The following is a 225998-nucleotide window of genomic DNA, read 5'->3' on the forward strand; positions in this document are numbered from 1 at the left end:
AACTCAGCAGTGAAACGATGCATCGCCGATGGTAGTGTGGGGTTTCCCCATGTGAGAGTAGGTCATCGTCAAGATTAAATTCCGAAACCCCAATTGCGAAAGCAGTTGGGGTTTTGTTTTGCCTGCGGGAAATGTGTCTGCTTGATTTCTATGCAACGGCACGGGGCATGGCTATCATTCGGGCCTCATTGTGAGGCGAAACCTGCATGTTGACGTTGTTGGATCTTCTGAAGGATGGGCGATTCCATTCCGGACAGGACTTGGGGACCGCCCTGGGAATTAGCCGAAGTGCTGTATGGAAGCAGTTGCAGCAGCTTGAAGCTGAGCTGGGCCTGTTGGTCCATAAAGTCCGCGGTCGCGGATATCAATTGTCGGCGCCTTTAACGCTGCTTGATCCTCTGGAAATAACCAGAAGGGCGCCTCAGTGGCCTGTGACTGTGTTTGATTCTGTCGATTCGACAAATGCCGAAGCTCTGCGCTCCGTTGGTGAAGGCGCTCCTGCGCCATTTCTGGTGCTGGCGGAGCGACAATTGGCAGGGCGTGGTCGTCGTGGTCGTAAGTGGGTGAGCCCATTTGCAGAAAACCTTTACTACAGCCTCGTCCTCCGTATCGACGGGGGCATGCGTCAGCTTGAAGGGTTGAGCCTTGTTGTTGGCTTGGCCGTTATGCAGACCTTGCGAAATACGGGTGTACCGAATGCCGGTTTGAAGTGGCCCAATGATGTTTTGGTGGGCAATAAGAAGATCGCCGGGATTCTACTTGAGCTCGTCGGAGATCCGGCGGATGTCTGTCATGTGGTGCTGGGTATAGGAATCAATGTGAATATGCAGGTTGCTGACGAGGTCGACCAGCAATGGACCTCGATAAGGCTTGAGTCTGGCCGGGCCTGTGATCGCAATGCTTTAGTGATTCAGTTAAGTAATCAACTGAGCGCTTACATTGATAAGCACCAAGCCAATGGCTTCGCTGGTCTGCATGCAGAATGGGCGGAAAACCATCTTTGGCAGGGGCGCGCCGTTTCTTTGATCGCTGGTAACAGTCAGGTCGATGGGGTTGTACTCGGCATTGATAGCCAGGGCGGGTTGCGCTTGAACGTAGACGGTGTTGAAAAAGTCTTCAGTGGTGGAGAGCTCAGCCTGAGGTTGCGTGATGATTCTTGAGCTTGACTGCGGCAACAGCTTTATAAAATGGCGCGTACTGGATGCCGGGGCGAGCGGAGTGGTCTCGGAAGGGGTTGTAGATTCCAATCAAGCTTTAATTGAGAGCCTGCGGATCATAAAGTCGCTCTCACTGCGCAACTGTCGTTTGGTAAGTGTCAGGACTGATGAGGAAACCGGCGCGTTAATTGAGCTTATTGAGCGGGAGTTCGGTATCCCTGTCGTATGTGCGAAATCCGCCCGCGAGATGTCTGGCGTTCGTAACGGCTATGAAGATTATGAGCGCTTGGGGCTTGATCGCTGGCTGGCGATGCTTGGGGGCTTTCACTTGGCTGCCGGCAATGCTTGCCTGATTCTCGACTTCGGTACGGCTGTCACTGCTGATTTTGTTGCGGCGGACGGGGAGCATCTCGGTGGGTTCATCTGCCCTGGCATGCCATTGATGCGAAACCAGCTGCGCACCCATACGCGCAAAATTCGTTATGGTGATGAGGCGGCTGAGCGGGCCCTTTCCAGTCATGTGCCGGGACGGACCACCGTAGAGGCGGTAGAGCGCGGTTGTTCTCTGATGCTGAGGGGCTTCGTGCTCACTCAATTAGAGCTGGCTCGAGCATATTGGGGCGAAAACTTTATGGTCTTCGTTACGGGAGGAGATGCTGAGTTGGTGGATGGCGTCGTGCCTGAGGCCAAGGTGGTGCCCGACCTGGTTTTTGTCGGCTTGGCCATGGCGTGTCCCTTGTCCTGAGGTTTATATGCGTTGGTTGTTGCTGCTGCTTGTTGTTCTCAATGGTTTTTACTACGTCTGGCATCAGCAGGAAGCGCCCTTGCGAGCCAAGGACGTGACGCCTCTGAATTTGTATCGCGGTTCGCAGCAAGATATTCGTCTGCTGAGCGAAACAGCCGGCGAAGGGCGCAGGGCGGAAGGTGCTGCGCGTCAACAGTGTCTGTTCCTTGGCGGATTTTCTGATGAGGATTCAGTTGCCCAGTTGCAGCAGCGCCTGGTGGCGATGAGAGTCAATATGCAATCCGTGCCGAAAGATGCTGCCGGAAGCGGTTACTGGCTGGCAATTCCACCAGATGGCCAGCGATTGTTGGGCGATCAACAGTTGCAAAACCTTTCCAAGGAATTCAATGAGTTAAAACATAAAATAATGCTGTGCGAAGGGGTTGCACCTGTTCAATAGTTTGCATAGAATGGCGCCCGCTCCACAGCGAACACCTTAATCGGCATTCAGTGTGAAGTGTGTCAACGCAGCTAACCTCAGGTTTTTAAATGAGAAAATGCTTGACAGGGGTTTGGCATGATATAGAATGCCGGCCTGATTAGGAGGGGTTCCCGAGCGGCCAAAGGGATCAGACTGTAAATCTGACGTCTACGACTTCGAAGGTTCGAATCCTTCTCCCTCCACCAGATTTAAGCGTGAGCTGCAGGCTCCGCGGGTATAGTTTAGTGGTAGAACCTCAGCCTTCCAAGCTGATGATGCGGGTTCGATTCCCGCTACCCGCTCCAAGTTTGCAGGTTGTGCAAAGGGTTTTGCTCTTGTAGCTCAGTTGGTAGAGCACACCCTTGGTAAGGGTGAGGTCAGCGGTTCAAATCCGCTCAAGAGCTCCATATAACAAGGCAGATATGAAAATATCTGCCTTTGTTTTAATGGTTGATATTGTTTGTCTAATTTCTTCTGTAGAGGGTGATATCGATGGCTAAGGAAAAATTTGATCGTTCCCTGCCCCACGTCAACGTTGGGACCATTGGTCACGTTGACCACGGTAAAACCACTCTGACTGCTGCTCTGACTCGCGTCTGCTCCGAAGTTTTCGGTTCGGCCGTCGTTGAATTCGACAAGATCGACAGCGCACCAGAAGAAAAAGCTCGCGGTATCACCATCAACACCGCTCACGTTGAGTACAACTCGACTATTCGTCACTACGCTCACGTTGACTGCCCAGGTCACGCTGACTACGTGAAGAACATGATCACCGGTGCTGCCCAGATGGACGGCGCGATCCTGGTTTGCTCGGCCGCTGATGGTCCGATGCCACAAACCCGTGAGCACATCCTGCTGTCCCGTCAGGTAGGCGTTCCGTACATCGTGGTTTTCCTGAACAAGGCTGACCTGGTAGACGACGCTGAGCTGCTGGAACTGGTTGAGATGGAAGTTCGTGACCTGCTGTCGACCTACGACTTCCCGGGCGACGACACTCCGATCATCATCGGTTCGGCTCGTATGGCGCTGGAAGGCAAAGACGACAACGAAATGGGCACCACTGCCGTTCGTAAACTGGTTGAAACTCTGGATACCTACATCCCAGAACCAGTTCGTATGATCGACAAGCCGTTCCTGATGCCGATCGAAGACGTATTCTCGATCTCCGGTCGCGGTACTGTTGTGACTGGTCGTATCGAGCGCGGTATCGTTCGTGTTCAGGACGCTCTGGAAATCGTTGGTCTGCGTGACACCACCACCACCACCTGCACCGGTGTTGAGATGTTCCGCAAGCTGCTCGACGAAGGTCGTGCTGGCGAGAACTGCGGCGTTCTGCTGCGTGGTACCAAGCGTGACGACGTTGAGCGTGGCCAGGTTCTGGTCAAGCCAGGTTCGGTCAAGCCGCACACCAAGTTCACTGCAGAAGTTTACGTTCTGAGCAAGGAAGAAGGCGGTCGTCACACTCCGTTCTTCAAAGGCTACCGTCCACAGTTCTACTTCCGTACTACTGACGTGACTGGTAACTGCGAGCTGCCAGAAGGCGTTGAAATGGTAATGCCAGGTGACAACATTCAGATGACTGTTACCCTGATCAAAACCATCGCGATGGAAGACGGTCTGCGTTTCGCTATCCGTGAAGGCGGTCGTACCGTCGGCGCTGGCGTCGTAGCCAAAATCATCGAATAAGCGGTTGTAATGTATTTTTCGGGCCGGCATAATGGTCGGCCTGATTTTGTTTTAGGTCAGTAGCTCAATTGGCAGAGCGACGGTCTCCAAAACCGTAGGTTGGGGGTTCGATTCCCTCCTGACCTGCCAGATTCACTCGGTGTGTCTGGCTTTCTTTTCACAGGATCTTCATAGATGACTCCTAAAGCTGAAGCTCAAGGCTCTCGCTTCGATCTGCTCAAGTGGCTTGTAGTAGTCGCTTTGGTGGTTGTTGGCGTTGTTGGCAATCAGTATTACGCTGCTTCGCCGATCCTGTACCGTGTACTTGCTTTGCTTGCCATTGCTGCTGTAGCTGCCTTTGTAGGCCTGCAGACCGCGAAGGGCAAGTCTTTCTTTGTACTGGTTAAGGAAGCTCGCACCGAGATTCGTAAAGTCGTGTGGCCAACTCGCCAAGAAACCACGCAGACCACCCTGATTGTGGTGGCTGTTGTTCTGGTTATGGCGTTGCTGTTGTGGGGGCTTGATTCCCTGCTCGGCTGGCTTGTTTCCTTGATTGTCGGCTAAGGGTGTCCCGTGGCTAAGCGTTGGTATGTTGTGCATGCTTACTCGGGTTACGAGAAGCATGTGATGCGCTCGCTGATCGAGCGCGTAAAGCTGGCTGGCATGGAAGATGGCTTCGGCGAGATTCTGGTTCCCACTGAAGAAGTGGTTGAGATGCGTAACGGCCAGAAGCGCAAAAGCGAACGGAAGTTCTTCCCAGGCTATGTGCTGGTCCAGATGGATATGAACGAGGGTACTTGGCACTTAGTCAAGGATACTCCTCGGGTGATGGGTTTCATCGGCGGTACTGCCGACAAGCCTGCACCAATTACCGATAAAGAGGCAGAAGCGATTCTGCGTCGCGTTGCTGATGGTAGCGACAAGCCTAAGCCGAAGACGTTGTTCGAGCCAGGTGAGACGGTACGTGTCAACGACGGTCCATTCGCCGATTTCAATGGCGTTGTGGAAGAAGTTAACTACGAAAAGAGCCGGATCCAAGTGGCGGTGCTCATTTTCGGTCGCTCTACTCCGGTGGAGCTCGAGTTCAGTCAGGTCGAGAAGGTCTAACTGGGCATGCAATCCCAACCCCGCAGCCTTAGGCTGTGGGGTTTTGTCGTCACTGGGATAAACGCGCAAGTAACCGGGGAGCCTTCCGAGGCGTTCGAACCCGTAATTGGAGTGCCTCATGGCCAAGAAGATTACCGCTTACATCAAGCTGCAAGTGAAGGCCGCTCAGGCTAACCCAAGTCCACCTGTTGGTCCTGCTCTGGGTCAGCACGGCGTGAACATCATGGAATTCTGCAAGGCTTTCAACGCCCGTACCCAGGGTCTTGAGCCAGGTCTGCCGACTCCAGTGATCATCACTGTCTATAGCGACCGTAGCTTCACTTTCGAAACCAAATCCACCCCTGCTTCGGTTCTGCTGAAGAAGGCGGCCGGTCTGACCAGCGGTTCCGCTCGTCCGAACACCGTTAAGGTTGGCACCGTTACCCGTGCTCAGCTGGAAGAAATCGCGAAAACCAAAAACGCGGATCTGACTGCAGCTGATATGGATGCAGCCGTGCGTACTATCGCCGGTTCTGCTCGTAGCATGGGCCTTAACGTGGAGGGTGTGTAATGGCTAAGCTGACCAAGCGTCAAAAGGCTATCGCCGGCAAAATCGAAGCAGGCAAGGCCTACAACATTGTAGACGCCGCTGCTCTGCTGGCCGAGCTGTCGACTGTCAAGTTCAGCGAGTCGTTCGACGTTGCTGTAAACCTGGGCGTAGACCCACGTAAATCCGACCAGGTTGTTCGTAGCGCTACTGTGCTGCCGCACGGCACTGGCAAGACCGTTCGCGTTGCTGTGTTCACCCAGGGTCCAGCTGCTGAGGCCGCTCTGGCTGCCGGCGCTGACCGTGTAGGTATGGACGACCTGGCTGCCGAAATGAAAGGCGGCGACCTGAACTATGACGTAGTGATCGCATCCCCGGATGCCATGCGCGTTGTAGGTCAGTTGGGTCAGATTCTCGGTCCACGCGGCCTGATGCCTAACCCGAAAGTCGGCACCGTAACTCCAGACGTAGCCAACGCGGTTAAAAACGCCAAGGCTGGTCAGGTTCGTTATCGCACCGACAAAAACGGCATCATCCACACTTCCGTTGGCAAGATCGGCTTCGACGCCGTCAAGCTGAAGGAAAACGTTGAAGCCCTGATCGCTGATCTGAAGCGTATCAAGCCAGCTTCTTCGAAAGGCATTTACGTCAAGCGCGTTACCCTGAGCACCACCATGGGCCCAGGTCTGGTTATCGACCAGAGCTCGCTCGACGCGTAAGACAAAGGTTGGCGCGGATTACCGCGCCAATTGAAAGATTGGGGTCCCTGCCTGGCGGGGGCTATCCAAGACCGTAGGCGGCGCAAGCCTTAAACCTCAAGCCTACGCAGATGGTGCTCCCGGTTCCTTACCGAATCAGACACCAAAACGACATTCGGTTCCGATCGAATGAAACGGTAACAAGCAGGAGTTAAACCCGTGGCAATTAATCTCGAAGACAAGAAGGCCATCGTCGCTGAAGTCAACGAGGCTGCCAAAGTCGCTCTGTCCGCTGTCGTGGTTGATGCACGTGGCGTAACAGTAGGCGCAATGACCGGACTCCGTAAAGAGGCTCGTGAAGCTGGCGTTTACGTACGTGTTGTACGTAACACCCTGCTCAAGCGCGCTGTTGCTGACACTCAATACAGTGTCCTCAACGACGTGTTCACCGGCCCGACCCTGATTGCATTCTCGAACGAACATCCGGGCGCTGCTGCCCGTATCTTCAAAGAGTTTGCCAAGGGTCAGGACAAGTTCGAGATCAAGGCAGCTGCGTTCGAGGGCAAGTTCCTCGCAGCTAATCAGATCGACGTACTGGCAACTCTGCCGACCCGTGACGAAGCAATTTCTCAGCTGATGAGCGTGATTCAAGGCGCTACCAGCAAATTGGCTCGTACTCTGGCGGCAATTCGCGACCAGAAAGAAGCTGCCGCAGCCTAAGGCTCGTCACTTCTCGCGTTTTTTGTTTATTTCGATGGTCGCGTAGGCCGTCCCCCAATTCAGGAATTGAGTCATGTCTCTGACTAACGAACAAATCATCGAAGCAATCGGCCAGAAATCCGTAGTGGAAATCGTTGAGCTGATCAAAGCGATGGAAGAAACCTTCGGTGTTACCGCTGCTGCTGCTTCGGCTGGTCCAGCTGCTGCTGCCGCTGTTGTTGAAGAGCAAACCGAGTTCAACGTTGTTCTGCTGGAAGCTGGCGAGAAGAAGGTTAACGTGATCAAGGCAGTTCGCGAACTGACCGGTCTGGGCCTGAAAGAAGCCAAAGAGAAAGTAGACGGCGCTCCTCAGGTTGTAGCTGAAGGCGTTTCGAAAGAAGCGGCTGAAGACGCCAAGAAGAAGCTGGAAGAAGCAGGCGCTAAAGTCGAGCTGAAGTAAGCATCGACTTTGCTCCTCCAGCCCGAGCGTCAAGCGACAGGCTGATGGCTGGTGGCTCTTGCCACCGGCCTTTTTCCGTTATTGGCAGCCGACTGGGTCGGTGCCGATAAAGGCGCTGTAACCACCCGATGCGGTGGCGCAAACCATGGGGTTTGCACGATTTTCTGGCTGCTCCCGTCGGGAGGGGCCAAACAAGCAGGTGACCAAGCTGGGGAACGCTGATGGCTTACTCATATACTGAGAAAAAACGTATCCGCAAGGACTTTAGCAAGTTGCCGGACGTCATGGATGTGCCTTACCTCCTGGCCATCCAGCTGGATTCGTATCGTGAATTCTTGCAAGCGGGAGCGACTAAAGATCAGTTCCGCGACGTGGGCCTGCATGCGGCCTTCAAATCCGTTTTCCCGATCATCAGCTACTCCGGCAATGCTGCGCTGGAGTACGTCGGTTATCGCCTGGGCGAGCCGGCATTTGATGTCAAAGAATGCGTATTGCGCGGTGTAACTTTCGCCGTACCTTTGCGGGTAAAAGTGCGCCTGATCATTTTCGACAAAGAATCGTCGAACAAAGCGATCAAGGACATCAAAGAGCAAGAAGTCTACATGGGTGAAATCCCCCTGATGACTGAGAACGGTACCTTCGTAATCAACGGTACCGAGCGTGTTATCGTTTCCCAGCTGCACCGTTCCCCGGGCGTGTTCTTCGACCACGACCGCGGCAAGACGCACAGCTCCGGCAAACTGCTGTACTCGGCTCGCATCATTCCTTACCGCGGTTCGTGGCTGGACTTCGAGTTCGACCCGAAAGACTGCGTCTTCGTGCGTATCGACCGTCGTCGCAAGCTGCCGGCTTCGGTACTGCTGCGCGCACTCGGTTACACCACTGAAGAAGTGCTGGACGCGTTCTACACCACCAACGTTTTCCACCTGAGCGGCGAAACCCTCAGCCTGGAACTGGTGCCATCGCGCCTGCGTGGTGAAGTAGCGGTTCTGGACATCCAGGACGAGAAGGGCAAGGTCATCGTTGAGCAGGGCCGCCGTATTACTGCGCGCCACATCAACCAGATCGAAAAAGCCGGTATCAAGACGCTGGACGTGCCACTGGATTACGTCCTCGGCCGCACCACCGCCAAGGCTATCGTGCACCCGGCCACTGGCGAAATCCTGGCTGAATGCAACACCGAGCTGAACACTGAAGTCCTGGCAAAAATCGCCAAGGCTCAGGTCGTTCGCATCGAGACCCTGTACACCAACGACATCGACTGCGGTCCGTTCGTCTCCGACACGCTGAAGATCGACTCCACCAGCAACCAATTGGAAGCGCTGGTCGAGATCTATCGCATGATGCGTCCAGGCGAGCCGCCAACCAAGGACGCTGCCGAAACCCTGTTCAACAACCTGTTCTTCAGCCCTGAGCGCTATGACCTGTCTGCGGTCGGCCGGATGAAGTTCAACCGTCGTATCGGTCGTACCGAGATCGAAGGTTCGGGCGTGCTGTGCAAGGAAGACATCGTCGCGGTACTGAAGACTCTGGTCGACATCCGTAACGGTAAAGGCATCGTCGATGACATCGACCACCTGGGTAACCGTCGTGTTCGCTGCGTAGGCGAAATGGCCGAGAACCAGTTCCGCGTTGGCCTGGTACGTGTTGAGCGTGCGGTCAAAGAGCGTCTGTCGATGGCTGAAAGCGAAGGCCTGATGCCGCAAGACCTGATCAACGCCAAGCCAGTGGCTGCGGCGGTGAAAGAGTTCTTCGGTTCCAGCCAGCTCTCGCAGTTCATGGACCAGAACAACCCGCTGTCCGAGATCACCCACAAGCGTCGTGTCTCCGCACTCGGCCCTGGTGGTCTGACTCGTGAGCGCGCAGGCTTCGAAGTCCGTGACGTACACCCGACTCACTACGGTCGTGTCTGCCCGATTGAAACGCCGGAAGGTCCGAACATCGGTCTGATCAACTCGCTGGCTGCGTACGCTCGCACCAACCAGTACGGCTTCCTGGAAAGCCCGTACCGCGTGGTGAAAGAGGGCGTGGTGACCGACGAGATCGTGTTCCTGTCCGCTATCGAAGAAGCCGATCACGTGATCGCGCAGGCTTCGGCGACCATGAACGAGCAGAAAGTCCTGATCGACGAACTGGTAGCCGTACGTCACCTGAACGAATTCACCGTCAAGGCGCCGGAAGACGTCACCTTGATGGACGTTTCGCCGAAGCAGGTTGTGTCGGTTGCAGCGTCGCTGATCCCGTTCCTCGAGCACGACGACGCCAACCGTGCGTTGATGGGTTCGAACATGCAGCGTCAAGCTGTACCGACCCTGCGCGCTGACAAGCCGCTGGTAGGTACCGGCATGGAGCGTAACGTAGCCCGTGACTCCGGCGTTTGCGTCGTGGCTCGTCGTGGTGGCGTGATCGATTCCGTCGACGCCAGCCGTATCGTGGTTCGTGTTGCCGATGACGAAGTTGAAACCGGTGAAGCCGGTGTCGACATCTACAACCTGACCAAATACACCCGCTCGAACCAGAACACTTGCATCAACCAGCGTCCGCTGGTGCGTAAAGGTGATCGCGTTCAGCGTAGCGACATCATGGCCGACGGCCCGTCCACCGACATGGGTGAACTGGCGCTGGGTCAGAACATGCGCATCGCGTTCATGGCATGGAACGGCTTCAACTTCGAAGACTCCATCTGCCTGTCCGAGCGTGTGGTTCAGGAAGACCGCTTCACCACGATCCACATTCAGGAACTGACCTGTGTGGCTCGTGACACCAAGCTTGGCCCAGAGGAAATCACTGCGGACATCCCGAACGTGGGTGAAGCTGCACTGAACAAGCTGGACGAAGCCGGTATCGTTTACGTAGGTGCTGAAGTAGGCGCAGGCGACATCCTGGTCGGCAAGGTCACTCCGAAAGGCGAGACCCAGCTGACTCCGGAAGAAAAACTGCTGCGTGCAATCTTCGGTGAAAAAGCCAGCGACGTTAAAGACACCTCCCTGCGCGTGCCAACCGGCACCAAAGGTACTGTCATTGACGTACAGGTCTTCACCCGTGACGGCGTTGAGCGTGATGCTCGTGCACTGTCGATCGAGAAGTCCCAGCTGGACGAGATCCGCAAGGATCTGAACGAAGAGTTCCGCATCGTTGAAGGCGCGACTTTCGAACGCCTGCGTTCCGCTCTGGTAGGCCACAAGGCCGAAGGCGGCGCCGGCCTGAAGAAAGGTCAGGACATCACCGACGAAGTTCTCGACGGTCTTGAGCACGGCCAGTGGTTCAAACTGCGCATGGCTGAAGATGCTCTGAACGAGCAGCTCGAGAAGGCTCAGGCCTACATCGTTGATCGTCGCCGTCTGCTGGACGACAAGTTCGAAGACAAGAAGCGCAAACTGCAGCAGGGCGATGACCTGGCTCCAGGCGTGCTGAAAATCGTCAAGGTTTACCTGGCAATCCGTCGCCGCATCCAGCCGGGCGACAAGATGGCCGGTCGTCACGGTAACAAGGGTGTGGTCTCCGTGATCATGCCGGTTGAAGACATGCCGCACGATGCCAATGGCACCCCGGTCGACGTGGTCCTCAACCCGCTGGGCGTACCTTCGCGTATGAACGTTGGTCAGATTCTCGAAACCCACCTGGGCCTCGCGGCCAAAGGTCTGGGCGAGAAGATCAACCGGATGGTCGAAGAGCAGCGTAAAGTGGCTGAGCTGCGCACCTTCCTGGACGAGATCTACAACCAGATCGGCGGTCGTAACGAAGACCTGGACAGCTTCTCCGATCAGGAAATCCTCGATCTGGCGAACAACCTGCGTGGCGGCGTTCCAATGGCCACTCCAGTGTTCGACGGCGCCAAGGAAAGCGAAATCAAGGCCATGCTGAAACTGGCAGACCTGCCGGAAAGCGGCCAGATGCAGCTGACCGACGGCCGTACCGGCAACAAGTTCGAGCGTCCAGTTACCGTTGGCTACATGTACATGCTGAAGCTGAACCACTTGGTAGACGACAAGATGCACGCGCGTTCTACCGGTTCTTACAGCCTGGTTACCCAGCAGCCGCTGGGTGGTAAGGCGCAGTTCGGTGGTCAGCGTTTCGGGGAGATGGAGGTCTGGGCACTGGAAGCATACGGTGCTGCTTACACTCTGCAAGAAATGCTCACAGTGAAGTCGGACGATGTGAACGGCCGTACCAAGATGTACAAGAACATCGTGGATGGCGATCACCGTATGGAGCCGGGCATGCCCGAGTCCTTCAACGTGTTGATCAAGGAAATTCGTTCCCTCGGCATCGATATCGATCTGGAAACCGAATAACACGTGACGCGAATCGAGAGCGGGGCAGGATTGCCCGCTCTCTGCTCCGCCAGGAGGAAAGGCCTTGAAAGACCTACTGAATTTGCTGAAAAACCAGGGTCAAGTCGAAGAGTTCGACGCCATCCGTATCGGATTGGCCTCGCCGGAGATGATCCGTTCGTGGTCGTTCGGTGAAGTTAAAAAGCCGGAAACCATCAACTACCGTACGTTCAAACCTGAGCGTGACGGTCTGTTCTGCGCCAAGATCTTTGGCCCGGTAAAGGATTACGAGTGCCTGTGCGGTAAGTACAAGCGCTTGAAGCACCGTGGTGTGATCTGCGAGAAGTGCGGCGTTGAAGTTGCACTGGCCAAGGTTCGTCGTGAGCGCATGGCGCACATCGAACTGGCTTCGCCGGTTGCCCACATCTGGTTCCTGAAATCGCTGCCGTCCCGTATCGGCTTGCTGATGGACATGACCCTGCGTGATATCGAACGCGTTCTCTACTTCGAGAGCTATGTCGTTATCGATCCAGGCATGACCACCCTTGAAAAAGGTCAGCTGCTGAACGACGAGCAGTATTTCGAAGCGCTGGAAGAGTTCGGTGACGATTTCGACGCCCGCATGGGTGCCGAAGCGGTCCGTGAACTGCTGCACGCTATCGACCTGGAACACGAGATTGGCCGTCTGCGCGAAGAGATTCCGCAAACCAACTCGGAAACCAAGATCAAGAAGCTGTCCAAGCGTCTGAAGTTGATGGAAGCCTTCCAGGGTTCCGGCAACCTGCCAGAGTGGATGGTGCTGACCGTTCTGCCGGTTCTGCCGCCAGATCTGCGTCCACTGGTCCCGCTGGATGGCGGTCGTTTCGCCACTTCCGACCTCAACGATCTGTATCGTCGAGTGATCAACCGTAACAACCGTTTGAAGCGCCTGCTGGATCTGTCCGCTCCGGACATCATCGTGCGCAACGAAAAGCGTATGTTGCAGGAAGCGGTCGATGCGCTGCTCGACAACGGTCGTCGTGGCCGCGCTATCACAGGTTCCAACAAGCGTCCTCTGAAATCCCTGGCTGACATGATCAAGGGTAAGCAAGGTCGTTTCCGTCAGAACTTGCTCGGTAAGCGTGTTGACTACTCCGGTCGTTCGGTAATTACCGTAGGCCCGACTCTGCGTCTGCATCAGTGCGGTCTGCCGAAGAAGATGGCTCTCGAGCTGTTCAAACCGTTCATTTTCGGCAAGCTGGAAATGCGTGGTCTCGCGACCACCATCAAAGCGGCCAAGAAAATGGTCGAGCGCGAGCTGCCAGAGGTTTGGGACGTTCTCGCTGAAGTGATTCGCGAACACCCGGTTCTTCTCAACCGTGCACCGACCCTTCACCGTCTGGGTATCCAGGCGTTTGAACCGGTACTGATCGAAGGTAAGGCTATCCAGCTGCACCCTCTGGTCTGTGCTGCGTACAACGCCGACTTCGACGGTGACCAAATGGCCGTGCACGTACCGCTGACACTGGAAGCCCAGTTGGAAGCGCGTGCGTTGATGATGTCGACCAACAACATCCTGTCGCCAGCCAACGGTGAGCCAATCATCGTTCCGTCGCAGGACGTTGTATTGGGTCTGTACTACATGACTCGTGAAGCGATCAACGCCAAGGGCGAAGGTCGTGTGTTCGCGGATCTGCAGGAAGTCGACCGTGTATTCCGTGCCGGCGAAGCCGCGCTGCATGCCAAGGTCAAGGTTCGTATCAACGAAACCGTCAACGATCGTGACGGCAACAGCGTGAGCGGTACCCGTATCGTCGACACCACCGTCGGCCGTGCGCTGCTGTTCCAGGTTGTGCCAAAAGGTCTGTCGTTCGACGTCGTCAACCTGCCGATGAAGAAGAAGGCGATCTCCAAGCTGATCAACCAGTGCTACCGCGTGGTTGGTCTGAAAGAGACCGTGATCTTCGCTGACCAGTTGATGTACACCGGTTTCGCTTACTCGACCATCTCCGGCGTTTCCATCGGTGTTAACGACTTCGTTATCCCGGACGAAAAAGCCCGCATCATCGGTGCAGCCACCGACGAAGTGAAAGAGATCGAGAGCCAGTACGCCTCCGGCCTGGTAACCCAGGGCGAGAAGTACAACAAAGTGATCGACCTCTGGTCGAAAGCGAACGATGAAGTTTCCAAGGCGATGATGGCCAACCTCTCGAAAGAGAAAGTCATCGACCGTCACGGCGACGAAGTCGACCAAGAGTCTTTCAACTCGATGTACATGATGGCCGACTCGGGTGCGCGGGGTTCCGCAGCACAGATTCGTCAGCTGGCCGGTATGCGTGGTCTGATGGCCAAGCCGGACGGCTCCATCATTGAAACGCCGATTACTGCGAACTTCCGTGAAGGTCTGAGCGTACTTCAGTACTTCATCTCGACTCACGGTGCTCGTAAAGGTCTGGCGGATACCGCGTTGAAAACTGCGAACTCCGGTTACCTGACTCGTCGTCTGGTAGACGTGGCGCAGGATCTGGTAGTGACCGAGATCGATTGCGGCACCGAACACGGTCTGCTGATGACTCCGCACATTGAAGGCGGTGACGTTGTAGAGCCGTTGGGTGAGCGCGTATTGGGTCGTGTGATTGCCCGTGACGTGTTCAAGCCAGGTACCGAGGACGTTATCGTTCCTGCCGGCACTCTGGTTGACGAGAAGTGGGTCGAGTTCATCGAGCTGAACAGCATCGACGAAGTGATCGTGCGTTCGCCGATCAGCTGCGAAACCCGCTATGGCATTTGCGCCAAGTGCTACGGCCGTGATCTGGCTCGTGGTCACCAGGTGAACATCGGTGAAGCGGTCGGCGTTATCGCTGCCCAGTCCATCGGTGAGCCGGGTACCCAGCTGACCATGCGTACGTTCCACATTGGTGGTGCGGCAAGCCGTACTTCCGCAGCTGACAGCGTTCAGGTGAAGAATGGCGGTACTGTCCGTCTGCACAACCTCAAGCACGTTGAGCGAGTGGATGGCCACCTGGTTGCTGTGTCCCGTTCCGGTGAGCTGGCAATCGCGGATGACTTCGGTCGTGAGCGTGAGCGTTACAAGCTGCCGTACGGTGCTGTGATTTCGGTCAAGGAAGGTGACAAGGTCGACGCTGGCGCCATCGTGGCCAAGTGGGATCCGCACACTCACCCGATCGTTACCGAAATGAAAGGTACCGTGACCTACGTGGGCATGGAAGAAGGCATCACGATCAAGCGTCAGACTGACGAATTGACCGGTATGACCAACATTGAAGTTCTCGACGCGAAAGATCGTCCAGCTGCCGGTAAGGAAATCCGTCCAGCAGTGAAGATGGTCGACGACAACGGCAAGGATCTGTTGCTGCCAGGCACTGACGTTATCGCTCAGTACTTCCTGCCAGCCAACGCCCTGGTCGGTGTGGCTGACGGTGCGAAGATTGCGATCGGTGACGTTATCGCTCGTATCCCGCAGGAAACTTCGAAGACCCGTGACATCACCGGTGGTCTGCCGCGTGTTGCCGACCTGTTCGAAGCCCGTCGTCCGAAAGAAGCGTCGATTCTTGCTGAAGTCAGCGGCACCATCGCGTTCGGTAAAGAGACCAAAGGCAAGCGCCGTCTGGTCATTACCCCGAACGACGGTAGCGATCCGTACGAAGAGCTGATTCCGAAGTGGCGTCACCTGAACGTCTTCGAAGGCGAACAGGTAAACCGCGGCGAAGTCATCTCCGACGGCCCAAGCGATCCGCACGACATCCTGCGTCTGCTGGGTGTGAGCGCGCTGGCCAAGTACATCGTCAACGAGATCCAGGACGTTTACCGTCTGCAAGGCGTGAAGATCAACGACAAGCACATCGAGACCATCCTGCGTCAGATGCTGCGTAAAGTTGAGATTTCCGAGTCCGGCGATTCCAGCTTCATCAAGGGCGACCAGATGGAACTGACTCACGTTCTGGTAGAGAACGAGCGTCTGAGCACGGAAGACAAGTTTGTCTCCAAGTTCACCCGCGTGCTGCTGGGTATCACCAAGGCGTCGTTGTCCACCGAATCGTTCATCTCGGCGGCTTCCTTCCAGGAAACCACCCGCGTACTGACCGAAGCGGCAGTCACCGGCAAGCGCGATTACCTGCGCGGCCTGAAAGAAAACGTAGTCGTGGGTCGTCTGATCCCGGCCGGTACCGGTCTTGCCTATCACAGCGAGCGCAAGCGTCGCCGTGATGCCGACAAGCCGTTGCGCGTAAGCGCCAGTGAAGTGGAAGCTGCACTGACCGAAGCGCTGAACTCGAGCGGTAACTGAGTTCTGCGATAAACGAGCGTGAGGCCCTGATCGCTCCGTTCGTCGAATCGAGACATTTAGTCGAGGTTCGACGGGCGGGGAGGTCGGGGCCTTGCCTTGACTGGAATCAAGATCCTCTTTAGACTCTTGATCCCCTAAATTTGGCGGGAATTCGTTCCTGCCATTTTGCTTTTCTTGCAAGACAATAGCGTCGCAAGACAACAGTGGAGCTAGTAGATGGCAACTATCAACCAGCTGGTACGTCAGCCGCGTAAGCGTATCGTCGAGAAATCCGACGTACCTGCGCTGCAGAACTGCCCGCAACGTCGTGGCGTGTGCACCCGTGTGTACACCACCACGCCGAAAAAACCTAACTCGGCACTGCGTAAAGTATGCCGTGTGCGTCTGACCAACGGTTTCGAGGTTTCCTCGTACATCGGCGGTGAAGGCCACAACCTGCAAGAGCACAGCGTGGTACTGATCCGCGGCGGTCGTGTAAAAGACTTGCCAGGTGTTCGTTATCACACCGTTCGCGGCTCCTTGGATACTTCCGGCGTTAAAGGCCGTAACCAGGGTCGTTCGAAGTACGGTACCAAGCGTCCGAAGTAATCGGCCGTTTTGCAGATTTTTATTTTATTGAGTCGATAAGAGTAAGGTCGGGCACGCATCCTCTGGATCTGTCCCGAGCTAACCTGAAGACCGCTTGAGGGCTTATCATGCCAAGACGTCGCGTAGCAGCAAAGCGTGAGATTCTGGACGATCCGAAATACGGAAGCCAGATCCTCGCCAAATTCATGAACCACGTTATGGAAAGCGGCAAGAAAGCCGTTGCCGAGCGTATCGTTTATGGTGCCCTGGAAACCGTTGCGGCCCGTAAGGCTGGCACCGATCCCCTGGAACTCTTCGAAAAAGCACTCGACGCCATCGCTCCGCTGGTCGAAGTGAAGTCGCGCCGCGTTGGTGGTGCTACTTACCAGGTTCCGGTCGAGGTTCGTCCTTCCCGTCGTAACGCTCTGGCAATGCGCTGGTTGGTAGACTTCGCCCGTAAGCGCGGCGAGAAGTCTATGGCTCTGCGTTTGGCTGGCGAACTGCTGGATGCTGCTGAAGGTAAAGGTGCTGCTGTTAAGAAGCGTGAAGACGTGCACCGTATGGCCGAAGCTAACAAAGCTTTCTCGCACTACCGCTTCTAATTTTAGCTTCACTAATTTTGCGAGGGCTTTATGGCTCGTACTACTCCGATTAGCCGCTACCGTAACATCGGTATCGTTGCTCACGTGGATGCTGGTAAAACCACCACCACCGAGCGCGTACTGTTTTACACCGGCAAAAGTCACAAAATGGGCGAGGTGCATGATGGCGCCGCGACCACAGACTGGATGGTTCAGGAGCAGGAGCGTGGTATTACCATTACTTCTGCTGCCATTACCGCCTTCTGGAAAGGTTCCGAGAAGCAGTACTCTCACGAGCACCGTTTCAACGTAATCGATACCCCGGGCCACGTTGACTTCACCATTGAAGTTGAGCGTTCCCTGCGCGTACTCGACGGCGCTGTCGTTGTGTTCTGCGGTACTTCGGGTGTTGAGCCTCAGTCGGAAACCGTATGGCGTCAAGCCAACAAATACGGCGTTCCACGTCTTGTTTACGTAAACAAGATGGACCGTGCCGGCGCCAACTTCCTGCGCGTGATCGGTCAGATCAAGCAGCGTCTGGGTCACACTCCGGTGCCGATCCAGTTGGCCATCGGTTCCGAAGACAACTTCCAGGGTCAGATCGATCTGATCAACATGCAAGCTGTCTACTGGAACGACTCCGACAAAGGTATGGTCCCTGTTCGCAAGGACATTCCTGCCGAGCTGCAAGAGCTGGCTGAAGAGTGGCGCAACAACATGGTTGAAGCTGCTGCCGAAGCCAACGAAGAGCTGATGAACAAGTACCTGGAAGGCGAAGAGCTGTCGATCGAAGAGATCAAGGCTGCTTTGCGTCAGCGTACTATCGCCGGCGAAATCGTTCTGGCTGTTTGCGGTTCTTCGTTCAAGAACAAGGGTGTTCCCCTGGTTCTCGACGCCGTTATCGACTACCTGCCTGCTCCGACCGACATTCCTGCTATCAAGGGTTCCAACCCTGATAACGAGGAAGAAGAGATGGAGCGTCATGCAGACGACAACGAGCCTTTCGCGGCTCTGGCGTTCAAGATCGCTACCGACCCATTCGTGGGTACTCTGACCTTCGTCCGTGTTTACTCGGGCGTGTTGAACTCCGGCGACGGCGTGATCAACTCGGTCAAAGGCAAGAAAGAGCGCGTGGGTCGTATGGTGCAAATGCACGCAAACGCCCGTGAAGAGATCAAGGAAGTACGCGCTGGCGACATCGCGGCCCTGATCGGCATGAAGGACGTCACCACTGGTGAAACCCTCTGCAACGCTGACAAGCCAATCATCCTGGTTCGCATGGACTTCCCGGAGCCGGTTATTTCGGTTGCCGTAGAGCCTAAGACCAAGGATGACCAGGAAAAAATGGGTATCGCTCTGGGCAAGCTCGCTCAGGAAGACCCGTCTTTCCGCGTTAAAACTGATGAAGAGACTGGTCAGACGATCATCTCCGGCATGGGCGAGCTGCACCTGGACATCCTGGTTGACCGGATGCGCCGTGAGTTCAACGTCGAAGCCAACATCGGCAAGCCTCAGGTTTCGTATCGTGAGCGCATCACGAAGAACTGTGAAATCGAAGGCAAGTTCGTTCGTCAGTCCGGTGGTCGCGGCCAGTTCGGTCACTGCTGGATCCGTTTTGCTCCTGCTGACGAAGGTCAGGAAGGTCTGCAATTCGTGAACGAAGTTGTAGGTGGTGTGGTTCCTAAGGAATACATCCCGGCTATCCAGAAGGGTATCGAAGAGCAGATGAAGAACGGCGTAGTTGCCGGCTATCCGCTGATCGGCCTGAAGGCTACCGTGTTCGATGGTTCTTACCACGACGTCGACTCCAACGAGATGGCGTTCAAGGTGGCTGCTTCCATGGCGACCAAGCAACTGGCCCAGAAGGGCGGTGGTGAGTTGCTCGAGCCGATCATGGCGGTAGAGGTTGTTACGCCTGAAGACTATATGGGTGACGTGATGGGCGACCTTAACCGTCGTCGCGGCATGATCCAGGGTATGGAAGACACAGTGTCCGGCAAGGTTATCCGTGCCGAAGTTCCACTGGGTGAGATGTTCGGTTATGCGACCGACGTTCGTTCCATGTCCCAGGGTCGCGCAAGCTACTCTATGGAATTCAAAAAATACGATACGGCTCCGTCGCACATCGTCGAATCCGTAACCAAAAAACAAGGCTGATTCAGCCCCTTTAGGCTAGGAGTTAATTGTCGTGGCTAAAGAAAAATTTGATCGTTCCCTACCGCACGTCAACGTTGGCACCATTGGTCACGTTGACCACGGTAAAACCACTCTGACTGCTGCTCTGACTCGCGTCTGCTCCGAAGTTTTCGGTTCGGCCGTCGTTGAATTCGACAAGATCGACAGCGCACCAGAAGAAAAAGCTCGCGGTATCACCATCAACACCGCTCACGTTGAGTACAACTCGACTATTCGTCACTACGCTCACGTTGACTGCCCAGGTCACGCTGACTACGTGAAGAACATGATCACCGGTGCTGCCCAGATGGACGGCGCGATCCTGGTTTGCTCGGCCGCTGATGGTCCGATGCCACAAACCCGTGAGCACATCCTGCTGTCCCGTCAGGTAGGCGTTCCGTACATCGTGGTTTTCCTGAACAAGGCTGACCTGGTAGACGACGCTGAGCTGCTGGAACTGGTTGAGATGGAAGTTCGTGACCTGCTGTCGACCTACGACTTCCCGGGCGACGACACTCCGATCATCATCGGTTCGGCTCGTATGGCGCTGGAAGGCAAAGACGACAACGAAATGGGCACCACTGCCGTTCGTAAACTGGTTGAAACTCTGGATACCTACATCCCAGAACCAGTTCGTATGATTGACAAGCCGTTCCTGATGCCAATCGAAGACGTATTCTCGATCTCCGGTCGCGGTACTGTTGTGACTGGTCGTATCGAGCGCGGTATCGTTCGCGTTCAGGACGCTCTGGAAATCGTTGGTCTGCGTGACACCACCACCACCACCTGCACCGGTGTTGAGATGTTCCGCAAGCTGCTCGACGAAGGTCGTGCTGGCGAGAACTGTGGCGTTCTGCTGCGTGGTACCAAGCGTGACGACGTTGAGCGTGGCCAGGTTCTGGTCAAGCCAGGTTCGGTCAAGCCGCACACCAAGTTCACTGCAGAAGTTTACGTTCTGAGCAAGGAAGAAGGCGGTCGTCACACTCCGTTCTTCAAAGGCTACCGTCCACAGTTCTACTTCCGTACTACTGACGTGACTGGTAACTGCGAGCTGCCAGAAGGCGTTGAAATGGTAATGCCAGGTGACAACATTCAGATGACTGTTACCCTGATCAAAACCATCGCGATGGAAGACGGTCTGCGTTTCGCTATCCGTGAAGGCGGTCGTACCGTCGGCGCTGGCGTCGTAGCCAAAATCATCGAGTAAGGCTTTTAAAGTCAGCTTGATGGATTGAAAAAGCCCCCGCTCAGCGGGGGCTTTTTTATTGGGTTGACACCTATCGGGGGCGTCTATAGAATTGCGCCTCCTTTTAACGGGCGTATTGCGCCCGGTGGGAATAGCAGCCGGAGTCTGAAATCCAATGCAAAATCAGCAAATCCGTATCAGGTTGAAGGCTTTTGACCATCGCCTGATCGACCAATCAACCCAGGAAATCGTGGAAACCGCGAAACGTACTGGTGCTCAAGTGCGTGGTCCAATTCCACTGCCTACCCGTAAAGAGCGGTTCACCGTTCTGGTTTCCCCGCACGTCAACAAAGACGCGCGTGACCAGTACGAGATCCGCACTCATAAGCGTGTTCTGGACATCGTCCAGCCAACGGATAAAACCGTTGATGCGCTGATGAAGCTTGATCTTGCGGCCGGTGTGGAAGTGCAGATCAGCCTCGGCTAAGACTCGGTCTTGGTCGTGTAACGCTCTGAAATGGGCGGCCATAGCGGGTGAAAGCCCCGTACACTCATGAGGTTTACAACATGACTATTGGTGTAGTCGGTCGTAAATGCGGTATGACCCGTATTTTCACCGAAGAAGGTGTCTCCATTCCGGTCACGGTCATTGAGATCGAGCCGAATCGCGTCACCCAGTTCAAAACTGAAGAGACCGATGGCTATCGTGCAGTGCAAGTCACTGTCGGCGAGCGTCGCGCTTCGCGTGTAACAGCAGCTCAGGCTGGCCACTTCGCTAAAGCGAACGTAGCCGCTGGTCGCACCACCATGGAATTCCGTCTTGAAGAAGGCGAGTACCAGGCTGGCGATCTGATCAACGCTGAAATCTTCGCCGCTGGTCAACTGGTTGATGTAACCGGTCAGTCCAAGGGTAAAGGCTTCCAGGGTACGATCAAGCGTTGGAATTTCCGCGGGCAAGATAACACCCACGGTAACTCCGTATCCCACCGCGTCCCAGGCTCTATCGGCCAGTGCCAGACTCCTGGTCGTGTATTCAAGGGCAAAAAAATGTCCGGTCATATGGGCGCTGAGCGCGTGACCGTGCAGTCCCTGGAAGTAGTGCGCGTGGACGCTGAACGCAATCTGTTGTTGGTCAAGGGTGCTGTTCCTGGCGCTACTGGCGGCAACCTGGTTGTACGTCCAGCAGCCAAGGCTCGCGGTTAAGGGGAAGCTGACATGCAATTAAATGTAAATGACGCTCAAGCGATCGAAGTTTCCGAACTGACATTTGGCGGCGAATTCAACGAGACGCTGGTTCACCAAGCAGTCGTGGCCTACATGGCCGGCGGCCGTCAAGGTAGCAAGCAGCAGAAGACCCGTTCCGACGTTCGTGGTGGCGGCAAGCGCCCATGGCGTCAGAAAGGTACTGGCCGTGCTCGTGCCGGTACTATCCGTAGCCCAATCTGGCGTGGCGGCGGTACCACTTTCGCAGCTCGTCCACAGGATCACTCCCAGAAGCTGAACAAGAAGATGTATCGCGCAGCAATGCGTTCCATCCTTGCTGAGCTGGTGCGTACTGATCGTCTGGTCGTGGTTCAGGATTTCGCTGTTGAAACTCCGAAAACCAAAGATCTGCTGGGCAAACTGAACAACATGAGCCTGACCGACGTTCTGATCGTGTCGGACGCTGTTGATCAGAACCTGTACCTGGCTGCTCGCAACCTGCCGCACGTAGATGTACGTGACGTGCAAGGTTCCGATCCAGTTAGTCTGATCGCATACGACAAGGTGTTGATCACCGTGTCGGCCGTGAAGAAATTCGAGGAGCTGCTGGGATGAACCAGGAACGCGTATTTAAAGTTCTGCTTGGCCCGCACGTTTCCGAGAAGGCTACGGTTCTGGCAGACAAGAAAGGCCAGTTCGTTTTCAAGGTTGCTACCGATGCAACCAAGCTGGAAATCAAGAAGGCCGTCGAAAGCCTGTTCAGCGTGAAAGTAGAGCGCGTCACTACCCTGAACGTTCTGGGTAAGAGCAAGCGCACTGCTCGCGGTCTGGGCAAGCGTAATGACTGGAAGAAGGCAGTTATCTCCCTTCAGCCAGGCCAAGATCTCGATTTCAGCAGCAGTGCTGAGTAAGGAAGGGGTGCATCATGGCAATCGTTAAATGCAAACCGACTTCCCCTGGCCGCCGTTTTGTGGTCAAGGTGGTCAACCAGGAGCTGCATAAAGGCGCTCCTCACGCACCGCTGCTCGAGAAAAAATCGAAGTCTGGTGGTCGTAACAACAATGGCCGTATTACCACTCGTCACATCGGTGGTGGTCATAAGCAGCATTACCGTATGGTCGATTTCCGTCGCAACGACAAAGATGGCATCGTCGCCACTGTCGAGCGTATCGAATACGATCCAAACCGTACTGCTCACATCGCACTGCTCTGCTACGCAGACGGCGAGCGCCGCTACATCATCGCCCCTAAAGGCGTGAGTGCTGGCGACCAGCTGATCGCAGGCGCTCTGGCTCCAATCAAGCCAGGCAACGCTCTGCAACTGCGCAACATTCCAGTCGGTTCTACCGTACACGGCATCGAATTGAAGCCAGGTAAAGGTGCACAGATCGCTCGTTCCGCTGGTGCTTCGGCTCAGCTGATCGCTCGTGAAGGTGTCTACGTGACCCTGCGTCTGCGTTCCGGTGAAATGCGTAAAGTCCTGGCTGAATGCCGTGCGACCCTGGGTGAAGTCTCGAACTCTGAGCACAGCCTGCGTTCGCTGGGTAAAGCTGGTGCCAAACGCTGGCGTGGCGTTCGCCCAACCGTTCGTGGTGTTGCCATGAACCCGGTTGACCACCCACATGGTGGTGGTGAAGGTCGTACCTCTGGTGGTCGTCATCCGGTATCGCCATGGGGCTTCCCGACTAAGGGCGCGAAGACTCGTGGTAATAAGCGTACCGACAAAATGATCGTCCGTCGTCGCAAGTAAATAGAGGGATACGACAGTGCCACGTTCTCTGAAAAAAGGTCCTTTTATTGATCTTCACCTACTGAAGAAGATCGAAGTGGCGGCGGAAAAGAACGATCGCAAACCAATTAAAACCTGGTCGCGTCGTTCGATGATCCTGCCACAAATGGTCGGTCTGACCATCGCAGTACACAACGGTCGTCAGCACGTCCCAGTTCTCGTTAACGAAGACATGGTCGGCCACAAACTGGGCGAGTTCGCCGGTACCCGCAACTATCGCGGGCACGTGGCTGACAAGAAAGCCAAGCGTTAAGGGGTAAGGAAATGGAAGTAGCCGCTAAGTTGTCGGGCGCTCGAATCTCCGCCCAGAAAGCCCGCTTGGTCGCCGACCAGATCCGCGGGAAGAAGGTGGGCGAAGCGCTCAACCTGTTGGCTTTCAGCAGTAAGAAAGCCGCCGAGATCATGAAGAAAGTGCTGGAGTCGGCCGTAGCCAACGCCGAGCATAACGAAGGCGCAGACGTTGATGACCTGAAAGTCAGCACCGTTTTCGTCAACGAAGGGCGTTCGCTGAAGCGCATCATGCCACGTGCCAAAGGCCGTGCTGATCGCATCGTCAAGCGGTCTTGCCATATCACTGTCAAGGTTGCTGACAAGTAACGGAGTCGAAGAGATGGGTCAGAAAGTACATCCCATTGGCATTCGCCTGGGAATCGTCAAGGAGCACACCTCCGTCTGGTACGCAGACGGTCGGACTTATGCGGACTACTTGTTCGCAGATCTGAAAGTGCGTGAGTATCTCCAAGACAAACTAAAAAGCGCGTCCGTAAGCCGTATCGATATCCATCGTCCGGCCCAAACTGCACGCATCACCATCCACACCGCTCGTCCAGGTATCGTTATCGGGAAGAAAGGTGAAGATGTTGAGAAACTGCGTCAGGACCTGACCAAGCAAATGGGTGTGCCTGTGCACATCAATATCGAAGAGATCCGCAAGCCGGAGCTCGACGGTATGCTGGTTGCGCAGAGCGTAGCTCAGCAGCTGGAGCGTCGTGTAATGTTCCGTCGCGCTATGAAGCGCGCTGTACAGAACGCCATGCGCATTGGTGCCAAAGGCATCAAAATCCAAGTGAGCGGTCGTCTCGGCGGTGCTGAAATCGCACGTACTGAATGGTATCGCGAAGGTCGTGTGCCACTGCACACCCTGCGTGCCGACATCGACTATGCCAACTACGAAGCTCACACCACTTACGGTGTGATCGGTGTAAAGGTTTGGATCTTCAAAGGCGAAGTTATTGGTGGTCGCCAAGAAGAACTGAAACCACAAGCACCAGCGCCTCGTAAAAAAGCTGCTAAGTAAGGGGTACGCCAAATGTTGCAACCAAAGCGTACGAAGTTCCGCAAGCAGATGACCGGCCACAACCGTGGTCTGGCACTGCGCGGTAGCAAAGTCAGCTTCGGCGAGTTCGCGCTGAAGTCTGTTGCTCGTGGTCGTCTCACCGCTCGTCAGATCGAGTCAGCGCGTCGTGCTCTGACCCGTCACGTAAAACGTGGCGGCAAGATCTGGATCCGTGTATTCCCGGACAAGCCGATCTCCAAGAAACCTCTCGAGGTTCGTATGGGTAAAGGTAAGGGTAACGTGGAGTACTGGGTTGCCCAGATTCAGCCAGGCAAAGTCCTGTATGAAATCGAGGGTGTTTCTGAAGAGCTGGCGCGTGAGGCTTTCGCCCTGGCTGCTGCAAAGCTGCCGCTCGCCACCTCCTTTGTTAAACGGACGGTGATGTGATGAAAGCGAATGAACTTCGTGAAAAATCCGCACAGCAGCTGAACGAGCAACTGCTCGGCCTGCTGCGCGACCAGTTCAATCTGCGCATGCAGAAAGCAACTGGCCAGTTGGGGCAGTCTCATCTGCTCTCGCAAGTTAAGCGTGACATCGCTCGCGTGAAGACTGTGCTCAACCAGCAGGCAGGTAAGTGATCATGGCTGAAGCCGAAAAAACTGTCCGTACGCTGACTGGCCGTGTTGTCAGCGACAAGATGGACAAAACCATCACCGTTCTGATCGAGCGTCGCGTTAAGCACCCGATCTACGGTAAATACGTTAAGCGTTCGACTAAGCTGCACGCGCACGACGAAACCAATCAGTGCCACATCGGCGACAAAGTCACTATTCGTGAAACTCGTCCGATGGCCAAGACCAAGTCTTGGGCGCTGGTTGATGTTCTCGAACGCGCTGTGGAAGTCTAAGGGCTAGGGGTCGGAGAAATTATATGATTCAGACTCAATCCATGCTCGATGTGGCCGATAACAGCGGCGCTCGCCGTGTTATGTGCATCAAGGTGCTGGGTGGCTCCCATCGTCGTTACGCTGGTATCGGTGACATCATCAAAGTTACCGTGAAGGAAGCAATTCCGCGCGGTAAGGTGAAAAAAGGCCAAGTGATGACTGCTGTTGTAGTCCGCACTCGTCACGGCGTACGTCGTGCTGATGGCTCCATTATCCGCTTTGATGGCAACGCTGCTGTTCTTCTGAACAACAAGCAAGAGCCGATCGGCACCCGTATCTTTGGGCCAGTGACCCGTGAACTTCGTACTGAGAAGTTCATGAAGATCGTCTCGCTCGCCCCAGAAGTGCTGTAAGGAGATCCGACATGCAAAAGATTCGTCGTGACGACGAGATCATCGTGATCGCCGGCAAAGACAAAGGTAAGCGCGGTAAGGTGCTGAAGGTTCTTGCTGACAACCGTCTGGTTGTTGGCGGTCTGAACCTGGTCAAGCGTCATACCAAGCCTAACCCGATGTCGGGCGTACAGGGCGGTATCGTCGAGAAAGAAGCGCCACTGCACGCTTCCAACGTCGCCATCTTCAACGGCGAAACCAACAAGGCTGACCGCGTTGGTTTCAAAGTAGAAGACGGTAAGAAAATTCGTGTCTTCAAGTCGACCCAAAAAGCGGTTGATGCTTGAACACTGCTAGGTAGAAGACCATGGCACGACTAAAAGAGATTTACCGGAAGGAAATCGCTCCGAAACTTAAGGAAGAACTTAAGCTTTCGAACGTGATGGAAGTTCCGCGCGTTACCAAAATCACCCTGAACATGGGTCTGGGCGAAGCGATCGGCGACAAAAAAGTCATCGAGCACGCTGTTGCTGACCTGGAAAAGATCACCGGCCAGAAAGTCGTTGTGACCTACGCTCGTAAATCCATCGCTGGCTTCAAAGTCCGCGAAGGATGGCCGATCGGCGTCAAAGTGACCCTGCGCCGTGAGCGTATGTACGAGTTCCTGGATCGTCTGCTGTCGATCTCCCTGCCTCGGGTTCGCGACTTCCGCGGCCTGAATGCCAAGTCCTTCGATGGTCGTGGCAACTACAGCATGGGCGTGAAAGAGCAGATCATCTTCCCGGAAATCGACTACGACAAGATCGATGCTCTCCGCGGTCTGGACATTACCCTGACCACCACTGCCAAGAACGATGATGAAGGCCGCGCTCTGCTGCGTGCTTTCAAATTCCCGTTCCGCAACTGATTGGAGTAGGAAAATGGCCAAGAAGAGCATGAAAAACCGTGAGCTGAAGCGTCAGCTCACCGTTGCCAAGTACGCCACCAAGCGTGCAGCGCTGAAAGCTATCATCGTCGATCTGAACGCAAGTCCAGAAGCGCGTTGGGAAGCTACCGTAGCTCTGCAGAAGCAACCACGTGACGCAAGCGCTTCGCGCATGCGTAACCGTTGCCGCCTGACTGGTCGTCCGCACGGCGTGTACCGCAAGTTCGGCCTCGGCCGTAACATGCTGCGTCAAGCTGCAATGCGCGGTGACGTACCAGGTCTGGTTAAAGCCAGCTGGTAACAGTTGTCAAAGTCTCGATGTTCGGGTTCGCAAGAACCTGACCACCGGTGGCCTTGAATCTGAATCAAGCCCCTTTTGGGGCTTGATTCATTTCTGGGGTGTGTCTAGAATGACCGGCTCGCCTGAGCCCGTGTTTTTCTGCCCGGAAGTTCTCGGCGACAAGTAGTAGCCGCAAGGCTAATTTTTCTGTATTAGGAGCGTCTAGCCCATGAGTATGCAGGACCCGTTAGCGGACATGCTAACTCGAATCCGTAATGCCCAGATGGCTGAAAAGTCTGTCGTAAGCATGCCGTCTTCCACGTTGAAGGCTGCTGTAGCAAAAGTCCTGAAGGACGAAGGTTACATCGCGGATTTTCAGATCACCACCGACGCCAAGCCGTCGCTGTCCATCTCGCTGAAGTACTTCGAAGGCCGTCCGGTTATCGAAGAAGTGAAGCGCGTTAGTCGTCCAGGCCTGCGTCAGTACAAGTCCGTTGAAGATCTGCCGAAAGTTCGTGGCGGTCTTGGCGTGTCTATCGTCTCCACCAACAAAGGTGTGATGACGGATCGTGCTGCGCGCGCTGCCGGTGTCGGCGGCGAAGTTCTTTGCACTGTGTTCTAAGGGGGGATAAGCATGTCTCGCGTCGCTAAGAACCCCGTTAAGCTGCCAGCCGGTGTCGAAGTCAAATTCGCAGGCCAACAGCTTTCGGTGAAGGGTGCCAAGGGTACTCTTGAACTGAACATCCATTCGTCCGTTGAGATCGTTGAAGAAGCTGGTGAGCTGCGTTTCGCTGCTCGCAATGGCGATCAACAAACTCGCGCAATGGCCGGTACCACGCGTGCGTTGGTAAACAACATGGTCCAGGGCGTAAGCCAAGGCTTCGAGCGCAAGCTCCAGCTGGTCGGTGTTGGTTACAAAGCGCAAGCAAAAGGTCAGGTTCTGAACCTGGCTCTTGGCTTCTCGCACCCAGTGGATTACGAACTGCCGGAAGGCATCACCGCTGAGACTCCTAGCCAGACCGATATCCTGATCAAGGGCATCGACAAGCAGCTGGTAGGTCAAGTGGCCGCCGAGATCCGCGACTTCCGTCCACCAGAGCCGTACAAAGGCAAAGGTGTGCGCTACGCGGACGAAGTCGTCCGTCGTAAAGAAGCCAAGAAGAAGTAGGGCATAGCAAATGACCGACAAAAAAGTTACTCGACTGCGTCGCGCTCGCAAAGCACGCCTGAAAATGCACGAACTCGAAGTCGTGCGTCTCTGCGTGTTCCGCTCGTCGCAGCACATCTACGCCCAGGTCATCTCGGCCGACGGCAACAAAGTCCTGGCAAGTGCCTCGACTTTGGATAAAGAACTGCGTGATGGTGCCACTGGCAACATCGACGCGGCCACAAAGGTTGGCCAGCTGGTCGCTACGCGTGCTAAGGCCGCTGGCGTCTCGCAAGTGGCTTTCGACCGCTCTGGCTTCAAGTACCACGGCCGCGTTAAAGCGCTGGCTGATGCTGCTCGTGAAGCTGGGCTGGAGTTCTAAGTTATGTCAAATAACGACCAAAAGCGCGACGAAGGCTACATCGAGAAGCTGGTTCAAGTTAACCGCGTAGCCAAAACCGTTAAAGGCGGCCGTATCTTCACTTTCACCGCGTTGACCGTGGTTGGTGATGGTAAAGGGCGTGTTGGCTTCGGCCGTGGCAAGTCACGTGAAGTGCCTGCTGCGATCCAGAAGGCAATGGAAGCTGCTCGCCGCAACATGATTCAAGTTGACCTGAACGGCACCACTCTGCAGTACGCAATGAAGTCCGCTCACGGCGCTTCGAAGGTGTACATGCAGCCTGCTTCTGAAGGTACCGGTATCATCGCTGGCGGCGCTATGCGTGCTGTCCTCGAAGTTGCTGGCGTTCAGAACGTTCTGGCCAAGTGCTACGGCTCGACTAACCCGGTAAACGTGGTTCACGCCACTTTCAAGGGTCTGAAGGCTATGCAGTCTCCTGAGTCCATCGCTGCCAAGCGTGGCCTGCGTGTTGAGGAGATCAAGTAATCATGGCTACCGTTAAAGTAACGCTGATCAAAAGCATGACCGGCCGCATCCCTAACCACAAACTGTGCGTTAAGGGTCTGGGTCTGCGTCGCATCGGTCACACTGTAGAAGTCCAGGATACTCCCGAGAATCGCGGGATGATCAACAAGGCTTACTACATGCTGCGTGTCGAGGGTTAATCGATGAAACTCAATGATCTGAGTCCAGCGCCGGGTTCCCGTCGCGAAAAGCATCGTCCGGGCCGTGGTATCGGTAGTGGTTTGGGCAAGACTGGTGGCCGTGGTCACAAAGGTCAGACCTCCCGCTCCGGTGGCACCATTGCTCCAGGCTTTGAAGGCGGTCAACAGCCGCTGCATCGTCGCCTGCCCAAGTTCGGTTTCGTTTCCCTGAAAGCCATGGACCGCGCAGAAGTGCGTCTGTCCGAGCTGGCCAAAGTGGAAGGCGACATCGTTACTGTGCAGTCCCTGAAAGATGCCAACGTGATCAACGTCAACGTACAGCGTGTGAAAATCATGCTGTCCGGTGAAGTGACTCGCGCTGTCACTATCGGCAAGGGAATCGGCGCCACCAAAGGTGCGCGTGCGGCTATCGAAGCAGCTGGCGGCAAGTTCGAGGAATAAATGGCTAAGCAAGGTGCTCTCTCTGCGCTCGGCAAAGGCGGTATGTCTGAACTCTGGGCTCGTCTGCGTTTTCTGTTCCTGGCGATTATCGTCTACCGAATAGGCGCACACATCCCGGTTCCAGGTATCAACCCGGACCGACTCGCAGACCTGTTTCGACAGAATGAGGGGACCATTCTTAGCTTGTTCAACATGTTCTCCGGCGGCGCGCTGGAACGGATGAGCATCTTTGCACTGGGGATCATGCCGTACATTTCGGCATCGATCATCATGCAACTGATGACCGCCGTCAGCCCGCAGCTGGAGCAGTTGAAGAAGGAAGGTGAAGCTGGCCGTCGCAAGATCAGCCAGTACACCCGCTACGGCACCGTCGTCCTCGCTCTCGTTCAGGCTATTGGCATGTCCATTGGCCTGGCGGGGCAGGGCGTTGCGTTCACTGGTGACTTTGGCTTCCATTTCGTCGCGGTAACCACTTTTGTGGCTGGTGCGATGTTCATGATGTGGCTGGGTGAGCAGATTACTGAGCGTGGTGTAGGCAACGGTATCTCGATGTTGATTTTTTCGGGTATCGTCGCCGGTCTTCCGAGAGCAATCGGGCAGTCTTTCGAGTCTGCGCGTCAGGGTGATATCAACATCTTCGCCCTGGTTGCCATCGGTTTGCTGGCAGTAGCGATTATCGGTTTCGTGGTGTTCATTGAGCGTGGCCAGCGTCGTATCGCTGTTCACTACGCCAAGCGTCAGCAGGGCCGCAAGGTTTTTGCTGCGCAGACAAGCCACTTGCCGCTGAAGGTGAACATGGCCGGTGTTATTCCGGCTATTTTCGCGAGCAGCATTTTGCTGTTCCCGGCTTCGTTGGGTGCCTGGTTCGGTCAGTCTGAAGGTATGGGCTGGTTGCAGGACATCTCGCAGTCGATCGCTCCTGGTCAGCCGTTGAATATTCTGCTGTTTAGTGCAGGGATTATTTTCTTCTGCTTCTTCTATACGGCGTTGATGTTCAATCCGAAAGACGTAGCGGAAAACCTGAAGAAGTCCGGTGCCTTTATTCCGGGCATCCGTCCAGGTGAGCAGTCTGCGCGCTATATCGATGGCGTTCTGACCCGCTTGACCATGTTCGGTGCTCTTTACATGACGGCCGTGTGCCTGTTGCCCCAGTTCCTGGTGGTTGCAGCAAACGTTCCGTTCTACCTTGGCGGGACCTCGTTGCTGATCGTGGTCGTGGTTGTGATGGACTTCATGTCCCAAGTACAATCGCACCTCGTTTCGCACCAGTACGAATCCCTGATGAAGAAAGCCAACCTGAAGGGTTACGGCAGCGGCATGTTGCGCTGAGTACCCATAAGGTTCGAGGAGTTGGTGATGAAAGTTCGTGCATCGGTGAAAAAGCTGTGCCGTAACTGCAAGATTATTCGCCGCGAAGGTGTTGTTCGAGTAATTTGCAGCGCGGAACCGCGTCACAAACAGCGCCAAGGCTGAGTGTGATTGTGCTTCAAGCCCGGTAGCTAGTGCGCTACCGGGTTGATTATTTGTTATTACAGCGATATTATCTCGCGCCCTATTTCTTGGCTTCCGGGGCGTAGGTAGCTGTCAATTGGAGTCCCACTGAATGGCCCGTATTGCAGGCGTTAACATTCCAGATAACAAGCATACTGTTATCTCGCTGACCTACATCTATGGTGTTGGTCGCACTACTGCGCAGAAGATCTGTGCAGTGACTGGGGTAAACCCAGCAGCAAAGATCAAAGATCTGAGCGACGAGCAAATTGAACAGCTGCGTGGCGAAGTGGCGAAGTTCACCACTGAAGGTGACCTGCGTCGCGAAATCAACATGAAAATCAAGCGCTTGATGGACCTCGGTTGCTATCGCGGTCTGCGTCATCGTCGTGGTCTGCCAGTACGCGGTCAGCGTACCAAGACCAACGCGCGTACCCGTAAAGGTCCGCGTAAGCCGATCCGCAAGTAATCGCCCCAGCGAATCGACAGGAATTTAATCATGGCAAAACCTGCTGCTCGTCCTCGTAAAAAAGTTAAAAAGACAGTGGTTGATGGCATCGCCCACATCCATGCATCTTTTAACAACACCATCGTGACCATTACCGACCGTCAAGGTAACGCTCTTTCCTGGGCTACCTCCGGTGGTTCGGGTTTCCGCGGTTCCCGCAAGTCCACCCCGTTCGCTGCTCAAGTAGCTGCTGAGCGTGCTGGTCAAGCTGCGCTGGAATACGGCCTGAAAAACCTCGACGTCAACGTCAAGGGTCCAGGTCCAGGTCGTGAATCCGCAGTCCGCGCTTTGAACGGCTGTGGCTACAAGATCGCCAGCATCACCGACGTGACGCCAATCCCGCACAACGGGTGCCGTCCGCCGAAGAAGCGCCGCGTGTAATCCAGGAGATTGTAAAGAATGGCTCGTTACATTGGTCCAAAATGCAAACTCGCTCGTCGCGAAGGCACCGATCTCTTCCTGAAGAGCGGCGTGCGCGCGATCGAATCGAAGTGCAACATTGAAGCAGCACCTGGTATCCACGGCCAACGCCGCGGCCGCCAGTCCGACTACGGCACCCAACTGCGTGAAAAGCAGAAGGTCCGTCGTATCTACGGCGTTCTCGAGCGTCAGTTCAGCGGCTACTACAAAGAAGCTGCTGGCAAGAAAGGTGCAACCGGTGAAAACCTGCTGCAACTTCTCGAATGCCGTCTGGACAACGTTGTATACCGTATGGGCTTTGGTTCGACTCGTGCCGAATCCCGTCAGCTGGTATCGCACAAGTCGATCAGCGTCAACGGTCAGACCGTAAACGTCCCGTCGTATCAGGTTCGTGCTGGTGACGTGGTTGCAGTTCGCGAGAAAGCAAAAAACCAACTTCGCATTGTCCAAGCTCTCGATCTGTGTGCCCAACGTGGCCGCGTAGAATGGGTAGAAGTAGACACTGAGAAGAAGTCGGGCGTTTTCAAGAACGTTCCTGCTCGCAGTGATCTGTCCGCCGACATCAACGAAAGCCTGATTGTCGAGCTCTACTCCAAGTAAGGGCTAGAAAATAGGTGCATCCATGCAGATTTCGGTAAATGAGTTCCTGACACCCCGCCACATTGATGTGCAGGTTGTCAGTCCAACCCGCGCCAAGATCACTCTCGAGCCTCTCGAGCGTGGTTTTGGCCACACCCTGGGCAACGCGCTGCGCCGCATCCTGTTGTCCTCAATGCCCGGCTGCGCAGTAGTCGAGGCCGAGATTGACGGTGTGCTCCACGAGTACAGCGCCATCGAAGGTGTACAGGAAGACGTAATTGAAATCCTGTTGAACCTTAAAGGTCTGGCCATCAAGCTGCACGGTCGTGACGAAGTTACGCTGACCTTGTCGAAGAAGGGTTCGGGGGTGGTTACCGCTGCCGATATTCAGCTGGATCATGATGTCGAGATCGTTAATCCCGATCACGTAATCGCTAACCTGGCGTCTAACGGCGCCCTGAACATGAAGCTCACCGTAGCTCGTGGTCGTGGTTATGAACCAGCCGACTCGCGTCAGAGCGATGAAGACGAAAGCCGCAGCATCGGTCGCTTGCAGCTCGATTCTTCGTTCAGCCCGGTTCGCCGTATCGCTTACGTGGTGGAAAACGCCCGTGTCGAGCAGCGTACCAACCTGGACAAGCTGGTTATTGATCTGGAAACCAACGGTACTCTGGATCCTGAAGAGGCTATCCGTCGCGCTGCAACCATCCTGCAACAGCAGCTGGCTGCGTTCGTCGACCTCAAAGGTGAAAGTGAGCCGCTGGTTGTCGAGCAGGAAGACGAGATCGATCCGATCCTGCTTCGCCCGGTTGACGATCTGGAACTGACTGTACGTTCGGCTAACTGCCTTAAGGCGGAAAACATCTACTACATCGGCGACCTGATTCAGCGTACCGAAGTAGAGCTGTTGAAGACTCCGAACCTGGGCAAGAAATCCTTGACTGAAATCAAGGACGTTCTGGCCTCCCGCGGTCTGTCCCTCGGCATGCGCCTCGACAACTGGCCGCCTGCAAGTCTTAAGAAGGACGACAAGGCGACTGCCTGATCGTCGTAATCACCGAACGTAGTGTTTGGTAAGGAATGAACCATGCGTCATCGTAAAAGTGGTCGTCACCTGAGCCGCACCAGCTCGCACCGCAAGGCCATGTTCCAAAACATGGCGGTGTCGCTGTTCGAGCACGAGCTGATCAAAACTACTCTGCCAAAAGCCAAAGAACTGCGCCGCGTTGCCGAGCCGCTGATCACTCTGGCCAAGACAGACAGCCTGGCTAACCGCCGTCTGGCTTTCGACCGTACTCGTTCGAAAGCTATCGTTGGTAAGCTCTTCAACGACCTGGGCAAGCGTTACGCTACCCGTGAGGGTGGCTACCTGCGCATCCTCAAGTGCGGTTTCCGCGCTGGCGACAACGCGCCTATGGCGTACGTCGAGTTGGTTGATCGTGCTACTGCTGGCGAAGCTGTATCCGCCGAGTAAGACGTCAGTCTGAAACAAAGAACCGGGCCTAGTGCCCGGTTTTTTGTGCCTGTAAGAAATGCGTCGTCCGTACAAGTTTCTGACATGGTCGAACTGCCACTATGTGCCGGGAAAACATAATTAGTAATTATCTATCGATGTCTGCAAGTTAATGAATTTGTAGCGATAACGTCGATGATCAATACTTCCCGCCAAGCCCATTAGCCGGCAGTTCAAAGACTGACAGAGGAAGAAGACCGCATGAGCCAGACCAAAACGCTTACAACCGCGAGTGGCGCGCCAGTCGCTGACAACCAGAATTCCCGCTCCGCCGGCCCACGCGGTCCGCTGCTGCTCGACGATTTCCACCTGCTCGAAAAGCTCGCGCACTTCAACCGTGAAAACATTCCTGAACGCCGCGTGCACGCCAAAGGCTCGGGCGCTTACGGTACGTTCACCGTCACTCGCGACATCACCGAATATACCAGCGCAAAACTGTTCGAATCGGTAGGTAAACAAACGCCAACCTTCCTGCGCTTTTCCACCGTAGGTGGCGAGCGTGGTTCGGCCGACACCGAGCGCGATCCGCGCGGTTTCGCCTTGAAGTTCTATACCGAAGAAGGCAACTGGGACATCGTCGGCAACAATACGCCGGTGTTTTTCATCCGTGATCCACTGAAGTTTCCGGACTTTATCCACACGCAAAAGCGTCTGCCGCAAAGCAACCTGAAAAGTGCGCAGATGATGTGGGATTTCTGGTCGCATTCGCCTGAAGCGCTGCACCAGGTCACCATTCTGTTTTCTGATCGCGGCATTCCGGACGGCTACCGTCACATGCACGGCTTCGGTAGCCATACGTACAGCCTGATCAATGCCAAAGGCGAGCGTCATTGGGTCAAGTGGCATTACAAGACGCAGCAAGGCATCAAGAACCTGGCGCCCGCCGACGCCGCCCGTTTGGCGGGAACCGACCCGGACTACGCGCAGCGTGACCTGTTCGAGGCCATCGAGCGCGGTGATTTCCCGAAATGGCGCGTGTGCATTCAGATCATGACTGAAGCGCAAGCGGCCGCTCATTACGAAAACCCGTTCGACGTCACCAAAACCTGGTCACAGAAAGAGTTTCCGCTGATCGAAGTCGGTGAGCTGGAGTTGAACCGCAACCCGCTGAACTACTTCGCCGAAGTTGAACAGGCTGCATTCGGCCCGAGCAACATGGTGCCAGGCGTGGGTTTGTCCCCGGACCGCATGCTGCAAGGCCGCGTATTTGCCTACGCTGACGCGCACCGCTACCGCGTTGGCACCAACCACCAGCAATTGCCGGTGAATGCTCCACGCAGTCCGGTGAACACTTATCAGCGTGACGGCTCCATGGCGTTCGGCAGCAATGGTGGTGCGGCGCCGAACTATGAACCGAACAGCTACATCGAGTCGCCGAAACAAGCACCACATTACGCAGAGCCAGCACTGGCCTTGAGCGGTGCCGCAGATCGCTATGATCACCGCGAAGATACCGATTACTACAGCCAGGCCGGTGCCTTGTTCCGCTTGATGAGCGAGGAGCAGAAAGCGCTGCTGGTCAGCAACATCGCGGGTGCGATGGCAGGTGTTTCCAGCGACGTCGTCGATCGTCAGTTGCAGCATTTCTACAAAGCCGATCGGGCGTATGGAGAAGCAGTCGCAAACCTGCTCAACGTACAGCTTAACGAAGTCTAAACGAGAAGCAGAACCGCCCTCATTTGGGCGGTTTTTGCGTTATTTGGCCTGCTTTTCTCGGAATATCTTCGCTTTTATTGCGCTAAGCGGGTGACCTTCCGGTCAGGTTGGTTCAAACTACAGACTTTCAGGAAGGGAGATGTAGGGCGATGCAAGGCCACCCAGATGTAATCGATTACCTCAATACGTTGCTGACCGGCGAACTGGCCGCGCGTGACCAATATTTCGTTCATTCGCGGATGTATGAGGACTGGGGGTTCACCAAGCTCTACGAGCGCATCAACCACGAGATGGAAGAAGAAGCAGGCCACGCCGATGCATTGATGCGGCGGATCCTGATGCTCGAAGGCACGCCGCGCATGCGTCCGGATGATCTGGATGTCGGCACTACGGTGCCGGAGATGCTCGAAGCTGATCTGCGCCTCGAATACAAAGTCCGCGCTGCGCTTTGCAAAGGCATCGAGCTTTGCGAGCAGCACCAGGACTACGTCAGCCGCGAGATTCTGCGGGTTCAGCTCAACGACACTGAAGAAGATCACACCTACTGGCTGGAAAAGCAGTTGGGTCTGATCAAGCTGATCGGTCTCGAGAACTACCTGCAATCCCACGCGTCCTGATTGCAACGGCTACAAAAAAGCCCCTGTCACTTCAACGGTGACAGGGGCTTTTTCATGCCTTGCAGTTAAGCCCGATCGCGGATCAGCAACGGCTTGAGGTAATGGCCGGTGTGAGACTGCTTCATCTCGGCGACTTCCTCGGGCGTGCCGGTGGCAATGATCTGACCCCCTTTGGAACCGCCCTCAGGACCGAGGTCCACCAGCCAGTCAGCGGTCTTGATCACATCGAGGTTGTGCTCGATGACCACCACGGTGTTGCCGTGATCGCGCAGTCGATGCAGAACGTCGAGCAACTGCTGGATATCCGCAAAGTGCAGACCGGTGGTCGGCTCATCAAGGATGTACAGGGTCTTGCCGGTATCGCGCTTGGACAGCTCGCGCGACAACTTGACCCGCTGTGCTTCACCTCCGGACAGGGTCGTCGCCGACTGCCCGAGTTTGATGTACGACAGGCCGACATCCATCAGCGTCTGCAGCTTGCGCGCCAGTGCCGGCACCGCGTCGAAGAACTCCCGAGCTTCCTCGATGGTCATTTCGAGGGTCTCGTGGATGCTCTTGCCCTTGTATTTGATCTCAAGGGTTTCGCGGTTGTAGCGCTTGCTCTTGCACACATCGCAGGGCACGTAGATGTCCGGCAGGAAGTGCATCTCCACCTTGATCAGGCCATCGCCCTGACACGCCTCGCAACGCCCGCCCTTGACGTTGAACGAGAAACGCCCAGGGCCATAACCACGAGAGCGTGACTCGGGCACGCCGGCAAACAGTTCGCGGATCGGCGTGAACAGCCCGGTATACGTCGCCGGGTTGGAACGCGGTGTACGACCGATCGGGCTCTGGTCGATATCGACGACTTTGTCGAGATGCTCCAGACCTTTGATGCTGTCGTGTGCCGCCGCTTCAAGCGTGGTCGCGCCATTGAGTGCCGTGGCGCTCAGCGGGAACAGCGTGTTGTTGATCAGCGTCGATTTGCCCGAGCCGGATACGCCGGTCACGCAGGTCAGCAGGCCGATCGGGATATCCAGATCGACATTGCGCAAGTTGTTGCCGCGCGCACCTTTGAGCGACAGGTTGAGCTTCTTGTTGCGCGGCGTGCGTTTGGCCGGCACTTCGATCTTCACCCGGCCGGACAGGTATTTGCCGGTCAGCGAATCCGGGTGCGCCATGACTTCGTCCGGCGTGCCTTCGGCAACAATCTGCCCGCCGTGCACACCTGCGCCAGGGCCGATATCGACGACATAGTCAGCCAGGCGAATCGCGTCTTCGTCGTGCTCGACCACAATCACCGTGTTGCCGATATCGCGCAAATGCTTGAGCGTGCCGAGCAGCCGGTCGTTATCGCGCTGATGCAGGCCGATGGACGGCTCATCGAGGATGTATAGAACGCCAACAAGTCCGGCGCCAATCTGGCTGGCGAGACGGATCCGCTGCGCCTCGCCACCGGAGAGTGTGTCGGCGCTGCGATCCAGGGACAGATAATCGAGGCCGACGTTGACCAGGAACTGCAGACGCTCGCGGATTTCCTTGAGGATCTTGTCGGCGATCTCTCCGCGCCGCCCGGTCATCTTCAGTGCAGCGAAATATTCGCAGGCATCGCCGATCGGCAGATTGGTCACTGCCGGCAAGGTTTTCTCACCGACCCACACGTGCCGCGCTTCACGGCGCAGACGCGTGCCGCGGCAATCCGGGCAGGCCTGATGGCTGAGGAACTTGGCCAGCTCCTCGCGCACGCTCGCCGATTCGGTTTCGCGGTAACGGCGCTCCAGATTGGGCACGATGCCTTCGAACGGGTGCGAGCGTTTGACGATGTCGCCACGGTCGTTCAGGTACTTGAAGTCGACGTTCTGCGAGCCGCTGCCGTGCAGGATGAACTTCTGCTGCTCGGCGCTCAGGTCGTTGAAAGGCTTGTCCAGGCTGAACTTGTAATGCGAGGCGAGTGAGCCAAGCATCTGGAAGTAATAGACGTTGCGCCGGTCCCAGCCGCGTATCGCGCCCTCGGCCAGGGTCAGCTCGCCGTTGACCAGACGCTTGATGTCGAAGAACTGCTTCACGCCCAGGCCATCGCAGGTCGGGCAGGCGCCGGCCGGGTTGTTGAAGGAAAACAGCTTGGGTTCCAGCTCGCTGATCGCGTGGCCGCAGATCGGGCAGGCGAAGCGTGCGGAGAAGATCATTTCTTCGCCCGGCTCGTCGTCCATCGGCGCCACAAGGGCAATGCCATCAGCCAGTTTCAGCGCGGTCTCGAAGGACTCGGCCAGACGTTGCTGCAGATCGGCGCGAACCTTGAAGCGATCAACGATCACGTCAATCGAGTGCTTCTTCTGTTTATCCAGCTTCGGCAGCTCGTCGAGTTCGCAAATGCGCCCGTTGACCCGGGCGCGGACGAAACCTTGCGCACGCAATTCTTCGAAGACCGACAGGTGTTCGCCCTTGCGCTCGCGGATCACCGGTGCCAGCAGCATGAGTTTGCTGCCTTCCGGCTGCGCCAGCACCAGATCGACCATCTGGCTGACGGTCTGCGCTTCCAGCGGAATGTCGTGATCCGGGCAACGCGGCGTACCCACGCGGGCATAGAGCAGACGCAGGTAGTCGTAGATTTCGGTGATGGTGCCGACCGTGGAGCGCGGGTTGTGCGAGGTCGACTTCTGTTCGATGGAGATCGCCGGCGACAGGCCTTCGATGGTGTCGACGTCGGGTTTTTCCATCATCGACAGGAACTGCCTGGCGTAAGCCGACAGCGATTCGACATAACGGCGCTGACCTTCGGCATACAGCGTGTCGAACGCCAGGGATGACTTGCCGGATCCGGACAGGCCGGTGATGACGATCAGTTTGTCCCGTGGCAGGGTCAGGTCGATGTTCTTCAGGTTGTGGGTACGGGCCCCACGTATCAGGATCTTGTCCAAAGTGGCCTCGCTCGGCGGGCGTCGAAAACGTAGGAGTATACGGGCAAATACTGGATGGATGCACACTATCCAACGAAGGGCGTTCTGCCGTTCATGAAGAGAGTTTCATCTATACGCGTCATAGCGTCGCGATATACCCCGTCTTCCGATGGGACTGGTAGAATCGCCGCCGGTTCACACGAGGTTTTTCCATGCACGATCCCCACAGCGAACGCATGAGTGGCAGCGAGACCCGCGCGGCGAGCGGTCTGGCCCTGGTGTTCGCCTTCCGTATGCTTGGCATGTTCATGGTGTTGCCGGTGCTGGCGACCTATGGCATGGATCTGGCGGGAGCGACCCCGGCCCTGATCGGGCTGGCGATTGGCGCTTACGGTCTGACCCAGGCGATTTTCCAGATCCCGTTCGGGATCATTTCGGATCGCATCGGTCGTCGACCGGTGATCTACCTCGGTCTGATTGTCTTCGCTCTCGGCAGTGTTCTCGCGTCCCAGGCCGATTCGATCTGGGGCGTGATCGCCGGGCGGATCCTGCAGGGCGCCGGGGCGATTTCCGCGGCGGTCATGGCGCTGCTTTCCGACCTGACCCGCGAACAGCATCGCACCAAAGCCATGGCCATGATCGGCATGACCATCGGCCTGTCGTTCGCCGTGGCCATGGTCGTGGGGCCGTTGCTCACCAGCGCTTTCGGGTTGTCGGGACTGTTCCTTGCCACTGGCGCGATGGCGCTGGTCGGCATCCTGATCATCATGTTCATGGTGCCGCAGTCCACCGGTCCACTGCAGCATCGTGAATCCGGCGTGGCGCGACAGGCACTGATGCCGACGCTCAAGCACCCGGACCTGCTGCGCCTCGATCTGGGCATCTTTGTGTTACATGCCATGTTGATGTCGAGCTTCGTTGCTCTGCCGCTGGCGCTGGTGGAAAAAGCCGGTTTGCCCAAGGAGCAGCACTGGTGGGTCTACCTCACCGCATTGATGATTTCGTTCTTCGCCATGATCCCGTTCATCATCTACGGCGAGAAGCGACGCAAAATGAAACGAGTTTTGCTCGGCGCCGTCATGACACTGATGCTGACTGAACTATTCTTCTGGCAGTTCGGCGATAGCCTGCGCGCCCTGGTGATCGGCACGGTGGTGTTCTTCACCGCGTTCAACCTGCTCGAGGCATCGTTGCCGTCGCTGATCAGCAAGGTTTCACCGGCAGGCGGCAAGGGCACGGCCATGGGCGTGTACTCCACCAGCCAGTTCCTCGGTTCGGCACTCGGCGGGATACTCGGCGGCTGGTTGTTCCAGCATGGCGGTCTGTCGGTTGTGTTCCTCGGATGCGCCGCGCTGGCTGCACTTTGGCTGGCCTTTGCTGTTACCATGCGCGAACCTCCCTACGTGACGAGCCTGCGCTTGCCGTTGTCGCCCGAAGCGATCCGCGAAGCGGGTCTGGTCGAGCGCCTCAAGGCCCTGGTAGGGGTAACAGATGCAGTGATAGTCGCCGAAGAGGCGGCTGTTTACATCAAACTGGACAAAGAATTAGTGGATCGCACCACCCTCGAACGCCTGGTCAACAACCCGGCCGGGGCTGCGTGCGACGCTTAGGAGAACGTTATGGCCCGTGGGGTTAACAAAGTCATATTGGTCGGCACTTGCGGCCAGGATCCCGAAGTTCGCTACCTGCCTAACGGTAACGCCGTGACCAACCTGAGTCTGGCCACCAGCGAACAATGGACCGACAAGCAGACCGGTCAGAAGGTCGAAAAGACCGAATGGCACCGTGTGTCGATGTTCGGCAAGGTTGCCGAGATCGCTGGCGAATACCTGCGCAAGGGTTCGCAGGTCTACATCGAAGGCAAGCTGCAGACCCGCGAGTGGGAAAAGGACGGCATCAAGCGTTACACCACTGAAATCGTGGTCGACATGCAAGGCACCATGCAATTGCTCGGCGGCCGTCCACAGCAGGGCGACCAGCAAGGCGGCGGCAACAATTACCAACAGCAGGCGCCACGTCAGCAGGCCCCACGCCCGCAGCAGTCGGCTCCGCAGCAGCGTTCGGCTCCACCAGCGCCGCAGCAGGCCGCACCGCAACCGGCTCCGGATTTCGACAGCTTCGATGACGATATTCCGTTCTGATTTGCCGCTGTAAACGCTTCCATTGAAAAGGCCCGTCGCTTAAACGACGGGCCTTTTTTGTGAGGCAATTTCAGCGCGACCCCAATCACCTGTAGGAGCTGACGAGTGCAACGAGGCTGCGATCTTTTGACGTTGCTTCTGAAGATCAAAAGATCGCAGCCTCGTTGCACTCGTCAGCTCCTACATGGGGAATCGTTTCAGTCGAGGATCAGGTGCGGCAGGAAGCGGCTGGAGTCCTTGGTGATCAGACTGTTGTCCTCGCGCACACCAATTCCCGCCGCCTCATCACCAATCACCCACGAACCGATCAGCGTGTAGCTGTCGCCAAACTTCGGCAGCGGCGCGAACTCCTGCAGGATGAACGGCGCATCGGTGTACGGCCCATCCTCTTTGACGATCAGACCCTGGGCCGTTTGCAGCTCGATGTTGGCGCCTTCACGGGAAAAGTACGGCTTGCGCACCCAGCCTTTCGGCACGGCGCTCTGCGGATTCGGATCGAGGTGCGCGGCGAGCAGATTCGGATGACCCTTGTGCAGTTCCCACAGCAACGGCAGCACACCTTTGTTCGACAGAATCGCCTTCCACGCCGGTTCGAAAAACTGCGTGTCGCACTCGGCGATCGCTGTGCCGAACGGTTCATGGAAGATGAATTCCCAGGCGTGCAGCTTGAACAGGTGCGGGATCCAGCGATCCTGCAGATCGACGAACCGGCCTTCAGCCGTCAGGCCGATGTCTTCGATATCGATGTGGCGTGATTCGATGCCGACCTTTTCCGCGATCAACCGCAGGTAGTCAGTGGTGCCTTTGTCCTCGACCGAATCCTTCATCGAAGCGAAGTAGAACGGCCGCTTCAACTGCAGTTCGGCGAAAGCCTGGTGCAGCCTGGTGTCGATGCTGTTGAACTGGTCGGCATGCGGTGGCAGCGTGCCGCGCTCGATGCACTGCTCCAGCCAGCCCCACTGAAATGCCGCCGCTTCGTAAAGGCTGGTCGGCGTGTCGTAGTTGAGCTCCAGCAGTTTCGCCGGGCCGCTGCCGCTGTAGGAAAAGTCCATGCGACCGTACAGATGCGGATGACCTTCGCGCCAGGAGGTGCGGATCATGTCGTAGTACGCCGCCGGAATGCTCAAGCGATCGAGCAACGCCTCGCTGTTTACCACGCGCTCAACCAGATCCATGCACATCTCATGCAGTTCGGTGGTCGGGTCTTCAAGATCGTTCTCGATCTGCGCGAGGCTGAACTGGTAGTAGGCGCTTTCGTCCCAGTACGGTTCGTCGTCGATGGTGTGGAACAGGAAACCGAGGCTTTCGGCGGTGTGCTTCCAGTCGGGGCGCTGGGCGCAGTGGATCTTTTTCATGTCAGCTGCTCGAGCGTCCGGAACTGCTGCCCCAGCCACCCCAGCCGCTGCGGGCGCTGGACTGGCTACCGAAGCCGCCGCGCGAGGTCGACGCAGCAACGTTTACCGGTTTGCTCTTGCTGCTTTCGTAATCCGGCTGGCTGCGCGTGGTCGTTTCAGCTTTGCGGTACTGCGTTGAGGTGTTGTACGGCTGGCGCGTTTCACGGTCACGGTAAACGCTGCGATCGGCATTGTTGCTCATTGCGTTGCCGATCAGCCAACCGCTCAGCCAGCCATTGCCGCCGCCACCTGAACCGCCGGAAGAGTGCGAGCCGCCGTGACTTGCGCTGCTGCTGGTGGTGTCGCCCGCCGGCATTTGCGCATCGGCAATGGCATCCAGATTTTGCGGCTCTTCACCCTTCTGCGGCACCTTGAAACCGCCGAGTCTGGGGACGAAGCGGCCATCGGAGTTTTTCTGACACCAGCCAGCGGCAAAGTCTGCGTCGCATTGGGTCTTGTCGTCGTAGGCCGGGGCGATGCGTCGGTGTTCGCCAAGGGCGGCGACGTAGGCGCTGGAGCAGACGTCGGCGGCCACTTCGGCGTCAACGCACTGTTCAACGCTCTGAAAACTGCGCGGCTGATCCACTGCTGCCGCTTCACCGGAAATGGCCATTGCCACTGACGCGGCGAGGGACAACTGCACGTATTTGCTGCGTTTCATCGAGAGGCTTCCTGCCGGTCAGTGGGACGGGGTCATGCACGCGGCATTGAGCATGCCGACGCTGATCGCCACGGCAGCCACATAAATGCCGGCCGCCACTTCGCCGTTGGCGATGCGCTGGGACGTGCCCTTGAGCACCAGCCCGGTAGCCACGAACGCCAACAATTGCACAACGGCAGCGATAACCGCCCAGAGCACGAAGTCGAGCACGTTGACCGAGTAGGCAATCACGTTGCTCGCGGGAATGGCGAAGCCGATGATTGCGCCGGACAGGGCAACGGCGGCGGCAGTATTGCCGGCGCGGATCAGCTCGAATTCCTTGTGCGCGGTGATGCGCGTGTAGACGAATTGAAACAGCATGAACAGCAACACGGCGCCGATCAGGTAGACGACAAAACCGACCAGCGCGGTTTTGTTCAGGGAAACGGCCAACACTTCCAGCATGAAAAACTTCCTTTTTTAGATGGCGCTCAAATCAGTCGTGTACAGCGAGATGCCCAGCGAGGTGCTCAGGCTGACGGTGCCTTCTTCATCCTGTTCGACGGAGAACAACAGCAGTTCGCGGCGATCGGTCAGGCCGGTGTCGCGGGCATACAGCATCGCGTGGTGCTTGATGGTGTAGGACTCGTCCGGGTTGACCACGTGTTCGGTCATTGGCACCAGTTCGGTCTGCTGCAGCTCGGTGCCCCATTCGCGCGTGTATTCGACACCGTCACGGGTGTAGGTCGGCAGGCCGATCAGACTGTTGGGGCCGGCCAGACGCTGCAGTTCGGCGTCGCTGTTGACCGTCACATAGCTGAGGTAGTTGAAAAGGGTGACCGACTCGATCTGGTCTTCACCGGTGACGTGGATCTGTACCCAGAAATCCTCGTCGTTCATGTAATAGCGGTGCAATTTGTTGGACTGGCCGAGATCGACCCAGCCGGCGCTCCACACCGCTTGATCGAACGGCACCCGCACCGACGTCGAGCCTTCCAGCAGCAGCGCCAGGGTCGTGTCAAAGCGCACGCCTTTGCCTTGCGCCATGCCGAGAGGGCCGCTGGCGCCGGTGGTGGTTGGCGCAGCGGTCTGCCAGGTGCTGGTGCCGAGCAAGTCTTTAAACCATCCCATGGGTACGTTCCTTGAAGCGGGTGGAGGTGTTCGGGGTTGAAAAAGTGGCGGTAGTGTACCGGGCGCAGGGGTGTACGAGCAGGGGCAATAGCTCAGCGCAAACAATGTAGGAGTGAGCCTGCTCGCGATGGCGGCGGGTTAGTCAACACTGAAGTTGAATGTTTTGGCCCCATCGCGAGCAGGCTCACTCCTACAAAGGGTTGCGCAACAGCTTACTGCGCGGACTTCTGCTTCAGCCGCTCAAGAATCGCGTTGGCGCTGCCTTCGTTCGGCGTGATGCCGGCGTCGCGCAGCTTGCGTTCCAGGTCGTTGCCGCTGGAGGCGTCGGCCAGTTCGTCCGCTGCGCTCAGTTCGGCAGCGCGTTGCTGCTGCTTGGCTTGCAGGCGATTCAGGGTGCCGACGGCGGTCTCGAGTTTGCCGTTGGCGCCGCCGCTGGCAATGGATGCGCTGACCTGGGCCTTTTGCACGCTGTCGCGCGCCTTGGCCATGTCGACTTGCTGGCGCAGGCTCTTGATCCGCGATTCGGCTTTGCTGATGTCTTTGCGCATGTTGTCGGCGTAGGCGCCGAATTCATCGCTGAGCTTCTTCTCGGCAGCGAGGTCGTTGGTCAGGGTCGAAATCGCTTCGGCCACTTCCAGTGCCAGGTCTTCGCGGCCGGCATTCAGTGCGGCAACGGCCTTGGCTTCAAGATCCTTGATCTTGGCGTCGTACTCGCTGACGCGGTCGGCGGCCAGTTTGTGTTTGGCCATGATCGTCACCAGTTCGCGGCGGGCGTTCGACAGCGCGCTGTCGGCGTCGCGGATTTCCTGATCGAGGATGCGCAGCGCCTGCTGATCGGCGATGGCTTCGCCGACTTCGTTGGCGCCGCCGCGCAGCGCGGTGAACAACTTGCTCCAGATGGACTGAGTCATTGGATATTCCCTGTTGATTACTTGAAGAAGTGTTCGAAGGCTTCGCTGGCGCGCTGCACGTTGTCGACCAGGGTTTTCACCTCGGTGACCACGTTGGTCAGGCTCGAATCAGCGCTGAGGGCGCCGAACATGTTGTAGACGGTCTGCCCGTTGGGCATCGACTCGATACCGATCGACGACAGCGGGAACATCTCGCGGCTGCGCAGCACGGCATCGTTGAACGCCTGGACGTTGCTGATCGAGTCGATGTCCACCAGCACGGTGTCGACGATGATCTGCTGGCCGGCCAGGGCGATGTGAATCGGCAGGCCGCCGAATTCGTTCATTTCCAGCTTGATGCTCGGCTCGGAGCTCTGGATCAGCGACAGCGTGATCTCTTGCGAAGCCACCTCGTCCAGCGCCTTGAGGGCATTGAAGAGGCTATCGATGGTCCAGTTGTTGCCTGCGCTCATGTATTTCTCCGACATGAAAGAGCCAGCCAGGATCGGTTGGCGTAGCTGTTGCTCCATTTGCTTGAGCAAGCCTCGGTTTTCCGGAAGCACCCAAGTCTCGTGTTTCACATAACCGGCGGCGGCCAGGCCTGCGCGCATCTGCTTCATGTAGAAGCTCGAGGGTTTTTTCGCTGACGTCCTGGCACGCTCGCCCCTGGGGCTGGCTGCGGCAGGCGTCGGAGTGCGGCTTGTCATGGCTGGAATCCGGTTATGAGCATCTCACGCGTGGGCCACACTACAACCAATGCAAAGTGCCATCAATGACTCACGCGTGAGATTTTCATGACAGACGCAAAAAGGCCCGCATCGCGGCGGGCCTCTGGGTTGTGCAGTTGTTGCTAGGCGTTGCTGTGCAGGAATTGGTCAGTCGAAACCACGGTGGCGTAGGCGAAACTCAGCGCCGACATGAAGGCTGCGTGCACTTGGGCGGCCGGCACCGTCAGGCCATTGAATTCGAGATCACGGCTGGCGCAGGCATCGTGTATCACCGTAACGCCGTAACCCATGTCCGCCGCCGCGCGGGTGATGCCATCGATGCACATATGGCTCATGCTGCCGATCACCACCAGGTCGGTGATGCCTTGTTCGTCGAGCACCGATTTCAGTTCGGTTTCGCGGAACGAGTTGACGAAGTGCTTGAGTACCACCGGCTCGTTGGCGCGGTTGCGCACCTTCGGATGCAGTTCGGCGCCCTCGGAGCCGGGAGTGAAAAACGGTGCATCGTCGGAGGTGAATTCGTGACGAATGTGCACCACGGAATCGCCCGCTTCGCGAAAGGCTGCGATCAGCCGCGCGGCGTTGTCGGCAGCGGCGTCGGCGCCGACCAGCGGCCACTTGCCTTGGGGGAAGTAGTCGTTCTGGATATCGACTACGATGAGCGCTTGCTTGGCCATGGGATTGTCCTCGAGAAGGTGATTGGGTGTGGCCTCAGTATTGACGCTGGCCGAGGATTCGAGGATTGGCCGCACCGACAATAGACGGGGGAAAACTGACAATGGCTGCACAAAAAGCCGTCACCGCTGAGCTGGGCGTGCTGATTTACCCCGGCGCGCAACTGGCGGCGGTGCACGGTCTGACCGATCTGTTCGCGGTGGCCAACCGTATCGCGGCCGAGCATCAGGCCGCGCGGTTGCCCGTGCTGCGGGTCAGTCATTGGCAGGTTGCGGGCGATCAGTCGCCGGCGCGGGTCTATGACAGTCATCCGGGTACCAAGGACGTTTTGCTCGCCGTGCTGATTCCGCCGTCCCTCGGCGGGTTCGATGCAGCGCAGATGACCGCGAGCCTGACGCAATGGCTGCGCGATCAGCATGCAGGCGGCGCAACCCTCGGTGGCGTCTGCGTAGGCTCGTTGATGCTGGCCGAAAGCGGCTTGCTCGACGGGCGCAGCGCCACCACCCACTGGACCTCGGCCCAGGCGTTCGCCGAGCGTTATCCGCACATCAAACTGAAGGCCGACACGCCGATTGTCGACGACGGCGACCTGATCACCACGGCCGGGCTGATGGCCTGGTCGGAACTGGGATTGCGCCTGGTCGATCGCTTGCTCGGCCCGAGCATCGCCACCGCAACCGCGCGTTTTCTGGTGATGGAACACAGCGACAGCGCCAGTGAATGCGGAAGCAATTTCGCACCGATCCTCAGTCATGGCGACGCGGCCATTCTCAAGGTCCAGCACTGGCTGCAAAGCACCGGGGCGACGGAGGTTTCGCTGGCGGCGATGGCCGAGCGCGCGGGACTGGAAGAGCGCACGTTTCTACGCCGATTCCGCGCCGCGACAGGCTTGAAACCGACCGAGTATTGCCAGCACCTGCGGGTGGGCAAGGCGCGGGAAATGCTCGAATTCACCAATGGCACGATTGATCACATAGCCTGGACGGTGGGCTATCAGGATCCAGGCGCGTTTCGTGCGATCTTCAAGAAGATTACCGGGCTTGGGCCGAGTGAGTACCGGGGGCGGTTTGGTGTGAATCCCGCTCCCAGAACGACGATGAACTAATGTGGGAGCGAGCCTGCTCGCGAAGGCGCTGGATCTACAGAATTGTAGTCGGCTGACACTACGCTTTCGCGAGCAGGCTCGCTCCCACAATGATCGCGGCGAGGGTGAGAGATCGTGCAATTTGCCGGAGTTTTGCGCGCTGTCGTGCAGTTTGAAACAGGCGTGATGCCAGCACAGTCACGGCAAGCTCCCGATTATCGGGCGGTTCGTGGGGATCGCTGATTGGCCTGATCTCTGCAATTTCCTTTGAGAACCCATCGACTGATGCAAGGGGAACGCATGACCCCGACACCCAGCAAGAAAATCGTCGTGGCCCATTCGGTGCGTGCCGAGGCGCCGCAACATGAAGTCGAGACCAACAAGGCCCTGGCGCGCTGGCTGGCGCAGATTCTCGGCTGCAAATTCGGCGGCAGTTACGATCCGGCGAAACATTCAGGCCGCGAACTGTACCTGCTGCCGACGCAACCCATCGTCGGCGCCGCCCATGCTCAAGCGCTGGGCATCAAAGGCCCTGATGACTTGTGGGGCGGCTACGTCGAATACGATTTCATCTGCACCAAAGCCATCAGCCACGGCCTGCGCAGCCATCTGGCGCAGGCGCCGCAGGGCTGGTCGCCGCTGTTCTCGGAGCGGGTGCGCAACGTAGTGCTCGACGGTCTCAGCGTATTCGCCCTGGAAGATGCGCGGCCCGCCGCCGAGCATCTGCTGTACGCCGGGCCGATTCGCTTGAAGCCGATTCACGCGTGCGCCGGTCGCGGCCAGGAAGTGATCAAGAGCCTCGACGCGTTCGATGAAATCCTCGCGCGCCCCGAAGCACAAAGCTTGTTCAGTGACGGCGTAGTGCTGGAGCAGGACTTGCGCAACGTGGTCACCCATAGCGTCGGCCAGTCGTTTATCGGCGGCAAGGTCTTGAGTTATTGCGGCGATCAATACTTGACCGAGGACGGTCACGGCGAAGAGGTCTACGGCGGTTCGAACCTGCTGGTGGTGCAGGGCGGCTATGACGCGTTGCTCGCGCTGGATCTGCCCGATGATGTGCGCCTGGCCATCGAACAGGCGCAGGTATTCGACAGCGCCGCTGACGAAGCCTACCCACGCTTCTTCGCCTCGCGGCGCAATTACGATATCGCCCAGGGCCTGGACGCCGACGGCAACCAGCGCAGCGGCGTGCTCGAACAATCCTGGCGCATGGGCGGCGCCAGCAGTGCTGAGGTGGCCGCGCTGCAAAGCTTCGTCAACGATCCACAGATGCGCGCCATCCGCGTGTCGTCGGTTGAAACCTATATCGATCAGGCGCTGCCGGCGGACGCCATCGAGGTCTATCGCGGCCCGGCGGAAAACAGCGCGTTTCTTCTCAAATATGTGACGGTCCAATCCTATGACGGCTAGAAGCGAAAGCATTCAAATCGACATCGATGACGAACAGATGAGCGGGACTTTTCTCAGTCCCAAATCGAAAGTCCCGGGGGTGTTGTTCGTCCATGGTTGGGGCGGCAGTCAGGAGCGCGATCTGGAACGGGCCAAAGGCATTGCGGGCCTGGGTTGCGTATGCCTGACCTTCGACCTGCGCGGGCATACCGGCGGCACCGGCATTCCGCTGACCCGCGTGACCCGTGAGGATAATCTGCGTGACTTGCTGGCAGCCTATGATCGCCTGCTGGCGCACCCGGCCCTCGACACCTCGGCGATCGCCGTGGTCGGCACCAGTTATGGCGGTTATCTGGCTTCGATCCTGACCTCATTGCGCCCGGTGCGCTGGCTGGCGCTGCGCGTGCCGGCGCTGTACCGCGATGAACAGTGGCACACGCCCAAGCGCGATCTGGACAAGGCCGATCTGCGCGATTATCGCAATACGCTGGTGCGTGCCGACAGCAATCGCGCCTTGCACGCCTGTTCGCAATTCACCGGTGACGTGCTGCTGGTGGAGTCGGAAACCGACGACTTCGTACCTCACGCGACGATCATGAGTTACCGCGCAGCGTGTCAGCAGACTCACTCGTTGACTCACCGGATCATCGATGGCGCCGATCACGCATTGAGTGATCCGGTGTCGCAGCAGGCCTACACGTCGATCCTGGTGGACTGGATTACCGAGATGGTGGTGGGGGAGCGGTTGAGCATTATCCAATCCAGATGATTTTCGGTGGTCTTGCGGACGCTATCGCGAGCAGGCTCACTCCTACATTTGGAATGCGTTCCCCCTGTAGGAGTGAGCCTGCTCGCGATTGCAATTTCCCATTCAACAACTCTCTCAGGACGGTTTTTTCTCGATCCGCAGCGCCTTGGCCTTGGCCTCCACCACCAGATACATCACCACCGTAATCAACAGCGGCAACAGAAAATAAATCGCCCGATACGCCAGCAATCCCGCCACCAGACTGCCGCGCGACGCTTCGTGCTGCAGCAGCGCGACAAACACCGCTTCAAGGACGCCCAGCCCTGCTGGAATGTGCGTGATGACCCCGGCGATCGCGCTGATCAACAGCACGCCCAGCACCAGCGGATAATCCAGTTTGCTCGGCAGCAAGGTGAAGATCACCGCCGCCATCAGCGACCAGTTCAAGGCGCCCAATAGCAATTGCAGGACCGCCATGCGCAGCGACGGCAGGTTGATTTCCACGCCGCGTATCGACCACTCGCGGCGCTTGGAAAACTGACACGCCGCCAGGTACCCGGCGCTGACCAACAGCAACAACACCCCCACCAGTTGCAGCGCGTCACTGCTGAGTTTCCAGCCTGGCGGCATGCGCACCAGCCCACTGCTGAAGACCACACCGGCGATGGTCATGTAGCCGAACCAGTTGGTCGCCAGGCTCAGGCCGAGGATCTTGGCGATGTTGCCCTTGCTTACGCCGAGCCGGGAATACAGCCGATAACGCATGGCGATGCCGCCGACCCAGGCGCTGAGGTTGAGGTTGAAGGCGTAGCTGATGATGCCCACCGGCAGGATCTGCTTCCACGTCAGGTCCTGACGAATGTAGGTGCGGCCGATCAGGTCGAAACTGGCGTACACCAGAAAGCTCAGCAGGGTCAGGCTGGCGGCGATGATCAGCGTGCGCACCTTGAAATCGGCGAGGGTTTCCAGCACCTCGGCCCATTCGATGCGCGTGGCGAACATTGTCAGCAGGACGATCAGCGCGAGGAAAAACAGGAGGGTCAGCGGACGTTTCCAGCGGCTCCATTTCGACGGCGCCGCGGGTGCCGAATGGCTATCGGAATGGACTTCGGAATGACTCATGGACGCGCACCTCGGAAAGGCTTCAGACGCGGTTTATGCGCCGGCAGCCAACCGGCCATGGCCGGGAAGTGCCGCAGGAAGTGGAACACCAGAAAACCCACAGTCATGTGCCAGATCCGTCCACGCGGCAACAGCTTGGCGTCCATCGCCTTGCAGTGGTTCTGGCTGAGGTCTTCGAGGCGTTCGTACAGGTGCTGATTGAAGGCGCGGTCGCGGATCAGCACGTTGGCTTCCAGATTCAGCGACAGGCTCAGCGGGTCGAGATTGCTCGAGCCCACGGTGCTCCAGTCATCGTCGACCAGCGCGACTTTGCCGTGCAGCGGGCGTTGGCAATATTCATGAATCTGCACGCCGGCGCGCAGCAGATAATCGTAGGTCATGCGCGCTGCCAGTTTCGCGACGAGCATGTCTGGCTGGCCCTGCAGGATCAGCCGCACATCGACGCCTCGGCGGGCGGCGTTGCGGATTTCGCGCAGCAAACGGTAACCGGGGAAGAAGTAGGCATTGGCAATGATCACCCGGCGTTTGGCCTTGCGCAGCACCTGCAGATAGACGTCTTCGATATCGGTGTTGTGTTGATCGTTATCGCGGAACACCAGGCGTACCTGGCCGTCGTGATCGGTGAAAGCCATTTCCGCCAGACGCTGGCGCCGACGCTGCCACCAGAACCGCGCGCGTCCCGGACGACCGCTTTGCAGCAGGGCGAAGTGATGGATATCGGCGACCACGGGGCCCTGGATCTCCACCGAATAATCCTGCTTGGCTTCAGGGCCGAAATCGGCCAAATGATCGCCGGAAAAATTGATCCCGCCAATGAACGCGATCAAACCGTCGACCACCACGATTTTGCGGTGCAAACGGCGAAACCAGTTGGTGCGGATGCCCAGGTGCTTGGGCGCTGGATCGAAGATCTGCAGATGCACGCCGGCATCGCTCAATGCTGACAGATAGCCAGTGCTCAGCTCGCCGCAGCCGAAGCCGTCGAGGCTGACCGTGGTGCGCACGCCACGCTGGGCGGCTTCGATGAGGATCTGCTGCAACTCGGCGCCGACCTTGTCTTCGAAGACGATGAAGGTCTCCAGCAGAATCTCGCTCTTGGCCGCGCGCATCGCTTCGAACACGCGGGGGAAATATTCCTCGCCGTTCTCCAGCAGTTCTACGCGGTTATTGCTGTGCCATTGATACTCGACGTCAACGTGGCCGGGCTCGCGCACCGGCGGGTTCAGCGTGACCGGTTCGACGGCGGATTTTTCCAGTGGCGCACTGTTCATAGTTCAATCTCCACCGATAACGGTGCGTGGTCGGAAAGATGTGACCAGGGCCGGTTGGTCAAGACTTTCGGCCGGCTGGCCTTGAGGTTGCGCACGTAGATGCGGTCGAGCCGCAGCGCTGGCAGTCGCGCGGGAAAGCTGCGCGCCGGTTTGCCGTGGTGTTCGGCGAATACTTCGCGCAGGCCACACGGCTTGAGCTGCGCATCGGCGCGCTGGCGCCAGTCATTGAAGTCGCCGGCGACAATCACCGGCGCATCGGCGGGCAATTCGGCGAGACGTTGCAGCAGCAGATCCAGTTGTGCATTGCGATGGCTTTCGCGCAGGCCCAGATGCACGCAGATCGCATGCACCTCGGTGCCGTCTCCGGGCAGGCGCAGCACGCAATGCAGCAGGCCACGGTTTTCATGGCCGCTGATCGATACGTCGAGGTTGTCGTGGCGGATGATCTGAAATTTCGACAGCAGTGCATTGCCGTGGTCGCCCGCCGGGTACACCGCGTTGCGCCCGTAGGCGAACTGCGGCCAGAGGCTGTCGGCGAGGAATTCGTATTGCGGCATCGTCGGCCAGTTGTCGTAGCGTTTCGGATGCTGCTCGTGAGTGCCGTGGACTTCCTGCAGAAACACCACGTCGGCGGCGACGCTGCGCACCGCTTCACGCAGCTCCGGCAGAATGAAACGCCGGTTCAGCGCGGTGAAGCCCTTGTGGGTGTTGACCGTCAGGACAGTGAAGGTACGCACCGAGGGTGAGACCACGGAGCCTTCGTCAGTAAAACCGACCGGTTCGGGAATGCTCATGACAGAACTCCTTCAGCGGCGACTTGCCCGGGAGTTGTGGCGAGGTCTTTGTCGAGGTCGAAGCGCTGCAACAGATTGCGTGCGTCGTAGGGCGCGCGGACTTTGATGTCGTTGTCGAAGTAGCAGAACACTTCACGGGATTTGCGTGCGCGGGGTTTCAGGCGTGGGGCTATCAGATGTGCGTCCTCCGGCTGTTTGCCGTGATGCCAGGCGTCGATGCGCTCGGCCCAGCGCTTGAGTGCTTGTTCGGAATAGCCGCTGGCGTAGAGCTCTTCAGCACCGTGCAGGCGCAGATAGACGAAGTCGCTGGTGAGGTCTTCGCGGTACGGCCATTTGCCGGCGGTGTCGGCAATGACCAGTGCGGTGTTGTAGCGTTTGAGCAGGCGCACGAATTGCGGGTCGATGAAACTTTCATGACGGATTTCCACCGCATGGCGCAGCGGCTTCTTGCGCCAGGCCTTGACGCTGGCATGGCCGGGCAGATGCGAATCGTGCTGGCGGGCGAGGGCGGCTGCGGCTTGGGTATCGTGGGGCAGTTGCGCAAGAAACTGGTCGAAGCGCTCGGCGTCGAATTTGAAGTTGGGCGGAAACTGCCAAAGGATCGGCCCGAGTTTTTCCTTCAGCTCCAGCACGCCTGAGGCAAAGAAATTCGCCAGCGGCTTTTCGATGTCGCGCAGGCGGCGCACGTGGGTGATGAAGCGCGGCGCCTTGACGCTGAATACGAAGTGATCGGGGGTTTCGGCGTACCACTGGGCGTAACGTTCGGGTCGTTGCAGGGCGTAGAACGATCCATTGATTTCAATGCTGTTGACCGCGCGAGAGGCGAACTGCAATTCGCGCTTCTGCGCCAGTCCCTTCGGGTAGAAGTCCCCGCGCCACGGGGCGTAGCGCCAGCCTGAAATACCGATGTGAATCGTCGCCATCCCATCCTCCCGTAGAAAGTCCTCGTGTTGCCGATGTTCTGTGATGACTGCGCCGGGGGCGGGAAAGTTTCGGTGGTGTTACGGACGGTCGCGGGTGAAGCGAGGATCAAGAGCTCACCCCCTCACCCCAACCCTCTCCCCCAAGGTGGCGAGGGGGAAGGGAGCAGATCTTCATGTCTCCTGAAATCGCGTACGACTGTGAAGGGAGCAGATCTTCATGGTCTTCAGGACTTGAGTCCGACTCGGGACGTGCAGGTCGGTGAGATGGATCAGGCAACTCGGTCGGCTCCCTCTCCTGGGGGAGAGGGCTGGGGTGAGGGGGCTCTTGAACTTGCCGCGCAATTACCGATCAGTTCCTTACAGGTTGTTCAGCCACGGGAGATCGGAGTTTTGCGCAATTTCAGGATCGCCATTCTGCTGGGAGCGCTGTTGTGCTTCGGCGTCACCACATCGCAGGCCGCCGCGCTGCCGGGCGTTCCGGCTCCCGCTGAAACGGCGGAAAAGCCCGCCGAACCGGAACCGCTGGTGCAGGGCGGTCTGCTCGGGGCGATCAGTTCGAGCATTGACGACGTGCAGGAAAAACTCGACCTCAATGAACATCTGGTTGATGCCTGGCGCCTGCGTGCCGACCGCGCGGCGGATGAGGTCGATCGGCTGGTCAAGCAGCCGTCGAACCGTTCGGGCTGGAGCGTGGCCGGGGATTTCCTCACGCTGTCGGGTGTGTGGCTGGGCAGTTTCGCCCTGCTGACGGTGCTCGGCAGTTTGCTGGCCAAGCGTCTGCGCGAGGGGCGCTGGTTGCGCACTCGCCAGCGCAGTCAGGACCTGCTCGGCTATGTGCTGCCGTACACCGTGCCGGCACTGATCTGCCTGCCGCTGACGCTGTATGTCAGCCATTTTCTGCAAGGTTCGGTGGGGCGCGCGCTGGCGCTGTGTCTGGCCTACGCCACCAGCAGCGGCATTTTTTCCACGTCGATGTTGTTGTGCGTCGTGGTGATGTTCAACGTTGGGCACAAGCGCGCCGCCGCGCGGATCATCCGTGAATACTGCCCGCGACCATTGTTCCTGATCGGCTTTCTCGCCGCCCTCAGCGATGCCCTGACCAGCCCGCAGATCGCCCGGCAACTGGGCGGCAATATCACCAGCAGTATCGCCGTGTTCACCGGGCTGATCGCCTCGGTCATCTTCGGTTTGCTGGTGATTCGCCTGCGCCGGCCGGTGGCGCACCTGATCCGTAATCGCCCGTTGACCCAGCGTTTGAAACAACCGTCGCTGCAAGAGTCGCTGCGGATATTTTCCGGGTTGTGGTACTGGCCGATCGTGCTGATGGTGCTGGTCTCGGCGGTCAGTCTGATCGGCATCGGCGAGGACAATCAGAAAGCCCTGCGCTGCGCCTTGTTCACCACCGTGCTGCTGATCGCCACAGTATTTCTCAGCACCGTCTTGCAGCACCTGTTCAAGTCGCGCAAGGCCGAGGCGCTCCAGCGCAGCAGTGCCTACAAGGAACGCTTTCTCAGCCTGTTGCACGCGTTGCTGCGTATCGTCATGGCGATTGTGTTCATCGATATTCTCGGGCGGATCTGGGGCGTGTCGTTGCTCGATTTCGCCCAGAGCAGCACGGTGGGCCGGGCGATCAGCAATGCCTTGAGCAGTATCGGCCTGATCTTCCTGGTGACGTGGTTGCTGTGGGTCGTGCTCGACACGGCGATTCAGGAAGCGCTTAAACCGCCGGTCAGCAAACGCGCGGCACGCCAGCCGAGCACGCGGGTGAAAACCATCCTGCCGTTGTTGCGCAATGCGATCAAAATCATCCTCGTGGTGATCTGCGCGATCACTACCATGGCCAATCTTGGCATCAACGTCGCGCCGCTTCTGGCTGGTGCCGGTGTGGTCGGTCTGGCGATCGGTTTCGGTTCGCAGCAACTGGTGCAGGATGTGATCACCGGGCTGTTCATCATCATCGAAGACACCCTGTCGATCGGCGACTGGGTGGTGCTGGATTCCGGCCATGCCGGCACTGTCGAAGGCTTGACCATCCGCACCCTGCGCCTGCGTGACGGCAAGGGTTTTGTGCACTCGGTGCCATTCGGTCAGATCAAGGCTGTGACCAACCAGTCACGCCAGTTTGCCTTCGCGTTTTTCTCGGTGCAGTTCACTTACGACACCGACGTCGACAAGGCCATCGAGCTGATCCGCGAGGCCGGCGATTCGATCCGCGAAGACCCGTTCCTCAAGTACAACCTGCAAGGGCCGCTGGATGTGTTCGGGGTGGACAGGATGGATCTCAACGGCGTGGTACTGACGGCGCAATTTCGCACGGTATCCGGTGGGCAATATGCGGTGAGCCGGGCGTTCAACCAGCGCTTGAAGAAGCTTGTGGATAACACCGCGAATGTGCATTTTGCGCAGACTTATCCACAGCAGGTCTTTTTGCCGAAGCGGCAGCAGGAGGGGGCGGTGGTGGCGGCTGAGGTGCCGCAGGAGTCGCGGACCTGATCTGAGCTCTGCGTTGAATGTCCCGGCCTCATCGCGAGCAGGCTCACTCCTACAGGGGAATGCATTCCAGAATGTAGGAGTGAGCCTGCTCGCGATGGCGCCACATCAGACACCCTCAATTGCGGATCAATTTCCGGCCTATCTGCTCCATGGCCACTTGATCCAGTTCCACCCAGATCTGCTGTTTGCCGGCAATCACAGCCGCCACGGGCACGCCATCGCGATACACCAGCCGATTACTCACCAGCGCCGGCACTTTCACCCCGGGCAACAGTGTCCCCGCCAGGTTCAGCGGATCAACTCCACATACCGCCACCAGACTGCCGTCATGCGGGCGCCGGCGCACTTCGCGCAATAGGGGAATCGCCTCCGGCAGCGCGAATTGCTCGCCCGCCAGACCACTGACAAAGCGCCCGCCACGAATCTCGCCCCGCGCCTCCAGTCGATGGAAGGTGCGCAGCAATTCCCGCCAGCTCGGCAGCCAGTCTGCTTCCCGTTCCAGCAAGCGCCAGAACACCACGCCGTAGCGGCGCAGCAGGGTCATTGCCACATGTTCGAGCGTCTCGGCTGTGTCTGCTGACGAAGCACGGCGCAGCAACGCCCAGCGCCCGGCATCGTCCATTCCGCCGATAAACGCGCCGCGCCCGCGTCGGCTACTGCGCTGCTGGCGCTTGCTTGCCGGGGTGATCAGCGCGCGCAGGCCGGCGAAGCTGTCGGCATTCACCAGCCCGGCGGCGACCAGTTCCTGCAGGGCGATTTCCAGCTCGCTGCGCAGCAGGCGCGCTTCATGAATCAGCTCATCAAAAAACAGCGCGCCATGCTGACTCAGCGCCTCGAAGACTTTCTGCGTTTTCAGCGATAACTCACTCACTGGGGTTTGCTCAGCCAGCGCACTCCACAAACCCACCTGACTGCGCGGCAGCAGGACAATCGGCGTGCTGCGCAATGCCGAGCCGCTGACTTTCTGTCGCGCGCTGATACGCGTCCACACCAGTTTGCCGTTGCGGCACAGCTCATCCAGCCAGCTCGGCGAATAGTCCTTGAGGCGTGCCGGCAGGATGTCGCTGTCCCACGCCGAAGCTGCCGCCGGGTAACCTTCGAACTGGCCGACAATCGCTGGCAACACTGCGCTGCCCTGACCTTGGGTGGTCGGTGACAAATGCTGCCAGTCGAATAGAAAGCGCGTGAAGTCCTGCAACGCCACCGGTTCGATTTCCCGACGCAGGCGCTTGACCGTGTAGCGATGGATGCGCGCGAGCAGATGGCGTTCGCACCATTCTTCAATCGCGCTTTTCGGCGTGAACTGCCCGCGCAAGACGTAACCTTCACGCTCCAGTCGGGCGAGGGCCTGACTCACTTGCGCGGCGGGCAGGGCGAGCGGCTCGGCAATGGCTGGCAAAGGGGTCGGCCCAAAGGCACCGAGGCGGGCGCGGATCACTTCGACCAGCGCTTCATCGAATGTCCACGCCTCGTCGAATCCGGGTAGCGCCACTGCTGCGCTCGACAACGTGGCCTGTGGATAAAGCGCCTGCAGGCAACTCAAGCGTTCGCGGGCCAGCCATAACTGATGCTCGGCGTCGATCCGCAGTAGGCAGGCGCGCCCGCTGGCCATCAGCGCCTGCAACCAATCCAGCCAAGCCGTGTTGGCTCGCGCTTCGGCGTCACTGATGCAGGCCAGGCTCATCAGTGCTTCGTGCATTTCATCCATGGAATCGGGCGACGGCCAGGCTTCTTCGCGCACCGCCGTGATTGCATCGGCGTCCAGCGCGCCGAGGTCGTCGGTCGATTGCGGATCGCTCCAGCGCCGGTTGATCACTGCTTGCGTGCGCCGTTCTTCCAGCGGCGCGTCATCAAGAAACGTGTAGGGCCGGGCGCTGAGGATTTCCGCCGCCAGCGGCGACGGTGCCGGCAGGTCGCGGCTGATCAGCCGCACCTCGCCACGCTCCATGCGCCGCAGCAGGGTCAGCCAGCCTTCGCTGTCCATCGCTTCGTGCAGGCAATCGTCGAGGGTCTGTTCCACCAGCGGATGCTCGGGGACTTCGCGCTCGCCGGCGAGGTTTTCCAGGCAGGCGATCTGGTCGGGAAACACGCTGGCGATCAGGTCTTCGCTTTTCATCCGTTGCAGCTGCGGGGCGACTTTGCGTCCGCCGGTAAAGCGCGGCAGCGCCAGCGCCACCCCGGCATTCCAGCGCCAGCGCACGCCGAATAACGGCGCATCGAGCACGGCCTGAATGAGCGTGTGTTCGGCGCTATTACTGTGCAGATAACGCCAGACTTCATCGAGCTCGAAGCTGTGACTGGTGGACAGCGACAGCACGATCGCGTCTTCGCTGGCGGCGGCCTGCAACTCGAAGTTGAAGGTGCGGCAGAAACGCTTGCGCAGGGCCAGGCCCCAGGCGCGGTTGATGCGGCTGCCGAACGGCGTATGGATGATCAGTTGGGTGCCGCCGGACTCGTCGAAAAACCGCTCCATCAACAGCGTGTCCTGCGAGGGCAGGGCGCCGAGGGTTTGCCGGGCGCGAGCGAGATATTCGACCAGTTGCTCGGCGCTGGCGAGGTTGAGGCCAAGTGTCGTGGTCAGCCAGTCGAGCGCCGGTTGCAGATTACCGGGGCTGGCGCTGAGCAGCTCATCCAGATGCCCTTGCAGGCGCGCGACGGCGGCCGACAATTCATCGCTGCGCCCCGGGGCTTCGCCGAGCCAGAACGGAATGGTCGGTGGCATGCCCTGCGCATCCTCGACGCGGACCTTGCCGCTCTCCACCCGCAGGATGCGGTACGAGGTATTGCCGAGCTGGAACACGTCGCCAGCGATACTTTCCACGGCAAAATCTTCGTTGACGCTGCCGATGCTCAAGCCCTGCGGTTCGAGCAGCACGCTGTAGTCGGCGTTGTCCGGGATGGTGCCGCCACTGGTCACGGCGGTCAGTTGCGCGCCGCGCCGGCCGCGCAAAGTGCGATTGACGACGTCGCGATGCAGGTATGCGCTACGGATGCCCTGACGGCCGTTGTACCCTTCGGCGAGCATGCTCAGCAGGGCTTGATAGTGCTTTTCGTCGACATCGCGGTAAGGCCAGGCGCGACGGAACATCGCCAACAAGGCGTCCTCCGACCATTCCTGGCAACTGACTTCGGCAATGATCTGCTGCGCCAGCACGTCGAGCGGTTTTTCCGGGATGTGCAGCGTATCGAGCTCGCCCCGGCGCACGCAGTCGAGCAGGGCGGCGCACTCGATCAGGTCGTCGCGGGTGGTGGCGAACAGACGGCCCTTGGGCGTGCCGCCGACCTGGTGGCCAGAGCGGCCAACCCGTTGCAGAAACGCGGCAATCGAACGCGGCGAGCTGATCTGGCAGACCAGGTCGACTTCGCCGATATCGATGCCCAGCTCCAGCGACGCGGTGGCGATCAGTACCTGCAACTCACCGCGCTTGAGGCGCTGTTCGGCGTCGAGGCGAAACTCCTTGGCGAGGCTGCCGTGGTGCGCCGCCACGGCCTGCTTGCCGAGGCGTTCGCTCAGATGCCGGCTGAGGCGCTCGGCGAGGCGTCGGGTGTTGACGAAAATCAGCGTGGTGCGGTGCTCGCGAGCAAGTTCGGCGAGGCGGTCATACACCAGTCCCCAGACATCGGTGGCCATCACCGCCGACAACGGCACCGGTGGCACCTCGATGCCCAGGTCTCGTGGGCGGGCGTGGCCGATGTCGACGATTTCGCAGGGGTGTTCGTGACCGACCAGAAACTGCGCCACCGCCTCCACCGGTTTCTGCGTGGCGGACAGGCCGATCCGGGTCAGCGGCTCGGCGCAGAGTGCTTGCAAACGCTCGAGGCTCAAGGATAGATGACTGCCGCGCTTGCCGGCGGCCATGGCATGGATTTCGTCGATGATCACCGTGCGCGTGGTGCCGAGCATCTTGCGCCCGGATTCCGAACCGAGCAGCACGTACAGCGATTCCGGCGTGGTGACCAGAATGTGCGGTGCGTTCTTGCGCATGGCGGCGCGATCTTTTTGCGGCGTGTCGCCGGTGCGTACGGCGGTGGTGATCGTCAGCTCGGGCAGGCCCAGTTCGCGCAATTGCGCGGTAATGCCGGCCAGCGGATTCTGCAGGTTGATCTGGATGTCGTTGGACAGCGCTTTCAGCGGCGAGACATAGACCACCAGGGTTTCGGCGGGCAGGCCGTCGGGGTGTTCGAGGCCGCGGTGGACAAGCTCATCGAGCACGGCGAGAAACGCGGTCAGGGTTTTCCCCGAGCCGGTGGGCGCCGCGATCAGCGTCGACCGGCGCTGCTGGATCAACGGCCACGCACGGGCCTGAGCGGCGGGGACCGCCGGGGAAGTCTTGTTGAACCAGGGGCTGACGGCGGGGTGAAAGCCTGCCAGAGCGCTGTTGGCGGGGAGGGGCAGATTCATGACAGAAGTTATGCGGGCGAGGGCGGGAAGATGCAAGTACCGTTCGGACCCCTTCGCGAGCAGGCTCGCTCCCACCTTGGAATGCGGTCCCCTCTAGGAGTGAGCCTGCTCGCAATAGCACCAGTGGGGGCGATACAAATCCCGGCATCTACACTTTACGGGTGACGGTTGCGCACTAAACCCGCAAAATGCAACGATTCCGGCAATGATCGACCACGGCGCCACGCGTGCCGTCGTCAAAGCCATCGTTCCAATCAGACTGGGCCTGCTGACTCTATGCGAATGCGCCTTATGTTACTGGGCGGCGGAAATGCCCTTGGGCAGGCGCTGATTCGCCTCGGTGCGGAAGAAGACATCGGTTTCCTCGCCCCCCGCCCGCCCGAAAACGGCTGGGATGCCGCGAGCCTCACACAACTGCTCGACGACACCCGTCCCGAGGCGTTGATCAACCTCGCCTACTATTTCGACTGGTTCCAGGCCGAAAGCGTCAGCGAAAGCCGCATGACCGGCCAGGAACGCGCCATCGAGCGTCTGGCCGAACTGTGCCAGCACCACAACATTGTCCTCGTGCAGCCGTCGAGCTATCGGGTATTCGACGGCTCGCGGGCCACGGCCTACAGCGAAAAAGACGAACCGGTGCCGCTGGGCCTGCGCGGTCAGGCCTTGTGGCGCATTGAACAGAGCGTGCGTGCGACCTGCCCGCAACATGTGCTGCTGCGCTTTGGCTGGCTGCTCGACGACAGCCCGGACGGCACCCTCGGGCGCTTTCTCGCCCGTGCGGAAAAACCAGAAGAATTGCTGCTGGCCGATGACCGTCGCGGCAACCCCACGCCGGTCGATGACGCGGCGCGGGTGATCATTTCCGTACTCAAGCAACTCGACTGCGCCGCGCCGCTGTGGGGCACTTACCATTACGCCGGCCACGAAGCGACCACGCCGCTGGCGCTGGGCCAGGCGATTCTCACCGAAGCACGCAGCCTGCACGCGCTAGCCATCGAAGCACCGACTGCGCAGGCACACGCCGCGCGCCCGGATGCTGCCGAAGAGCCACAACATGCAGTACTGGCCTGCAAGAAAATTCTCCACACTTTCGGGATCAAGCCGCGCGCCTGGCGTGCCGCCCTCCCGGGCTTACTGGACAGGTTCTACCGACATGGCTGAAGGAACGGTTTTAATCACTGGCGGAGCCGGATTCATCGGCTCGCACCTGACCGATGCCCTGCTCGCCAAGGGCTATTCGGTGCGCGTGCTCGACGACCTGTCGACCGGCAAACGCAGCAACCTGCCGCTGGACAATCCCAAGGTCGAATTGCTGGTTGGTGACGTTGCCGATGCCGCATCGGTGGCCCGCGCCATGCAGGGCTGCAGCGCTGTTGCGCATCTGGCTGCCGTGGCCTCGGTGCAGGCCTCGGTGGACGATCCGGTGAAAACCCACCAGAGCAATTTCATCGGCACCCTGAATGTCTGCGAAGCCATGCGTCTGGCCAGGGTCAAGCGTGTGGTGTACGCCTCCAGCGCGGCGGTGTACGGCAACAATGGCGAAGGCGAGTCGATCGACGAAGACACCCCGAAAGCCCCGCTGACGCCGTATGCGTCGGACAAACTGGCCGGTGAGCAGTACTTCGATTTTTATCGTCGCCAGCATGGCCTGGAGCCGGCGATTTTTCGCTTCTTCAACATCTTCGGCCCACGCCAGGATCCGTCCTCGCCGTACTCCGGGGTGATCAGCATCTTCAGCGAACGCGCCTCCAAAGGTTTGCCGATCACCGTGTTTGGCGATGGCGAGCAGACCCGCGATTTCCTGTATGTCGGCGATCTGGTCGATTTGCTGGTGCAGGCGATTGAAAAGCCCGAAGTGCAGGAAGGCGCGGTCAACGTTGGCTGGAATCAGGCGATGAGCCTCAAGCAGATGCTCGAAGCGTTGAAATCGGTAGTCGGCGAGCTGCCGCCCGTGAGTTACGGGCCGGCACGTTCGGGTGATATCCGCCATTCAAGGGCGGATAACCGACGCTTGCTGCAGCGCTTTGAAATGCCGCCGCAGACGCCGATGAGTGTGGGCTTGGCGCGGCTGCTTGGGCGTGCCTGATAGAGCCCTCACCCTAACCCTCTCCCAAAGGGAGAGGGGACTGACCAGGGTGACTGGGCGAAATACGCCGACCTGAAATACCGAGCCGAACTCAGTTTTTGAACAACACACAAATCGGCTCCCTCTCCCTCGGGAGAGGGCTGGGGTGAGGGGCCCCGATCTCGAACCCCCACACGACTCAGCACCAAATGAAAAAGGCGCCCTGCAACAGGCGCCTTTTTCACGGCCGGAATATCGCTATCCCTGTGACGAGGGAATCTTATCCCCCGATCGACTGCGTACGGTCGTCGTCAGTTCTGTGCCTGCCCGCCACCAAGCCTCATTCACCACCACGTGAACGTTCGGTCAAAGTCAGCTTAGAACTTATAGCCCAAACCAACCATGTAGATGAATGGATCGACGTCCACATTCACCCGTGCACGGGTGCCGGGTGCGACGGCGTTGTTCTCGACGGTCGCGCGGGTGTCGATATCGATGTAGCGCACCTGGGCGTTGAGCATGATGTTGTCGGTGATCATGTAGTCGGCGCCGACCTGCCAGGCCAGGCCCCAGGAATTTTTCGCCTTGAAGTTGCTGAAGCCGTTGGCGCTGGCTTCGCTGCCGACGTGTTCGTCGTAGATCCAGGTGTAGTTGATGCCGCCGCCGACATAGGGCTGGAACGCCGATTTCGAATCCAGTGGGTAGTAGACGACGCTAAGGGTCGGCGGCAGGTGTTTCAGGGTGCCGAGCTTGCCATTGGCGGCGGGCAATGCGGTGCCCTTGAGCTTGACGTCATGCTCGAACGGCGTGGCTGCCAGCAGTTCGATGCCGATGTTATTAGTGAGCATGTAGGCGAAGTTCAGACCCAGTTGGGTGTCGCTGCTCATGGTCGCCTTGCCGCCCAGATTGGTGCCGCTCAGCGGACCCTGATCGACCTTGACGCTGGAGCTGTCGGCCTTCGGGTTGACGGTGATCGCGCCGGCGCGCACGAGAATGTCACCGGCTTCGTGGGCGTGGGCGAGCGGGGCTGCGAGCGCAAGGGCAAACAGCGAGGCGCTGAGCAAGGACTTGTTCATGGGGGCTCCGAAAGACATGAAAAATGTTCGATGTCCTAGGGTACGAAGCCGTCTGATACGGTGTTTTGACTCAGCTCAATGAAACCGTCATACCCCCAAAAAGATCGCAGCCTTCGGCAGCTCCCACAGTTGAAATGCGATCCCATGTAGGAGCTGCCGAAGGCTGCGATCTTTTGATCTTGAAATCTACCGGAGTCTACTCCGGCAGCTCATACGCATAAATCTTCTCCGCCTCCATCTGATACCCGGCATCGGCCAGTTCACTGCTCGAGGCTTTCACCTGCAACGGTCCTTCAACCCAGTACGGCTGATACAGCTCATCGAGCTTCACCCCCAGCTCGCTTTTCACATGAACGATCTGGTTCGACGGCGGTGGCGGTACGTGGATGCAGGCGCCGAAATACGGCACCAGCAAGAAGTCCGTGGTGCGTCCCTCTTCGCTGACTTCCAGTGGCACGATGTAACCCGGCAGGCGAATGTTCTGCCCGTCGAGGCTCTTCACCACCGGTGCGTTCGGCATGTCCTGCTTGGCCGCCGGCGCGGATTCGGCGGAGAGTGCGTCGCCCATCTTCGACAGGTCATGCAACGGCGTCATGTTCGGCACTTCCGGCGCAGCGTCCGAAGGGATCATTTCCGACCAGGTCAGGTCTTTCGGCGCCGCGGCCCACACGGGCAGGGCGACCAGCATCAGCAGCGCAAGCAGGGCGCGGGGCATGGTGAACATCCTCATAAACGGATCGACAGGCCATCGGCCAGGGATTGGCGATACGCGCGCCAGGCCGGCACGCTGCCCATCAGCAGCGCGGCCGCCAGAATGCCACCGAGCAGCGTCCATTCATACTCGCTCGGCCACGCCAGTGGCAGGTACAAGCCGTAGTTGGCCTGCACGTAACCTTGCGCAGCGGCGATGCCGATGTACAACAACGCCAGCCCGGCGATCACCCCGGTCAGCGCCAACGCAAAGGCTTCCAGCACCAAAAGGCTTGCGACGTGCCACGGTCGTGCGCCCACCGAGCGCAGAATCGCCATCTCGCGGCGACGCTCATTGAGACTGGTGAGAATCGCCGTGAGCATGCCGATCAACCCGGTCAGCACAACAAACAGCGAAACCACGAACAGGGCTTTTTCGGCCGTGCTCATCAGGCTCCACAATTCCTGCAAGGCCACGCCCGGCAGAATCGCCAGCATCGGTTCGCCGCGGTATTCGTTGATCTCGCGTTGCAAGGCAAAGGTGGAAATCTTGCTGTTGAGACCGAGCATGAACGCGGTGATCGCTTGCGGCGTCAGGTCCATGTTGCGTGCCTGGTCGGCGCTGATCCGCCCGTTGCCACGCGCCGGCACACCGTTGTGCCAGTCGATGTGAATCGCCTCCATGCCGCCGAGGCTGATATGCAGCGTGCGGTCTACCGGGGTGCCGGTGCGCTGGAGGATGCCGACCACGGTGAACGGTTTGTCGTCGTGCTTGACCAGGCTGATCGCCGCCACGCCGTGGGCCAGTACCAGTTTGTCGCCGAGCTTGTAATGCAGCGCTTCGGCGACTTCGGCGCCGAGCACCACTTCGAAAGGATCATTGGCAAACGCACGTCCGTCTGCCAGCGCCAGATGTTGCTGGCGCCCGTACTGGTAGTGCTCGAAATAGGCTTCGGTGGTGCCCATCACGCGATAGCCGCGATGGGAATCGCCGAGGGACATGGGGATCGCCCACTTCACTTTCGGGTTGCTGGCGAAATGTTCGAAGCTGTCCCAACGAATGTTGTTGGTCGCATTGCCGATGCGAAACACCGAATACAACAGCAGATTGACCGAGCCGGAGCGGGCGCCGACGATCAGGTCAGTGCCGCTGATGGTGCTGGCGAAACTGGCTTTGGCTTCGGTGCGTACGCGCTCGACGGCGAGCAGCAGGCACACCGAAAGAGCAATGGCGAAAGCGGTGAGCAGGGCAGTGAAACGGCGGTTGGCCAGGCTGGCCATAGCCAGACGAAACAGATACATCTCAGACCTCGGCAGACGTGGCGGCGCGGTTAAGCTCGGCCAGGGACAGGTGACGGTCGAACAGCGGCGCCAGGCTCTGATCGTGGCTGACGAACAACAGGCTCGATCCGGCCTCGCGGCATTCGGCGAACAGCAGGCGAATGAAGTTCTCGCGGGCGTCGTAATCCAGCGCCGAGGTCGGTTCGTCGGCGATCACCAGTTCCGGTTGGCCGATCAATGCGCGGGCGGCAGCGACCCGTTGTTGCTGGCCGATGGACAAGGAATCGGCGCGGCGACTGAGCAGGCTTTGGTCTTTCAGACCCAAGTGGGCAAGCAACGTGGCGGCGGCTTGATCGACGCTGCCGTGGCGCTGTTTCGCTCGTTGCGCGCGCAGTTTCGAGAAGTGACACGGCAACTCGACGTTCTCGCGCACCGAGAGAAACGGCAGCAGATTGAATTGCTGGAAAATGTAGCCAGTGTGATCGACACGGAACGTATCGCGCTTGCCGGCGGAAAGTTCGGTCAGCTCCTGGCCGAGCAGGCGAATGCTGCCGCGATTGGGCTTCTGCACCCCGCCAAGCAGGCCGAGCAGGGTGGTCTTGCCGCTGCCGCTGGGGCCTTTGAGAAACAGGGTTTCGCCGGCTTCCAGACGAAACGCCGGGATGTCCAGCAGCGTCGGGTGACCGGGCCAGTTGAAGCCAAGGTCGGAAAGTTCGATGAGTGCTTGGGTCATTTGAAACCGATCGGGTAGTTGCGTGGCCACTGTGTAGGAGCGAGCTTGCTCGCGATGGCGGTGGGTCAGTCAGCATAGATGCTGAATGTGCTGGCCTCATCGCGAGCAGGCTCACTCCTACAGGGGGTCTCTACAATATTCAGAATTTCAGCGCAGCCGATTTCGCCGTCACTTCCGTGCCTTGCTGGCCGCTGGCGCTGATCAGTTGTACCTGAATCTTCTGCGTAGCCGGGAAGGTCTTGAAGACGTTCGCCAGATCCAGCGTATTCAGCGCCCCCGGTGTGGCGCAGTTGAACTGGTAATGCGCATGGATTTCGCTGTGGTCGTGGTGATGCTCGTGACCGTCCTTGTCCGCTTCATCTTCGTCGTGATCGTCGGCGTCCGGCTTGTCGCCGAACAGCGGGCTTTCCAGTTCCTGGCTGACCACTTTGCAACCGGCCGCAGCGGGCAGACTGAACAGCGCCAATGGTTTTTCCAGCTGCGCACGAGCGGCAGCGACTTTGGCCTTGTCCGCGTCCGACGTGGCCGCATGTTCGAAACCGACCAGGTTCATCGCCGGGCTTTCCAGTTCCAGCTCCAGGGTCTGACCGTCGAGCGCGGCATTCAGGCGACCCACACCATGCTCATGGGCGCCGAGGCTGCCGTGCTCATGGTCGTGATCGTGCTCATCAAGCGCATGGGCAGCGGCCAGCGGCAACAGGGCAAACGGCAAAGCGAGCAGCAAACGACGCATGGCGGACTCCGAAAAATGAAAAGTTTGTTATGTAATCTTATAACGAAAGTGCGCAGAGTGTGCCCGTGCGCTTGGGATTGCGCAAGACTTGGCTAGGCACCGCCCGGGATGAGTTCGCGGGCGGTGCTGGGATTGGATGTCATGCTTGCAGAATCAGAAGCCTGCGCCGGGATAGTCGAACCAATAGTGTCCCGAAAGAACATCGTTGATCAGATTTGCGTCGAGCACGCTCGGGGCATCGCGACTGAAACGCTGTCGCCAAGCCGGAAGCCACCAGTAGTTGATGGCTGTTCCGCGCGGAAATACCACCAGAGTCAGCACCTCCTTATCCATTTTGCCCTGCGTGTAGAGTTGATGACTGCGATCCATCAGGGCCATGTACTGGTCGATTGGCAGTCTGAACATCAGTGCCAGGGTGAAGATTTTTTCACTCTGACTGAACGCCGGACTCTGCAGTACCCGCAATGCTTCGCAAGTGTGTGAATTCGGTTGACTCGCTATGCTCTGGCCTTCGGGGGTTGAAAGTATGTCGAAACGATCATCCATGTTTCGCCAGTCGGTCCGGCTATTGCGCTCAAAGTAATCACGAATAACAAGGGTCAGTGGACCTGCAGTTTCCCCGTCAGCGGGACAAGCCGAAAGATCGGCAGGCAACCAGATGCGCCATGCCACAATGAGCAAAAACGGAATTATGAGGAGGAGCGAATAAGGGCGTTTCATTGTGGCGTGCTGTGTTTGTAGCGTCGGAAAATAGTGAAGTCATGGTCGCTGGGATTTGCATTACCGGTCGCATGGCGAAAACCTGCGTCGTTAACTTCAACTTTTTCCCACCCTGCAGAAATGCATACGCCCTTCGTTAGAACGAAGCCGACATGGCCGCTGGCGTCGGAATAATTCATTGCGTAAGCGCCGACGTCCCCGGGCAACGGCGTGCGCTCGACTTTCCAGCTGTTGAGCAATCGTTGTCCATTCGCCCATTCACCCGCGAGCGGAGGGCTAACCTTGGAGAAATATGGCAGGTATTTCGATTTGCCATGTTCAATCAACGCCACGTTGACCCCAATTGCGGTCAGCACGTCGTAGACGAACAGATTGCATTTATTTGTGTTTGGTGGAAATTCCACGCTCTGCCTGAGAGTAGGGTGTGGTAGCGACTTTTTGCTTTTATTCCCTGCCCATTGTGTTGATCCCCGGTGTGACAGCGCCTCCATCAGTATCCTGCGCGGCATGTCCTGAATGACGACTTTCACCGTTCGGGTTTCATTGGTACGTTTCACACCATATTCGACTTCGTAGAACGCGTCGTTCGAGACAGCGCCGCTGGTCGTAAGCGGGACTTTTACCCACGGTGATATCGCTACGATCGAAAGAGACTTCCCTGGATTCAACGTCGCAGTGTGCATACCTTTTTTTGTACCGGAGTTCCCCACAATCTGAACCGTCACTTCGTGGGTGTCTCGGGTCTTGATCGACGATAGTTCCTTGCCCGCGAGCGTTATAGCGATCTGGCCGTTTTTGGACATTAATGAATAAATGCGAGGCCTGTCATCGTTTTGAACGATGTTGTCATCTACGACTTGACCGTCAATAAGCAGCTGAAATTTTACGCCTGGCGGTGGCTGCATCAGAAAGTCTTTAAAGATGAGTTTGATTTCCGATTGTCATGACAAATCCTGTGTCAGGGGCTCTTCATAGGCATAGAAAGTCCATTCGGAATCTTCCCCTACCAACAGGGTGTCGTAATCCGAAGCGTTTTTTACCGGGTGTTCGCAGCCTTCGCCTGTGAGGTTGCAAGTGCTGTCTTGTAAAACGGCAACCTTCGCCTTGTCCTTGAGTTTGTAAGCCAAACCTGGCTTTTCCGTGTCATCGAGGCGTTCGATGATGACCTGCAAGTAGCGATAAGAGGTCAGGGCAGCAATCGGTGGCCCCATGTCAATTGGAGCGGGCCGGCCAATTCCTGCAAAACCACTGTGTTGCTGAGTGAGCAGCTTATTTGTCATGGGCGGACAACCGCAGGCGACGTAGTCACCCTCTAGCGCAGCTGGTCCGGCAGGTAAAATCAGCGTTCTTTCACCCACTGCTACGATGGGGCCTTTGCCAGGCCCACAAACCGGACAACTGGCGAGTTATCCAATGGAAGCGATTATTCTTCCTTCGATATTGAGGTTCTCATTTCCTTCAAGTATCACGCCACCTGTAGAGGTCGGGCCTCCTTTAGAGGCCAGTTTTCGTCCTGAAGACATTGGGAATCCTTCCCGCAAAAAGAGATTAATTTAGCCGATTAACCGGGAATTACCAGATGTGTTTGGCGCCCTTTACTTGGCGTTGCACAAGTCCCGTGGGAGCATGCAGGTCAGAAAAATGCAGGAGCGAACTCGATGTTGCGGATACGCGGAACGGTCGGCGAGGTGCCGGTGGATTTGACGGTGGAGCTGGATGACAGCGATTGGGCGAGGCTCGGTTCGGCGCTGAGCGGGCAGGCGCCGGTTGCGCAGTCTGAGGCGGTTGCGCCAGCCCCGGCGGCGAAGCCGGGGAGTCAGGACGATGCGCTGTGGCAGGGGGCCAGAGACTTGCTGCGCAAGGCTGGGCAACTGAGTGGACCGGATCTGCTCGATCAGTTGGAGGCGCTGACCGGCAGTGCGGCGGCGGGCAAGCGTTTGCTGGTGCGTTTGCGCCACAGTACCGATGTGAAGGTGGCGAGCGGCGGGGATACGCCGCTCTATAGCTGGATCGAGTGAACCGCTAAAGATCGCAGCCTTCGGCAGCTCCTATAGAATCAGCGTTCCTCCGCAAAAACCGCGGTGAACACGATCCGATGTAGGAGCTGCGGCACGCTGCGATCTTTTGCTCTCAATAAAGCGCAGCAAACATCTTGCGGCGATACACCCTCACCAACGGGTGATCATTGCCCAGCAGCTCGAACACCTGCAGCAAGGTCTTGTGCGGCAAGCCTTCGCCATAGTTGCGGTTGCGGATGAACAGTTTGAGCAGGGCGTCCAGCGCCGCTTCGTATTGCTGGCGTGCCAGTTGCTGGATCGCCAGTTGATACACCGCTTCATCGTCCTGCGGATTTTGCGCCAGGCGGCTCTTCAGGTCGGCAGCGTCCGGCAGGTCCCGGGCGAGGCCGAGAAACTGGATCTGCGCCTTGGCCCCAGCGAGTGCGGCTTTGTGCTCATCGCTCTTGACCGCGTCGAGCACGGTTTGCGCTTCGCCCAGCTCACCGCGTTCGGTCAGGCAGCGTGCGTAGAGGATCAGCGCCCTGGCGTTGGTATTGTCTTCATTGAGCAGGGCGACCAGCGCCGCTTCGGCCTCGGCGAAACGACCGTCGTCGAACATCGCCTGAGCCTGTTCGAACGGGTCGGCAGCAGCCGGTGGCGGCATTTGCACATGCGGTTCGAGCAGGGCGCGCACGGCAGATTCCGGTTGAGCGCCGGCAAAGCCATCGACCGGCTGACCGTCCTTGAACAGCACCACGGTCGGCAGGCTGCGAATGCCGAAGCGGGCGACGATGTCCTGCTCGATGTCGCAATTGACCTTGGCCAGCAGCAGCTCGCCCTGATAGCTCTCGGCAATGCCTTGCAGCATCGGCATCAACGCCTTGCACGGCGCACACCATTCGGCCCAGAAATCCACCAGCACCGGTTTGTTGAAGGAGGCTTCGATCACCGACTGGTCGAAATCGGCAGTCGTGGCGTCGAAGATGTACGGCGTTTGCTGACTCATGGGGGATCTCTCTAAGCGTCAATGAACGCACTATAAGGGGTGGCGCAAAAGATCGCAGCCTTCGGCAGCTCCTACATGGGAACGCTATCCAGAGTAGGAGCTGCCGAAGGCTGCGATCTTTTGGCGGCGTCAGTCACGCCGCGCATGGTAGAGGCTGACATGTCGGAATTCTTCCGGCTCGGCCAGATCCGGCAAGGTCATCGCCTCGAGCATTTCAATCCGCTCATACAGCGGATGACGAAAATCGCGCACCCGCGAATCCGCCACCAGCGCCTCGCGCCCGCGACTGAGAAACGCATCGAGCAGCGGCAGATTGGCCCGGTCGTACAACACGTCAGCGACCAGAATCAGATCGAAGCGATCGGCTTCGGCAAAGAAATCCGTCGAGTAGCTCATCTGCACAGCATTGAGCTCGGCATTCGCCCGGCACGCGGCGATCGCCAACGGATCGAGATCGCAGGCCACCACTTCCAGCGCGCCGGCCTTCACCGCCGCGATCCCGGCAACCCCGGAACCGGCGCCGAAATCCAGCACGCGCTTGCCGCCCACCCACTCTGGAAACTGCGCCAGATAACGCGCCACGGCCAAGCCGCTGGCCCAGCAAAAACTCCAGTAGGGCGGCTCATGCAGGATGCGCTGGGTTTCTTCCTGGCTGAACTCGCGCGCCATGTTATCGCCGTCGATCAGCCACAGCTGCAAATCGGTGCCGGGCAACGCGCAGGCTTTCAGTCTGGCGTCGCCGAGCAATTCGCCCAAGGCATGTTGCAGGTCGAGCGGTGCCTTCATGGCGCTTTGACGAATTGCAGCTGGCCCAACGCCTGAGTGGTCGGTTGGGTGATGGTCTGCGACGGCAGGTGCAGAATCAGTTGCCCGGACTGGCTGGCGCGACCGCGCAGTTCAACCCGTGCGCCGGCCGGAAACGCCTCAGGGTTGAAGCGCAGGTGAAACGGCAGGATCTGGTTATTGCCGATCAGGCTGGAACTGGCGAGCAGTTGCTGCGGGCGGTCCTTTTCGTCGATCACCAGCAGCGCCAGTTCGACTTCGGCGCCGGCCGGCACGCCTTGCAGGGTGCCGCTCAGTTCGCGCTGATGCGCCGGCAGCGGGCCGAGTTCGGCGGCTTCCTTGGCTTTTTTCTGCGCCTGCTGCGGCGCAGGGCCTGGCGTCGGCGGTTGCGGCTTGGGTGCGTCGCTGCCACAGGCCACCAGCAGGCTTAAAAGACTGAGCAAAACGAGCGGACGTAACGGCATTGGAGGCTCCGGCAGAATGAATTCCATGGATCAGACGATCATGCCGTTCTGTATACCGCAAAGCCTATGGCTTGTCTTGCCACGGGGATGCGCTACCATGGCCCTCCCATTTTTTGTTGCCAGCCACCATGCACTGTCCCTTCTGCGGTGCCAACGACACCAAGGTCATCGACTCGCGTCTGGTCGCCGAGGGCGAACAGGTGCGCCGCCGGCGTGAATGCCTGGCCTGCGGCGAACGTTTCACGACGTTCGAGACGGCCGAACTGGTGTTGCCGCGCCTGATCAAAACCGATGGCAGCCGCCAACCATTCGACGAAGAAAAGCTCCGCGCCGGCATGCAGCGCGCGCTGGAGAAACGTCCGGTGAGCGTCGAGCGCCTCGAATCCTCTCTGGTCCACATCAAGCACAAGTTGCGCGCCACCGGCGAGCGCGAGGTCAAATCCCTCGTGGTCGGCGAACTGGTGATGGCCGAGCTGCAAAAACTCGATGAGGTCGCGTATATCCGTTTTGCCTCGGTGTACCGGCGCTTTCAGGACCTCAATGAATTCCGCGAAGAGATCGACCGCCTCGCCCGCGAACCGGTGAAAGAATGACCACCGCCGCCGAGCAGGCGATCCTCGACGCGCATTTCATGGCGCGCGCGCTGGAACTGGCGCGCAAGGGCCACTACACCACTCATCCCAATCCACGGGTCGGTTGCGTGCTGGTGCGTGACGGGCAGATTGTCGGCGAAGGCTGGCATGAGCGCGCAGGCGAACCCCATGCCGAAGTCCACGCCCTGCGCGCCGCGGGCGAGCAGTCCCGCGGCGCGACGGCGTACGTGACTCTCGAACCCTGCAGCCACCACGGGCGCACGCCGCCGTGCGCCGATGCCTTGGTGACCGCCGGCGTTGCCCGGGTCGTGGCGGCGATGCGTGATCCCAATCCACAGGTCGCCGGACGCGGTTTGCAGCGCTTGGCCGAGGCCGGTATCGCCACGCAAAGTGGTGTGCTGGAAGCGGAAGCGCGCAAGCTCAATCAAGGTTTTCTGAAACGCATGGAACACGGCTTGCCGTTCGTGCGGGTCAAGTTGGCCATGAGCCTCGACGGTCGCACAGCGATGGAAAGCGGCGAGAGCCAGTGGATCACCGGCCCGGCGGCGCGTTCTGCGGTGCAGCGTTTGCGTGCAGAAGCGGCGGTGGTGCTGACTGGCGCCGACACGGTGCTGGCCGATGGCGCACGGCTGACCGTGCGCGCTGACGAACTCGGTCTCGACAGCGAACAAACTGCGCTGGCCATGAGTCGTCCGCCGCTGCGCGTGCTCATTGACAGCCGCCTGCGGGTGCCGCTGGATGCGCCGTTTTTCAAGGCCGGGCCGGCGCTGGTCGCCACCTGTGTTGCGGTCGAAGAGCAATACGCCAACGGCCCGGAATGCCTGATCGTGCCGGGTGAAGACGGCCAGGTCGATCTGCATCGGTTGCTCATCGAACTGGCCAATCGTGGCACCAACGAGGTGCTGGTCGAGGCTGGTCCGCGTCTGGCCGGCGCCTTTGCGCAACTCGGTCTGGTCGACGAATTCGTGATCTTCATCGCCGGCAAGTTCCTCGGCTCCACGGCGCGTCCGTTGCTCGACTGGCCGCTGGCGCAGATGAAGGACGCGCCGGAGCTGAAAATCACTGAAATCCGCGCGGTGGGCGATGACTGGCGAGTCACTGCGATCCCTGTCCCTTCAGCCCGCGTATAATTCCCGGCCATCGCGTTAGCGCTGGCCCCCGTTCTCAAGGAGAACCCCATGTTCACCGGCATCATCGAATCCATCGGCAGTATCCGCGCACTGACCCCAAAGGGTGGTGATGTGCGGGTGCACGTCGCAACCGGCAAGCTCGACCTGAGCGACGTCAAACTGGGCGACAGCATCGCGGTCAACGGCGTTTGCCTGACCGCCGTCGAGTTGCCCGGTGACGGCTTTGCCGCCGACGTCAGCCGCGAAACCCTCGATTGCACCGCCATGAATGACCTGAAAAGCGGCAGCCCGGTCAATCTTGAAAAAGCCCTGACCCCGACCACTCGTCTCGGCGGGCATCTGGTCAGCGGTCACGTCGATGGTGTCGGCGAAGTGGTCTCGCGCAGTGACAATGCCCGCGCCGTGGAATTTCGCATCCGCGCGCCGAAGGAACTGGCCAAGTACATCGCCCATAAAGGCTCGATCACCGTCGACGGCACCAGCCTGACCGTGAACGAAGTCGATGGCGCCGAATTCATGCTGACGATCATTCCGCACACCTTGAGCGAAACCATCATGGCTGCGTACAAGCCGGGCCGCCGGGTGAACCTGGAAGTCGACCTGCTGGCGCGTTATCTGGAGCGTTTGCTGCTGGGCGACAAAGCCGCTGAGAAGACCGCCGGCAGCACCATCACCGAAAGCTTTCTGGCCCAAAACGGCTACCTCAAATAATTTAAAAGAAGGGGGTGCCTTGTGGCGCTCAATAGCATCGAAGAACTGGTTGAAGACATCCGCCAAGGCAAGATGGTCATCCTCATGGATGACGAAGACCGCGAGAACGAAGGCGATCTGATCATGGCCGCCGAATGCTGCCAGGCCGAACACATCAACTTCATGGCCAAGCACGCCCGTGGCCTGATCTGCATGCCGATGAGCCGCGAGCGTTGCGAATTGTTGAAGCTGCCGCTGATGGCGCCGCGCAACGGTTCCGGTTTCGGCACCAAGTTCACCGTATCGATCGAAGCCGCCGAGGGCGTGACCACCGGTATTTCCGCTGCGGATCGCGCGCGCACCGTGCAAGCGGCTGCCGCCAAAGACGCCAGGGCTGAAGACATCGTCAGCCCGGGCCACATTTTTCCGCTGATGGCCCAGGCCGGCGGCACCCTGGCGCGCGCCGGCCACACTGAAGCCGCTTGCGACCTGGCGCGCATGGCCGGTTTCGAGCCGAGCGGAGTGATCTGCGAAGTGATGAACGACGACGGCACCATGTCCCGTCGCGCTGAGCTTGAAGCGTTCGCCGCTGAACACAACATCAAGATCGGCACCATTGCGGACCTGATTCACTACCGGATGATCCACGAACGTACCGTTCAGCGGATTGCCGAGCAGCCGCTGGACAGCGAACTGGGCCAATTCAACCTGGTGACCTATCGTGATTCGGTGGAAGGCGACGTGCACATGGCCCTGACGCTGGGCACTGTCTGCGCCGAAGAGCCAACCCTGGTTCGCGTGCACAACATGGACCCGCTGCGCGACCTGTTGATGGTCAAGCAACCGGGCCGCTGGAGCCTGCGCGCCGCCATGGCTGCGGTCGCCGAGGCCGGCAGCGGTGTGGTGCTGTTGCTCGGTCACCCGCTCGATGGCGACGTGTTGCTGGCGCATATCCGTGAAACCGGTGAGCAGGCAGCGCCGAAAAAACCGACCACCTACAGCATTGTCGGTGCCGGTTCGCAGATCCTGCGTGACCTCGGCGTGCGCAAAATGCGCTTGATGTCGGCACCAATGAAGTTCAATGCGATATCCGGTTTCGATCTGGAAGTTGTAGAATACGTGCCCTCCGAATAATGACCGGCTGTTTCCGGACTCCGATTCGCGGCAAATAATCACTGAGGGGCGCGTAGCAGACGCGTCCCGGCTCTTTAAGAGAACTGACGAATGACCCTGAAGACCATCGAAGGTACCTTCATCGCCCCTAAAGGCCGCTACGCTCTGGTAGTGGGCCGTTTCAACAGCTTCGTGGTTGAAAGCCTGGTCAGCGGTGCCGTTGATGCCCTGGTTCGCCACGGCGTGAGCGAAGGCGACATCACCATCATCCGCGCACCGGGCGCCTTCGAAATCCCGCTGGTTGCGCAGAAAGTCGCCCAGAAAGGCGAGTTCGCAGCCATCATCGCCCTCGGCGCGGTCATTCGTGGCGGTACTCCGCACTTCGAATACGTGGCTGGCGAGTGCACCAAAGGCCTGGCCCAGGTCTCCATGGAGTTCGGCGTACCGGTCGCGTTTGGCGTACTGACCGTTGATTCCATCGAGCAAGCCATCGAGCGTTCCGGCACCAAGGCCGGTAACAAAGGTGCCGAAGCTGCCCTGTCCGCTCTGGAAATGGTCAGCCTGCTGGCGCAGTTGGAGGCCAAGTGATTAGCGACGAAAGCGATCGTTTCAACCCGCGCGATCCGAAACCTGCGGATGCCGGCAAGCCGTCGAAAAGCGCCAAGCGTCGCGAAGCCCGTCAGCTCGCGACTCAGGCGCTGTACCAATGGCACATGGCCAAGCAATCGCTGAACGAGATCGAAGCGCAGTTTCGCGTTGATAACGATTTCACCGATGTCGACGGTGCCTACTTCCGCGAAATCCTTCACGGGGTTCCGCAGTTCAAGACCGAAATCGACACCGCCCTGACGCCGTGCCTGGATCTGACGATCGAAGAGCTGGACCCGGTTGAACTGGCGGTTCTGCGCCTGTCGACCTGGGAGCTGCTCAAGCGTGTCGACGTGCCGTACCGCGTTGTGATCAACGAAGGTATCGAGCTGGCCAAAGTGTTCGGTTCGACCGACGGCCACAAGTTCGTCAACGGCGTGCTCGACAAGCTGGCCCCGCGCCTGCGTGAAGCTGAAGTGAAGGCGTTCAAGCGCTGATCGGCGCTTGAATACTTTTTCTCGGCCATGGGCGAGTTTGAGCTGATCCGCAATTTCTTCGCCGCCGCGCCTTGTGCGCAGGGCGGCGAGGGCGTTGCTTTGGGGATCGGCGACGACTGCGCCTTGCTGGCAGTTCCCGCAGGGGAACAGCTGGCGGTTTCCACCGATACGCTGGTGGCCGGTGTGCATTTCGCCGACCCCTGCGATCCGTTTCTGCTCGGTCAGCGTTCGCTGGCCGTCGCGGTCAGCGATCTGGCCGCCATGGGTGCCGCGCCCGTTGCCTTTACTCTTGCCCTGACTTTACCGACGGTGACTGCCGATTGGCTGCAAGCCTACGCCCGTGGTTTGAACCAGATGGCGCAAGGCTGCGGCGTGGCACTGGTCGGCGGTGACACCACGCGCGGGCCTTTGAGCCTGACGGTCACCGTGTTCGGCCGCGTACCTGCAGGGCAGGCGTTGACCCGCAGCGGCGCGCAGTCCGGTGATCTGCTCTGTGTCGGTGGCGAACTGGGCAATGCGGCCGGCGCCTTGCCGCTGGTGCTGGGCCAGCGTGATGCCGCGCCCGAGGTCGGCCAGCCGCTGCTCGATCATTACTGGTCACCACAGCCGCAACTGGCGCTCGGTCAGGCTCTGCGCGGCAAGGCCACGGCGGCGCTGGACATCTCCGACGGCCTGCTCGCCGATTGCGGGCATATCGCGCTGGCCTCCGGGGTGCGACTTGAAATTGAACGCGAGCGCGTACCGTTGTCGGATGCTTTAGTCGCGTTTCTCGGTCAGCGCGGTGCCGAGCGCGCGGCATTGAGCGGGGGCGACGACTACGTGCTGGCCTTCACCTTGCCGTCCGCCGCGTTGCCGGCACTGCTGGGCGATGGCTGGCCGATCCATGTGATCGGGCGCGTGGTGTCGGGCCAGGGCGTGGTCCTGCTGGACCGCGACGGGCGCGACATCACTCCGCAGATTCGCGGCTACCAACATTTTCAGGAGACACCGTGACAGATCACCCGAAACAGGTCCCTGCCGAATTCGTGCCTCCTTCGGTCTGGCGCAATCCGTGGCATTTCCTCGCGTTCGGCTTCGGCTCCGGCACCTTGCCAAAAGCGCCGGGCACGTGGGGCTCGCTGGTGGCGCTGCCGTTCATTCCGTTGTGGCAGATGCTGCCTGACTGGGGCTACTGGCTGATGCTCGGCATCACCATGCTGTTCGGCTTCTGGCTGTGCGGCAAAGTCGCTGACGACCTGCGCGTGCATGACCACGAAGGCATCGTCTGGGACGAAATGGTCGGCATGTGGATCACCCTGTGGCTGGTGCCGGAAGGCTGGTACTGGTTGCTCGCGGGTTTTCTGGTATTCCGCTTCTTCGATATTCTCAAGCCGTGGCCGATCCGCTGGATCGACAAGCATGTGCATGGCGGCGTCGGCATCATGCTCGACGACGTGCTCGCCGGTGTCTTCGCCTGGCTGGCGATGCAAGGGCTGGTCTGGGTATTCGCCTGATTCGACTCACGTGAGGAAACAAGCAATGCTGCGACGCGGGTTGGCCCTGCTGGTTCTGGCTCTGCTGGGCACGTTCGCCCATGCGCACGCCGCCGCGCCTGTACCCGCGGTCATCCATCTGGCCGGCGAAGACTGGGAAGACTACACCGCCGCCGATGGCCATGGTCTGGCCTGGGACGTGCTGCGCAAAGTCTTCGAGCCGGCCGGGGTGAAGCTGGATATCCGCACGGTGCCGTACACCCGTTCGATCGGGCTGGTGCAGTTGAAGGAAGTCGACGCGCAGGTCGGCTCCTACCGCGACGAAGCCGAGCACGTGTTGTACCCGCAATGGAATTTCGACTCCGATCACGTTTACGCACTTGGCCTGGCCAGCAGCCCGCCACCGACTCAGGCAACCTTGGCCAAATACCGCCTGGCCTGGGTGCGCGGCTACCGCTACGACAACTACCTGCCGAACATTAAACGCTTCAACCAGATCGAACGGCGCACCGGCATTCTGCTGATGCTCAAGCAGGGGCGGGCCGACTACTACATCGACGCGCTGACCGAGATTCAGGCGGTCATGCGCGATGCGGCGGATCCGGCGCAGTACCGTTATTCGCATCTGGCTGAATTGCCGCTGTTTCTCGGTTTCGCCGATACCCCACAGGCCCGGACGTTGATGGCGCTGTATGACCGGCGCATGGCGGAGCTGGTGAAGAGCGGAGAGTTGAAGGCGATCTTCGCGAAGTGGAAACAGCCGTATCCGTTCAACCCGAACTGAAGCCCAACACAAACACCCTGTAGGAGTGAGCCTGCTCGCGATAGCGGACTGACATTCAGCAATGATGTCGTCTGATCAACCGCTATCGCGAGCAGGCTCACTCCTACAAGGAACCGATGCAGGGCAGTCTGTCATCAAACTTTTTGATCGTTATGCCCGATAATTCAGCCTGAGCGTCCACAGGAACCTGCTGTTACAATGCCGGCCTGCGAATTTTCAGTCTTCTAGATCAGGAGCACATCGGTGCCTGTCGTCTTCGTCGCCGCTTCCAAGCTGCCAACGCCTTTTGCGCAATTCACCATGCACGGCTTTCTCGATGAGAGCACCGGGCGTGAGCACGTCGTGCTGAGCCTCGGTGAATTTGCCGATGGCGCCCCGGTACTTGGCCGCCTGCACTCCGAATGCCTGACCGGCGATGCCTTGTTCAGCCAGCGCTGCGACTGCGGCTCGCAACTGGAAGCCGCGTTGCAGGCGATCGCCCGCGAAGGCCGTGGCGTGCTGCTGTATCTGCGTCAGGAAGGCCGCGGCATCGGGCTGCTGAACAAGATTCGCGCCTACGAGTTGCAGGACGGCGGCGCCGACACCGTGGAAGCCAACGAGCGCCTGGGCTTTGCCGCCGATCAGCGTGATTACGCCATGTGCCTGCCGATGCTCGAGCATTTGGGCGTGAAATCCCTGCGTTTGATGACCAACAACCCGCGCAAGGTCAAAGCGCTGACCGACATGGGCATCGTCGTCGCCGAACGCGTGCCGCTGCACACCGGCCACAATCCGCACAACAAACTCTACCTGGCCACCAAGGCCAGCAAGCTCGACCACATGATGGGCAACGAGCATCAGGGCGAGGTCGACCGCGCGTGACTCGCGGCCAGGTGCGACGTCGGCTGTCGGTGGCCTGGTGGCAATACCTGGCGTTGGCCCTGTTGCCGCTGTTCGTGCTCAACGCGCTGTTTGGCGAAGGCCAGGGCCTGTTGCCAGTGTTGGCGATGCCCTTGTTCATCGCCGGCGTCGCCTCGATGTTTGTCAGTCTGAAATATTTCGCTCGCTACAAACACGCGCTGATCGCCACGCAAAAAGCCCTCGATACTGCCGATGAACCCGCTGCGTGGATCGCCTTGGCGGCGCGTCGGCGCGCAGCGTTGCTGGTGGCATCTTTGCCGGCGTGGATCGGCGCACTGGCGGTATTCGTCGGCCTCGAAGCCGTGCCGTTGATGCTGCTGGCGCTGTCCACCGCCGTGCTGTTCTACCTCTACCGAATCCCGCGTCAACTCGGTTGATGCGTCGCCTGTGGCTGGCGGTTCTGCTGCTCGCCCTGAGCAGCCCGGCGCTGGCCGGATTGCGGGTAGTCAGCCTCGCGCCGTCGCTGTCTGAAATTGTCGTTGAACTGGATTCCGCCGATCTGCTGGTCGGCGTGCTGGATGCGGGCGAGCGTCCGGCGGCGATTGCTGATGTTCCGTCCGTGGGCCGCTATGGCCAGCTCGACATGGAACGCTTGCTCAGTCTCAAACCTGATCTGCTCTTGCTCTGGCCCGGCAGCGTTGGCGCAGGGCAGCGCGATCAGCTCAAGCGCCTGAACATTCCCACCTTCATCGCCGAGCCGCATACGTTGACGCAACTCGCCGCGCAGATCGAAGCCATTGCCGAACAGCTCGGGCGTCCTGAACGTGGGGCGAAACGGGCGGCCGAATTGCGCGCGCAGCTGGAGGTTTTGCGTCAGCGTTATCAGCGTGATGTACCGTTGCGTGTGTTCTATCAGGTCTGGGACAAGCCGCTGTACACCGTCGGAGGCGGACAGATCATCAGCGATGCACTTGAAGTGTGCGGCGCACGCAATGTGTTCGCCGACTTGAATCTGCCGGCGCCGCAGGTGAGCATCGAGGCAGTGTTGCAGCGAGATCCCGAGGTGATCGTCGTCGGTGATCAGGCCCAGCTAGGGGCGTGGAGGGTCTGGCCGCAGGTGGCGGCGGTCAGGCAGGGGAGGCTGCTATTGGTCACTGACAAAGGCCTCGAACGACCGAGCGGGCAGATGATCAGCGCCACCGCCAAGCTTTGCCAATTGATCGCGCCGGATCGGTAGACCGCATCGCCTGTATTCGCGAGCCTGCTCGCGAAGGGGCCAGCCCGCCAATAAAAATCTCAGCTCAGAGTTCAGGGGTCCAGGTCACCCCGAACATCCACGCCCGACCTTCTTCGCGATAGCCATACTGCGCGCCGTCATAGCTGTAATTCGCCCGGCTGTAACCCTTGTCCAGCAGGTTGTCGACCTTCAGATCCAGCTTGATCTCACGGTTCAACGCCCAACTGCTGCGCAGTCCGAATGTGCCGTAGCCACCCAGCGATTGGGTGTTGTTCAGATCATCGTAACTGCCGCTGACCAATTGCCAACTGGCGCCGAGCCCCAAACGATCAAACTGCCGATCCACATCCCAACTGGCCGTGCGCCGCGCCCTTCGCGCCAGTGTGTGGCCGGTATCGCGATCGCGCGGATCAATGATTGCCACGCCAAGATTGCTCTGCCAGCCGAACAGCTCATGCTTGAGCGCCGCTTCGAAGCCGTTGATCCGCGCCGACGCAACGTTCTGTGGGCGTGAGTTGCTGCCGAAGATGATCGCGTCTTCCAGATCGGTGCGGTAAATCGAGGCTTCCAGCCGCGCGCTGTCGCTCAACTGGCTACGCCATTGCAGTTCGTAGCTTTTCGAGGTCTCCGGTTTCAGGTCGGGATTGCTGAAATTCGGGTAGTACAGGTCGTTGAAGGTCGGCGCGCGGAAACCGCGCGGAAACCTTCGCTGTAGCTCAGCAGCAGATCGTTATCCGAATTCAGGGGCAGGGTGAAGGTGCCGCTCCAGGTGTTCTGGGTACCGAACTGTTGGTTGTCGTCGTGGCGCAGGCCGATCTCGGTGGAGAAACTGTCCGCCTGATAACGATGCTGGATAAAGGCTGCGCGGTTCCAGCGGCTGTCCTCGTCAAACGCAGTGCTGCTGTTGATCCGGTCTTCGTACCAGTCACCACCGAGGATCAGGCTGTTGCGCGCGTCGAGCGTCAGGTCGTTCTGCCAGCTCACTGAGTCGCGATAGGTGTTGAACACCGTGCGCTCGTCACTGAGCTTGTCGAAAGTCTTCTCGCGGTTTTCGCTGTGGCCGAATTCGACGCGGGTTTTCCAGGTTTCGTTAACCCGCGCATCGATGTAACTGCTCACGCTACTGATATTGAAGTCGCTGTACGGCTGCTGTTGCACCGACTCGAACGTGTCCATATCGAAGCGACCGAACGGGTTGTCGAATTCGCCCTTGCCACGGTTATCCAGCAGGTTGGCGCCGACTTCGATGCCCTCGGCCAGCGCGTGGCTGAGGCTCAGGCTGAGGGATTTGTTGCGGTAAGCGTCATGGTCGCTGTCGCTTGGATACGAATCGTGGGTACGGTCGATCCCGGCAGTTTCGTCGAGGCTGGCACCGAGGTTGAAACGGGTTTTGTCGTCACCGCCGGACAAACCAAGGCTGCGCTGCCAAGTCTGCTGGCTGCCGAAGCCGAGGTGCAGGCGTGGCTGCAAGCCTTGCCCAGTGCCGCGCCGGGTGAAAATCTGGATCACCCCGCCAATTGCATCGCTGCCATAAATCACCGAGCGCGAGCCGCGCAGCACTTCGACGCGCTCGATCTGCTCGATGTTCAGGTGCTGCAGATTGCTGTCGCCGGAGGTCGAGTTGCCGATGCGCTGGCCATCGACCAGCACCAGGCTCTGCGCCGACTGCGTGCCGCGGATGTAGATCCCCGGCAGACTGCCGCGCCCGCCGGTCTGCGCCACTTGCACGCCGGGCACGCGACGCAGCAGATCCGGCACGTCGCTTGGTTGCAGGCGATCAATGTCTTCACGGGTGAACACGGTGTTGGCGGCGCTGCTGTCGTTGCGCGCCTCGACCTGACGATTGGCGCTGATCAGTGTGTCCGGCAGCTTCAGCGCCTGATCACGCTCGAAGGTGTCGGCGACAGCGCTGGCGGTTGGCAGCAGGAGGAATGGCAGGGCGAGGCGAGAGAGGTTCATGGCAATCTATGGTCTTTGCAAAACCATGTAGGAGCTGCCGAAGGCTGCGATCTTTTGATTTTGCTTTTTAAAGGTTCCGGAGCTGCCGAAGAGCAAGATCAAAAGATCGCAGCCTTCGGCAGCTCCTACAAGGGATTGCGTCAGCTGTTGAGCAAGGCCAGTCGCTGGCGAATCGACGCTTCGATCCCGGCCTCATCCAGCCCGCACTCGGCGAGCATCTGCGCCGGTTTCGCATGCTCGACGTAGCTATCCGGCAAGCCCAGATGCAGCATCGACTTGAGGATGTTCTCGCGGGCGAGAAACTCGCTGACCGCGCCACCGGCGCCGCCCATGATCGCGTTCTCTTCGATGGTCACGATCAGTTCGTGGCTACCGGCGATCTCGCGCACAAGCGCTTCATCCAGCGGTTTGACGAAACGCATGTCGACCACGGTGGCGTCGAGCTTCTCGGCGACTTTCAAGGCTTCGCTCAGTTGCACACCGAACACCAGCATGGCGACTTTGCTGCCCTGGCGACGGACGATGCCCTTGCCGATTTCGATTGCTTCCAGATCTTTTTCGATCAATGCATTCGGGCCGCTGCCGCGTGGATAACGCACCGCCGCCGGGCCGTTGTAGAGGTGGCCGGTGGTGAGCATCTTGCGCAGTTCGTTTTCATCGCTCGGGGTCATGATGAGCATGCCCGGGATGCAGCGCAGGTACGACAGGTCGAAGCTGCCGGCATGGGTCGGGCCGTCTTCGCCGACCAGACCGGCCCGGTCGATGGCGAACAGCACATCGAGGTTCTGCACCGCGACGTCGTGCACCAACTGGTCGTAACCGCGTTGCAGGAACGTCGAGTAGATTGCGACCACCGGTTTCGCGCCTTCGCAGGCCATGCCGGCGGCGAACGTCACCGCGTGTTGCTCGGCAATCGCCACGTCGAAATAACGCTCGGGGAAACGCTCGCTGAACGCCACCAGATCCGAGCCTTCCTTCATCGCCGGAGTGATGCCGACGAGGCGCGCGTCGGCCGCGGCCATGTCGCACAGCCACTCGCCGAACACCGCCGAATACTTCGGCCCGCTGGTGGCTTTTGGCGCGGCGGCCGGGGCGTCCAGTGGTTCGAGTTTGGTGATCGCGTGGTAACCGATCGGGTCGACTTCCGCCGGGGCGAAGCCTTTGCCTTTCTTGGTGACGATGTGCAGGAATTGCGGGCCTTTGAGATCGCGCATGTTGCGCAGGGTGGCGATCAAGGTTGGCAGATCGTGGCCGTCGATCGGGCCGATGTAATTCCAGCCCAGCTCTTCGAACAGGGTGCCGGGGACCAGCATGCCCTTGGCATATTCTTCGGTGCGACGGGCGATTTCCCAGGCGCCGGGCAGGCGCGACAGGACTTTCTTGCTGCCCTCGCGCATGCTCGCGTAGGTGCGGCTGGAAAGGATCTTCGCCAGATAATTCGACAGCCCGCCGACGTTGCGCGAGATCGACATATCGTTGTCGTTGAGGATCACCAGCATGTTGGCGTTGACTTCCGGCGCATGGTTGAGCGCCTCGAACGCCATGCCGGCGGTCAGCGCACCGTCGCCGATCACGGCAATGGCCTTGCGATCGCTGTCCTGCAGGCGGGCGGCAATGGCCATGCCCAGCGCGGCGCTGATCGAGGTGCTGGAGTGGCCGACGCCAAAGGTGTCGTACTCGCTCTCGGAGCGACGCGGGAACGCGGCGATGCCGTCCTTCTGACGCAGGCTGGCCATGCGCTCGCGGCGACCGGTGAGGATCTTGTGCGGATACGCCTGATGCCCGACGTCCCACAGCAGACGGTCGTCCGGAGTGTCGAAGACGTAATGCAGCGCGATGGTCAGCTCGATCACGCCCAGGCCGGCACCGAAATGCCCACCGGTCTGGCCGACCGTGTAGAGCAATTCCAGGCGCAACTCATCGGCCAGGGTTTCCAGCTCGGCTTCGCCTAACCGGCGCAGGCCGTCCGGCGTGTTCGCGCGGTCGAGCAGGGGCGTGGTCGGGCGCTTGCGGGGAATCTCATGAAACGTCGTGGGCATCAGGCGAATCGTTATAGGTATAAAAGATGCGGCAGTTTACCTGATGCATCGCCCCCTGCCCACGCGTTGGTATTTTTTGGCCGATACGCCGTCAGTTGCGTCGCTCGACGATATACCGGGCCAGCTCGCGCAACGGCTCGGCTGCCGCGTCAAACGGTCGCAGTGCCTGCAGGGCCTGGTCGCGCAGTTCCAAAGCGTAGGCCTTGGCAGCATCGAGGCCGAGCAGCGCAGGGTAGGTCGGCTTGTCCCGGGCAATGTCGGCGCCCTGGCGTTTGCCGAGGGTGGCGGTATCGCTTTCCACGTCGAGGATGTCGTCCTGCACCTGAAACGCCAAACCGATGGCCTGTGCATAAGTCTGCAAGGCCTGTAGCTGATCGGGCTGGGCGCGGCCGCTGGCCAGGGCGCCGAGCTTGACGCTGACTTCAATCAGCGCGCCGGTCTTGTGCCGGTGCATCTGTTCGAGGGCCTTCTGATCGAGTTTGAGACCGACCGAACCAAGATCGATGGCCTGGCCACCGACCATGCCCGCCGGACCGGCGGCCTGGGCCAGCGCGGTGACCATCTGCAGACGGATTTCGCTGCTGCAATCGCTCAGGCGCGGATCGAGCAGGGCGCTGAAGGCCAGGCTCTGCAGGCCGTCACCGGCGAGGATCGCGCAGGCTTCGTCGAATTTCTTGTGGGTGGTCGGCTGGCCGCGACGCAGATCGTCATCGTCCATGGCCGGCAGATCGTCATGCACCAGCGAGTAGGCATGGATCAACTCGACCGCACACGCCGCGCCGCTGGCCTGTTCGGCCTGGCCACCGAGGGCTTCGCACGCGGCGTAAGCCAGCAACGGACGCACGCGTTTGCCACCGTTCATCACGCTGTAGCGCATCGCTTCGTAGAGCCGCGCCAGTTCCGGCAACGGCGCGTTGAACAGGGTCTCCAGCGCCGCATTGACCCGGGCCTGACTGCTCGCCGAATACGCCGCAATCATTCTGGCTCATCCGCGTCGAAGGGTTCCTCGGCGAGCTCGCCATCGCGCTCCAGCAGCACCTGCACTTTCTGCTCGGCCTGGGCCAGCGCCGCCTGGCAGTCCCGGGTCAGCCCGATGCCCTGCTCAAAAGCGGTCAGCGAGTCTTCCAGCGACAATTCACCGTTCTCCAGACGCTCGACCAGTGTTTGCAGGTCGGCGAGGGATTGTTCGAAATCCAGTGCAGCTTTTTTGCGGGCCATGGCGGCAATTTCCGGTAGACGTTAAACCGGCGCGACACTAGCAGATAGGGGGGGTATGGGCAAATGAGGGGGGCTGCGCAGACACCGCCAAGACCCGGATAGACGCTGTGGCGAGGGAGCTTGCTCCCGCTGGGTTGCGCAGCAACCCCAAAATCAGCCACCGCGATCAACAGGTGAACCGTGGTTGGCGGTCGGGGCCTGCTGCGCAGTCCAGCGGGAGCAAGCTCCCTCGCCACATGATTTTTGGTGACTCAGGACCATATAGGCTTGTTCGGCTCATTTTGTGAGCCGAATAACTTCGCTATTCGGCTCACGCCCTCTCGAAAGCGCAATTCCTACAGCAATCACACATGTATCCGATTGTTAAAAAACTGCCGAATCGCTAATCTTCGCGGCTTCTACGGCCCGACAGTTGCGGGTCATTCAGACGAAACGCAGTTCACCGCTGTGAAGTACCGAGGATCGGGTGCAAGGTTTCGTTCAAGGCATGGCAGGAGGCGTCACATGCGATCATTTCTTTTGCTGCTGATGGGCCTCGCCTGCGCGCCTGCGCTGTGGGCGGCGCCGACTGCAGAGTTGTCCGAGCCGGTCGGCGGCTGGCGTTATCACGGCTTGCTCGATCGTTCGGAAAACCCGCAGGTCGCCTACCCGACGCCGCCGATCGATCGCGGCATCCAGCGCAATCGCACGATGATCCAGGGCCAGCTCAAGGCCCTGGGGCACATGCGCCCGCCGCACAGCCTCGCCGTCAACGGCAATCCATTGAATCTGTACACCGATGATCAGGGGCGTTTCGCTCGGCCCTACGCATTCGGTGCGGGTTCCAACAGCGTCGAAGTGATCAGCGCCGAAGGCCAGTCGCTCAAGCGCGTGCAATTTTATGAAGCAAATAATCTGCGCACGCCGGCGCGGATTCGTCTTGTCTTGGGATGGGACGACCCGAAAGCCGAGCTGGATCTGCACATTGTCACACCCGACGGTCAGCATGCGTTCTGGTCGCGGCCAGCACTGAGCAATGGCGGCGGCCTCGACCCGGATGGCGTCGACGGCCCCGGCCCGGAAATGTTCACCATGACCGCGCCGCTGCACGGCACCTATCTGGTCTACGTCAACTATTGGGGCAACTACGGCGATGGCGGCTATAACTTCGAGGAGACCAGCAACCAGAACGAGGTGATCACCTCGCAGATCACTCTGGTGCTGAACGAAAACACCGTCGACGAAAAACGCGAAACCTTCATCGTGCCCCTGCGGGCGATCGGTGATCTGTTGCTGGTCAAGACTTTCAACTATTAAGCATCCCGCCACGGATGAACTCGGATGTTGTGAACATGAGCGATAACACTGTGACTCCAGCTGCCGCGACACCGGCGGCCAAACCTGCGCGGCGCTGGCCGCTGGTCGTGCTCGGGCTGTGCCTGGTGGCCGGTGTGGCGGGCGGTTTCGGCTGGCTGCTGCTCAAGCCCAAAGCGCCGCCGGCGACACTTGCCAGTGACAAGCTCGGCCTTGGCCGTCCGGACGCCTTGCTCGAAACCCGTTCACTGAGCCAGTTGCCCAAGGATCTGCTGACGGTGCCGTTTCTCAAGGCGACGCTGACCGAAGATTTCGTCTTCTATTACGAAACCCACGCCGACCGCCTCGGCCTGATCGGCAGTCTGCGCCGGATCATCTACGAGCATGACCTCAAATTGCAGGACAGCCTGATCGAGCAGCTTTTCGATCAACCGGCCGACGTTGCGCTATGGCGTGGCGCCGATGGTCGCTTGAAGGATTTCCTGCTGGTAATGGATCGTGGCGGCCTGGCCAAGTTGCTCGAGCCGTTGGCCAAGGTCGCGCTGGATGACACCCAGCTCAGCGTCTACGGCAATCTCAAAGTTGGCAGTGATGAGGTGCCGCTGTATCAGCTCACTTACAACGCGAGCAAGTCGCTGCTGTTCGCGTCCCGCGGCGACAAACTGGTGGTGTTGTCCAATCCAGCCAAGTACTACGACCCGGAAAGCGGCGTCTCGGAAGAGTCGGGCCGCGTCTCCGCGCAAGCGCTGGCGGCATTGCTCAATGGCGAAAAGCTCTTCCCGGAAGCGTTCGGCCTGCCAGAGAAAAGCCCGGAAACCAAACAGCGTCTGTCCGTCAATTCCAGTGTCCTCGCCATGGGCTATCAGCGCTTCATCCCGAATTTCGCCGGGCTGCGTTTTGACATGGACGACAAGGGCTGGCACAGCTATCTGGCCATGGATGAGCTGGAAAATCAGCCGGACTTCGATTTCAAACCGGTCTGGCAAGCGATGCCGCTGGGGGCGAGCGCTTGCGTGACCCTGCCGGTGGCCGCCGAACCGCAGAAGCCGATCCTGATCAAACTCGGCGCCGACGAAGCGGTGGCGCAAACCCTCACCGAACACGTCGCTGGCGCGGCGGGCCTGTGCTGGTACGCCGACTCGCGGCTGTACACGCCGTTGCTGGTTGCCAGCCTCAAAGACGAAGACAGCAGCAAGCTTGATGGTGATCTCGGCAAACTGTTCGGTTCGATGGTCGGCGCGTTCGAAGCCAACGTCGCCGAGAAAGTATTCCCGGTGATCGACAAGCAGGAAGGCCAGAGCCATGTGTGGCAGCGTCAGGTCAGTTCCAGTTTCGGTCCATACGCGGCGAAAACCGCTGAAAACCCGGCGGCGATTTCCGGCAAGGCGTTCATGAAAGTCAGCCTCGCCCGTCATGGTTCGACGCTGCTGTTTTCTCTCGACGACAAACTCGTCGACAAAGCCCTCGGCACCCTCGACAAGCGTTTCCCGCCGATGGCCGACGTGCTGCCCAAGGATGTGCTGATGCCGATCTACTTCGGCCCCGATGCGATGGCGCAACTGATGCAGCGCGAAACCCTCGACAGCCTGCCGCAGGACATGGAACCGGTGTTCTTCAATGCTGCGCAAACCTACCTGATGCCGAAACTGCGCACCCTCGGCGGCTACGGTAAATATGCCCTGACGCTGCCCGAAGGCAGTGAGCCGGACGGCCACTGGCAATGGCTGCCGCTGGAATGGAAAGCGCTGTGAGCGCACTGATCCGCAGCCTTGGCCTGCTCGCGCTGTTTCTGAGCGCAGGTGCCCGCGCAGTTGATGCGCCGGCGCTCGATCCGGCGCAATCCCAGGTATTCCGCGCCTGGTTCGTGCGCGTCGCTCAAGAGCAACTGAGCCAAGGCCCGAGCCCGCGCTGGTATCAGCAGGACTGCGCCGGGCTGGTGCGCTTTGCCGCTAACGAAGCGCTGAAAGTCCATGACGACAAATGGCTGCGCAGCAATGGTCTGTCCAATCGTTATCTACCGCCGGAGCTGGCGCTGAGCGACGAGCAGCGCAAGCTCGCGCAACAGTGGCAGCAGGGCGGCGGCAAGGTCGGGCCGTACGTCAACGCGATCAAACTGATTCAGTTCAACAGCCACCTGATCAGCCGCGATGTATCGCAGGCGCGGCCCGGTGACCTGATGTTTTTCGATCAGGGCGACGACCAGCACCTGATGATCTGGATGGGCCGCTACATCGCCTATCACACCGGCACCACTACCCCCACTGACAACGGCATGCGTTCGGCAAGCCTGCAGCAACTCATGACATGGAAGGACACCCGATGGATACCCGACGCAGCCAACCCCAACTTCATCGGCGTCTATCGACTGAACTTTCTCTCCCAATGACCGGTGCCCGCATGTTGCGTATCTGTTCGCGAATTTCCTTGCTGTTGGCGTTGCTGCTGCCGTTGACCAGCGCCAATGCCGAAGACTCGGTGGAGCCGAGCAATTACACGCCGGTGGCCGGTGAGAGTTTCTTCCTGCTGGCCGACAGCAGTTTTGCCAGCGACGAGCAGGCGATGGTCCGCCTCGAAGCACCGGGTCGTGACTACCGGCGCTTTCGCATGGAGCCGTACGGTGGCGCCGACATCCGCGTTTATCGCATCGACAAGCCGCTGGATTTCCTCAAACGCCAGAAGAACCTGCACCGCGTCGTCAGTGACGGCCAGTTCAAGGGCGAAGGCCTGTCCAACACCCTCGCGTATCTGTGGGACAACTGGTATCGCAAATCCCGCCGGGTGATGCAGCGTGCGTTCTCTTACGAGTCGCGCAAACAGGTCACCGAAGAAGTGCCGGAGCTGAAGATGGGCGAGGCCATGGTTGCGCCGACGCCTTACGACGCGCAGCCGCAATTTGCCTTGATCCCGGGTCTGCCGGTGGTCAGCCAGTTCCGTTATCCGCTGTGGCAGGCCAAGCCGATTCAGCCGCCGGCCGGGGTCAATCTGGCCGGCTCGTCCAGCGACTTCGTCAGCGTCGCACCGGGCAACGTCTACATTCCGCTGGGTAATCTGAAGCCCGGGCTGTATCTGGTCGAAGCGTTGATCGGCAAATACCGCGCGACCACCATGGTTTTCGTCTCCAACACCGTCGCGGTGAGCAAGATTGCCGGTGATGAACTGCTGGTCTGGGCCGCACGCAAGCATGAAGGCAGTTCGGTGGCGAAGGTCAATGTGTTGTGGACCGACGGCCTCGGCGTGATGAGCAGCGGCGCCACCGATGCCGACGGTTTGCTGCGTCTGAAACACGTCAGCCCGGAGCGTTCGTTCGTTATCGGCGAGGACGAAGAGGGCGGCGTGTTCGTCTCGGAAAACTTCTACTACGACAGCGAAATCTACGACACCAAACTCTACGCCTTCACCGACCGGCCGCTGTATCGTCCGGGCGATTGGGTGTCGCTGAAAATCGTCGGTCGCGAGTTCAAGAATGCACGGGACTCGGTGTTGCCGGGTGCGGCGGATGTCAGCGTCAGCGTGCTCGATGCCACGGGTACCGAGCTGCAGACCCTCGACCTGAAACTGGATTCCAAGGCTGGAACCCAAGGCCGCTTCCAGTTGCCGGACAACGCCGTCGCCGGCGGCTACGAGATCCGTTTCAACTACAAGGATCAGGCCTACAGCAGTGCCTTCCGTGTGGCTGAGTACATCAAACCGCACTTCGAAATTTCGCTGAATCTGGCCAAGCAGGACTACCGCACCGGCGAGCCGGTGAAAGGCAGTCTGGTGTTGCTCTATCCGGATGGTAAACCGGTGGCCAACGCCAAATTGAACCTGAGCCTGCGCGCCCAGCAACTGTCGATGGTCGACAACGAGCTGCAATACCTCGGGCAATTCCCGGTGGAGCTGACCAGTACCGAACTGACCACCGACAGCAAGGGCAACGCGACCCTCGACCTTCCGGCCGCCGACAAGCCGAGCCGCTACATGCTCACGGTGTTTGCCAGCGACGGCGCGGCGTATCGGGTCAAGACCACCAAGGAAATCCTGATCGATCGTGGCGCGGCAACTTTTCGCCTGAGTGCGCCGCAGCGTTTCAGCGCGGTCGGTGACAAGGTCGCCTTCAGCTATGCCAACGAGGGGGGTACCGAACAAAGCAAAGCGGTGACGCCGAGCAGCTACGCCTGGGTACGCCTGGAAGACCAAAGCAGCGGTGAAGGCAAACTCGCTGCAGCTGACAAAGGTTTCAGCCTCGCTTTCGAGCGTCCGGGCACTTACAACCTGACGCTCAAGGATCAACACGGTCGCGTCCTCGGCGCCACCGGCCATTCGGTCACTGGCGACGGTGTCAAAGCGGTGCCGGGCACGGTGGAAATCGTCCTCGACAAGCCCGAGTACAAGGCCGGCGAAGAAGCGCTGGCGCTGATCACCTTTCCCGAACCGGTCACCGATGCATTGCTGTCGCTGGAGCGCGACAAGGTCGAAGCCACCGCGCTGCTGGCCAAGGGCGGTGACTGGCTGAAGCTGGAAAAACTCAGCGACACCCAATACCGCGCGCGCATTGCGGTGAAGGACAACTTCGCCCCTAACCTGACCTTCTCCGTGCTCTACACCAAGGGCGGTCAGTACAGCTTCCAGAATGCCGGGATCAAAGTGGTCGCGCCGCAAATCGACGTGGCGATCAGCACCGACAAAGCTGTGTACCTGCCGGGCGATACGGTCACGGTCGACCTGACCACGCAGTTCGCCGGCAAAGCCGTCCCGGCACACTTGACGGTCAGCGTGGTCGACGAAATGGTCTACGCGCTGCAACCAGAAGTCGCGCCCACCATCGATCAGTTCTTCTACCACCCACGGCGCAACAATGTGCGCACCAGCGCCAGCCTGTCGTTCATCAGCTACGACGTGGCGTTGCCGGGCAGCCCCGGCGCACCGGGCAAGGCCAACCGCAGCGAACGCGGCGTGAAAGTGCTGGAACGTCCACGCCGTGAAGACGTTGACACCGCGGCATGGCAGCCGGAGCTATTGACCGGCACCGACGGCAAAACCCGTTTCACCTTCAAGATGCCGGACTCGCTGACCCGCTGGCGCATCACTGCCCGCGCCATCGCCGATGACGGTCAGGTCGGGCAGAAGAAGCAGTTTGTCCGTTCGGAAAAACCGCTGTACCTGAAGTGGAGCGGGCCGAGCAGATTCCGCAAGGGCGATCAGCCGCAACTGGGTGTGTTTGCGTTCAGTCAGGCAGAGAAACCGGTCAAGGCTGAACTGGTCACGCACTATGCCGGCGCCGAACAGCGCTTGCCGGTGACCCTGAACAGCGGCATCAATTATGTGCCGCTGCCGGCGTTTGCCTTGGCCTCGGGTGAGTGGATGGCGGAGCTGGTGCAGGACGGCAAAGTCGCCGATGCGCTGGCTGTGCGCTTGAGTGCAACCGGTGAAGGCTGGCAAGTCACGCAGGCGCAAAGCCTCGATGTGGTCAGCGGTGACACTCCGTTGAGTTTGCCCGCTGATGCCACGGATATTCGTCTGCGTCTGGATGACAGTCCACAAGCGCTGTTCCGTTCGGCCCTCGACGATCTGCTCAGCTACCCGTACGGTGGCGTCGAGCAGACGGCCAGTCGCTTGCTACCGCTAAGCATCGCTTATCCATCGCTGGCCTCGAACCCGCAGACTCGCGATCGCTTGCGTCTGATCATGCAGAACAGCCGCCTGCGTCTGGTGCAAATGGCCGGGCCGTCGGCGAGCTTCACTTGGTGGGGCTACGACGGCGAGCCGGATGCATTCCTCACCGCCTATGCCTATTACGCCGACTGGAATGCCAGCCGCGTACTCGACCTGACCCTGCCGCCGGAGCACTGGCAGCGGGTGCTGGAGGTTTACGCCAAGCAGGCACCGAACACGCCGTTGTTGCAACGCGCGTTGATTCTGTCGTTCGCCAGGCAGATGCAGTTGCCGGTGACCACGCTGCTCAGCGGTTTGATCGACGATCTGGCCAGGGCGGGTGAAGGCCGTGCCGAAACCTTGCTCGACGACGGCGAGGACAGTCTGGTGATGAGCGATCCGGATTCGGCGCTGGGTCTGGCAGCGGCGCGGGTGCTCGCCGCATCGTTGGCCACGCAGTCGAAAGTCGCTTTGCCGGAGGCGTTCAATCGTCAACTGGGCGCGGCGCAACAACGTCTGGCGACCAGTTCGCAGCCTTTTGTAGAAGCACTGAACCTGTCACTGCAGCCGTTCGATCAAGCTCGCGCGACGGCGTTGCTGCAACGCTTGCTGCCACAGCAATCGACGCTGGAACGTGCACTGGCGCTGACCTGGCTGCAACGCAGCATCGCCCAGGCGTCACCGACCATCGCGTTGATGCCCGGTGAAGGCTGGAAGAAAAACTACGGCGCCAGCGGCGAGATGTACTGGACATGGCAAGGCGCGACGCCGCTGCCGAGTGTGCTGAGCGTGTCCGGCACGCAAGAGCGGCCGTTGCGTGCCGCGCTGAGCTTCCAGACTCAGCAGCCGCAGGTCGATCCGATGGCCGTGACCATCACCCGGCGCCTGTCACGACTGGTGCCGGGCGACGAAGCGTTCACCTTCAAACTTGAGCCGGTCGGCACGAAGCCTCTGTCCAGCGACAGCCTCTATCTGGACGAGGTGATTCTCACCAGTAAAGCGCCGAAACCGCTGCGCTACGGCATGCTTGAAGTGCCGCTGCCACCGGGCGCCGATGTCGAACGCACCACGTGGGGCATCAAGTTGCAGGGCAAGGACGGCACCGAACCGACCGCGCTGGAGAAGGCGCGTTTCGAGCCAGGTCAGTTGGCTTATGCGGTGCCGGTCGATGCATTGAGTGGCGAGTTGCGCCTGCGTCATCTGGTGCGCTTCTCGCAGAAGGGCCAGTTCAACCTGCCGCCGGTACGCTTCAAGCAAGTCTATGCGCCGCAGCATCAGGCCCAGGAAGAGAAAACCGCCCTCGGTCAGGTCACGGTCAACTGACATGATTCGGCCGCTGCTGTGGCTGCTGATGTGTGTGATGCCTGCGCTGGCAACGGCGCAGGACGAGCCGTTGCGCGTGGCGTACAAGGGCGAGTTGTTGTCGTTGAGTCAGACGCAACTGATCAAGCGCGAACCGTTGCCGTCATCGCTGGATGCGCCGCTGGGCAGTCTGTGGAAATTGTTCGTCTACGCGTGGCTGGTGGACACCGGCGCGCGGGAACCAGCGTATGAATGTCGCGGGCAGTTGAAGGAAGAGGTTTATTGCTGTGCGGCGGGCGGCAGGATCGAGCGGGACCAGGCGCTGGTGAAATCCTGCGGATTGTATTTCGAACCCGCACGGTTGGGCATTGCAGCGGCGGATTGGCGTGAGTATTGGCAGGCTCGGCAGGCGCCGTCGTGGTTGCTCGACTTGCCAGCGATGCAACCGGCGCAGCGGGTTTCCGTGGCTGAATTGCTGAAAGTTCTGGCCGCTTTGCCTGCTCAGGATCAGATGCGCCGGGTGTTGCTCGATGTCGTGCTGAACGCGGCGGACGGCAATGTCGTCGGCGAGTTGGGCGGGCGTTTGCGGGTGAAAACCTGGAGCTGGCTCGGCGACCAGGATGCGCAATCGCGACAAGGCGGATTCGCTGGCTGGACCACCGATGGTGCACCGGTCTGGGCGGGCGGGCGCGGCACCAGTCAGTTGGTCCTGCGTCACTACGGCCGAGCGTTGGCCAGCGTATTGCCGACGGCTTGGCCGGTGGACGCAGGCCGTTGTGTGGAAGTCGGGCTGTTCTCGAAATATCCGCTTTCCAAGGTTCTGTCCGGAGATCGTGTTGCCACGTCCGGACCAATGCGCGGCGACTATCGCGTCGAATTTGCCAATGGCAACGCACTGGATATCCACAGCGACGGCGAACTGTTTCTGCTCAATGACAAACTCGTCGCAAGGCTTGATCGCGAAGAATATGTCGCCCGTGTCCTTGAGCGCGAAGCCAGACCTGAACCTGCCGAAGCCGCCAAGGCGCTGGCCGTAGCAATCCGCACTTATCTGCTGCAAAACGCCTCGCGCAACGGTGATTGCCTGAGCATCGACGACAGCAGCAATCGCCAGCGCGTCGCCCCGCGTCCAGCCTCTGCCGAATCACGCAACATCGCGGCGTGGACGGCGGATCTGGTACTGGCCGGCAGCACCGTCACCTATCACTCCGACCAGCCCGGCCCGGACAAGCTCGCCTGGCAGCAAGCCGTCGAGCAAGCGAACGCCGGCCAGCGCTACGACGCGATTCTGCTGCACGCCTATCCACGCGCCAGTCTCAGCCGCTGGGACAACCCGGTCGCCTCCTGCGAAGCATTACCCGCCGCGCAAAACTGGCTGCAAAAGCAGCGACGCGGCTGGCGTCCGAGGCTCGAAAGCGAAACCGGCTACAGCGAAGTCAGCACGTTTGCCGTATGCAAACTCGCCTTCGGCCGGCCCTTCGTCGACCGCGAACGCCAACGCATTTACGTGCGCGGCGTGCTGACCCTGCAGGATCGCCTCGACCTGACCCACGAATATCTGCACCTGGCTTTCGAAGCACACCCCAACGGCCAGGACGAAACCTACATCGAAGGGCTCGCCCGTCACCTTTTGCTGGAATAGACCATGACACTTCGTTATCCACAGGTCTTGCTGCTGCTCTGTGCCCTCAACGCACTGCCGCAGGCCTACGCCGCCGATGGCGTGAAACTCGACACCCCGGTCGGCGGCTGGCGCAGCGGCGCACCGGAAGGCGATGGCGAAAGCTTCCGCCAGACCGTCAACTATCCGGCCTCATCGGTCAACACACCGCTTGGCCAGGCCAACACCGCCAGAATCAACGGCCAGATCAAAGCCGTGCCGAAGAACAATGAACCCGGGCGCCTGATCGTCAACGGCGTCAGCATGCCACTGAAAATCGACCCAACCGGCGGCTTCGACCGCCCATTCTCCTTCCCCAACGGCAGCAACAGCGTCGAAGTGCGCAGCGCCGACGGCCAGCAACGTCACCGCACGCAATTCCTCAACGCCCGCGGCGGTGCCACCCCGGCGAAACTGCGCGTACTGCTGGCCTGGGACAGCGACGGCACCGACCTCGACCTGCACCTGATCACCCCCGATGGCGCCCACATCTGGTACGGCAATCGCACTGCCGCCAACGGCGCCGCCCTCGACGTCGACGTCACCACCGGCTACGGCCCGGAAATCGCCGCCATGCCCGCGCCGATCAAGGGCCAGTATCTGGTGTATGTGAATTATTACGGCGGCGGGGATCGCGGGGATGACGAGGGCGGGGATGAAGCGGTGCAGGCGCTGACGACCGCGCAGGTGACGGTGATTACTGAAGAAGGCACGCCGAGCGAGAAGATGGAAACGTTTGTAGTGCCGATGCGGACGGCGGGGGAGTTGACGTTGGTGAAGTCGTTTAGTTATCCGTAAGGGGCATTTGTCAAACAAGTTGTTGGACAAATTCAGCAACTGTAGCTGGGCGCTCAAACAGCTTACAGATCAGCCAGACTGACCTGCATTCGCTGAGGAGCGGCGAGGCGCTCGTGAACGATGGCGGCAAGTTCGTCATCTTCTTCAGCGGCCAACTTATCTTCGGCAGGCGGCTCGCCTCGTTCGGCGGCGCGCTCCAGCGCTTCCTCAATGGGGAATGAGGTTTTGGGCATTTGGTGTTTCCTGCGATATTTGGCGGGGCGGTAACCAGTGCATTGGGCGCTATACAAGCTGGAAATGCAATTTCAGTAATGGATATGATTTGCTGCAGACATTAAAAAGCCGGCTTGTGGCCGGCGTTGTTATCGATTTTTTGCCTTGTTTTGCTGGGCTTTGGCGTTGTGATCAGTTTTGTCCCCCCATTTATCCCCCCAGTCGCCCCGCGCGCATAACCTCTCAGACGCTTCGTCGTTCGGGGCGTATTGCATTCACGTTACAGATGTTCGCCTGCGTGGCCGATCAATAGCTTGCCCTGAAAAGTAACATGTGCCCTTGGATAAAAGTAAATGCGGTGGAAATAGAAAGTGTTATCACCTGGTACATCGGACTGAGTTAGTTTCATATGTGGTTCACAAAGTACCGCCTCTAAACGATCACTATCAGCTTTGAAAGAAAAAGTAAGAGCTGGCTTTCGATCTCCATTGCCTTCCTGTGTCGTAGAAACGTTACTCTGAGCTGAGAAAGCCCTGAGATATTGGGTAAGGTCTCCGCCGTCCCATTGCCAATGGTCGTTTAAGGCAGACAAACAATGCACCAGCGTTCTCGAATAGCGCTTATAGCCCCCGTCAAAAGTGTTGATACAATTGGGGAAGGCATCGCTAAATATGAGTCGTGGAAATGCCGCTCGAAAATCGTTGCAGAAAGCAGGAGGTTCTTGAGGTTCCGTAGCTAGGAATTTCCGCACAAGATTGTACCAGTCCCCGTAACTTTCTAGCGTATTGGCCTGAGCGTTGCTAAAGGGACCAAGGCTTCCCTGTATAGTTGCTTGAGCTAGAACTACTGAAGTCGATTGCCGCGCCTGATCAAGGGCGAGCTGAAGGAGTTTGATGTTGTCACGGGAAAGAATGCTTCCATGATTTTCATAAAGAAGTTGCCAAACTAGCAGCCCAGGCTGGATTTCGGCTTCGTATACTTCTTCCTCTTTGAAGATGGGCTCCCCGGTACTCGATATGTACTGATGGAGATCGAGAAGGCGTTCAATGCATTCTGTAAATTCATCTATAGGCAAAACACAAGGGTTTGCGTAATGGCTTGCACAGTGAAAGACGATACGAGGCATTATACTTACTCTGGCTTTGATCGTTTGGCCCGACGTGCTTTCATAAGCTCAGTTAGATCTTGACCTTGCTGGTCAAAAAAGCCAATTGGCCATGCACTGAGTTCCGCCAATGCATCTACAGAAATCTTGTCAATTCGGGGCTGAGTACTTCCGTCTTCTGAAGAGAAGAAAAACAAGGCTACTTCATTGTGATCGATACCACCATTGATAGCGGCGAGGCGAACACCGTTGATCACATTCTCGGAGTGAGTTTCAACAATAACCTGTACTCCAGCACTTGCGACATACGCTAAAAACTGACCAACCGCAGATTGTGCCGCAGGATGTAAGTGCGCCTCCGGGTTTTCCACAATCAACATCGAGCCCGCAGGAGCCAGTAGCCCGCTGACTATTACCGGCAGCACGTAACTAATACCGAACCCAGTATTGGTCGGTGATAGGGGGGCTCCGGGTGTACCGGCTTTCTCAATGCTCAAGCGCACTCGATTGATCTCTGGATAGCTCTGAGTTATCAAGCGAACATTCGGCACCAAAAGCCTCATCCAACCTTCAAGTTGAATCTTGAATAGATCGGAGCCTTCGACGATACAAAGATGCTCATGAACTGAAAGATTTTCAGCGCGCGCGATGGCGTCGGCCGTGTGCTCACCAGCCATTCCGGTGTTGATGAAGTGTTCAGCAGAGACCTCACCGAGGTCGCGAGGTCCATTGCGCTCCGCTACAAGGTAGTGAAACTCGCCAGAGAACACTGGGAGGCTACCGCCCCTATTAAGCATCGCGTTTGAGTTTGAACCCGGGTGATGGCCGGTAAGCGTAACAGAAGCCGCGATGTCAGCGATGAATGTTACGGATACTGATTGCTCCGGAACATCCGCTGACTGCACTCCGATTTCAATTGTGTTGGACTCAAGTTCCGCATTTGTAAGGGTTAGCGTATTTCCTAATGCCAGCCTATAGGGGCCATTTAAGCGGACGGGAAACTCCGCCGAGTTCCCAGTTTCCAAAGCTCCGAGATCATCAAGCACACGCAGTTGATCAGCGGCTTGTCTCAGGAGTAGCAGGGACTGGATCATACTGGATTTTCCAACCCCGTTTCCACCGCTTACAATAGTGATAGGTTTTAACGGAAGTGTTACGTCTTTAAAGCACTTGAAGTTACGTATGTTGAGCTCGCCGATCATAGGAGGTACTCATCGCAAATATTTTGGACTGCGGAGAAACTGTATGACAGACGTTTCCGGTCATTCGTGCCTGAAGTTACGGAGTCAAAGAAAGTCGAATCAGATTGAAGTGTGTCAGCTAGGTAAATAGCAAATTGGCCGGGTGCTACAGCTTTTACTTGAGCTTCAGAGTACCCAGTTAAAACAGTCGACCAAGTTGTGAATAGAGCGTTATTGATTAATCGCCGTCGAGCACCTTTGATAAGATCCTCAGGAAGGCATTTTCGGAACGCAAATGATCCAAACAGGTAAGCCGCACTCTGCATTGATGTCAGAAAATCGCTAGTGACTTTCTGAAGAAGTTCGGTGGATGCGTTATTTAGCAGATCTACTGCTTGGTCCAGGAAGCGATCCATATTGCCCTGATAGTCCCCAAGGGCCTCTAGTTGGGAGAGGCGAAATGCGAGAGAGCGTAGTACTAGCTCTTGATCTTGCATACGGACACTGCCAACACTTCCGCAAGTTGCTTTTAAGAACTCACTTGATTTGGAAAGCTGTCCAATCAGGCTTCTAGTGCTGGCGGATGACATGCAGTTGCGAATTTCTTGCGCGTTAAGCGGTCGACCACCTTGGTTGATTCTCTTAAATATGTCGAACTTTACATCGGCAGGTGTTTGGGGGTCGATGATGTTCATCATGATTTGTGTTTGGATTATCCTCTTCCGGTATCGTTGGTCGATACATTCGTCAGGAGAGTCGTGCCGAAATACTTTTCCCTCCTCATCCTTAAGGTATTCTAAATTTTTGAGGCGAAACTTGTTATCTAGGAATTGGCGAATGACCGTTAAGCGTTGTAATCCGTCTACCACATGAAGGCGTCCAGTTTTATCTTGAGCCATATAGAAGACGGGTAAAGGTATTCGCAACATAATGGACTCAATGAGCCTAGACCGAGCTCCAATATCCGTCCAAACGAATTGACGCTGGAAGTCTGGCGACAAATTTATATCGCCGTCTTTTATCATTTCGTACACTAGGCTGATGTTGAACGGCTTTGTGTCAACGCGAATGGTTTCAGGGTCATAAGGGAAAGTATTTATCTCGGCCTGCTCTTCAGCGCCCGGTTCTGAGAACTCCACTCCCCCTGCTTCCTGGAGAGCCACGTCGGAAAAGACTGCAAGGAACTGTTCCGTTATTTCCTCGCTTGTTGAGGTGACTGGGGCGGAGGCTGAAGCCTCAATCTGGCCGTCAGTATTCTGAACAACCGAAACCTCTGGCGCTCCAGGAGCAGATCGCCAAACGATCGAACCTCCAGAGTCGTCATCTTCTTTAACCAGCAGGACTGAAATCTGTCCGCCATTTTCAGTTCGCAGCTTTAGCAGCAAAATGTTACTCCAAGGCTTAGCTATCCAAACCCATTTTAGATTAAACACGAGGGGGTCGCGAGTCGCGGCCGGAGCCTGATGTATTACGGTATTTTTTAGACCGAAGCATGCATTAGGTACAAACCGCATGCATCAGTGCTTTAGATTGTGAGCTGAGCATCTGCTTGGCCAGTTTGCAAGTCCTAAACGCAGGCCGCCGACCCAGTGATGCTCAGTGGGTGGTTGCTCTCAGCGGCAATAGGTCACCAAATCAAGGAGTGAGAAAGTATGAGCGACTATTTTAGTGATCGAGAAAATGGGCCAGTACCCCGTGTAGATCAGAGTATTTCGCCCGTGGTCTGGGCGGGTGTTGTAGCTCTGGTCCACTCGCTGGTCCGTAGGGGGGCGTTTGCCGTGCGATTCCCCGAGCTATGCCCAGACGGAAATATGCCTTGTGGTGTCGATGAAAATGCGTTGGCTGCGAGCGTACGTGCTGAAATTCCTGGTTTTATATGGCCCTTGAAAATGTACCAGGACGCTGCGGATGGCTACTCTGACCCTGTCCCGTTTGCCCCGGATCCATTGATGGTTTTGGATTTCGTTGAGTTTGTCCATGCGAACGTCGCTATGCCGATAGTCCGTGAGCACCACAGCTACTATCGCCATAACCATTTCAGCTTTAACGAGGAAGAGGGGCAGGTAGAATTCGTTTCTGCTGTGAACAGGCTTTTCGCCCGCAATGGTGTTGCGTACGAATTGATGAGGAATGGGCATGTTAAGCGCGTGTTACCACCTGTAATTGGAGAGGCGATAGCACGCTTCTCGCTCAGAACTGGGGATCTGATTCTGGACAATATGCTTTCGGAGAGCTGCGCTAAATTTACCGATCCCAATCCGTTGATCCGTCGTGAAGGGCTCGAAAGGCTATGGGATGGTTGGGAAAGGCTCAAGTGTCTGGCGGATGCAGAAAACAAGAGAAAATCTATAGCTGTAATACTCAATCGGGCATCAAGTGAGACGGTATTTCGTGGGGTTCTTGAGGCCGAAGCTAAGGCATTAACCGATATCGGGAATAGCCACCTCATTCGGCACTCAGAACCCACACAGACGCCCGTCGTAGATACAGATCACGTTGATTATCTTTTTCATCGCATGTTCGCACTCATCCAACTGCTGATTCAGAAAAATCGCCCCGTATGAGCAGGGTCTAAGCAGCACATCACAAAAGATTGTTCCCAGCAATTCTAGCCTGACCAAGCGGTGAGCGTTCGCGAGTATCCGGCGAATACTCCGTTCTGAGGTCATAGCTCTGCGCCTTGGTACAAGGATCATGTGTTGGCAGTAGTGCGTAATACTTTTTCGGTTCTCACTAACCACGTGATCTTGGTGAGACCTACGTAAACGGCTATCCAGGTGCTGGCAATATCGGGGCCCAGCCGCCGCTAATAAATGTGGGAAGCGCGCTGTTCCAACGTTCGAGGAGATTGCTACAGATGCTGCATGCTTTCACACACAAAAAATCGTCACTTCATCGTCGATACTTGGCCAGAAAACAACGTGAACCAGGCGAAGATCGGGTGACCCAGGAGGATGAGGTCACCTCGAACGTTCTCGGAACACTTGAGTTTTTGCCGGAATCGTCTGTTGCAGTCTTTTGGAGTCACCTTGTAACTTTGCATGCCCCATCGTTCGATCTTCCCGTAGGTGACGCAACAAGCGTCTCGATGTGCTTCTGGCCTAGTCGGGGAAGACTCCAGCCCGACCTGCTCGTTGAGCTCAAGTGGGGCCGAGAGATTCGCCTGCTACTCGTCGAGATCAAGTGGCGATCAGAGCTGAGCGGAGAAGATCAGCTGCACAAGCAATGGCTCTCGTTCCTTTCTTCCGAGGAAAGGGCAGTGGCTCTACACATCTTCATCGGAATAGAAACGGCTGAGGGTATCAAAGCACAGTCACGCAAAGACGTCTGGCATGGGCGCCTTCTTCTGTTGTCCTGGATGCAGGTCATTAACACTGTCCACTTGATTCGTAACGCCGACTCGCCTCAGCTTCACTCCTGGGCCCGGCACGTTATATATTTTCTCCGGCTCGTCGGCATTGCCCCCTTCATGGGCTTCCAGCGATTCCCCCCGCCAGAACTGCCTGTTCACGGCGGGCCACTATTTTGGAAAGGCAGCCACGGAGTCATCAGGTTGCTTGCGCCGGATGTTCCAGAAATGGCAGATAAATCGATCTTTTTCCATACTGATGAATAGGGGAAATCCCAATGCTAGGCAGCAAAATTTCCGCATGCTTCGACTTCGTGGCGAAGGTGGGACAAGAAGTGGAAAACCTCTCTGACATCATCATGGAGGAGATTACGCGTGCGTTGACGAATACTCCGCTCGTTGAGAAGTATGGAATTTTGAAGTGGGATTTTGATTATCGTTATTGCGATAACGATTGGATCTGCACCGATGTTATCTGCGACGTGCCGCTTATCGTTAAGCCCAGGCGTAAACCAGAGATGTACCTAGGCTTCCAGATCAGCCTATTAGGGTCAGGGATGGACACCGGCGGTAACAGAGACCCGCTGGTACACGTTTTTTGCTGGCGAACGGGGCCCGCTTCCATGAAGGACAGTCCTATGGCGTTCCCGCTTGAGCCCGACGAGCAGGTACTTGAGGATGAGTCACTGTTCGTGTTCGGAAACAAGATTGGGACTCCTCGCTCCTGGGCATTTACGATTGCGCTGACTGATGTCAACACGATTGAGGATGTCAGAAAGAAGATCATCACCCCGATGCGGCTACTTCTGCTTGGGGCGACGGCACGAAAGGCTCTGACAGGTGATATAGGGGGCTTGATCTGCTATGAGGAAATTGCGGATAAGCCTGGGAATTACTCCATTTGTGTTGTTGAGACGTAAGCGCCCGCGCATCCCATTTGCGTAATTAAGCGGGTCTCCAGCGATGAGGCAACCGACTTAATCAGACGGGATGCCAAACCGCTTACCTCTTTTGTATCTAGGCTCGTCTTAGGTCGATAAATTGGACCTGAAGAACGTTCGCTTCTTAAGCTGGAATCAATAGCTCAGATTGAACTGTCGGTGATTTCAGAGAGCTGGAGGCGAGCTGTTCCCCATCAAGTACAGAAAGAATGCGCTGCGACAGCTTGCCCAAGGCATACCCAAGCAACGGAGGCACTGCATTACCAATCTGTTTTAACTGTTGCCACTCACTGCCAACAAAAACGAAGCCATCATGGAATGATTGTAGGCGTGCAGCCTCTCGGACTGTAATCCACCTGTTCGCGTGTGGATGGATCCACTCACTCATGTCTCGGTGCATCTGAGCCAGAATGGTGTGCGACGGTTGGTTTGGATGCAATCTCCTCCACTTTTCCGGCCGCTTACCGTCCCAAATTTCTTTGGGGAGGCTGTTCGCTTTCATTCCAGGCTTGAGCAAGGAAATAAGATTGGCTCTGCGAGCTTGAATTTCTTTGGTGTGGTGGTTGTGCAGCGCTGCTTTATTTTTACCTAATCCGCGTTTTTTCTTAAGCGCCTTGGAGTAGCGCGCGCCATCGTAGTCCAGTCTCATGTCTTTCATGAATTGTGATGGTTTAGCTGTTTTTGGGTATTCTAAAATTTCACCGCTATGGACGATTTCATCTGGCAAATCACCAATCGCTTCGCTAACGGTAACAACTTTATCAACTCGGTATCCGTCTAGCGTCGTCTCGCAAAAAGAATAAAGATCGAAAGGGAATTTATCTTCGTCGCGAGTACCGACAAATATCACCCGCTGCCTAGTTTGAGGTACGCCAAAATCGTCAGCTGAAAGCTGAAGCATCACTGAGTTGCTGTAACCAAGGCTCGCGAATTCTTCTAAAATTAAACGTTTGAAGTAGCCTTTGTTCATGAGCGCAAGATTGGGCACGTTCTCCATAAAGAAGACCCGTGGACGTAGGGTGTCAACGATTCGGGTGTATTGTTTATAGAGCTCATTTCGCTCGTCATCTAACTTTCTTTGGCCTATCTGGCTAAAGCCTTGGCAAGGAGGGCCCCCGAAAACGAGGTCAACCTGGCTCAGTCGGTAATCTTGAATGTGCGACGAGTCATCAGCTAAGAAACCGTGAACATCGCCTTCGAATAATGGCGTGCTCGGAAAATTGTGTCGATAGGTCTCACAGGCAAATTTATCGAGCTCTACCGCGACCTGAATTTTTGTGCCAGCGCTTTCTATACCCTCGCAGAAGCCGCCGCATCCTGAAAACAAGGAAACCGCCGTGGGCGTTAGGTTTGGCGCTACCACTGTCGTTGGTGCCGGCGTAACGGGGTGACTTTTAGGCATCTTCTCTACCGCGTAAATCAATCAATAGCCCACAGTAGCTGGATCAAACCTATCTGTACACCCTATGTGACTCATAGTCCGTGGTCTCTTAATCGACATGGCAGTAGCTTTCCGCCATGAATCTAGCGGACTACTTCGGTCTAGCCATCCGTCGGCACAGAGAACTTTTGCGCCTCAGCCAGGAAGAGCTAGCCAACAGAGCAAATATTGATCGCACCTACATCAGTGGCGTGGAGCGCGGCGCGCGCAATCCGACACTCCTCGTTATGCAAAAAATTGCGACGGCTCTTGGTAGTGACCTAGACGTGATTTTTGCTACCGCTCGCGAAATAGCGCACGCTAAGGAAAGCTGATGCCATACTCATTCGATCACGCTACGGTTTGCATAAACTGCCCTTTTGGAAAGTGTTTTGAAGACAGGCGTGTAAATACGGTTAGAGGGCGAGATACTAAATTTCGGTTTCGTCAGATGGCCGCAATGAACTGTACTTTCACAGATTTCATGCCAGGGTGTGATAATGACCCCGACCCGACGCGTTCATTTGGTGAGTATCTCAAACAGTTTACTAGGAATGCGACCCTAGCTGGTGAAGCACTATTTGGTAGTGACTTTGACGTTAAAACCTCAGCTATTGCAAAAGTGGAGGGGGACGTATTTGAACTGCTAGAGGCCGGTGCGTTCTGGAACGCAGCTGCTGCTTGGAACAACTTTATGGACTCAGGTGTTTGGGGGGCCACGAACTTCACAAAACCAACCCAGGCCGTTCCTACTCCCACTCGAAAAATTGCGGTTGTAAAACTCCCGCGAGGGTACGATGCAACTAAGCTGTTCCGCCCGGAGATTCGCAGTAGTATCTTGGCTCATGAGGCGGCTCTGAGCGCTCGAGGTTTGGCATTAGGGTTGTCTAGCCCAGATATAGTCGGCGTCCGCCTTCCGTTCCCACTCCCCCCAGAATTGTCATGTTTTACTGAACCTGCCGAAAGTTTAAGCGTGGTCAATTTAGTAAAGCTAGAGAATGCACATAAGCTTTTAGAGGGGAGGATTGAGTCGACAGGTTTCTTGTTTGCAGTCGCTGTAAAAAGAACCACTAGGAGTGATCGTTTATATCAGCCTCTCTTCGAAGCTAATGTACTAAAGTATTTAATTGAAGTAGTGCTAAAGGGTGCGGCCTTTAGGTTTTATGCTCACCTGAACTCGTTTGAAGGTGCGGATGTGGTTCGGCATTATAAAGCTGCATCTTTGATTTCGCTTGCAAGGGGAGGAACCCCTACTAAAGCGGTAGATGTACTTTACCTAGCGACATCGCCTCGCGACTCGGCGCAATCAATTCTTGATGATTTTCCGCTTTTTCACCTTTAGATATTAAGCGGTGCGATTCTGCGCTGGGGAGGCCTGTAGATATCCTTAGTCAGCCATAGCAATGAATCGAAGGTACTTGCTTTCTATTTTTGACGTTGATGAATCGGCGATTTTCCGAACGTTATCGTATATTTCTTAACGTCGAATAATCAGCTGAGGTCAGGCTCAGCTCCAAGGATCGAGGACGTTTAATGAGCTTTGAATGGAGTTATCCCGGCGCTCGCTGGTGGAAATTCGACTTCCATACCCATACTCCCGCATCCAAGGATACGGACGCTTGGCAGCGTGCGATGGGGACTGCTGATGAGCTGACGCCTGACCAGTGGCTTCTTAAATACATGTCGGCCGGTATCGACTGCGTTGCGGTCACTGATCACAACAGTGGGGCCTGGGTCGACAAGCTAAAGGCTGCTTACGCGAGCATGCGGGTCGATCCTCCTGACGGATTTCGCGAGCTACACCTGTTCCCAGGGGTAGAGCTTTCTGTTAACGGTGGTTTTCATCTGTTAGCAGTTTTTAATATCGATGCAACCAGCAGTGATATTGACTCTCTCTTAGGCAAGGTCGATTACAGCGGAACGAAGGGGGATAGTGATGGCGTAACCCGGCGTAGTGCAGCGGACGTAGTACAGGCGGTGCTAGACGCCGGCGCTCTACCAATTCCAGCGCATGCCGATGCTAGTAAGGGGTTACTCCAACTCAAGACAGAAGGCTCGACCCAGTCTGCTCTCGATCATCAAACGATAGAACTCCTACTGAGCAATCCTGGCGTGCTTGCTATGGAGGTGTTGACCCCCGCGACCCCCAAGCCCTCTGCATACACCCAAGCAAGATTGAACTGGGCTGAAGTGATTGGTTCTGACTGTCACACCTTCCGAGGGCCTGCTGTACCAGGCTCACGATATACTTGGATCAAGATGGCTAAGCCGTCGCTGGAAGGTCTGAGGTTGGCGCTGTTGGATGGCCAAGGTATTTCAGTTCGCCGAAGCGATGATATCGAACCCTTTTCACCATTTGATAGACCAGAACACTTTGTTGAAGCAATAGAAGTAGCCGATGCTCGTTTCATGGGGCGTAGCAATAAACCTATCAGATTAGAGTTTAACCCTTATTTCAATGCGATAGTTGGCGGTCGAGGCACGGGCAAGTCCACAGTGGTACATTCGCTGCGGCTTGCGTTTAGGAGGGAGCGTGAGCTTGATGCGAGCGGCGATCCTAGTGAAACGTTTACCCGCTTTAACAAAGTTGCCAAGAGTCGCAACGAGCTTGGAGGTTTGCTCGCAGCTACTAATATAAAAATTACACTTAGCCGTGATGGCATCCGCCATAATTTGTTGTGGCGACAAGATGGCCAAGGACAAAATGTCGAAGACTGGTTAGAGGGTGAATGGATAAACTCTGACAATCAAGCTGTTACAGAACAGCGTTTTCCCATAAAGCTATTCAGTCAGGGGCAAATTGCTGCGTTAGCTGGTGAAAGTCAGCAAACTTTGTTGAAGGTAATTGACGAGGCGGCCGAAACTGCTAGTGCTAAGGATTTACTAGAAAGTGCTGCTAGTGTTTTTTTCAGTACTTGTGCAAAATTGCGAGAGCTAAATGTCAGTCTAAAAGGACGTGATGCACTTAATCAGTCATTGCAAGATGTACAGCGTAAGTTGGCGCGCTTTGAGTCCAGTGGTCATGCGGAAATACTAAAGGCTTATCAACGAACCAGCCGACAATCTAGAGAGCTGGATAAGCAATTTGATAGTGTTGATGAACTGGCAGAAAATTTACGCGAGGTTGCCAGAGGACTATTTACGGATGATTTACCTGTTGGTGGGTTCGATCCGATCATTGATGCGGATGCGTTAGGCGTCGTTAGCGAATTGGCGGCATCCGTTATGCGCGCCCATACGCAGTTAGAGGCTATCGCTAGGCAATTGGATGATGATAATGGTGCTTTGAGAGAGCAACTTTTGCAGAGCGGATGGCAAGTAAGAGTTGAAAAAGCAAAAGAAGAATATGACGCGTTAAAAACAGATTTGCAGACTCAAGGCGTTAACGATCCGAGTGAGTACGGCCGTCTAGTACAGGAGCGTCAACGACTTGATGCAGAAGCTAGTCGCTTAAATGAGCTGAAAAAGCAGTTTGACGACTTGATGGCGCGTGCAAAGCTCCAGATGGATGAGGTATGGAGCGCGCGGCGTTCGGTTAGCGATAAACGAGCTCAGTTTTTGCAGGACACGCTAGCAGATAATCGTTTTGTTAGAATAAAACTGATTCCTTATAGTCGTGACCCCTTAGCCATGGATCGCTCGTTGCGCGATTTGCTTGGGGTGCCAGATAGGTTTAAAGATGATATTTATGCTGAGTCGCAAGGTGACTCAGCGGCTAAAGGTATTGTCGCTGATCTGCTGCTCGCTGCTCATCTCCTTGATACACCGATGACTCCAGCTACGCAGCAAATTGAAGATGCAGTTAGAAAAGTGCAAAACCGTTTGATCTCGGCTTGTCGTGGTAAGAATGAGTTTAGTGGCTGGTTTAATAAGTACCTAACAAGCGAGCTTGCAAAGCGGCCCGAGCTTATAAATCATATTTCATGCTGGTTTCCTGAGGATGGTTTGCAGGTTGAGTATAGTCGAAAAGGAAACGGGAAAGATTTCCAGTCGATTGGACAAGCATCGGCTGGTCAGAGAGCCGCAGCAATGCTCGCATTTTTGTTAGCTCATGGTGATGAACCATTGATTTTAGATCAGCCTGAAGACGATTTAGATAACCATTTGATTTATGAGTTAGTGGTACAACAAATTCGTGCTAACAAGCAGCGTCGACAATTGATTATTGTTACGCATAATCCGAACATTGTAGTAAATGGCGATGCCGAAATGATTCATGTGCTTGACTTTAATCATCAGTGTTTTGTTAGTCAGGCAGGATCACTGCAAGATAAAGCGATGCGAGAAGAAATCTGTAAAGTTATGGAAGGAGGAGAGGACGCATTTCAGCGGAGATATCTACGGTTGAGAAAAATTGGGTGATTGTTGTGGGTAATAACGCGTGGCTATCACGCGTTATTATCCATAAGCTATCGTCTCAGTGTTTTTTGGAGATTAAACTACTTGAAGTACTTTTTGTTTAATCCTAGAAGGATCATACTTTTGTCGTAGCATAATGGGATGCTTTGACAGCTCCCGCCAGCGTTCTTGACGTCTTGCTCTTTTACTACCGGAAGATATTTAGGTAAATCTTCATCTTCTATTTCTTTGTCGTCAATTGAGCAATTAAAGCTGGCAGTCGGCATGCAAACCACCTCGGGAAGAGCCTTAGCTGATTTGGTATCTTTAGGTGCGTCAGGGGCTGCGAGGTGTTTTCCGCCAAATCCTGGCCCTGTTCCACTCCTATACGACACTGGATTACCCTGAGTGTCCGCTCCCAAATACCAACCGAAAGTGTAGTGATAACTTACCGCTGGCGCATTTCCCGCAAAATTTCCCGAGTTTGAACAAACTGCCTGGTCATCACACATGGCGTTTTGCTGGCTGCTGATGCTCTCTACACGCTTCTGACCTTCCTTGTCCGTGTAGATGTTGCTAATTCGGACCGGGGTGTTTGGAACGCGGCAGTCCCATTCTTTCAACCCATAGTACTGATCTATCCGAATTAGAGAGCACGCTGCTACATCGTCTTGAGCTTGTACCGCGCTGCCAAGAATCATCAAAAAAGGGAGTAGGACAAGCGTTGAGCGTTTCATGGGGGCCTTCCTTGCAAAGTTAAAAATGAGCGAAGTCTTGATGCGCATCCGAGGGGGTTGCCTCGTCTCAGGGACTCGCTGGGGGCGAGGCTCATCCCAATACTACCAAAACGGTAGTATCGAGCGAAAGACAAGCAATCACGATGCCGTTTTAGTAAATGGATTGTGTGCATGTCAGTCTTGGGAAAGCGCATAAAGCAGGCGCGTGTGCAGGCAGGCTTATCACAGGAGCGATTGGGGTTGGATGCTGGCCTGGATGAGATGTCTGCGAGTACCCGCATGAACCGCTATGAGCTGGGAAAGCGGGTTCCAGCTCCTGACTTCGTCGAGCGTTTGAGCAAGGTGCTCAACGTACCGGCAGCATTTTTTTATGCCGTTGAGGATGATGAGGCGGAGTTGCTGGTCAAGTTTCATAAGCTTCATGCGTTGGGACGCGTGGAGCTAATGAGTCGGTTGGATGAGATGCTTGTCGCTGAGCCCTCAGATTGACATTGCAGGTACCGGGTCCCCGGCCTTTCTGGCTATAACTTCAAATATTACACATGAGACCACCACGCCGATCAGCAAGGGCCAAAAGCGCGCCAGGATGAACACAAGCAGAACTGCCAAGACACAGCTCGCCAGTATTCCGATGAACAGAAAAATTTGGCTGATAAAACGTATTAAATTCATTGCGAGTTCCTTCAGGCATAAAGCTGCTTGAGCGGCGACCGCTCAAGCAGTTGTGGTGGAAAGCAGCGTCAGGCTACCAATCGAAGAGCTGAGTCGAGGGCGCGTTGTTTGATTGTCGCACCCTGACCGAACCAGGCTGAATCTACACGGTACTCCGAGGTCCTGGCCCTGCGCTCGTGATCAACGTATTCAGTCACTGCGTTCAATAGACCCCATGCTGTGCCTCGGGCGGATTCCAGATCCGCCCCTCGGCCCTTTCCTTCGTACAGGCTTTGCACTTTTTCCATCGCTCGTTTATTTGGCAGCACTTCGGGGATGGGGTCCCCAGAGCCGGTGTCGCACAGTACTTCCATGAAAAAGCCCATAGCCTCATGCCACTGTACTTTGCGTGCGGCGAGCATGTTCATTCGATACATGAATTCGTCCCATTGCGAGACGGCGATGCCCAACTGTTTCTTCACTGTCTGTGGAACAAAACGTGTGCTGTGTGGGACCTTGATGGCGTGTGTGGCTCCATCCAATGCAACCGCCAGTGTGTTGTTGCAAACCACACGAATGCTGGTGGGCGTTGCCGTGGTGGCTAGTGTGCCGTCACAAGAGGTTGCCAGCAGCAGATAGCCGTTCACCTGATCGTTTCCTTTGAGTGTGGTCGCTTGGCCCGTTCTGGCGAGAGCCCAGAATTTGCGGCCTCCTTTCAATACACCTGCCGTTTCCAACTCATACCCTGATACCTCAGTGAGATCTCGGTAGAACTCCAGCACTTCCCCAGGCTGGACCACTTGATAACGACTAGAAACCACCGACAACGGAGATTTTGTGTCGGAACGGTAAAGGACTTTCTGTTCTGAAAAGGAGTGAATCGTGCTCAGGTGTCCGACGGCATCGGCTTTGAAATGTACGGGGCTTTCCTCGATCTGCCAGCTCATCCCGGCTTCTCTCTGCCATATCTCCAGAGGTTGCTTCGGCGAAAGACTGGAGCCCAAGCCGTGCCAAGGTGCTGCACCGCTGTACGCCATGTGTTCGATAAGGTGTGTCATGCAATGTCCTTAAAGTTATTGCCACAGCTCATCCTCCATACAGACTCATAGGGGGGACGGTGGCGTATTTTTTAACGGGAGGTGGAAACGTTATGGGGCTGGTGAGACTTAGGGCCCAGCCCGGATTTAACGGTGTCTGGCGAGGTTCAAGCAGCTTCGGCAGGCACTGGGAGATAGCGTGTTTTGAACGCTGTTATTTGCGTTGGTAAAGCTGGCAGCTTCCCTCGAAAGTGCGTGAAGGAAAGCTCCAGCGAACCCGGTGAATGGGCTGTTTCTGCTCAGCTTAGATTTCACGTCCTTTCCGTCAGCGATAGCCTGCAACGTGGCACCAGCCAGTGAAATAATTGAGAAAATTTTCCGAGAGGGTGTGTTCGAAGCTCTTGGATTTGGACTGCATGATGGGCAACTGTTTGGCATGCCTGTGCTCCTGTTGAATGGACAAATAGGTCTTGAGAGGCCTGCTCTTTGCAGGTTGGTTGCCGACGAGGATGCCCAAAAACTTGGACTCTCCTGTTCATGATGTGTGGCTGAGATTTTTTGCGTTGTTGCTTGGATCGGTTCTGGGCAACAACCGAGCTCTAGCATTGCAAGATGGGTTTTGAGCAACGCTGGGCCAGATCTGAAGCCATCGACCTCGTTGGCCGGTGGTGGGGAGGGGGGAGTTAGGGGGCAAGGATTTGCTGCCTCGTGATGATGGCTTCGTGTCTCATTTTTCCAATGGCCCAAATCGTGTATTTTTTTAATTCGAGAAGAGCACAACCACGCCTGTTGATGTGCCGGTAGAGTTTTCTCTCCGCAACGATACGAAGGTAGGCAAATGATGAGTTCAGATACCCCACCAACCGCCAGAATTTTGAGGCTCACACAGGTCCGCGAGCGTTTGGGGCTCTCACGTTCAACCATTTATGATCGGCTCAACAATCGCTCTCCTCGCTACGATGCTTCATTCCCTAAGCCCGTGAAAATAGGGATCTCTGCCGTAGGTTGGATCGAATCCTCGCTGAACGAATGGATAGGCAATCGCCCTAGCTGTTGACACCGTAAATCGAGTTGATCGAGGAGTTGGGTTTTGGCACTAACTCTTTAAGTTATAAATTTTTTAGCTATTAGTATTTACTAACAATTTCCCAGTCAAAGCGCCACCGCTATAGGCATAAGCCTTCAGGCGAGTTCTGGTTCATTTGTTATTGTTAATATGAATAAAAGAAATACGTCTATAAAACTAATCTTGATAGCAGCCGGAAGGAATGGGGTTGGCCATGTACTCAGAAAATGAAATGGCACTATTTGCATCTTGTTATAAGACGGCGGGGAGTAATGCGGGTGGGGGAGAATTAGCTGTTCGTGTGTTAGGTGATGAGTGGCATGTTGCAGATTATATTTGCACGATAGAAAAAGTGTTGAAAAAAATAATGTCGACTAAGAGTCCTTTGTTTTATGTGGTGCCGATTGGTCGGTCCGGTGGTCATAGATTGAAGATGAGTGAGCTCGGAGTTAAGTTCATTAATCTTCTACAGGCTGAACTTAAGTTGGTGTCTAGGAATTTCCCTTGCTATGAATTTAATCCGTATGTTTCTATCTTCTTTGATGTTGCCTACAAGCTTGAGCTTAATAACTTGGCTTGGGAGCTAAGGGGTAAGCTTGTACCAAACCTTACCTTGTCTGTGGCTACCCTAAATACAGCTATTGAAGAGCTTAGGCGCTTAGGTAAGATGGAAAGATTTAAGGCTAAATTAAGAAATTTCCGTCGTGTTGCGGATAAGAATTTTATTGAGGTTAAAAGATATATAAACGGGATGTTCTCAGTTTATTCGCGGCTTATGGTTGTTCGTCTTGATCTCGGATACAGTAGGACGCTAGCAGATATAGACATCGAAAAAGAAGTTGAGCACAGGAATGTAAGTAAAGATAGAGTGGAATTTTTTAAGGCTTTAAATAAGTTAGCAAAAGATAAGATGGTCGGTTTTGTTTGGAAATTAGAGTATGGCCTGGATAAATTTTATCACTACCATTTGATGTTGTTTTTCGACGGTTCTCAGGTCCAAGAAGATGTCATGTGGGCCAAGCGGGCAGGAGAGATCTGGGTCGGCGAGGTTACAAACGGTGATGGTGTTTACTTTAATTGTAATAGTAAGAAATATCTTTACAGAGACTGCGGAATTGGAATTGTAGAGCATCATGATCAAAAAAAGCGCGAAAACTTAATGCTGGCCGCCTCTTACTTAACGAAGCCCGACTATTATTTGCGAATGGTTCACCCGGGAAAATCTCGAGCACTCGGTAAGGGGTTAGCGCCTAAAATACCAGCTAAGAAGATGGGAAGGCCCAGGTCACTGGTTCAAGCCTCATAAAAAACAACTCAAGCCTAGCACTGGCTTGAGTTGTTTTTTATGAGGTGAAGATCAAGATTTAAATCCAAACTCTTTGAATATATCATCATGGATAATCCACTTTCTTATGGTTTTTCCAGCATTGTCCCCTGAAAGGATGAACTCTTTATTTGATTGAAGCTCTTTCATGATGGAGTTAACGGCATCTGTTGCTGTAATCCAGTTGCTCGTTGATCGTTTAGCCGTTAAGAGTTTCTTGATTAGCAGCTTTACAGCGTCATAACGTTTAGCTGCTTTTATTCCGCCAGTTGAGTTGCTTGTTTTCTTTGATTGGTTTTTTTCTTGTCGGATTGTAGCCATCTCTTTTTCTGCGAGTGTCCCGCTTAGAAATAAGGCCTCGGCAACGTAAGACCAAGCCTTTTCCGTTTCTCCCTCTTCCACAGCTAGGGTCGCCATTATGGTCAGCGTAAGCGAGGCGTAATAAAAGTACTCATAAGAATTTCTCGCGAGCCCTAACGTATGTTTCACCCAAAGAACTTCGATATTGTTGGTGAGCTCGGAATTTATTCTTATGTCATTTTCTATTTCTTTTTTGAGTCGGTTGAAATTGGTTTTCTTGTCGATGAGCTTGGTACTCTCATCAAGTAACTGGAAGTTCTTTTCAATTGCGTCTCGTGGAGTTCGGTGGGCTAGTGCTTGATAAAATTCTTCAGTTACGCCTAGCCCCGTTGTTTCATTCTTTTTAGGCTCCGGCGCGGCTACTTTTTTGTCAATGGTAGGCATCTAAAGTCCTGGTTTTTTGACCGCATAGTTAGTTTTAATTGCTGTTTGCTAAAGTTTTTTATTCCGCTGGGGCGCTGGTTTTGCTTCCCATAAAGCTTGCCCAGTCGGTCATCAATGCTCTGCGTTTGTCTAGAAAATCTGAGCGAGAGTACGCCCCTTCAGTTTGATCACGTTCATCATGCGCCAGAGCCATCTCGCAAACCTCCCGTGGGTAGTGAGTGCATTCACCGGCCCAGTCTCTAAATGAGGATCGAAAGCCGTGTCGGGTGATGTGTTCGTACCCCATGCCATGCAGGAGCGTCCGTACTGCGTTTGCGTGCATGACTCCTGTCTTGCCCTGGCCTGGAAATAGAAAGGCGCTTCCCTCATCTCGTGGAATGCTCTTCACCAGCTTTACGACTTCCTCGGCAAGCGGAATTACGAAAGCTACCCGCATCTTCATTCGCTCACCTGGCAGCGACCAAGTCCCAGCTTTTAGATCAAACTCATCCCAGCGAGCGAACCTGACCATGTGGGCGCGTGCGCTGGTCATGATCAACAGTTGAGCGGCCTGAGACGGAGGTGTCGAGTTTGTCCTGAGCTTTAACATCAACTCAGGCACTTCCTGCCAGCGCAAGGCTTCAAAGTGCTCACGCTTCCGAGCCTTCCTCTTTTCAGAACGGCTCAGCAGGTTGTCTAAGTGCCCGCGCCAGCGAGCAGGGTTCTCACCCTGTCGGAGGTTGCGTGCTTTGGCTGCATCCAGAACTTGCTCAATCTGGCCGCGTACCTCGTCAGCGGTTCTGGTCTTGGTTGCCCAAATGGGTTGTAACACCTTGAGCACTTCGGGAGTACCGATGTCTTCGGCTGACAGCTTGCCTATGTGATCAAACGCATACAGCTCCAGCTTCCGCAGCCAACCTTTACGCCACTTCTCCGACCACGCGGCGCCATGAGCATCACGGTATTCCGTTGCGAGCGTCTCGAACTTCAGTTGCTTGGCTTCGCTTGCACGCTGGGCTTCCCGTTGAGCTGCTCGCTCTATGTCTCTGGCTGCCAAGGGATCGATGCCATCACTCAGTTGGCTGCGTTTAGCACTCGCATCTTGCCTGGCCTTCTTGAGGCTCACCTCAGGGAATGAGCCCAAGCCCATCTCTCTACGACGACCTGCCAGTTGGAAGCGAAGTGTCCAGGATTTACTTCCGCTAGGTTTGACTTCCAACCGTAGGCCATCACCATCTTCATAGGTGCCAGGTTCGGTCAGGTTTTCGACTTGTTTCGGATTCAGCTTAGCCATTAGATTTCCCCTGCCGTCCCTTTTGTCCCCCCACCTGTCCCCCCACTTCATCGTTGGATGAGGTCAAATGGCGTTGAACACCATCGGACAGGGGAATGCCTGAAAGCCCCGGAATAGCTAAGCTATCAGGAAGATTCTTGGATGGGATAGGATTATTTCGGACAATTAAAAAGCCGGCTTGTGGCCGGCTTCTCGGGGACTGGCTTGGTTTATTTTTGGTAAACCGCGCCAGCCTTCAAAACGTACATCCGGATCTGCGTCCGGCTGTGGGACTTGGTCAGACGTTGGTCTGCTGCGTCGGGCGTCATCCGAGCCGCTGGGCGGGTCGATGCGCGAATGTGGGGCGCAGGATACTGAGTTTTGCTTTGGATTCCCAGCCTCAAGTGCGGCTTAGAGCGACTGAAGCGGTACAAACTCGGGATTTGTACCGGTTGTCAGGGCCTCTTCGCGAGCAGGCTCGCTCCCACAGGTTCTGCGCAAGGCTTGATATCAGCGCACGCATCACAGAAACGGCACCACCGGCCTGCGCTTGCCCAGTGTCGACCACCAGAACACCCAGCCAAGGATGTGAATCCGCTGCTCATCGATCTGCGCCGGCCGGAATACCTCGTCGGGGTATTCGGCGCTGTTGTGGCTGCGCATGCGCAGGCCGTTGCCGGGCATGCGGTGCAGGTATTTGATGCGCAGCATGCCGTCGTGTTCGATGGCGTAGATTTCCCCGTCGACGACCTGGGTCAGGCCGCGGTCGATGGCGACGATGGAGCCGTCTTCGATGCGTTCGGCCATGCTGTTGCCGATCATGTGCGCGCAGATGGCGTTGGCGTGCTGGATGTCGAGTTGATCGAGGTGGGCGCGGGGCAGGCGCAGGGATTGGTCGGGGTCTAGGATGACGTGGGTTTTGCCGTCGCCATTGGCGATCGGAGTTTCCTTGAAAAACGCCAGGTCGATGTCGCTGGGATTGATGACGGTGTAGACGCCGCAGATCGACTGGGCATCGAACGTGTCGCCATTGCTGGCGGGCGGGTGCAGGCGTGGGACCTCCTTGACGCCTTCCCCGGTTTTCAGCCATTCACTATTGACCGACAACAGGCGTGAGACTTCTTCCATGCGATACGCCGGGACGCCCCGGGTGTACCAGTTATGAACGTTTTGGGCTTCCGTGCCCCAGAACCTTGCGAAATCCGTGGTGCTGATGTTCGCTGCTTCCAGGAGTGCCTTGAATCGTGGACCGCTAGTGTTCTTTCTCATAAACACGGAGTCTACGGCCGGACTAGAGCGGTTTGAATAAACCGGGCGTTCAAAAAAAGCCTGTATTTTGCGACGGGATGTAAGACGCGCTTGTGGGAAATTAAACAGATTAAAACTGCATGTAGGAATTTAAACGGTTTGTTTAATCGGGCTTTTTCAAGAGCCCCTCACCCCAGCCCTCTCCCGGAGGGAGAGGGGGCCGACCAGAGCGTATTTCGAGTTACATCGACTTGAAGAACCGAGTCGATTATGCAGACGCCGATAACAAAAAACCCCGGAAGTCCGGGGTTTTTTTCAAGCTTCACGCAAAGCGCAATGACTTAGCCCTTGTAGGCGGCAACCGACTTGGTGATCGCTTCGCGGGCGGCGTCTGCGCCGGCCCAGCCTTCGATCTTGACCCACTTGCCTTTCTCGAGATCCTTGTAGTTCGCGAAGAAGTGCTCGATCTGCTGGATCAGCAGGGGTGGCAGGTCGGTGTATTCCTTCACGTCGACGTACAGCTGCGACAGCTTGTCGTGTGGCACTGCGATGACTTTGGCATCGCCGCCGCCGTCGTCGGTCATGTTCAGGATGCCGACCGGACGGGCGCGGATGACCGAGCCTGGCGCTACCGGGTAAGGAGTCACAACCAGCACGTCGAGGGGATCACCGTCGTCAGCCAGGGTGTTCGGGATGTAACCGTAGTTGGCCGGGTAGAACATTGGGGTGGCCATGAAACGGTCAACGAACAGGCAATCGCTGTCTTTGTCGATTTCGTACTTGATCGGCGCGTGGTTGGCCGGGATCTCGATCGCGACGTAGATGTCGTTCGGCAGGTCTTTGCCAGCCGGAATCTTGCTGTAGCTCATTGGGCGTTGCCCCCGTAGTTGACCAAAAACACTTGGCCGGATTGACCAAAAAGTGGCGGCGATTATAGGCACATTCCTACGCCGACGCCACGTACCAGAAGTCGTGCAGAGCTTAGTCGTGCGCCTGATAGACCGGGTCTGTGGCCTGAAGTTGCCGCAGTCTGCCCAACGGATCCTGCCGGTAGAAAAGCTGCAGCTGCAAGTAGACCTGTGGATAAGCCTCGTGGAGCAGATCCGGGGCGCTGAAGAAGTATTCGCTGGTGACGGCGAAGAACTCCGCCGGGTTCTCGGCGGCATAGGGATCGATGGCGGTTTCGGCGTCGGGATCGTGGTCGAGCTGGCGGTTGAGGTCGTCGTAAGCGGCCTGCATCACCGCGGCCCAGTCGCTGACGCGCATATCGGCATGCAACGGCGGCAGGCCGTTGGCGTCGCCGTTGAGCATATCGAGCTTGTGCGCCAGTTCGTGGATCACCAGGTTGTAGCCTTCCCAGCCACCGCTGGCCTGTACGCCGGGCCAGGCGAGAATCACCGGCCCCTGCTGCCAGGCTTCACCGCTGTGTTCGCCGTCCCACTCATGCTCGACGCCGCTGGCATCGCGATGGCGTTGCGGGCTGAGGAAGTCGTCCGGGTACAGCACGATCTCGTGAAACCCCTGATACCAGTTCAGTTCACCGAGATGCAGCAGCGGCAACTGTGCTTGCGCGGCGAGCAGCAGGCGTTGCTCCTGATGCAGTTCGACACCGGGCAGGGCGGTCAGGCGTTTGTCGTCGAGAAACAGCACGCAGGCTTCGCGCAACCACTGGTCTTCAGCAGCGCTGATGCCGTCGAGAAAGGAGAGCTGATGGCGCACCCGTTGCCACAGGTCGTTGGCAATCGGGTGCCTGGCGAGGATGCGCCGGCGACGCCAGGCGCTCAGTGACCACATCGGATCAGTGTGATTGCACTTTGGTGCCGCCGAAACGGCTGCGCACCACGCCGATGATCATCGGCACCAGCGACAGCAGGATGATGGCCACCACCAGCAGCGAGAGGTTTTTCTTGATGAACGGCACGTTGCCGAAGAAGTAACCGAGCGTGACCAGACCGCCGACCCAGAGGATGGTGCCGAGCACGCTGAAGCCGAAGAACCGCGGGTACGGCATCCGCGCCACACCGGCCACGAACGGCGCGAAGGTGCGGATGATCGGCAGGAAGCGCGCCATGGTCACGGTCTTGCCGCCGTGCTTGTCGTAGAAATCGTGGGTCTTTTGCAGGTAATCGCGGCGGAAGATTTTCGAGTTCGGGTTGCTGAACAACTTCTCCCCAGCCGTGCGTCCGATCACATAGTTGGTGCTGTCGCCCATGATCGCCGCCAGCATCAGCAGGCCGCCAAGCAACACCGGATCCATGCCGCCGCCGGCCGCTACCGCGCCGGCGATGAACAGCAGCGAGTCGCCCGGCAGGAACGGCATCACCACCAACCCGGTTTCACAGAAGATCACCAGAAACAGGATGGCGTAGATCCATGGCCCATAGTTGTTCACCAGCAAATCGAGGTACACATCGAGATGCAGGATAAGGTCGAGCGGGTTGAAATCCATGGGGGCACCTGTATGACGGCCCGACTCGGCAGGCCTGTGCGGTTGACTTCGTGTAAGCCTACAGCGGGGTGTAGTTTTTCTTACAAGCCGGAAAGATCGGGATTATACGGTCTGACCGCTGAAAAGCGCGCCGGTTTTGTAGCGGGGAGTGTCGTGGTGTGAACAATTGTCAGCCCTGAAAAGATCGCAGCCTTCGGCAGATCCTGCAATTGGAGCGCGTTGCGCTGCAGGAGCTGCCGAAGGCTGCGATCTTTTGCGGTCAGAGCTCGTCGCTGATCGGCAGCACGTAGTTCTTGAACTCGGTGTCTTCCTTGAAGCCGATGGATTCGTAGGTTTTCTGCGCCACTTCGTTGTCTGCGCTGGTCGAGACGCGCATGCGCACGGCCTGGGTTTCCTTGGCCATTTTCTTCGCGGTGCGGATCAGGTTGTCGGCCACCAGTTGCCGGCGCGCGTCTTCAGCGACGTAGATATCGTTGAGAATCCACACGCGTTTGAGCGACAGCGACGAGAAGCTCGGATAGAGCTGGCAGAAACCCATGAGTTTCCTGTCGTCATCGTCGGCCAGGGCCAGATAGATCACCGACTCTTTGCGGCGCAGGCGTTTTTCGAGGAACGCCCGGGAGGAATCCGGGTAAGGCAGGGAGCCGTAGAACTCGCGATATTTGACGAACAATGGAGTCAGCAAATCCAGATGTTCGAGGGTCGCTTGAATAATCCGCATGATAGGTCTCGTCTTCAAGTGGCTGTCTTCAACTGCTCTGACGGCGATGGGAAACCCGCGCGGCCGTGCGTCGATCCTGCCTGAAAGCAGCGCAGAATGGCAATGCGGAAACGGTTCAGGCTGGCGGCGGATCGAGCAGGAAGTTACCTTTCATGTCGACAGTGTCATCCGTCTCCAATGTATGAAGCTGGGCTTCGTCCTTCAAATTGACTCCCGATAGCTGCCGACGGCAGGCTTCGCGCATCAGATACAGCAAGCGATGCGCCGCCATGCCGTAGCTCAAGCCTTCAAGACGAACATTGGAAATGCAATTGCGATACGCGTCGGTCAGACCGACCTTCGGCGCGTAGGTGAAATACAGCCCGAGGCTGTCCGGCGAACTCAGGCCCGGGCGCTCGCCAATCAGCATCACCAGCATTTTCGCCCCGAGCAACTGGCCGATTTCGTCTCCGATGGCGACGCGACCCTGTTCGACCAGCACCACGGGGGCCACGGACCAGCCGTCGCCGCTCATCTGTTCTTCCAGCCGCGTCAGAAATGGAAGCGTGTGCCGATGCACCGCCAGCGCCGACAGGCCATCAGCGACGACAAGCACCAGATCGATTCCGCCCGGATGTTGGCTGGCGTAGTCCCGCAAGGTCTGCGCTGATTCATCGTTGAGTTTGCGTCCCAAATCCGGGCGTTGCAGGTAGCTGTCACGATCGGGCGCGGCGCTGTGCAGCAGCAGGGTTTCCCGCCCGCGCTCGCTGAGCTGGCTGCTGATCTCGGCATGGTCGAAGGCCAGATGCACGGCATCACGGGCCTGTGCGTGGGCAAACTGAAAATCCAGCTGCGCCCGCGTCGGCAGGCTGGTGCCGGTGCGGCCCAAGGCAATCCGCGCCGGGGTCAGGCGACGCAGTTCCAGCCAGGGGTTTTGCGGATCGACCCGTGGTTTTTCCATAAGATTCATCCCAAGTGCGCCAAGGCCTGGCGGAAGGCCGGCGGCAGGTTGTTGCCGAAGCGAACCTTGCCGTCCGCCTGGGTGAAGATGCCCATGTTGGCCAGCCATTGCTCGAACTCTGGCGCCGGTTTCAGGCCCAGGGTCTGGCGGGCGTACAAGGCGTCGTGAAAGGAAGTGGTCTGGTAATTGAGCATGATGTCGTCGGAGCCGGGGATGCCCATGATGAAGTTGATCCCGGCGACGCCGAGCAACGTCAGCAGGGTGTCCATGTCGTCCTGATCGGCTTCGGCATGGTTGGTGTAGCAGATGTCGCAGCCCATCGGCACGCCGAGCAACTTGCCGCAGAAGTGATCTTCGAGGCCGGCGCGGATGATCTGCTTGCCGTTGTACAGATATTCCGGTCCGATAAATCCTACGACGGTGTTCACCAAAAACGGCTTGAAATGTCGCGCCACGGCGTAGGCCCTGGTCTCGCAGGTCTGTTGGTCAACGCCGTGATGGGCATTGGCTGACAGCGCGCTGCCCTGACCAGTTTCGAAATACATCAGGTTCTGCCCGAGGGTGCCGCGCTTGAGACTGAGTCCGGCGTCGTAGCCTTCCTGCAACACGTTGAGGTTGATGCCGAAACTGGCATTGGCGGCTTCGGTGCCGGCAATCGACTGGAACACCAGATCCAATGGCACGCCACGATTGATCGCCTCGATCGAGGTGGTGACGTGGGTCAGTACGCAGGCCTGGGTCGGGATGTCGTAGCGCTGGATGATCGCGTCGAGCATCTCCAGCATCGCGCAGATCGAAGCGATGCTGTCGGTGGCCGGGTTGACGCCGATCATCGCATCGCCGTTGCCGTAGAGCAGACCGTCGAGAATGCTCGCGGCGATACCGGACGGCTCGTCAGTCGGGTGGTTGGGTTGCAGGCGGGTCGACAAGCGCCCGCGCAAACCGAGGGTGCCGCGAAATTTTGTCACCACACGGATTTTCTGCGCCACCAGCACCAGGTCCTGCACGCGCATGATTTTCGACACGGCGGCGACCATCTCCGGGGTCAGGCCGGGGGCGAGGGCGCGCAGGCTGGTTTCGTCAGCGGCATCGCTGAGCAGCCAGTCGCGAAAGCCGCCGACGGTGAGGTGGCTGACCACGGCGAAGGCCTGTGCGTCGTGGGTGTCGATGATCAGCCGGGTGACTTCATCGGCTTCGTAAGGAATCAGCGCTTCCTGCAGAAAGTGCGTGAGCGGGATGTCCGCCAGCGTCATTTGCGCGGCCACCCGTTCGCCGTCGTTGAGTGCCGCGATCTCGGCGAGGAAGTCTCCCGAGCGTGCCGGGCTGGCCTTGGCCATGACGTCTTTGAGGCTGTCGAAGCGGTAAGTCTGCGCGCCGACCGTGTGAGCAAAACTGGCCATTCAGCGTTCTCCGTGACGGCGCAGAACAGCTCTGCGCCGTGGTTTTCGACAATCAGTGCAAGGCTTGTTCAGCTTTTTGAATCGCCGCGAATTCTTCTTCCGGCGTGCCTGCTACCAAGTGATGCCGACTGTAGAAAGCAAAGTAAGCAATTAACACTCCATAGATGATCGCCGCGCCGATCACCACCCGTGGATCGACGAGGAACCCCGCCACCACGGCGAGGCAGGCCAGCACCAGCGCGACACCCGAGGTGAAAATGCCGCCCGGCGTACGGTACGGTCGGTCCATTTTGGGGCGGCGGATGCGCAGGGTGATGTGCGCGGCCATCATCAGCACATAGGAAATGGTAGCGCCGAACACCGCGACCAGAATCAGCAGGTCGCCCTGACCGGTCAGCGACAGACCAAAGCCGATGATGCCCGGAATCACCAGCGCCAGCACCGGCGCTTTGCTCTTGTTGGTCTGCGACAGTTTGCGCGGCAGGTAACCGGCCCGCGACAGCGCGAAGATCTGCCGCGAGTAGGCGTAGATGATCGAGAAGAAACTGGCGATCAGCCCGGCCAGACCGACAAGATTGACGAAGCTGCCCATCCAGGTCGAGCCGCCGTAAGCTTTACTCAACGCCTCGACCAGCGGGTTGCCGGAGGTCAGCAACGAGTTGGCACCAGCGCCGCCAGGGCCGACGATCAGAATCAGCAGGGCAAACATCAGCAGCACCAGCATTGCCCCGATCAGGCCACGCGGCAGATCGCGCTTGGGATTTTTGGTTTCTTCGGCGGCCAGCGGCACGCCTTCGACGGCGAGAAAAAACCAGATTGCATAGGGAATCGCCGCCCATACGCCGACATAACCGAAGGGCAGAAACGGGCTGGCGCCGACCGCAGTGGTCACCGGGATGTCGAGCAGATTGGCGATGTCGAAGTGCGGCACCATCGCCACCAGAAACACGCCCAGCGCCAACGCGGCGACGGCGGTGATGATGAACATCAGTTTGAGCGCTTCACCGACCCCGAAAATATGGATGGCGATGAAGATGATGTAGAACGCCAGATAGATCATCCAGCCGCCAATGCCGAACAGCGACTCGCAGTAGGCACCGATAAACACCGCGATGGCGGCGGGGGCGATGGCGTACTCAATGAGGATCGCCGTGCCGGTGAGAAATCCGCCCCATGGCCCGAACGCACTGCGGGCGAAACCGTAGCCGCCGCCGGCGGTGGGAATCATCGAGGACAGTTCGGCCAGGGAAAAGCACATGCACAGGTACATGGTCGCCATCAGCAGTGTGGCGAGAAACATGCCGCCCCAGCCACCTTGGGCAAGGCCGAAGTTCCAGCCGGCGTAGTCGCCGGAAATCACATAGGCGACGCCGAGGCCGACGAGCAGGACCCAGCCGGCGGCGCCTTGTTTCAGTTCGCGTTGCTGGAAATAGTCGGAGCCGACTTTTTCGAAGTCGACGGAGGAGCCGGTTGCCGGAGCGCCGGCCGGGGATTCGCTTGGCATAGGGTTCACCTTTCTTATTGTTTTATAGGCCCGGCTACAGCCAAGCCATTGGGTTGAATGGCACAACGCTTTCGCGAGCAGGCTCGCTCCCACAGGGGATTGCGTACGACCATAAATCACCTGTGGGAGCGAGCCTGCTCGCGAAGACAATCCAGAGGGCGAAGCAGGAACACCTGCCTCACCCCGTCTGGATCAGAAGAACCCCAACGGATTGATGTCGTAGCTCACCAGCAGGTTTTTGGTCTGCTGGTAATGGTCGAGCATCATCTTGTGGGTTTCACGCCCGACGCCGGACTTCTTGTAACCGCCGAACGCGGCATGCGCCGGGTACAGGTGGTAGCAGTTGGTCCACACGCGACCTGCCTTGATCGCCCGGCCCATGCGGTAGGCGCGGTTGATGTCGCGGGTCCACAGGCCGGCACCGAGGCCGAACTCGGTGTCGTTGGCGATCGCCAGGGCTTCGGCTTCGTCCTTGAAGGTGGTGATGCTCACCACCGGGCCGAAGATTTCTTCCTGGAACACGCGCATTTTGTTGGTGCCCTTGAGCAGAGTCGGCTGGATGTAATAACCGGTCGCCAGGCTGCCTTCGAGTTTTTCCACCTTGCCACCGGTCAGCAGTTCCGCGCCTTCGCCCTTGGCGATTTCCAGGTACGAGAGGATCTTGTCGAATTGCTGCTCCGACGCCTGGGCGCCGACCATGGTGTCGGTGTCGAGCGGGTCGCCACGTTTGATCTGGCTGACTTTCTTCATTACGGCCTGCATGAATTCGTCGTAGATCGATTCCTGCACCAGCGCGCGGGAAGGGCAGGTGCACACTTCGCCCTGGTTGAAGAACGCCAGTACCAGACCTTCGGCGGCTTTTTCGATGAAGCTCGGCTCGGCCTGCATGATGTCTTCGAAGAAGATGTTCGGCGACTTGCCGCCCAGTTCCACGGTGGACGGAATGATGTTTTCCGCCGCGCATTTCATGATGTGCGAACCGACCGGGGTCGAACCGGTGAAGGCGATCTTGGCGATGCGCTTGCTGGTCGCCAAGGCTTCGCCGGCTTCTTTGCCGAAGCCTTGCACGACGTTGAGCACGCCCGGCGGCAGCAGGTCGCCGATCAGTTCCATCAGCACGCAGATGCCCAGCGGGGTTTGCTCGGCAGGTTTGAGCACCACGCAGTTACCGGCGGCCAGTGCTGGCGCGAGTTTCCACGCGGCCATCAGCAGCGGGAAGTTCCACGGGATGATCTGGCCGACCACGCCCAGCGGTTCATGGATGTGATAGGCCACGGTGTTGCCGTCGATTTCCGCAGCGCTGCCTTCCTGAGCGCGCAAGCACCCGGCGAAGTAGCGGAAGTGGTCAGCAGCCAGCGGGATATCGGCGTTGAGGGTTTCGCGGATGGCTTTGCCGTTGTCCCAGGTTTCGGTGATCGCCAGCAGTTCGAGGTTTTCTTCGATACGGTCGGCGATTTTCAGCAGGATCAGCGAGCGCGCCTGCACGGAAGTGGCGCCCCACGCATCGGCGGCAGCGTGGGCGGCATCCAGCGCCTTGTCGATGTCTTCGGCGGTGGAGCGGGGGAATTCGGCGATGGGCTGGCCATTCACTGGCGAGGTATTGGTGAAGTACTGACCTTTGACCGGCGCGACGAACTCGCCGCCGATGTAGTTACCGTACTTGCTCTTGAACGAGACTTTGGCGCCGTCAGTACCGGGGTGGGCGTAACGCATGATGATGTTCTCCTTGGCTTTGTACTTATTAGAGAAACGCGCAAGTGCGCTTGCTATAAGCGTAGAGCAAGGGCCGGGCCACTGCCGTGCGGGTCAGGCAAATCAAGGGCTTGGCCGGTTTGTCTCGGACGAATGGAGGGGCGCTGTGACGGTTTCGATACAGCGCGCGTGACAATTTGTACCGCTTGCGGCACAGCCCGTGACCGACCGGTCTTGCCAGCATTGCAATGCGTCGGTGGCTGGAGGATGCTGAGCGTCACCTCATGCTTTGGGCCGTCGCGCCTCGGGGAGAACAATAAGAAATGCACGACAACCATTTGAGTCGCCATGCCCGCCAGGTTCTCACCGTCACCCAGGGCAAACCGCACCTGCACGGCCCCGGAGCCGATCCGTCGATCGCCCGTTCGTGGCTGCGCTGTCTTGAGGACTATCACCTCGATCCTTCTGTGACCATGGCCCCGACCGTGCTCGAGCATGGCCGGGTGCTGGAAAGTCGCGAACGTCTGCAGCAAGTGCTGCAGATCGCCGGTACCGAAATGAGCAGCTTGCATCAACAGCTCTCCGGGGCCGGTCACGCGGTGCTGCTGACTGACGCGCGTGGGGTGATCCTCAATTGCGTCACCGCGCCTGCCGAACGCAAGATTTTCGAGCGCGCCGGGCTCTGGCTCGGCGCCGACTGGAGCGAAGCCTGCGAAGGCACCAATGGCATCGGCACCTGCCTGGTCGAGCGTCAGGCGCTGACCATTCACCAGGACGAACACTTTCGCGGCCGCCACACCGGGCTGACCTGCTCGGCGAGCCCGGTGTTCGATCCGCAGGGTGAGCTGCTGGCGGTACTCGATGTGTCCTCGGCCCGGCCGGACGTCTCGCGGCAAAGCCAGTTCCACACCATGGCGCTGGTCAATCTGTCGGCGAAGATGATCGAGAGCTGCTACTTCCTGCGCTGTTTCGACAATCAGTGGTTGCTGCGTTTTCACCTGCAGGCCGAGTCCGTCGGCTTGTTCAGCGAAGGGCTGCTGGCGTTCGACGGCGAAGGGCGGATCAGCGCGGTCAACCAGAGCGCGCTGAACCTGCTCGGGCATGGTCGCGGTGGTCTGCTCGGGCAACCGGTGGAAGCGTTTTTCGATTGCTCGCTGGACGAATTGCTTGGCCGTGCGAGCGCCAATGCCAGCGCCAGTTGGCCGCTGCGTACCTGTGATGGGCGGCATTTGTTTGCCGTGTTGCGCGGCGAATCGCGCAAGCCGACAGCGATTGTCCCAACGCCCATCGCAGCGCCGGCACCACGCCTGCCCGGCATTTGCCTCGGCGACGAAGCGTTGCAGGCCGAGTTCCGCAAAGCCCTGCGCGTGTTCGAGCGTGACGTGCCGTTGCTGATCAACGGCGAAACCGGCTCGGGCAAAGAGGCGTTCGCCAAGGCAGTGCATCAGGCCAGCCAACGCTGCGGCAATGCCTTCGTCGCACTCAATTGCGCAGCCATTCCGGAAAGCCTGATCGAGAGCGAACTGTTCGGCTATCGCGGGGGCAGCTTCACTGGCGCGCGCAAGGACGGCATGCGCGGCAAACTGCAACAGGCCGATGGCGGCACGTTGTTTCTCGATGAAATCGGCGACATGCCGCTGGCCTTGCAGACACGCTTGCTGCGTGTGCTGGAGGATCGGCAAGTGGTGCCGATTGGCGGCGAACCGCAAACGGTGGACGTGCGGATCATCAGCGCGACGCACCGCAATCTGTTGGAACGGGTCGAGGATGGCAGTTTTCGCGAGGATCTTTATTACCGCTTGAACGGGCTGGAAGTGGCGTTGCCGGCATTGCGTGACCGCAGTGACAAATCGCAGTTGCTGGATTTTCTATTGGCCGAGGAGGCTGTAGGCGAAACGATCCTGATCGACGAACCGGCGAGGGAGGCGTTGCTGGCGTTCAACTGGCCGGGGAACGTGCGGCAACTGCGCAATGTCCTGCGCACGCTGGCGGCGTTGTGTGATGGCGGGCGGGTCGGGGTTGAGGATTTGCCGGTGATGATTCGGCAGGCGCGGCCGGCGGTTGTGGCGGCCGACACTGCCGCACAGCCACTGGAAGATGCCGAGCGCCTCGCATTGCTCAGTGTGCTGGAGCAGACCCGGTGGCACATGACCCATACAGCGCAGCAACTGGGCGTAAGCCGCAACACCCTTTATAGAAAACTGCGTAAACACGGAATTGAGCGGCGTGCCAGCTGAAAGCCCTCACCCTAACCCTCTCCCAGAGGGAGAGGGGACTGACCGAGGTGTTTTGGCGATTTACGCCGACCTGAAATATCGAGCCGAACTCAGGATTTGAAGGCGACCGAGATCGGCTTCCTCTCCCTGGGGAGAGGGGCTGCGATCGAAAGCCGGGCCGATTTACGCCGACCTGAAATATCGAGCCGAACTCAGGATTTGAAGGCGACCGAGATCGGCTCCCTCTCCCTGGGGAGAGGGCTGGGGTGAGGGGCTGCGGTCTTAAGCCGTGCGCAGATGTAGCCGCCAACCCGTCTCCATCCTTCAGCTAAAGAGTGCCATTTCCCCCTCCCTACGCTAACCTGCGGCCATGTTTTACGAGGTCGACTATGCACATTCATATTCTGGGTATCTGCGGGACTTTCATGGGCTCGATGGCGGTGTTGGCCAAAGAGCTGGGCCATCACGTGACCGGCTCCGACGCCAACGTCTATCCGCCGATGAGCACGCAGCTCGAGGCCCAGGGCATTCAGCTGACGCAGGGTTATGACCCGGCGCAGCTCGATCCGGCGCCGGATCTGGTGGTGATCGGCAATGCCATGTCCCGTGGCAACCCGGCGGTGGAATATGTGCTGAACAAAGGCCTGCCGTACGTCTCCGGCCCGCAATGGCTGGCCGATCATGTCCTGCAAGGGCGCTGGGTACTGGCCGTTGCCGGTACCCACGGCAAGACCACCACCAGCAGCATGCTCGCCTGGGTGCTGGAACACGCCGGCATGAGCCCGGGTTTCCTCATCGGCGGCGTGCCGCAGAATTTCTCGGTGTCGGCGCGCCTGGGCGGCACCCCATTCTTTGTGATCGAGGCTGACGAATACGACAGCGCCTTTTTCGACAAGCGCTCGAAGTTCGTCCACTACCGCCCGCGTACCGCGATCCTCAACAACCTTGAATTCGATCACGCCGACATCTTCCCCGACCTGCCTGCGATCGAACGACAGTTCCACCACTTGGTCCGCACCATCCCGAGCGAAGGCCTGGTGATCCATCCGACCACCGAGCCGGCCTTGCAGCGCGTGATTGAAATGGGTTGCTGGACCCCGGTGCAAACCACCGGTGCCGGCGGTCAGTGGCAGGTCAAGTTGCTCAGCGAAGACGGCTCGGCATTCGAAGTGATGTTCGAAGGTGTGTCGCAAGGCACCGTCGAGTGGGAATTGACCGGTCAGCACAACGTCGCCAATGCCTTGGCTGCTCTGGCTGCGGCGCGGCATGTCGGTGTGGTGCCATCGATGGGCATTGCCGGGTTGAGCGCGTTCAAGAACGTCAAACGGCGCATGGAGAAAGTCGCTGAGGTGCGCGGCATCACCATTTACGACGACTTCGCTCACCATCCGACCGCCATCGCTACTACGCTCGATGGTCTGCGCAAACGTATCGGCGACGCGCCACTGATTGCGATCATCGAGCCGCGCTCCAATTCGATGAAACTCGGCGCCCACCGTGACGGTTTGCCGGACAGCGTGGTCGATGCCGATCAGGTGATCTGGTACGCCCCGGCCAACCTTGGCTGGGACTTGGCTGCAACCGCTGCGTTGTGCACGGTGCCGTCGATCGTCAGCGATTCGCTGGAAGGCATCATCGAGCGCGTGAAGAGCCAGGCGCAGCCGGGCACCCACGTGGTGATCATGAGCAACGGTGGCTTCGGCGGCCTGCACGGCAAACTCGCCGAGGCGCTGCAATGAACACTTTTTCCCAGACCGGCGGCCCGGAACGCATCACCTTGGCGATGACCGGCGCCTCGGGCGCGCAGTACGGTTTGCGTCTGCTTGATTGTCTGGTACGCGAAGATCGCGAAGTGCACTTCCTGATCTCCAAGGCTGCGCAACTGGTGATGGCCACCGAGACCGACGTGTCCCTGCCGAACAAACCACAGATGATGCAGGCCTTTCTCACCGAGTACACCGGCGCCGCCGCCGGGCAGATTCGGGTGTATGGCAAGGAAGACTGGATGTCCCCGGTGGCCTCCGGCTCCGGTGCGCCGGCGGCAATGGTGGTGGTGCCGTGCTCGACCGGCACGCTGTCGGCAATTGCCACCGGTGCCTGCAACAACCTCATCGAACGCGCGGCCGATGTCACGTTGAAAGAGCGCCGCCAGTTGATTCTGGTGCCGCGGGAGGCGCCGTACTCGAGCATTCATCTGGAGCACATGCTCAAGCTGTCGAACCTGGGCGTGACCATTTTGCCGGCGTCGCCGGGCTTCTATCACCAGCCGCAGACCATCGATGATTTGATCGACTTCGTCGTGGCGCGGATTCTCAATCTGCTCGGCATCCCGCAGGACATGTTGCCGCGTTGGGGTGAGCATCACCTGAGCAGCGATGAATAAGCTGCCGGTGCTCGTGCTGGCGGTGCTGCTGACCGGGTGTGCCACCGCGCGCACGCTGGATGCGGCGAAACCCGGCGCGCCGGTGGTGTATGCCGGGACGCGGCTGGATTTGTATGCGTTGAATGGCGGCTGCTGTGCGATGGACCGGTTTGGTGCCGAGGCGCCGAGCTATCCGGGCGTGGACCTGCCGGCCAGCGCGTTGCTCGACACGTTGTTGCTGCCGCTGTCTTTGCTGACTGTGATCGGCGTGGGATTCCAGGCGACTGGCGGATTGTAAAGGTCAAAAGATCGCAGCCTTCGGCAGCTCCTACAGGGGAATGGGGTCTTCTGTAGGAGCTGCCGAAGGCTGCGATCTTTTGGTTCTGAAAGTCCCAGAGTTATTTGCCTAACTTGCGCAGCTCATCCGATTCGATCACCCGCACCCCATCCTGTTCTTCCAGCGCCAGGCGCCACATCGCCCGTGCCAGTTGGCAGGCTTCGATGCCGTGGTATTTCCCCGGAATCAGCTTCGATAACGGCCCGGCCAGTTGCTCGGCCAGACGCGGTTCAATGCGCTCGCCCAGCAACAGCGAAGGTCGGCAGATGGTCAGTTGCGGCCAGTCCTGCGCGCGCAGGGCCTGTTCCATCTCGCCTTTGACGCGGTTGTAGAACACCGAGGAATTCGGATCGGCGCCAATCGCGCTGATCACGATCAGGTGCCGCGCGCCCATCTCCCGCGCGCGTTTGGCAAACGCCACGACCATGTCCAGATCCACTGCGCGAAAGGCTTCTTCGGAGCCGGCCTGCTTGATCGTGGTGCCGAGGCAGCAATAAGCGATATCGACCCGGCCACTGAGCTGCGGCAGAAACGTCTGCGGGTCGCCGACCGGGTTTTCCAGATGCGGATGCTCGGCCAGCGGCCGGCGTGATGGGGCGAGGACACGGGTAATCGTTGGCTCGTTGAGCAAACGGTCGAGCAGATGTTCACCGGTCAGTCCGGTGGCTCCGGCAAGCAATACGTGCTGAGGCGTCAAGTACATAGTGTCTCTCCCTTGATACTGTTCAGCTTAGTTGCCTTTTGTCGCCGCGTCGTTCAATGCGCTGCTTTGCAAAGCTTTGCGCGCTTGCTGTTTACGCAGCAATTGCCAGTGCGACAGCACGGTCTTCGGTGCCCAGATCTGCGGCTCCGAGGCCTCGAAACCGTCGGCCAGTTCGCGTTCGGCGACAGTGGCCTTGGCCAGTTTGAAAGCTTGTTCCAGATCGTCGGTCTGGTTCAGCGCCTGGGCAAACAGGGCGTCGCCAAAGTAAGTGAAATTGGCTTCTTCCGAACAGCCGAACGACACCCGATCTGCACGCGAGGCGGTCATGATCAGCGTACGTTCGTCCTTCAATGCCGGGATGAAACCGCCGGAATAGCACGAGGAAATCACGATGACCTTGTCGCGATGCTTGAGCGGCGCGAGCACCGCGGCGAGTTCATCGGCGGGCAGGTCGGCCAGTTCCATGCGCGGCTGATCGAGCACCAGTTCATGCTCGGCGGTGCCGTGGCTGGTCAGATAAATGAACAGCAGATCTTCCGGCCCGCTGCGTTCGGCGAGGGTTTGCGCGGCGCGGCGCAGGTTCTCGCGGGTGGCCATCGGCCGGTCACCGAGGTGGTCGCGGTGATTGACCAGACGGATCTGGCCGAAGGCGCCGAAGCGCGTGTTGAGCATGTTGGCGACGTAGTCGGATTCGCGCAGAAACACGCTTTGCTTGCCATCGCCACCGAGGGTCAGGGTGTACAACTCGACCGCCGGGGTCGAGGCCGGGATTGCCGACAGCGCCTCGTCGAGCAGAGGACCCTGGGCGAGCAAACCGAGCTCGAGGGTGTCGGGCAGCAATTTGCCGTCGGCGTCTCGCACACGCTGGCCGTTGATCCAGGTGCCACTGAGCACGCTGCCATCGGTCAGCACCAGCGTGCCGCGGCCGGAGTAGCTGTCGTTGTCGAAGCCGCCGACGTAGAAGCTGCCGTCGGACAGGTTCAAACGGCCCTGGCCGGTGAATCGCCAGTCGTTGAACACACCGATGTAATGGCTGCCGTCAGCGCCGATCAATTCGCCCTTGCCGCTCAGCGCGCCTTCCTTGAACTGGCCGAGCCAGACGTCGCCGTCGGCATTCTCGTAGCGGCCCTTGCCGTGCAGTTGATTGTTCTTGAAACCGCCAACGTAGATATCGCCGTCGGCGCTGGTGTAAGTGCCGTTGCCTTCCAGTTGACCGTTGACGAAATGCCCCGTGAACGCATTGCCGCTGGCGTCGCCGCGCTGGCCTTCACCGTTGGGTTTGCCGTGGGCGAACTGGCCTTGATAGGAGCTGCCGTCGTCCATCTCCAGACGGCCGAGGCCGGAATACTGGTCAGCCTTGAATTCGCCGCGATAGGTCATGCCGTTTTCTTTCAGCGTACCTTCGCCATCGCGCCGGCCCTGCTTGAAACCGCCGGTGTAACTGCTGGCATGAGTGCTCAGGCTGCCCTGGCCGTCAAACAGACCTTGCTGGAACTGGCCGCGATAGACCTCGCCATTGCTGCCGTGCCATTCGCCTTGCCCGTGCCACTGGCCCTTGTCGAACTGCCCGGCGTACCAGCTGCCGTTGGGGTAGTCGACGCGGCCCTGACCCTGCAGCAAGCCGTCGACCAGTTCGCCGCGATAGCGTCCGCCATCGGGCAGGCGCGCATCCGGCGGCAACAGCGATTCGCCGTCGCCGCAAGCGGTGAGCATCAGGGTCAGGGCAAGGGGTGCAAGTCGAGCGATTGAGCGCATAGCGGGATCCGGGCAATTAGGCGACCGAGTATGCCGCAGCTATGCATCGCATATATAGAGACGTGACGCGAAACAGCGTGCGCTGCTTCGCATCCGGGATGATCAGACGAAGCAGAGTGACAGCGGCTCGGCGATATAGGCCGGTTTGTCCGAGCCCTCTATCTCCAGTGTCGCGGTAGCCTTGAGCAGCCACTGGCCGGGTTTTTTCTCGGTGACTTCGACCATGTCGACCTTCAATCGGACTTTCGAATTGACCTTGACCGGCTGGATGAACCGCACGCTGTCCAGGCCATAGTTGACGACCATCTTCACGCCTTCGGGCAGCACGAGGATGTCTTCCATCAGTTTCGGCATCAGCGACAGCGACAGGAAACCGTGGGCTATCGTGCTGCCGAATGGCGTTTGCGCGGCTTTGACCGGATCGACGTGAATGAACTGAAAATCACCGGTGGCTTCGGCGAACAGGTTGATACGCTCCTGATCGATGGTGAGCCATTCGGAACGTCCGAGTTCCTTGCCGACATAATCTTTGAGCTCTGCAACGGGAACATAGGGCATTGAGACTCTCCTTGGGTTCATCGGTTTTATAGTTTTTCTGGTGGCGGATTTGACCGGCCTGCGAACCACTGTAGATCATCATGGCGATTTGCTCAGGTCAACCGACCATGCTTTTGGCGAATGCCGGTCCATAGCGCCGGCATGCTTATAATGCCGGGCCCCTGCTGGGTGAAATACAAGACGGAGATGTCAGATGTTGTTACGTGGCCTGACCCTGCTGGTGCTGTTTCAATTGCTCGGCACAGCGCTCAATCACTTGCTGCTGCCAATATTGCCGGGGCCGATCATCGGGCTGCTGCTGTTGCTGGTGTTCCTGATCATTCGCGGTGAAGTCGGCGAGCCGCTGAACCAGGCGGCGGGCAGTCTGCTGCGTTATCTACCGTTGCTGCTGGTGCCGCCGGCAGTAGGCGTGATGGTCTATGCCACGGCGATTGCCGCCGATTTCTGGGCGATCGTCGGCGCGCTGGTGGTCTCGCTGATCCTGTCGATGGCCTTTGCCGGCGTGCTCATGCAACGTTTGGTCAAGCGTCACGCGCCGCCAGCGGAGGAGTCCTGATGCTGTTCGACTGGCAAGGCGCGTGGGCCTCGGTGATTCACCATCCGCTGTTCGGCATCGGCATTACCCTCGGTGCCTATCAACTGGTGCTGGCGGCGTTCGAGAAAACCCGCTGGATCTTTCTGCAACCGGTGCTGGTCTCCATGTTGTTGGTGATCGGTGTGCTGGTCGGCTGCGGCCTGACCTACGCCGAGTACCGCAAGAGCACCGAAATCCTCAGCATTCTGCTGGGGCCGGCAACCGTCGCACTGGCGGTGCCGCTGTACCTGAATCTGCGCCGGATCCGCCAATTGTTCTGGCCGATTTTTACTACGCTGGTGATAGGCGGGGTAGTGGCGACGGGCATGGGCGTGGCGCTGGGCTGGTGGTTCGGTGCCGATCACATGATCCTGATGACCATGGCGCCGAAGTCGGTGACTTCGCCGATCGCCATGCTGGTCGCCGAGCAGATCGGCGGTGTGGCCGCGCTGGCCGCGGTGTTCGTGCTGATCACCGGGGTGATCGGCGCGATCTTCGGCCCCGCGCTGTTGACCCGGCTTGGCGTGCACAGCCCCGAGGCGCGCGGGATGGCGCTGGGCATGACCGCCCACGCGGTCGGCACGGCGGTGGCGATGCAGGAAAATGATGAGTGCGGCGCGTTTGCCGCGCTGGCGATGAGTCTGATGGGCGTGGCCACGGCGGTGTTCCTGCCGTTGGCGGTGTCGATGGTGGTGTAAGGAAATGTCTATGAGTCTGCCGCTTTTCCCGCTGAACACGGTGCTGTTCCCCGGCTGCAATCTCGATCTGCAGATCTTTGAGGCACGCTACCTCGACATGATCGGCCGCTGCATGAAGCAGGGTGTCGGCTTCGGGGTGGTGTGCATTCTTGAAGGCAGTGAAGTCGGCGTGGCGCCGGAGGGTTTCGCGCTGGTGGGATGCGAGGCGCGGATCACCGATTTCCAGCAGCAGGACAACGGTCTGCTCGGCATCCGCGTGCAGGGCGGGCGACGCTTCAATGTGCTGCGCACCGAAGTGCAGCGTGATCAATTGATTCTCGCCGATGTCGAGTGGCTCGACGACGAGCCCGAGCAACCGCTGCAGGAGGAGGACGCCGATCTGGTGGCGCTGCTCAAGGCGCTGGCGGAGCACCCGATGGTCGAAGCGCTGGACATGGGCACCGAAGCCGCGGGCCAACAGTCACTGGCCAATCAGCTTGCCTATCTGTTGCCTTTCGCCGAAGAAGACAAAATCGATCTGCTGCAACTCGACGACCCGCAGCAGCGGCTCGACGCAATCCAGGCATTGCTGGATGAATTGCAGGGTGAATTGTTTGCCTAGTTGCACTCTGAATCAACTCAGGGCGCCTGCCAGCATTGTATTGGTTCGGTCTTTATCATAATTTCAGGTGACCCGCAGGAAGCGGGATATTTGAATAAAAATAAGGACGAATCATGACTGTATATGAAGATGAATGGGCATTTTGGGATGATATTGCCGGCAAGTATATTTTGAAACATGCCGAGACGGATCATAACGTCAGGCACGTGGTTGACGCGGCATCAACTTATGCGGACCTGATGGTGATAGCCCGCCGTAAAAGAAAATCTGAAAAAGTTCCTGTCGGCGAAGTGCCGCGGATGTCTGCATCAGCAACTACCGTCGTGACTGCGACGGCGGTCTGATTATTTCCCTTTTTCAGCGTTGCCTGCCGTTGCGGTTACCAGACGGCAGGTGTTTACAGGTGGGCAACCATGGCTTTAGCAAACATAAACAACCAGACATTCACCGCGCATCTTTATCTTGATGGCCGGCCGGTAGTGCTCAATCAACAACGTCTGCAACAGGCTCTGCGCAACCTGCGGATAACCAGAGCCGAGAAACTGGAGGCCGAAGTAGGACTCGCAGATTCACGCGTGTCCAGTTTCATAACCCTGGCCGACCATGAAGACGACACACCACTGTTGCTGAAATTTGTCCCCAAAGGTGACGAATATCTCATCAGTGTGGTGCTGGCGGGAATGTTCGATGGCGCGCGGTTATTCCTGGAGGACAAGACTCATAATCTGCTGGCCAGCACCAGTGCCCCAGAGCAGTACTTTTCAATCAGCACTACCGGTGTTTCAAAGGCCAGCTTCAGTCATTTCAAATCCGGCCCTGCCTGGCTCGAGCTGATCGGCGAGCCTCATGACAGGCCCTTGTATCGTCATATAAGCAGCGGAATGAGCACATTCCTCAAGGTCGATCCCAACAGCACTGGGCATAACGCCTTCAATAACAAACCTGCGATATTTGTGATCCAGGTCATCGACGAGCGTTCAGCGGTTACTTGATAAAAAAGGCGCCATTCATTTTTAAATGAATGGCGCCTTTTGTCAGGCTCGATAATGTTCGGGCACTGGCCAGGTCACATCGTTGGAGTAGGTGTTTTCGCCTTTTGGCAACTTCAAGACGACACCGCCGGAGCGGGCTATTCGATTTATCAAATGGTCATAAGCAGTGGCACCATGCCGCATGTAATCGGCCCCGTCGGTGCCTGCCCATGTGGCTTTCTCGATAGCCTCAGCGGAGTTCCCGGCTTTGCGCAAGATATCTTCGACTCTGGCCGCCTGGCTCAAGTCCGAACTCACCAGCCATATCCTCTCTGCACTGATACCTCGCGTCGGCATTGATATCCGGCCTTCGAGGGTATCGCCGTCGAAATCCTTGTTGTTCAGATAGATGTTTTCCACTCGTGGCACTACCTCGATACCCCGAGTGTCGATGACGTACAGGAAGCCTAGCGTTTGCTTGCGACGGAGCAAGGGATAGTCACGCGAGTTGTCCATTTCAAACGATGTCTCGGAATCGTTGGCTGAACTGTGTCGATTTCCACTCGACGAATCACTGTCGGAGAAATGCCCCGGATAACGGTTGGCCTGACTGTTGTAGTGTCGAGGGTTGGAGTAGTAATCAAAATTCATGTAGGTCAAGCCATCGGCCGCGCCGAATGTCGCGCTGAAAGCCGATTTGGTCGTGGAGTCGGAAGGATTGCCCCGCAATTTCACCAGGCGTTTGTCTCGAGCCAGTTCAAAAGGCGTGCGCAAGTCAGCACGGAACATGGCCGGGATGTCTGTTCGGTAAAGGTAGCCATGCTTGTTTCTCTTGTAGCCTGCATGCTCCAGATAACTTTTCAGGAAGTTTTCTTCATAGCGCTGCTCTACGGGATGCGAGTCGAACTCAGAGCTCTCGCCTTCCTCTCTCATTCTCAGAACGAGAGGTTGCATCTCTTCTGCAATCTGCGCAAAGCGGGTGTCATCCAGCGGATTCTCGGTCAGGCGTTTGTGCTGTTCGGCCCAATCGGGGAATCGCCCCTGCTCCAGGTCTTGTCGCAGACGTTTTTGCTGAGCCATGCTCAAGTTGTAGCTGCGCAGAATGTGCGCACGTTCCGTCTCGGACCTGTGTGGATATGACCATCTGAACGAGTCGCTCAGAAACTTGTGAGTATCCGGCTCGTTGAAGCGCGTAGCCCAGTCGGGCGCTCTTCCCAAGGCTTCTGCTTCGATTCGGAATACCAGCGCCTGTGCGCCCTCAAGGCGGTATACGCTCCAGATATCACCATCGCTCCAATGCGCAAGTTTCAGCGGGACAGATGCATCGCCCCGTGCCTCGTTCGGATCAACCCGAATCAAGCGTCCATTCTCATCCGCCAGGGCGAAACCTGCCTCTCGTTTCACTACTGTGAATTCATGCCACTTGCCATACGGGCCAGTGTGCTCGATCGCCCGGTGTTCGCGAACCGAGTAGTAGCCCCGCGCATCCGCGGTATAAGACGACGCGTACTGCATGGGGTCGTAGTACTCGAGCGGCTTCTTCAGACTCCAGACATTACTGTCGTTCACGCGATAAAGGGCAGGCCCTGAAGGAACCCGCTCGCTCGGCAATCTGGCGCGCCAGGCCTTCATCAGATCGTGAAACGCCACCATCACTGTCAGTCCGGAAGCTGCCCCGTCATCGTTGGCGATGTCGGCGAACGTGCGACCCTTGTAGACCTTCAATCCGTCGGCATTGTGACTCAACGTCTCATCAATCCTCTGCAAATAGGGCTCCAGGGGTGATGCCGCCGCTCGACGTTGAAGTGCCTGCGTTTGCGGAATCTGCGTAATTGTCATGCCAGGCTCTGTTTTTGCAAGACTGCTGTGAGGATGGCCAGTGACAGGTCCGGGCAACCAGTCCGGATCGTCCGGCCTCATGCGCACAGGCAAGTGCAAGTCCAGATCCATCGTGCGCTCAGGATGAGAGGGGCGGGATGTTGAAGTCGATGCATCTGGCGTCAATGAAGGGCGTACGCCCCCAGGTTTTTGTCGCATGGGAAAATCCTTTTTTTGCGGGTCGGCCCTCCATGGGCCGTGGTGAGCGGGTGCCAGTCCGGGCATCGGAGCCCGCACTGGCACGTTGTTGAATCTGGAGCGGTCGCGGTCAGGTTCCGCTGATGGGGATGAAAAGATCGTCGAGGTTCAAGTGTTTCTGCGGATCGGTCGTCAGGCTCCAGCTTTTTCTGATCGAGTTGTAAGTCAGCGTACCCTCGGTGTCGGGCTGGTAACCGATGTCGGTTACGTAAACTCGTGCCGCCAGTTCGTTGCGCTGTCTGTGCTGCTCGATGTCGGCCACCAGTGCGTCGACGCTGGCGTAGCTGCGGGCATTGATGACGTACAGCTGCAACACTTCAAACAGCAGCGAGACTTCATAGATATGGCCGGCGGAGGTCACCACGCTGATGGATTCCACAGGCGTGTCATCCTCGATATCCGGCAGTTCGATGGTGACGCTGGCAATGCGCAAGCGATTGTCCTCAAGCTGGATATCGTCACGTTTGACGGTTTCGCTCAGCGTGCGAGTGAACAGATTCCACGTTGACGCATTCGCCGTTTTCGCCGCGGCGCCCGGGGTGGACAGGCGCACGATGCAGTTGCTGGCCAGGTAAACGTCGTACGTCGCGCTCTGGCCCTCGAGTACGTAGATGCCTGTGTGCGTGCGTGGCTCGATGACCACTTTGCTCGCTTGCGCAGTCAGCACCGGTTTTTCGCTGACCAGGGGCTGGACAAACAGGTAGTTGCCATTGCGCCTTTTCAGCCAGCTGCGCGTGCTGGACACCCGCGTACCGGGATTTCTGGCGTCCTCTTCGTAGTCCAGCACGGGCACCTGCAGGCGGTACGAGACTTCATCCTGCATGACCAGCACGATGTCTTGCGCCAGCAACGGGGTGGTGACTTTCAGGCTGTTGCGGCCGCTGTAGCCCGTGGCCGCGGCGATGGTCGTTATCACGCTTTTAAACAGTACTGCTTTGGAGGGCAGCAGAAGCGACAGGCAAATGTCTTTGTAGATCAGGTGGGTATTGCCCGAAACGCCGTTACGCACTTCGACCTGGTAGCTGAGCACCGCGTCGACGATTTCGCTGGCCTTGAAGTCAAGGTAAACCGTGCTGGCCGTGGCAGCGGCAGCAGTCGCTGCAACGAACTCGACCCGACGATCCGTGCGTGCAACGAAGTGTCGGTGCAAGCCCTGAGGGGTGATCGTCACCGTGCCGCCATTGACGATGGCCGGGGCAGGTGCCGGTCGACCGTTGACGGTCACAGCGACCTCGATGTCCTGACTCGCTGCTTCACCAGGTCGAGCCGGGAGCAGCGCCAGCAGTTCATATTCGTCCTGAGTGCGGAACAGCCATCGGGCGTTTTTCAGTTGGCGTTGGCCGTCGACCATCTGATAGACGTTTTCCAGAGTCAGCACATGGTCGGGGTCGCAGCCATCGTTGCCGCGCAACGAGGTGATCACCAGTGAAGTGCCGATGAGCTGCCAGCGCTGAATGACCGCCCGCGCCCAGCCGAACTCGACCACGCTCGAATGTTCACCCTCCTCGATGATTGTCGTCCGCGCGTTGGTGTTGGCGATGTAGTAACGATCTTCGCCGTGACCCCCGTCGACCCGACATTCGGTGCCGAAGATAGCGATAGTGTCATTGCCGTCGCCGGCCTTGACGCGGTCGTATCCGTTGGCAGAAATCTGATTGGCGTCGGCCGTACCCGTGACGTGACTGGTGCCCTTGCGCAGGGTCGAGACATTCTCGAAAGAGGTCAGGTGGGCGACTTCGATCCCTTCGGCCTGCGGATCCAGGCCGCGCAGCATCACTTTGCCGGTCTGCAGATTGATGTCATGCCCGACGTGGCGCGTGTCACTGGTCGGGCGACTGCCTTCGAACGCCACCATATCAGCGCCGCCTCCGCCGTCCAGCACGTTGACATGCGCCGGTTTGCCCGAGCGATCCAGTTCCTGGGCGGTGATTTCGTGATAGAAGGCATCGTTCTTGTCGCCGCCGGTGAGGGCCTTGTGGCCGTCGCGGTAGGTGAACAGGTTGGGCTGCGACTTGACGCCGACGACGCGATCATTGCCATCGCCCATGCGCCAGAACACGCCTTTGCCTTCCCCCGCGCTGCCGCTGACCTTGCCCTTGAGATCCGCGGGCAAGCCATCGCGGGCATCGATCACATCGTCTGCGCCGACGATCACTGCCTGATTGTCGAGCTTGAACGGTTTCTCCCCGGTGCTTTCGTCCCAGACGTAACGCCATAGCTCGACAGCCTGTAATTCGGCGCGGAAGGCGCCGTTCACCACATGTTCGATGGAATTTTTGTACGCGCCCTCCAGCATGTCCTTGGCTGACAGTTCGAGCTGTTTCTCATGGTCGCGATAGCCTTTGGACAGCTTGAAGCGATCCATTACCTCGGTGTCCAGCTCCTTGCCAGTGAAGGCGAACCAGCCCGAGCGCAGGCGTTCATGGGCGGTCAGCTCGATGTAGTCGTCGATATCGTCAACCACTCGTGCAGCCTGGTAGATCATTGAGCCGGCGATCAACAATGCCGCAGCGACGAGGCCGACGGGCCCTGCAACGCTGCCAAAACCGGCCAGGGCGGCGACGCCCAGCACCAGGCTGATCCCCGCACCGGCGACACTCATGGCACCGCTGACGTAGTGATCCTGGGCCTCTTTGCCGGATGTGGCCGCGGCGGCGTTGAACGATTTGACGGCGTCGATGATATCGAAGGGCAGCGTGATCGCGCTGGCGAACATCCCGGCCCCGCGGCTCATGTATTTGCCCACCGACGTCAGCGGGAAATATTTGAAGAGTTTGCCGCCGTTGGTGAGCATTGCCTCGCCGGTTTTGGTCAGGCCCTGCTCGATGATCAGCGAGCCCAGTTCCGCTGCGATGGATCCGCCCTGGAAGATCGCTTCCAGCTTGTCACCCTTTCTGATCGCGTCGGCCATGGCCATGTAGCCGCTGTAAATGCCGAAGGCTTGCAAGCCGACGCCTGCACCGCTCATCAAATAGCTTTTGTTCCTGTTAACCCAGCCGGGGGTGTTTTCGAACGAATCGGCCCGATGGATGCCCAGTTTTTGCGCGGCTTTGCCGAGCTGGTTGAGGCGCTCCATCGTGCTCCCGGTACCGATGGGCGTATCGCTGATGAACAACGGCCCGGCATCGATGGAGCGTTTGCAGGCGATTTCAAAAAACAGCATGGCAGGCACGGCGCTGTCCGGAATGTCGACCGACTGCAGTCGGGCTTCGACTTTTGCCGCTTCGAAATTAAGGCCATCCAGAAAGGCCTGATCGGCATTTTTCATATCGGTATTGGCCGGGCTGACGGGTTGCCCGTTGACCGTGGCGCCCAATGCCTGCAGTTCGACCCGACTGGTCGTGAACTCGCCGATGCGCAATGGGCCGTAATACTTGTCGAGAGACCTGAGGCTTTGCCGGTGGGTGGCATCAGCGTTGTTTTCGAGAGCGGGTGAAGGCAAATGATGGAGATTGCCCGTCGAGGGCGCATGGACATTGGCCGAGGCATCGATCGGCGTGACCTGAAGCAGGCGCACGTTGGCAATGTGCGCGGAGGGTACGATGAGTTTCGACACGTCTTAATCCTTTAATGGTGTGTTTGAACAGCCGGTTTCCTTACCGGTGTTGCCTGTGTCATCTGCGTTTCAGGGCCAGACGATGTCGTGCCCGGACTCGTTCCTGTTGCCCGACAGCCTGACTATCGGCAGAGCGGCCGCTTCGGCCTTGTCGATCAATCGATCGTATTCGAACTTGTTGGCATGCCCGGCATGGGTGGCCGCTTCGATCCGCTCGGCGCTGTTGCCGGCCATGTCCTTGATGTCCATCACCCTGGCGCCTTTGGTCTGGGCACTGTTGAGGAGCCAGATGCGCTCGGCATCGAGACCGCTGCGGGTGACCGAAATCAGCCCCTCGAAATCGTCGCTGGGGAACCAGGTCGGCGGCGTGTCGCGCGCGGTGGCATTGAACATCATGTTTTCTTCGTGGGGGACGACTTCCAGGTTCCGGGTGTCGAGGGCGTAGAGGAACATCTCCGTCTGGCGCGTGCGCGTGGATCGATAACCGCGCTCGTGATCCCACGTCACGGGGCTGGCCGGGTCAGACCAGTCGGAAGACGAACTGCTGGAAGAATCACTTGCGTCGCTGTCCGAGCTGCTGCCTGCGGCATCCCGCCCCGGGTACTTATGCATCTGACTGTTGAAACGCAGGTACTCGGGATCGGGCGCGCTGGCATACACCTGCGCTTCTTTGAGGCTGAACGTTGCGCTGATCGGCTTGTGCGTGGTGGCGCCGGGCTCATGGTGGTAGCGCGGCAGCATGGTGCCGTCGCTTGCCAATTCGAAAGGGGTGCGCTCGTCACCGCGAAACAGCGCCGGGATATCGGTGCGGTACAGGCAGTTGTTCTTGTTGCGCAGATAGCCGAGTCGCTTGAGCAGCGCTTCGCGTAGCTCGGGGGTCAGAAAGTTTTCGGCGTGATACCAGTCGTGGCGGGCATTGCGCTTGAGGTTCAGCTGTTCAACCGCATCCCTGGCGAACTGATCGAGGCGGTGCGGATTGTCGACATCGTCCAGCAGCCGCTTGTGTGCCTGGGCCCATGCAGGAATCGCCAGTTGCTTTTTCATCTCCTGCTGCAAACGCGTCAGTTGATCCGGCAGCAGGTTGTAGGACTGCAGGACGGCTTCGCGCTCTGCCAGGCTCAAGCCCGGGTGCAGCCAGCGCAAAGCGTCACGCAGCAAGTCGGTGGCCGGATTTTTCGTGCTCACCGGATCTGCCCACTGTGGCGGTGTGCCTGCGGCCTCGGCTTCGACACGAAACCGCGTGATGTCCCGGCCTTGCAGCCCATACAGTTGCCAGATTTCCAGATCGGTCCACTGCTTGAGGTGCGTGGGAGGTGCGTTGAAACCGCCCTCTGGAGGATCGACCCGCCTGAGGTTGCCGAAAGAATCCCTGAAAGCAAACTGGATGCCGTCTTCGTTCGACCTCAGAACCGGTTGCATTTCGTAGTAGCCCTGGGCATCCGGCGAACGCTGCGAAGCGCGGTAACGGCTTTCATCGATAGGCGTGGTCATTGAGGTCAAACGCGGGCGCTTGGCAACAGGGGCGGCATCGGGCTGTGCGCTCACGGTCACCGCGGCCCGCTGCGGCACCGGTTGTTCGGTCAGGCGCCAGGTCGGGCTGTCGGCGTTTTTATAAAGGCGCGGGCCGGAGGCGGTGCGTTCGGTCAAGCGCTTGCTGCGCCATACGCCGGACTCATCCAGGTCAACATGGGTGGTCTTGATTGCGCCGTCAATTTCGACATCGACAAATCTTCTGCCGACGATCCAGCGAAATCCGTCAGCGTCCGCGGGGTTCATTCCGTGCACAAAAGCGTCGGACAGCCAGTAGTCATGGACCGGACTATTGGCTTGAGGCGCCTGGGTGCCCCGTGTCGGCATCCGAAAGATTTCGACGGCGGGTGGCTGTAAACGGGGCGCGACGATTTGCAGGCCCATTGCATCCGCCGGCGACGTGGGATCGACAAGGCCGGGTGTGGGGAAGAGGGCGGGTGAAACGCCATCGAGCTGGCGTGGCGGGAGAGCGGCGGATTCCGGCGGGTGCGACGTGGCCGCCGGGGGCTTTCGAGGTGTTTTTGGGCTCATGGAATACTCGGAACAAACAGATTGAAAGGCATTGTTTTCGGAGTTTGAAAGTTGCGGTATCAAACGTTGAACATGCGCTTTAGTTGTAATTAAGCCAAATCAATCTAACCGGTTTTCACTGGGAGGAATGACACTTTCAAGCAAAGTGTGGCCTGATTATGTAACGTCTGTTTTGTACATGTTTCGAGCGGGGAATTGTCTGGTTTTAATCAGGAAGTTTGACCGGGCACAAGTAATCGAGTGTCAGCAGTGAGTGCCGCTCTTGTCGGAATATTCCTAAAGAGCGGCGTTAGACAAACAATACTTGTAAGTTGGTCCGGTTTAGTAGGCGTAACGCAACAGTGTGTGTGGCAGGTGGCGCAAGACGAAAAAACCGAACAGGGCCACCATCGATGGCAGGATCAACCACCAGATCCTGAACGGCATCGGGTCGAGTGACGTCTGCCGCTGGCTCAGCCATAACATCGCGGCGCAGACGCAACTGGCGAGCATGGCGCCGGCGAGGATGTCGGTCGGCCAGTGCGCGCCCAGATAAACCCGCGACAAGGCGATCGACAGCGCCGGGATACAGGCAATCAGCAGCCAGGTCAGGCGCATGCGTGGCGGCTGTCCGCGACCGGCCAGCACGCCGAGTGTCAGGAACAGGGCAAACGCGCCGGATGCGTGGCCGCTGGGCATGCTGTAGGTGGTCAATGGATCACTGAGCACCTCTGGGCGTACCCGGGCGAAAAAGTATTTGGTTCCGGTGTTGGCCATCGCCGTGATGAGCATGGTGGAGCCGGCGAACATCGCCTGGCGCCATTGCTTGCACAGCAACAGCAGCACGACGAGCAGGGCGCTGAACAGCAGCATGTTGCGGAATTCGCCGATCAGGGTCAGCGTCACGGCGATTTCGTCCAGCGCTGGCTGGCGGTGCTCCTGCACCAGGGTCATCACGCCATTGTCGAGCGCGGTCAGGTACGGATAGCCGATGAACAGGCCGATCAGGATCAGCAGGCTCATGCTGCCGATCCAGATTGTCGCGCGACGATGACGACGCACGCTGCTGTTGACGCTCAGGCCGACCATCACTGCCACGCTGGCGGCGACGATGCCGGCCTCAAGCCAGAAACCTTCGGGCAGAGGCAGGCGGAACGCAGCACCTGTGGCCCAGCCCGGCAGCAGATAGGCCAGGCTCCAGCCGGCGGCTGCGAGCAGGCTGACGGCGAAGAAACGCGGGAACGGCATGTCGCACATCCCCGCGACCATCGGCAGCATCGGCCGCAAAGGACCGATGAAACGCCCGACCAGCAGGCTGGCGATGCCATAGCGCTGGAAGTAAGACTCGGCACCCGCCATCCATTCCGGGTGATGGCGCAGCCCGGGGAGGCGGCGGATGTTCTGGTGGAAATGGCGCCCGAGGAAATACGAAATCAGATCGCCGAGGATGCCGCCGAGAAAGCCCAGCAGCAGCGTCTCGCTCAATGACAGCGCGCCGCTGCCGGCCAGTACCGCCACGGCGAACAACAGCACCGTGCCCGGGACGATCAGCCCGGCAATCGCCAGACATTCCACGCACGCAACGATGAACACCGCTGCGGCCAGCCACTGTGGATTGGCGCCGAGCCATCCGGTGATGCTATCGAGCCATGGGCCCATAGAGAAAACTCCATCCAATCTTTAATTGATCGTTACGCGTTTGACTTCTGACCTGGGGGAGCGAGCCTGCTCGCGAATGCGGTGTGTCAGACGATAGAAGCGTTGGCTGGCACGACCCCTTCGCGAGCAGGCTCGCTCCCACACGGGGACATCATCTATTTGCGGATTCGGCGTCAGCTCCGGGAAGCAGGCAATAATCCCGGCCTTCGACCTGACCCCGTCGCAGCGGGTTCCGCGTGCACCATTGGGCATACGCGGCGTCAACGAAGCGATACATCAAGTGTTCATCACGGCCCAGCGGAATGCCCAGTCGGGTGGTCTGGATAATGTGTGTCGGCGCCGCCCCGGCGTCCTCGACCAGCAACAATTCATGATCGAAACGCTTGGCGTCCCACATCGGCACTTTCAAACCCAGCGCCTTGCACAGCAATGTCTGTCCGGCGCAGAGCTTCTGCGTCGGACGCGGCCGGCCCTGGGCATCGGGGTTGTTCACCAGCATCTGCGCCAGACTCGCCGGGCCGCTGACTTCATCGACCCACGGATAGGCGGACTTGATCAAAACGGCATTGCCCGGCCCCTGGGCGCTGAAGTTCAGCGAATCACCGCCGCGGGCGTAGTACATATAGATGTGCCCGCCATCCAGAAACAAAGCCTTACGTTTTTCTGTATAGCCGAGGGAGGCGTGGCTGCCTTTTTCCGCGCAGTAATAAGCTTCGGTTTCGATGATCCGCGCACTCAGCCACAGATCGCCGACGCGGTGACGGATCACTTTACCGAGCAGAGCCTGCGCCAGTACCTGGGCGTCGCGGTCGAAAAAACTGTCCGGCAGGCCCACGGGCAGGCGCGCGGACTCGGGACATAGGGGCACGTTGGTCATGATGGGCAAGGTTTATCCAGGCTCAATGAGGTCGTGATGATAACAACGCTGAGCTTAATTACGTCTGAACGACGGGCAAACGCAGCTCATTTCGACCATCCGCCCGTCACCGCTGTTAGTCCCGGGACGCGACAGCTATAATCTGCCGCTTTCCTCTTTGCCAAGACCCCAGCAGACCATGACTGAGTCCGTTCTTGACTACATGACCCGATTGGGTCGCGCCGCCCGCGCTGCCTCCCGGGTCATCGGTCGCGCCAGCACCGCGCAGAAAAACTGCGCCTTGCAGGCTGCCGCCAATGCTCTGGATGCTGCGCGCGCCGAGCTTGCTGCCGCCAATGAGCAGGATCTGGCAGCCGGTCGCGCCAACGGTCTGGAACCGGCATTGCTCGAGCGTCTGGAACTGACCCCTGCACGCATCGACGGGATGATCGTCGGCTTGCGCCAGGTCGCAGCACTGGCGGATCCGGTCGGCGCGATCCGCGACATGAGCTTCCGTCCGTCGGGCATTCAGGTCGGCAAGATGCGTGTCCCGCTGGGCGTGATCGGGATCATCTACGAATCCCGCCCGAACGTGACCATCGATGCCGCCAGCCTGTGCCTGAAGTCCGGCAACGCGACGATCCTGCGCGGTGGCTCCGAGGCGATTCATTCCAACCGGGCGATTGCCGCCTGCATCCAGCGCGGCCTGGCCGAGGCTGAATTGCCCGCCGCCGTGGTGCAAGTGGTGGAAACCACTGACCGCGCCGCCGTCGGTGCGATGATCAGCATGCCTGAATACGTCGACGTCATCGTTCCGCGTGGCGGGCGTGGCCTGATCGAGCGCATCAGCCGCGATGCCCGGGTACCGGTGATCAAGCATCTGGACGGCATCTGCCACGTTTACGTCAGCGCACACGCCGATCTGGCAAAAGCTCAACGCATCGCCTTCAACGCCAAGACTTACCGTTATGGCATCTGCGGCGCGATGGAGACCCTGCTGGTCGATCAGGCTGTTGCAAATGACTTTCTGCCAGCAATGGCCGCGCAGTTCCGCGAAAAAGGCGTCGAGCTGCGTGGTTGCGAGCGTACCCGGGCGATCATCGAGGCTGTAGCCGCCACCGAGGACGACTGGCACACCGAGTATCTGGCGCCGATCCTGTCGATCCGCGTGGTCGACGGCCTGGAGCAGGCGATCGAACACATCAACCATTACGGCTCCCATCACACCGACTCGATCGTCAGCGAAAACCTCGCCGACACCCGCCGGTTCGTGGCGGAAGTCGATTCGGCCTCGGTGATGATCAACACACCGACCTGCTTTGCCGATGGATTTGAATACGGATTGGGTGCCGAGATCGGCATTTCTACTGATAAGCTGCACGCCCGCGGCCCGGTGGGCCTCGAAGGGCTGACCTGCGAGAAGTACATCGTGGTCGGCGACGGCCAGTTGCGCGGCCAGGCGACGGTCTGACTTGACCGACCTCGACCTGACAGCGCCGCAGACCGGCAGCGAGTCGCGCCCGCAACGCATTGGCGTACTGGGCGGTACGTTCGACCCGGTGCACATCGGCCATTTGCGTGGCGCGCTGGAAGTCGTCGAGGCGTTGGCGCTGGACGAGTTGCGCCTGATGCCGAACGCGCGGCCGCCACATCGCGGTACGCCGCAGGTGTCGGCGCAGGATCGGCTGGCGATGGTCGAGTGCGCGGTGGCCGGATTGCCGCCGCTGGTGGTGGACGCCCGCGAATTGCAGCGGGACAAACCGTCCTGGACCATCGATACCCTGGAGTCGCTGCGCGCAGAGATGCCCGCCGAGACCCAGGTTTTTCTGCTTTTGGGCTGGGACGCATTTTGCGGCCTGCCCACTTGGCACCGCTGGGAAGAGTTGCTCCAGCATTGCCACATCCTGGTGCTACAGCGCCCGGACGCCGACAGCGAACCGCCGGATGCCTTGCGCAACCTGCTGGCAGCGCGTTCGGTGAGCGACCCGCTGGCCCTGAAAGGGCCGAGCGGACAGATTGCATTCGTCTGGCAGACACCGCTCGCGGTTTCCGCCACCCAGATCCGTCAACTGCTGGCCAGCGGTAAGTCGGTACGTTTCCTGGTGCCCGACGCGGTCCTGGCCTACATCGATGCGCACGGTCTGTACCGTGCGTCGAACTGAACAAGGCGTGCTTCACCGATGCGGATTACCGTATCCCCAAGCCGCCGAATACATGAGCAAAACGAGTTTCATATGACTGATAAAGATCTACCGAAAGTAAAGCGCAAAGGCACGTTCAAGAGCGCACCACTGCCGGAAGCCGTCAACACCAACGAGCCGCTCAAGGGCGACGAACTGGTCAAGATTGCCGTCGCCGCGCTGGAAGACGTCAAGGCCCAGGACATCCAGATCATCGATGTGCGCGACAAGCAGAGCATCACTGACTACATGATCATCGCCACCGGTACTTCCAATCGCCAGATCAACGCGATGCTGGACAAGGTCCGCGAGGAAGTGAAAAAGCAGGGCGCCAAGCCGCTGGGCGAAGAAGGCAAGGGCGACAGCGACTGGGTGCTGCTCGACCTCGACCTGGTGATCGTGCACATGATGACCGCCTCGGCGCGTCAGTTCTACGACCTGGAGCGCCTGTGGGCCGGTGCCGAGCAAAGCCGTGCGGCTGATGCCAAGCACCACAGCCCGGAGAACACCCACGAGCATTTCACCAAGCTCAACAAAGACCAGTTCTAAGGGATTGCTGTGCGACTGCGCCTGATCGCCGTCGGTTCACGCATGCCCAAGTGGGTGGAAGAAGGCTGGCATGAATATGCCAAGCGTCTTCCATCCGAGCTGGCGCTGGAACTGGTGGAAATTCCGCTCAACACCCGTGGCAAGAATGCCGACGTGGCCCGTTTCATCCGCCAGGAAGGCGAAGCCATGCTGGCCAAGGTCGGGCACAACGAGCGGATCGTCACGCTGGAGGTTCACGGCAAGCCCTGGAGCACCGAGCAACTGGCGGTCGAACTCGATCGCTGGCGCCTGGATTCGCGCACGGTCAACTTCATGGTCGGCGGCCCGGAAGGGCTGGCACCGGAAGTCTGTGCCCGCGCCGACCAGCGCTGGTCGTTATCGCCGCTGACCTTGCCGCACCCGTTGGTGCGGATTCTGATCGGCGAACAGTTGTACCGTGCCTGGACCGTGTTGTCCGGCCACCCTTACCACAAGTAAGCCTGCCCTCATGTCTCAGCCGATCCGCATCAAGGACCACGAAAAGGACGCCCGTCTGGTGCGCAGCCGTGTCGTGTTCGGTGCGATCGTGATCGTGTCGCTGATCTGTGTGCTGATCGCGCGCCTGTATTACCTGCAGGTGATCCAGTACGAGTACCACTCGACCCTGTCGGAAAACAACCGCGTCCACGTGCAGCCGATTCCGCCGACGCGCGGGCTGATTTTCGACCGCAACGGTGTGGTCGTGGCCGACAACCGGCCGAGCTTCAGCCTGAGCATGACCCGCGAGCGCTCCGGCGACTGGCAACAAGTGCTCGACGTCATCGTCGAGGTGCTGGAGCTGACGCCCGAGGACCGGGTGATCTTCGAGAAACGCATGCGTCAGGGGCGCCGGCCGTTCGAGCCGGTACCGATCCTGTTCGAGCTGACCGAAGAACAGATCGCCCGGATCGCGGTGAACCAGTTCCGCCTGCCCGGGGTGGAAGTGGTCGCGCAACTGGTCCGGCATTACCCGCAGGGCGCGCATTTTGCGCACTCGGTGGGCTACATGGGGCGGATCAACGAGAAAGAGCTGAAGTCGCTGGATCCGGTCAACTACAGCGGCACCCACCACATCGGCAAAACCGGCATCGAGCGTTTCTACGAGCCGGAATTGCACGGTCAGGTCGGTTACGAGGAAGTCGAGACCAACGCCCGTGGCCGCGTGTTGCGCGTGCTCAAGCGCACCGATCCGATTCCCGGCAAGGACATCGTCCTGAGCCTCGACATCAAATTGCAGGAAGCCGCCGAGGCCGCACTGGGCGGGCGACGTGGCGCGGTGGTAGCGCTCGATCCGAAAACCGGCGAGGTGCTGGCGATGGTCAGTCAGCCGAGTTTCGACCCGAACCTGTTCGTCACCGGCATCAGCTTCAAGGCCTACGCCGAGTTGCGCGACTCCATTGATCGGCCGCTGTTCAACCGTGTGCTGCGCGGCCTGTACCCGCCGGGCTCGACGATCAAACCGGCGGTGGCGATTGCCGGTCTCGACGCTGGCGTGGTCACGGCTTCCAGCCGAGTGTTCGACCCGGGCTATTACATGCTGCCCAACTACGATCACAAGTACCGCAACTGGAACCGCACCGGTGACGGCTTCGTCGACCTCGATACGGCGATCATGCGGTCCAACGACACCTACTTCTATGACCTGGCGCACAAGCTCGGCATCGATCGGCTGTCGACCTACATGAACAAGTTCGGCATCGGCCAGAAGGTTTCGCTGGACATGTTTGAAGAGTCCCCGGGCCTGATGCCGTCTCGCGAATGGAAGCGGGCGACGCGCAAACAGGCGTGGTTCCCCGGCGAAACCCTGATTCTCGGGATCGGCCAGGGCTACATGCAGTCGACTCCGCTGCAACTGGCCCAGGCCACGGCGCTGGTGGCCAACAAGGGCATCTGGAATCGTCCGCACCTGGCCAGGTCCCTCGATGGGGTCAAACCGGTGGATGACAACCCGATGCCTAACATCGTCCTGCGCGACCCCTCCGACTGGAACAAGGTCAACCACGGCATGCAGCAGGTGATGCACGGTGCCCGTGGTACCGCGCGCAAAGCGGCGATCGGCGCGCAATACCGCATCGCCGGCAAGTCCGGTACCGCGCAGGTGGTGGCGATCAAGCAGGGCGAGAAATACGACCGCTCCAAGGTTCAGGAGCGCCACCGCGACCACGCCCTGTTCGTCGGCTTCGCCCCGGCCGATGACCCGAAAATTGTCGTCTCGGTGATGGTCGAGAACGGTGAGTCCGGCTCCGGCGTGGCCGCGCCCGTGGTACGTCAGGTGATGGATGCCTGGTTGCTCGACCAGGACGGCCATCTGAAAGCCGAGTACGCCAGCCCTATCACTGCGGAGGCCACGGCCCGTGATGAATAATTTTGATCGCATGCTCTCCAGCGAGGATGTGATGCGTCGCCGCGCGACGTTGCTGCAAAGACTGCATATCGATGGCCCGCTGTTGATCCTGTTGCTGATCCTCGCCGCCGGCAGTCTGTTCGTGCTGTATTCGGCCAGTGGCAAGAGCTGGGATCTGCTCGGCAAGCAGGCGACGTCGTTCGGCATCGGCCTGGTGGCGATGATCGTCATCGCCCAGCTCGAGCCGCGATTCATGGCCCGCTGGGTGCCGCTCGGCTACGTGATCGGCGTGGTGTTGCTGATCGTCGTCGACATCATGGGCCACAACGCCATGGGCGCCACGCGCTGGATCAACATCCCCGGGGTGATCCGCTTCCAGCCCTCGGAATTCATGAAGATCCTGATGCCGGCGACCATCGCCTGGTATCTGTCGAAACGTACCTTGCCGCCGCAGCTCAAGCACGTCGGCATCAGCCTGATGCTGATTGGTGTGCCGTTCATTCTGATCGTGCGTCAGCCGGATCTCGGCACATCGCTGCTGATTCTGGCTGGTGGCGCCTTCGTCCTGTTCATGGGCGGCCTGCGCTGGCGCTGGATTCTCAGCGTGCTGGCGGCGGCGGTGCCGGTGTCGGTGGCGATGTGGTTCTTCGTCATGCACGACTATCAGAAGCAGCGGGTCCTGACCTTTCTCGACCCGGAAAGCGATCCGCTCGGCACCGGCTGGAACATCATTCAGTCGAAGGCGGCGATCGGTTCCGGCGGCGTATTTGGCAAAGGCTGGCTGCTCGGCACCCAGTCGCACCTCGATTTCCTTCCGGAAAGCCACACCGACTTCATCATTGCCGTGCTGGGCGAAGAGTTCGGTCTGGTGGGGATTTGTGCACTGCTGCTGATCTACTTGCTGTTGATCGGTCGCGGGCTGGTGATCACTGCCCAGGCGCAAACGCTGTTCGGCAAATTGCTCGCCGGCGCGTTGACCATGACTTTTTTTGTTTACGTTTTCGTCAACATCGGTATGGTCAGTGGCCTGTTGCCGGTCGTAGGGGTGCCGTTGCCGTTCATTAGCTACGGAGGAACTTCGCTGGTGACGCTGCTGTCAGCGTTTGGGGTTTTGATGTCGATCCATACCCATCGCAAGTGGATCGCACAGGTTTGAATAAGGTGAAGAGTGCAATGCAAGCAATGCGTGGCTGGGCGACTCGATGCGCGCCGCTGGTTGGCCTGATGGGCCTGCTGGGGAGCGTGCAGGAAGCGCTGGCCGGCGACTATGAAGGCTCGCCGCAGGTGGCCGAATTCGTCGGTGAAATGACCCGCGACTACGGTTTCGCCGGGGAACAACTGATGGGTGTGTTCCGCGAGGCGCAACGCAAGCAGTCGATTCTCGACGCCATCTCCAAACCCGCCGAACGGGTCAAGCAGTGGAACGAATATCGTCCGATGTTCATCACCGACGCGCGCATCGCCCGGGGTGTGGACTTCTGGCGTCAGCACGAGGCGACCCTGGCCCGCGCCGAGCAGGAATACGGCGTGCCGGCACAAGTCATCGTGTCGATCATCGGCGTCGAGACCTTTTTCGGACGTAATACCGGCAATTTCCGGGTGATCGATGCGTTGTCGACCCTCGGCTTCGACTATCCTCCCCGTGCCGAATTTTTCCGCAAGGAACTGCGTGAGTTCCTCCTGCTGGCCCGCGAAGAGCAGGTCGATCCGCTGACCCTGAAAGGCTCGTACGCCGGGGCCATGGGCCTGCCGCAGTTCATGCCGAGCAGCTTTCGCGCCTACGCAGTGGATTTCGACGGTGACGGCCACATCAATATCTGGAACAACCCGGACGATGCGATCGGTAGCGTCGCCAGCTATTTCAAGCGCCATGGCTGGGTCGCCGGTGAGCCAGTGGTCAGCCGCGCCGATGTGCGCGGCGAGCAGGTCGATGAAGGCCTGACTACCGGTATCGAGCCAGTGAAAACGGTCGCAGAGTTGCGGGCGCTGGGCTGGTCAAGTCATGATGCGCTGCGCGATGATATGCCGGTTACCGCATTTCGCCTCGAAGGCGACAACGGCCCTGAATACTGGATGGGCCTGCAGAATTTCTACGCGATCACGCGTTATAACCGCAGCGTGATGTACGCCATGGCCGTACATCAACTGTCTGAACAGCTGGTACAAGCACGGGGCGTCAAGTAATGCAGGCATTGCCTAACAATAAACCCCTGAAGCTGGTGGCTTTCGCTGCGTTGGCAGTCCTGGTCGCCAGTTGCACGACCAGCCGCACGCCGACACAGAAAACCCCGTCCACCGCGGTCCGCGCCCAACCGGGCCTGGACATCAACCGCGCGCACAAAGACGGCGCGCCGTGGTGGGACGTCGATGTCTCGCGCATCCCCGATGCGACACCGACCCTGCACACCGGCCCTTACAAGGCCAACCCTTACACGGTGTTGGGCAAGACCTATTTCCCGCTGCAGGAATCCAAGACCTACGTGGCCTCGGGCACGGCGTCCTGGTACGGCACCAAGTTCCACGGTCAGAACACCGCCAACGGCGAAGTGTATGACCTGTACGGCATGAGCGCCGCGCACAAGACCTTGCCACTGCCAAGTTACGTTCGGGTGACCAACCTGGACAACAACAAGACCGTGATCCTGCGCGTCAACGACCGTGGGCCGTTCTACTCCGATCGCATCATCGACTTGTCCTACGCGGCGGCGAAAAAACTCGGCTATGCCGAAACCGGCACCGCACGGGTCAAGGTCGAAGGCATCGATCCGCAGCAATGGTGGGCGGCCAAGGGCCGTCCGGCGCCGCTGATGCTCAACGAGCCGCAAGTGGCGCAGAATAGCGCCCCGGTGATCACCGCTTCGGCCGGTACTGTCGAGCAGTGGACGCCACCGCCGCAGCAGCACGCGGCGGCCGTGGTGCCCGTGCAGATCGATGCAAAAAAAAACGCTTCTGCACCAGCGTCTGGCCAGTATCTGCAGGTGGGCGCGTTCGCCAACCCGGACGCTGCCGAACTGCTGAGGTCGAAGCTCAGCGGGATGGTGAGCGCGCCGGTGTTCATCAGCTCGATCGTGCGCAATCAGCAGACCCTGCACCGGGTACGCCTGGGGCCGATCGGCTCGCCGGGTGAAATCGCCCAGGTGCAGAACAGTGTGCGGCTGGCCAATCTGGGTTCGCCCAGCGTGGTTACTGAGTAATACGTAGACCTTGATTGACGGTTCACTTGCGGTATTCGGGGGGTGAACCAGGTTGCTGGCTCGTCGAAGAACAAAAGCCCGGCAAGGGTGACTGGAGTGAGCAACTGAACACGCGATGGCCCGTTAGAAGGCTGTCTGAATAAGTTTTGCCTTCGGGCAAGTTTCCATTAGCGATTTCGAGAGACGGATGAACATCACCACCTTTGCCAAACGCCTGTGTCTGCTAGTCCCGCTGCTCCTCTCGCCAGCCGCTTTCGCGGCCGAGATGATGCCGTCGCCACCACAACTGGCCGCCAAGGCCTATGTTCTGATGGATGCCAGCAGCGGCAATGTGCTGGTCGAAAACAACGGCGACCAGCGTCTGCCACCGGCCAGCCTGACCAAGCTGATGACCGCTTACATCGCGACCCTGGAAATCCGTCGCGGCCAGATCGGTGAAAACGACCCGGTGACCGTCAGCGAAAACGCCTGGCGCACCGGCGGTTCGCGGATGTTCATCAAGGTCGGCTCGCAGGTGACTGTCAGCGACCTGCTGCACGGCATCATCATCCAGTCCGGTAACGACGCCAGCGTCGCCCTGGCCGAGCACATCGCCGGCAGCGAAGACGCATTCGCCGACCTGATGAACAAGACCGTCACCGAACTGGGCATGACCAATACCCACTTCATGAACCCGACCGGTCTGCCGAACCCTGAGCACTACTCGTCGGCACACGACATGGCGATCCTGGCCCGTGCGATCATCCACGAAGACCCGGCTCACTACGCGATCTACTCGCAGAAGGAGTTCTTCTGGAACGGCATCAAGCAGCCTAACCGCAACCTGCTGCTGTGGCGCGACAAGACCGTTGACGGTCTGAAAACCGGCCACACCGACGAAGCCGGCTACTGCATGGTGTCCTCGGCGGTACGTGACGGCCAGCGCCTGATCGCCGTGGTGTTCGGCACCAACAGCGAAGTGGCCCGCGCCGCAGAAACCCAGAAGCTGCTGACCTACGGTTTCCGCTTCTTCGAAACCCAGACCTTCTATCAGAAGGGTACTGAACTGGCGCAGGCGCCGGTGTGGAAAGGCACCACCAGCCAGGTCAAGGCCGGCCTGGCACAAGACCTGACCATGACCCTGCCGAAAGGCCAGCTGAAGAAGCTCGCTGCCAGCATGACCATGAACCCGCAACTGGTTGCGCCAATCGCCAAGGGCGACGTGATCGGTAAAGTCGAAGTCAAACTGGAAGACAAGGTGGTGCACAGCGCCGACCTGATCGCTCTGGATGGCGTCGAGGAGGGTGGTATCTTCCGCCGCATGTGGGATAGCATCCGTCTATTCTTCTACGGCTTGTTCAACTGATTCAGTGTTGACCTGCATGGCCCCGCCCCGATCCGGTGCGGGGCCATGTGCGTTACCACGGCTTAAGAGGCCGTTACGCCATGACCGATACCGAAGTACAGGCGCCAAAGATCGAATTTCCGCAGACTGATTATCCGATCAAGGTGATCAGCGACACGGGCGTCGGCAACAAAGACCAGATCATCGACATCGTCAAGAAACACGCGACCATCAACGATGAGCGCATCGACGAACGTCAAAGCACCAACGGCAAATACACCACGATTCAGTTGCATATCGTCGCCACCGACCAGGATCAGCTGTACAACATCAACAGCGAACTGCGGGCGACCGGCTTCGTGCACATGGTGTTGTGATGCACGGCACGCTGGGCTTTCGCGAGCTTGGCCAGATGGCTTACGAGCCGGTCTGGCATGCCATGCAACGCTTCACCAACGAACGCGGCAATGCTGCCGCCGACGAAATCTGGCTCGTCGAACACCCGCCGGTGTTCACCCAGGGCCAGGCCGGCAAGGCCGAACACCTGTTGCTGCCGGGAGATATTCCGGTGGTGCAGGTCGATCGTGGCGGCCAAGTGACTTATCATGGCCCCGGGCAACTGGTGGCTTATCTGTTGCTGGATGTGCGCAAGCTGGGTTTCGGCGTGCGTGATCTGGTCAGCCGCATGGAAGCCTGCCTGATCGAACTGCTGGCCAGCTACGGCGTCACCGCTGCGGCCAAGCCAGATGCTCCCGGCGTGTATGTCGATAGAGCGAAAATCGCTTCTCTGGGTTTGCGCATTCGCCACGGTTGTTCCTTTCATGGCCTGGCCCTGAACGTGGATATGAACCTGGAACCGTTTCGACGGATTAATCCCTGCGGCTACGCCGGGCTGGCCATGACCCAGCTGAGCGATCACGCAGGATCGATTGAATTTGCCGAGGTAAGTGCCCGGCTGCGCGCGCAGCTCGTCAAACACCTCGACTATGCTGAGCAGACGACCCTCACGGGCGGAATCGACTGATATGACTACTGATGCAGTGCAAACCATGATCCCGACGCTCGACGTGACCGAGCGCCCGGCCCCGCGTCCCAAGGTTGAAGCCGGCGTCAAGCTGCGCGGCGCCGAGAAGGTTGCACGCATCCCGGTCAAGATCATCCCGACCACCGAACTGCCGAAGAAACCCGACTGGATTCGCGTGCGCATCCCGGTTTCGCCGGAAGTCGACCGCATCAAGAGCCTGCTGCGCAAGCACAAGCTGCACAGCGTCTGCGAAGAGGCATCCTGCCCGAACCTCGGCGAATGCTTCTCCGGCGGCACCGCGACCTTCATGATCATGGGCGACATCTGCACCCGTCGCTGCCCGTTCTGCGACGTTGGCCACGGCCGTCCGAAGCCACTGGACGTCAACGAGCCGGAAAGCCTGGCCATCGCCATTGCCGACCTCAAGCTCAAATACGTGGTGATCACTTCGGTGGACCGCGATGACCTGCGTGACGGCGGTGCCCAGCACTTTGCCGACTGCATCCGCGAAATTCGCAAACTGTCGCCGAACGTGCAGCTCGAGACCCTGGTCCCGGACTACCGTGGCCGCATGGACATCGCGCTGGAAATCACCGCCGCCGAGCCGCCGGATGTGTTCAACCACAACCTGGAAACCGTGCCGCGCCTGTACAAGGCTGCGCGCCCGGGTTCGGATTACCAGTGGTCGCTGACGCTGCTGCAGCGCTTCAAGCAGATGATGCCGCACATTCCGACCAAGTCCGGCCTGATGCTGGGCCTGGGCGAGACCGACGAGGAAGTCATCGAAGTCATGAAGCGCATGCGCGAACACGACATCGACATGCTGACTCTCGGCCAGTACCTGCAACCGTCGCGCAGCCACTTGCCGGTGCAGCGTTTCGTGCACCCGGACACCTTCTCCTGGTTCGCCGAAGAAGGTTACAAGATGGGCTTCAAGAACGTTGCATCGGGCCCGCTGGTACGTTCCTCGTACCACGCCGACGAGCAGGCGAAGCTGGTCAAGGCCGAGCTGCTGGGTTCCTGATTCAGCGCCGAGGAAAAATGCCCGCCGAGGTCTGATAGCCCGGCGGGCATTTTTTTGCCCGACTTACATTCGCTGCTGATTTTTCCTTCAATGCACGGCGTGGCTGATCCTCTTCTGTTTGTTCACGTTCCTGACTAATGTGTGAGCATCAATTCACAGGGAGATCCAAGGATGACCGTTCGACCGACCCATACACTCTGCCCGCACACAGCCGTGCCCGCACTGCCCTCGGAAGGGCTGATCGGCGTCATTGCGCCTGCCGGCCCGGGTGCTCTGGACACCGATAAGGCGCTGCAATGGATGCGCGCACGCGGCTATGGGCTGAAGGTGTTTCCCGGCGTCTACGAGAAGGACGGCTATCTGGCCGGCAGTGATGACGTGCGTCTGCGCGATCTGCACGCGGCGTTCGCTGATCCCGACGTCGACGCGATCATTTGCCTGCGCGGCGGCTACGGCACGCCGCGTCTGCTCGACCGAATCGATTACGACCTGCTGAGCCGTCACGCCAAACCCTTTGTCGGCTACAGCGATATCACCGCGCTGCATCTGGCCATCAGTCGCTACGCCGGATTCGTGACCTTTCACGGGCCGTTGCTCAATGCCGACCTGCTGGGCGACAAGGAGCCGCCGACCGTCACTTCATTCTTTGCCATGCTCCGCGGGCAAATGAAGGCGGGCAGTGTGCTGAGCCATCCGGCGGCTTATCCGCTATCAACCGTCGAGCCGGGCGTTGCCCACGGGCGGTTGCTGGGAGGCAATCTGGCGATGATCGCCGCGACCCTCGGCACGCCTTACGAGATCGATGTCGACGGCGCGGTTCTGTTCATCGAGGATATCAACGAGCCGCTGTATCGTATCGACCGTCTGCTGACCCAGATGCGTCTGGCTGGCAAGTTGGCCAGGCTGCGCGGTGTGCTGGTCGGTGATATCGCCGGGGTGGATGTCGAGGCGCTGAATCGCTTGCTCAAGCAGACGTTTGAGCCGTTGCGGATTCCAGTGTTGTCGGGCTGGCGCAGTGGCCATTGTGATCCGAACCTGACGCTGCCATTGGGCGCGCTGGTGCGGCTGGATGCGGGGAAGCAGGAGTTGATGCTGGAGCAGGATGTGGTCATCCGGTAATTCGGGTGAGGCAAAAAAGATCGCAGCCTTCGGCAGCTCCTACATGGATTGACGAGCATCCTGGAGGAGCTGCCGAAGGCTGCGATCTTTTGATTTGTTCTATTGGCTACGCAGGCTCTCAAGCAACTTGTGCGTCGGATAACCATCCGCCGGCCAGCCCAGCGCTTGCTGCGCGCTGCGAATCGCTTTGCGGGTGTTGGCGCCGATAATCCCGTCAGCCGTGCCGGCGTCGTAATTACGCGCGCTCAACAGCGTCTGCAGTTCGATGCGCTCGGTACGGCTCAGCGGCAGGTCATCTTTCGGCCAGTTGCCATTGATCAGGCCTGCACCTTCGAAACGCTCGGACAACAGACTCACTGCCAGCGCATAGGACGACGAATTGTTGTACTTGAGAATCGCCCGGAAGTTGTCGAGGATCAGAAACGCCGGGCCACGATAGCCGGCGGGCAGCAGCAGGGCGGCGGACAGTTGTTCTGAACCTGCCGGAACCTGAGCGCCGTTCGGCAGGTTCACGCCCAGTTGCCGCCATTCAGCCACGCTTTTACGAATCGCGCCGTCCGCCAGGGTGTAGTTGAAACCGCTCGGCAGCTGCACTTCGAAGCCCCATGGCTGGCCACGCTGCCAGCCCGAGCTCTGCAGGTAATGCGCAGTCGAAGCCAGCGCATCCGCCGGGCTGCCCCAGATGTCGCGGCGACCGTCACCGTCAAAGTCCACCGCATGGGTGTTGTAGGTGGTGGGAATGAACTGCGTCTGGCCCATTGCACCGGCCCAGGAACCCAGCATCTTCTCCGGTGTGATATCGCCCTGTTGCAGAATCTGCAGGGCGGCGATCAATTGCGCGTGAGCAAAGCCCGGGCGACGCCCCTCGTAGGCGAGGGTGGCCAGCGAGTTGATCACCGACTTGCTGCCCTGGAACTGGCCGAAATTGCTTTCCATGCCCCACACCGACACCAGCGCCTGGCGATCAACACCATAACGCTGCTCGATGCTTTGCAGAATGTCGGCGTACTGGTTGATCAACGCCTGGCCCTTGCGCACACGCAACGGCGACAACGCGCCGTCGAGGTATTCCCACACGGGGCGGGAGAACTCTGGCTGACTGCGATCGGCACGAATCACGCTGGCGTCGAAGCTGACATTGGCAAATGCCTGATCGAACAGCTCGGCACGAATCCCCGCGGCGAGGGCATCCTTGCGGAAACCGGCCTGCCATTCGGCAAAGGTCTGGGTCGGTTGAATATCGAGCGGGTCGGTGGACGGCACTACCGGCGGAATGATCGCTGGGGCCGTGGTGACCGGGGCGGCTTGAAGCGGTTGTGCATCGGCGGCGGTGGGTTTTTCCGCGCAGGCGACAAGCAGAATGAAGCTGGAGGCAGCGATCAATTGGCGAACAGGCCAACGACGGGAAAGACTTGGGGGCATGCACAGTTCCAGGGGAAACGAATCAGGTGCAGACCTTAACATGAGCGGGGGGTAGTGCGCTTCAGGCAGCCAGAAAACAAGAAGCCTCCCAGTTGTCAGACTGGAAGGCTTCGCGGCGGTAGCTGCCTTTGCCCTTGGAAGGTCGTTCCTGGCGGCTGCGGAACAAGGGCTGGGCGACGATGGATTTGGCCTTGTTGGGGCCATGCTTTGCAGGCTTTTTGCTCATGAGGGTTCTCTCGGTGAGGTGAGTTTTGCGGGGGGAATAATCTGCCGATGTCGGGCATCTGTCTATAGGACAAATATGGGCAGTGTTTGTAGGAAAACAAGATCAAAAGATCGCAGCGTGCCGCAGCTCCTACAGGGATCGGTGTAGAGCTGCCGAAGGCTGCGATCTTTTGATCTTATTCAGCAGGTAATGACAGTCGCTGGCCTGACATCAATAAAGCCAGACGGCTAAGGCTCATCCACGGCGAACCCGCCGCCTGACCCTTGATCTGCGCATCGATACGCTGGGCTTCGAGCAGCAGCTGCGCCCAGCGTTGCGCCGAATAGCGTTGCAGGGCCTTGCTCATCAGCGGCTTGCGCTTGTCCCAGACCGGCGGTTTCGACTGGCTGAAGCACTTGTCCAGCGGTGTGCCCTGGCTGTATTGCAGGGAAATATTGGCCAGCAGGCGCAGCTCCCGCGCCAGCGCCCAAAGGATCACAGGCGGCTCGACGCCTTCACCGCGCAGACCTTCGAGCATGCGCAAGGCGTGAGCCGGTTCGCCGTTGAGCACCGCGTCGGTCAGGCCGAACACGTCAAACCGCGCACTGTCGGCCACGGCGGCCTGCACGGTTTCGACGGTGATCTGCCCACCTTCGGCCATCAACTTCAGCTTTTCGATTTCCTGGGCGGCGGCGAGCAGGTTGCCTTCGACACGTGCGGCAATCAATTCGACAGCATCCTGACTGGCCGACAGGCCTGCCTGCGACAATCGCTGACGAATCCAGCTCGGCAGTTGATTGGCATCCACCGGCCAGATCTGCACGAACTGGGTTTGCTGGCCTTCGACCAGGGCCTTGCCCCACTTGGTTTTCTGCGCACTGCCATCGAGCTTCGGCAAGCTGATCAGCAGCAGCGTATCTTCGGCGGGGCGCGAGCAATATTCGATCAGCGCGGCCGCGCCTTTGTCGCCCGGTTTGCCCGACGGCAGACGCAGCTCCAACAGGCGTTTTTCGGCGAACAGCGACATGCTGGCACCGGCCTGCAGCAACGTCCCCCAATCGAAATTGGCGTCGGCGGCGAAGACCTGACGTTCGTCAAAACCTTGCTGGCGAGCAGCACTGCGGATGGCATCGGCGGCTTCCTGACACAGCAACGGGTCATCGCCGCTGATGATGTAGACCGGCGCGAGTGCGCCTTGCAGGTGTTTGCCGAGTTGCGCGGGAGTGAGCTTCATAAGGAAGGGCGAGCGGGGCGCCTGAGCGCCCCGGCCGTCTTACTGCTGCGGGATTTCGAGCGGCGACTGACGCGGAGTTTCCGCTTCAGCCTTTTGTGCCGCTTCCAGCGCGTCGGCTTCGGCCTTGGCGCGGTCATTGGCGGCTTGCTGCAGTTGCTGCAATTGCCCCGGAGTCAGCTGTTGCAGGCGCAGCATCATGCGCTGTACCAGTTCGCGGCGGATTTCGCGACGGGCATCGTTGGCTTCCTGATCGGAACCGACGAGGTTGTTGCCGTCATGAATGAAGACTTTCTGCACTTCGAGCTTGTCGCTGAGCAGCGACAGGTTCTTCTCGCCGCGGATATCGTAGCTCAGCACTGTGCTGACCTGATATTCGCCTGTACGACCGGCACCGGCGTAGCTGAGGATGCGCTGGCTTTCCTGCTCGTCAGCCAGAAACAGCTTGTACGGCGCGCCGCTGTAGATCTTGACGCCACTGGACTCAAGCACCTGACGCAGTTGCGTCACGGTTTCGCCGTAGGCGTTGCGCGCGCTCAGGTCGAGTTCCTTGATCGACAGTTCGTTGGTGCCGGTACCACGCAACTGGAAACCGCAGGCGCTCAGCAGAACGGCGAGGCCCATCACCAGCAGATTGCGTTTGATCATTGTGTTGCTCCCCTTGAAACCAGGTGAGCCGACTCTGCGGCCCGAAAGGTTTTACTGGGTGCCAGGCGAACCCGACACCCGATCCAATTTAGCTGGCGACGATGTTGACCAGTTTGCCCGGCACCACAATCACTTTGCGAATGGTCAGGCCGTCGACGAACCGCAGCACGTTCTCGTTGACGCGCGCGGCGGCTTCGATTTCCTCGCGGGTGGCGCTGGCCGGCATTTCGATCTGGCCGCGCAGTTTACCGTTGACCTGAATGACCAGGGTCAGGTTGTCCTGCACCAGAGCGCTTTCGTCCACCGCCGGCCAGCCGGCATCGATCACCGCATCGGCGTGACCCAACTGTTTCCACAATTCATGGCTGATATGCGGGGTGATCGGTGCCAGCAGCAAAGTGACCGCTTCGAGACCTTCGTGCAGCAGCGCGCGATCCTGTTCGGTGCCTTGGGCGGCTTTTTCCAGCACGTTCATCAGCGTCATGACTTGCGCGATGGCGGTGTTGAATTTGTGGTTCTGGCCGACGTCATGGCTGGCCTGCTTGATCGCCAGGTGGATCGCGCGACGCACGGATTTCTGCTCGTCGCTCAGAGCGCCAACCTCAAGCTTGCCCGGCAAGCCTTGGGTGACGTGGGCTTGCGCCAGACGCCAGACACGCTTGAGGAAGCGGTGCGAGCCTTCAACGCCGGAGTCCGACCATTCCGCACTCATGTCGGGCGGCGAGGCGAACATCATGAACAGGCGGCAAGTGTCGGCACCGAACTGGTCGATCATCGACTGCGGATCGACGCCGTTGTTCTTCGACTTGGCCATCTTCTCGGTGCCGCCGATTTCCACCGGCAGGCCGTCGGATTTCAGCCTGGCGCTGATGACCTTGGCTTTGCTGTCGCGTTCGAGTTCGACGTCGGCCGGGTTGAACCAGGTGTAGGCGCCGTTGGCTTCGCGACGATAGTAGGTTTCGGCGATCACCATGCCTTGGGTCAGCAGGTTCTTGAACGGCTCGTTGGAGCTGACCAGGCCTTCATCGCGCATCAGCTTGTGGAAGAAGCGCGCATAGAGCAGGTGAAGAATGGCGTGTTCGATGCCACCGATGTACTGATCCACCGGCAGCCAGTGATCGGCGGCGGATTTCTCGACCAGACCACCCTCGAAGTGCGGGGAGGCGTAACGGGCGTAGTACCACGACGACTCGACGAAGGTGTCCATGGTGTCGGTTTCACGCTTGGCAGGCTCGCCGCATTTCGGGCAAGTGCACTCGTAGAACTCGGGCATGCGCGCCAGCGGCGAACCGGCGCCGTCCGGCACCACGTCTTCAGGCAATACGACCGGCAGTTGATCTTCCGGCACCGGTACGTCACCGCACGCAGCGCAGTGGATGATCGGGATCGGGCAGCCCCAGTAGCGCTGGCGGCTGATGCCCCAGTCGCGCAGGCGGAACTGGGTGCGCGAGGCGCCCAGCTCTTTCTTGATCAGGGCCACTTCCATGGCGTCGAACGCGCCAGCGAAGTCGAGGCCGTCGAACTCACCGGAGTTGATCAGCGTGCCGTGCTCGCCATAGGCGTCTTGCCACGGCGCTTGGTTGGTGTCACCGGAGCTGGTGCGCACTACCGATTTCACCGGCAGGTTGTACTTGTGGGCGAATTCGAAATCGCGCTCGTCGTGCGCCGGGACCGCCATGACTGCGCCGTCGCCGTAGTGCATCAGCACGTAGTTGGCGACCCACACCGGCAGTTTTTCACCGGTCAGCGGGTGCTCGACGAACAGGCCGGTCGGCAGGCCTTTCTTTTCCTGGGTGGCGACGTCGGCTTCAGCGACGCTGCCGCCCTTGCATTCAGCGATGAACGCTTGCAGCTCGGGGTTGTTTTGCGCGGCCAGGGTCGCCAGCGGGTGCTCGGCCGCCACGGCGACGTAGGTCGCGCCCATCAGGGTGTCCGGACGGGTGGTGAAGACTTTCAGGGTGCCGGCTTCGCCGATCGAGTCGACGTTGTACGGAAACTGCACTTCCATGCCGCGGGACTTGCCGATCCAGTTGCGCTGCATGGTCTTGACCTGCTCCGGCCAGCCAGTCAGTTCGTCGAGGCTCTCCAGCAGCTCGTCCGCATAGGCAGTGATCTTGAAGTAGTACATCGGGATTTCGCGCTTTTCGATCAGCGCGCCGGAGCGCCAGCCGCGTCCGTCGATGACTTGCTCGTTGGCCAGCACGGTCTGGTCGACCGGGTCCCAGTTCACGGTGCCGTTCTTGCGGTAGATCACGCCTTTTTCGAACAGGCGAGTGAACAGCCATTGTTCCCAGCGGTAGTAGTCGGGCTTGCAGGTGGTCACTTCACGGGACCAGTCAACCGCGAGGCCGAGGCTGCGCAGCTGCGACTTCATGTAGGCGATGTTCTCGTAGGTCCACTTGGCGGGCGCCACGTTGTTCTTCATCGCGGCGTTTTCCGCCGGCATGCCGAACGCATCCCAACCCATTGGCTGCAGAACATTCTTGCCTTGCATGCGCTGGTAGCGCGAGATCACGTCGCCGATGGTGTAGTTGCGCACGTGGCCCATGTGCAGCTTGCCGCTGGGGTACGGGAACATCGACAGGCAGTAGTAGGTTTCCTTGCCTGGCTGTTCACTGACTTCAAAGGACTTTTGCTCATCCCAGAACGACTGGGCGGCGGCTTCGATCTCACGTGGCTGATATTGTTCGTGCATGGCTACTTTTGTACTGGATAGGGGTGGCCTAATCCGCTTCGACGGCTGCATTCGGGATCGCCCGAGTGCGCTGGAAGTGGAATGACAGGAAGCGCCGTAGCATACATGACCGCGCTTGGCCGAGGGAAACCCTGATTACAGCTGTTCGCCAGAGGGTTTGCGTGGCGAGGGCCGTTGGTCGCGGCGTGTAGCCGGTTCGTGCAGCGAAGCTAAGCTCTAACTGGGGAGTGAGTCTTATCTTCAATGAGGTGAGGGATGGTGGAGCAACGGAAAAAAAACGTAACGAAACCCGAGTTGTACGAAAGGTTGATCGATCGTCTGGGCATGGCGCTGGACGCCGTGAAAACTGCTGACCGGCTGCGCGACGAGCGCCCCCTGGAACTGGAATTGCGTGGCTTGAGCCCCGCCGAGTTCAAACTGGTCAAGGCCTATCTGGATCGCAGTGAACGTGAAACGCAGGGATGCCTGTCTCAAGCAGTGAAGCAGCTCGATGCAGCACATTCGGCCAAGGTCATCTGGCTCAAGGACAAGGCGCCGCGCAGAGACACCGGCAAGGTTCGCTCTGTGCAGGCCAAGTAAGCGCATGGCAGGTCGGGAACGGATCTTTTGCAACAGGATCCCGCCTATTGGTTGTAACCCTTGATTAACACTCTTAGGCTTCGGGCATCTTTGGAGATGCCCGATGCCCTTTCGATATTTCATCAAACAACTTTTATTGCCGCCCGGCATTCTCTTGCTGCTGTTGCTGGCCGCCTGGTGGCTGCGCCGCTCGCGACCGCGTCTGGCTGGCGTGTGTTTTGCCCTTGGATTTGGCGGCCTGTGGCTGATGAGCCTGCCGGTGGTGGTGCAATGGAGCGCCAAGGCATTGGAGCGCGAGCCGCCGCTGGCCCGGCAGGAATGGGCGACGTTGGGGCAACGCGCCGAAGCTATTGTGGTGTTGGGCTCGGGACGTGAGCGCGGTGATCTCGCCTGGGGCGAAGACCAGCCAACCGGCGTCGGTCTCGAGCGTCAGCGTTACGCGGCGCGCCTGGCCAAGGCCTCGGGCTTGCCGATCCTGACCAGCGGCGGCCTGCATTACGGCACGCCACCGACCGAGGCGAAATTGATGGCGGATTCGTTGCGTGATGACTTCGACGTGAGCGTGCGCTGGCAGGAAGGCGAGAGCCGCACCACATGGGAAAACGCGCGGTTCACGGCGGATATTCTCTTGCCGCAGGGGATCAAACGGGTCGTCGTGGTGACACAGGCGTGGCATATGCCGCGCGCGGTGTGGAGTTTTCAACAGGCGGGATTCGAAGTAGTGCCAGCGCCGGTGGGTTTTCTTGGCACCGATAACGCCCGGCCTTTCGGTGGCTGGCTGCCGGAGTTCAAGTCGATCTGGCAGAGCGGGCAGTTGCTCAATGAAGCGGTGGGGCAGGTGGGGTATTCGCTGTTTTACCGAGGTGAAGCCAACCACGATTGACTCGCTGCTGCTAATGCCCTCTTCGCGAGCAGGCTCGCTCCCACATTGAAATGCATTCCAACTGTGGGAGCGAGCCTGCTCGCGAAGCTTTTAAAGGGTTTTCGACATCCGGTTCGCCATCAGCGCCCAGCCAAACAGCAGCAGGCACAGCACAATCAATGGCCATGAACGCCATTGCAGATAAGGCGTCAGGTTATGCATCGGCACCACTTCGCCGTACAGCACGCCCTGTTCGAACTGCGGAATCTGCTCGGTGATCTGCCCGAACGGGTTGATCAGGCCGGTAACGCCGTTGTTGGTCGCGCGGATCATCCAGCGTCCGGCTTCCAGTGCGCGCATCTGCGCCATTTGCAGATGTTGCAGCGGCCCGATGGAAGTGCCGAACCAGGTGTCATTGCTGATCGTCAGCAGCAGATCGCTGCGTGCCGATAGCCCGGCGGCGAATTCCGGATAGACCACTTCGTAGCAGATGAACGGTGCGATCTGGTAACCCTTGGCCTGCAACAGCGCCTGATCGGAAGGGCCGCGAGCGAAGTCCGACATGGGCAGGTCGAAGAACGCGATCAAACCACGCAACACATCCTGCAACGGCACGTATTCGCCGAACGGCACCAGTTTCTGCTTCAGATAAGTGCCGTCGCCTTCGCCGACCACGGTGATGCCGTTGAAGAAGCGTCTCTCTTTATGCACGGTCTGGCGGATCGGTACACCGGTGATCAGCGCTGATTTACGCTCGGCGGCGAAGCTGCCCATCATCGTCAGGTAGCCCTCGGCGGACTCCTTCAGAACCGGCACGGCGGTTTCCGGCCAGATCAGCAGGTCGACCGGTTTGGAACGGAAACTCAAGTCGCGGTACAGCGCCAGTTGTGCGTTGAGCTCGGCCGGGTCCCATTTCATGCTTTGCGCGACGTTGCCCTGAATCGCAGCCACCGTCAGCGGTGCGCCGGACGGGCTGGTCCAGGCGTGGCCTTTGAGGGCGACGCCCGCTATCCAGGGGCCCAGCAGAAGTACCAGGCCGGCAGCGATAAAACCCTTGCGCCGCGCCTGCAACAAGCGCGGCGCGTTGTAGATCAGTGCCGCCGTCAGTGCCAGAACAAATGACACCAGCCACATTCCGCCCACCGGTGCGAGCCCGGCCAGCGGGCCGTCGAGCTGACTGTAACCGGAGTAAAGCCACGGGAAACCGGTGAGGAACCAGCCGCGAAACGCTTCCTGCCCGACCCACAGCGCAGCAAAAGCCAGGGCATCCGCCAGCGGCGCCTCGTTACGGCGCAACCAGCGCGCCCACAGCCAGGCGGGCAAGGCGAAGAACCAGGCAATTGCCGCTGTGAACAGCAGCATCAGGAACCCGGCGAGCAACACCGAAGCGCCGCCAAAATGGTGAATGCTGTAATAGATCCAACTGGTGCCGGCGCCAAACAGGCCGAAGCCGAAGCACCAGCCACGACCCAGCGCCTGACGAGGGCTCAGCTCACGCAAACCGGCATAGAACAGACCGACCGCCAGCAACGCCAGCGGCCAGATGTTGAACGGGGCGAGAGCGAAAGTGGTGATTGCACCGGCCGCCACGGCCAGCAGGTTACCGGGCCAGCCGGGGCGGGTAGTCCAGCGCATTTCAGTCCTTAGCGAGCAATAGGTGTCAGACGCAGCAAATGAATCCGACGGCTGTCGGCGTTCAGGATGCGGAAACGATAGGCGCCGATTTCAGTGATTTCGTTGCGTTTTGGCAAGTGGCCGAACGCGCTCATCACCAGACCGCCGACGGTGTCGAATTCGTCGTCGGAGAATTCGCTGTCGAAAAACTCGTTGAAGTTCTCGATCGGCGTCAGCGCCTTGATCAGGAAATCACCGCTGGGCAGCGGCTTGATGTAGCTGTCTTCCTCGACGTCGTGCTCGTCCTCGATATCGCCAACGATCTGTTCGAGCACGTCTTCGATGGTCACCAGACCGGCCACGCCGCCGTACTCGTCGATGACGATGGCCATGTGGTTGTGGTTGGCGCGGAATTCACGCAGCAACACGTTCAGACGCTTGGACTCCGGCACAAACGTGGCCGGGCGCAGCAGATCCTTGATGTTGAAGCTGTCGCCGTTCTCTTTGAAGATCAGCGGCAGCAGATCCTTGACCAGCAGCACGCCCATCACGTCGTCATGGCTTTCGCCGATGACCGGATAGCGCGAGTGGGCCGAGTCGACCACGGCCGGGAGAAATTCGCGGGGTGTCTGGGTCGCCTTGATGCTGATCACTTGCGAGCGCGGCACCATGATGTCGCGCACTTGCAGGTCAGCCACCTGAATGGCGCCTTCGACGATGGCCAGCGCTTCGCTGTCCAGCAGTTTGTTCTGATGTGCGTCGCGCAGCAGCTCGAGGAGCTCCTGGCGGTTCTTCGGCTCGTGGGCAAAAGCCTGGGTCAGTTTACCCAGCCATGACTTCTGCCCGTTGCTCGATCGATCTTCGCTCATAGCGATTACTCTGAATCCTTTGTTGTAACGATGGGGGAGTGTTCGGTTTCGTCGTCCGCGTACGGATCGCGATAGCCCAGTTCGGCAAGCAACTCGCGTTCCAGTGCTTCCATTTCCTCGGCTTCGTCGTCATCTATATGGTCGTAACCCAGCAGATGCAAGCAGCCGTGAATGACCAGATGTGCCCAGTGGGCCTTTAGTTCCTTGCCCTGCTCGGCGGCTTCGCGTTCGACCACGGCCACGCAGATCACCAGGTCGCCGAGCAGCGGGATGTCGAGAAACTCGTCAGGCACTTCCGCCGGGAACGACAACACATTGGTCGCGTAATCCTTGTGGCGCCAGGTGTGGTTGAGCTCGCGGCCTTCTTGCTCATCGACCAGACGAATGGTCATTTCCGAATCAGCGGTGCGCTGGCGCAGGGCCAGTTCGCACCACTGACGGAACTCGGCTTCACTGGGCGCGCTGGCCTCGGTGGCGATTTGCAGATCCAGCTCAAGCATCGCGCGAGGCTTCCTTCGCGGCTTCGGCACGGGTCTCGAAGCGCTCGTAGGCCTCGACAATCCGCTGCACCAACGGGTGGCGCACGACGTCTTTGGGCTGGAAGTGGGTGAAGCTGATGCCGGGCACGTCTTTCAGCACTTCGATCACATGGTGCAGGCCGGATTTGGTGCCGCGCGGCAGGTCGACCTGGGTGATGTCGCCGGTGATCACGGCGGTGGAGCCAAAGCCGATGCGCGTGAGGAACATCTTCATCTGCTCGACGGTGGTGTTCTGGCTTTCGTCGAGAATGATGAAGCTGTTGTTCAGCGTGCGACCGCGCATGTAGGCCAGCGGCGCGACTTCAATCACTTGTTTTTCGATCAGCTTGGCGACGTATTCGAAGCCGAGCATTTCGTACAGTGCGTCATACAGCGGGCGCAGGTACGGGTCGATCTTCTGCGACAGGTCGCCGGGCAGGAAGCCGAGTTTTTCACCCGCTTCGACCGCCGGACGCACCAGCAGGATGCGGCGGATCTGCTCGCGCTCCAGCGCGTCAACCGCGCAGGCCACGGCCAGATAGGTCTTGCCGGTACCGGCCGGGCCGATGCCGAAGTTGATGTCGTTGCCGAGGATTTCCTTCACGTAGCGCTGCTGATTCAAGCCGCGTGGGCGAATCATGCCTTTTTTCGTACGCAGGGCGACGGTCGGTTCGGCAGGGGCCGGATTGTCGAGATCCGCGCCGGCCGATTCCTGGATGAACAGGTGCACAAGGTCTGGCGACAGCTCGGTACCCTTGGTTTCCCGGTACAGGCGGCGCAGCAGGTTTTCCGCAGACGTGGTGAGTTTGGGGTCGCCAATCAGCTCGAACTGGTTTCCGCGATTGCGGATCTCGATGGCCAGGCGCTGCTCGATCAAGCGCAAATGCTCGTCGAATTGCCCGCACAGATTGGCGAAGCGGCGAGCCTCAAAAGGCTCGAGGAGAAAACGATGTGGTTCGATGGGTGCGTTCAAGGTCGTATTTAGCCGCCCTGGGGCAATTAGGATGAAATCAAGGATAACGCCAGTGGCGTGGGTGCGAAAGCTCTTAAATATTCTCGGCGTCGAGACCGTCAAGATCGCAGCCTTCGGCAGCTCCTACAGAGGAATGTAATCCATGTAGGAGCTGCCGAAGGCTGCGATCTTTTGCATTTACTGGATCAGCGAGCCGCGCAGCGAGTGCGGTTGCGCCGCGTCGATGTGCACGTCGGCGAACTGGCCGATCAGGGTCGGATTGTCGCAGCGGAAGTTGACGATACGATTATTCTCGGTACGGCCTTGCAGCTCGCCCGGGTCTTTCTTCGAATAATCGGTCACCAGAATGCGCTGGATCGAACCGACCATTTGTCGGCTGATCTCGAAGCCTTGCTGGTTCAAGCGATGTTGCAGCGCATTCAGACGTTCTTTTTTCAATTCTTCCGGGGTGTCATCGGCCAGATCGGCGGCGGGCGTGCCCGGGCGCTGGCTGTAAACGAAGGAGTAGGAGAAATCGAAGCCGACATCTGCAATCAGCTTCATGGTCTGTTCGAAGTCTTTTTCGGTTTCGCCGGGGAAGCCGACGATGAAGTCCGAGCTGATGCAGATTCCCGGCACGGCCGCGCGCAGTTTGCGCAGCTTGGATTTGTACTCCAGCGCCGTGTGGTTGCGCTTCATCGCCGCGAGGATCCGGTCCGAGCCCGACTGCACCGGCAAGTGCAGGTGCTTGACCAGTTCCGGCACTTCGGCGTGGGCCTGGATCAGGCTGTCGGAGAACTCCAGCGGATGTGACGTGGTGTAGCGGATGCGGTCGATGCCATCGACAGCGGCGACCACACGAATCAGCTCAGCCAGATCGGCCAGGCGACCGTCGTGAGTCGAGCCGCGATAGCCGTTGACGTTCTGCCCCAGCAAGGTCACTTCGCGCACGCCGTTTTCGGCAAGGTGAATGATTTCCGCAATCACGTCGTCGAACGGCCGGCTGACCTCTTCACCACGGGTGTACGGCACTACGCAGAACGTGCAGTACTTGCTGCAACCTTCCATGACCGACACATAGGCACTCGGGCCGTCGATGCGTGGCTCGGGCAGGTGGTCGAATTTTTCGATTTCCGGGAACGAGACATCGACCTGCGGCAGCTTGCTGCTGCGCGCGGCGTCGATCATCTCGGGCAGACGGTGCAGGGTCTGGGGGCCGAACACCACGTCAACATACGGAGCGCGATCGCGGATCGCCGCGCCTTCCTGACTGGCCACGCAACCGCCGACGGCGATGACCATGTCCGGGTTGGCCAGCTTCAGTTCGCGCCAGCGGCCGAGCTGCGAGTACACGCGATCCTGCGCGCGTTCGCGGATCGAGCAGGTGTTGAGCAGAATCACGTCGGCGTCTTCCGCGCGGGCGGTGACTTCCAGGGCCTGATGTTCGCCCAGCAGATCGACCATGCGCGAGCTGTCGTACTCGTTCATCTGGCAACCGTGGGTTTCGATGTATAGCTTCTTGGCCATGGATTCGGGTCGTCACGTGATTCAAAGAACCGCGCATTATAGGGAACAAGCCGTCAGGTTCCTACCGCTGTGCGTCCGGTGGCTATGCTATAGTTCGCGCCCTCATTTTTACCCCGATGTTATCCGCCCGCCATGACCAAACGCGAAGCTCCAATCTACAAGGTGATTTTCCTCAACCAGGGCCAGGTGTTCGAAATGTACGCCAAGCAGATCTATCAAAGTGATCTGTGGGGTTTCCTGGAAGTTGAAGAATTCGTCTTTGGCGAGCGCACGCAGATGGTCGTCGATCCGAGCGAAGAAAAGCTCAAGGCGCAATTCGAAGGCGTGGTGCGCAGCTTTGTGCCGATGCATTCGATTGTGCGCATCGACGAAGTGGAACGTCTGGGCACGCCGAAAATCAGCGAAGCCCGCGGCGCGGTCGGCAATGTCATGCCGTTTCCGATGCCGATGCCTGAGAAGTAAAAACAGATTCAAAGCTGGAATGATGTTGTGGCGAGGGAGCTTGCTCCCGTACGACTGCGCAGCAGTCGTCAGGCCAGAAAATGCATTGTGTCAGCCAGATCGGGATTGCAGGGTTTAGGGCTGCTTCGCACCCCGGCGGGGGCAAGCTCCCTCGCCACAGGGGGCTTACGGAAGAGGTGAAAACGGCGTACGCCCATCGGCGCTCTGCAGTTCCATGAGGTATTTGCGGAAGATCTGTCCGAGCACCTGGGTGGCGGTTTCCAGATCTTCGCGGGACATCTTTTCCGAAACTTCGTCGGCCGTGTCCAATGCCTCTTCGGCACCGTTGACCGCCGCCATCTTCAGCACGATGTACGCCTGGATATTGTTGGCCTGCACGCCTTCACCATGGAAAAACATGCTGCCGAGCTTGAATTGCGCCTGGGCGTGGCCTTGCAACGAGGCCTTTTCGAAATAGCTCAGGGCTTGATTGAGGTCGCGCGGCGCGTTCTTGCCGTCGTAGTAGAACTCACCCAACTCGTACTGCGCTTGCGCATCCCCTTCATCCGCCGCTTTCTGGCAGGCGGCCAATGCCTGCGTGACGTCTTGCGGCTGAGTATTGAGGGTGCAACGACCCATCGCCGGGATCAACAACGAGTTGCCGCCTGCTTGTGCATGCGCGAGCAGGGGCTGAAGGAGCAACAGGCAGCCCAATGCAAGGGTGCGGCCGGTGCGGTTCATGGGAATCGACTTACCTCTGAAGGGCACGCGGACCCGTCGAGGGATCCAATAAGCGCGCATTATGAAATAAGCAGGGCCAACCTTACAAAGTCTTTACTCGTTTTTCTGCTGCGTGGGGAATATATCGCCCGATTCGGGCAGGATTTGCGCAGGCACGTCGGAAAAACCGAGGCTATGTAGGTGAAAGCTGACGCTGGCCATAGCCAACGTCAGCGGTGTGGCGATTATTTCAATGCGGCGAAGGCGCGCTCGGCAGCGTCCAGCGTCAGTTGCAACTCGGCTTCGCCATGGGCGATCGAGGTGAAACCGGCTTCGAACGCACTCGGCGCCAGGTACACGCCACCTTCCAGCATCAGGTGGAAGAAGCGACCGAACAGGGCCGCGTCGCTGGCCATCACGTCGTCGAAAGTGACGATGTCGTCGGCCCCACTGAAATACAGGCCAAACATGCCGCCGGCCTGAGTGGTCACGAACGGAATGCCCGCAGCATCGGCGCGTTCTTGCAGGCCATCGAGCAGGCGCGTGGTGTAGTCGGTCAATTCGGCGTGGAAACCCGGGCGGCTGATCAAACGCAGAGTCGTCAGGCCGGCCGCCATCGCCAGCGGATTACCCGACAGCGTACCTGCCTGATACACCGGCCCCAGCGGGGCGATGCGCTGCATGATCTCGCGCTTGCCACCGAAGCAGCCCACCGGCATGCCGCCGCCGATGATCTTGCCGAAGGTGGTCAGGTCTGGCGTCACGCCGTAGTGCGCCTGGGCACCGCCGAGGGCGACGCGGAAACCGGTCATCACTTCGTCGAAGATCAGCACCACGCCGTGCTTGTCGCAAAGCGAACGCAGGCCTTCGAGAAAGCCCGGCGCTGGCGGCACGCAGTTCATGTTGCCAGCCACTGGCTCAACGATGATGCACGCCACCTCCTCACCCACTTCGGCGAGCATCGCTTCAACCGCGTCGATGTCGTTGAACGGCAGGGTCAGGGTGTGTTTGGCGAACGCTGCCGGCACGCCGGCCGAGCTCGGTACGCCCTGGGTCAGTGCGCCGGAACCGGCCTTGACCAGCAGGCTGTCGGAGTGGCCGTGGTAGCAGCCTTCGAACTTGATGATGCTGTCGCGGCCGGTGAAACCACGGGCCAGACGGATCGCACTCATGGTCGCTTCGGTGCCGGAGCTGACCATGCGCACCATGTCCATCGACGGCACCAGCGAGCAGACCAGATCGGCCATCTCGGTTTCCATCGAGGTCGGCGCGCCATAGGACAGGCCGTGTTGCAGCTGATTGCGCACCGCATCGAGCACGTCCGGATGGCTGTGGCCAAGGATCATCGGACCCCACGACCCAACATAATCCACATAACGCTTGTCGTCTTCGTCGGTGACGTAAGCGCCTTCAGCGTGTTTGAAGAACAGCGGGGTGCCGCCGACGCTCTTGAACGCGCGAACCGGCGAGTTGACGCCACCGGGAATGTGTTTCTGAGCATTGGCAAACAGGGTTTCGGAACGAGACATGATCGGGCTCTCAAATCAGATTTTCAGAAGTTCGTTGAAGGCGCGGGCGCGGCGGGTCACTTCAGCACTGCTGTCAGCACCGAACAGGCCATGGACCACGGCGAGCAGATCGACACCGTGCTCGACCAGCGGCGCGGCGTTATCGAGGGTGATGCCGCCAATCGCGCAGATCGGCAAGTGCAGCTTGCGTTTGGCTTCGTCGAGCAGGTCGAGGCTGCAACTCGGCGCACCGGGTTTGGTGGTGGAATTGAAGAAGCGGCCGAAGGCGACGTAACTCGCGCCTTCTTTGGCGGCTTGTTCGGCCAGGGCGATCTGCCCGTGGCAGGTCGAACCGATGATGGCTTTCGAACCGAGCAGGGCGCGGGTCGGCGACAGCGGGCCGTCGGTCTGGCCGAGATGCACGCCGACGTTGAGGCGCGCGGCCAGTTCGGCGTCGTCGTTGATGATCAGCTGAGTCTTGTAACGTTCGCACAGATTGCGCAGCGCTTCGGCCTCGCGCAGACGGCGGGCCTCGTCGCTACTCTTGTCGCGGTATTGCAGCAGGGTGACGCCGCCTTCCAGCGCCGCCTCCACGTAAGACAGAAACTTGCCGGCCAGCAACTGGCTGTCGGTGATGGCATACAGGCCACGGAGTTTCATCGGGCAGACCTCACGACGTTACGAGCAGAAATCCAGTGGCAGACGGCGCGGCACGAACTGGCCTTTGCCCAGTTGTTCGGCGTCGCGCAGGGTCCGCCAGGTGTAATCCAGCGCAGTGCGCACGGCACTGGCCAAGTGTTCGCCCTGGGCCAGTCGACCGGCGAGGGCGCTGGCCAGGGTGCAACCGGAGCCGTGATAGCTGCCCGGCAGGCGCTGGCAGATAAAGGTTTCGCGCAGACCGTCGCGGCTGTACACGCGGTTGTGGATCTCGGTTTCGTCGCCGTGGCCGCCGGTGATCAGCAGGTTCTTGACGAACGGCAGGAGTTTTTCTGCGCATTCGTCGGCAGTGCCGTCAGGCAATTCGGCGAGGATCCGCGCTTCAGGAAGATTGGGCGTGGCAATGATCGACAGCGGCAGCAGACGCTCGCGCATCGCGTAGCCGACCTCGTCCTTGCCCAGGCGTCCGCCGCCACCGGCTCGCAGCACCGGGTCGCAGACCACCGGCAAGTGCGGGTGCGCCGAGAGCAGCTCGACGACGGTGTCGACCATTTCCAGCGAACCGAGCATGCCCAGTTTCACCGCCGCGACTTCGGAGTCGTTGAGCACGGCATTGGCCTGGGCCAGCACCCACTCACGGTCGAGGACGCGAAAGTCAGTGACGTTGACGGTGTCTTGCACGGTCAGGGCGGTGACGGCCGGAGCCGCGTGGCAACCCTGCGCGAGCAGGGCTTCGATATCTGCCTGCAAGCCGGCGCCACCACTGGGGTCGTGGCCGGAGAGACAGAGGACAACGGGGCGGGAGCTGTAGATATTCATGGTGCGCGAGCTTACCACCAAAGCTGATTTGCGGGTTCACTCCTGACTGCGTTTGCGAGCAGATTGTCGGACAACACTGCAGCTACCATTGTGGCGAGGGAGCTTGCTCCCGCTGGGTTGCGCAGCAGCCCCCTGCATTTATTCAGGCGCAGCGCATTTACAGGTTTTACGACTGCTGCGCAGCCGAGCGGGAGCAAGCTCCCTCGCCACAAAAGCGGATCGCATTGATCTTCCTGACCAATGCAACAGCTCTAGGCCGCTGCTTTGCTCTGGAACGCCCGTTCTAGAGCCGTTGTAGGAAAAATTTCCATGGTGCTTAATGGCCATCAACGGCTATGCTAGGCTGGATCCAAACAATCACAGGTAATACCGGTTTTACGTCTACTCAAAGGGAATGGGGGGCTTCCTGACACAACCGGACGAGCCACGCTGGGGCTTCAATGCGCTATTTGCTGATGTTGCTGTTCTGCTTGCCCCTCATGGCGAGCGCTGTCGAATTCGACGAATTCACCCAGAGCCTGCCGCTGGGCCGATCGCTGCAAGTGTTCGAAGACCCGAGCGGTCAGGCGACGATTGCCGACGTCCGTGCGCAAGATGCCGCCGGCCAGTTCAAAACCCACGATAAAGCCACGCTCAATGCCGGTTACTCGCGTTCGGCGTTCTGGCTGAAGATCGATCTGCATTACCGTCCGAGCAATCCGGCCGCCCAGCGCACCTGGCTGCTGGAGCTGGCGTATCCGCCGCTCGATCACCTCGATCTCTATTTGCCCGACGCCAGCGGCTCATACCGACTGGTGCGCCAGACCGGCGATGCCTTGCCTTTCGCCAGTCGCGAGATCCGCCAGAACAATTACCTGTTCGACCTGCCGTTCAAACCGAACCAACAACAGACGCTGTATCTGCGACTGGCCAGCGAAGGCTCGATCCAGGCGCCGGTAACGTTGTGGTCAAGTACCGCGTACCTGGAAGACCAACCGGTGCGCCTGTATGTGCTCGGCATTATTTATGGCGTGCTGCTGGGGATGCTGGTCTACAACCTGTTCATCTACCTGAGCGTGCGCGACACCAGTTATCTCTATTACATCTTCTACATCGGCTCGTTCGGCCTTTATCAGTTGTCGGTAAACGGTGCAGCGGTCGAGTATTTCTGGCCGGACAACCCATGGTGGGCCAACGCTGCGACGCCGTTCTTCATTGGATGCGCCGGACTGTTCGGCAGCCAGTTCGCCCGCAGTTTCCTGCAGACCAAAACCCACAGCCCTTGGCTGGATCGTTTGCTGATCGGTCTGATTGCCTTCAGTGCAATGGTGATCGGTCTGTCGCTGATGACCAGTTACGCCCTGGCCCTGCGCCTGGCGACCACACTGGCGCTGACCTTCACCGTGGTGATCTTCGCCGCCGGGATCCTCGCCTGGTGGCGCGGCTTGCGCGTGGCGCGTTATTTCATCATCGCCTGGTCGGCATTCCTGCTCGGCGGCATCGTCAATACGCTGATGGTGCTGGGCCTGCTGCCCAACGTGTTCCTGACCATGTACGCCAGCCAGATCGGCTCGGCGATCGAGGTCGCGCTGCTGTCGCTGGCGCTGGCCGATCGCATCAACGCCATGCGCGAACAACAGGCGCAGACCTTGTACGACGCCGGGCAGAAGCTCGAGGTGCTCAACCAGCAACTGGCCCACAGCAACAAGCTCAAGGATGAATTCCTCGCCACCCTGACCCATGAACTGCGTACGCCGATGAACGGGGTGATCGGTTCGCTGGAGCTGATGCAGACCGTCGACCTCGATCCCGAACTGGAGCAGTACCAGCAGACTGCCGCCGGATCCGCCCGCGACATGATGCGCATGGTCAATGGCATCCTCACCCTGACTGAATTGCAGGCCGGCAAGCTCAAGGCCACGCCGGGCAGTTTCAGCCTGCGCGCAGTGGTCGAAGCGCTGCGCGTGCAGTTCGAGGGAAATGCGGCGAGCAAGTCGCTGGACTTCAAGGTCGACGTGCTGCCGATCCTGCCGGATCGCTTGCTTGGCGACAGCGCGAAACTGGCGCAGTGCCTGGAATGCCTGTTGGACAACGCCATCAAGTTCACCCGTGTCGGCGGCCTTGCGCTACGCGTCACCGGGCGGCCGTCGATGGATAACCGCATGGCGCTGTCATTCGCGGTGATCGACACCGGCATCGGTTTCACCGATCTCGGCGAGGCGACCCTGTATCAGCGCTTCTTCCAGCTCGACGGTTCGATGACTCGCGAATACGGCGGCCTGGGAGTGGGTCTGGCGATCTGTCGGCAACTGGTCGAATTGCTCGACGGCAAACTCACCCACCGCTCCGAGCCCGGACGCGGTAGCCGTTTCCAGCTCGATGTCGAATTCGAGCTGCCGGTTATCGAAGCTCCTGCGGATCAGCCGCCCCGCGATTGCATTCGTGCGCCGCAGGATTGCACGGTGCTGCTGGTGGATGACAACAGCGTGAATCAACTGGTGATGCGCGGCATGTTGCTCAAGCTCGGTTTCCGCGTGCGCAGCGCTGACAACGGCGCCGCCGCGCTGGACTGCCTGCAACGGGAAAGCTTCGATGCGGTGTTGATCGAATGCCAATTGCCCAGCCATGAAGGCGCCTCGTTGTGCTGCCAGATCCATGCGCTGCCGGGCTGTGCGCACCTGCCGGTATTCATGCTGGCGTTGACCGCTGACCGCGAACACTGCACCCCGGGCGCGGCCATCGACTATCTGCCCAAACCGGTGAAATTCGAGGATCTGCAGGCTGCGTTGCAGCGCCGCGTGCTCAGCTGTTGAGGGGGTAAAAGCGCCGCAAAAACGGCGCGTATGACACTTTGTTCAAAAAAGCACCAGTGCTTAACTGGTGCCATTGCTGAACAAGGAGCGCCGCCATGAACCTGCATCAGTTCGCCGAAACCCATGAAGTCACCAACCAGCCACCGTCGCTGGACGGCACCAACCTGTACCGCATCGATCTGCCGCTGCAGGAGTGGTCGCGGCGTTTTGGCGCCGGTTGGGCCGAGTCGCGGATCGATGCCTATGGCGCACTGGCGGGTGGGCCTTTGATGGAGGCGGGGTTTCTCGCCAACCAGAACAAACCGGTATTTGCCAGCCATGATCGCTACGGTCATCGCATTGATCTGGTCGAGTTTCATCCGGCTTATCACGAACTCATGCGCACCGCGATCGAACATGGCCTGACCTCGCTGCCGTGGGCGCACCCGCAGGACGGCGCCCATGTCGCCCGCGCGTCGATGACTTATCTGCACAGCCAGGCTGAAGCGGGCAGTGGGTGCCCGTTGACCATGACCTTCGCCAGCGTGCCGGCCCTGCGCTTGCAGCCGGACCTGGCTGAACAGTGGCTGCCCAAAGTCCTCGCCACCGAATACGATCCGCGTAACGTCGGCATGGCGCACAAGGCCGGCGTGACCATCGGCATGGCGATGACCGAGAAGCAGGGCGGCACCGACGTCCGCGCCAATACCACCAAGGCTTATCCGGTCGGCGCCAGCGGCCCGGGGCAGGCGTACGAACTGGTCGGGCACAAGTGGTTCTGTTCGGCGCCGATGTGCGACGCCTTCCTCACGCTGGCGCAGACCGACAAGGGCTTGAGCTGCTTCCTCCTCCCTCGTCATCGCCCGGACGACACGCGCAATCAGTTCTACATCCAGCGTCTGAAAAACAAACTCGGCAACCAGTCCAACGCCTCCAGCGAAGTGGAATTTCGTGGCGCACTGGCGTGGATGGTCGGCGAAGAAGGGCGCGGCGTGCCGACCATTATCGAGATGGTGGCGATGACCCGTTTCGATTGCATGGTCGGTTCCAGTTCGCTGATGCGCCAGGCGCTGACCCAGGCCAGCCATCACTGCGCTCATCGCAAGGTCGGCGGCAAATTGCTCAGCGAGCAGCCGCTGATGCAAAACGTGCTGGCGGATCTGGCCTTGGAAAGCGAAGCCGCGCTGGCCCTGAGTCTGCGCATGGGCAGGGCGCTGGATAACCTGAATGTTCGCCACGAAGCGCAGTTCGCGCGGCTGGTGACGGCGGTGGGCAAATACTGGATCTGCAAACGCGCGCCGGGGATGATCAACGAAGCCGCCGAATGCATGGGCGGCGCCGGCTACGTCGAAGACAGCATCCTGCCGCGCCTGTACCGCGAAGCGCCGGTGAATTCGACGTGGGAAGGTTCGGGGAACGTGCAGTGTCTTGACGTGCTGCGCGCATTGTCGAAAGAGCCGGGCGTGCTGGATGTGCTGTTCAGCGAACTGGGCGACGGCCATGGCGACAAGCGTCTGGCTGCGCATATCCAGCAGTTGCAGGCGCAATTCAAGGATACCGGTGATATTCAGTACCGGGCGCGGCAGTTGACCGAAGACATCGCGCTTGGGTTGCAGGCCAAGCTTTTGTTGGAGGCGGGGAATTCAACCCTCAGCGATGCCTTCATTGCCAGTCGCCTGAGCGGTGGAGGCCGCGTCTACGGCGCATTGCCCCGTGGGCTGGACGTCGAAGCCATCGTCGCCCGCTCGACTCCACAGCTTTTCTGACCCCACGAAACCCTTGTAGGAGTGAGCCTGCTCGCGATAGCGGTGCATCAGTCGATGCAAATGTCGACCGGTAGACCGCTATCGCGAGCGGGCTCACTCCTACAGGGATCGTATGTGACCGACATAATGTGCGGTTGCCAACATGCCACTGTTCCCGTGCGACCACGATGCAGGCAAGATGAAGCTCTGCAAGTCAGAACACAGGAAGCTGATCGTGACCGAAGCGTTTATTGTCGTTCAAACCGCCGAACAAGCCGTGGATCGTCTGGCCGAGCTGCATGAGCGGGCCACCACTGCGCTGAATTCTGCCCTCAAGCGTTACCTCAAGGACCGCGTCGAACCCGACGCCGAACAGCGTGCCCTGTTTCGCTATCCCGAACTGCGTCTGACCTATCACTGCCAGGGCGAAGTGCCGCAGACCACCCGCGCTTACGCCAAAGTGCAGTTGCCGGGCACTTACAGCGTCACCGTCACCCACCCGGCGGCGTTTCGCAAATACCTGCTCGAACAACTGACACCGTTGATGCACGACTTCACCGTGACCGTCGAAGTCGGCGTCAGCCAGCAGAACATTCCGTATCCGTATGTGGTCGAGCAGGGCGATGAACTGGCCGGTTCCGGCGTCACCGCCGCCGTGCTGGCGCGGGTGTTCCCGAGTACCGATCTGTCCGCTGCCACTGATGGCATTGCTGACGGCCTCTACGACTGGGAAAACACCGATCCGCTGCCGCTGGCGCTGTTCGATGCCGCGCGGGTCGACTTCTCCCTGCGCCGTCTGGTGCATTACACCGGCAGTGACTGGCGCCATGTGCAGCCGTGGATTCTGCTGACCAACTATCACCGCTACGTCGACCAGTTCATCGTTCATGGCCTGGAGCAACTGCGCAATGACCCGCGATTCGTGCGCATGGTCCTGCCGGGCAACGTGATCATCGAGAAGAGCATGGATCACGGCGAAGCGTCAGCCATCGCCGCCGGTGTGGTCTGGCACCGTTACCAGATGCCGGCCTATCACCTGATCGCCAACGACGGCCACGGCGTCACGCTGGTGAACATCGGCGTCGGCCCGTCCAACGCCAAGAACATCACCGACCACCTCGCCGTGCTGCGTCCGCATTGCTGGCTGATGATCGGCCACTGCGGCGGCCTGCGTCAGTCGCAGACCATCGGCGACTACGTGCTGGCCCACGCTTATATGCGTCGCGACGGCATTCTCGACCGCGTGGTGCCGCCGAACATTCCGATCCCGGCCCTGGCCGAAGTGCAGCTTGCCCTGCAGCAGGCAGCGGCGAATGTTACCGGCGAGAAGGGCGACGACCTGAAGAAACGCCTGCGCACCGGCACGGTTCTGACCTATGACGACCGTAACTGGGAACTGCGCTGGGCGCAGGAGCGGCCGTTGATCAACCTGTCCCGCGCGGTCGCAGTGGACATGGAAAGCGGCACGATCGCAGCGCAAGGTTATCGCCTGCGAGTGCCGTACGGCACGCTGCTCTGCGTCTCGGACAAACCGCTGCACAGCGAAATCAAATTGCCGGGCTCGGCCAACGCCTTCTATGAGCGTGCGGTCAGCCAGCATTTGAAGATCGGTATCGAAGCGGTGGATCTGCTGCGCACTGAACTCAACTCGCTGCACTCGCGCAAACTGCGCAGCTTCGACGAACCGCCGTTCCGCTAACGGTTATTCGTGGTCATTTGGCGGTCAGGGCACTAGCATTAACAGCCCTGATCGTTAGATGTCCTGTTCGCCATGTCCCGTCCTCCACGTCCACCTTCGCGCCGTCCCGGTGTGAAACCGCAATCGTCCTCGCCACGCCGTGTCGCAAAAGCGCCGCCGGCCGAGCCGAAACTGATCCTGTTCAACAAACCTTTCGACGTGCTGACGCAGTTCAGCGACGGTGAAGGGCGGGCGACGCTCAAGGATTACATCGATGTGCCGGGGATTTATCCGGCCGGACGTCTGGATCGCGACAGCGAAGGTTTATTGCTGCTGACCAACGACGGTCAGTTGCAGGCGCGCATCGCCGATCCGAAACACAAACTGGCGAAGACCTATTGGGTGCAGGTGGAGGGCGAACCGACGGCCGAGCAGTTGCAGCGCCTGCGTGATGGCGTTGAGCTGAATGACGGCATGACTTTGCCGGCCGAAGCGCGGCAGCTGGACGAGCCTGAGTTGTGGCCGCGCAATCCGCCGGTGCGCTTTCGTAAAAGCGTGCCGACGAGCTGGCTGGAACTGGTGATTCGCGAAGGACGCAACCGTCAGGTGCGGCGCATGACCGCGGCGGTCGGGTTGCCGACGTTGCGCCTGGTGCGGGTCAGGATTGGTGACTGGACGATTGAAGGGCTGGATCAGGGCCAGTGGCAGCAAGTGCCGGCGCGCTTATAAAGCGCCGGATTCGATCAGGCCGATCACTACGCTTTTGATGATGAACGCGGCCACGCCCAGCCCCAGCACGAAAAACAGAATCAACGAGCCAAAGCGCCCGGCCTTGGACTTCTTCGCCAGATCCCAGACGATGAAACCCATGAAAATGATCAGGATGCTGACCAGACCGGTCATCATCCACTCTTCAAATACGGCTGGATCCATTGGGTTTCTCCGGCATGGGCGCGGCTAAAAGGGCGCGGCGAGTATACGTCAAGGTGTGTGGGGTGGCATTGATCTGGGTCTGATCTGACGACTGACCCTCACCCTAACCCTCTCCCGGAGGGAGAGGGGACTGACCGAGGTGTCTGGCGTCTTACATCGACCTGAAATATCGAGTCGATTATGGATTCACAACAGAACTTTCAGGTCGGCGTACTTCTAGAGCATCTCTCGGTCGGCTCCCTCTCCCTCCGGGAGAGGGCTTTTGATCAGCTACGCAAATGAGTCAACGGCAATTCAGTGCTGTTCAAAACCTGGTTCAGCACAAAACTCGAGCGCACGCTGGTGACTCCTTCAATCCGGGTCAGATGCCCCAGCAGCAACTTCTGATAGTGATCCATATCCGGCACCACCACTTTCAACTGGTAATCGGCATCCACCCCGGTCACCAGACTGCACTCCAACACCTGCGGCAACGTGCGAATCGCCGCTTCGAAATTCTCGAAGCGTTCCGGCGTATGCCGGTCCATGCCGATCAGCACATACGCCGTCAGGCTCAAGCCGAGCATCTTGCGATCGAGCAACGCCACCTGACGGGAGATATAGCCGTCGTCCTCCAGTTGCTTGACCCGGCGCGAGCAGGGCGAGGGCGACAGACCGATGCGCTCGGCCAGTTCCTGGTTGGAGATACGGGCGTCACGCTGCAATTCCGCCAAAATGCTCAGGTCGTACCGGTCGAGTTTGCTCATCAATCTGTCCTTGGTTGTAACTATTGCGGCAGATTATCTATCCAGGGTTAAAAATTGCGCAAGCAGTGTTTAATTGAGCAATTTTCGCAATCATCTGTCGCGGCCTCAGGCCTATTCTTATCACCAGAATCACTGCTCGGTAACACAGTCCACGCGGTCCGCCCAATCAGGCCCGCCGCGGCCACCACCCCCACCGGGGATGTGCCGGCCCCCGAGCTGCACACTGTCCAGAAGACGGCGTGAGGTGAGCCGACGTCAAAAGCGTCGAGCCAGGACGAAGTTCTCTAGAAGGGAGGCCGACGGGTCTCCCTTTTTTCTTGCCTGCGATTTCATCTTGGCGCCTCAATAAATAAGTCCCGCGACTGATAACCTGTTGCAGAACCCGGTAGGCCAGTTTCGAGTCTCAGCAACAGGCCCTCCCAACGACAGGCTCCCGCAGTGAGGAAAAGCATGAATTCGCGCATCTGGCGTCTGGCCGGTGTTGGTTTGCTGTGTGTGGGTGTCGGTGCGCAAGCGCTGGCGGATGAGCCGCAGAATCGCGGGCCGGGCAACGGGCCGCAGAACGACGGGATCATCCGTGGCGACAACAGCCGTCAGTTCGAACACAACGGCCAGCCGCCCGACAATGACGGGCAATGGCAGAACCGCAACCGTGCCGATGATCGTCCGCAACCGCCTCGGCAACCGGGCAACAACTTGCCGATCCAGCCGCGACCCGACGCCGTGCGCCAGACGCAGGAGCCGCGTCAGGGTTACTACCGCGACGAGCGCCCGCAGAACGGTTATCACAATCAGCAATGGCAGACGCGGCCACGTCCCGATGACAACCGCTGGCCGGGTCGTCCGAACGGTCATGGCAATGGCTGGGGCCCCGGCCCGCAGTATCGACCGGGTCATGTAATCGACCGCTTCCCGGATCGCGATTACCGCGTGCCGTATCGCGGTCAGGATTACTTCTATTCCGGCGGCTACTGGTACCGCCCGCAAGGCCCGCGCTACATCGTCGTGCAGCCACCGCGCGGGATCCGCATCCAGTATTTGCCGGATTACGCCCGTGAGGTGTGGATCGGTGGTTCGCTGCTGTTCCTCGCCGCCGGCTCGTATTACGCCTATCAGGCGGCGACGCAGGATTACGTGGTGGTCGAGCCGCCGCTGCAGCAACAGCCGCAACCGCAACCGCAATCCCAAGGCTATGACGTCGAAGCCTACCCGGCCAACGGCCAGTCGCCGCAGCAAGTGCAGCAGGACGGTTATCAGTGCTATCAGTACGCCGTGCAGCAAAGCGGTTTCGACCCGCGCACCGCGACGTATCAACCCGCGCCCGAGGTGGTTCAGGCTTATCGCCAGGCGCAGGGCAACTGCCTGAGCAGTCGCGGTTACCAAGTCAATTATTGAGTGCGGGCGGCGAGCACCACCTCCTGTGGGTCGGCGTGCACCAGCACTTCGGCCTTCGGATAAGCCCTGTGAATCGCCGCTGCCGCTTGATCGCTGATGCCATGGGCGACTGACAGGGTCAGTTCGCCCGGCAGTTCCAGATGCAATTGTACGAACCAGTGATTGCCGGAAATCCGCGTGCGCAGGTCATGTGCGCCGAGCACGCCCGGCACGCTGCAGGCCAGTTCGAGCATGTGCTGGCTGACATCGGTCGGCAGTTCTTCGTCCATCAACACCGAAAAACTCTCGCGGGCAATCTGGATCGCGCTCCAGAAAATATACGCAGCGATCCCCAGGCCGAACCACGCATCCAGTTGCGCGAAACCCATTCCGGCCAGCACCAGCGCGATCAGGATGCTGCCGTTGAGCAGCAGGTCCGAACGGTAATGCAGCGAGTCGGCGCGTACGGCGTTGGAGCCGGTCTGTTTGATCACCCGATGCTGCAACATCAGCAGCGCCGCCGTCAGCAGCAGCGAAAACACGATCACACCGATGCTCAGCCACGGCGCGCCAAGCGGCTCCGGCGTCTGCAAGCGCTGGTAAGCCTGGAACGCGATCAACACCGCACTGCCACCGATGAACAACGCCTGCGCCATGCCCGCCAGCGACTCGGCTTTGCCGTGCCCATAACGGTGATCGTCATCCGCCGGGCGCAGCGCGTAATGCACCGCCAGCAGATTGAGCATCGAGGTGACGCCATCCAGCGCCGAGTCGGTGAGGCCGGCAAGCATGCTCACCGATCCGCTGAGCCACCAGGCAATGGCCTTGGCGACGATCAACGTGCAGGCGACCGCCACCGAAGCGCGGGTCGCCAGCCGCAGAAGACGGGCGTGTTCGGGGCTGGAGGTCATTGAACGTCCTTTTTCAGGCGGCCGGTTGCAGGCCGAACATCGCCAGTTGCTGAGTGCTGCCCTTGTGCTGAATCAGACGCGGGTCGTCGAGAGGAAAGTCTTTACCCAGTTCGCTCTCAAGAATCGCCTGCAACTTGTGATTGTCGACCTGCCCGTCCGGGCCGATGGCTTGCTTGAGCTTGGCCGGATCGATCTGCGCGGTGTGGCCCGGTTCGAAATAGATCGCCCCGGTGGCGAAGTCGACGGCAAACGCGATCAGCCCGGGAATGATGTAGAACAGCAGGCCGACGGCATCGAGCACGGCAATCGCCGGGTCGATCTTGCCGTCGATCTGGCCACGGCGGTCCGGGTAGAAGATCGAACCGCACGCCGACAGTTGCGTGAGCAGGGTGGCAACCAGAACACCGCCAATCAGGCGAGAGGGTAAGCGCATGGAAATGTCTCCTGAGTCATCAAATAACGAAGCTTCGTCTTGTGAAGTTAAGACCCTGACGAACGTCAGACAGTTCGTCGTTATACTCGCGGCTCTGTTTGGGAGCCAGCATGATTTCTTTGCCGATCGACGATGTTTTACCCGCCCTGCGTGAAGCCCTCGCGTCTCGCCACGAAGCCGTGCTCGAAGCACCGCCCGGCGCCGGTAAAACCACCCGCGTGCCCTTGGCCTTGCTCAATGAAGCCTGGCTGGCCGGGCAGACCATCGTCATGCTTGAGCCTCGGCGTCTGGCTGCGCGGGCGGCGGCGGAGCGTTTGGCCAGCGAGCTCGGCGAACAGGTCGGTGAAACCGTCGGTTATCGCATCCGCCTCGACAGCAAGGTCGGCCCGAAGACGCGTATCGAGGTAGTCACCGAAGGCATCCTCACCCGGCGCTTGCAGGACGACCCGGCGCTGGACGGCGTGGGCCTGCTGATCTTCGACGAATTTCATGAACGCAGTCTCGACGCCGATCTGGCGCTGGCCCTCAGTCTGAACGGTCGCGAGCTGTTTCGCGCTGAACAGCCGCTGAAGATTCTGCTGATGTCGGCCACTCTCGAAGGCGAGCGCCTTTCCGGCTTGCTTGATGACGCGCCGATTCTGCGCAGCGAAGGGCGCATGTTCCCGGTGACGATGCGCTGGGGCCGGCCGTTTCAGCCGGGTGAATACATCGATCAGCGCGTCACGCAAACCGTGCTTGAGGCGCTGCACGACGAGGCCGGCAGCCTGTTGGTGTTCCTGCCCGGGCAAGCAGAGATCCGTCGCGTGCATCAGCAATTGGCCGACGCCATTGGCGAGCGCATAGACGTCTTGCTGTGCCCGCTGCACGGCGAACTCGACCTCAATGCGCAACGCGCGGCGATCGATCCGGCGCCGTCCGGTCAGCGCAAAGTGGTGCTGGCGACCAACATTGCCGAGACCAGCCTGACCATCAACGGCGTGCGCGTGGTCATCGATGCCGGACTGGCGCGCGTGCCGCGTTTCGACCCGGGCAGCGGCATGACCCGTCTCGACACGCAACGAATCTCCAAGGCCAGCGCCACCCAGCGTGCCGGCCGCGCCGGGCGTTTGGAGCCGGGCGTGTGTTATCGCCTGTGGTCGCAGGATCAGCATGAACAACTCGCGGCTTATGGCAGCGCGGAAATTCTCTCGGCGGATCTGGCCAGCCTCGCTTTGCAACTGGGGCGCTGGGGCGTCACGCCGAGCGAACTGGTCTGGCTCGACGTGCCGCCTGCCGCCGCGTATGCCCAGGCGCAGGATCTGCTGCAACGGCTCGGCGCCTTGCACCGCGACACGCTGACGACCCACGGCCAGGCCATGGCTGAACTGCCAGCCCATCCACGCATCGCGCACTTGTTATTGCGCGGTCAGGCGCTGGGCCTGGCGGCGATGGCCTGCGATGTGGCGGCACTGCTCGGCGAGCGCGATATCCTGCGCGGCGCAGGTGCGGATTTGCACAGCCGATTGGTCCTGCTTTCCGGCGAAGAGCGCGCCGGTCGAGGTGCGCAGGGCGGGGTGCAACGCGCCCGGCAACTGGCCCGGCAGTATCGCGGCTACCTGCGTGGCAAGCCGAGCGAACCGGTAAACGAGCCCGAGCATCCGCGCTGGCTCGGCGCACTGCTGGCGCTGGCCTACCCGGATCGCGTCGCTCAGCAACGGCGCGCCGGTGGTGCCGAATACCGTTTGGCCAACGGTCGCGCTGCGCTGTTCGCCGAGGCCGACAGCCTGATGAAGCATGAGTGGATCGTCATCGCCGACCTCGGAAGCCGTCAGGGCCAGCGCGAAGAACGCATTTATCTGGCGGCGGATTTCGATCCGGCACTGTTCGATTCGGTGCTCGCCGAACAAGTGCGCAGTGTCGATCAGCTGGATTGGGATGAGCGCGAAGGCGTGCTGCGCGCCGAGCGTCAGCGCAAGGTCGGCGAGCTGATTCTCAGCCGTGAACCGTTGATCGGTCTTGATGAAAACGCACGCAGTCAGGCCCTGGTCAATCTGGTCCGGCGCAAGGGGCTGGAGTTGCTGCCCTGGACGCCGGAACTGCGCCAGTGGCAGGCGCGGGTGGCGCTGTTGCGCCAGCTCGATCTGAGCACTCAGGACGACAGCCAGTGGCCGGATGTCAGCGATGCGGCGCTGCTCGATTCGCTGGAAAACTGGTTGATGCCGTATCTGGGCAAGGTCTCGCGGCTCAGCCATTTCGCCAACCTCGATCTGTCGAGCATCGTGCGCAACCTGCTGCCGTGGCCGCTGCCACACAAGCTCGACGAACTGGCACCGCATCATTTGAGCGTGCCGTCGGGCTCATCGATTCGACTGGATTACAGCGAACAGCCACCGATTCTCGCGGTACGTATGCAAGAGCTGTTCGGCTTGGCTGATACGCCACGGATTGCCGGCGGCCGGCAAGTGGTCAAGCTGCATCTGCTCTCGCCAGCGCGGCGCCCGGTGCAGGTCACTCAGGATCTGGCCAACTTCTGGCGCAGCACCTATGCCGAGGTGAAGAAGGATCTGAAGGGACGTTATCCGAAGCACTATTGGCCGGATGATCCCTTGGTCGCCGAAGCCACCGCACGGGCAAAACCACGGGGCACCTGACCTGCAATGGCAGCGCGCCATTAGCCCATCCGTGCTAATTGCCCTCGTTAGTTCAGGCTCCCAAAATCGCGGCCTGAACAATAACAAGTGTTGCTGCCTGCAACTTGTGCCCAAGGAACGGAACTGCCCATGACCTCTTTCTTCAAGTTCAAGAAGTTGATCTTCTTGTCGGCTGCGCTATTGGCCGCCTCCAGTTCGGCCATGGCCGAGGAGCCCAATCCGATTGGCGACTGGTGGATTATCTACGGCAACGGCGTGCCCCAAAAAAACATCATGTACATAGCGGACGCGACGTCGGTGGTGCCTTCGCAGAAAACCAAAGGCGCGACCATGGTCGCGGTGACCCTGGTTTATGAAGAGCCCGGCAAACCGATGATCGACGTCTACAACCTCGAAGCCCAGTGCTCTACCGGCAAGGTTCGGTTTATCAATGGCCAGTCCATCGAGCGTCTCGCTTACACCATGCGTCATCTGAAAGTTGCCAACCAATGGCAGACCCCGAAAGAGTTCTGGGTCCAGCAGGCGCTGAAGTTTGCCTGCGCGCCGGGCAGTCGCGCGAAAAACGACATGGCCGCCGTGGGCAAGATGGAATACCTGCAGATGATCGAAATGCTGCAGCAGATGTTCTTCAAGCTCGCGCCGATTCAGCAAAAGAGCCAGATGATGGACAACATCGACAGTCTGCTCGAACTCAAGAAATAAGCCGGGGCGTCAAATGACTTACACACGTTTATGGTTGGCAACCCTGTTGGCGGGGTTGCTGTTGAGCGGCTGTTCCACCATTGCGCAGAACCGCTGGGAAGGCCGCGATCTTCAGGAAGCACTGGACCTGTTCGGCACTCCCGATTCGATGAAAAAGGAAATCGGCGCGAACGGCGAACCTTTGGCTGTGCTGACCTGGTACAAGTCCGCGAGCTGGACCACCACCGAAGCGGCCGGTACTTCAATGAACCATACCGGCAATGGCATGGTGTACACCGAGCACTACCAACAGGTCGGTCATAGTTCTACCTGCAAGTTGCAGGCGAAGATCAATCAGCAGAAGAAGATCGCCCAGTTCCTGATCGAAGACGGGCGAATACTGCACGGCAAGTGCGCCAACGTCCGCTATGTTCCGGGCTACGTTCCGCCGGGGTTTTGAGCCGATCGCAGGCTATCTCGATGCGAACACAGTCTCGGTCCAGCCCTGCAAAGTGTATTTGCGATAGATCGGCGCGGGGATATCGGCGTATGGGGCAGAGACGAACGACTCCGGAATCACCGGGTCGGCTTCGTCGATCACCAGTATGTTCGCCGGGTTGTAGAAGTCGTAATCCAGCACATGCCTGTTGGTGGTAATGACTTTCTTGCGCGCGGCCATGGCTTCGAAAAAGCGGAAGCTCAAACCGGCCTGGCCGGGCTTGGAAATGTCGAGAATGATGCGCGAACGCTTCACCAGTTCGCCAACTGATTCGAGTGACATCCGCTGCTCGAAAAAGGTGATTCCCGGATGCGCGCCGGGAATCGGTTTGCACTGCACCAGAAATTTGTAATCGGTCACACCCAATTGATCGAATGCTCTGGCCAGACCTTCCAGCGCGGGCACTCGATCTTTCCCCGCCATCACCACAAAAGCGGAATATTCGCCGGGATCGCCATCGGCGACATAGTCGTCGTAAATAAAATTGTGCAGTTTTTTCAGACCGTATTGCTCGGCATTCTCCGGGTCGAACGAAAACACCTCGTCGTACACGGCCAGCGCCTCACGGCTCATGGGCCAGCGACTGAAGCTGTCGTAGAGGTAGGCAATCCTGCGTTCGCTTGCGCTCAGCGCTGTCGTCAGTTGCTTGGGCTCGATTTGCGCCGGGTTGATGATCAGGGCAACGTCGAAGCGCCCCCCAGCCGCCACGGCCTTGCTGAACTGGCGCAACTGCGCCCAGCGATTGAGCGGGCGCCGCAAGATCTTCGGTGCGCGGTCGAAGGGTTTCGCCAGCGCAGCAGTGTCGATGAAGCAAACCTGGTCGGCGATACTCAAGTGCTCCGCGAGTTTGCGTGCGTAGCCACCGATGTCCTTGCATACCAATAAAATCTTCATGCTTTTCCATGTCTTGAATTCGGCGCGGTCGGGCCGTGGATTACCGATTGAGCTAGGGCGCCGCTGGCAGCAGGAACCGCGCAATCACGGGTAAGTGGTCGGAGATGCGCAGGGTATCGTCCTGCCGTACTTGCGCTTCCACGCGCTTGAGTCTGGGGCTGTAGAACAGATAATCGACCGTGCGATCCGGGCCGTTGAGGCCGGGGTCGTTGGGGTAATGGGTGAGCCATCTGGCCCGGTCGATGCCGCCGGCTTCGTTGTTGGTCGGGATCATCGGGTACTTGTCCCACAGCAAGTGCAGTTCGCTGTCGGCGGAGTAGGGCGTGCGGCGCTCGACGGGCAGGCGCCGGTACTGGCCCAGCGGCAACAGATTGAAATCACCACCGATCAGCCAGGGCAGGCCTTGGCTTTCGTATTTGTCGAGCACTTTGGCTACGGCGGCCACCTGCGCCTGCAAGTTGCCGTCCGGCTGGCTGGCGCGCTGCAAATGGGTGTTGAACACGGTCAGTTGTCCGCCATCGCTGAGCGGCAGTTTGACTGCCAGCAAGGCGTCTTTGGGCTGGAACTGACGGCTGATGAAGTTGCTCGGGGCGACCGGCAGTTGCAGGCGCTCGGCGTGTTCGATGCGATAGCGACTCAACGTCGCCAACTGGCGGCCGACGCTGCCGTAGATATGGGGCTCGGGGACGAAATCGGCTTTCCAGTCGAAGGCGCTGGCACTGCACGGATACAGGTCGGCGACGCGTTCCTGCAACAGCTTGAGCTGATTCTGGTAATCGCTGGCCTTGGCACCGTCGTCGAGTTCCTGCAACAGCACCACATCGGGTTGTTCGTCGCGAATCACCCGCGCCACTTCGTCGAGACTGAAGGCCATGTCTTCCAGCGTCGGCGCGTCGTCGTCGCCCTGCGCCAGATCATTCCAGAACACGTAGCGCTTGCCGGCGAGGAACTGCACGTTCCAGGTCATGACTTTCAACGCTTGCCCGGGCACTAGCGTCGGCGCCGTGGTGCTGCAATTGACCGGCAGGGTTTCGCGGGCGTCCGGGCGCCAGGTCAGGCTGAACAGCAGCACGCCGAACAGGACGACGGCGAAGATGACGAGCAACAGGGTGTAGCGCAGCAGACGGGTCATGGCTCGGCTTATAGCGTTACAGAAAGTGGCTCCGAGCATACCTGACGGCAGCGGCGAAGCCCAAGCACGGCGCGGTCAGACTGCTCCGTTACGTTTGTCAGGCAATTCGCTGATCAGCATGAACAGGCGGAACAGCACGACGCTGGTGAACAGTTGCAGGAAGCTGTGGGCGCTGTCGATCAGCCCGGCGATCAGCGGATTCTGCGGCTCGGGGTAGACCGCCAGCGTCGCGCCCTTGAGCAGCCACAGCGGCGTCATCACACAGAGAATGCACAGCAGGATGCGCCAGAAATGCCCGCGGGTCAGACGCAGACTTTCCTTCATCGCCTGCAACGGCCCGAGGCCACGCAGCACAAGCAGGTATTCGGCGAACGCGAGCATGACCATCAGCATCAGGCCCGGCAGGAAGTACAGCGACAGGCCGAGCAGAATCAGCAGGGTATTGAGCGCGGTCAGCACGGCGAAGCGCGGCCACAGGGTTGCAGCCATCGCCAGCAGGTCGCGGTTGCGCGGCGACTCGCCACGGCTGCGTGCATCGAGAAACAGAATCAGCGCGGCGGTGTACAGCGGATATACCAGGAGGCCGACGATGATGCTGACCCCGGCAAAGGTGTCCGGCCCGGTGGCGTGATCGACCGCCTGCTGCAGGAAGGCTTCGACAATCACCAGCGGCAGGCACAACTGCACGATGCTGCCCAGATGGCGTTTGAAAAAATACAAAGAGTCGCGCAGTACTTCGAGGGCATTCATCAGTCGGTATCGCAGGTCGAAAACAGTGGCTCACTTTAACCGATGCAACGCGGGCCGACACAAACGTAAACATTCGGTAAAGGCCATTGAAACGTTTTGTCACTGTCTCCATTACAGGAGAGCACCACACCCGGAGTGGGCGTGGGCACGTTATTACCGGCAATCTACGAGGTCGCCATGAACAGCGAAGAGCAAACCCTGATCGATGGACTGTTTTCCCGGCTGCAGCAGGCCGAAACGGAGGCAGCCCCGCGCGACGCCCAGGCCGAGGCGCGGATCAAGGAACACCTGACACGCCAACCGGCGGCAGGCTATTTCATGACCCAGGCGATTCTGGTGCAAGAGGCCGCGCTGAAAAGCCTCGACGAGCAGAACAAACAGCTGACCCAGCAGGTCCAGCGTCTGCAGGCCGAGTTGCAATCGGCCAAAGCGCAGAGCGGCGCTCCGGCAGCGAGCGGCGGCGGTGGGTTTCTGTCGAGTATCTTTGGCGGCGGCAGTTCGCGTCCGGCGCCGAGCCAGAGCGCAGCACCGTCGCCCAACGGCGGCTGGCGCGAACCGGCGCCGCAGCAGAGCTACCAGGCGCCGGCACCGCAACAGAGCTTCGGTGCCGCGCCGAGCAACTATGCCCAGCAAGCGGCTCCCGCAGCCAACAGCTTCCTCGGTGGCGCTCTGAAAACCGCCGCGGGCGTGGCCGGCGGTGTAATGCTGGCGCAGGGCATCAGCAGCCTGTTCCACCACAACCAGCAACCGGAAGAAATCGTCGAGATCATCAAGGAAGAACCGGCGCAGGTCGCCGACCAGAGCAACAGTGGCTGGGGCGATGATCAGCGCGTGGCGGACAATGGCTTTTCCGGCAATGACCAGAACGGTTTCAGCGACGCCGATTACAGCGATGACAATTCATCGTTCTTCGATGACGACGACTCCTTCGTCTGACCAACGGTTAGCATCGACCGGGGTGGCGAGGGGGCGTGCCCCCGCCGGGGCGCCTAGCGGCCCTTTCCTTTGAAAAGAGGGGCCTGCTGCGCAGTCCCGCGGGAGCAAGCTCCCTCGCCACACTGCTATTTACTGGCATACTGGGCGCCTTTTTCGGGCCTGAACGCCTGACCCCGCTTCGTGCGCTTGCGCGCTCACAGGAACTCCGGTGAAAAAAATCGCAGTGTTCGCCGATGTGCAGAACCTCTACTACACCGTGCGTCAGGCCTATGGTTGTCACTTCAACTACGCCGCACTGTGGGCGGACATCAGCAAGAACGGGCAAATCGTCGAGGCCTACGCCTACGCGATCGACCGAGGCGACAGCAAGCAGCAGCAGTTCCAGCAGATCCTGCGCAACCTCGGCTTCACCGTGAAGCTCAAGCCCTACATCCAGCGCAGCGACGGCTCGGCCAAGGGTGACTGGGACGTGGGCATTACCCTGGACATCATGGACGCCGCCGACCATGTCGACGAAGTGGTGCTGGCCTCCGGTGACGGCGATTTCGACATGCTGCTCGAACGCATCATCAACAAACACGGCGTGCAAGCGGTGGCCTACGGCGTCCCTGGCCTGACCGCCAACTCGCTGATCCGCGCCGCCAGCCGCTACGTGCCGATCGAAGGCGCGCTGCTGTTGAAGAACTGAGCTGAACCATTGATTTGAACGGAGTACACCCCGGTTTGGAACGCATTGCAGTCATCGACTTTGAAACCACCGGCCTGTCGCCGAACAGCAGCTGCCGCGCTACGGAAATTGCCGTGGTCATGCTGGAAAACGGCCGCATTGTCGAGCGTTACCAGAGCCTGATGAACGCCGGCGTGCGCGTCCCCGCGTTCATCGAGCAACTGACCGGCATCAGCAACGCCATGCTGCGCACCGCGCCGCCCGCCGAACGGGTGATGGAAGAGGTCAACGAATTCGTCGGTTGCACGCCGCTGCTGGCGCACAACGCATCGTTCGACCAGAAGTTCTGGGATTTCGAACTGGGCCGGATCAAGCGCACACGCCTGCAGAATTTCGCCTGTTCACTGCTGTTGGCGCGGCGCCTGATGCCGGCGGCGCCGAATCACAAGCTCGGCACGCTCACCACGTTCGCGCGCCTGCCGCACACCGGCCAGGCTCACCGGGCCATGGCCGATGCGGAGATGGCGGCGAACCTGATGGCGCATCTGGCGGATGAGTTGCGGGGCAAGCATGGGGTGCGCGAGTTGAATCACGACCTGCTGTGCAAGTTGCAGAAAGTCCCTGCGGCGAAAGTGGGCGAGCATTTGCAGCGCTATCGCTGATCCCTGGCCCAACACAGAACCCTTGTAGGAGTGAGCCTGCTCGCGATGATGGAGCATCAGTCGATGGAGATATTGACAGACACACCGCCATCGCGAGCAGGCTCGCTCCCACAAGGACCTTATTGGTCTCAGTTGCCTTCATTCAAAAGTGTACCGGCGCGATAAACAGGTTTTGTAGCTTATTTTCGCGCGGCGGCCTTTCTAGAATAACCAGTCCACAGAAATCTGACTGTCGAGCTGCCCATGCCTGCCTTGCGCCGTTTTTCACTGCCGTTGATCGCTGCGTTTTTTGCGTTGTACGTGATTTGGGGGTCGACTTATCTGGTGATCCGCATCGGTGTCGAATACTGGCCGCCGCTGTTGCTGGCCGGGGTGCGTTTCGTCATTGCTGGCAGCTTGATGTACGCCTGGCTGCGCTGGCGCGGGGCTCCAGCGCCGAGCTGGGCGCAGTGGAAAGCGGCGGGGCTGGTCGGCATTCTGCTGCTCAGTTTCGGTAACGGCGCGGTCAGCGTCGCCGAGCACACCGGTGTGGCCTCGGGCGTTGCCGCGCTGGCGGTGGCGACGGTGCCACTGTTCACCTTGCTGTTCGGCTATTTCTGGGGCGCGCGTAATACGCGGCTGGAATGGGCCGGTGTGGCGCTGGGGATCATTGGCATCGCCATGCTCAACATGGGTTCCAACCTGCAATCGAGTCCGCTCGGCGCTGTTTTGCTGATCTTCGCGGCAGCGAGCTGGGCGTTCGGTTCGGTGTGGAGCAAGCATCTGCCGCTGCCCGCAGGGGCGATGGCCAGTGCTGTGGAAATGCTGATTGGCGGCGTGGTCTTGCTGATCGGCAGCGCGCTGAGCGGCGAGCACCTGCAATCGATGCCGCCGCTCGAGGGTTGGCTGGCGCTGGCCTATCTGATTTTCTTCGGCTCGATCATCGCCTTCAATTCCTACATGTATCTGCTCAAACACGTGCGCCCAGCGGCAGCGACCAGTTATGCCTACGTCAACCCGGCAGTGGCGGTGTTGCTCGGCGTGGTGTTTGTCGGCGAGACCATCGGCATCGAAGAGGCGTTGGCGATGCTGGTGATCATCAGCGCGGTGCTGCTGATCAGCCTGCCGCAGTGGCGCCGGCCGGTGGAAGAGGCGAAAGCCGTTCCGACGGAAGCGCGTACGAATTAGGGTAAACTGCGCGGCATTGCATCCCCGCGTGATTTTTTCCTACGGTACTCCCATGACTTTCGCCTCCCTTGGCCTGATCGAACCCTTGCTGCGCTCCCTTGAGACGCTCGGCTACCAGACCCCGACGCCGGTGCAGGCGCAAGCCATTCCGGCGGTGCTGGCCGGTCGCGACCTGATGGCAGCGGCCCAGACCGGCACCGGCAAAACTGCCGGTTTCGCCTTGCCGCTGCTGCAGTTGCTGGCCATGCAAGGGCCGAAAGTCAACGCCAACTCGGCGCGTGCGCTGATTCTGGTGCCAACCCGCGAGCTGGCCGAACAGGTCCACGAAGCCGTGCGCCAGTACGCGGAAAACCTGCCGCTGCGCACTTATGCGGTGTACGGCGGTGTCAGCATCAACCCACAGATGATGAAGCTGCGCGGCGGCGTCGATGTGCTGGTGGCGACGCCCGGTCGCTTGATCGACCTGTTCCGTCAGAACGCGCTGAAACTGGATCAGCTGCAAACGCTGGTGCTGGATGAAGCCGATCGCATGCTCGATCTGGGCTTCTCCGAAGAACTGGCGAATATCTACCGCATGCTGCCGAAAAAGCGCCAGACCCTGCTGTTTTCCGCAACCTTCTCTGATGACATCCGCCTGCTCGCCGGACAGATGCTCAACGATCCGCTGAGCGTCGAAGTCAGTCCGCGCAATGTCGCCGCCAACACGGTCAAGCAATGGGTCGTGACAGTGGACAAGAAGCGCAAGGCCGAGCTGTTCGTGCACCTGATGCGCAAGAACAAGTGGAAGCAGGTGCTGGTGTTCGCCAAGACCCGTAACGGCGTCGATGCGCTGGTGGAGAAACTTCAAGGTTTGGGCGTGAACGCTGACGGCATCCATGGCGACAAACCGCAGGCTACCCGCCAGCGCGCACTGGACCGTTTCAAACTCAGTGAAGTGCAGATTCTGGTGGCGACCGACGTGGCCGCCCGGGGCCTGGACATCGAAGATCTGCCGCTGGTGGTCAACTTCGATCTGCCGATCGTCGCCGAGGACTACATTCACCGCATCGGCCGCACTGGCCGCGCGGGTGCCACCGGTGAGGCGATCTCGCTGGTGTGTGCCGATGAAGTGAACATGCTCTCGGCGATCGAAATGCTCACGCGCCAGACTCTGAAGCGCCAGAACGAACCGGATTTCGAACCCGAGCACCGCGTGCCTGATACCGATGCCAGTGGTCAGGTGATCAAGAAGCCGAAAAAACCGAAGAAGCCGAAAGTGGGCGGTGGCGGCAAGCGCAATCTGGGCAAGTGGGTCGACAGCGGTGAGACCTCGGCACCGGAGCCATCGATCAAGCCAGTGCGCAAAGTGCCGGTGTTCAATACCGGGCCGCGCAAGCGCAAGCCTTGAGATCAACAATCAAAAGCCCCTCACCCTAACCCTCTCCCGGAGGGAGAGGGGACTGATTGGGGGATGCTCAAGAAGTACGCCGACCTGATACGTTTATTGTGAATCCATAATCGACAAGGCTTTCGCCAGATCTCAGCTCGGCTGACCGAATCCATAATCGACACGATTTTTCAGGTCGATGCATGACGCCAGACAACTCGATCGGCTCCCTCTCCTCGGGGAGAGGGCTGGGGTGAGGGGCAGGGGCGACTCAGTTCCCCCGCCGTAACCACTCCAACATCCCAAAACCCGCCGCCCGTCCGCTGGCAAAACACCCGGTCAACAAATAGCCACCCGTTGGCGCTTCCCAGTCGAGCATCTCGCCCGCACAAAACACGCCCGGCGCCGCCTTGAGCATCAAACGCTCATCCATCGCTTCGAACCTGACGCCACCGGCGCTGCTGATCGCCTCGTCCAGCGGCCGGGTTTTCACCAGGGTCAGTGGCAATGCCTTGATCGCTCGCGCCAAGAGCGCCGGATCGGCGAATGTCTCGGCATCGGTCAGCTCGCGCAACAACGCGGCTTTTACCCCATCAACCCCGACCTGACTGTGCAGATGCTTGGCCATTGAGCGCGAGCCGCGGGGTTTGCTCAGCGCCGCCTGCAATTTATCCACAGGGCGGCCGGGCAGCAGGTCGATGTGAATAACCGCCGCGCCGTAGCGATTGATTGCCTCGCGAATCGGCGCCGACAGCGCATAGATCAGGCTGCCTTCAATCCCGGTCGCGGTGATCACGCATTCGCCTAGACGCGGGATATCGTCGTTCAAGCCGATGGCGATGTTTTTCAGCGGCGCGCCGGCGAATTTGCTCACCATCAGATCGCTCCAGGCCTGGACCTCGAAGCCGCAGTTGCTTGGCTGCAGCGGCGCCAGATCCACGCCACGTTGCTCCAGCGGCACCATCCACGCGCCAGCCGACCCCAGGCGCGACCAGCTGCCGCCGCCGAGGGCGAGCAGGGTGGCGGCGGGGTTTACGCTGAATTCACCTTCCGGGCTGGCGATGCGCAGCGCGCCGTCGGCGTCCCAGCCGAGCCAGCGATGGCGGGTGTGGATAACCACGCCGCTGTCGCGCAGGCGTTTGAGCCAGGCGCGCAACAGCGGCGCGGCTTTCATGTCGGTGGGGAATACGCGGCCGGAGCTGCCGATGAAGGTTTCGATACCCAATTCGTGAATCCACCGGCACAGCTCATCGGCATCGAATGCGCGCAGCAGCGGGGCGATTTGCGGCGCGCGCTCGGCGTAGCGCGCGAGGAACGCCGGGTAGGCTTCGGAGTGGGGGATGTTCATGCCGCCGACCCCGGCCAGCAGGAATTTGCGCCCCCCCGGGGGCAGGCGGTCATAAAGATCGACGCGGACTCCAGCCTGGCTCAGCACTGCGGCAGCAATGAGGCGGGGGGGGCCGCCGCCGATGATGGCGACGGGGGGGTTGGCGGGGGCGGAATTCTGGGGCATGGGCGTGCGCTGCGGTATGGCGGGACAAGGCGCGCATTCTAACAGCCGAGCCCTCTGTAGGAGCTGCCGCAGGCTGCGATCTTTGCTGTGGATTTTGCAGCAAGATCAAAAGATCGCAGCCTTCGGCAGCTGCTACGGGTTATCCACAGGCAGTTCCAAAGCGATGGTGGGTAATGCTGCATGTTTCAGTGACAGCCGTGTGAATCCCAGACCCGTTGCGCGCTGTGATGGAGGATGCCGTGGCGGCGGGCGAGGGCGTGGCGGTCCTTGCTGTAGCCACCGCCGATCACACCGACCACCGGAATGTCCCGGCCCAGGCAATGCCGCATCACCCGTTCATCGCGCGCGGCAACGCCCTCGTCGGTCAGTTGCAGATAACCGAGGGCATCGTCCTTGTGCACATCGACGCCGGCGTCGTAGAGCACCAGATCCGGTTGATACAGCGGCAGCAGGTAGTTGAGTGTGTCATCGACCACCTGCAGATAATCGGCATCGCCCATGCCCTTGGGCAGCGGAATGTCCCAGTCGCTGTCGGCCTTGCGTGCGGGAAAATTCTTCTCGCAGTGCAGGGAAACGGTAACCGCCTCCGGCGTGTCGTGCAGAATCCGCGCGGTGCCGTCGCCCTGATGCACATCGCAGTCGAAGATCAGCACGCGATTGACCCGGCCGCTCTGCAACAGGTACTGACTGATGATTGCCAGGTCATTGAAGATGCAGAACCCAGCCGGGTAATCGTAATGGGCGTGATGGGTGCCGCCGGCCAGATGACAGGCCAGGCCATGCTCAAGGGCTTTCTCTGCCGCGAGGATCGAACCGCCCACCGCACGCACGGTGCGCCGCGCCAGCGCTTCGTTCCACGGCAGGCCGAGGCGCCGTTGGTCTTCGCGGGACAACTCGCCGCTCATGTAGCGTTCGATATAGCTGCGGTCATGGGCGAGGGCGAGGATGTCGTTGGGGCAGATCTGCGGGCGCAGCAGGTCGGCGTCGCGGGTCAGGCCGCTATCGACCAGGTGATCGCGCAACAGACGAAACTTGTCCATGGGGAAGCGGTGATCCGCCGGGAACTCGGGGCTGTAGTCTTCGTGATAGATCAACGGCAAGGGCATGGCTTGTTTCGCGCAGAACCTGGGAACAAGTGAGCGATCCTACCAGCGATGTAGACTCAACGGCATGGAAATGGAGGGGACGATGGAGCCGATACTGGAGCTGCAAAGCGCGCGCTTGTTGATGCGTCAGTGGCAGGACGAGGATTTGCCGGCATTCGCCGCGATGTGCGCCGATCCACAGGTAATGCGCTACTTTCCGGCGCCATTGACCCGGCTGGAAAGTGCCGCGCTGATCGGCCGCGTGCGCGGGCATTTCGCCGAGCATGGTTTTGGCCTGTGGGCGCTGGAGCGCAAGGACACGGGCGAGTTCATCGGTTTCACCGGGCTCGGCGTGGTCGGCTTCGATGCGCCGTTCACCCCGGCGGTGGAGATCGGCTGGCGTCTGGCCAAGGAGCATTGGGGCCTGGGCTACGCCAGTGAAGCGGCGTGGACCGCGCTGCGCGCCGGCTTCGACCGCTTGAAACTGGAGGAAATCGTCTCGTTCACCGCCGAGCAGAATGCCCAGTCGGAAAAGGTCATGCAGGCGATCGGCATGCATCACGACCCGCAGGACGATTTCGATCACCCCAGGCTTGCGCCCGATCACCCGTTGCGCCGACATGTCCTGTATCGCATCAGCCGCGAACAATGGCTGCAAACCTTGCATGAATAAGCCGACCCGGACGTTTACAATGGCCGCCATTGTATTGGCCCGTGCCAGAACCTGAATCGTCCGTCGCAGCCAAGACTGCGCGGCCATTGCGTTGTGTGAGGAGAGTCTGAATGAGCCAAGTGCTGGAAGATCTGGTCGATCTGCTGACCCTGGAGCCGATCGAAGAAAACCTGTTCCGTGGCCGCAGCCAGGATCTGGGGTTCCGCCAGTTGTTCGGCGGTCAGGTGCTCGGACAGTCGCTGTCGGCGGCCAGTCAGACGGTGGAAGAGGCGCGCCACGTGCATTCGCTGCACGGTTATTTCCTGCGCCCGGGCGATGCCAAGTTGCCGGTGGTGTATTCGGTTGATCGCGTCCGTGATGGCGGCAGCTTCAGCACCCGCCGGGTCACGGCGATCCAGAAGGGCCACCCGATCTTCACGTGCAGCGCTTCGTTTCAGTACGACGAGCAAGGCTTCGAGCATCAGGGCCAGATGCCCGTGGTGGTCGGCCCGGAAAACCTGCCGTCGGAACTGGAACTGACCCAGCAGCGTGCGCACCTGATCCCCGAGCACATGCGCGAAAAACTGCTGTGCCCGAAACCGATCGAAGTACGCCCGGTCACCGAAAAAGATCCGTACAACCCGCAACCGGCCGATCCGGTGAAGTACGTGTGGTTCCGCGCTGACGGCGCTCTGGCCGACATCCCGGCGCTGCACAAATACCTGCTGGCCTACGCCTCGGACTTCGGCCTGCTGACCACTTCGATGCTGCCCCACGGCAAATCGGTCTGGCAGAAAGACATGCAGGTCGCCAGCCTCGATCACGCGCTGTGGTTCCACAATGACCTGCGTGCCGATGACTGGTTGCTCTACGCGATGGACAGCCCATGGGCCGGCAATTCCCGCGGTTTTTCCCGTGGCAGCGTGTTCAACCGTGCCGGGCAACTGGTCGCTTCGGTGACTCAGGAAGGCCTGATCCGCCATCGCAAGGACTGGGCATGAGCCTGACCGAGGTTCGCCATTGGGTGTTCGACATGGACGGCACGCTGACGGTGGCCGTGCATGATTTCGCGGCGATTCGCGTGGCGCTGGCGATTCCGCCGGAGGACGACATCCTCAGCCATCTCGCCGCCTTGCCAGCGGATGAAGCAGCGGCCAAACATGCCTGGTTGCTCGAGCATGAACGCGATCTGGCACTGGGCTCGACCCCGGCCACCGGCGCGGTTGAGCTGGTGCGTGACCTGCATGCGCGGGGTTATCGCCTCGGCATTCTCACGCGCAATGCGCGGGAGCTGGCGCACGTGACGCTGGAGGCGATCGGTCTGGCTGACTGTTTCGCGGTCGAGGATGTGTTGGGGCGCGACGAAGCACCGCCAAAGCCGCATCCCGGCGGTTTGCTGAAACTGGCCGAGGCCTGGCAGGTGCCGGCGAGTGACATGGTGATGGTCGGCGATTACCGTTTCGATCTGGATTGCGGTCGCGCGGCGGGGGCGCGGACGGTGTTGGTGAATCTGCCGGATAACCCGTGGCCGGAATTGACCGATTGGCATGCACAGGATTGTGTTGAGTTGCGGCGGATGCTTCAGGCCTGAAAGGTTGGTGATCGTGAGGGCCTCATCGCGAGCAGGCTCACTCCTACAATTTGGAATGCGTTCCCCTGTAGGAGTGAGCCTGCTCGCGATAGCTTCGGCACATTCAGCACAAAACCTACTGATCAAACAAAGCCTTCTGCCCCTCCGCCGAAGTCAACATCCCATCCCCGTCATGCCCAACCCCCGGCACTTCCACCAGCCGCTGATTGACCCCCTCGGGATGGCGGCGCAGCAGATAGCCGAAATACAGCTTGCCGCGCATCAAGCGGTAAGCCCCTTGCGCCTCGGCCGCGCAGCTCTTGTCCAGCGCCGGATGTTCCGGGTCGACATCCTGCTGGCCGAGCAGATAGATCACCTCGCGTTTGACGTAACTGCTCTCGACCTGCAATGGCGTTTGCCCGCCGGCATACACCGGCATGTCCGCCAGTCCGTATTTCCAGCGGTTGAAGCCCGGGCATTGCGCGTGATCGAACGCCACCGGCCGCTGCTCGTTGAAGTACGCATAAGAAGAAGGATTGGCGACTACAAAGCGCAAGCGAATGCTGTTGGCCTTTAGCGCTGGCTGATCCTTGGCCAGCAAGGCGTAGCGCTGCACCACCTGACCACCGCCGGAGTGGCCGAAGATCACGATCTGCTTCACGTCCGGAAACTGTTTGCGGTCGCTGACCCGCGCGACGATTTCATCCAGCGCGGCATAGGAACTCAGCGGATTCGGCCCGGTGGACAAGCCGCCGCCCATCCACTCGTTGCCTTGCCAGCGCAGCACCGTTGGCGGCAAGGAATACAGGGTGACGTCGCTTTCATTGAGAAATTGCGGGGCGATCACCAGCGTGTGCGCGGTCTGCCCGGCGAGTTCGGCGGCGCTTTGCGCGCTTTTGCGATAGGTCTCGGCGTTGCGCAAGCGACCGTGAATGACGATCAGGACGCGCTCGATTTTCTCCGGCGCCGGGCCGATGCCCACTGCCATTTCCCCGGCCTTGAGCTGCAGGCGACCGGGGCTGATCGCATCGACGCCGGCCGCTTGCGCGGTGCCGGCGATGAACAGTAACGCCACAAGCCATTTATGCATTTACAGGGTTTTCGCCGCGAAGGTGTCGCACTGGCTTACCTGGCCTTGCGCGAATCCGGTTTTGAACCAGCGCACCCTTTGCGCCGACGTGCCGTGGGTAAACGAGTCCGGCCCCACGCGGCCCTGACCCTGTTGCTGCAGGCGATCATCGCCGATGGCGTTGGCGGCGTTCAAGGCTTCTTCGATGTCGCCGGGTTCCAGCCAGTTCAGGCGCTTCTGCGCGTTATACGCCCAGACGCCCGCGAGGCAGTCGGCCTGCAATTCCTGACGGACCAGCAGGCCGCCGTCGCCTTCCATTTGCCGACCTTGCTGACGCGCCGTCTGCATCTTCGCCGACACGCCTAGCAGTGTCTGCACATGGTGACCGACCTCGTGCGCGATCACGTAAGCCTGAGCGAAATCGCCGGCGGCTTTGAAGCGCTGCGACATTTCCTGGAAGAAGGCCATGTCCAGATAGACCTTCTGGTCGGCCGGGCAATAGAACGGGCCGGTGGCAGAAGTGGCCATGCCACACGCCGAATTCACCCGATTGCTGAACAGCACCAGTGTCGGGTCTTTGTATTGGCGTCCGGCCTGCTGGAAGATCGGACCCCAGGTGTCTTCGGTGTCGCCGAGGATCGAGCGGACGAATTCGGCCTGTTCATCATTGGCCGGCGGTGCCTGGCGGGTTTGCGAGGTGGGTGCCGGTTGGTCCATCTGCCCGGTCAACTGGCCGAGAATCTGCAGCGGATCCTGGCCGGTCAGCCAGCCGATACCGACGATCAGCACGATGGCCGTCAGGCTCAGGCCCTTGCCGCCACCGAAGCGCATGCCACCGCCACCGCCGGCATCATCACCCCGGGCGTCGACGACGTTGTCACTGCGTCGGCCTTTTTTCCATAGCATGTGGGAATCCTCTTTATTGCGGGTGATGAGTCAGGTGATGAGTGTTGCCGCTGTGTGAGTGTGGCGCCAGTCCGGTCGTCCGTCCATTCACACGCGCCCACGTGGTGCGGGCTTGTTATTGACGGTCGGCGGGGCGGCGAATTCAATCCCGAGAAGAATTTATCCCGGCCAGGTCATGAACCGGCTGTTTCGACAGCAGTCTGTGATGTTGCAGACTTGCCGAGAGCCGAAGTGGCGGGAATCTTGCCTCACGGTTTTGCTCAACGGCGGTTTCCCGGCGAAGAAGATGGCAACCTGTGCGGTTGCTGAAAGCTGCGCCGACTATGATTGCCACACCGATTGCCGCCAGCGCGAACGCTCGCCTGGGTATTTTTTTCAGAGATTGCCAATGACCGTCAGCACCCCGCTCTCCGGTGTCAACCAGCCCTTCAAGGGGATCCTGCTGATTGTCGTGGCGACGTTCCTGTTTTCCAGTCACGACGCCTTATCCAAATACCTGTCCGGGTTCTATCCCATCGTGATGGTGGTGTGGGCGCGCTATGTGGTGCACACCCTGTTGATGGCGGGGATTTTTCTGCCGCAATCCGGCTTGCGTGTGCTGCGCACCAAAAAACCGTTATGGCAGCTCGCCCGTGCCCTGTGTCTGCTCGGCACCAGCCTGTTTTTCACCACGGCGCTGTTGTACATCCCGCTGGCGGAAGCCACGGCGGTCAACTTTCTCGCACCGGTGTTGGTCACCGCCTTGTCGGTGCCGCTGCTCAAGGAACGGGTGACGCGCGGGCAATGGATCGCGGTGATCTGCGGTTTCATCGGCGTGCTGATCATCGTCCACCCGGGGGGCGAACTGTTCACTCCGGCGATCCTGCTGCCGTTCTGTTCGGCGCTGTTTTTCTGCTTTTACCAACTGCTGACGCGCAAGCTCGCCGAAGTCGACAGCCCGACCACCAGCAACTTCTTCGCCGGGCTGTGCAATACCCTGGTGATGAGCGCGCTGGTGCCGTTCTTCTGGCAGGTGCCGAGCCTGCCACACGCCGCGCTGATGCTGGCGCTGGGCAGCTGCGGGATGACTGCTCACCTGTTTCTGACCCAGGCCTTCCGTCACGCAGCACCAGCCTTGCTGGCGCCGTTCGGCTATTGCCAGATCGTCTTTGCCGGGTTGTTGGGCTGGCTGCTGTTCAGTCACACGCCGAGCGGGCTGACGGTGATTGGTATTGCGGTGATCTGCTGCAGCGGATTGGCGGCGGCGTGGCAGCAGAGCCGGCGCTAAGGGGGAGCAAAGATCCCTTGTAGGAGCTGACGAGTGAAACGAGGCTGCGATCTTTTGATCTTAAACAGCAAGATCAAAAGATCGCAGCGTTCCGCAGCTCCTACAGGGGCGATTTAGCGGGTTATTCGACGGTCGGAATCTTGCGCGGTGCCATGAAGTACATCCACGTCAGTGCGAGGAAGTACATCGCCGGAATCAGCGTGAACAGCACCGTGTAGTTGTTGTTGGTAACGGTGAGGATATGGCCGACGATCTGGGTCATGAACATCCCGCCGATCGCCGCGCACATGCCGCCGAAGCCGAACACCGTGCTCATCATGTGCTTGGGCGTGTAGTCCATCACCAGGCTCCAGATGTTCGCGGTCCAGGCCTGATGCGCGCCGATGGCCAGGGAGATTGCAGCGACGGCGACCCACAGATTGGCGGAACCAGCGGCCATGACCACGCCGATGATGCAGCAGGCAAACAGCAACATCGACAGCAGCCGCGCCTTGATAGAGTTCATTCCGCGACCGATCAGGAACGAGGACAGGATCCCGCCGCCGACACTGCCGAAGTCAGCCGTGACGTAGATGATGATCAGCGGAATACCCATCTGCGTCACGTTGATGCCAAGGTTGTATTGCTGATTGAGAAACGGCGGCAGCCAGTACAGATAGAACCAGAACACCGGCGCAGTCAGCGAGTAGGCGAGGGCGAAGGCCCAGGTGCCGCGCATGCGCAGGATCTTGCTGAATGGCACGCGGGCCTGTTCCGGTTCGACTTGCTGCTGGATGTAATCGAGTTCCGATTGTTTTACCCGTGGATGATCTTCCGGGTTGAAGTATTTCAGGCCCCAGAACAACAGCCAGATCCCGCCGAGTGCGGCCATGCACAGGAACGCCGCCTGCCAGCCCCACGCATGCAGGATCAGCGGCAGCAGCATCGGCGTGAACATCGCGCCGACGTTGGTGCCGGCGTTGAAGATGCCGGTAGCGACTGCACGTTCACCGGCCGGGAACCACAGGCGCGTGGTTTTCACGCAGGCCGGGTAATTGGCGGCTTCAGTCAGGCCGAGGATGAAGCGGCAGACCATGAAGCCGGCTGCCGAAGTCGCCAGGCCATGGGCGCCGGTGGCGAGGCTCCAGAGCAGCACGGCGCAGAAGAACACGCGCTTGACGCCGACCCGGTCGATCAACCGTCCTTGCAGGACAAACCCGATCGCGTAGCCGACCTGGAACCAGAAGTTGATGTTGGCGTAGTCCATCGCCGTCCAGCTCATTTCCTTGGCGAGGATCGGCTGCATGACGCCTAGGGCGGCGCGGTCGATGTAGTTGAGGGTGGTGGCAAAAAATACCAGCGCCAGCATGCCCCAGCGGGTCTTGCCGACCGCCATGGCGCCGCGGATCTTGTCGCCGATGCCACCCGTGGCAGTGCTCATGGCCGGAGCCATGCGGGAAGTCTGTGAAGGAATCATGTGTTCCACCCGTTTTTGGATTTGTTATTTGGTGTTCTTTACGGTCGAACACCTTGTCCGGTGGTTAGTGGCCGGACTCGATGTGCAACCGATGTTGGGCAGTGAACAAAAAATCGTCAATTCGCCAAATCGCCATAGTGTTCGATAATCGCACGCAAAACTAACCGGGTAGTACACTTTAAATTGCTGCGCGCAGGGATGCAGCCAATAATTTCCCTCACTATAAAAACCCATTCCCTCGTAGGAGCTGCCGAAGGCTGCGATCTTTTGATTTTGCTGTTCAAGTAATCAAGATCAAACGATCGCAGCGTTCGGCAGCTCCTACACAAAAGCGGCGCAGTCCGGGAGTTGAAACATGCAGCGTTCCATTGCCACCGTTTCCTTGAGCGGCACCCTGCCGGAAAAACTCGAAGCCATTGCCGCCGCCGGGTTCGACGGCGTGGAGATTTTCGAAAACGACCTCCTGTACTACGACGGCAGTCCCCGCGAAGTTAAACAGATGTGCGCCGATCTCGGCATCGCCATCACCCTGTTTCAGCCGTTCCGTGATTTCGAAGGCTGCCGCCGTGATCGCCTGGCCCGCAACCTGGAGCGCGCAGAGCGCAAGTTCGACCTGATGCAGGAACTCGGCACCGATCTGGTGCTGGTCTGCAGTAACGCTTCCGCCGACAGCCTGGGCGATCAACAGATTCTCGTCGATGACTTGAGTCTGCTGGCCGAACGCGCCGGCGCCCGCGGCTTGCGCATAGGTTACGAAGCGCTGGCGTGGGGCCGGCACGTCAACACTTATCAACAGGTCTGGGACATCGTCCGTCAGGCCGATCACCCGAGCCTCGGCGTGTTGCTCGACAGCTTCCACACGCTGTCGCTGAAGGGCGATCCAAGCGCCATCGCCGATATTCCCGGCGACAAGATCTTCTTCGTGCAAATGGCCGACGCGCCGATTCTGCAGATGGATGTGCTGGAGTGGAGCCGGCATTTCCGCTGCTTCCCGGGGCAGGGCGAATTCGATCTGCCGGGTTTTCTCGCGCCGATCATCAAGAGCGGCTATAGCGGGCCGTTGTCGCTGGAAATCTTCAACGACGGCTTCCGTGCCGCGCCGCCACGGGCCAACGCCGCCGACGGTTTGCGTTCGCTACTGTATCTGGAAGAGAAAACCCGTCAGCGTCTCGAGCAGGAAGCGACGCCGGTGGCCAACCGCGACATCCTTTTCGAAACGCCGCAGGCCAGCGAATACAACGGCGTTGAGTTTCTTGAGTTTGCCGTCGACGAAGCGCTCGGGGCGAAGCTCGGTCACTGGCTGCAACGCCTCGGTTTTGCCAAGGCCGGGCAGCATCGCTCCAAGAATGTCAGCCTGCTGCGTCAGGGCGATATCAATCTGATCCTCAACTGCGAACCGTATTCGTTCGCCCACAGCTTCTTCGAAGCCCATGGCCCGTCGCTGTGCGCCACGGCTGTGCGGGTCAGGGACAGCGCCAGTGCGCTGGCCCGCGCGGTCGCCTACAAGGGGCAGCCCTATCGCGGGCTGGTCGGGCCGAATGAACTGGAACTGGCGGCGGTGCGCGCACCGGACGGCAGTCTGATTTATCTGGTCGACGAGGACGCCGACGTTTACGGGACCGATTTCAATCTGCTGCCGGACGCACAGACCGGCGGCGGCCTCAAGCGAATCGATCACATGGCCATGGCGCTGCCGGCCGACAGCCTCGACAGTTGGGTGCTGTTCTACAAGAGCCTGCTGGATTTCGAGGCCGACGACGAAGTGGTGCTGCCCGATCCGTACGGTCTGGTGAAGAGCCGCGCACTGCGCAGCCGCGACAGTTCGATCCGGCTGCCGCTGAATATCTCCGAGAACCGCAACACCGCGATCTCCCACGCGTTGTCGAGTTATCGCGGCTCCGGTGTGCACCACATCGCCTTCGATTGTGACGACATCTTTGCCCAGGTCAGTCGCGCCAAAGAGGCCGGCGTGCCGCTGCTGGACATTCCGCTGAACTATTACGACGATCTCGCCGCGCGTTTCGATTTCGACGATGAGTTTCTCAGCGAGCTGGCCTATTACAACGTGCTCTACGACCGTGACGCCCAGGGCGGCGAGCTGTTTCATGTGTACACCGAGCCGTTCGAAGGGCGCTTCTTTTTCGAGATCATCCAGCGCAAGAACGGTTACGCCGGTTATGGCGCGGCCAACGTTGCCGTAAGGCTGGCGGCGATGGCCAAATCCCGCAGCGGCGCGGCGCGTCAGGCGAAGTTGTAGGGAATTCGTAAACGCGGGATTAAACACGGGCCGCGCGGCTTCCTTCACTGTCCCGCGCGGCCCATAATCGCCAGCTTGTGCAGTGATGGCCGTGAGCCCGCGATGACCATGAATTCAGAACTTTCCGCCGCTGCTGTCGAGTCCGACGCAGTGCCGCGCAAGAGTCGCAAGAACAACCCGGAAAAGACCCGCGAAAACATCCTGCAGGAGGCGATCGTCGAGTTCGTCCAGCAGGGCCTGTCCGGTGCCCGCGTCGACGCGATCGCCGAGCGCATCCACACCTCCAAGCGCATGATCTATTACTACTTCGGCAGCAAGGAGCAGTTGTACGTCGAGGTGCTGGAGAAGCTGTATGGCGATATCCGCAGCACGGAAAACCGCCTGCACCTGGACGAACTGCCGCCCGAACTGGCAATCCGCCGACTGGTGGAGTTCACGTTCGATCACCACGACCGCAACGTCGATTTCGTGCGCATCGTCAGCATCGAAAACATCCACAACGCCGAGTACGTGAAACGTTCCGATGCGATCAAGGCGCTGAACAACACGATCCTCGATACCTTGGGCGGGATTCTGCAACGGGGTGCGGACGAAGGTTTGTTCCGGCGTGGCATCGATGCGCTGGACGTGCACCTGCTGATCAGTTCGTTCTGCTTCTATCGCGTGTCGAACCGCCACACGCTGGGGGAAATCTTCCAGATCGATCTGCCGGACGAAACCATCAAACAGCGTCATCGCGAGATGATCTGCGAATCGGTGTTGCGCTACCTGCAGGCCTGACACAACCCACCCTGTAGGAGTGAGCCTGCTCGCGATGGCATTCCGTCAGCCAATGCATCTATTGGCTGATACACCGCTATCGCGAGCAGGCTCACTCCTACAGGGGGCGGCAGGGCTCAGCCATTCATGCTCTGAAAATGCTCAAGCATGCGTTGCGAATCCGGCACCACGTCGCTGAACAATTCAAACGCCTTGACCGCCTGAAACACCGCCATGTTGCCGCCATCAAGCGTGCGGCAACCCAGAGCCCGGGCGTCGCGCAGCAGTTCGGTTTCCAGCGGGAAATACACAATCTCAGCGACCCACATTGCCTTGCGCAGCAACTGCGCCGGCACCGGTGTACCTGGCAGCTTGGCCATGCCCATCGGCGTGGTGTTGACCAGGCCGTCGGCCTGCGCCAGCGCCCCGGGCAAATCCCGCCCGGCTTGCGCGCGACCGGCGCCAAAATGTTGATTCAGATTGTTTGCCAGACTTTCCGCGCGCTCGCGATCGACATCAAAAATCGTCAATTGCCGTACGCCTTCACTGAGCAGCGCGTGGGCCACCGCCGCGCCGGCGCCGCCAGCACCCATCTGGACTACATGTTCGCGGGCAGCGTCTGGCAGACCTCGGCGAAAACCTTCGGCGAAACCGAGACAATCGGTGTTGTGGCCAATACGCTTGCCATCCTTCAGCACCACCGTGTTCACTGCGCCGATCCCTCGCGCTTCCGGCGACAATTCATCGAGCAGCGGGATGATCGCCTGCTTGCATGGAAAAGTAATGTTGAGTCCGGTGTAGTTCATCCGCTCGGCCGATTGAAGCAAGTCGGGCAGCGCCGTGCTGTCGAGGCGCAATTGATCGAGGTCGATGAGTTGGTAGAGATAACGCAGGCCCTGCGCATCGCCCTCGTGTTCGTGCAGTGCCGGCGTGCGCGAAGCCTGAATCCCGGCGCCGATCAGCCCGGCGAGTATCACTCTGGAACGTGACATGGCCTTCACCCCCGCAACCGCTGACTGAAATGTTCCAGCGCCAAGCGATAACCATGGCTGCCGAATCCGCACATCACCGCCGTGGCAATGCCCGAAACAAACGAATGATGACGGAACGGCTCACGGGCGTGGACGTTGGACAGATGCACTTCAATCACTGGCAGCTCGCTGGCGACCAAGGCATCGCGAATCGCTACCGACGTATGCGTCCACGCCGCCGGGTTGATCACGATCCCGGCGCAACGACCGCGCGCCGCGTGAATCCAGTCGAGCAGCTCGCCTTCATGATTGGTCTGGCGAAACTCTACGGTCAGGCCAAACTCGTCAGCCGCGCGACCACACAGCGCGGAAATGTCCGCCAGGGTTTCATGACCATAAGTCGCTGGCTCGCGGGTGCCGAGCAGGTTCAGGTTCGGGCCGTTGAGCACCAGAACGATAGGGGACATGGGGTAACTCCACTTATTGTTTTTGGCATCGGCCGAGAGGTTTCAGCCTGAGGAGATAAAATGTACTAGATGGTTACATCGGTCAATTGAACAGAAATGACCTGGGCGTTTTATGTTCGGTGATCGCACAGGCAAATTCAGGCGAGCCCTGATTTCAAGATGTAACGACAGCTTTTCTTACGTTTTTTCCAATCAATTCCCAAGCCCCGCTCTCCATGCCCGCTAGCCTTGGATGACCTCCGACACGTTCGCTCGTGGCAACCGGTTGTCGGACTCGAAAGGAAAATCGAGTTTGGAAATCCATTAACCTAACGGATGGGTTAGCATGAAGATATGCAGCTACAAAGGAATGTCGATTCGCATCATGTTGAGAGGCGAACACTGCCCACCCCACGCCCATGTAGATGCGGGTGCCTGGAATGCCCGCATCCGGTCAGCTTCTGGCACAACGAAGTTGATCTGTGGGACGTCGTGCCGCTGTCCCGTCGACCGCCGCTCGCCGTGCTGAACGGCTTGTGCCTGTCACTTGGACAACCGGCGCACCTGCGTCGAGCACGCGGGATCTGGTGGTGGGGCTTGCAGACCGTTTGTCTCGATAACCAGATATGGGATTGCCAAACAAACGAAGTGCCCGTGATGAAACCAGTCACCGACCAGATCTACCGGATCGGATCGGCGCGCTATCACCCAGAAGCAGACAAGGTGCTGCTGACCTTGATCGGCAAGTTGGAAGGAGTTGAAATCGAATTATGAAAGTCATCAAGGCAAAACCGTCGGTGCATCGCCCCCTGACGGAAGAAATGCTCGATGCCGCCATCACACTTGGCGAAGCACGACAGGCCAACAGTTTGCAGGCCGTGTCAGTGAGCTTCGAAGAATCCTCTCTGGTCATTCGTTTCGAGGACGGCAGCGGTGTGTTGCTTCCGGTGAAGCTGTATCCAGAATTTGAGGGGTTTAAAGCAGCCGATTATGCAAGCCTGACGATCGGCTTCGCCGGCACTGCGCTGTGCCATGAGGGTAAAGACCTGGATATTTCCATTGCCGGAATGATTTCGGCGAACCCGTCGCTCATGCGGATGGCCGCGTCGGTCGTTGCTTCGCGCAACGGGCGTCAAAGCAGCGCTGCAAAATCAGCAGCCGCCCGAGCCAATGGCAAGAAAGGCGGGCGTCCACGTAAAACCGATATCGCGCCATAGCACCCACAAAAAAGCCGTCAATCACGACGGCTTTCTCTTCCCAGCTTCCGGCAATCAACGCCGGGTCAGCAGCACACCGGATTCCATGTGATGGGTCCACGGGAACTGGTCAAACATCGCGCATTGAGTGATGCGGTGGGTGTCGTGCAGTTGGGCGATGTTGGCGGCCAGGGTCTCCGGGTTGCAGGAGATGTAGAGGATGTTGTCGAAGCGACGGGTCAGTTCGCAGGTGTCCGGGTCCATGCCGGCGCGCGGTGGGTCGACGAAGACGCTGCCGAATTCATAGCTCTTCAGATCGATGCCGTGCAGGCGGCGGAACGGGCGCACTTCGTTGAGCGCTTCGGTCAGTTCCTCGGCGGACAAACGCACCAGCGTGACGTTATCCACCGCATTTTCGCTGAGGTTGCTCAGGGCCGCGTTGACTGAAGTCTTGCTGATTTCGGTAGCGAGCACTTTGCGTACGCGGGTGGCCAGCGGCAGGGTGAAGTTGCCGTTGCCGCAGTACAACTCCAGCAGATCGTCGCTGCGATCGCCCAGCGCTTCGTATGCCCAATTGAGCATCTTCTGGTTCACCGTGCCGTTCGGCTGGGTAAACGCGCCTTCGGGCTGGCGATAGCTGAAAGTGCGACCGCCGACTTCGAGTTTCTCGACGACATAGTCCTGGCCAAGCACTTCGCGCTTGCCCTTGGAGCGGCCGATGATGCTCACACCGAGATCGGCCGACAACCGAGTCGCCGCCGCGTGCCAATGTTCGTCCAGCGGACGGTGGTAGCACAGGGTGATCATCGCGTCGCCGGCCAGCGTGGTCAGGAATTCGACCTGGAACAGCTTGTGGCTCAGCGCCGAACTGGCCTGCCACGCAGCCTTCAACTGCGGCATCAACTGGTTGATGCGCAGGCTGGCGATCGGAAATTCTTCGATGAGGATCGGCGTGCGTTTGTCATCCTGAGAGAACATCGCGTAATGCCGCTCGCCGCCCTCGCGCCACAGGCGGAATTCGGCGCGCAGGCGGAAGTTCTGCAGCGGCGAATCAAACACCGTCGGCTCGGGTGCATCGAACGGCGCCAGCAGCTCACGCAGACGTGTGACCTTGGCTTCGAGTTGTTCGGCGTAGGCTTGGGAATCGAAAGTCATGCGTTGAACCAACCCAACTTGATCACAAACAGAATCGACAGGATCACCAGTGCCGGGTTCAGCTCACGGGCACGGCCGGAGAGCAACTTGATGGCGGTCCAGGCAATGAAGCCGAAAGCGATGCCGTTGGCGATCGAATAGGTGAACGGCATCGCCAGTGCAGTGACCACAACCGGCGCGGCGACGGTGATGTCATCCCAGTCTATTTCCGCCAGGCCGGAAGTCATCAGCACGGCGACGAACAGCAGCGCTGGTGCGGTGGCGAAAGCCGGCACGCTGGCCGCCAGTGGCGAGAAGAACAGCGCCAGCAGGAACAGGATCGCCACGACAATGGCGGTCAGGCCAGTGCGGCCACCGGCACTGACGCCGGCCGCGGATTCGATGTAACTGGTGGTGGTCGAAGTGCCCAGCAGCGAACCGGCCATGGCCGCCGTACTGTCGGCGATCAGCGCGCGGCCCATTTTCGGCATGTGGCCGTCCTTGCCCATCAGGCCGGCGCGCTTGGCGACGCCGATCAGGGTCCCGGAGTTGTCGAACAGGTCGACGAACAGGAAGGCGAAAATCACGCTGACCAGACCGATGTCCAGTGCACCTTTGATGTCCAGTTGCAGGAAGGTCGGCGCCAGCGACGGCGGCATTGACAGGATGCCGCCGAACTCGGTGACGTTCAGTGCGATCGAGGCGATGGTGACGGCGAGAATGCCGATCAGCACCGCGCCGCGCACTTTCAGCGCTTCGAGGGCGACAATTACCGCGAAGCCGACTGTGGCGAGAATCGGCGCCGGTTTGGTCAGATCGCCGAGACCGACCATGGTCGCCGGGTTGCTGACTACGATCCCAGCGTTGTGCAGGGCGATCAGTGCCAGGAACAGGCCGATACCGGCGGCGATCGCCGAGCGCAATGGCAGCGGGATGGCGTTGATGATCCATTCACGGATGCGGAAGATCGACAGCAGGAAAAACAGCACGGCGGAAATGAACACCGCACCCAGCGCAACTTGCCAGGTGTGGCCCATGTGCAGAACCACGGTGTAGGTAAAGAAGGCATTCAGGCCCATGCCCGGAGCGAGGGCGATCGGGTAGTTGGCGATCAGGCCCATCACGGTCGAGCCGATCGCGGCCGCCAGACAGGTGGCGACGAAAATCGCGCCTTTGTCCATGCCGGTCTCGCCGAGGATGCTCGGGTTGACGAACAGAATGTAAGCCATGGCCAGGAAAGTCGTGACGCCCGCGAGAATTTCCGTGCGCACGTTGGTGTTGTGTGCCTTGAGTTGAAACAGCCTTTCCAGCATGTCTGCTCCCCGTGGCGCGCGTGGCGCCGTGAATGTATCGACCTCAACAGCAAAGCACAGACCGTCGCAAGCGCCTGGAAAATTGTCGTGGGCCGGAAAAAGCCGCGCATCATACCAGCCGCGTGAGGAATTTGGCGGATGTTGGTGTCGATCGTCGGCGAAGTTTTGCGCAGCAGACAACTGCGCCATACTGCGCGCTGATTTTTCGGAGTGGGCAGGCATGCGCAACGGCGGGATGAAGATTTTCGGATGGATTGCAGCACTGCTGGTGGCAGTCCCGGCGTTCGCGGCTTCGGCGCCGCCATTGACCCAGGTAAAGGTCATCAAAGTGCAGTCGCCGTCCTGTGGCCTGGAAGATATCGCCGATCACCAGGCGCAAACCCAGTGCAATCACAACGGGCCGAACATCAAGGTCTACGTGCTGGAAGTCGGCTATGGCCAGAACCAGCCGCAAGTGACTCTGGATGGCTTCGAGGTCAACGGCACCCGAGGCCCGGTGTGTGCCTTCGATAATGGCAATCTCACCGAATGCACGCCCGGCAGCAAAACCGTCGGTTCTCTTTATACCTTCGATCTGGCCGGTAAACAGGAAGGCACCTTCAGCTTCAGCAACACCTCGCTCAACGCGCCGCGCAACATGATGTCGACCCAGCTTTACATCAAGTAACGGCTGTCTTCGAACAGGGTGGGATAAAGCTGACTACGCTTTACAGACTACCAGCGGAAAGCGCCCATGACTGCCAGAGCCCTGATTGCCCTCGCCGAGGGCATCGACGATTTGCAAAGCGTGACCCTGATCGACGTGCTGCGCCGCGCCGGTATCGAAGTGGTTGCCGCCAGTATTGAAGGCCGGCGCATGCTGACCTGCGCGCGGGGCACCCGGCTGACTGCAGACGGCATGCTCGTCGATGTACTCGCGCAGCGCTTCGACCTGATCGTCCTGCCGGGCGGTGCCGTCGGCTCCCAGCATCTCGCTGCGCACCAGCCCTTACAGCAATTGCTCAAAGACCAAGCCAGCGCCGGCCGATTGTTCGCCGCCATCGGCGAAGCTCCGGCTGTCGCACTGCAAGCATCAGGCGTGCTGCGCCAGCGACGCATGACCTGCCTGCCCGGCGCCAGCCATCAGTTGTCGGGCTGTACGTTTGTTGATCAACCGGTGGTGGTCGACGGCAATTGCATCACCGCCCAAGGCTCGGGGGCTGCGCTGGAGTTTGCCTTGACCCTGGTCGAGCAGCTTGGTGGCAAGGCGTTGCGGGCGAGGGTGGCGGGGGAGTTGATGGCCTGACGGGTCAGCCGTGGGCTGCGAGGGGTTCTATCATTGGTTGCTCACGGTGCTCCGCTTGCCAAAGATCGTAGTCGGTTTGAACACCTAGCCACACGCGCGCCTTGCCAATCCCTGCACGTTCAAGTCGTACTGCCAGATCCGGGCTGATTGGCGCGTGTCCGTGCAGTACGCGCGAAAGGTGCGGGCGTGCAAAGCCAAGGTGCCGGGCTAATTCGCTCACGCTGATGCCAAGCTCGGGCAAGACATCCAGCAGCAGGGTTTCACCGGGGTGTGGCGGGTTGTGCATGGGCATGAGCCTGCCTCCTGTCAGTGGTAGTCCAGATAATCGACCAATTCGATATCCGAACCGACAAAACGAAAGATCACTCGCCAGTTGTCTGAAACGCTGAGCGACCAATATTCGCTTAGCTCACCTTTCAAAGGATGCAGGCGCCAGCCGGGCAAGTCCAAGTCCCCGGGAAGCGTCGCTCAATCCATGAACTGCAACATGCGCGACAGCCGTTTTGCATGCTCGGCACGAATTCCACGAGTCGTACCTGTTTCATAGAAGCCACGAAGGCCTTTGTGCTGAAAGGATTTGATCATGGCGGCGAGTGTAAGGCGATACATTACACCCAGTGCGGTAACTATGTACCGCACGTTGTCGCTTGATATGTGCTTGGCAGGTGAGTTTTTCCAGAAAACTCAGACCTTCTCCTCCACCGGCACATGCATCCGGTCCCGGTTCGCCAACGTCGGAAACAGCTTGATCCACGTTCCCGTCACCACCAGCGTGCCGATTCCGCCCATGACCACCGCCGGCACGGTGCCGAACCAGTGGGCGGTGAGGCCTGATTCGAATTCGCCCAACTGGTTCGAGGCGCCGATGAACAGGCCGTTCACCGCGCTGACCCGGCCGCGCATTTCGTCGGGGGTTTCCAGTTGTACGAAGGAGGCGCGGATCACCATGCTGATCATGTCCGCGGCGCCGAGCACCACCAGTACCGCCAGCGAGAACCAGAACGAGGTCGACAGGCCAAAGGCGATGGTGGCGACGCCGAAGATGCCGACGGCGGTGAACATCACCCGGCCGACGTTGCGTTCCACGGCAAACCGCGCCAGGAACAATGACATCAGCAACGCGCCCACCGCCGGCGCCGAGCGCAGCAGGCCGAGGCCCCACGGGCCGGTCAGCAGAATGTCCTTGGCGAACACTGGCAGCAACGCCGTGGCGCCGCCGAGCAACACGGCAAACAGGTCCAGCGAGATCGCGCCGAGGATGTCCGGACGGCTGCGGATGAAGCGAATCCCCGCCAGCAGCGAGTCCAGCGTGGCTTTGCCTTTGTTCAGCGGCGTCTGGCGTGCCGGCAGGTTGAGCATCAGCAAGCAGGCGATCACATACAGCAATACGGTCGGGCCGTAGACCCAGACGCTGCCGAATGCATAGAGCAAACCGCCGAGGGCCGGGGCGACGATGGTCGCCGATTGCTGCGCCGATTGCGCGGCGGCGACCGCCCGCGGGAAAAGCGCACTCGGGACGATGCTTGGCAGCAGCGCCTGGGTCGTGGGCATCTCGAACGACCGCGCCGCCCCCAGGAGAAAAGCGAGGATGAAGATCATTTCGCGGGTGACGTGATCGGTGGCACTGCCGATGGCCAGCGCCAGGGCAATCAATGCCTGCAACGACTGACAGAGCGCGGCGACCTTGCGCCGGTCATAGCGATCGGCGACGTGCCCGGTATGCAGCATGAACAATACGCGAGGGGCAAATTCGACCAGGCCGACCAGGCCCAGATCCAGCACGTTGCCGGTCAGTTGATAGAGGTTCCAGCCAATCGCCACGGTGAGCATCTGAAAACCGCTGGCGGTGAAAATCCGCGCCAGCCAAAAGGCCATGAACGGACGATGCTGACGTAACAGCAGGGGCTCTTGAGTGGGCATCTGAAGGCAGGTCTTGGACGAGTGAACGGCGAGATTATCACCAGTCTGTAACAGGAAGTTGCTACGAGAAAAAATTCAGTCAGATGTGCATCATCTTTTTGGGTTCACCAGGCCAGAACCTTGCTGCGCCAATGAGACAACTTGTCACGCGGCAAACGACCACGCAGTTCATTGGCAAAAATGGGACTACTCTTTCAACGTTGCTTGATCCAGATCAAGACCCCGACCGGAACTGATCTGACGGCCAGTTGGCCAGACTCCCTGCGTAGCGATGGTTGTAAAAAAAGAACGAATCCGAATTCGCCGCACTCCATATCCGTGGGGGCAGTGGTGCAGGCCTCCGGGTCCGCTACCCGTACTACCTGACAGAGGAAGCCATATGTTCGGTTTAGAGGCTCTCGATCTCGCCCGAATTCAGTTCGCGTTCACCATCTCGTTCCACATTCTGTTCCCGGCCATCACCATTGGCCTGGCGAGTTACCTGGCGGTGCTCGAAGGCCTGTGGCTGAAAACCCGCAACGATACCTACCGTGACCTCTACCATTTCTGGTCGAAGATCTTCGCCGTCAACTTTGGCATGGGCGTGGTTTCCGGTCTGGTCATGGCCTATCAGTTCGGCACCAACTGGAGTCGTTTCTCCGACTTCGCCGGTGCTGTTACCGGGCCGTTGCTGACCTATGAAGTGCTCACGGCGTTCTTCCTTGAAGCCGGTTTCCTTGGCGTGATGCTGTTCGGCTGGAACAAGGTCGGGCGCGGCCTGCACTTCTTTTCGACGGTGATGGTGGCGATCGGCACGTTGATTTCGACCTTCTGGATCCTCGCCTCCAACAGCTGGATGCAGACCCCGCAAGGTTTTGAGATCGTCAACGGCCAGGTCATCCCGACTGACTGGCTGGCGATCATCTTCAATCCGTCATTTCCTTACCGGCTGATGCACATGGCCACCGCCGCGTTCGTCGCGACAGCATTCTTCGTCGGCTCTTCGGCAGCCTGGCATTTGCTGCGCGGCAGGGACAACCCGGCGATCCGCACCATGCTGTCGATGGCGATGTGGATGGCGCTGATCGTCGCGCCGATCCAGGCAGTGATCGGCGACTTCCACGGCCTCAACACGCTCAAGCATCAGCCGGCAAAAATCGCTGCGATCGAAGGCCACTGGGAAAACCATGGCGACGAAGCGACGCCGCTGATCCTGTTCGGCTGGCCGGACATGAAAGAAGAACGCACGAAGTTCGCCGTGGAGATTCCCTACCTCGGCAGCCTGATTCTCACGCACTCGCTGGACAAGCAGGTGCCGGCACTCAAGGAATTCCCGCCGGAAGACCGGCCGAATTCGACCATCGTGTTCTGGTCGTTCCGCATCATGGTCGGCCTTGGTTTCCTGATGATCTTCACCGGTCTGTGGAGTCTGTGGCTGCGCAAGCGTGACTCGCTGTACACCTCGCGGCCGTTCCTGCATCTGGCCTTGTGGATGGGGCCGTCCGGCCTGATTGCGATTCTTGCCGGCTGGTTCACCACGGAAATCGGCCGTCAGCCATGGGTCGTGTACGGCTTGATGCGCACCGCAGATGCTTCGTCCAACCACAGCTTCATGCAGATGAGCATCACCCTGATCATGTTCGTCGTGATCTATTTCGCGCTGTTCGGCGCAGGTCTCGGCTACATGATGCGTCTGGTGCGCAAGGGGCCGAAGATCAGCGAAGGCAGCGAAACGCCGGACGGTGGTCCAGGCAAGAAACGCACCCCGGCGCGTCCGTTGTCCGCAGCCGACGATCCGGCCGAAGGCGAGCACGAAGACAACACTCGCTTGACCAAGGAGATTTGACTCATGGGTATTGATCTTCCGCTGATCTGGGCCGTGATCATCATCTTCGGCATCATGATGTACGTGGTCATGGACGGCTTCGACCTGGGCATCGGCATTCTCTTCCCGTTCGTGCCGGGCAAGACCGACCGTGACGTGATGATGAACACGGTCGCCCCGGTCTGGGACGGTAACGAAACCTGGCTGGTGCTGGGCGGCGCGGCGTTGTTTGGCGCGTTCCCGCTGGCTTACTCGGTGGTGCTGTCGGCGTTGTACCTGCCGCTGATCTTCATGCTGATGGGCCTGATCTTTCGCGGCGTGGCCTTCGAGTTTCGCTTCAAGGCCAAGGACGAAAAACGTCACCTGTGGGACAAGGCCTTCATCGGTGGTTCGATCGCGGCGACGTTCTTTCAGGGTGTGGCGCTGGGTGCCTTCATCGATGGCTTGCCTGTGGTCAATCGCCAGTTCGCCGGTGGCTCGCTGGACTGGCTGACGCCGTTCACACTGTTCTGCGGCGCAGCGCTGGTGGTGGCGTATGCGTTGCTCGGCTGCACTTGGCTGATCATGAAGACCGAAGGCAAGTTGCAGGAACAAATGCATGATCTGGCACGGCCGCTGGCGTTTGTGCTGTTGGCGGTGATCGGCATTGTCAGTATATGGACGCCGTTGTCCCACCCGGAAATTGCCTCGCGCTGGTTCAGCATGCCGAATCTGTTGTGGTTCATGCCGGTGCCGATTCTGGTGCTGGTCACCCTGTATGGCCTGATCCGCGCGGTGGCACGCAATGCCAACTACACGCCGTTCCTGCTGACCCTGGTGCTGATTTTCCTTGGCTACAGCGGTCTGGGCATCAGCTTGTGGCCGAACATCGTGCCGCCGTCGATCTCGATCTGGGACGCCGCCGCGCCGCCGCAAAGTCAGGGCTTCATGCTGGTGGGCACGCTGTTCATCATTCCGTTCATCCTCGGTTACACCTTCTGGAGCTACTACGTATTCCGCGGCAAGGTGACCCACGAAGACGGTTACCACTAATCCCATGCTGGGCTTGCCCTGTGGGAGCGAGCCTGCTCGCGAAGGCGTGCGCAGTGACGCCTTGGCTAAACGGAGATCGACGCAATGACCGGCAAACATTCCCTGCACGACATTGAAGAAGCCGAAAAAAAACCGCTGTGGCAGCGGCTCGGCTGGTTGGCCTTGATCTGGGTTGGCAGTGTCGGCGTGCTGTTCATCGCCGCCAGCCTGATGCGCATGTTCATGAATGCCGCAGGTTTGACCACCCACTGAAACATCCCGTCCCGGCGCCTTCGGGTATGGATTTGCAACCCTCCTCACGGAGGGTTTTTTTTGTCCGGGATTTATTTGCGGGCTTTGAGGATGACGAATTTCGGCGTTGCCGCCACTTGCTCGACGCCGCGGAACAGGCGCGCCAGTTTGCTGTGATAGCCCAGGTGCCGATTGCCGACAATGTACAGCGCACCGCCGACCACCAGTGCCTCGCGCGCCTGCTGGAACATGCGCCAGGCGAGGAAATCGCCGACTACCTGCTGCTGATGGAACGGTGGATTACACAGCACTACGTCCAGCGACTGCGGCGCCTGCCCGGCCAGACCATCGCCGGCGCGCACCACCACTTCCCGATCGCTCAACGCCGCGCGCCAGTTCTCGGCCGCCGATTGCACCGCCATGAATGACTCGTCGACCAGCGTGTAATGCGCGTCCGGGTTCTGCAACGCGCTGGCAATGGCCAGCACACCGTTGCCGCAACCGAGATCGGCGACTCGTGCGTTGCCAAGGTTCTTCGGCAGATGCGGCAGGAACGCGCGGGTGCCGATGTCCAGACCTTCGCGGCAGAACACGTTGGCGTGGTTGAGCAGTTCGATCGCCGGTTCATCCAGGCGATAACGAGTGGGGTAGGGGGACGTTACGGGTGTTTTGGTTTGCGGTGTGGCAATCAGCAATCGCGCTTTTTTCACAGCCAGCGACGCTTGCACCGGGCCGATGTAGCGCTCGAGCAGATCGCCGGCAGCACGGGGCAGATGCTTGACCATGGCAGCCGCGATCACTTGCGCGCCGGGAGCCAGTTGCCCTTGCAGGCGGATCAACTGTTCTTCCAGCAGCGCCAGGGTTTTGGGGACGCGGATCAGCACCCGATCAAACGGCCCGACCAAGGGCTCACTGGCCGGGATTGGACGAATCGCATCGAACGCCTGGCCGTTGCGCAGCAGATTCTTTTCCAGTCCGACGAAACCCAGGAACGAGTCGCCGCTGCTGCTGACCTCGACCTTGCCCAGCAAACTGATGGCCAATGCACCGAAGCTGTCATTGAGCACCAGCACGCGGGTGCTGCTTGCCGGTTGTTCGCTGGCGAGATGATTGAGCAGGTATTCGTCCGCCGCGTCGAACGCTTGCAGCGGTTCATTCTGCTGTTCGGGCTGGCGAATCAGGTCGAGCTGGGCGAAGGGTGTCTCTAGCAAAGGCATGGGGCGGGGACTCAGGATATTCGGCAGTTATCCCGTTGCCAGCATGTAGTGCGACGGGATCCTACCGAGTGGACTGCGATGCAAGCGGTGTGCGTCATCACTCGGAGAGGCCTGAATGTTACGTTTTTTTGCGGGTAAATACTCGCAGGATTGCCGCGCGATCACTCTCGGCTATCAGATGATCCCGGCACGAGCAGCCGCAATCACGGCGGAAATCTTGTTGCACACGTTGAGTTTCTCGATCACGTTTTGCACGTGGTAGTTAACGGTACGTTCGCTCAGGCTGAGAATTCTCGAAATGTCATGAGCGGTCTTGCCCAAGGCCGACAGTTTCAGAATTTCCAGCTCCCTGGACGATAACCTCGGCCTGCTGGGCTTGGCCGGTATGGGCACGGTGCGGGCATACAGTTCGCTGAAGTGCCGGTTGGCGAAAAAGATATAACCGTAATGCTCATACAGCTCCAGCGGACTGATCGGGCAGTGGGTTCGAGCCAGACTGATGATGCTGCACAAGCCACTGGCTTCGTCATGAAATGCCTGCGACCAGCCATGCTGCAGTCCATTGTGTTTCAACGCCTGCCACAGCTGGGGTGCATCGCCGAACACTCTCTCTTCCCATACGATTGGAAGTATTGAGTGATTGCAATGCGCTATTACCGGGTCGATGTTCCGGTAGTTCTCTTTGTTGTACTGAATGTTCCATTCTTTCGGGTAATTATTGATTTGCAAGGCATTCAGATGCACTTCGCGA

The 225998-nt window shown here is 59.3% G+C and carries 219 protein-coding genes, 4 tRNA genes, 1 rRNA gene and 3 pseudogenes (1 of these 227 running past the window's edge); 138 read left to right on the top strand and 89 right to left on the bottom strand.

Features of this window, described 5'->3' with window-relative positions:
- The 51 genes from rrf to bfr all read left to right on the top strand — a co-directional run.
- Positions 1–74 (top strand): 5S ribosomal RNA (rrf, locus tag AEQ63_RS29310); the annotation flags it as partial.
- Positions 75–206: 132 nt separating this feature from the next.
- Positions 207–1160: a bifunctional biotin--[acetyl-CoA-carboxylase] ligase/biotin operon repressor BirA gene (birA, locus tag AEQ63_RS15070; RefSeq protein WP_064363989.1), complete on the top strand. Its 954-nt coding sequence runs from the start codon at positions 207–209 to the stop codon at positions 1158–1160.
- Positions 1150–1902 carry a pantothenate kinase gene (locus tag AEQ63_RS15075; protein WP_064363990.1) on the top strand — a complete coding sequence of 251 codons (753 nt, stop codon included), beginning with the start codon at positions 1150–1152 and terminating at the stop codon, positions 1900–1902. Before birA ends, AEQ63_RS15075 begins: the two co-directional genes overlap by 11 nt.
- 7 nt (positions 1903–1909) lie before the next feature.
- Positions 1910–2341 carry a hypothetical protein gene (locus tag AEQ63_RS15080; protein WP_064363991.1) on the top strand — a complete coding sequence of 144 codons (432 nt, stop codon included), beginning with the start codon at positions 1910–1912 and terminating at the stop codon, positions 2339–2341.
- Between the two features lie 142 nt (positions 2342–2483).
- Positions 2484–2568, top strand: a tRNA-Tyr gene (locus AEQ63_RS15085).
- Positions 2569–2593: 25 nt separating this feature from the next.
- Positions 2594–2667 (top strand) — tRNA-Gly (locus AEQ63_RS15090).
- 26 nt (positions 2668–2693) lie between these two features.
- A tRNA-Thr gene (locus AEQ63_RS15095) sits at positions 2694–2769 on the top strand.
- A gap of 85 nt (positions 2770–2854) precedes the next feature.
- The gene (gene tuf / locus AEQ63_RS15100) at positions 2855–4048 is read left to right on the top strand and encodes an elongation factor Tu (RefSeq protein ID WP_024014521.1); all 1194 of its coding nucleotides are present in this window, start codon (positions 2855–2857) and stop codon (positions 4046–4048) included.
- Positions 4049–4101: 53 nt separating this feature from the next.
- Positions 4102–4177: transfer RNA gene (locus AEQ63_RS15105), tRNA-Trp, on the top strand.
- Between the two features lie 45 nt (positions 4178–4222).
- Positions 4223–4591 (top strand): preprotein translocase subunit SecE, encoded by a 369-nt coding sequence (secE, locus tag AEQ63_RS15110; RefSeq protein ID WP_016772937.1) that lies wholly within the window; start codon positions 4223–4225, stop codon positions 4589–4591.
- A gap of 9 nt (positions 4592–4600) precedes the next feature.
- Entirely contained in the window at positions 4601–5134 is a 534-nt protein-coding gene (gene nusG, locus AEQ63_RS15115; protein ID WP_007957598.1) for a transcription termination/antitermination protein NusG, read from the top strand.
- A 118-nt stretch (positions 5135–5252) separates the two neighbouring features.
- Positions 5253–5684 (top strand): 50S ribosomal protein L11, encoded by a 432-nt coding sequence (rplK, locus tag AEQ63_RS15120; RefSeq protein ID WP_003176435.1) that lies wholly within the window; start codon positions 5253–5255, stop codon positions 5682–5684.
- Entirely contained in the window at positions 5684–6379 is a 696-nt protein-coding gene (gene rplA / locus AEQ63_RS15125; RefSeq protein ID WP_024014523.1) for a 50S ribosomal protein L1, read from the top strand. The genes rplK and rplA overlap by 1 nt, the downstream gene beginning before the upstream one ends.
- A gap of 198 nt (positions 6380–6577) precedes the next feature.
- Positions 6578–7078 (top strand): 50S ribosomal protein L10, encoded by a 501-nt coding sequence (gene rplJ, locus AEQ63_RS15130; RefSeq protein WP_008081912.1) that lies wholly within the window; start codon positions 6578–6580, stop codon positions 7076–7078.
- Positions 7079–7151: 73 nt separating this feature from the next.
- A complete protein-coding gene (rplL, locus tag AEQ63_RS15135; protein ID WP_003228750.1) occupies positions 7152–7517 on the top strand; it encodes a 50S ribosomal protein L7/L12 in 366 nt (121 codons plus the stop codon).
- 221 nt (positions 7518–7738) lie between these two features.
- Complete coding sequence (rpoB, locus tag AEQ63_RS15140) at positions 7739–11812, top strand: DNA-directed RNA polymerase subunit beta (RefSeq protein ID WP_016772939.1); 4074 nt, start codon at positions 7739–7741, stop codon at positions 11810–11812.
- 64 nt (positions 11813–11876) lie between these two features.
- On the top strand, positions 11877–16076 hold the full coding sequence (rpoC, locus tag AEQ63_RS15145) for a DNA-directed RNA polymerase subunit beta' (RefSeq protein WP_042610656.1): 4200 nt from the start codon (positions 11877–11879) through the stop codon (positions 16074–16076).
- A gap of 216 nt (positions 16077–16292) precedes the next feature.
- A complete protein-coding gene (gene rpsL, locus AEQ63_RS15150) occupies positions 16293–16664 on the top strand; it encodes a 30S ribosomal protein S12 (protein ID WP_003186084.1) in 372 nt (123 codons plus the stop codon).
- A gap of 107 nt (positions 16665–16771) precedes the next feature.
- A complete protein-coding gene (gene rpsG / locus AEQ63_RS15155) occupies positions 16772–17245 on the top strand; it encodes a 30S ribosomal protein S7 (protein WP_016772941.1) in 474 nt (157 codons plus the stop codon).
- Between the two features lie 30 nt (positions 17246–17275).
- Positions 17276–19381 carry an elongation factor G gene (gene fusA, locus AEQ63_RS15160; RefSeq protein ID WP_016772942.1) on the top strand — a complete coding sequence of 702 codons (2106 nt, stop codon included), beginning with the start codon at positions 17276–17278 and terminating at the stop codon, positions 19379–19381.
- Positions 19382–19412: 31 nt separating this feature from the next.
- On the top strand, positions 19413–20606 hold the full coding sequence (gene tuf / locus AEQ63_RS15165) for an elongation factor Tu (protein ID WP_024014521.1): 1194 nt from the start codon (positions 19413–19415) through the stop codon (positions 20604–20606).
- Positions 20607–20760: 154 nt separating this feature from the next.
- Positions 20761–21072 carry a 30S ribosomal protein S10 gene (rpsJ, locus tag AEQ63_RS15170; RefSeq protein WP_003186070.1) on the top strand — a complete coding sequence of 104 codons (312 nt, stop codon included), beginning with the start codon at positions 20761–20763 and terminating at the stop codon, positions 21070–21072.
- Positions 21073–21152: 80 nt separating this feature from the next.
- Entirely contained in the window at positions 21153–21788 is a 636-nt protein-coding gene (gene rplC, locus AEQ63_RS15175; protein ID WP_003228738.1) for a 50S ribosomal protein L3, read from the top strand.
- A gap of 12 nt (positions 21789–21800) precedes the next feature.
- A complete protein-coding gene (rplD, locus tag AEQ63_RS15180; RefSeq protein ID WP_003228735.1) occupies positions 21801–22403 on the top strand; it encodes a 50S ribosomal protein L4 in 603 nt (200 codons plus the stop codon).
- Complete coding sequence (gene rplW / locus AEQ63_RS15185) at positions 22400–22699, top strand: 50S ribosomal protein L23 (protein ID WP_002555488.1); 300 nt, start codon at positions 22400–22402, stop codon at positions 22697–22699. Before rplD ends, rplW begins: the two co-directional genes overlap by 4 nt.
- Positions 22700–22713: 14 nt before the next feature.
- Positions 22714–23538 carry a 50S ribosomal protein L2 gene (gene rplB / locus AEQ63_RS15190; RefSeq protein WP_016772943.1) on the top strand — a complete coding sequence of 275 codons (825 nt, stop codon included), beginning with the start codon at positions 22714–22716 and terminating at the stop codon, positions 23536–23538.
- Positions 23539–23554: 16 nt separating this feature from the next.
- Entirely contained in the window at positions 23555–23830 is a 276-nt protein-coding gene (gene rpsS / locus AEQ63_RS15195) for a 30S ribosomal protein S19 (RefSeq protein ID WP_011336172.1), read from the top strand.
- Positions 23831–23841: 11 nt separating this feature from the next.
- Positions 23842–24174, top strand: a complete 333-nt coding sequence (gene rplV / locus AEQ63_RS15200) for a 50S ribosomal protein L22 (protein WP_003103908.1) — start codon at positions 23842–23844, stop codon at positions 24172–24174.
- A 13-nt stretch (positions 24175–24187) separates the two neighbouring features.
- Positions 24188–24874, top strand: a complete 687-nt coding sequence (rpsC, locus tag AEQ63_RS15205) for a 30S ribosomal protein S3 (protein WP_003176422.1) — start codon at positions 24188–24190, stop codon at positions 24872–24874.
- 12 nt (positions 24875–24886) lie between these two features.
- On the top strand, positions 24887–25300 hold the full coding sequence (rplP, locus tag AEQ63_RS15210; RefSeq protein ID WP_003228729.1) for a 50S ribosomal protein L16: 414 nt from the start codon (positions 24887–24889) through the stop codon (positions 25298–25300).
- On the top strand, positions 25300–25491 hold the full coding sequence (rpmC, locus tag AEQ63_RS15215) for a 50S ribosomal protein L29 (RefSeq protein ID WP_002555481.1): 192 nt from the start codon (positions 25300–25302) through the stop codon (positions 25489–25491). The genes rplP and rpmC overlap by 1 nt, the downstream gene beginning before the upstream one ends.
- A 2-nt stretch (positions 25492–25493) precedes the next feature.
- Positions 25494–25760, top strand: coding sequence for a 30S ribosomal protein S17 (gene rpsQ / locus AEQ63_RS15220; RefSeq protein WP_003194644.1), 267 nt, complete (start codon positions 25494–25496; stop codon positions 25758–25760).
- Between the two features lie 23 nt (positions 25761–25783).
- Positions 25784–26152 (top strand): 50S ribosomal protein L14, encoded by a 369-nt coding sequence (gene rplN / locus AEQ63_RS15225; protein ID WP_002555479.1) that lies wholly within the window; start codon positions 25784–25786, stop codon positions 26150–26152.
- Between the two features lie 11 nt (positions 26153–26163).
- On the top strand, positions 26164–26478 hold the full coding sequence (gene rplX, locus AEQ63_RS15230) for a 50S ribosomal protein L24 (RefSeq protein WP_003186046.1): 315 nt from the start codon (positions 26164–26166) through the stop codon (positions 26476–26478).
- A 20-nt stretch (positions 26479–26498) separates the two neighbouring features.
- Entirely contained in the window at positions 26499–27038 is a 540-nt protein-coding gene (gene rplE, locus AEQ63_RS15235) for a 50S ribosomal protein L5 (RefSeq protein ID WP_003210069.1), read from the top strand.
- A 13-nt stretch (positions 27039–27051) separates the two neighbouring features.
- Positions 27052–27357, top strand: coding sequence for a 30S ribosomal protein S14 (rpsN, locus tag AEQ63_RS15240; RefSeq protein ID WP_003186042.1), 306 nt, complete (start codon positions 27052–27054; stop codon positions 27355–27357).
- Between the two features lie 208 nt (positions 27358–27565).
- Positions 27566–27958 carry a 30S ribosomal protein S8 gene (gene rpsH / locus AEQ63_RS15245; RefSeq protein ID WP_016772944.1) on the top strand — a complete coding sequence of 131 codons (393 nt, stop codon included), beginning with the start codon at positions 27566–27568 and terminating at the stop codon, positions 27956–27958.
- Between the two features lie 12 nt (positions 27959–27970).
- The gene (rplF, locus tag AEQ63_RS15250; protein ID WP_003228722.1) at positions 27971–28504 is read left to right on the top strand and encodes a 50S ribosomal protein L6; all 534 of its coding nucleotides are present in this window, start codon (positions 27971–27973) and stop codon (positions 28502–28504) included.
- A 10-nt stretch (positions 28505–28514) separates the two neighbouring features.
- Positions 28515–28865, top strand: coding sequence for a 50S ribosomal protein L18 (rplR, locus tag AEQ63_RS15255; RefSeq protein WP_003186037.1), 351 nt, complete (start codon positions 28515–28517; stop codon positions 28863–28865).
- 3 nt (positions 28866–28868) lie between these two features.
- On the top strand, positions 28869–29369 hold the full coding sequence (gene rpsE, locus AEQ63_RS15260) for a 30S ribosomal protein S5 (RefSeq protein WP_007955637.1): 501 nt from the start codon (positions 28869–28871) through the stop codon (positions 29367–29369).
- 2 nt (positions 29370–29371) lie between these two features.
- Positions 29372–29548 carry a 50S ribosomal protein L30 gene (rpmD, locus tag AEQ63_RS15265; RefSeq protein WP_003176408.1) on the top strand — a complete coding sequence of 59 codons (177 nt, stop codon included), beginning with the start codon at positions 29372–29374 and terminating at the stop codon, positions 29546–29548.
- Between the two features lie 3 nt (positions 29549–29551).
- The gene (gene rplO / locus AEQ63_RS15270; RefSeq protein WP_003228720.1) at positions 29552–29989 is read left to right on the top strand and encodes a 50S ribosomal protein L15; all 438 of its coding nucleotides are present in this window, start codon (positions 29552–29554) and stop codon (positions 29987–29989) included.
- Complete coding sequence (gene secY / locus AEQ63_RS15275) at positions 29990–31318, top strand: preprotein translocase subunit SecY (RefSeq protein WP_042610655.1); 1329 nt, start codon at positions 29990–29992, stop codon at positions 31316–31318.
- Positions 31319–31345: 27 nt separating this feature from the next.
- Complete coding sequence (rpmJ, locus tag AEQ63_RS27275; protein ID WP_002555468.1) at positions 31346–31462, top strand: 50S ribosomal protein L36; 117 nt, start codon at positions 31346–31348, stop codon at positions 31460–31462.
- Between the two features lie 130 nt (positions 31463–31592).
- Positions 31593–31949 carry a 30S ribosomal protein S13 gene (rpsM, locus tag AEQ63_RS15280; RefSeq protein ID WP_003186020.1) on the top strand — a complete coding sequence of 119 codons (357 nt, stop codon included), beginning with the start codon at positions 31593–31595 and terminating at the stop codon, positions 31947–31949.
- A gap of 30 nt (positions 31950–31979) precedes the next feature.
- A complete protein-coding gene (gene rpsK / locus AEQ63_RS15285; protein WP_002555466.1) occupies positions 31980–32369 on the top strand; it encodes a 30S ribosomal protein S11 in 390 nt (129 codons plus the stop codon).
- Between the two features lie 18 nt (positions 32370–32387).
- Positions 32388–33008, top strand: a complete 621-nt coding sequence (gene rpsD / locus AEQ63_RS15290; protein ID WP_003176404.1) for a 30S ribosomal protein S4 — start codon at positions 32388–32390, stop codon at positions 33006–33008.
- A 22-nt stretch (positions 33009–33030) separates the two neighbouring features.
- Positions 33031–34032, top strand: coding sequence for a DNA-directed RNA polymerase subunit alpha (locus AEQ63_RS15295; RefSeq protein ID WP_016772946.1), 1002 nt, complete (start codon positions 33031–33033; stop codon positions 34030–34032).
- Between the two features lie 42 nt (positions 34033–34074).
- Complete coding sequence (gene rplQ / locus AEQ63_RS15300) at positions 34075–34461, top strand: 50S ribosomal protein L17 (RefSeq protein WP_003176402.1); 387 nt, start codon at positions 34075–34077, stop codon at positions 34459–34461.
- Between the two features lie 240 nt (positions 34462–34701).
- The gene (locus tag AEQ63_RS15305) at positions 34702–36156 is read left to right on the top strand and encodes a catalase (RefSeq protein ID WP_064363992.1); all 1455 of its coding nucleotides are present in this window, start codon (positions 34702–34704) and stop codon (positions 36154–36156) included.
- A gap of 149 nt (positions 36157–36305) precedes the next feature.
- Positions 36306–36773 (top strand): bacterioferritin, encoded by a 468-nt coding sequence (gene bfr / locus AEQ63_RS15310; RefSeq protein WP_042610653.1) that lies wholly within the window; start codon positions 36306–36308, stop codon positions 36771–36773.
- Between the two features lie 65 nt (positions 36774–36838).
- On the opposite strand, the gene uvrA is transcribed toward bfr, so the two are convergent.
- Positions 36839–39673 carry an excinuclease ABC subunit UvrA gene (gene uvrA / locus AEQ63_RS15315; RefSeq protein ID WP_042610652.1) on the bottom strand — a complete coding sequence of 945 codons (2835 nt, stop codon included), beginning with the start codon at positions 39671–39673 and terminating at the stop codon, positions 36839–36841.
- Between the two features lie 191 nt (positions 39674–39864).
- Between uvrA and AEQ63_RS15320 the strand changes: the two genes are divergently transcribed.
- A complete protein-coding gene (locus AEQ63_RS15320; protein ID WP_064363993.1) occupies positions 39865–41262 on the top strand; it encodes an MFS transporter in 1398 nt (465 codons plus the stop codon).
- 9 nt (positions 41263–41271) lie between these two features.
- Positions 41272–41793 (top strand): single-stranded DNA-binding protein, encoded by a 522-nt coding sequence (locus tag AEQ63_RS15325; protein ID WP_042610650.1) that lies wholly within the window; start codon positions 41272–41274, stop codon positions 41791–41793.
- A 197-nt stretch (positions 41794–41990) separates the two neighbouring features.
- Here the strand turns inward: AEQ63_RS15325 and AEQ63_RS15330 are convergent, their stop codons facing one another.
- From AEQ63_RS15330 to AEQ63_RS15360, 7 genes are all read right to left on the bottom strand, one after another.
- Positions 41991–43148, bottom strand: a complete 1158-nt coding sequence (locus tag AEQ63_RS15330; RefSeq protein ID WP_064363994.1) for a glutathionylspermidine synthase family protein — start codon at positions 43146–43148, stop codon at positions 41991–41993.
- Between the two features lies 1 nt (position 43149).
- Positions 43150–43848, bottom strand: coding sequence for a DUF1190 domain-containing protein (locus AEQ63_RS15335; protein WP_064363995.1), 699 nt, complete (start codon positions 43846–43848; stop codon positions 43150–43152).
- Positions 43849–43866: 18 nt separating this feature from the next.
- A complete protein-coding gene (locus AEQ63_RS15340; protein ID WP_064363996.1) occupies positions 43867–44292 on the bottom strand; it encodes a DUF350 domain-containing protein in 426 nt (141 codons plus the stop codon).
- Positions 44293–44307: 15 nt separating this feature from the next.
- Positions 44308–44958 (bottom strand): DUF2491 family protein, encoded by a 651-nt coding sequence (locus AEQ63_RS15345; protein ID WP_042610647.1) that lies wholly within the window; start codon positions 44956–44958, stop codon positions 44308–44310.
- A gap of 212 nt (positions 44959–45170) precedes the next feature.
- On the bottom strand, positions 45171–45869 hold the full coding sequence (locus AEQ63_RS15350; RefSeq protein WP_042610646.1) for a PspA/IM30 family protein: 699 nt from the start codon (positions 45867–45869) through the stop codon (positions 45171–45173).
- Between the two features lie 17 nt (positions 45870–45886).
- Positions 45887–46468, bottom strand: a complete 582-nt coding sequence (locus tag AEQ63_RS15355) for a YjfI family protein (RefSeq protein ID WP_236705268.1) — start codon at positions 46466–46468, stop codon at positions 45887–45889.
- Between the two features lie 230 nt (positions 46469–46698).
- Positions 46699–47253, bottom strand: a complete 555-nt coding sequence (locus AEQ63_RS15360) for a cysteine hydrolase family protein (protein WP_042610644.1) — start codon at positions 47251–47253, stop codon at positions 46699–46701.
- Positions 47254–47354: 101 nt separating this feature from the next.
- On the opposite strand from AEQ63_RS15360, the gene AEQ63_RS15365 reads away from it, so the two are divergent.
- The 3 genes from AEQ63_RS15365 (at position 47355) to AEQ63_RS15375 (ending at position 50493) form a co-directional block, all read left to right on the top strand.
- Positions 47355–48356 carry a GlxA family transcriptional regulator gene (locus tag AEQ63_RS15365; protein ID WP_064363998.1) on the top strand — a complete coding sequence of 334 codons (1002 nt, stop codon included), beginning with the start codon at positions 47355–47357 and terminating at the stop codon, positions 48354–48356.
- A gap of 279 nt (positions 48357–48635) precedes the next feature.
- Positions 48636–49745, top strand: a complete 1110-nt coding sequence (locus AEQ63_RS15370; protein ID WP_064363999.1) for a DUF3182 family protein — start codon at positions 48636–48638, stop codon at positions 49743–49745.
- Positions 49735–50493, top strand: a complete 759-nt coding sequence (locus tag AEQ63_RS15375) for an alpha/beta hydrolase family protein (protein WP_042610641.1) — start codon at positions 49735–49737, stop codon at positions 50491–50493. The genes AEQ63_RS15370 and AEQ63_RS15375 overlap by 11 nt, the downstream gene beginning before the upstream one ends.
- A gap of 114 nt (positions 50494–50607) precedes the next feature.
- Here AEQ63_RS15375 and AEQ63_RS15380 read toward each other — a convergent pair whose 3' ends face one another.
- From AEQ63_RS15380 to AEQ63_RS15395, 4 genes are read right to left on the bottom strand one after another with little or no spacing between them, the layout of a single operon-like run.
- Positions 50608–51594: a lysylphosphatidylglycerol synthase domain-containing protein gene (locus tag AEQ63_RS15380; protein WP_042610640.1), complete on the bottom strand. Its 987-nt coding sequence runs from the start codon at positions 51592–51594 to the stop codon at positions 50608–50610.
- On the bottom strand, positions 51591–52865 hold the full coding sequence (gene clsB / locus AEQ63_RS15385) for a cardiolipin synthase ClsB (protein ID WP_042610639.1): 1275 nt from the start codon (positions 52863–52865) through the stop codon (positions 51591–51593). The genes AEQ63_RS15380 and clsB overlap by 4 nt, the downstream gene beginning before the upstream one ends.
- Positions 52862–53659 (bottom strand): endonuclease/exonuclease/phosphatase family protein, encoded by a 798-nt coding sequence (locus AEQ63_RS15390; protein ID WP_042610638.1) that lies wholly within the window; start codon positions 53657–53659, stop codon positions 52862–52864. Before AEQ63_RS15390 ends, clsB begins: the two co-directional genes overlap by 4 nt.
- Positions 53656–54582 carry a DUF72 domain-containing protein gene (locus tag AEQ63_RS15395; protein ID WP_064364000.1) on the bottom strand — a complete coding sequence of 309 codons (927 nt, stop codon included), beginning with the start codon at positions 54580–54582 and terminating at the stop codon, positions 53656–53658. The genes AEQ63_RS15390 and AEQ63_RS15395 overlap by 4 nt, the downstream gene beginning before the upstream one ends.
- A 390-nt stretch (positions 54583–54972) precedes the next feature.
- On the opposite strand from AEQ63_RS15395, the gene AEQ63_RS15400 reads away from it, so the two are divergent.
- Positions 54973–57075 (top strand): mechanosensitive ion channel family protein, encoded by a 2103-nt coding sequence (locus AEQ63_RS15400; RefSeq protein WP_064364001.1) that lies wholly within the window; start codon positions 54973–54975, stop codon positions 57073–57075.
- A gap of 115 nt (positions 57076–57190) precedes the next feature.
- On the opposite strand, the gene AEQ63_RS15405 is transcribed toward AEQ63_RS15400, so the two are convergent.
- Positions 57191–61477, bottom strand: a complete 4287-nt coding sequence (locus AEQ63_RS15405; protein WP_064364002.1) for a DEAD/DEAH box helicase — start codon at positions 61475–61477, stop codon at positions 57191–57193.
- A 276-nt stretch (positions 61478–61753) separates the two neighbouring features.
- Here AEQ63_RS15405 and AEQ63_RS15410 point away from each other — a divergent pair, with 276 nt between their 5' ends.
- Both AEQ63_RS15410 and AEQ63_RS15415 read left to right on the top strand, forming a co-directional pair.
- Positions 61754–62638 (top strand): sugar nucleotide-binding protein, encoded by an 885-nt coding sequence (locus tag AEQ63_RS15410; protein ID WP_064364003.1) that lies wholly within the window; start codon positions 61754–61756, stop codon positions 62636–62638.
- A complete protein-coding gene (locus AEQ63_RS15415; RefSeq protein ID WP_064364004.1) occupies positions 62631–63563 on the top strand; it encodes an NAD-dependent epimerase/dehydratase family protein in 933 nt (310 codons plus the stop codon). The genes AEQ63_RS15410 and AEQ63_RS15415 overlap by 8 nt, the downstream gene beginning before the upstream one ends.
- A 356-nt stretch (positions 63564–63919) precedes the next feature.
- Here the strand turns inward: AEQ63_RS15415 and AEQ63_RS15420 are convergent, their stop codons facing one another.
- The 8 genes from AEQ63_RS15420 to AEQ63_RS15455 all read right to left on the bottom strand — a co-directional run bounded on the left by AEQ63_RS15420 (position 63920) and on the right by AEQ63_RS15455 (position 70055).
- On the bottom strand, positions 63920–64618 hold the full coding sequence (locus tag AEQ63_RS15420; RefSeq protein WP_016772968.1) for an OmpW/AlkL family protein: 699 nt from the start codon (positions 64616–64618) through the stop codon (positions 63920–63922).
- A 196-nt stretch (positions 64619–64814) separates the two neighbouring features.
- A complete protein-coding gene (locus tag AEQ63_RS15425; protein WP_064364147.1) occupies positions 64815–65333 on the bottom strand; it encodes a DUF3299 domain-containing protein in 519 nt (172 codons plus the stop codon).
- Positions 65334–65344: 11 nt separating this feature from the next.
- Positions 65345–66610: an ABC transporter permease gene (locus tag AEQ63_RS15430; RefSeq protein ID WP_064364005.1), complete on the bottom strand. Its 1266-nt coding sequence runs from the start codon at positions 66608–66610 to the stop codon at positions 65345–65347.
- 1 nt (position 66611) lies between these two features.
- A complete protein-coding gene (locus tag AEQ63_RS15435) occupies positions 66612–67322 on the bottom strand; it encodes an ABC transporter ATP-binding protein (protein ID WP_042610630.1) in 711 nt (236 codons plus the stop codon).
- Positions 67323–67461: 139 nt separating this feature from the next.
- Positions 67462–68055, bottom strand: a complete 594-nt coding sequence (locus tag AEQ63_RS15440) for a DUF2796 domain-containing protein (RefSeq protein WP_064364006.1) — start codon at positions 68053–68055, stop codon at positions 67462–67464.
- A 153-nt stretch (positions 68056–68208) separates the two neighbouring features.
- A complete protein-coding gene (locus AEQ63_RS15445) occupies positions 68209–68775 on the bottom strand; it encodes a hypothetical protein (protein WP_064364007.1) in 567 nt (188 codons plus the stop codon).
- Positions 68772–69680: a CHAP domain-containing protein gene (locus AEQ63_RS15450; RefSeq protein ID WP_064364008.1), complete on the bottom strand. Its 909-nt coding sequence runs from the start codon at positions 69678–69680 to the stop codon at positions 68772–68774. The genes AEQ63_RS15445 and AEQ63_RS15450 overlap by 4 nt, the downstream gene beginning before the upstream one ends.
- Before the next feature lie 36 nt (positions 69681–69716).
- Complete coding sequence (locus AEQ63_RS15455) at positions 69717–70055, bottom strand: hypothetical protein (RefSeq protein ID WP_223259113.1); 339 nt, start codon at positions 70053–70055, stop codon at positions 69717–69719.
- A gap of 378 nt (positions 70056–70433) precedes the next feature.
- On the opposite strand from AEQ63_RS15455, the gene AEQ63_RS15460 reads away from it, so the two are divergent.
- Positions 70434–70793, top strand: coding sequence for a hypothetical protein (locus AEQ63_RS15460; RefSeq protein ID WP_064364009.1), 360 nt, complete (start codon positions 70434–70436; stop codon positions 70791–70793).
- A gap of 112 nt (positions 70794–70905) precedes the next feature.
- Here the strand turns inward: AEQ63_RS15460 and trxA are convergent, their stop codons facing one another.
- The 3 genes from trxA to AEQ63_RS15475 all read right to left on the bottom strand — a co-directional run bounded on the left by trxA (position 70906) and on the right by AEQ63_RS15475 (position 73025).
- Entirely contained in the window at positions 70906–71778 is an 873-nt protein-coding gene (trxA, locus tag AEQ63_RS15465) for a thioredoxin (RefSeq protein WP_064364010.1), read from the bottom strand.
- 129 nt (positions 71779–71907) lie between these two features.
- A complete protein-coding gene (locus AEQ63_RS15470) occupies positions 71908–72564 on the bottom strand; it encodes a class I SAM-dependent methyltransferase (protein WP_064364011.1) in 657 nt (218 codons plus the stop codon).
- Positions 72561–73025 carry a YbaY family lipoprotein gene (locus AEQ63_RS15475; protein ID WP_064364148.1) on the bottom strand — a complete coding sequence of 155 codons (465 nt, stop codon included), beginning with the start codon at positions 73023–73025 and terminating at the stop codon, positions 72561–72563. The genes AEQ63_RS15470 and AEQ63_RS15475 overlap by 4 nt, the downstream gene beginning before the upstream one ends.
- A 128-nt stretch (positions 73026–73153) precedes the next feature.
- On the opposite strand from AEQ63_RS15475, the gene nrdR reads away from it, so the two are divergent.
- From nrdR to AEQ63_RS15535, 12 genes are all read left to right on the top strand, one after another.
- Positions 73154–73618, top strand: coding sequence for a transcriptional regulator NrdR (gene nrdR / locus AEQ63_RS15480; RefSeq protein ID WP_003228656.1), 465 nt, complete (start codon positions 73154–73156; stop codon positions 73616–73618).
- Positions 73615–74748 carry a bifunctional diaminohydroxyphosphoribosylaminopyrimidine deaminase/5-amino-6-(5-phosphoribosylamino)uracil reductase RibD gene (gene ribD, locus AEQ63_RS15485; RefSeq protein ID WP_064364012.1) on the top strand — a complete coding sequence of 378 codons (1134 nt, stop codon included), beginning with the start codon at positions 73615–73617 and terminating at the stop codon, positions 74746–74748. Before nrdR ends, ribD begins: the two co-directional genes overlap by 4 nt.
- A 48-nt stretch (positions 74749–74796) precedes the next feature.
- Positions 74797–75459 carry a riboflavin synthase gene (locus AEQ63_RS15490; protein WP_039761896.1) on the top strand — a complete coding sequence of 221 codons (663 nt, stop codon included), beginning with the start codon at positions 74797–74799 and terminating at the stop codon, positions 75457–75459.
- A 21-nt stretch (positions 75460–75480) separates the two neighbouring features.
- Positions 75481–76572 carry a bifunctional 3,4-dihydroxy-2-butanone-4-phosphate synthase/GTP cyclohydrolase II gene (gene ribBA / locus AEQ63_RS15495; protein WP_064364013.1) on the top strand — a complete coding sequence of 364 codons (1092 nt, stop codon included), beginning with the start codon at positions 75481–75483 and terminating at the stop codon, positions 76570–76572.
- 90 nt (positions 76573–76662) lie between these two features.
- Positions 76663–77139, top strand: coding sequence for a 6,7-dimethyl-8-ribityllumazine synthase (ribH, locus tag AEQ63_RS15500; RefSeq protein ID WP_042610620.1), 477 nt, complete (start codon positions 76663–76665; stop codon positions 77137–77139).
- Entirely contained in the window at positions 77136–77636 is a 501-nt protein-coding gene (gene nusB / locus AEQ63_RS15505) for a transcription antitermination factor NusB (protein WP_042610619.1), read from the top strand. Before ribH ends, nusB begins: the two co-directional genes overlap by 4 nt.
- 27 nt (positions 77637–77663) lie before the next feature.
- Complete coding sequence (thiL, locus tag AEQ63_RS15510) at positions 77664–78629, top strand: thiamine-phosphate kinase (protein WP_064364014.1); 966 nt, start codon at positions 77664–77666, stop codon at positions 78627–78629.
- The gene (locus AEQ63_RS15515; protein ID WP_039761886.1) at positions 78626–79129 is read left to right on the top strand and encodes a phosphatidylglycerophosphatase A family protein; all 504 of its coding nucleotides are present in this window, start codon (positions 78626–78628) and stop codon (positions 79127–79129) included. Before thiL ends, AEQ63_RS15515 begins: the two co-directional genes overlap by 4 nt.
- Before the next feature lie 25 nt (positions 79130–79154).
- Positions 79155–79892 (top strand): substrate-binding periplasmic protein, encoded by a 738-nt coding sequence (locus AEQ63_RS15520; RefSeq protein WP_064364015.1) that lies wholly within the window; start codon positions 79155–79157, stop codon positions 79890–79892.
- Positions 79893–80135: 243 nt separating this feature from the next.
- Complete coding sequence (gene ribA / locus AEQ63_RS15525; protein ID WP_042610616.1) at positions 80136–80753, top strand: GTP cyclohydrolase II; 618 nt, start codon at positions 80136–80138, stop codon at positions 80751–80753.
- A complete protein-coding gene (locus AEQ63_RS15530; protein ID WP_042610615.1) occupies positions 80750–81169 on the top strand; it encodes a hypothetical protein in 420 nt (139 codons plus the stop codon). Before ribA ends, AEQ63_RS15530 begins: the two co-directional genes overlap by 4 nt.
- Positions 81169–81969, top strand: a complete 801-nt coding sequence (locus tag AEQ63_RS15535) for a cobalamin-binding protein (protein ID WP_064364016.1) — start codon at positions 81169–81171, stop codon at positions 81967–81969. Before AEQ63_RS15530 ends, AEQ63_RS15535 begins: the two co-directional genes overlap by 1 nt.
- A gap of 64 nt (positions 81970–82033) precedes the next feature.
- On the opposite strand, the pseudogene AEQ63_RS15540 reads toward AEQ63_RS15535, so the two are convergent.
- The 4 genes and pseudogenes from AEQ63_RS15540 to AEQ63_RS15555 form a co-directional block, all read right to left on the bottom strand.
- Positions 82034–83928 (bottom strand): annotated as a pseudogene (locus AEQ63_RS15540) (TonB-dependent receptor domain-containing protein).
- 140 nt (positions 83929–84068) lie between these two features.
- Positions 84069–85967: a 1-deoxy-D-xylulose-5-phosphate synthase gene (dxs, locus tag AEQ63_RS15545; RefSeq protein ID WP_064364017.1), complete on the bottom strand. Its 1899-nt coding sequence runs from the start codon at positions 85965–85967 to the stop codon at positions 84069–84071.
- 91 nt (positions 85968–86058) lie between these two features.
- A complete protein-coding gene (gene ispA, locus AEQ63_RS15550) occupies positions 86059–86946 on the bottom strand; it encodes a (2E,6E)-farnesyl diphosphate synthase (protein WP_064364018.1) in 888 nt (295 codons plus the stop codon).
- Complete coding sequence (locus tag AEQ63_RS15555) at positions 86943–87185, bottom strand: exodeoxyribonuclease VII small subunit (protein ID WP_016772991.1); 243 nt, start codon at positions 87183–87185, stop codon at positions 86943–86945. The genes ispA and AEQ63_RS15555 overlap by 4 nt, the downstream gene beginning before the upstream one ends.
- A gap of 504 nt (positions 87186–87689) precedes the next feature.
- Between AEQ63_RS15555 and AEQ63_RS15560 the strand changes: the two genes are divergently transcribed.
- Genes AEQ63_RS15560 through AEQ63_RS15585 form a run of 6 tightly spaced genes read left to right on the top strand, consistent with a single transcriptional unit; the run spans position 87690 to position 97872 of the window.
- Complete coding sequence (locus AEQ63_RS15560; protein ID WP_064364019.1) at positions 87690–88481, top strand: YfaP family protein; 792 nt, start codon at positions 87690–87692, stop codon at positions 88479–88481.
- Between the two features lie 35 nt (positions 88482–88516).
- Positions 88517–90229 (top strand): DUF2138 domain-containing protein, encoded by a 1713-nt coding sequence (locus AEQ63_RS15565; RefSeq protein WP_064364020.1) that lies wholly within the window; start codon positions 88517–88519, stop codon positions 90227–90229.
- The gene (locus tag AEQ63_RS15570; protein WP_064364021.1) at positions 90214–90864 is read left to right on the top strand and encodes a DUF1175 domain-containing protein; all 651 of its coding nucleotides are present in this window, start codon (positions 90214–90216) and stop codon (positions 90862–90864) included. Before AEQ63_RS15565 ends, AEQ63_RS15570 begins: the two co-directional genes overlap by 16 nt.
- Positions 90861–95435, top strand: coding sequence for an alpha-2-macroglobulin family protein (locus AEQ63_RS15575; protein WP_082367866.1), 4575 nt, complete (start codon positions 90861–90863; stop codon positions 95433–95435). Before AEQ63_RS15570 ends, AEQ63_RS15575 begins: the two co-directional genes overlap by 4 nt.
- A gap of 1 nt (position 95436) precedes the next feature.
- Positions 95437–97056 carry a DUF2300 domain-containing protein gene (locus AEQ63_RS15580; RefSeq protein WP_064364022.1) on the top strand — a complete coding sequence of 540 codons (1620 nt, stop codon included), beginning with the start codon at positions 95437–95439 and terminating at the stop codon, positions 97054–97056.
- Positions 97057–97059: 3 nt separating this feature from the next.
- The gene (locus AEQ63_RS15585) at positions 97060–97872 is read left to right on the top strand and encodes a YfaP family protein (RefSeq protein ID WP_064364023.1); all 813 of its coding nucleotides are present in this window, start codon (positions 97060–97062) and stop codon (positions 97870–97872) included.
- 62 nt (positions 97873–97934) lie between these two features.
- On the opposite strand, the gene AEQ63_RS28650 is transcribed toward AEQ63_RS15585, so the two are convergent.
- The 4 genes from AEQ63_RS28650 to AEQ63_RS15595 form a co-directional block, all read right to left on the bottom strand.
- A complete protein-coding gene (locus AEQ63_RS28650; protein WP_156889239.1) occupies positions 97935–98105 on the bottom strand; it encodes a hypothetical protein in 171 nt (56 codons plus the stop codon).
- 260 nt (positions 98106–98365) lie between these two features.
- On the bottom strand, positions 98366–99211 hold the full coding sequence (locus AEQ63_RS28175; RefSeq protein WP_152972381.1) for a hypothetical protein: 846 nt from the start codon (positions 99209–99211) through the stop codon (positions 98366–98368).
- 5 nt (positions 99212–99216) lie between these two features.
- Entirely contained in the window at positions 99217–100392 is a 1176-nt protein-coding gene (locus AEQ63_RS15590) for a DUF3696 domain-containing protein (RefSeq protein WP_064364024.1), read from the bottom strand.
- A complete protein-coding gene (locus AEQ63_RS15595) occupies positions 100389–101756 on the bottom strand; it encodes a DUF262 domain-containing protein (RefSeq protein WP_064364025.1) in 1368 nt (455 codons plus the stop codon). The genes AEQ63_RS15590 and AEQ63_RS15595 overlap by 4 nt, the downstream gene beginning before the upstream one ends.
- Before the next feature lie 267 nt (positions 101757–102023).
- Between AEQ63_RS15595 and AEQ63_RS15600 the strand changes: the two genes are divergently transcribed.
- From AEQ63_RS15600 to AEQ63_RS15610, 3 genes are all read left to right on the top strand, one after another.
- Positions 102024–102935: an AbiJ-NTD4 domain-containing protein gene (locus AEQ63_RS15600; protein WP_064364026.1), complete on the top strand. Its 912-nt coding sequence runs from the start codon at positions 102024–102026 to the stop codon at positions 102933–102935.
- Between the two features lie 293 nt (positions 102936–103228).
- On the top strand, positions 103229–103987 hold the full coding sequence (locus tag AEQ63_RS15605) for a hypothetical protein (protein WP_152972382.1): 759 nt from the start codon (positions 103229–103231) through the stop codon (positions 103985–103987).
- An 11-nt stretch (positions 103988–103998) separates the two neighbouring features.
- Positions 103999–104640, top strand: coding sequence for a hypothetical protein (locus tag AEQ63_RS15610; protein WP_064364028.1), 642 nt, complete (start codon positions 103999–104001; stop codon positions 104638–104640).
- Positions 104641–104785: 145 nt separating this feature from the next.
- Here AEQ63_RS15610 and AEQ63_RS15615 read toward each other — a convergent pair whose 3' ends face one another.
- Positions 104786–106063 (bottom strand): DNA cytosine methyltransferase, encoded by a 1278-nt coding sequence (locus AEQ63_RS15615; RefSeq protein WP_064364029.1) that lies wholly within the window; start codon positions 106061–106063, stop codon positions 104786–104788.
- Between the two features lie 116 nt (positions 106064–106179).
- Between AEQ63_RS15615 and AEQ63_RS15620 the strand changes: the two genes are divergently transcribed.
- The 3 genes from AEQ63_RS15620 to AEQ63_RS15625 all read left to right on the top strand — a co-directional run bounded on the left by AEQ63_RS15620 (position 106180) and on the right by AEQ63_RS15625 (position 110443).
- Positions 106180–106416 carry a helix-turn-helix domain-containing protein gene (locus AEQ63_RS15620; protein ID WP_064364030.1) on the top strand — a complete coding sequence of 79 codons (237 nt, stop codon included), beginning with the start codon at positions 106180–106182 and terminating at the stop codon, positions 106414–106416.
- A 116-nt stretch (positions 106417–106532) separates the two neighbouring features.
- Positions 106533–107423, top strand: a complete 891-nt coding sequence (locus AEQ63_RS27285; RefSeq protein ID WP_201784920.1) for a Cfr10I/Bse634I family restriction endonuclease — start codon at positions 106533–106535, stop codon at positions 107421–107423.
- A gap of 191 nt (positions 107424–107614) precedes the next feature.
- Positions 107615–110443 (top strand): TrlF family AAA-like ATPase, encoded by a 2829-nt coding sequence (locus AEQ63_RS15625; RefSeq protein ID WP_064364031.1) that lies wholly within the window; start codon positions 107615–107617, stop codon positions 110441–110443.
- A gap of 77 nt (positions 110444–110520) precedes the next feature.
- Here the strand turns inward: AEQ63_RS15625 and AEQ63_RS15630 are convergent, their stop codons facing one another.
- Positions 110521–111156, bottom strand: a complete 636-nt coding sequence (locus AEQ63_RS15630) for a hypothetical protein (protein ID WP_064364032.1) — start codon at positions 111154–111156, stop codon at positions 110521–110523.
- A gap of 171 nt (positions 111157–111327) precedes the next feature.
- Here AEQ63_RS15630 and AEQ63_RS15635 point away from each other — a divergent pair, with 171 nt between their 5' ends.
- Positions 111328–111645, top strand: coding sequence for a helix-turn-helix domain-containing protein (locus AEQ63_RS15635; RefSeq protein WP_064364033.1), 318 nt, complete (start codon positions 111328–111330; stop codon positions 111643–111645).
- 251 nt (positions 111646–111896) lie between these two features.
- Here AEQ63_RS15635 and AEQ63_RS15645 read toward each other — a convergent pair whose 3' ends face one another.
- Positions 111897–112865, bottom strand: coding sequence for a DUF932 domain-containing protein (locus AEQ63_RS15645; protein ID WP_064364035.1), 969 nt, complete (start codon positions 112863–112865; stop codon positions 111897–111899).
- Between the two features lie 820 nt (positions 112866–113685).
- Between AEQ63_RS15645 and AEQ63_RS27290 the strand changes: the two genes are divergently transcribed.
- On the top strand, positions 113686–113901 hold the full coding sequence (locus AEQ63_RS27290) for a helix-turn-helix transcriptional regulator (protein ID WP_082367875.1): 216 nt from the start codon (positions 113686–113688) through the stop codon (positions 113899–113901).
- 223 nt (positions 113902–114124) lie between these two features.
- A complete protein-coding gene (locus AEQ63_RS15655; protein ID WP_064364037.1) occupies positions 114125–115216 on the top strand; it encodes a YagK/YfjJ domain-containing protein in 1092 nt (363 codons plus the stop codon).
- A 51-nt stretch (positions 115217–115267) separates the two neighbouring features.
- Here AEQ63_RS15655 and AEQ63_RS15660 read toward each other — a convergent pair whose 3' ends face one another.
- The 11 genes from AEQ63_RS15660 to exaC all read right to left on the bottom strand — a co-directional run bounded on the left by AEQ63_RS15660 (position 115268) and on the right by exaC (position 127205).
- The gene (locus tag AEQ63_RS15660; protein ID WP_064364038.1) at positions 115268–115978 is read right to left on the bottom strand and encodes a hypothetical protein; all 711 of its coding nucleotides are present in this window, start codon (positions 115976–115978) and stop codon (positions 115268–115270) included.
- Between the two features lie 58 nt (positions 115979–116036).
- Positions 116037–117251 carry a tyrosine-type recombinase/integrase gene (locus AEQ63_RS15665; protein WP_064364150.1) on the bottom strand — a complete coding sequence of 405 codons (1215 nt, stop codon included), beginning with the start codon at positions 117249–117251 and terminating at the stop codon, positions 116037–116039.
- Positions 117252–117752: 501 nt separating this feature from the next.
- Positions 117753–118499: a S24 family peptidase gene (locus AEQ63_RS15670; protein ID WP_064364039.1), complete on the bottom strand. Its 747-nt coding sequence runs from the start codon at positions 118497–118499 to the stop codon at positions 117753–117755.
- A 320-nt stretch (positions 118500–118819) separates the two neighbouring features.
- A complete protein-coding gene (gene ppa, locus AEQ63_RS15675; RefSeq protein WP_003205933.1) occupies positions 118820–119347 on the bottom strand; it encodes an inorganic diphosphatase in 528 nt (175 codons plus the stop codon).
- A gap of 112 nt (positions 119348–119459) precedes the next feature.
- Complete coding sequence (locus tag AEQ63_RS15680) at positions 119460–120272, bottom strand: zinc-dependent peptidase (RefSeq protein ID WP_064364040.1); 813 nt, start codon at positions 120270–120272, stop codon at positions 119460–119462.
- A gap of 4 nt (positions 120273–120276) precedes the next feature.
- Positions 120277–120927, bottom strand: a complete 651-nt coding sequence (locus AEQ63_RS15685; protein ID WP_016773001.1) for a DedA family protein — start codon at positions 120925–120927, stop codon at positions 120277–120279.
- A gap of 259 nt (positions 120928–121186) precedes the next feature.
- Positions 121187–121648 carry a GNAT family N-acetyltransferase gene (locus tag AEQ63_RS15690; RefSeq protein WP_042610602.1) on the bottom strand — a complete coding sequence of 154 codons (462 nt, stop codon included), beginning with the start codon at positions 121646–121648 and terminating at the stop codon, positions 121187–121189.
- Positions 121649–121763: 115 nt separating this feature from the next.
- On the bottom strand, positions 121764–122597 hold the full coding sequence (gene eutC / locus AEQ63_RS15695; RefSeq protein WP_442965713.1) for an ethanolamine ammonia-lyase subunit EutC: 834 nt from the start codon (positions 122595–122597) through the stop codon (positions 121764–121766).
- Complete coding sequence (locus tag AEQ63_RS15700; RefSeq protein ID WP_064364042.1) at positions 122594–123988, bottom strand: ethanolamine ammonia-lyase subunit EutB; 1395 nt, start codon at positions 123986–123988, stop codon at positions 122594–122596. Before AEQ63_RS15700 ends, eutC begins: the two co-directional genes overlap by 4 nt.
- 52 nt (positions 123989–124040) lie before the next feature.
- Positions 124041–125492 (bottom strand): ethanolamine permease, encoded by a 1452-nt coding sequence (eat, locus tag AEQ63_RS15705; RefSeq protein ID WP_064364043.1) that lies wholly within the window; start codon positions 125490–125492, stop codon positions 124041–124043.
- 192 nt (positions 125493–125684) lie between these two features.
- Positions 125685–127205, bottom strand: a complete 1521-nt coding sequence (gene exaC / locus AEQ63_RS15710; protein ID WP_024014465.1) for an acetaldehyde dehydrogenase ExaC — start codon at positions 127203–127205, stop codon at positions 125685–125687.
- Between the two features lie 302 nt (positions 127206–127507).
- On the opposite strand from exaC, the gene AEQ63_RS15715 reads away from it, so the two are divergent.
- From AEQ63_RS15715 to AEQ63_RS15730, 4 genes are all read left to right on the top strand, one after another.
- On the top strand, positions 127508–129421 hold the full coding sequence (locus AEQ63_RS15715) for a sigma-54-dependent Fis family transcriptional regulator (protein WP_064364044.1): 1914 nt from the start codon (positions 127508–127510) through the stop codon (positions 129419–129421).
- Between the two features lie 368 nt (positions 129422–129789).
- Positions 129790–131139: a UDP-N-acetylmuramate:L-alanyl-gamma-D-glutamyl-meso-diaminopimelate ligase gene (gene mpl, locus AEQ63_RS15720; protein WP_064364045.1), complete on the top strand. Its 1350-nt coding sequence runs from the start codon at positions 129790–129792 to the stop codon at positions 131137–131139.
- On the top strand, positions 131136–131783 hold the full coding sequence (ubiX, locus tag AEQ63_RS15725; RefSeq protein WP_064364046.1) for a flavin prenyltransferase UbiX: 648 nt from the start codon (positions 131136–131138) through the stop codon (positions 131781–131783). Before mpl ends, ubiX begins: the two co-directional genes overlap by 4 nt.
- Positions 131776–132060, top strand: coding sequence for a YceK/YidQ family lipoprotein (locus tag AEQ63_RS15730; RefSeq protein WP_064364047.1), 285 nt, complete (start codon positions 131776–131778; stop codon positions 132058–132060). Before ubiX ends, AEQ63_RS15730 begins: the two co-directional genes overlap by 8 nt.
- A gap of 100 nt (positions 132061–132160) precedes the next feature.
- Here the strand turns inward: AEQ63_RS15730 and AEQ63_RS15735 are convergent, their stop codons facing one another.
- From AEQ63_RS15735 to AEQ63_RS15745, 3 genes are all read right to left on the bottom strand, one after another.
- Complete coding sequence (locus AEQ63_RS15735; RefSeq protein ID WP_064364048.1) at positions 132161–132802, bottom strand: oxidoreductase; 642 nt, start codon at positions 132800–132802, stop codon at positions 132161–132163.
- Positions 132803–132829: 27 nt separating this feature from the next.
- Complete coding sequence (locus tag AEQ63_RS15740) at positions 132830–134557, bottom strand: C13 family peptidase (RefSeq protein ID WP_064364049.1); 1728 nt, start codon at positions 134555–134557, stop codon at positions 132830–132832.
- 102 nt (positions 134558–134659) lie between these two features.
- On the bottom strand, positions 134660–135115 hold the full coding sequence (locus tag AEQ63_RS15745; protein ID WP_016773011.1) for a MaoC family dehydratase: 456 nt from the start codon (positions 135113–135115) through the stop codon (positions 134660–134662).
- Between the two features lie 193 nt (positions 135116–135308).
- Here AEQ63_RS15745 and AEQ63_RS15750 point away from each other — a divergent pair, with 193 nt between their 5' ends.
- From AEQ63_RS15750 to AEQ63_RS15770, 5 genes are all read left to right on the top strand, one after another.
- The gene (locus AEQ63_RS15750) at positions 135309–135671 is read left to right on the top strand and encodes a CidA/LrgA family protein (RefSeq protein ID WP_016773012.1); all 363 of its coding nucleotides are present in this window, start codon (positions 135309–135311) and stop codon (positions 135669–135671) included.
- Positions 135671–136387 (top strand): LrgB family protein, encoded by a 717-nt coding sequence (locus AEQ63_RS15755; protein WP_016773013.1) that lies wholly within the window; start codon positions 135671–135673, stop codon positions 136385–136387. Before AEQ63_RS15750 ends, AEQ63_RS15755 begins: the two co-directional genes overlap by 1 nt.
- Before the next feature lie 10 nt (positions 136388–136397).
- Entirely contained in the window at positions 136398–136988 is a 591-nt protein-coding gene (locus tag AEQ63_RS15760) for an LON peptidase substrate-binding domain-containing protein (RefSeq protein WP_042610593.1), read from the top strand.
- A 113-nt stretch (positions 136989–137101) separates the two neighbouring features.
- A complete protein-coding gene (locus tag AEQ63_RS15765) occupies positions 137102–137332 on the top strand; it encodes a hypothetical protein (protein WP_042610592.1) in 231 nt (76 codons plus the stop codon).
- Positions 137333–137401: 69 nt separating this feature from the next.
- A complete protein-coding gene (locus AEQ63_RS15770) occupies positions 137402–137980 on the top strand; it encodes a hypothetical protein (RefSeq protein WP_064364050.1) in 579 nt (192 codons plus the stop codon).
- 42 nt (positions 137981–138022) lie between these two features.
- On the opposite strand, the gene AEQ63_RS15775 is transcribed toward AEQ63_RS15770, so the two are convergent.
- From AEQ63_RS15775 to AEQ63_RS15795, 5 genes are all read right to left on the bottom strand, one after another.
- A complete protein-coding gene (locus AEQ63_RS15775; RefSeq protein ID WP_236705269.1) occupies positions 138023–139909 on the bottom strand; it encodes a hypothetical protein in 1887 nt (628 codons plus the stop codon).
- Between the two features lie 196 nt (positions 139910–140105).
- Positions 140106–143591, bottom strand: a complete 3486-nt coding sequence (locus AEQ63_RS15780; RefSeq protein WP_064364052.1) for a hypothetical protein — start codon at positions 143589–143591, stop codon at positions 140106–140108.
- Positions 143592–143660: 69 nt separating this feature from the next.
- The gene (locus tag AEQ63_RS15785) at positions 143661–145367 is read right to left on the bottom strand and encodes a hypothetical protein (protein WP_236705270.1); all 1707 of its coding nucleotides are present in this window, start codon (positions 145365–145367) and stop codon (positions 143661–143663) included.
- A 606-nt stretch (positions 145368–145973) separates the two neighbouring features.
- Positions 145974–147290, bottom strand: coding sequence for a bifunctional DedA family/phosphatase PAP2 family protein (locus tag AEQ63_RS15790; RefSeq protein ID WP_042610587.1), 1317 nt, complete (start codon positions 147288–147290; stop codon positions 145974–145976).
- Positions 147291–147441: 151 nt separating this feature from the next.
- On the bottom strand, positions 147442–148167 hold the full coding sequence (locus AEQ63_RS15795; RefSeq protein ID WP_042610586.1) for a DNA-3-methyladenine glycosylase: 726 nt from the start codon (positions 148165–148167) through the stop codon (positions 147442–147444).
- Positions 148168–148345: 178 nt separating this feature from the next.
- Between AEQ63_RS15795 and AEQ63_RS15800 the strand changes: the two genes are divergently transcribed.
- From AEQ63_RS15800 to AEQ63_RS15860, 13 genes are all read left to right on the top strand, one after another.
- Positions 148346–149617 carry a glutamate-5-semialdehyde dehydrogenase gene (locus AEQ63_RS15800; RefSeq protein WP_064364054.1) on the top strand — a complete coding sequence of 424 codons (1272 nt, stop codon included), beginning with the start codon at positions 148346–148348 and terminating at the stop codon, positions 149615–149617.
- 16 nt (positions 149618–149633) lie between these two features.
- Positions 149634–150308 (top strand): nicotinate-nucleotide adenylyltransferase, encoded by a 675-nt coding sequence (gene nadD, locus AEQ63_RS15805; protein WP_442965714.1) that lies wholly within the window; start codon positions 149634–149636, stop codon positions 150306–150308.
- A 72-nt stretch (positions 150309–150380) separates the two neighbouring features.
- Positions 150381–150875 (top strand): ribosome silencing factor, encoded by a 495-nt coding sequence (gene rsfS / locus AEQ63_RS15810; protein ID WP_016773024.1) that lies wholly within the window; start codon positions 150381–150383, stop codon positions 150873–150875.
- A gap of 9 nt (positions 150876–150884) precedes the next feature.
- Positions 150885–151352, top strand: coding sequence for a 23S rRNA (pseudouridine(1915)-N(3))-methyltransferase RlmH (gene rlmH / locus AEQ63_RS15815; protein ID WP_011063671.1), 468 nt, complete (start codon positions 150885–150887; stop codon positions 151350–151352).
- Positions 151353–151362: 10 nt separating this feature from the next.
- Positions 151363–153258 (top strand): penicillin-binding protein 2, encoded by a 1896-nt coding sequence (gene mrdA / locus AEQ63_RS15820; protein WP_042610582.1) that lies wholly within the window; start codon positions 151363–151365, stop codon positions 153256–153258.
- A 31-nt stretch (positions 153259–153289) separates the two neighbouring features.
- Positions 153290–154393, top strand: coding sequence for a rod shape-determining protein RodA (gene rodA / locus AEQ63_RS15825; RefSeq protein WP_042610663.1), 1104 nt, complete (start codon positions 153290–153292; stop codon positions 154391–154393).
- A 17-nt stretch (positions 154394–154410) separates the two neighbouring features.
- A complete protein-coding gene (gene mltB / locus AEQ63_RS15830) occupies positions 154411–155421 on the top strand; it encodes a lytic murein transglycosylase B (RefSeq protein WP_042610581.1) in 1011 nt (336 codons plus the stop codon).
- Entirely contained in the window at positions 155421–156431 is a 1011-nt protein-coding gene (locus AEQ63_RS15835; RefSeq protein ID WP_016773027.1) for a septal ring lytic transglycosylase RlpA family protein, read from the top strand. Before mltB ends, AEQ63_RS15835 begins: the two co-directional genes overlap by 1 nt.
- Positions 156432–156618: 187 nt before the next feature.
- Complete coding sequence (locus AEQ63_RS15840; RefSeq protein ID WP_016773028.1) at positions 156619–157776, top strand: D-alanyl-D-alanine carboxypeptidase family protein; 1158 nt, start codon at positions 156619–156621, stop codon at positions 157774–157776.
- A gap of 80 nt (positions 157777–157856) precedes the next feature.
- On the top strand, positions 157857–158132 hold the full coding sequence (locus tag AEQ63_RS15845; protein WP_064364056.1) for a DUF493 domain-containing protein: 276 nt from the start codon (positions 157857–157859) through the stop codon (positions 158130–158132).
- Positions 158132–158779 carry a lipoyl(octanoyl) transferase LipB gene (lipB, locus tag AEQ63_RS15850; protein WP_064364057.1) on the top strand — a complete coding sequence of 216 codons (648 nt, stop codon included), beginning with the start codon at positions 158132–158134 and terminating at the stop codon, positions 158777–158779. Before AEQ63_RS15845 ends, lipB begins: the two co-directional genes overlap by 1 nt.
- 25 nt (positions 158780–158804) lie before the next feature.
- Positions 158805–159803: a lipoyl synthase gene (gene lipA / locus AEQ63_RS15855; protein WP_161806086.1), complete on the top strand. Its 999-nt coding sequence runs from the start codon at positions 158805–158807 to the stop codon at positions 159801–159803.
- A gap of 171 nt (positions 159804–159974) precedes the next feature.
- Positions 159975–160922, top strand: coding sequence for a S66 peptidase family protein (locus AEQ63_RS15860; RefSeq protein ID WP_064364059.1), 948 nt, complete (start codon positions 159975–159977; stop codon positions 160920–160922).
- Between the two features lie 99 nt (positions 160923–161021).
- Here AEQ63_RS15860 and AEQ63_RS15865 read toward each other — a convergent pair whose 3' ends face one another.
- From AEQ63_RS15865 to leuS, 5 genes are all read right to left on the bottom strand, one after another.
- Positions 161022–162344: a lytic murein transglycosylase gene (locus AEQ63_RS15865; RefSeq protein WP_042610577.1), complete on the bottom strand. Its 1323-nt coding sequence runs from the start codon at positions 162342–162344 to the stop codon at positions 161022–161024.
- Positions 162345–162405: 61 nt separating this feature from the next.
- Positions 162406–162570: an alternative ribosome rescue factor ArfA gene (arfA, locus tag AEQ63_RS15870; RefSeq protein WP_042610576.1), complete on the bottom strand. Its 165-nt coding sequence runs from the start codon at positions 162568–162570 to the stop codon at positions 162406–162408.
- 175 nt (positions 162571–162745) lie between these two features.
- Positions 162746–163783: a DNA polymerase III subunit delta gene (gene holA, locus AEQ63_RS15875; RefSeq protein WP_064364060.1), complete on the bottom strand. Its 1038-nt coding sequence runs from the start codon at positions 163781–163783 to the stop codon at positions 162746–162748.
- A 39-nt stretch (positions 163784–163822) separates the two neighbouring features.
- A complete protein-coding gene (locus tag AEQ63_RS15880; protein ID WP_042610574.1) occupies positions 163823–164428 on the bottom strand; it encodes an LPS-assembly lipoprotein LptE in 606 nt (201 codons plus the stop codon).
- An 88-nt stretch (positions 164429–164516) separates the two neighbouring features.
- Entirely contained in the window at positions 164517–167123 is a 2607-nt protein-coding gene (leuS, locus tag AEQ63_RS15885) for a leucine--tRNA ligase (RefSeq protein ID WP_064364061.1), read from the bottom strand.
- A gap of 255 nt (positions 167124–167378) precedes the next feature.
- On the opposite strand from leuS, the gene AEQ63_RS15890 reads away from it, so the two are divergent.
- Entirely contained in the window at positions 167379–167702 is a 324-nt protein-coding gene (locus AEQ63_RS15890; protein WP_024014441.1) for a hypothetical protein, read from the top strand.
- Between the two features lie 103 nt (positions 167703–167805).
- Positions 167806–168585, top strand: a complete 780-nt coding sequence (locus tag AEQ63_RS15895) for a YdcF family protein (RefSeq protein ID WP_042610572.1) — start codon at positions 167806–167808, stop codon at positions 168583–168585.
- A 90-nt stretch (positions 168586–168675) separates the two neighbouring features.
- On the opposite strand, the gene lnt is transcribed toward AEQ63_RS15895, so the two are convergent.
- The 5 genes from lnt to miaB all read right to left on the bottom strand — a co-directional run bounded on the left by lnt (position 168676) and on the right by miaB (position 174044).
- On the bottom strand, positions 168676–170199 hold the full coding sequence (lnt, locus tag AEQ63_RS15900; protein ID WP_064364062.1) for an apolipoprotein N-acyltransferase: 1524 nt from the start codon (positions 170197–170199) through the stop codon (positions 168676–168678).
- An 8-nt stretch (positions 170200–170207) separates the two neighbouring features.
- On the bottom strand, positions 170208–171047 hold the full coding sequence (locus tag AEQ63_RS15905) for an HlyC/CorC family transporter (protein ID WP_042610570.1): 840 nt from the start codon (positions 171045–171047) through the stop codon (positions 170208–170210).
- 5 nt (positions 171048–171052) lie between these two features.
- Positions 171053–171547 carry an rRNA maturation RNase YbeY gene (gene ybeY / locus AEQ63_RS15910; RefSeq protein ID WP_064364063.1) on the bottom strand — a complete coding sequence of 165 codons (495 nt, stop codon included), beginning with the start codon at positions 171545–171547 and terminating at the stop codon, positions 171053–171055.
- Positions 171540–172538: a PhoH family protein gene (locus tag AEQ63_RS15915; RefSeq protein ID WP_042610568.1), complete on the bottom strand. Its 999-nt coding sequence runs from the start codon at positions 172536–172538 to the stop codon at positions 171540–171542. Before AEQ63_RS15915 ends, ybeY begins: the two co-directional genes overlap by 8 nt.
- Positions 172539–172715: 177 nt before the next feature.
- Positions 172716–174044 (bottom strand): tRNA (N6-isopentenyl adenosine(37)-C2)-methylthiotransferase MiaB, encoded by a 1329-nt coding sequence (miaB, locus tag AEQ63_RS15920; RefSeq protein WP_064364064.1) that lies wholly within the window; start codon positions 174042–174044, stop codon positions 172716–172718.
- Positions 174045–174176: 132 nt separating this feature from the next.
- On the opposite strand from miaB, the gene AEQ63_RS15925 reads away from it, so the two are divergent.
- Entirely contained in the window at positions 174177–174506 is a 330-nt protein-coding gene (locus tag AEQ63_RS15925; RefSeq protein ID WP_016773045.1) for a DUF1820 family protein, read from the top strand.
- A 165-nt stretch (positions 174507–174671) separates the two neighbouring features.
- Here the strand turns inward: AEQ63_RS15925 and AEQ63_RS15930 are convergent, their stop codons facing one another.
- The 4 genes from AEQ63_RS15930 to AEQ63_RS15945 form a co-directional block, all read right to left on the bottom strand.
- A complete protein-coding gene (locus AEQ63_RS15930) occupies positions 174672–175226 on the bottom strand; it encodes a tetratricopeptide repeat protein (protein WP_064364065.1) in 555 nt (184 codons plus the stop codon).
- A 224-nt stretch (positions 175227–175450) separates the two neighbouring features.
- Complete coding sequence (gene hemL / locus AEQ63_RS15935) at positions 175451–176734, bottom strand: glutamate-1-semialdehyde 2,1-aminomutase (RefSeq protein WP_042610565.1); 1284 nt, start codon at positions 176732–176734, stop codon at positions 175451–175453.
- 15 nt (positions 176735–176749) lie between these two features.
- A complete protein-coding gene (gene thiE, locus AEQ63_RS15940; RefSeq protein WP_042610564.1) occupies positions 176750–177373 on the bottom strand; it encodes a thiamine phosphate synthase in 624 nt (207 codons plus the stop codon).
- Between the two features lie 18 nt (positions 177374–177391).
- Positions 177392–178189, bottom strand: coding sequence for a hydroxymethylpyrimidine/phosphomethylpyrimidine kinase (locus tag AEQ63_RS15945; protein WP_064364151.1), 798 nt, complete (start codon positions 178187–178189; stop codon positions 177392–177394).
- 440 nt (positions 178190–178629) lie between these two features.
- On the opposite strand from AEQ63_RS15945, the gene AEQ63_RS15950 reads away from it, so the two are divergent.
- The 4 genes from AEQ63_RS15950 (at position 178630) to AEQ63_RS15965 (ending at position 185112) form a co-directional block, all read left to right on the top strand.
- The gene (locus AEQ63_RS15950; RefSeq protein ID WP_064364066.1) at positions 178630–180981 is read left to right on the top strand and encodes a hybrid sensor histidine kinase/response regulator; all 2352 of its coding nucleotides are present in this window, start codon (positions 178630–178632) and stop codon (positions 180979–180981) included.
- A 95-nt stretch (positions 180982–181076) separates the two neighbouring features.
- Positions 181077–182726, top strand: a complete 1650-nt coding sequence (locus AEQ63_RS15955) for an acyl-CoA dehydrogenase family protein (RefSeq protein ID WP_064364067.1) — start codon at positions 181077–181079, stop codon at positions 182724–182726.
- 178 nt (positions 182727–182904) lie between these two features.
- Positions 182905–184404 (top strand): AMP nucleosidase, encoded by a 1500-nt coding sequence (amn, locus tag AEQ63_RS15960; protein WP_161806087.1) that lies wholly within the window; start codon positions 182905–182907, stop codon positions 184402–184404.
- A 72-nt stretch (positions 184405–184476) separates the two neighbouring features.
- Positions 184477–185112, top strand: coding sequence for a pseudouridine synthase (locus tag AEQ63_RS15965; protein ID WP_064364068.1), 636 nt, complete (start codon positions 184477–184479; stop codon positions 185110–185112).
- On the opposite strand, the gene AEQ63_RS15970 is transcribed toward AEQ63_RS15965, so the two are convergent.
- A complete protein-coding gene (locus tag AEQ63_RS15970; RefSeq protein WP_042610560.1) occupies positions 185107–185316 on the bottom strand; it encodes a DUF2788 domain-containing protein in 210 nt (69 codons plus the stop codon). The two genes, AEQ63_RS15965 and AEQ63_RS15970, sit on opposite strands and share 6 nt — an antisense overlap.
- Before the next feature lie 266 nt (positions 185317–185582).
- The gene (locus tag AEQ63_RS15975; protein WP_007909658.1) at positions 185583–186062 is read right to left on the bottom strand and encodes an Lrp/AsnC family transcriptional regulator; all 480 of its coding nucleotides are present in this window, start codon (positions 186060–186062) and stop codon (positions 185583–185585) included.
- A 450-nt stretch (positions 186063–186512) separates the two neighbouring features.
- Between AEQ63_RS15975 and AEQ63_RS15980 the strand changes: the two genes are divergently transcribed.
- Positions 186513–187457 (top strand): DUF6515 family protein, encoded by a 945-nt coding sequence (locus AEQ63_RS15980; RefSeq protein ID WP_064364069.1) that lies wholly within the window; start codon positions 186513–186515, stop codon positions 187455–187457.
- Here AEQ63_RS15980 and AEQ63_RS15985 read toward each other — a convergent pair.
- Both AEQ63_RS15985 and AEQ63_RS15990 read right to left on the bottom strand, forming a co-directional pair.
- On the bottom strand, positions 187451–188347 hold the full coding sequence (locus AEQ63_RS15985; RefSeq protein WP_064364070.1) for a cation diffusion facilitator family transporter: 897 nt from the start codon (positions 188345–188347) through the stop codon (positions 187451–187453). The genes AEQ63_RS15980 and AEQ63_RS15985 overlap by 7 nt on opposite strands.
- Before the next feature lie 13 nt (positions 188348–188360).
- Positions 188361–188780 (bottom strand): hypothetical protein, encoded by a 420-nt coding sequence (locus tag AEQ63_RS15990; RefSeq protein WP_042610556.1) that lies wholly within the window; start codon positions 188778–188780, stop codon positions 188361–188363.
- 110 nt (positions 188781–188890) lie between these two features.
- Between AEQ63_RS15990 and hrpB the strand changes: the two genes are divergently transcribed.
- From hrpB to AEQ63_RS16005, 3 genes are all read left to right on the top strand, one after another.
- On the top strand, positions 188891–191410 hold the full coding sequence (gene hrpB / locus AEQ63_RS15995) for an ATP-dependent helicase HrpB (RefSeq protein WP_064364071.1): 2520 nt from the start codon (positions 188891–188893) through the stop codon (positions 191408–191410).
- Positions 191411–191539: 129 nt separating this feature from the next.
- Complete coding sequence (locus AEQ63_RS16000) at positions 191540–192112, top strand: hypothetical protein (RefSeq protein ID WP_064364072.1); 573 nt, start codon at positions 191540–191542, stop codon at positions 192110–192112.
- A gap of 13 nt (positions 192113–192125) precedes the next feature.
- Positions 192126–192551: a hypothetical protein gene (locus tag AEQ63_RS16005; protein WP_064364073.1), complete on the top strand. Its 426-nt coding sequence runs from the start codon at positions 192126–192128 to the stop codon at positions 192549–192551.
- 12 nt (positions 192552–192563) lie between these two features.
- Here AEQ63_RS16005 and AEQ63_RS16010 read toward each other — a convergent pair whose 3' ends face one another.
- The 3 genes from AEQ63_RS16010 to AEQ63_RS16020 form a co-directional block, all read right to left on the bottom strand.
- Complete coding sequence (locus AEQ63_RS16010; RefSeq protein ID WP_064364074.1) at positions 192564–193484, bottom strand: hypothetical protein; 921 nt, start codon at positions 193482–193484, stop codon at positions 192564–192566.
- A gap of 52 nt (positions 193485–193536) precedes the next feature.
- A complete protein-coding gene (locus AEQ63_RS16015) occupies positions 193537–194616 on the bottom strand; it encodes an endonuclease/exonuclease/phosphatase family protein (RefSeq protein WP_064364075.1) in 1080 nt (359 codons plus the stop codon).
- A 75-nt stretch (positions 194617–194691) separates the two neighbouring features.
- Positions 194692–195366 (bottom strand): YciC family protein, encoded by a 675-nt coding sequence (locus AEQ63_RS16020; protein WP_016773061.1) that lies wholly within the window; start codon positions 195364–195366, stop codon positions 194692–194694.
- Between the two features lie 177 nt (positions 195367–195543).
- Here AEQ63_RS16020 and AEQ63_RS16025 point away from each other — a divergent pair, with 177 nt between their 5' ends.
- The 5 genes from AEQ63_RS16025 to AEQ63_RS16045 all read left to right on the top strand — a co-directional run bounded on the left by AEQ63_RS16025 (position 195544) and on the right by AEQ63_RS16045 (position 200185).
- Complete coding sequence (locus AEQ63_RS16025; protein WP_064364076.1) at positions 195544–196302, top strand: DUF2076 domain-containing protein; 759 nt, start codon at positions 195544–195546, stop codon at positions 196300–196302.
- 208 nt (positions 196303–196510) lie between these two features.
- Positions 196511–196990: a LabA-like NYN domain-containing protein gene (locus AEQ63_RS16030; protein WP_016773064.1), complete on the top strand. Its 480-nt coding sequence runs from the start codon at positions 196511–196513 to the stop codon at positions 196988–196990.
- A gap of 35 nt (positions 196991–197025) precedes the next feature.
- Positions 197026–197631: a 3'-5' exonuclease gene (locus tag AEQ63_RS16035; protein ID WP_042610549.1), complete on the top strand. Its 606-nt coding sequence runs from the start codon at positions 197026–197028 to the stop codon at positions 197629–197631.
- A gap of 243 nt (positions 197632–197874) precedes the next feature.
- Complete coding sequence (gene yedA / locus AEQ63_RS16040; protein WP_064364077.1) at positions 197875–198798, top strand: drug/metabolite exporter YedA; 924 nt, start codon at positions 197875–197877, stop codon at positions 198796–198798.
- A gap of 52 nt (positions 198799–198850) precedes the next feature.
- Complete coding sequence (locus AEQ63_RS16045; protein WP_064364078.1) at positions 198851–200185, top strand: DEAD/DEAH box helicase; 1335 nt, start codon at positions 198851–198853, stop codon at positions 200183–200185.
- Between the two features lie 250 nt (positions 200186–200435).
- Here AEQ63_RS16045 and AEQ63_RS16050 read toward each other — a convergent pair whose 3' ends face one another.
- On the bottom strand, positions 200436–201677 hold the full coding sequence (locus AEQ63_RS16050) for a TIGR03862 family flavoprotein (RefSeq protein WP_064364079.1): 1242 nt from the start codon (positions 201675–201677) through the stop codon (positions 200436–200438).
- Between the two features lie 185 nt (positions 201678–201862).
- Positions 201863–202783, bottom strand: coding sequence for a histone deacetylase family protein (locus tag AEQ63_RS16055; protein ID WP_042610545.1), 921 nt, complete (start codon positions 202781–202783; stop codon positions 201863–201865).
- Between the two features lie 82 nt (positions 202784–202865).
- On the opposite strand from AEQ63_RS16055, the gene AEQ63_RS16060 reads away from it, so the two are divergent.
- The 3 genes from AEQ63_RS16060 (at position 202866) to AEQ63_RS16070 (ending at position 205005) form a co-directional block, all read left to right on the top strand.
- Positions 202866–203435: a GNAT family N-acetyltransferase gene (locus AEQ63_RS16060; protein WP_042610544.1), complete on the top strand. Its 570-nt coding sequence runs from the start codon at positions 202866–202868 to the stop codon at positions 203433–203435.
- A 110-nt stretch (positions 203436–203545) separates the two neighbouring features.
- Positions 203546–204415, top strand: a complete 870-nt coding sequence (gene tesB / locus AEQ63_RS16065) for an acyl-CoA thioesterase II (protein ID WP_042610543.1) — start codon at positions 203546–203548, stop codon at positions 204413–204415.
- Complete coding sequence (locus AEQ63_RS16070) at positions 204412–205005, top strand: HAD family hydrolase (protein ID WP_064364080.1); 594 nt, start codon at positions 204412–204414, stop codon at positions 205003–205005. Before tesB ends, AEQ63_RS16070 begins: the two co-directional genes overlap by 4 nt.
- 115 nt (positions 205006–205120) lie before the next feature.
- On the opposite strand, the gene AEQ63_RS16075 is transcribed toward AEQ63_RS16070, so the two are convergent.
- Together AEQ63_RS16075 and ypfJ are read right to left on the bottom strand one after the other, a co-directional pair.
- Positions 205121–206074 (bottom strand): alpha/beta fold hydrolase, encoded by a 954-nt coding sequence (locus AEQ63_RS16075; protein WP_064364081.1) that lies wholly within the window; start codon positions 206072–206074, stop codon positions 205121–205123.
- Entirely contained in the window at positions 206075–206959 is an 885-nt protein-coding gene (gene ypfJ / locus AEQ63_RS16080) for a KPN_02809 family neutral zinc metallopeptidase (RefSeq protein WP_064364082.1), read from the bottom strand.
- Between the two features lie 388 nt (positions 206960–207347).
- Here ypfJ and AEQ63_RS16085 point away from each other — a divergent pair, with 388 nt between their 5' ends.
- Positions 207348–208226: a DMT family transporter gene (locus tag AEQ63_RS16085; protein WP_064364083.1), complete on the top strand. Its 879-nt coding sequence runs from the start codon at positions 207348–207350 to the stop codon at positions 208224–208226.
- Between the two features lie 121 nt (positions 208227–208347).
- Here the strand turns inward: AEQ63_RS16085 and AEQ63_RS16090 are convergent, their stop codons facing one another.
- The gene (locus AEQ63_RS16090; RefSeq protein ID WP_064364084.1) at positions 208348–209682 is read right to left on the bottom strand and encodes an MFS transporter; all 1335 of its coding nucleotides are present in this window, start codon (positions 209680–209682) and stop codon (positions 208348–208350) included.
- A 355-nt stretch (positions 209683–210037) separates the two neighbouring features.
- Between AEQ63_RS16090 and quiC the strand changes: the two genes are divergently transcribed.
- Positions 210038–211939: a 3-dehydroshikimate dehydratase QuiC gene (gene quiC / locus AEQ63_RS16095; protein ID WP_042610537.1), complete on the top strand. Its 1902-nt coding sequence runs from the start codon at positions 210038–210040 to the stop codon at positions 211937–211939.
- Positions 211940–212041: 102 nt separating this feature from the next.
- On the top strand, positions 212042–212719 hold the full coding sequence (locus AEQ63_RS16100) for a TetR/AcrR family transcriptional regulator (protein WP_042610536.1): 678 nt from the start codon (positions 212042–212044) through the stop codon (positions 212717–212719).
- 116 nt (positions 212720–212835) lie between these two features.
- On the opposite strand, the gene AEQ63_RS16105 is transcribed toward AEQ63_RS16100, so the two are convergent.
- Both AEQ63_RS16105 and aroQ read right to left on the bottom strand, forming a co-directional pair.
- Positions 212836–213690 carry a shikimate dehydrogenase gene (locus tag AEQ63_RS16105; protein WP_064364085.1) on the bottom strand — a complete coding sequence of 285 codons (855 nt, stop codon included), beginning with the start codon at positions 213688–213690 and terminating at the stop codon, positions 212836–212838.
- A gap of 5 nt (positions 213691–213695) precedes the next feature.
- Positions 213696–214136 (bottom strand): type II 3-dehydroquinate dehydratase, encoded by a 441-nt coding sequence (gene aroQ, locus AEQ63_RS16110; protein WP_042610534.1) that lies wholly within the window; start codon positions 214134–214136, stop codon positions 213696–213698.
- 325 nt (positions 214137–214461) lie between these two features.
- Between aroQ and AEQ63_RS27295 the strand changes: the two are divergent.
- Positions 214462–214889 (top strand): annotated as a pseudogene (locus AEQ63_RS27295) (DUF4160 domain-containing protein).
- Positions 214886–215332: a DUF2442 domain-containing protein gene (locus tag AEQ63_RS16115; RefSeq protein WP_064364086.1), complete on the top strand. Its 447-nt coding sequence runs from the start codon at positions 214886–214888 to the stop codon at positions 215330–215332. Before AEQ63_RS27295 ends, AEQ63_RS16115 begins: the two are co-directional and overlap by 4 nt.
- 54 nt (positions 215333–215386) lie before the next feature.
- Here the strand turns inward: AEQ63_RS16115 and trmA are convergent, their stop codons facing one another.
- Both trmA and AEQ63_RS16125 read right to left on the bottom strand, forming a co-directional pair.
- Complete coding sequence (gene trmA / locus AEQ63_RS16120) at positions 215387–216466, bottom strand: tRNA (uridine(54)-C5)-methyltransferase TrmA (protein WP_064364087.1); 1080 nt, start codon at positions 216464–216466, stop codon at positions 215387–215389.
- Complete coding sequence (locus tag AEQ63_RS16125) at positions 216463–217758, bottom strand: NCS2 family permease (RefSeq protein WP_064364088.1); 1296 nt, start codon at positions 217756–217758, stop codon at positions 216463–216465. The genes trmA and AEQ63_RS16125 overlap by 4 nt, the downstream gene beginning before the upstream one ends.
- Before the next feature lie 220 nt (positions 217759–217978).
- Here AEQ63_RS16125 and AEQ63_RS16130 point away from each other — a divergent pair, with 220 nt between their 5' ends.
- The gene (locus AEQ63_RS16130) at positions 217979–218425 is read left to right on the top strand and encodes a DUF4879 domain-containing protein (RefSeq protein WP_064364089.1); all 447 of its coding nucleotides are present in this window, start codon (positions 217979–217981) and stop codon (positions 218423–218425) included.
- A gap of 66 nt (positions 218426–218491) precedes the next feature.
- Positions 218492–219043, top strand: coding sequence for a DJ-1 family glyoxalase III (locus AEQ63_RS16135; protein ID WP_064364090.1), 552 nt, complete (start codon positions 218492–218494; stop codon positions 219041–219043).
- Positions 219044–219047: 4 nt separating this feature from the next.
- On the opposite strand, the gene AEQ63_RS16140 is transcribed toward AEQ63_RS16135, so the two are convergent.
- From AEQ63_RS16140 to AEQ63_RS16150, 3 genes and pseudogenes are all read right to left on the bottom strand, one after another.
- Positions 219048–219335, bottom strand: coding sequence for a HigA family addiction module antitoxin (locus AEQ63_RS16140; protein ID WP_016773085.1), 288 nt, complete (start codon positions 219333–219335; stop codon positions 219048–219050).
- Positions 219336–219349: 14 nt separating this feature from the next.
- Positions 219350–219628, bottom strand: a pseudogene (locus tag AEQ63_RS16145) (type II toxin-antitoxin system RelE/ParE family toxin).
- Between the two features lie 99 nt (positions 219629–219727).
- The gene (locus AEQ63_RS16150; RefSeq protein WP_064364091.1) at positions 219728–220963 is read right to left on the bottom strand and encodes an MFS transporter; all 1236 of its coding nucleotides are present in this window, start codon (positions 220961–220963) and stop codon (positions 219728–219730) included.
- A 379-nt stretch (positions 220964–221342) separates the two neighbouring features.
- Here AEQ63_RS16150 and AEQ63_RS16155 point away from each other — a divergent pair, with 379 nt between their 5' ends.
- From AEQ63_RS16155 to AEQ63_RS27300, 3 genes are all read left to right on the top strand, one after another.
- Entirely contained in the window at positions 221343–222788 is a 1446-nt protein-coding gene (locus tag AEQ63_RS16155) for a cytochrome ubiquinol oxidase subunit I (RefSeq protein ID WP_042610526.1), read from the top strand.
- A gap of 3 nt (positions 222789–222791) precedes the next feature.
- On the top strand, positions 222792–223799 hold the full coding sequence (gene cydB / locus AEQ63_RS16160) for a cytochrome d ubiquinol oxidase subunit II (RefSeq protein ID WP_042610525.1): 1008 nt from the start codon (positions 222792–222794) through the stop codon (positions 223797–223799).
- An 84-nt stretch (positions 223800–223883) separates the two neighbouring features.
- Positions 223884–224051: a DUF2474 domain-containing protein gene (locus tag AEQ63_RS27300; protein ID WP_016773090.1), complete on the top strand. Its 168-nt coding sequence runs from the start codon at positions 223884–223886 to the stop codon at positions 224049–224051.
- Positions 224052–224122: 71 nt separating this feature from the next.
- Here AEQ63_RS27300 and AEQ63_RS16165 read toward each other — a convergent pair whose 3' ends face one another.
- On the bottom strand, positions 224123–225247 hold the full coding sequence (locus tag AEQ63_RS16165) for a methyltransferase (protein WP_064364092.1): 1125 nt from the start codon (positions 225245–225247) through the stop codon (positions 224123–224125).
- A 174-nt stretch (positions 225248–225421) separates the two neighbouring features.
- Positions 225422–225998: the 3' portion of an autoinducer binding domain-containing protein gene (locus AEQ63_RS16170; RefSeq protein WP_064364093.1), read on the bottom strand. 134 nt of this gene lie beyond the right edge of the window; the window shows 577 of its 711 coding nt (coding positions 135–711); its start codon lies off the right edge, out of view — the gene reads right to left on this strand; it ends in the stop codon at positions 225422–225424.

This window comes from Pseudomonas sp. RIT-PI-o (genome assembly GCF_001297215.1).
GTDB classification, from domain to species: Bacteria; Pseudomonadota; Gammaproteobacteria; order Pseudomonadales; family Pseudomonadaceae; genus Aquipseudomonas; species Aquipseudomonas moraviensis_A.

Bases quoted from the DNA above. Each gene is read 5' to 3' on its own strand.
- birA (WP_064363989.1), top strand. From the start codon at position 207: ATGTTGACGTTGTTGGATCTTCTGAAGGATGGGCGATTCCATTCCGGA.
- AEQ63_RS15075 (WP_064363990.1), top strand. From the start codon at position 1,150: ATGATTCTTGAGCTTGACTGCGGCAACAGCTTTATAAAATGGCGCGTA.
- AEQ63_RS15080 (WP_064363991.1), top strand. From the start codon at position 1,910: ATGCGTTGGTTGTTGCTGCTGCTTGTTGTTCTCAATGGTTTTTACTAC.
- tuf (WP_024014521.1), top strand. From the start codon at position 2,855: ATGGCTAAGGAAAAATTTGATCGTTCCCTGCCCCACGTCAACGTTGGG.
- secE (WP_016772937.1), top strand. From the start codon at position 4,223: ATGACTCCTAAAGCTGAAGCTCAAGGCTCTCGCTTCGATCTGCTCAAG.
- rplK (WP_003176435.1), top strand. From the start codon at position 5,253: ATGGCCAAGAAGATTACCGCTTACATCAAGCTGCAAGTGAAGGCCGCT.
- rplA (WP_024014523.1), top strand. From the start codon at position 5,684: ATGGCTAAGCTGACCAAGCGTCAAAAGGCTATCGCCGGCAAAATCGAA.
- rplL (WP_003228750.1), top strand. From the start codon at position 7,152: ATGTCTCTGACTAACGAACAAATCATCGAAGCAATCGGCCAGAAATCC.
- rpoB (WP_016772939.1), top strand. From the start codon at position 7,739: ATGGCTTACTCATATACTGAGAAAAAACGTATCCGCAAGGACTTTAGC.
- rpsL (WP_003186084.1), top strand. From the start codon at position 16,293: ATGGCAACTATCAACCAGCTGGTACGTCAGCCGCGTAAGCGTATCGTC.
- rpsG (WP_016772941.1), top strand. From the start codon at position 16,772: ATGCCAAGACGTCGCGTAGCAGCAAAGCGTGAGATTCTGGACGATCCG.
- fusA (WP_016772942.1), top strand. From the start codon at position 17,276: ATGGCTCGTACTACTCCGATTAGCCGCTACCGTAACATCGGTATCGTT.
- rpsJ (WP_003186070.1), top strand. From the start codon at position 20,761: ATGCAAAATCAGCAAATCCGTATCAGGTTGAAGGCTTTTGACCATCGC.
- rplC (WP_003228738.1), top strand. From the start codon at position 21,153: ATGACTATTGGTGTAGTCGGTCGTAAATGCGGTATGACCCGTATTTTC.
- rplD (WP_003228735.1), top strand. From the start codon at position 21,801: ATGCAATTAAATGTAAATGACGCTCAAGCGATCGAAGTTTCCGAACTG.
- rplW (WP_002555488.1), top strand. From the start codon at position 22,400: ATGAACCAGGAACGCGTATTTAAAGTTCTGCTTGGCCCGCACGTTTCC.
- rplB (WP_016772943.1), top strand. From the start codon at position 22,714: ATGGCAATCGTTAAATGCAAACCGACTTCCCCTGGCCGCCGTTTTGTG.
- rplV (WP_003103908.1), top strand. From the start codon at position 23,842: ATGGAAGTAGCCGCTAAGTTGTCGGGCGCTCGAATCTCCGCCCAGAAA.
- rpsC (WP_003176422.1), top strand. From the start codon at position 24,188: ATGGGTCAGAAAGTACATCCCATTGGCATTCGCCTGGGAATCGTCAAG.
- rplP (WP_003228729.1), top strand. From the start codon at position 24,887: ATGTTGCAACCAAAGCGTACGAAGTTCCGCAAGCAGATGACCGGCCAC.
- rpmC (WP_002555481.1), top strand. From the start codon at position 25,300: ATGAAAGCGAATGAACTTCGTGAAAAATCCGCACAGCAGCTGAACGAG.
- rpsQ (WP_003194644.1), top strand. From the start codon at position 25,494: ATGGCTGAAGCCGAAAAAACTGTCCGTACGCTGACTGGCCGTGTTGTC.
- rplN (WP_002555479.1), top strand. From the start codon at position 25,784: ATGATTCAGACTCAATCCATGCTCGATGTGGCCGATAACAGCGGCGCT.
- rplX (WP_003186046.1), top strand. From the start codon at position 26,164: ATGCAAAAGATTCGTCGTGACGACGAGATCATCGTGATCGCCGGCAAA.
- rplE (WP_003210069.1), top strand. From the start codon at position 26,499: ATGGCACGACTAAAAGAGATTTACCGGAAGGAAATCGCTCCGAAACTT.
- rpsN (WP_003186042.1), top strand. From the start codon at position 27,052: ATGGCCAAGAAGAGCATGAAAAACCGTGAGCTGAAGCGTCAGCTCACC.
- rpsH (WP_016772944.1), top strand. From the start codon at position 27,566: ATGAGTATGCAGGACCCGTTAGCGGACATGCTAACTCGAATCCGTAAT.
- rplF (WP_003228722.1), top strand. From the start codon at position 27,971: ATGTCTCGCGTCGCTAAGAACCCCGTTAAGCTGCCAGCCGGTGTCGAA.
- rplR (WP_003186037.1), top strand. From the start codon at position 28,515: ATGACCGACAAAAAAGTTACTCGACTGCGTCGCGCTCGCAAAGCACGC.
- rpsE (WP_007955637.1), top strand. From the start codon at position 28,869: ATGTCAAATAACGACCAAAAGCGCGACGAAGGCTACATCGAGAAGCTG.
- rpmD (WP_003176408.1), top strand. From the start codon at position 29,372: ATGGCTACCGTTAAAGTAACGCTGATCAAAAGCATGACCGGCCGCATC.
- rplO (WP_003228720.1), top strand. From the start codon at position 29,552: ATGAAACTCAATGATCTGAGTCCAGCGCCGGGTTCCCGTCGCGAAAAG.
- secY (WP_042610655.1), top strand. From the start codon at position 29,990: ATGGCTAAGCAAGGTGCTCTCTCTGCGCTCGGCAAAGGCGGTATGTCT.
- rpmJ (WP_002555468.1), top strand. From the start codon at position 31,346: ATGAAAGTTCGTGCATCGGTGAAAAAGCTGTGCCGTAACTGCAAGATT.
- rpsM (WP_003186020.1), top strand. From the start codon at position 31,593: ATGGCCCGTATTGCAGGCGTTAACATTCCAGATAACAAGCATACTGTT.
- rpsK (WP_002555466.1), top strand. From the start codon at position 31,980: ATGGCAAAACCTGCTGCTCGTCCTCGTAAAAAAGTTAAAAAGACAGTG.
- rpsD (WP_003176404.1), top strand. From the start codon at position 32,388: ATGGCTCGTTACATTGGTCCAAAATGCAAACTCGCTCGTCGCGAAGGC.
- AEQ63_RS15295 (WP_016772946.1), top strand. From the start codon at position 33,031: ATGCAGATTTCGGTAAATGAGTTCCTGACACCCCGCCACATTGATGTG.
- rplQ (WP_003176402.1), top strand. From the start codon at position 34,075: ATGCGTCATCGTAAAAGTGGTCGTCACCTGAGCCGCACCAGCTCGCAC.
- AEQ63_RS15305 (WP_064363992.1), top strand. From the start codon at position 34,702: ATGAGCCAGACCAAAACGCTTACAACCGCGAGTGGCGCGCCAGTCGCT.
- bfr (WP_042610653.1), top strand. From the start codon at position 36,306: ATGCAAGGCCACCCAGATGTAATCGATTACCTCAATACGTTGCTGACC.
- AEQ63_RS15320 (WP_064363993.1), top strand. From the start codon at position 39,865: ATGCACGATCCCCACAGCGAACGCATGAGTGGCAGCGAGACCCGCGCG.
- AEQ63_RS15325 (WP_042610650.1), top strand. From the start codon at position 41,272: ATGGCCCGTGGGGTTAACAAAGTCATATTGGTCGGCACTTGCGGCCAG.
- AEQ63_RS15330 (WP_064363994.1), bottom strand. From the start codon at position 43,148: ATGAAAAAGATCCACTGCGCCCAGCGCCCCGACTGGAAGCACACCGCC.
- AEQ63_RS15335 (WP_064363995.1), bottom strand. From the start codon at position 43,848: ATGAAACGCAGCAAATACGTGCAGTTGTCCCTCGCCGCGTCAGTGGCA.
- AEQ63_RS15340 (WP_064363996.1), bottom strand. From the start codon at position 44,292: ATGCTGGAAGTGTTGGCCGTTTCCCTGAACAAAACCGCGCTGGTCGGT.
- AEQ63_RS15345 (WP_042610647.1), bottom strand. From the start codon at position 44,958: ATGGGATGGTTTAAAGACTTGCTCGGCACCAGCACCTGGCAGACCGCT.
- AEQ63_RS15350 (WP_042610646.1), bottom strand. From the start codon at position 45,869: ATGACTCAGTCCATCTGGAGCAAGTTGTTCACCGCGCTGCGCGGCGGC.
- AEQ63_RS15355 (WP_236705268.1), bottom strand. From the start codon at position 46,468: ATGAAGCAGATGCGCGCAGGCCTGGCCGCCGCCGGTTATGTGAAACAC.
- AEQ63_RS15360 (WP_042610644.1), bottom strand. From the start codon at position 47,253: ATGGCCAAGCAAGCGCTCATCGTAGTCGATATCCAGAACGACTACTTC.
- AEQ63_RS15365 (WP_064363998.1), top strand. From the start codon at position 47,355: ATGGCTGCACAAAAAGCCGTCACCGCTGAGCTGGGCGTGCTGATTTAC.
- AEQ63_RS15370 (WP_064363999.1), top strand. From the start codon at position 48,636: ATGACCCCGACACCCAGCAAGAAAATCGTCGTGGCCCATTCGGTGCGT.
- AEQ63_RS15375 (WP_042610641.1), top strand. From the start codon at position 49,735: ATGACGGCTAGAAGCGAAAGCATTCAAATCGACATCGATGACGAACAG.
- AEQ63_RS15380 (WP_042610640.1), bottom strand. From the start codon at position 51,594: ATGAGTCATTCCGAAGTCCATTCCGATAGCCATTCGGCACCCGCGGCG.
- clsB (WP_042610639.1), bottom strand. From the start codon at position 52,865: ATGAACAGTGCGCCACTGGAAAAATCCGCCGTCGAACCGGTCACGCTG.
- AEQ63_RS15390 (WP_042610638.1), bottom strand. From the start codon at position 53,659: ATGAGCATTCCCGAACCGGTCGGTTTTACTGACGAAGGCTCCGTGGTC.
- AEQ63_RS15395 (WP_064364000.1), bottom strand. From the start codon at position 54,582: ATGGCGACGATTCACATCGGTATTTCAGGCTGGCGCTACGCCCCGTGG.
- AEQ63_RS15405 (WP_064364002.1), bottom strand. From the start codon at position 61,477: ATGAATCTGCCCCTCCCCGCCAACAGCGCTCTGGCAGGCTTTCACCCC.
- AEQ63_RS15410 (WP_064364003.1), top strand. From the start codon at position 61,754: ATGCGAATGCGCCTTATGTTACTGGGCGGCGGAAATGCCCTTGGGCAG.
- AEQ63_RS15415 (WP_064364004.1), top strand. From the start codon at position 62,631: ATGGCTGAAGGAACGGTTTTAATCACTGGCGGAGCCGGATTCATCGGC.
- AEQ63_RS15420 (WP_016772968.1), bottom strand. From the start codon at position 64,618: ATGAACAAGTCCTTGCTCAGCGCCTCGCTGTTTGCCCTTGCGCTCGCA.
- AEQ63_RS15425 (WP_064364147.1), bottom strand. From the start codon at position 65,333: ATGCCCCGCGCCCTGCTTGCGCTGCTGATGCTGGTCGCCCTGCCCGTG.
- AEQ63_RS15430 (WP_064364005.1), bottom strand. From the start codon at position 66,610: ATGTATCTGTTTCGTCTGGCTATGGCCAGCCTGGCCAACCGCCGTTTC.
- AEQ63_RS15435 (WP_042610630.1), bottom strand. From the start codon at position 67,322: ATGACCCAAGCACTCATCGAACTTTCCGACCTTGGCTTCAACTGGCCC.
- AEQ63_RS15440 (WP_064364006.1), bottom strand. From the start codon at position 68,055: ATGCGTCGTTTGCTGCTCGCTTTGCCGTTTGCCCTGTTGCCGCTGGCC.
- AEQ63_RS15445 (WP_064364007.1), bottom strand. From the start codon at position 68,775: ATGAAACGCCCTTATTCGCTCCTCCTCATAATTCCGTTTTTGCTCATT.
- AEQ63_RS15450 (WP_064364008.1), bottom strand. From the start codon at position 69,680: ATGCAGCCACCGCCAGGCGTAAAATTTCAGCTGCTTATTGACGGTCAA.
- AEQ63_RS15455 (WP_223259113.1), bottom strand. From the start codon at position 70,055: ATGACAAATAAGCTGCTCACTCAGCAACACAGTGGTTTTGCAGGAATT.
- AEQ63_RS15460 (WP_064364009.1), top strand. From the start codon at position 70,434: ATGTTGCGGATACGCGGAACGGTCGGCGAGGTGCCGGTGGATTTGACG.
- trxA (WP_064364010.1), bottom strand. From the start codon at position 71,778: ATGAGTCAGCAAACGCCGTACATCTTCGACGCCACGACTGCCGATTTC.
- AEQ63_RS15470 (WP_064364011.1), bottom strand. From the start codon at position 72,564: ATGAAGGCACCGCTCGACCTGCAACATGCCTTGGGCGAATTGCTCGGC.
- AEQ63_RS15475 (WP_064364148.1), bottom strand. From the start codon at position 73,025: ATGCCGTTACGTCCGCTCGTTTTGCTCAGTCTTTTAAGCCTGCTGGTG.
- nrdR (WP_003228656.1), top strand. From the start codon at position 73,154: ATGCACTGTCCCTTCTGCGGTGCCAACGACACCAAGGTCATCGACTCG.
- ribD (WP_064364012.1), top strand. From the start codon at position 73,615: ATGACCACCGCCGCCGAGCAGGCGATCCTCGACGCGCATTTCATGGCG.
- AEQ63_RS15490 (WP_039761896.1), top strand. From the start codon at position 74,797: ATGTTCACCGGCATCATCGAATCCATCGGCAGTATCCGCGCACTGACC.
- ribH (WP_042610620.1), top strand. From the start codon at position 76,663: ATGACCCTGAAGACCATCGAAGGTACCTTCATCGCCCCTAAAGGCCGC.
- thiL (WP_064364014.1), top strand. From the start codon at position 77,664: ATGGGCGAGTTTGAGCTGATCCGCAATTTCTTCGCCGCCGCGCCTTGT.
- AEQ63_RS15520 (WP_064364015.1), top strand. From the start codon at position 79,155: ATGCTGCGACGCGGGTTGGCCCTGCTGGTTCTGGCTCTGCTGGGCACG.
- AEQ63_RS15535 (WP_064364016.1), top strand. From the start codon at position 81,169: ATGCGTCGCCTGTGGCTGGCGGTTCTGCTGCTCGCCCTGAGCAGCCCG.
- dxs (WP_064364017.1), bottom strand. From the start codon at position 85,967: ATGCCCACGACGTTTCATGAGATTCCCCGCAAGCGCCCGACCACGCCC.
- ispA (WP_064364018.1), bottom strand. From the start codon at position 86,946: ATGATTGCGGCGTATTCGGCGAGCAGTCAGGCCCGGGTCAATGCGGCG.
- AEQ63_RS15555 (WP_016772991.1), bottom strand. From the start codon at position 87,185: ATGGCCCGCAAAAAAGCTGCACTGGATTTCGAACAATCCCTCGCCGAC.
- AEQ63_RS15560 (WP_064364019.1), top strand. From the start codon at position 87,690: ATGCGATCATTTCTTTTGCTGCTGATGGGCCTCGCCTGCGCGCCTGCG.
- AEQ63_RS15565 (WP_064364020.1), top strand. From the start codon at position 88,517: ATGAGCGATAACACTGTGACTCCAGCTGCCGCGACACCGGCGGCCAAA.
- AEQ63_RS15570 (WP_064364021.1), top strand. From the start codon at position 90,214: ATGGAAAGCGCTGTGAGCGCACTGATCCGCAGCCTTGGCCTGCTCGCG.
- AEQ63_RS15575 (WP_082367866.1), top strand. From the start codon at position 90,861: ATGACCGGTGCCCGCATGTTGCGTATCTGTTCGCGAATTTCCTTGCTG.
- AEQ63_RS15580 (WP_064364022.1), top strand. From the start codon at position 95,437: ATGATTCGGCCGCTGCTGTGGCTGCTGATGTGTGTGATGCCTGCGCTG.
- AEQ63_RS15585 (WP_064364023.1), top strand. From the start codon at position 97,060: ATGACACTTCGTTATCCACAGGTCTTGCTGCTGCTCTGTGCCCTCAAC.
- AEQ63_RS28650 (WP_156889239.1), bottom strand. From the start codon at position 98,105: ATGCCCAAAACCTCATTCCCCATTGAGGAAGCGCTGGAGCGCGCCGCC.
- AEQ63_RS28175 (WP_152972381.1), bottom strand. From the start codon at position 99,211: ATGCCTCGTATCGTCTTTCACTGTGCAAGCCATTACGCAAACCCTTGT.
- AEQ63_RS15590 (WP_064364024.1), bottom strand. From the start codon at position 100,392: ATGATCGGCGAGCTCAACATACGTAACTTCAAGTGCTTTAAAGACGTA.
- AEQ63_RS15600 (WP_064364026.1), top strand. From the start codon at position 102,024: ATGAGCGACTATTTTAGTGATCGAGAAAATGGGCCAGTACCCCGTGTA.
- AEQ63_RS15605 (WP_152972382.1), top strand. From the start codon at position 103,229: ATGCTGCATGCTTTCACACACAAAAAATCGTCACTTCATCGTCGATAC.
- AEQ63_RS15610 (WP_064364028.1), top strand. From the start codon at position 103,999: ATGCTAGGCAGCAAAATTTCCGCATGCTTCGACTTCGTGGCGAAGGTG.
- AEQ63_RS15615 (WP_064364029.1), bottom strand. From the start codon at position 106,063: ATGCCTAAAAGTCACCCCGTTACGCCGGCACCAACGACAGTGGTAGCG.
- AEQ63_RS15620 (WP_064364030.1), top strand. From the start codon at position 106,180: ATGAATCTAGCGGACTACTTCGGTCTAGCCATCCGTCGGCACAGAGAA.
- AEQ63_RS27285 (WP_201784920.1), top strand. From the start codon at position 106,533: ATGGCCGCAATGAACTGTACTTTCACAGATTTCATGCCAGGGTGTGAT.
- AEQ63_RS15625 (WP_064364031.1), top strand. From the start codon at position 107,615: ATGAGCTTTGAATGGAGTTATCCCGGCGCTCGCTGGTGGAAATTCGAC.
- AEQ63_RS15630 (WP_064364032.1), bottom strand. From the start codon at position 111,156: ATGAAACGCTCAACGCTTGTCCTACTCCCTTTTTTGATGATTCTTGGC.
- AEQ63_RS15635 (WP_064364033.1), top strand. From the start codon at position 111,328: ATGTCAGTCTTGGGAAAGCGCATAAAGCAGGCGCGTGTGCAGGCAGGC.
- AEQ63_RS15645 (WP_064364035.1), bottom strand. From the start codon at position 112,865: ATGACACACCTTATCGAACACATGGCGTACAGCGGTGCAGCACCTTGG.
- AEQ63_RS27290 (WP_082367875.1), top strand. From the start codon at position 113,686: ATGAGTTCAGATACCCCACCAACCGCCAGAATTTTGAGGCTCACACAG.
- AEQ63_RS15655 (WP_064364037.1), top strand. From the start codon at position 114,125: ATGTACTCAGAAAATGAAATGGCACTATTTGCATCTTGTTATAAGACG.
- AEQ63_RS15660 (WP_064364038.1), bottom strand. From the start codon at position 115,978: ATGCCTACCATTGACAAAAAAGTAGCCGCGCCGGAGCCTAAAAAGAAT.
- AEQ63_RS15665 (WP_064364150.1), bottom strand. From the start codon at position 117,251: ATGGCTAAGCTGAATCCGAAACAAGTCGAAAACCTGACCGAACCTGGC.
- AEQ63_RS15670 (WP_064364039.1), bottom strand. From the start codon at position 118,499: ATGAGAAAGAACACTAGCGGTCCACGATTCAAGGCACTCCTGGAAGCA.
- ppa (WP_003205933.1), bottom strand. From the start codon at position 119,347: ATGAGCTACAGCAAGATTCCGGCTGGCAAAGACCTGCCGAACGACATC.
- AEQ63_RS15680 (WP_064364040.1), bottom strand. From the start codon at position 120,272: ATGTGGTCACTGAGCGCCTGGCGTCGCCGGCGCATCCTCGCCAGGCAC.
- AEQ63_RS15685 (WP_016773001.1), bottom strand. From the start codon at position 120,927: ATGGATTTCAACCCGCTCGACCTTATCCTGCATCTCGATGTGTACCTC.
- AEQ63_RS15690 (WP_042610602.1), bottom strand. From the start codon at position 121,648: ATGCGGATTATTCAAGCGACCCTCGAACATCTGGATTTGCTGACTCCA.
- eutC (WP_442965713.1), bottom strand. From the start codon at position 122,597: ATGAATCTTATGGAAAAACCACGGGTCGATCCGCAAAACCCCTGGCTG.
- AEQ63_RS15700 (WP_064364042.1), bottom strand. From the start codon at position 123,988: ATGGCCAGTTTTGCTCACACGGTCGGCGCGCAGACTTACCGCTTCGAC.
- eat (WP_064364043.1), bottom strand. From the start codon at position 125,492: ATGCCAAGCGAATCCCCGGCCGGCGCTCCGGCAACCGGCTCCTCCGTC.
- exaC (WP_024014465.1), bottom strand. From the start codon at position 127,205: ATGCGTTACGCCCACCCCGGTACTGACGGCGCCAAAGTCTCGTTCAAG.
- AEQ63_RS15715 (WP_064364044.1), top strand. From the start codon at position 127,508: ATGCACGACAACCATTTGAGTCGCCATGCCCGCCAGGTTCTCACCGTC.
- mpl (WP_064364045.1), top strand. From the start codon at position 129,790: ATGCACATTCATATTCTGGGTATCTGCGGGACTTTCATGGGCTCGATG.
- ubiX (WP_064364046.1), top strand. From the start codon at position 131,136: ATGAACACTTTTTCCCAGACCGGCGGCCCGGAACGCATCACCTTGGCG.
- AEQ63_RS15730 (WP_064364047.1), top strand. From the start codon at position 131,776: ATGAATAAGCTGCCGGTGCTCGTGCTGGCGGTGCTGCTGACCGGGTGT.
- AEQ63_RS15735 (WP_064364048.1), bottom strand. From the start codon at position 132,802: ATGTACTTGACGCCTCAGCACGTATTGCTTGCCGGAGCCACCGGACTG.
- AEQ63_RS15740 (WP_064364049.1), bottom strand. From the start codon at position 134,557: ATGCGCTCAATCGCTCGACTTGCACCCCTTGCCCTGACCCTGATGCTC.
- AEQ63_RS15745 (WP_016773011.1), bottom strand. From the start codon at position 135,115: ATGCCCTATGTTCCCGTTGCAGAGCTCAAAGATTATGTCGGCAAGGAA.
- AEQ63_RS15750 (WP_016773012.1), top strand. From the start codon at position 135,309: ATGTTGTTACGTGGCCTGACCCTGCTGGTGCTGTTTCAATTGCTCGGC.
- AEQ63_RS15755 (WP_016773013.1), top strand. From the start codon at position 135,671: ATGCTGTTCGACTGGCAAGGCGCGTGGGCCTCGGTGATTCACCATCCG.
- AEQ63_RS15760 (WP_042610593.1), top strand. From the start codon at position 136,398: ATGAGTCTGCCGCTTTTCCCGCTGAACACGGTGCTGTTCCCCGGCTGC.
- AEQ63_RS15765 (WP_042610592.1), top strand. From the start codon at position 137,102: ATGACTGTATATGAAGATGAATGGGCATTTTGGGATGATATTGCCGGC.
- AEQ63_RS15770 (WP_064364050.1), top strand. From the start codon at position 137,402: ATGGCTTTAGCAAACATAAACAACCAGACATTCACCGCGCATCTTTAT.
- AEQ63_RS15775 (WP_236705269.1), bottom strand. From the start codon at position 139,909: ATGGATCTGGACTTGCACTTGCCTGTGCGCATGAGGCCGGACGATCCG.
- AEQ63_RS15785 (WP_236705270.1), bottom strand. From the start codon at position 145,367: ATGAACCCCGCGGACGCTGACGGATTTCGCTGGATCGTCGGCAGAAGA.
- AEQ63_RS15790 (WP_042610587.1), bottom strand. From the start codon at position 147,290: ATGGGCCCATGGCTCGATAGCATCACCGGATGGCTCGGCGCCAATCCA.
- AEQ63_RS15795 (WP_042610586.1), bottom strand. From the start codon at position 148,167: ATGACCAACGTGCCCCTATGTCCCGAGTCCGCGCGCCTGCCCGTGGGC.
- AEQ63_RS15800 (WP_064364054.1), top strand. From the start codon at position 148,346: ATGACTGAGTCCGTTCTTGACTACATGACCCGATTGGGTCGCGCCGCC.
- rsfS (WP_016773024.1), top strand. From the start codon at position 150,381: ATGACTGATAAAGATCTACCGAAAGTAAAGCGCAAAGGCACGTTCAAG.
- mrdA (WP_042610582.1), top strand. From the start codon at position 151,363: ATGTCTCAGCCGATCCGCATCAAGGACCACGAAAAGGACGCCCGTCTG.
- rodA (WP_042610663.1), top strand. From the start codon at position 153,290: ATGCGTCGCCGCGCGACGTTGCTGCAAAGACTGCATATCGATGGCCCG.
- mltB (WP_042610581.1), top strand. From the start codon at position 154,411: ATGCAAGCAATGCGTGGCTGGGCGACTCGATGCGCGCCGCTGGTTGGC.
- AEQ63_RS15835 (WP_016773027.1), top strand. From the start codon at position 155,421: ATGCAGGCATTGCCTAACAATAAACCCCTGAAGCTGGTGGCTTTCGCT.
- AEQ63_RS15840 (WP_016773028.1), top strand. From the start codon at position 156,619: ATGAACATCACCACCTTTGCCAAACGCCTGTGTCTGCTAGTCCCGCTG.
- AEQ63_RS15845 (WP_064364056.1), top strand. From the start codon at position 157,857: ATGACCGATACCGAAGTACAGGCGCCAAAGATCGAATTTCCGCAGACT.
- lipB (WP_064364057.1), top strand. From the start codon at position 158,132: ATGCACGGCACGCTGGGCTTTCGCGAGCTTGGCCAGATGGCTTACGAG.
- lipA (WP_161806086.1), top strand. From the start codon at position 158,805: ATGATCCCGACGCTCGACGTGACCGAGCGCCCGGCCCCGCGTCCCAAG.
- AEQ63_RS15860 (WP_064364059.1), top strand. From the start codon at position 159,975: ATGACCGTTCGACCGACCCATACACTCTGCCCGCACACAGCCGTGCCC.
- AEQ63_RS15865 (WP_042610577.1), bottom strand. From the start codon at position 162,344: ATGCCCCCAAGTCTTTCCCGTCGTTGGCCTGTTCGCCAATTGATCGCT.
- arfA (WP_042610576.1), bottom strand. From the start codon at position 162,570: ATGAGCAAAAAGCCTGCAAAGCATGGCCCCAACAAGGCCAAATCCATC.
- holA (WP_064364060.1), bottom strand. From the start codon at position 163,783: ATGAAGCTCACTCCCGCGCAACTCGGCAAACACCTGCAAGGCGCACTC.
- AEQ63_RS15880 (WP_042610574.1), bottom strand. From the start codon at position 164,428: ATGATCAAACGCAATCTGCTGGTGATGGGCCTCGCCGTTCTGCTGAGC.
- leuS (WP_064364061.1), bottom strand. From the start codon at position 167,123: ATGCACGAACAATATCAGCCACGTGAGATCGAAGCCGCCGCCCAGTCG.
- AEQ63_RS15890 (WP_024014441.1), top strand. From the start codon at position 167,379: ATGGTGGAGCAACGGAAAAAAAACGTAACGAAACCCGAGTTGTACGAA.
- AEQ63_RS15895 (WP_042610572.1), top strand. From the start codon at position 167,806: ATGCCCTTTCGATATTTCATCAAACAACTTTTATTGCCGCCCGGCATT.
- lnt (WP_064364062.1), bottom strand. From the start codon at position 170,199: ATGCGCTGGACTACCCGCCCCGGCTGGCCCGGTAACCTGCTGGCCGTG.
- AEQ63_RS15905 (WP_042610570.1), bottom strand. From the start codon at position 171,047: ATGAGCGAAGATCGATCGAGCAACGGGCAGAAGTCATGGCTGGGTAAA.
- ybeY (WP_064364063.1), bottom strand. From the start codon at position 171,547: ATGCTTGAGCTGGATCTGCAAATCGCCACCGAGGCCAGCGCGCCCAGT.
- miaB (WP_064364064.1), bottom strand. From the start codon at position 174,044: ATGGCCAAGAAGCTATACATCGAAACCCACGGTTGCCAGATGAACGAG.
- AEQ63_RS15925 (WP_016773045.1), top strand. From the start codon at position 174,177: ATGACCAAACGCGAAGCTCCAATCTACAAGGTGATTTTCCTCAACCAG.
- AEQ63_RS15930 (WP_064364065.1), bottom strand. From the start codon at position 175,226: ATGAACCGCACCGGCCGCACCCTTGCATTGGGCTGCCTGTTGCTCCTT.
- hemL (WP_042610565.1), bottom strand. From the start codon at position 176,734: ATGTCTCGTTCCGAAACCCTGTTTGCCAATGCTCAGAAACACATTCCC.
- thiE (WP_042610564.1), bottom strand. From the start codon at position 177,373: ATGAAACTCCGTGGCCTGTATGCCATCACCGACAGCCAGTTGCTGGCC.
- AEQ63_RS15945 (WP_064364151.1), bottom strand. From the start codon at position 178,189: ATGAATATCTACAGCTCCCGCCCCGTTGTCCTCTGTCTCTCCGGCCAC.
- AEQ63_RS15950 (WP_064364066.1), top strand. From the start codon at position 178,630: ATGCGCTATTTGCTGATGTTGCTGTTCTGCTTGCCCCTCATGGCGAGC.
- AEQ63_RS15955 (WP_064364067.1), top strand. From the start codon at position 181,077: ATGAACCTGCATCAGTTCGCCGAAACCCATGAAGTCACCAACCAGCCA.
- amn (WP_161806087.1), top strand. From the start codon at position 182,905: ATGAAGCTCTGCAAGTCAGAACACAGGAAGCTGATCGTGACCGAAGCG.
- AEQ63_RS15965 (WP_064364068.1), top strand. From the start codon at position 184,477: ATGTCCCGTCCTCCACGTCCACCTTCGCGCCGTCCCGGTGTGAAACCG.
- AEQ63_RS15970 (WP_042610560.1), bottom strand. From the start codon at position 185,316: ATGGATCCAGCCGTATTTGAAGAGTGGATGATGACCGGTCTGGTCAGC.
- AEQ63_RS15975 (WP_007909658.1), bottom strand. From the start codon at position 186,062: ATGAGCAAACTCGACCGGTACGACCTGAGCATTTTGGCGGAATTGCAG.
- AEQ63_RS15980 (WP_064364069.1), top strand. From the start codon at position 186,513: ATGAATTCGCGCATCTGGCGTCTGGCCGGTGTTGGTTTGCTGTGTGTG.
- AEQ63_RS15985 (WP_064364070.1), bottom strand. From the start codon at position 188,347: ATGACCTCCAGCCCCGAACACGCCCGTCTTCTGCGGCTGGCGACCCGC.
- AEQ63_RS15990 (WP_042610556.1), bottom strand. From the start codon at position 188,780: ATGCGCTTACCCTCTCGCCTGATTGGCGGTGTTCTGGTTGCCACCCTG.
- hrpB (WP_064364071.1), top strand. From the start codon at position 188,891: ATGATTTCTTTGCCGATCGACGATGTTTTACCCGCCCTGCGTGAAGCC.
- AEQ63_RS16000 (WP_064364072.1), top strand. From the start codon at position 191,540: ATGACCTCTTTCTTCAAGTTCAAGAAGTTGATCTTCTTGTCGGCTGCG.
- AEQ63_RS16005 (WP_064364073.1), top strand. From the start codon at position 192,126: ATGACTTACACACGTTTATGGTTGGCAACCCTGTTGGCGGGGTTGCTG.
- AEQ63_RS16010 (WP_064364074.1), bottom strand. From the start codon at position 193,484: ATGAAGATTTTATTGGTATGCAAGGACATCGGTGGCTACGCACGCAAA.
- AEQ63_RS16015 (WP_064364075.1), bottom strand. From the start codon at position 194,616: ATGACCCGTCTGCTGCGCTACACCCTGTTGCTCGTCATCTTCGCCGTC.
- AEQ63_RS16020 (WP_016773061.1), bottom strand. From the start codon at position 195,366: ATGAATGCCCTCGAAGTACTGCGCGACTCTTTGTATTTTTTCAAACGC.
- AEQ63_RS16025 (WP_064364076.1), top strand. From the start codon at position 195,544: ATGAACAGCGAAGAGCAAACCCTGATCGATGGACTGTTTTCCCGGCTG.
- yedA (WP_064364077.1), top strand. From the start codon at position 197,875: ATGCCTGCCTTGCGCCGTTTTTCACTGCCGTTGATCGCTGCGTTTTTT.
- AEQ63_RS16045 (WP_064364078.1), top strand. From the start codon at position 198,851: ATGACTTTCGCCTCCCTTGGCCTGATCGAACCCTTGCTGCGCTCCCTT.
- AEQ63_RS16050 (WP_064364079.1), bottom strand. From the start codon at position 201,677: ATGCCCCAGAATTCCGCCCCCGCCAACCCCCCCGTCGCCATCATCGGC.
- AEQ63_RS16055 (WP_042610545.1), bottom strand. From the start codon at position 202,783: ATGCCCTTGCCGTTGATCTATCACGAAGACTACAGCCCCGAGTTCCCG.
- AEQ63_RS16060 (WP_042610544.1), top strand. From the start codon at position 202,866: ATGGAGCCGATACTGGAGCTGCAAAGCGCGCGCTTGTTGATGCGTCAG.
- tesB (WP_042610543.1), top strand. From the start codon at position 203,546: ATGAGCCAAGTGCTGGAAGATCTGGTCGATCTGCTGACCCTGGAGCCG.
- AEQ63_RS16070 (WP_064364080.1), top strand. From the start codon at position 204,412: ATGAGCCTGACCGAGGTTCGCCATTGGGTGTTCGACATGGACGGCACG.
- AEQ63_RS16075 (WP_064364081.1), bottom strand. From the start codon at position 206,074: ATGCATAAATGGCTTGTGGCGTTACTGTTCATCGCCGGCACCGCGCAA.
- ypfJ (WP_064364082.1), bottom strand. From the start codon at position 206,959: ATGCTATGGAAAAAAGGCCGACGCAGTGACAACGTCGTCGACGCCCGG.
- AEQ63_RS16085 (WP_064364083.1), top strand. From the start codon at position 207,348: ATGACCGTCAGCACCCCGCTCTCCGGTGTCAACCAGCCCTTCAAGGGG.
- AEQ63_RS16090 (WP_064364084.1), bottom strand. From the start codon at position 209,682: ATGATTCCTTCACAGACTTCCCGCATGGCTCCGGCCATGAGCACTGCC.
- quiC (WP_042610537.1), top strand. From the start codon at position 210,038: ATGCAGCGTTCCATTGCCACCGTTTCCTTGAGCGGCACCCTGCCGGAA.
- AEQ63_RS16100 (WP_042610536.1), top strand. From the start codon at position 212,042: ATGACCATGAATTCAGAACTTTCCGCCGCTGCTGTCGAGTCCGACGCA.
- AEQ63_RS16105 (WP_064364085.1), bottom strand. From the start codon at position 213,690: ATGTCACGTTCCAGAGTGATACTCGCCGGGCTGATCGGCGCCGGGATT.
- aroQ (WP_042610534.1), bottom strand. From the start codon at position 214,136: ATGTCCCCTATCGTTCTGGTGCTCAACGGCCCGAACCTGAACCTGCTC.
- AEQ63_RS16115 (WP_064364086.1), top strand. From the start codon at position 214,886: ATGAAAGTCATCAAGGCAAAACCGTCGGTGCATCGCCCCCTGACGGAA.
- trmA (WP_064364087.1), bottom strand. From the start codon at position 216,466: ATGACTTTCGATTCCCAAGCCTACGCCGAACAACTCGAAGCCAAGGTC.
- AEQ63_RS16125 (WP_064364088.1), bottom strand. From the start codon at position 217,758: ATGCTGGAAAGGCTGTTTCAACTCAAGGCACACAACACCAACGTGCGC.
- AEQ63_RS16130 (WP_064364089.1), top strand. From the start codon at position 217,979: ATGCGCAACGGCGGGATGAAGATTTTCGGATGGATTGCAGCACTGCTG.
- AEQ63_RS16135 (WP_064364090.1), top strand. From the start codon at position 218,492: ATGACTGCCAGAGCCCTGATTGCCCTCGCCGAGGGCATCGACGATTTG.
- AEQ63_RS16140 (WP_016773085.1), bottom strand. From the start codon at position 219,335: ATGCCCATGCACAACCCGCCACACCCCGGTGAAACCCTGCTGCTGGAT.
- AEQ63_RS16150 (WP_064364091.1), bottom strand. From the start codon at position 220,963: ATGCCCACTCAAGAGCCCCTGCTGTTACGTCAGCATCGTCCGTTCATG.
- AEQ63_RS16155 (WP_042610526.1), top strand. From the start codon at position 221,343: ATGTTCGGTTTAGAGGCTCTCGATCTCGCCCGAATTCAGTTCGCGTTC.
- cydB (WP_042610525.1), top strand. From the start codon at position 222,792: ATGGGTATTGATCTTCCGCTGATCTGGGCCGTGATCATCATCTTCGGC.
- AEQ63_RS27300 (WP_016773090.1), top strand. From the start codon at position 223,884: ATGACCGGCAAACATTCCCTGCACGACATTGAAGAAGCCGAAAAAAAA.
- AEQ63_RS16165 (WP_064364092.1), bottom strand. From the start codon at position 225,247: ATGCCTTTGCTAGAGACACCCTTCGCCCAGCTCGACCTGATTCGCCAG.